Origin of the sequence: Agrobacterium sp. B1(2019), from assembly GCF_008274755.1 — a bacterium.
Classification (GTDB): Bacteria; Pseudomonadota; Alphaproteobacteria; order Rhizobiales; family Rhizobiaceae; genus Agrobacterium; species Agrobacterium salinitolerans.
In genome coordinates this window covers 173014-403699 of sequence record NZ_VTPB01000004.1, presented here as the reverse complement: position 1 = coordinate 403699, position 230686 = coordinate 173014, and the positions used below count along the sequence as shown (strand labels likewise).

The 230686-nt window shown below is 58.0% G+C and carries 217 protein-coding genes and 13 pseudogenes (1 of these 230 cut by a window edge); 116 read left to right on the top strand and 114 right to left on the bottom strand.

From position 1 onward, the window contains the following. Positions 1-12: 12 nt before the first annotated feature. Both AGR1_RS26045 and AGR1_RS26040 read right to left on the bottom strand, forming a co-directional pair. Positions 13-2322 (bottom strand): GAF domain-containing protein, encoded by a 2310-nt coding sequence (locus AGR1_RS26045; protein WP_149148860.1) that lies wholly within the window; start codon positions 2320-2322, stop codon positions 13-15. A gap of 26 nt (positions 2323-2348) precedes the next feature. Beyond that, complete coding sequence (locus AGR1_RS26040; RefSeq protein WP_149148859.1) at positions 2349-2774, bottom strand: response regulator; 426 nt, start codon at positions 2772-2774, stop codon at positions 2349-2351. Between the two features lie 127 nt (positions 2775-2901). Here AGR1_RS26040 and AGR1_RS26035 point away from each other — a divergent pair. Further along, positions 2902-4115 (top strand): IS3 family transposase gene (locus AGR1_RS26035; RefSeq protein WP_149148858.1). Its coding sequence is split into 2 segments (ribosomal slippage): positions 2902-3238 and positions 3238-4115, totalling 1215 coding nucleotides; the frame shifts between segments, so codons are not numbered across the junction. Here the strand turns inward: AGR1_RS26035 and AGR1_RS26030 are convergent. Further along, entirely contained in the window at positions 4107-5219 is a 1113-nt protein-coding gene (locus AGR1_RS26030; RefSeq protein ID WP_149148857.1) for a PAS domain-containing protein, read from the bottom strand. The two genes, AGR1_RS26035 and AGR1_RS26030, sit on opposite strands and share 9 nt — an antisense overlap. A gap of 1851 nt (positions 5220-7070) precedes the next feature. Continuing rightward, entirely contained in the window at positions 7071-7967 is an 897-nt protein-coding gene (locus tag AGR1_RS26025; RefSeq protein ID WP_149148856.1) for a LysR family transcriptional regulator, read from the bottom strand. Between the two features lie 119 nt (positions 7968-8086). Here AGR1_RS26025 and AGR1_RS26020 point away from each other — a divergent pair, with 119 nt between their 5' ends. After that, complete coding sequence (locus tag AGR1_RS26020) at positions 8087-9043, top strand: NmrA/HSCARG family protein (RefSeq protein ID WP_149148855.1); 957 nt, start codon at positions 8087-8089, stop codon at positions 9041-9043. 490 nt (positions 9044-9533) lie between these two features. On the opposite strand, the gene AGR1_RS26010 is transcribed toward AGR1_RS26020, so the two are convergent. From AGR1_RS26010 to AGR1_RS26000, 3 genes are read right to left on the bottom strand one after another with little or no spacing between them, the layout of a single operon-like run. Further along, entirely contained in the window at positions 9534-10178 is a 645-nt protein-coding gene (locus tag AGR1_RS26010) for a hypothetical protein (RefSeq protein WP_149148854.1), read from the bottom strand. 36 nt (positions 10179-10214) lie between these two features. Next, positions 10215-10637 carry a type II toxin-antitoxin system VapC family toxin gene (locus AGR1_RS26005; RefSeq protein ID WP_149148853.1) on the bottom strand — a complete coding sequence of 141 codons (423 nt, stop codon included), beginning with the start codon at positions 10635-10637 and terminating at the stop codon, positions 10215-10217. Then, positions 10634-10900 (bottom strand): type II toxin-antitoxin system Phd/YefM family antitoxin, encoded by a 267-nt coding sequence (locus AGR1_RS26000; RefSeq protein WP_149148852.1) that lies wholly within the window; start codon positions 10898-10900, stop codon positions 10634-10636. Before AGR1_RS26000 ends, AGR1_RS26005 begins: the two co-directional genes overlap by 4 nt. 97 nt (positions 10901-10997) lie before the next feature. On the opposite strand from AGR1_RS26000, the pseudogene AGR1_RS25995 reads away from it, so the two are divergent. Continuing rightward, positions 10998-11186: pseudogene (locus tag AGR1_RS25995) on the top strand (transposase zinc-binding domain-containing protein); the annotation flags it as partial. A 42-nt stretch (positions 11187-11228) separates the two neighbouring features. Here the strand turns inward: AGR1_RS25995 and AGR1_RS25990 are convergent. Further along, positions 11229-12374, bottom strand: coding sequence for a tyrosine-type recombinase/integrase (locus AGR1_RS25990; protein WP_149148851.1), 1146 nt, complete (start codon positions 12372-12374; stop codon positions 11229-11231). 188 nt (positions 12375-12562) lie between these two features. Between AGR1_RS25990 and AGR1_RS25985 the strand changes: the two genes are divergently transcribed. Further along, positions 12563-13702 (top strand): RHE_PE00001 family protein, encoded by a 1140-nt coding sequence (locus tag AGR1_RS25985; protein WP_149148850.1) that lies wholly within the window; start codon positions 12563-12565, stop codon positions 13700-13702. Positions 13703-13803: 101 nt separating this feature from the next. Here the strand turns inward: AGR1_RS25985 and AGR1_RS25980 are convergent, their stop codons facing one another. The 10 genes from AGR1_RS25980 to AGR1_RS25935 form a co-directional block, all read right to left on the bottom strand. Further along, positions 13804-15096: a restriction endonuclease gene (locus tag AGR1_RS25980; RefSeq protein WP_149148849.1), complete on the bottom strand. Its 1293-nt coding sequence runs from the start codon at positions 15094-15096 to the stop codon at positions 13804-13806. Positions 15097-15111: 15 nt separating this feature from the next. Beyond that, positions 15112-18168, bottom strand: a complete 3057-nt coding sequence (locus tag AGR1_RS25975) for an AAA family ATPase (protein ID WP_149148848.1) — start codon at positions 18166-18168, stop codon at positions 15112-15114. Further along, the gene (locus AGR1_RS25970) at positions 18165-18806 is read right to left on the bottom strand and encodes an ABC-three component system middle component 1 (protein ID WP_149148847.1); all 642 of its coding nucleotides are present in this window, start codon (positions 18804-18806) and stop codon (positions 18165-18167) included. The genes AGR1_RS25975 and AGR1_RS25970 overlap by 4 nt, the downstream gene beginning before the upstream one ends. Next, positions 18799-21222, bottom strand: coding sequence for an ABC-three component system protein (locus AGR1_RS25965; RefSeq protein ID WP_149148846.1), 2424 nt, complete (start codon positions 21220-21222; stop codon positions 18799-18801). Before AGR1_RS25965 ends, AGR1_RS25970 begins: the two co-directional genes overlap by 8 nt. 235 nt (positions 21223-21457) lie before the next feature. Beyond that, positions 21458-22618: a hypothetical protein gene (locus tag AGR1_RS25960; protein WP_149148845.1), complete on the bottom strand. Its 1161-nt coding sequence runs from the start codon at positions 22616-22618 to the stop codon at positions 21458-21460. 260 nt (positions 22619-22878) lie between these two features. Beyond that, positions 22879-23331 (bottom strand): very short patch repair endonuclease, encoded by a 453-nt coding sequence (locus AGR1_RS25955; RefSeq protein WP_149148844.1) that lies wholly within the window; start codon positions 23329-23331, stop codon positions 22879-22881. Beyond that, on the bottom strand, positions 23331-24998 hold the full coding sequence (locus AGR1_RS25950; RefSeq protein ID WP_149148843.1) for a DUF2357 domain-containing protein: 1668 nt from the start codon (positions 24996-24998) through the stop codon (positions 23331-23333). The genes AGR1_RS25955 and AGR1_RS25950 overlap by 1 nt, the downstream gene beginning before the upstream one ends. Positions 24999-25002: 4 nt before the next feature. After that, positions 25003-26700, bottom strand: a complete 1698-nt coding sequence (locus AGR1_RS25945) for a hypothetical protein (protein ID WP_149148842.1) — start codon at positions 26698-26700, stop codon at positions 25003-25005. Continuing rightward, a complete protein-coding gene (locus AGR1_RS25940) occupies positions 26669-28168 on the bottom strand; it encodes a DNA cytosine methyltransferase (protein WP_149148841.1) in 1500 nt (499 codons plus the stop codon). The genes AGR1_RS25945 and AGR1_RS25940 overlap by 32 nt, the downstream gene beginning before the upstream one ends. Next, positions 28165-28329, bottom strand: coding sequence for a ribbon-helix-helix protein, CopG family (locus tag AGR1_RS25935; protein ID WP_149148840.1), 165 nt, complete (start codon positions 28327-28329; stop codon positions 28165-28167). Before AGR1_RS25935 ends, AGR1_RS25940 begins: the two co-directional genes overlap by 4 nt. A 291-nt stretch (positions 28330-28620) precedes the next feature. On the opposite strand from AGR1_RS25935, the gene AGR1_RS25930 reads away from it, so the two are divergent. Next, a complete protein-coding gene (locus tag AGR1_RS25930; protein ID WP_149148839.1) occupies positions 28621-29139 on the top strand; it encodes a hypothetical protein in 519 nt (172 codons plus the stop codon). 339 nt (positions 29140-29478) lie between these two features. On the opposite strand, the gene AGR1_RS25925 is transcribed toward AGR1_RS25930, so the two are convergent. From AGR1_RS25925 to AGR1_RS25895, 7 genes are all read right to left on the bottom strand, one after another. Then, the gene (locus AGR1_RS25925) at positions 29479-30489 is read right to left on the bottom strand and encodes an SMEK domain-containing protein (protein ID WP_149148838.1); all 1011 of its coding nucleotides are present in this window, start codon (positions 30487-30489) and stop codon (positions 29479-29481) included. 58 nt (positions 30490-30547) lie between these two features. Then, positions 30548-31903 carry a phospholipase D family protein gene (locus AGR1_RS25920; RefSeq protein WP_210248758.1) on the bottom strand — a complete coding sequence of 452 codons (1356 nt, stop codon included), beginning with the start codon at positions 31901-31903 and terminating at the stop codon, positions 30548-30550. Positions 31904-32201: 298 nt separating this feature from the next. Continuing rightward, positions 32202-33578, bottom strand: a complete 1377-nt coding sequence (locus AGR1_RS25915) for a hypothetical protein (RefSeq protein ID WP_149148837.1) — start codon at positions 33576-33578, stop codon at positions 32202-32204. A gap of 20 nt (positions 33579-33598) precedes the next feature. Further along, entirely contained in the window at positions 33599-34612 is a 1014-nt protein-coding gene (locus AGR1_RS25910; protein WP_149148836.1) for a nucleotidyl transferase AbiEii/AbiGii toxin family protein, read from the bottom strand. After that, positions 34605-35198 carry a DUF6088 family protein gene (locus AGR1_RS25905; RefSeq protein WP_149148835.1) on the bottom strand — a complete coding sequence of 198 codons (594 nt, stop codon included), beginning with the start codon at positions 35196-35198 and terminating at the stop codon, positions 34605-34607. The genes AGR1_RS25910 and AGR1_RS25905 overlap by 8 nt, the downstream gene beginning before the upstream one ends. A gap of 561 nt (positions 35199-35759) precedes the next feature. After that, a complete protein-coding gene (locus AGR1_RS25900) occupies positions 35760-36683 on the bottom strand; it encodes an HNH endonuclease (RefSeq protein WP_149148834.1) in 924 nt (307 codons plus the stop codon). Continuing rightward, complete coding sequence (locus AGR1_RS25895) at positions 36680-39013, bottom strand: AAA family ATPase (protein WP_149148833.1); 2334 nt, start codon at positions 39011-39013, stop codon at positions 36680-36682. Before AGR1_RS25895 ends, AGR1_RS25900 begins: the two co-directional genes overlap by 4 nt. A gap of 120 nt (positions 39014-39133) precedes the next feature. On the opposite strand from AGR1_RS25895, the gene AGR1_RS25890 reads away from it, so the two are divergent. The 3 genes and pseudogenes from AGR1_RS25890 (at position 39134) to AGR1_RS25880 (ending at position 41924) form a co-directional block, all read left to right on the top strand. Continuing rightward, the gene (locus tag AGR1_RS25890; protein ID WP_149148832.1) at positions 39134-40579 is read left to right on the top strand and encodes a lipase family protein; all 1446 of its coding nucleotides are present in this window, start codon (positions 39134-39136) and stop codon (positions 40577-40579) included. 117 nt (positions 40580-40696) lie between these two features. After that, a pseudogene (locus AGR1_RS25885) lies at positions 40697-41476 on the top strand (3'-5' exonuclease); the annotation flags it as partial. Positions 41477-41501: 25 nt separating this feature from the next. Beyond that, a complete protein-coding gene (locus tag AGR1_RS25880; protein WP_149148830.1) occupies positions 41502-41924 on the top strand; it encodes a type II toxin-antitoxin system VapC family toxin in 423 nt (140 codons plus the stop codon). A 108-nt stretch (positions 41925-42032) separates the two neighbouring features. Here the strand turns inward: AGR1_RS25880 and AGR1_RS25875 are convergent, their stop codons facing one another. Continuing rightward, complete coding sequence (locus tag AGR1_RS25875) at positions 42033-43019, bottom strand: NAD(P)H-quinone oxidoreductase (RefSeq protein WP_149148829.1); 987 nt, start codon at positions 43017-43019, stop codon at positions 42033-42035. A gap of 11 nt (positions 43020-43030) precedes the next feature. Then, positions 43031-43567 carry a hypothetical protein gene (locus tag AGR1_RS25870; protein WP_149148828.1) on the bottom strand — a complete coding sequence of 179 codons (537 nt, stop codon included), beginning with the start codon at positions 43565-43567 and terminating at the stop codon, positions 43031-43033. 116 nt (positions 43568-43683) lie between these two features. Here AGR1_RS25870 and AGR1_RS25865 point away from each other — a divergent pair, with 116 nt between their 5' ends. Next, positions 43684-44634 (top strand): LysR family transcriptional regulator, encoded by a 951-nt coding sequence (locus AGR1_RS25865; RefSeq protein ID WP_149148827.1) that lies wholly within the window; start codon positions 43684-43686, stop codon positions 44632-44634. A gap of 126 nt (positions 44635-44760) precedes the next feature. Here AGR1_RS25865 and AGR1_RS25860 read toward each other — a convergent pair whose 3' ends face one another. The 3 genes from AGR1_RS25860 to AGR1_RS25850 all read right to left on the bottom strand — a co-directional run bounded on the left by AGR1_RS25860 (position 44761) and on the right by AGR1_RS25850 (position 47091). Then, positions 44761-45327, bottom strand: coding sequence for a TetR/AcrR family transcriptional regulator (locus AGR1_RS25860; protein WP_149148826.1), 567 nt, complete (start codon positions 45325-45327; stop codon positions 44761-44763). Between the two features lie 2 nt (positions 45328-45329). After that, a complete protein-coding gene (locus AGR1_RS25855) occupies positions 45330-45794 on the bottom strand; it encodes a DUF1348 family protein (protein WP_149148825.1) in 465 nt (154 codons plus the stop codon). Positions 45795-46254: 460 nt separating this feature from the next. Continuing rightward, complete coding sequence (locus tag AGR1_RS25850; RefSeq protein ID WP_149148824.1) at positions 46255-47091, bottom strand: alpha/beta hydrolase; 837 nt, start codon at positions 47089-47091, stop codon at positions 46255-46257. On the opposite strand from AGR1_RS25850, the gene AGR1_RS25845 reads away from it, so the two are divergent. Beyond that, positions 47090-48319 carry a GlxA family transcriptional regulator gene (locus tag AGR1_RS25845; RefSeq protein WP_246669748.1) on the top strand — a complete coding sequence of 410 codons (1230 nt, stop codon included), beginning with the start codon at positions 47090-47092 and terminating at the stop codon, positions 48317-48319. The genes AGR1_RS25850 and AGR1_RS25845 overlap by 2 nt on opposite strands. Positions 48320-48356: 37 nt before the next feature. Here AGR1_RS25845 and AGR1_RS25840 read toward each other — a convergent pair whose 3' ends face one another. Beyond that, on the bottom strand, positions 48357-49013 hold the full coding sequence (locus AGR1_RS25840; RefSeq protein WP_149148823.1) for a TetR/AcrR family transcriptional regulator: 657 nt from the start codon (positions 49011-49013) through the stop codon (positions 48357-48359). Positions 49014-49231: 218 nt separating this feature from the next. Here AGR1_RS25840 and AGR1_RS25835 point away from each other — a divergent pair, with 218 nt between their 5' ends. Both AGR1_RS25835 and AGR1_RS25830 read left to right on the top strand, forming a co-directional pair. Next, a complete protein-coding gene (locus AGR1_RS25835) occupies positions 49232-50125 on the top strand; it encodes an NAD(P)/FAD-dependent oxidoreductase (protein ID WP_187772299.1) in 894 nt (297 codons plus the stop codon). A gap of 21 nt (positions 50126-50146) precedes the next feature. Continuing rightward, complete coding sequence (locus AGR1_RS25830; RefSeq protein WP_149148821.1) at positions 50147-50620, top strand: isoprenylcysteine carboxylmethyltransferase family protein; 474 nt, start codon at positions 50147-50149, stop codon at positions 50618-50620. A 282-nt stretch (positions 50621-50902) separates the two neighbouring features. Here AGR1_RS25830 and AGR1_RS25825 read toward each other — a convergent pair whose 3' ends face one another. Continuing rightward, positions 50903-52936, bottom strand: coding sequence for a mechanosensitive ion channel family protein (locus tag AGR1_RS25825; protein ID WP_149148820.1), 2034 nt, complete (start codon positions 52934-52936; stop codon positions 50903-50905). 684 nt (positions 52937-53620) lie between these two features. Between AGR1_RS25825 and AGR1_RS25820 the strand changes: the two genes are divergently transcribed. The 11 genes from AGR1_RS25820 to AGR1_RS25770 all read left to right on the top strand — a co-directional run bounded on the left by AGR1_RS25820 (position 53621) and on the right by AGR1_RS25770 (position 63985). After that, a complete protein-coding gene (locus AGR1_RS25820; protein ID WP_149148819.1) occupies positions 53621-54160 on the top strand; it encodes an Rrf2 family transcriptional regulator in 540 nt (179 codons plus the stop codon). Positions 54161-54341: 181 nt separating this feature from the next. Continuing rightward, on the top strand, positions 54342-54992 hold the full coding sequence (locus AGR1_RS25815) for a response regulator transcription factor (protein WP_149148818.1): 651 nt from the start codon (positions 54342-54344) through the stop codon (positions 54990-54992). Between the two features lie 336 nt (positions 54993-55328). Continuing rightward, positions 55329-56117, top strand: a complete 789-nt coding sequence (locus tag AGR1_RS25810) for an alpha/beta hydrolase (protein WP_149148817.1) — start codon at positions 55329-55331, stop codon at positions 56115-56117. A gap of 55 nt (positions 56118-56172) precedes the next feature. After that, on the top strand, positions 56173-56931 hold the full coding sequence (locus AGR1_RS25805; protein ID WP_149148816.1) for an SDR family oxidoreductase: 759 nt from the start codon (positions 56173-56175) through the stop codon (positions 56929-56931). A 71-nt stretch (positions 56932-57002) separates the two neighbouring features. Next, positions 57003-57422: a cupin domain-containing protein gene (locus AGR1_RS25800; protein WP_149148815.1), complete on the top strand. Its 420-nt coding sequence runs from the start codon at positions 57003-57005 to the stop codon at positions 57420-57422. Positions 57423-57542: 120 nt separating this feature from the next. Beyond that, the gene (locus AGR1_RS25795; protein ID WP_003585290.1) at positions 57543-57974 is read left to right on the top strand and encodes a CBS domain-containing protein; all 432 of its coding nucleotides are present in this window, start codon (positions 57543-57545) and stop codon (positions 57972-57974) included. Positions 57975-57997: 23 nt separating this feature from the next. Continuing rightward, on the top strand, positions 57998-59482 hold the full coding sequence (locus AGR1_RS25790; protein ID WP_149148814.1) for a mechanosensitive ion channel family protein: 1485 nt from the start codon (positions 57998-58000) through the stop codon (positions 59480-59482). A 52-nt stretch (positions 59483-59534) separates the two neighbouring features. After that, positions 59535-60131, top strand: a complete 597-nt coding sequence (locus tag AGR1_RS25785) for a glutathione S-transferase (protein ID WP_246669747.1) — start codon at positions 59535-59537, stop codon at positions 60129-60131. Positions 60132-60409: 278 nt separating this feature from the next. Continuing rightward, on the top strand, positions 60410-62371 hold the full coding sequence (locus AGR1_RS25780; RefSeq protein WP_149148813.1) for a PAS domain-containing protein: 1962 nt from the start codon (positions 60410-60412) through the stop codon (positions 62369-62371). 28 nt (positions 62372-62399) lie between these two features. Then, positions 62400-62765, top strand: coding sequence for a response regulator (locus AGR1_RS25775; RefSeq protein WP_149148959.1), 366 nt, complete (start codon positions 62400-62402; stop codon positions 62763-62765). A gap of 254 nt (positions 62766-63019) precedes the next feature. Beyond that, positions 63020-63985 carry an MBL fold metallo-hydrolase gene (locus tag AGR1_RS25770; protein WP_149148812.1) on the top strand — a complete coding sequence of 322 codons (966 nt, stop codon included), beginning with the start codon at positions 63020-63022 and terminating at the stop codon, positions 63983-63985. A 211-nt stretch (positions 63986-64196) separates the two neighbouring features. Here AGR1_RS25770 and AGR1_RS25765 read toward each other — a convergent pair whose 3' ends face one another. Beyond that, on the bottom strand, positions 64197-65093 hold the full coding sequence (locus tag AGR1_RS25765; protein WP_149148811.1) for a LysR family transcriptional regulator: 897 nt from the start codon (positions 65091-65093) through the stop codon (positions 64197-64199). Positions 65094-65190: 97 nt separating this feature from the next. On the opposite strand from AGR1_RS25765, the gene AGR1_RS25760 reads away from it, so the two are divergent. Both AGR1_RS25760 and AGR1_RS25755 read left to right on the top strand, forming a co-directional pair. Next, positions 65191-65943 carry an SDR family oxidoreductase gene (locus tag AGR1_RS25760; RefSeq protein WP_149148810.1) on the top strand — a complete coding sequence of 251 codons (753 nt, stop codon included), beginning with the start codon at positions 65191-65193 and terminating at the stop codon, positions 65941-65943. A gap of 12 nt (positions 65944-65955) precedes the next feature. Continuing rightward, the gene (locus AGR1_RS25755) at positions 65956-66375 is read left to right on the top strand and encodes a hypothetical protein (RefSeq protein ID WP_149148809.1); all 420 of its coding nucleotides are present in this window, start codon (positions 65956-65958) and stop codon (positions 66373-66375) included. A 107-nt stretch (positions 66376-66482) separates the two neighbouring features. Here the strand turns inward: AGR1_RS25755 and AGR1_RS25750 are convergent, their stop codons facing one another. Together AGR1_RS25750 and AGR1_RS25745 are read right to left on the bottom strand one after the other, a co-directional pair. Further along, positions 66483-67415, bottom strand: coding sequence for a helix-turn-helix transcriptional regulator (locus AGR1_RS25750; protein ID WP_149148808.1), 933 nt, complete (start codon positions 67413-67415; stop codon positions 66483-66485). A gap of 264 nt (positions 67416-67679) precedes the next feature. Then, positions 67680-68516, bottom strand: coding sequence for an alpha/beta hydrolase (locus AGR1_RS25745; protein ID WP_149148958.1), 837 nt, complete (start codon positions 68514-68516; stop codon positions 67680-67682). A gap of 596 nt (positions 68517-69112) precedes the next feature. Here AGR1_RS25745 and AGR1_RS25740 point away from each other — a divergent pair. After that, on the top strand, positions 69113-69367 hold the full coding sequence (locus AGR1_RS25740) for a hypothetical protein (protein ID WP_060726010.1): 255 nt from the start codon (positions 69113-69115) through the stop codon (positions 69365-69367). Continuing rightward, entirely contained in the window at positions 69364-69783 is a 420-nt protein-coding gene (locus AGR1_RS25735; protein WP_149148807.1) for a type II toxin-antitoxin system VapC family toxin, read from the top strand. The genes AGR1_RS25740 and AGR1_RS25735 overlap by 4 nt, the downstream gene beginning before the upstream one ends. Positions 69784-69861: 78 nt before the next feature. On the opposite strand, the gene AGR1_RS30025 is transcribed toward AGR1_RS25735, so the two are convergent. The 3 genes and pseudogenes from AGR1_RS30025 to AGR1_RS25720 form a co-directional block, all read right to left on the bottom strand. After that, positions 69862-70245 (bottom strand): type II toxin-antitoxin system VapC family toxin, encoded by a 384-nt coding sequence (locus AGR1_RS30025; RefSeq protein WP_149148806.1) that lies wholly within the window; start codon positions 70243-70245, stop codon positions 69862-69864. After that, entirely contained in the window at positions 70242-70442 is a 201-nt protein-coding gene (locus tag AGR1_RS25725; RefSeq protein ID WP_006699143.1) for a type II toxin-antitoxin system VapB family antitoxin, read from the bottom strand. Before AGR1_RS25725 ends, AGR1_RS30025 begins: the two co-directional genes overlap by 4 nt. A 228-nt stretch (positions 70443-70670) precedes the next feature. Beyond that, positions 70671-71272, bottom strand: a pseudogene (locus tag AGR1_RS25720) (hypothetical protein); the annotation flags it as partial. 201 nt (positions 71273-71473) lie between these two features. On the opposite strand from AGR1_RS25720, the gene AGR1_RS25715 reads away from it, so the two are divergent. From AGR1_RS25715 to AGR1_RS25705, 3 genes and pseudogenes are all read left to right on the top strand, one after another. After that, a complete protein-coding gene (locus tag AGR1_RS25715) occupies positions 71474-72580 on the top strand; it encodes a Fic family protein (RefSeq protein ID WP_149148805.1) in 1107 nt (368 codons plus the stop codon). Positions 72581-72734: 154 nt separating this feature from the next. Next, positions 72735-73449: pseudogene (locus tag AGR1_RS25710) on the top strand (IS6 family transposase). A gap of 146 nt (positions 73450-73595) precedes the next feature. Next, complete coding sequence (locus AGR1_RS25705) at positions 73596-73790, top strand: hypothetical protein (protein ID WP_149148803.1); 195 nt, start codon at positions 73596-73598, stop codon at positions 73788-73790. On the opposite strand, the gene AGR1_RS25700 is transcribed toward AGR1_RS25705, so the two are convergent. The 10 genes from AGR1_RS25700 to AGR1_RS25655 all read right to left on the bottom strand — a co-directional run bounded on the left by AGR1_RS25700 (position 73787) and on the right by AGR1_RS25655 (position 83510). Next, entirely contained in the window at positions 73787-75124 is a 1338-nt protein-coding gene (locus AGR1_RS25700) for an MATE family efflux transporter (RefSeq protein ID WP_246669745.1), read from the bottom strand. The genes AGR1_RS25705 and AGR1_RS25700 overlap by 4 nt on opposite strands. Then, complete coding sequence (locus AGR1_RS25695; RefSeq protein ID WP_149148802.1) at positions 75125-75703, bottom strand: peroxidase-related enzyme; 579 nt, start codon at positions 75701-75703, stop codon at positions 75125-75127. 1 nt (position 75704) lies between these two features. Beyond that, on the bottom strand, positions 75705-76205 hold the full coding sequence (locus AGR1_RS25690; RefSeq protein ID WP_149148801.1) for a CMD domain protein: 501 nt from the start codon (positions 76203-76205) through the stop codon (positions 75705-75707). Positions 76206-76212: 7 nt separating this feature from the next. Next, the gene (locus tag AGR1_RS25685) at positions 76213-76806 is read right to left on the bottom strand and encodes a 2-hydroxychromene-2-carboxylate isomerase (protein ID WP_149148800.1); all 594 of its coding nucleotides are present in this window, start codon (positions 76804-76806) and stop codon (positions 76213-76215) included. An 11-nt stretch (positions 76807-76817) separates the two neighbouring features. Beyond that, the gene (locus tag AGR1_RS25680) at positions 76818-78284 is read right to left on the bottom strand and encodes an NAD(P)/FAD-dependent oxidoreductase (protein WP_149148799.1); all 1467 of its coding nucleotides are present in this window, start codon (positions 78282-78284) and stop codon (positions 76818-76820) included. A gap of 80 nt (positions 78285-78364) precedes the next feature. Then, entirely contained in the window at positions 78365-79435 is a 1071-nt protein-coding gene (locus AGR1_RS25675; RefSeq protein ID WP_149148798.1) for an ABC transporter ATP-binding protein, read from the bottom strand. 4 nt (positions 79436-79439) lie between these two features. Continuing rightward, positions 79440-80231: an ABC transporter permease gene (locus AGR1_RS25670; RefSeq protein WP_149148797.1), complete on the bottom strand. Its 792-nt coding sequence runs from the start codon at positions 80229-80231 to the stop codon at positions 79440-79442. 10 nt (positions 80232-80241) lie between these two features. Beyond that, on the bottom strand, positions 80242-81225 hold the full coding sequence (locus AGR1_RS25665; RefSeq protein ID WP_149148796.1) for an ABC transporter permease: 984 nt from the start codon (positions 81223-81225) through the stop codon (positions 80242-80244). Positions 81226-81308: 83 nt separating this feature from the next. Then, on the bottom strand, positions 81309-82409 hold the full coding sequence (locus AGR1_RS25660) for an extracellular solute-binding protein (RefSeq protein WP_080823760.1): 1101 nt from the start codon (positions 82407-82409) through the stop codon (positions 81309-81311). 96 nt (positions 82410-82505) lie between these two features. Beyond that, positions 82506-83510 (bottom strand): LysR family transcriptional regulator, encoded by a 1005-nt coding sequence (locus AGR1_RS25655; protein ID WP_149148795.1) that lies wholly within the window; start codon positions 83508-83510, stop codon positions 82506-82508. A gap of 399 nt (positions 83511-83909) precedes the next feature. Here AGR1_RS25655 and AGR1_RS25650 point away from each other — a divergent pair, with 399 nt between their 5' ends. Next, on the top strand, positions 83910-84989 hold the full coding sequence (locus AGR1_RS25650) for an NAD/NADP octopine/nopaline dehydrogenase family protein (RefSeq protein ID WP_149148794.1): 1080 nt from the start codon (positions 83910-83912) through the stop codon (positions 84987-84989). A 159-nt stretch (positions 84990-85148) separates the two neighbouring features. Here AGR1_RS25650 and AGR1_RS25645 read toward each other — a convergent pair. Next, positions 85149-85467 (bottom strand): annotated as a pseudogene (locus AGR1_RS25645) (hypothetical protein); the annotation flags it as partial. Between the two features lie 34 nt (positions 85468-85501). Then, entirely contained in the window at positions 85502-86143 is a 642-nt protein-coding gene (locus tag AGR1_RS25640; RefSeq protein ID WP_187772297.1) for a DUF1028 domain-containing protein, read from the bottom strand. Positions 86144-86274: 131 nt separating this feature from the next. On the opposite strand from AGR1_RS25640, the gene AGR1_RS25635 reads away from it, so the two are divergent. From AGR1_RS25635 to AGR1_RS25610, 6 genes are all read left to right on the top strand, one after another. Continuing rightward, entirely contained in the window at positions 86275-87843 is a 1569-nt protein-coding gene (locus tag AGR1_RS25635; protein ID WP_149148792.1) for an ABC transporter substrate-binding protein, read from the top strand. 121 nt (positions 87844-87964) lie between these two features. Then, positions 87965-88912, top strand: a complete 948-nt coding sequence (locus AGR1_RS25630; protein WP_149148791.1) for an ABC transporter permease — start codon at positions 87965-87967, stop codon at positions 88910-88912. After that, the gene (locus AGR1_RS25625; RefSeq protein ID WP_149148790.1) at positions 88909-90696 is read left to right on the top strand and encodes a dipeptide/oligopeptide/nickel ABC transporter permease/ATP-binding protein; all 1788 of its coding nucleotides are present in this window, start codon (positions 88909-88911) and stop codon (positions 90694-90696) included. Before AGR1_RS25630 ends, AGR1_RS25625 begins: the two co-directional genes overlap by 4 nt. Beyond that, positions 90693-91502 (top strand): ATP-binding cassette domain-containing protein, encoded by an 810-nt coding sequence (locus AGR1_RS25620; RefSeq protein ID WP_149148789.1) that lies wholly within the window; start codon positions 90693-90695, stop codon positions 91500-91502. The genes AGR1_RS25625 and AGR1_RS25620 overlap by 4 nt, the downstream gene beginning before the upstream one ends. Then, the gene (locus AGR1_RS25615; RefSeq protein WP_149148788.1) at positions 91499-92293 is read left to right on the top strand and encodes an FCD domain-containing protein; all 795 of its coding nucleotides are present in this window, start codon (positions 91499-91501) and stop codon (positions 92291-92293) included. Before AGR1_RS25620 ends, AGR1_RS25615 begins: the two co-directional genes overlap by 4 nt. Next, on the top strand, positions 92290-93339 hold the full coding sequence (locus AGR1_RS25610; RefSeq protein ID WP_149148787.1) for an osmoprotectant NAGGN system M42 family peptidase: 1050 nt from the start codon (positions 92290-92292) through the stop codon (positions 93337-93339). Before AGR1_RS25615 ends, AGR1_RS25610 begins: the two co-directional genes overlap by 4 nt. Positions 93340-93468: 129 nt before the next feature. Here the strand turns inward: AGR1_RS25610 and AGR1_RS25605 are convergent. From AGR1_RS25605 to dctP (AGR1_RS25585), 5 genes and pseudogenes are all read right to left on the bottom strand, one after another. Next, positions 93469-94219 (bottom strand): annotated as a pseudogene (locus tag AGR1_RS25605) (IS6 family transposase). A 15-nt stretch (positions 94220-94234) separates the two neighbouring features. Next, entirely contained in the window at positions 94235-94684 is a 450-nt protein-coding gene (locus AGR1_RS25600; protein ID WP_149148785.1) for a type II 3-dehydroquinate dehydratase, read from the bottom strand. Between the two features lie 11 nt (positions 94685-94695). Continuing rightward, a complete protein-coding gene (locus AGR1_RS25595) occupies positions 94696-95997 on the bottom strand; it encodes a TRAP transporter large permease (RefSeq protein WP_149148784.1) in 1302 nt (433 codons plus the stop codon). A gap of 14 nt (positions 95998-96011) precedes the next feature. Then, complete coding sequence (locus tag AGR1_RS25590; RefSeq protein WP_149148783.1) at positions 96012-96512, bottom strand: TRAP transporter small permease subunit; 501 nt, start codon at positions 96510-96512, stop codon at positions 96012-96014. 87 nt (positions 96513-96599) lie between these two features. Continuing rightward, positions 96600-97589, bottom strand: coding sequence for a TRAP transporter substrate-binding protein DctP (dctP, locus tag AGR1_RS25585; protein ID WP_149148782.1), 990 nt, complete (start codon positions 97587-97589; stop codon positions 96600-96602). A gap of 206 nt (positions 97590-97795) precedes the next feature. Between dctP (AGR1_RS25585) and AGR1_RS25580 the strand changes: the two genes are divergently transcribed. Beyond that, a complete protein-coding gene (locus tag AGR1_RS25580) occupies positions 97796-98470 on the top strand; it encodes a GntR family transcriptional regulator (RefSeq protein WP_149148781.1) in 675 nt (224 codons plus the stop codon). 19 nt (positions 98471-98489) lie between these two features. Here the strand turns inward: AGR1_RS25580 and dctP (AGR1_RS25575) are convergent, their stop codons facing one another. The 4 genes from dctP (AGR1_RS25575) to AGR1_RS25560 are packed head-to-tail and all read right to left on the bottom strand — an operon-like array spanning position 98490 to position 103169. Continuing rightward, positions 98490-99476, bottom strand: a complete 987-nt coding sequence (gene dctP / locus AGR1_RS25575; protein WP_210248757.1) for a TRAP transporter substrate-binding protein DctP — start codon at positions 99474-99476, stop codon at positions 98490-98492. A gap of 32 nt (positions 99477-99508) precedes the next feature. Next, positions 99509-100402, bottom strand: coding sequence for an SMP-30/gluconolactonase/LRE family protein (locus AGR1_RS25570; RefSeq protein WP_149148780.1), 894 nt, complete (start codon positions 100400-100402; stop codon positions 99509-99511). Next, positions 100399-102288, bottom strand: coding sequence for a sugar phosphate isomerase/epimerase and 4-hydroxyphenylpyruvate domain-containing protein (locus AGR1_RS25565; protein ID WP_149148779.1), 1890 nt, complete (start codon positions 102286-102288; stop codon positions 100399-100401). The genes AGR1_RS25570 and AGR1_RS25565 overlap by 4 nt, the downstream gene beginning before the upstream one ends. Beyond that, positions 102285-103169, bottom strand: a complete 885-nt coding sequence (locus AGR1_RS25560) for a shikimate dehydrogenase (RefSeq protein WP_149148778.1) — start codon at positions 103167-103169, stop codon at positions 102285-102287. The genes AGR1_RS25565 and AGR1_RS25560 overlap by 4 nt, the downstream gene beginning before the upstream one ends. A gap of 217 nt (positions 103170-103386) precedes the next feature. Here AGR1_RS25560 and AGR1_RS25555 point away from each other — a divergent pair, with 217 nt between their 5' ends. Beyond that, the gene (locus AGR1_RS25555) at positions 103387-104025 is read left to right on the top strand and encodes a TetR/AcrR family transcriptional regulator (RefSeq protein WP_149148777.1); all 639 of its coding nucleotides are present in this window, start codon (positions 103387-103389) and stop codon (positions 104023-104025) included. A 54-nt stretch (positions 104026-104079) separates the two neighbouring features. Here the strand turns inward: AGR1_RS25555 and dinB are convergent, their stop codons facing one another. The 3 genes from dinB to ligD form a co-directional block, all read right to left on the bottom strand. After that, positions 104080-105186: a DNA polymerase IV gene (dinB, locus tag AGR1_RS25550; RefSeq protein ID WP_187772296.1), complete on the bottom strand. Its 1107-nt coding sequence runs from the start codon at positions 105184-105186 to the stop codon at positions 104080-104082. A 118-nt stretch (positions 105187-105304) separates the two neighbouring features. After that, on the bottom strand, positions 105305-106078 hold the full coding sequence (locus AGR1_RS25545; protein ID WP_149148776.1) for an SOS response-associated peptidase: 774 nt from the start codon (positions 106076-106078) through the stop codon (positions 105305-105307). A 57-nt stretch (positions 106079-106135) separates the two neighbouring features. Beyond that, entirely contained in the window at positions 106136-107188 is a 1053-nt protein-coding gene (gene ligD, locus AGR1_RS25540; RefSeq protein WP_149148775.1) for a non-homologous end-joining DNA ligase, read from the bottom strand. A gap of 268 nt (positions 107189-107456) precedes the next feature. Here ligD and AGR1_RS25535 point away from each other — a divergent pair, with 268 nt between their 5' ends. Genes AGR1_RS25535 through AGR1_RS25525 form a run of 3 tightly spaced genes read left to right on the top strand, consistent with a single transcriptional unit; the run spans position 107457 to position 112907 of the window. After that, on the top strand, positions 107457-108221 hold the full coding sequence (locus tag AGR1_RS25535; RefSeq protein WP_149148774.1) for an ImuA family protein: 765 nt from the start codon (positions 107457-107459) through the stop codon (positions 108219-108221). Further along, positions 108142-109653, top strand: coding sequence for a DNA polymerase Y family protein (locus tag AGR1_RS25530; protein ID WP_187772295.1), 1512 nt, complete (start codon positions 108142-108144; stop codon positions 109651-109653). Before AGR1_RS25535 ends, AGR1_RS25530 begins: the two co-directional genes overlap by 80 nt. Next, complete coding sequence (locus tag AGR1_RS25525) at positions 109650-112907, top strand: error-prone DNA polymerase (protein ID WP_149148773.1); 3258 nt, start codon at positions 109650-109652, stop codon at positions 112905-112907. The genes AGR1_RS25530 and AGR1_RS25525 overlap by 4 nt, the downstream gene beginning before the upstream one ends. Positions 112908-112955: 48 nt before the next feature. Here the strand turns inward: AGR1_RS25525 and AGR1_RS25520 are convergent, their stop codons facing one another. Together AGR1_RS25520 and AGR1_RS30020 are read right to left on the bottom strand one after the other, a co-directional pair. Next, positions 112956-113282 (bottom strand): XRE family transcriptional regulator, encoded by a 327-nt coding sequence (locus AGR1_RS25520; RefSeq protein WP_136883698.1) that lies wholly within the window; start codon positions 113280-113282, stop codon positions 112956-112958. Further along, a complete protein-coding gene (locus AGR1_RS30020) occupies positions 113279-113854 on the bottom strand; it encodes a type II toxin-antitoxin system RelE/ParE family toxin (protein ID WP_246669743.1) in 576 nt (191 codons plus the stop codon). The genes AGR1_RS25520 and AGR1_RS30020 overlap by 4 nt, the downstream gene beginning before the upstream one ends. A gap of 324 nt (positions 113855-114178) precedes the next feature. Here AGR1_RS30020 and AGR1_RS29705 point away from each other — a divergent pair, with 324 nt between their 5' ends. The 5 genes from AGR1_RS29705 (at position 114179) to AGR1_RS25490 (ending at position 121895) form a co-directional block, all read left to right on the top strand. Further along, complete coding sequence (locus AGR1_RS29705; protein WP_045024681.1) at positions 114179-114355, top strand: hypothetical protein; 177 nt, start codon at positions 114179-114181, stop codon at positions 114353-114355. A 211-nt stretch (positions 114356-114566) separates the two neighbouring features. Next, on the top strand, positions 114567-115529 hold the full coding sequence (locus AGR1_RS25505) for a DUF3991 and toprim domain-containing protein (RefSeq protein ID WP_149148952.1): 963 nt from the start codon (positions 114567-114569) through the stop codon (positions 115527-115529). A 142-nt stretch (positions 115530-115671) separates the two neighbouring features. Then, the gene (locus AGR1_RS25500) at positions 115672-116280 is read left to right on the top strand and encodes a DUF1419 domain-containing protein (protein WP_149148772.1); all 609 of its coding nucleotides are present in this window, start codon (positions 115672-115674) and stop codon (positions 116278-116280) included. A 13-nt stretch (positions 116281-116293) separates the two neighbouring features. Continuing rightward, positions 116294-116695 (top strand): DUF3085 domain-containing protein, encoded by a 402-nt coding sequence (locus tag AGR1_RS25495; protein ID WP_149148771.1) that lies wholly within the window; start codon positions 116294-116296, stop codon positions 116693-116695. Between the two features lie 100 nt (positions 116696-116795). Next, positions 116796-121895, top strand: a complete 5100-nt coding sequence (locus AGR1_RS25490) for a DEAD/DEAH box helicase family protein (protein ID WP_149148770.1) — start codon at positions 116796-116798, stop codon at positions 121893-121895. 163 nt (positions 121896-122058) lie between these two features. On the opposite strand, the gene AGR1_RS25485 is transcribed toward AGR1_RS25490, so the two are convergent. Further along, entirely contained in the window at positions 122059-122319 is a 261-nt protein-coding gene (locus AGR1_RS25485; protein WP_149148769.1) for a hypothetical protein, read from the bottom strand. Positions 122320-123259: 940 nt separating this feature from the next. Between AGR1_RS25485 and AGR1_RS25475 the strand changes: the two genes are divergently transcribed. The 5 genes from AGR1_RS25475 (at position 123260) to AGR1_RS25455 (ending at position 127495) form a co-directional block, all read left to right on the top strand. Further along, positions 123260-125008: a ParB/RepB/Spo0J family partition protein gene (locus tag AGR1_RS25475; protein ID WP_149148767.1), complete on the top strand. Its 1749-nt coding sequence runs from the start codon at positions 123260-123262 to the stop codon at positions 125006-125008. A gap of 134 nt (positions 125009-125142) precedes the next feature. Next, a complete protein-coding gene (locus tag AGR1_RS25470) occupies positions 125143-125436 on the top strand; it encodes a hypothetical protein (protein ID WP_149148766.1) in 294 nt (97 codons plus the stop codon). 32 nt (positions 125437-125468) lie between these two features. After that, positions 125469-125816, top strand: a complete 348-nt coding sequence (locus AGR1_RS25465; protein ID WP_149148765.1) for a hypothetical protein — start codon at positions 125469-125471, stop codon at positions 125814-125816. A 1-nt stretch (position 125817) separates the two neighbouring features. Further along, entirely contained in the window at positions 125818-126402 is a 585-nt protein-coding gene (locus AGR1_RS25460) for a hypothetical protein (RefSeq protein ID WP_149148764.1), read from the top strand. 268 nt (positions 126403-126670) lie between these two features. Then, complete coding sequence (locus tag AGR1_RS25455) at positions 126671-127495, top strand: ArdC-like ssDNA-binding domain-containing protein (protein WP_246669742.1); 825 nt, start codon at positions 126671-126673, stop codon at positions 127493-127495. Here AGR1_RS25455 and AGR1_RS25450 read toward each other — a convergent pair. The 3 genes from AGR1_RS25450 to AGR1_RS25440 are packed head-to-tail and all read right to left on the bottom strand — an operon-like array spanning position 127381 to position 130555. Next, on the bottom strand, positions 127381-128376 hold the full coding sequence (locus AGR1_RS25450; protein ID WP_149147392.1) for a tyrosine-type recombinase/integrase: 996 nt from the start codon (positions 128374-128376) through the stop codon (positions 127381-127383). The genes AGR1_RS25455 and AGR1_RS25450 overlap by 115 nt on opposite strands. Next, on the bottom strand, positions 128373-129320 hold the full coding sequence (locus AGR1_RS25445) for a tyrosine-type recombinase/integrase (RefSeq protein ID WP_149147393.1): 948 nt from the start codon (positions 129318-129320) through the stop codon (positions 128373-128375). Before AGR1_RS25445 ends, AGR1_RS25450 begins: the two co-directional genes overlap by 4 nt. Further along, positions 129317-130555, bottom strand: a complete 1239-nt coding sequence (locus tag AGR1_RS25440) for a tyrosine-type recombinase/integrase (protein WP_187772191.1) — start codon at positions 130553-130555, stop codon at positions 129317-129319. Before AGR1_RS25440 ends, AGR1_RS25445 begins: the two co-directional genes overlap by 4 nt. Before the next feature lie 304 nt (positions 130556-130859). On the opposite strand from AGR1_RS25440, the gene AGR1_RS25435 reads away from it, so the two are divergent. From AGR1_RS25435 to AGR1_RS25430, 3 genes and pseudogenes are all read left to right on the top strand, one after another. Continuing rightward, on the top strand, positions 130860-131261 hold the full coding sequence (locus AGR1_RS25435) for a hypothetical protein (protein WP_149148763.1): 402 nt from the start codon (positions 130860-130862) through the stop codon (positions 131259-131261). 47 nt (positions 131262-131308) lie between these two features. Next, the gene (locus AGR1_RS29700) at positions 131309-131485 is read left to right on the top strand and encodes a hypothetical protein (protein ID WP_187772294.1); all 177 of its coding nucleotides are present in this window, start codon (positions 131309-131311) and stop codon (positions 131483-131485) included. A 252-nt stretch (positions 131486-131737) separates the two neighbouring features. Then, positions 131738-132037, top strand: a pseudogene (locus AGR1_RS25430) (zincin-like metallopeptidase domain-containing protein); the annotation flags it as partial. Between the two features lie 3 nt (positions 132038-132040). Here the strand turns inward: AGR1_RS25430 and AGR1_RS29695 are convergent. Next, positions 132041-132214, bottom strand: a complete 174-nt coding sequence (locus AGR1_RS29695) for a hypothetical protein (protein ID WP_187772293.1) — start codon at positions 132212-132214, stop codon at positions 132041-132043. 462 nt (positions 132215-132676) lie between these two features. Here AGR1_RS29695 and AGR1_RS25425 point away from each other — a divergent pair, with 462 nt between their 5' ends. Further along, a complete protein-coding gene (locus tag AGR1_RS25425; protein ID WP_018326263.1) occupies positions 132677-132985 on the top strand; it encodes a DUF736 domain-containing protein in 309 nt (102 codons plus the stop codon). A 365-nt stretch (positions 132986-133350) separates the two neighbouring features. Here AGR1_RS25425 and AGR1_RS25420 read toward each other — a convergent pair whose 3' ends face one another. From AGR1_RS25420 to AGR1_RS25400, 5 genes are all read right to left on the bottom strand, one after another. Beyond that, positions 133351-133629 (bottom strand): HU family DNA-binding protein, encoded by a 279-nt coding sequence (locus AGR1_RS25420; protein WP_149148762.1) that lies wholly within the window; start codon positions 133627-133629, stop codon positions 133351-133353. Positions 133630-133662: 33 nt separating this feature from the next. After that, positions 133663-133974, bottom strand: a complete 312-nt coding sequence (locus AGR1_RS25415) for a WGR domain-containing protein (protein ID WP_149148951.1) — start codon at positions 133972-133974, stop codon at positions 133663-133665. A gap of 402 nt (positions 133975-134376) precedes the next feature. Then, the gene (gene traG, locus AGR1_RS25410) at positions 134377-136296 is read right to left on the bottom strand and encodes a Ti-type conjugative transfer system protein TraG (RefSeq protein WP_149148761.1); all 1920 of its coding nucleotides are present in this window, start codon (positions 136294-136296) and stop codon (positions 134377-134379) included. Next, complete coding sequence (locus AGR1_RS25405) at positions 136293-136526, bottom strand: conjugal transfer protein TraD (protein ID WP_149148760.1); 234 nt, start codon at positions 136524-136526, stop codon at positions 136293-136295. The genes traG and AGR1_RS25405 overlap by 4 nt, the downstream gene beginning before the upstream one ends. Next, a complete protein-coding gene (locus AGR1_RS25400; RefSeq protein WP_149148759.1) occupies positions 136516-136803 on the bottom strand; it encodes a TraC family protein in 288 nt (95 codons plus the stop codon). The genes AGR1_RS25405 and AGR1_RS25400 overlap by 11 nt, the downstream gene beginning before the upstream one ends. Positions 136804-137027: 224 nt before the next feature. Between AGR1_RS25400 and traA the strand changes: the two genes are divergently transcribed. Then, a complete protein-coding gene (gene traA, locus AGR1_RS25395) occupies positions 137028-141662 on the top strand; it encodes a Ti-type conjugative transfer relaxase TraA (protein ID WP_149148758.1) in 4635 nt (1544 codons plus the stop codon). A gap of 184 nt (positions 141663-141846) precedes the next feature. Next, a complete protein-coding gene (locus AGR1_RS25390; protein ID WP_187772292.1) occupies positions 141847-142383 on the top strand; it encodes a NaeI family type II restriction endonuclease in 537 nt (178 codons plus the stop codon). 395 nt (positions 142384-142778) lie between these two features. Here the strand turns inward: AGR1_RS25390 and AGR1_RS25385 are convergent, their stop codons facing one another. The 10 genes from AGR1_RS25385 to AGR1_RS25340 all read right to left on the bottom strand — a co-directional run bounded on the left by AGR1_RS25385 (position 142779) and on the right by AGR1_RS25340 (position 152020). Continuing rightward, positions 142779-143483 carry an HAD-IB family phosphatase gene (locus tag AGR1_RS25385; protein ID WP_187772291.1) on the bottom strand — a complete coding sequence of 235 codons (705 nt, stop codon included), beginning with the start codon at positions 143481-143483 and terminating at the stop codon, positions 142779-142781. A gap of 272 nt (positions 143484-143755) precedes the next feature. Then, positions 143756-144802, bottom strand: a complete 1047-nt coding sequence (locus AGR1_RS25380) for an IS110 family transposase (RefSeq protein ID WP_149148755.1) — start codon at positions 144800-144802, stop codon at positions 143756-143758. A gap of 267 nt (positions 144803-145069) precedes the next feature. Then, entirely contained in the window at positions 145070-145729 is a 660-nt protein-coding gene (locus AGR1_RS25375) for an HAD family hydrolase (protein ID WP_210248756.1), read from the bottom strand. Between the two features lie 10 nt (positions 145730-145739). Then, the gene (locus AGR1_RS25370; RefSeq protein ID WP_046799292.1) at positions 145740-147335 is read right to left on the bottom strand and encodes an IS66 family transposase; all 1596 of its coding nucleotides are present in this window, start codon (positions 147333-147335) and stop codon (positions 145740-145742) included. Positions 147336-147404: 69 nt separating this feature from the next. After that, positions 147405-147758, bottom strand: a complete 354-nt coding sequence (tnpB, locus tag AGR1_RS25365; RefSeq protein WP_149148754.1) for an IS66 family insertion sequence element accessory protein TnpB — start codon at positions 147756-147758, stop codon at positions 147405-147407. Next, on the bottom strand, positions 147755-148144 hold the full coding sequence (locus AGR1_RS25360; RefSeq protein ID WP_046799294.1) for a transposase: 390 nt from the start codon (positions 148142-148144) through the stop codon (positions 147755-147757). Before AGR1_RS25360 ends, tnpB begins: the two co-directional genes overlap by 4 nt. A gap of 36 nt (positions 148145-148180) precedes the next feature. Next, positions 148181-148519: a DUF2218 domain-containing protein gene (locus AGR1_RS25355; protein WP_246669741.1), complete on the bottom strand. Its 339-nt coding sequence runs from the start codon at positions 148517-148519 to the stop codon at positions 148181-148183. A gap of 308 nt (positions 148520-148827) precedes the next feature. Continuing rightward, positions 148828-149769, bottom strand: coding sequence for a nucleotidyltransferase and HEPN domain-containing protein (locus AGR1_RS25350; protein WP_149148753.1), 942 nt, complete (start codon positions 149767-149769; stop codon positions 148828-148830). Between the two features lie 158 nt (positions 149770-149927). Beyond that, positions 149928-151169, bottom strand: coding sequence for an aminotransferase class I/II-fold pyridoxal phosphate-dependent enzyme (locus AGR1_RS25345; protein ID WP_149148752.1), 1242 nt, complete (start codon positions 151167-151169; stop codon positions 149928-149930). Between the two features lie 125 nt (positions 151170-151294). Next, the gene (locus AGR1_RS25340; RefSeq protein ID WP_149148751.1) at positions 151295-152020 is read right to left on the bottom strand and encodes a response regulator transcription factor; all 726 of its coding nucleotides are present in this window, start codon (positions 152018-152020) and stop codon (positions 151295-151297) included. Between the two features lie 319 nt (positions 152021-152339). Between AGR1_RS25340 and AGR1_RS25335 the strand changes: the two genes are divergently transcribed. Beyond that, positions 152340-152555, top strand: a complete 216-nt coding sequence (locus AGR1_RS25335) for a hypothetical protein (protein WP_149148750.1) — start codon at positions 152340-152342, stop codon at positions 152553-152555. A gap of 15 nt (positions 152556-152570) precedes the next feature. Here AGR1_RS25335 and AGR1_RS25330 read toward each other — a convergent pair whose 3' ends face one another. The 5 genes from AGR1_RS25330 to AGR1_RS25310 all read right to left on the bottom strand — a co-directional run bounded on the left by AGR1_RS25330 (position 152571) and on the right by AGR1_RS25310 (position 157917). Beyond that, the gene (locus tag AGR1_RS25330; RefSeq protein ID WP_149148749.1) at positions 152571-153248 is read right to left on the bottom strand and encodes a response regulator transcription factor; all 678 of its coding nucleotides are present in this window, start codon (positions 153246-153248) and stop codon (positions 152571-152573) included. Between the two features lie 39 nt (positions 153249-153287). Next, positions 153288-154067, bottom strand: a complete 780-nt coding sequence (locus AGR1_RS25325; RefSeq protein WP_149148748.1) for an SDR family oxidoreductase — start codon at positions 154065-154067, stop codon at positions 153288-153290. Further along, positions 154064-155779 (bottom strand): acetolactate synthase catalytic subunit, encoded by a 1716-nt coding sequence (locus AGR1_RS25320; RefSeq protein WP_149148747.1) that lies wholly within the window; start codon positions 155777-155779, stop codon positions 154064-154066. The genes AGR1_RS25325 and AGR1_RS25320 overlap by 4 nt, the downstream gene beginning before the upstream one ends. Further along, entirely contained in the window at positions 155779-157113 is a 1335-nt protein-coding gene (locus AGR1_RS25315; RefSeq protein WP_149148746.1) for an aspartate aminotransferase family protein, read from the bottom strand. The genes AGR1_RS25320 and AGR1_RS25315 overlap by 1 nt, the downstream gene beginning before the upstream one ends. A 117-nt stretch (positions 157114-157230) precedes the next feature. Continuing rightward, positions 157231-157917 (bottom strand): GntR family transcriptional regulator, encoded by a 687-nt coding sequence (locus AGR1_RS25310; RefSeq protein ID WP_149148745.1) that lies wholly within the window; start codon positions 157915-157917, stop codon positions 157231-157233. A 203-nt stretch (positions 157918-158120) separates the two neighbouring features. On the opposite strand from AGR1_RS25310, the gene AGR1_RS25305 reads away from it, so the two are divergent. The 4 genes from AGR1_RS25305 to AGR1_RS25290 all read left to right on the top strand — a co-directional run bounded on the left by AGR1_RS25305 (position 158121) and on the right by AGR1_RS25290 (position 162089). Then, positions 158121-159233 carry an ABC transporter ATP-binding protein gene (locus tag AGR1_RS25305; RefSeq protein WP_149148744.1) on the top strand — a complete coding sequence of 371 codons (1113 nt, stop codon included), beginning with the start codon at positions 158121-158123 and terminating at the stop codon, positions 159231-159233. Continuing rightward, entirely contained in the window at positions 159230-160132 is a 903-nt protein-coding gene (locus tag AGR1_RS25300) for an ABC transporter permease (RefSeq protein WP_149148743.1), read from the top strand. Before AGR1_RS25305 ends, AGR1_RS25300 begins: the two co-directional genes overlap by 4 nt. Next, positions 160122-160979 (top strand): ABC transporter permease, encoded by an 858-nt coding sequence (locus tag AGR1_RS25295; RefSeq protein WP_149148742.1) that lies wholly within the window; start codon positions 160122-160124, stop codon positions 160977-160979. Before AGR1_RS25300 ends, AGR1_RS25295 begins: the two co-directional genes overlap by 11 nt. Positions 160980-161057: 78 nt before the next feature. Then, entirely contained in the window at positions 161058-162089 is a 1032-nt protein-coding gene (locus AGR1_RS25290; RefSeq protein WP_246669757.1) for an ABC transporter substrate-binding protein, read from the top strand. Between the two features lie 318 nt (positions 162090-162407). On the opposite strand, the gene AGR1_RS25285 is transcribed toward AGR1_RS25290, so the two are convergent. Further along, positions 162408-163199, bottom strand: a complete 792-nt coding sequence (locus AGR1_RS25285; protein ID WP_149148740.1) for an IclR family transcriptional regulator — start codon at positions 163197-163199, stop codon at positions 162408-162410. 91 nt (positions 163200-163290) lie between these two features. Here AGR1_RS25285 and AGR1_RS25280 point away from each other — a divergent pair, with 91 nt between their 5' ends. From AGR1_RS25280 to attM, 3 genes are read left to right on the top strand one after another with little or no spacing between them, the layout of a single operon-like run. Then, complete coding sequence (locus AGR1_RS25280) at positions 163291-164745, top strand: NAD-dependent succinate-semialdehyde dehydrogenase (RefSeq protein ID WP_149148739.1); 1455 nt, start codon at positions 163291-163293, stop codon at positions 164743-164745. Between the two features lie 20 nt (positions 164746-164765). Beyond that, on the top strand, positions 164766-165926 hold the full coding sequence (locus tag AGR1_RS25275) for an iron-containing alcohol dehydrogenase (protein WP_149148738.1): 1161 nt from the start codon (positions 164766-164768) through the stop codon (positions 165924-165926). A gap of 45 nt (positions 165927-165971) precedes the next feature. Continuing rightward, positions 165972-166763, top strand: coding sequence for an N-acyl homoserine lactonase AttM (attM, locus tag AGR1_RS25270; RefSeq protein ID WP_003517310.1), 792 nt, complete (start codon positions 165972-165974; stop codon positions 166761-166763). 446 nt (positions 166764-167209) lie between these two features. Here attM and AGR1_RS29690 read toward each other — a convergent pair whose 3' ends face one another. The 9 genes and pseudogenes from AGR1_RS29690 to AGR1_RS25230 all read right to left on the bottom strand — a co-directional run bounded on the left by AGR1_RS29690 (position 167210) and on the right by AGR1_RS25230 (position 176650). Beyond that, on the bottom strand, positions 167210-167377 hold the full coding sequence (locus AGR1_RS29690) for a hypothetical protein (protein ID WP_187772290.1): 168 nt from the start codon (positions 167375-167377) through the stop codon (positions 167210-167212). Positions 167378-167491: 114 nt separating this feature from the next. Beyond that, complete coding sequence (locus AGR1_RS25265) at positions 167492-169102, bottom strand: ABC transporter ATP-binding protein (RefSeq protein ID WP_187772289.1); 1611 nt, start codon at positions 169100-169102, stop codon at positions 167492-167494. Between the two features lies 1 nt (position 169103). Beyond that, complete coding sequence (locus AGR1_RS25260) at positions 169104-170234, bottom strand: ABC transporter permease subunit (protein WP_149148737.1); 1131 nt, start codon at positions 170232-170234, stop codon at positions 169104-169106. After that, positions 170227-171150: an oligopeptide ABC transporter permease OppB gene (gene oppB, locus AGR1_RS25255; RefSeq protein WP_149148736.1), complete on the bottom strand. Its 924-nt coding sequence runs from the start codon at positions 171148-171150 to the stop codon at positions 170227-170229. The genes AGR1_RS25260 and oppB overlap by 8 nt, the downstream gene beginning before the upstream one ends. Before the next feature lie 54 nt (positions 171151-171204). Further along, on the bottom strand, positions 171205-172800 hold the full coding sequence (locus AGR1_RS25250) for a peptide ABC transporter substrate-binding protein (RefSeq protein WP_149148735.1): 1596 nt from the start codon (positions 172798-172800) through the stop codon (positions 171205-171207). 467 nt (positions 172801-173267) lie between these two features. Next, positions 173268-173394 (bottom strand): annotated as a pseudogene (locus tag AGR1_RS30015) (IS6 family transposase); the annotation flags it as partial. 123 nt (positions 173395-173517) lie between these two features. Continuing rightward, positions 173518-174735, bottom strand: a complete 1218-nt coding sequence (locus AGR1_RS25240) for an IS701 family transposase (RefSeq protein WP_149148734.1) — start codon at positions 174733-174735, stop codon at positions 173518-173520. Positions 174736-174830: 95 nt separating this feature from the next. Next, a pseudogene (locus tag AGR1_RS25235) lies at positions 174831-175388 on the bottom strand (IS6 family transposase); the annotation flags it as partial. A 71-nt stretch (positions 175389-175459) separates the two neighbouring features. Then, complete coding sequence (locus tag AGR1_RS25230; protein WP_149148733.1) at positions 175460-176650, bottom strand: TCR/Tet family MFS transporter; 1191 nt, start codon at positions 176648-176650, stop codon at positions 175460-175462. A 59-nt stretch (positions 176651-176709) separates the two neighbouring features. Here AGR1_RS25230 and AGR1_RS25225 point away from each other — a divergent pair, with 59 nt between their 5' ends. Further along, entirely contained in the window at positions 176710-177387 is a 678-nt protein-coding gene (locus AGR1_RS25225; RefSeq protein ID WP_149148732.1) for a TetR/AcrR family transcriptional regulator C-terminal domain-containing protein, read from the top strand. A 53-nt stretch (positions 177388-177440) separates the two neighbouring features. On the opposite strand, the gene AGR1_RS25220 is transcribed toward AGR1_RS25225, so the two are convergent. After that, positions 177441-177749 carry a hypothetical protein gene (locus tag AGR1_RS25220; protein ID WP_246669740.1) on the bottom strand — a complete coding sequence of 103 codons (309 nt, stop codon included), beginning with the start codon at positions 177747-177749 and terminating at the stop codon, positions 177441-177443. A 107-nt stretch (positions 177750-177856) separates the two neighbouring features. On the opposite strand from AGR1_RS25220, the gene AGR1_RS29685 reads away from it, so the two are divergent. Beyond that, complete coding sequence (locus AGR1_RS29685) at positions 177857-178057, top strand: hypothetical protein (protein ID WP_187772288.1); 201 nt, start codon at positions 177857-177859, stop codon at positions 178055-178057. A gap of 19 nt (positions 178058-178076) precedes the next feature. On the opposite strand, the gene groL is transcribed toward AGR1_RS29685, so the two are convergent. After that, entirely contained in the window at positions 178077-179705 is a 1629-nt protein-coding gene (groL, locus tag AGR1_RS25215) for a chaperonin GroEL (protein ID WP_149148731.1), read from the bottom strand. A gap of 52 nt (positions 179706-179757) precedes the next feature. Further along, complete coding sequence (gene groES / locus AGR1_RS25210; protein WP_149148730.1) at positions 179758-180072, bottom strand: co-chaperone GroES; 315 nt, start codon at positions 180070-180072, stop codon at positions 179758-179760. 277 nt (positions 180073-180349) lie between these two features. Between groES and AGR1_RS25205 the strand changes: the two genes are divergently transcribed. The 5 genes and pseudogenes from AGR1_RS25205 to AGR1_RS25185 all read left to right on the top strand — a co-directional run bounded on the left by AGR1_RS25205 (position 180350) and on the right by AGR1_RS25185 (position 182704). Next, positions 180350-180622: an usg protein gene (locus tag AGR1_RS25205; protein WP_149148729.1), complete on the top strand. Its 273-nt coding sequence runs from the start codon at positions 180350-180352 to the stop codon at positions 180620-180622. A gap of 93 nt (positions 180623-180715) precedes the next feature. After that, positions 180716-181006, top strand: a complete 291-nt coding sequence (locus AGR1_RS25200) for a hypothetical protein (RefSeq protein ID WP_149148728.1) — start codon at positions 180716-180718, stop codon at positions 181004-181006. Between the two features lie 166 nt (positions 181007-181172). Next, positions 181173-181646, top strand: a complete 474-nt coding sequence (locus AGR1_RS25195; RefSeq protein ID WP_149148727.1) for an Hsp20 family protein — start codon at positions 181173-181175, stop codon at positions 181644-181646. Between the two features lie 79 nt (positions 181647-181725). Further along, positions 181726-182025, top strand: a complete 300-nt coding sequence (locus tag AGR1_RS25190; RefSeq protein ID WP_149148726.1) for a DUF982 domain-containing protein — start codon at positions 181726-181728, stop codon at positions 182023-182025. Between the two features lie 92 nt (positions 182026-182117). Beyond that, a pseudogene (locus AGR1_RS25185) lies at positions 182118-182704 on the top strand (DDE-type integrase/transposase/recombinase). Between the two features lie 54 nt (positions 182705-182758). Here the strand turns inward: AGR1_RS25185 and AGR1_RS30010 are convergent. Beyond that, positions 182759-183052, bottom strand: a complete 294-nt coding sequence (locus tag AGR1_RS30010) for a Fic family protein (protein WP_246669739.1) — start codon at positions 183050-183052, stop codon at positions 182759-182761. A gap of 649 nt (positions 183053-183701) precedes the next feature. On the opposite strand from AGR1_RS30010, the pseudogene AGR1_RS30135 reads away from it, so the two are divergent. Next, positions 183702-183899, top strand: a pseudogene (locus tag AGR1_RS30135) (nucleotidyl transferase AbiEii/AbiGii toxin family protein); the annotation flags it as partial. Positions 183900-183951: 52 nt separating this feature from the next. Here AGR1_RS30135 and AGR1_RS25170 read toward each other — a convergent pair. Beyond that, entirely contained in the window at positions 183952-184926 is a 975-nt protein-coding gene (locus tag AGR1_RS25170; protein ID WP_187772287.1) for a LysR family transcriptional regulator, read from the bottom strand. 159 nt (positions 184927-185085) lie between these two features. On the opposite strand from AGR1_RS25170, the gene AGR1_RS25165 reads away from it, so the two are divergent. Beyond that, complete coding sequence (locus tag AGR1_RS25165) at positions 185086-185943, top strand: SDR family oxidoreductase (RefSeq protein WP_149148724.1); 858 nt, start codon at positions 185086-185088, stop codon at positions 185941-185943. A 103-nt stretch (positions 185944-186046) separates the two neighbouring features. After that, a complete protein-coding gene (locus tag AGR1_RS25160) occupies positions 186047-186418 on the top strand; it encodes a DUF1330 domain-containing protein (RefSeq protein WP_149148723.1) in 372 nt (123 codons plus the stop codon). 148 nt (positions 186419-186566) lie between these two features. Here the strand turns inward: AGR1_RS25160 and AGR1_RS25155 are convergent, their stop codons facing one another. Beyond that, positions 186567-186986 (bottom strand): Rrf2 family transcriptional regulator, encoded by a 420-nt coding sequence (locus AGR1_RS25155; RefSeq protein WP_149148722.1) that lies wholly within the window; start codon positions 186984-186986, stop codon positions 186567-186569. A 176-nt stretch (positions 186987-187162) separates the two neighbouring features. Here AGR1_RS25155 and AGR1_RS25150 point away from each other — a divergent pair, with 176 nt between their 5' ends. Further along, a complete protein-coding gene (locus AGR1_RS25150; protein WP_246669738.1) occupies positions 187163-188134 on the top strand; it encodes an alpha/beta hydrolase in 972 nt (323 codons plus the stop codon). A gap of 203 nt (positions 188135-188337) precedes the next feature. On the opposite strand, the pseudogene AGR1_RS30005 reads toward AGR1_RS25150, so the two are convergent. Continuing rightward, a pseudogene (locus tag AGR1_RS30005) lies at positions 188338-188612 on the bottom strand (DNA-binding protein); the annotation flags it as partial. 663 nt (positions 188613-189275) lie between these two features. Between AGR1_RS30005 and AGR1_RS25135 the strand changes: the two are divergent. The 7 genes from AGR1_RS25135 to AGR1_RS25105 all read left to right on the top strand — a co-directional run bounded on the left by AGR1_RS25135 (position 189276) and on the right by AGR1_RS25105 (position 195053). Further along, positions 189276-189887 carry a glutathione S-transferase gene (locus AGR1_RS25135; protein ID WP_149148720.1) on the top strand — a complete coding sequence of 204 codons (612 nt, stop codon included), beginning with the start codon at positions 189276-189278 and terminating at the stop codon, positions 189885-189887. A gap of 60 nt (positions 189888-189947) precedes the next feature. Then, positions 189948-192005 (top strand): pyridoxamine 5'-phosphate oxidase family protein, encoded by a 2058-nt coding sequence (locus tag AGR1_RS25130; RefSeq protein ID WP_149148719.1) that lies wholly within the window; start codon positions 189948-189950, stop codon positions 192003-192005. Between the two features lie 125 nt (positions 192006-192130). Then, a complete protein-coding gene (locus AGR1_RS25125) occupies positions 192131-192679 on the top strand; it encodes a peroxidase-related enzyme (protein ID WP_149148718.1) in 549 nt (182 codons plus the stop codon). A gap of 77 nt (positions 192680-192756) precedes the next feature. Beyond that, on the top strand, positions 192757-193221 hold the full coding sequence (locus AGR1_RS25120; protein WP_149148717.1) for a DUF1348 family protein: 465 nt from the start codon (positions 192757-192759) through the stop codon (positions 193219-193221). Positions 193222-193245: 24 nt separating this feature from the next. After that, positions 193246-193593 (top strand): hypothetical protein, encoded by a 348-nt coding sequence (locus tag AGR1_RS25115; protein ID WP_149148716.1) that lies wholly within the window; start codon positions 193246-193248, stop codon positions 193591-193593. Between the two features lie 33 nt (positions 193594-193626). After that, the gene (locus AGR1_RS25110; protein WP_149148715.1) at positions 193627-194517 is read left to right on the top strand and encodes a LysR family transcriptional regulator; all 891 of its coding nucleotides are present in this window, start codon (positions 193627-193629) and stop codon (positions 194515-194517) included. 335 nt (positions 194518-194852) lie between these two features. Further along, on the top strand, positions 194853-195053 hold the full coding sequence (locus AGR1_RS25105; RefSeq protein WP_149148714.1) for a hypothetical protein: 201 nt from the start codon (positions 194853-194855) through the stop codon (positions 195051-195053). Between the two features lie 297 nt (positions 195054-195350). Here AGR1_RS25105 and AGR1_RS25100 read toward each other — a convergent pair whose 3' ends face one another. Continuing rightward, complete coding sequence (locus tag AGR1_RS25100) at positions 195351-195713, bottom strand: transcriptional regulator (RefSeq protein WP_149148713.1); 363 nt, start codon at positions 195711-195713, stop codon at positions 195351-195353. A gap of 93 nt (positions 195714-195806) precedes the next feature. On the opposite strand from AGR1_RS25100, the gene AGR1_RS30000 reads away from it, so the two are divergent. The 14 genes and pseudogenes from AGR1_RS30000 to AGR1_RS25030 all read left to right on the top strand — a co-directional run bounded on the left by AGR1_RS30000 (position 195807) and on the right by AGR1_RS25030 (position 205794). After that, positions 195807-196346 (top strand): hypothetical protein, encoded by a 540-nt coding sequence (locus AGR1_RS30000; protein ID WP_149148712.1) that lies wholly within the window; start codon positions 195807-195809, stop codon positions 196344-196346. A 2-nt stretch (positions 196347-196348) separates the two neighbouring features. Next, positions 196349-196468, top strand: a pseudogene (locus AGR1_RS30190) (type IV secretion system protein VirB1); the annotation flags it as partial. A 230-nt stretch (positions 196469-196698) separates the two neighbouring features. Then, a complete protein-coding gene (locus AGR1_RS25085) occupies positions 196699-196998 on the top strand; it encodes a TrbC/VirB2 family protein (protein ID WP_149148711.1) in 300 nt (99 codons plus the stop codon). A 2-nt stretch (positions 196999-197000) separates the two neighbouring features. Beyond that, positions 197001-197342, top strand: coding sequence for a type IV secretion system protein VirB3 (locus AGR1_RS25080; protein ID WP_149148710.1), 342 nt, complete (start codon positions 197001-197003; stop codon positions 197340-197342). Then, entirely contained in the window at positions 197335-199716 is a 2382-nt protein-coding gene (locus AGR1_RS25075; protein ID WP_149148709.1) for a VirB4 family type IV secretion system protein, read from the top strand. The genes AGR1_RS25080 and AGR1_RS25075 overlap by 8 nt, the downstream gene beginning before the upstream one ends. After that, entirely contained in the window at positions 199716-200414 is a 699-nt protein-coding gene (gene virB5 / locus AGR1_RS25070; RefSeq protein WP_149148708.1) for a P-type DNA transfer protein VirB5, read from the top strand. Before AGR1_RS25075 ends, virB5 begins: the two co-directional genes overlap by 1 nt. Then, complete coding sequence (locus AGR1_RS25065; protein WP_149148707.1) at positions 200411-200644, top strand: EexN family lipoprotein; 234 nt, start codon at positions 200411-200413, stop codon at positions 200642-200644. Before virB5 ends, AGR1_RS25065 begins: the two co-directional genes overlap by 4 nt. Before the next feature lie 4 nt (positions 200645-200648). Continuing rightward, entirely contained in the window at positions 200649-201584 is a 936-nt protein-coding gene (locus AGR1_RS25060; RefSeq protein ID WP_149148706.1) for a type IV secretion system protein, read from the top strand. Positions 201585-201619: 35 nt separating this feature from the next. Continuing rightward, positions 201620-201886 (top strand): hypothetical protein, encoded by a 267-nt coding sequence (locus AGR1_RS25055; protein WP_149148705.1) that lies wholly within the window; start codon positions 201620-201622, stop codon positions 201884-201886. A gap of 3 nt (positions 201887-201889) precedes the next feature. Further along, the gene (locus tag AGR1_RS25050; protein ID WP_149148704.1) at positions 201890-202561 is read left to right on the top strand and encodes a virB8 family protein; all 672 of its coding nucleotides are present in this window, start codon (positions 201890-201892) and stop codon (positions 202559-202561) included. Beyond that, positions 202558-203412, top strand: coding sequence for a P-type conjugative transfer protein VirB9 (gene virB9 / locus AGR1_RS25045; protein WP_187772286.1), 855 nt, complete (start codon positions 202558-202560; stop codon positions 203410-203412). Before AGR1_RS25050 ends, virB9 begins: the two co-directional genes overlap by 4 nt. Before the next feature lie 14 nt (positions 203413-203426). Beyond that, positions 203427-204599, top strand: coding sequence for a type IV secretion system protein VirB10 (gene virB10 / locus AGR1_RS25040; protein WP_149148702.1), 1173 nt, complete (start codon positions 203427-203429; stop codon positions 204597-204599). 8 nt (positions 204600-204607) lie between these two features. After that, complete coding sequence (gene virB11 / locus AGR1_RS25035; protein ID WP_149148701.1) at positions 204608-205615, top strand: P-type DNA transfer ATPase VirB11; 1008 nt, start codon at positions 204608-204610, stop codon at positions 205613-205615. Continuing rightward, positions 205600-205794, top strand: a complete 195-nt coding sequence (locus tag AGR1_RS25030; protein ID WP_149148700.1) for a hypothetical protein — start codon at positions 205600-205602, stop codon at positions 205792-205794. Before virB11 ends, AGR1_RS25030 begins: the two co-directional genes overlap by 16 nt. Positions 205795-205855: 61 nt before the next feature. Here the strand turns inward: AGR1_RS25030 and AGR1_RS25025 are convergent, their stop codons facing one another. The 4 genes from AGR1_RS25025 to AGR1_RS25010 form a co-directional block, all read right to left on the bottom strand. After that, on the bottom strand, positions 205856-207436 hold the full coding sequence (locus AGR1_RS25025) for a gamma-glutamyltransferase (protein WP_149148699.1): 1581 nt from the start codon (positions 207434-207436) through the stop codon (positions 205856-205858). 62 nt (positions 207437-207498) lie between these two features. Further along, positions 207499-208521 (bottom strand): ABC transporter substrate-binding protein, encoded by a 1023-nt coding sequence (locus AGR1_RS25020; RefSeq protein WP_149148698.1) that lies wholly within the window; start codon positions 208519-208521, stop codon positions 207499-207501. Positions 208522-208550: 29 nt separating this feature from the next. Beyond that, the gene (locus AGR1_RS25015) at positions 208551-209324 is read right to left on the bottom strand and encodes an ABC transporter permease (RefSeq protein WP_149148697.1); all 774 of its coding nucleotides are present in this window, start codon (positions 209322-209324) and stop codon (positions 208551-208553) included. A 3-nt stretch (positions 209325-209327) separates the two neighbouring features. After that, entirely contained in the window at positions 209328-210167 is an 840-nt protein-coding gene (locus AGR1_RS25010) for an ABC transporter ATP-binding protein (protein WP_149148696.1), read from the bottom strand. Positions 210168-210400: 233 nt separating this feature from the next. Between AGR1_RS25010 and AGR1_RS25005 the strand changes: the two genes are divergently transcribed. Continuing rightward, complete coding sequence (locus AGR1_RS25005) at positions 210401-211105, top strand: GntR family transcriptional regulator (RefSeq protein ID WP_149148695.1); 705 nt, start codon at positions 210401-210403, stop codon at positions 211103-211105. A gap of 28 nt (positions 211106-211133) precedes the next feature. Here AGR1_RS25005 and AGR1_RS25000 read toward each other — a convergent pair whose 3' ends face one another. Next, on the bottom strand, positions 211134-211532 hold the full coding sequence (locus AGR1_RS25000; RefSeq protein WP_149148694.1) for a nuclear transport factor 2 family protein: 399 nt from the start codon (positions 211530-211532) through the stop codon (positions 211134-211136). Positions 211533-211612: 80 nt separating this feature from the next. Between AGR1_RS25000 and AGR1_RS24995 the strand changes: the two genes are divergently transcribed. From AGR1_RS24995 to AGR1_RS24985, 3 genes are all read left to right on the top strand, one after another. Continuing rightward, positions 211613-212869 carry an amidohydrolase family protein gene (locus AGR1_RS24995; protein WP_149148693.1) on the top strand — a complete coding sequence of 419 codons (1257 nt, stop codon included), beginning with the start codon at positions 211613-211615 and terminating at the stop codon, positions 212867-212869. Positions 212870-213112: 243 nt separating this feature from the next. Continuing rightward, a complete protein-coding gene (locus tag AGR1_RS24990; protein WP_149148692.1) occupies positions 213113-214486 on the top strand; it encodes an ISNCY family transposase in 1374 nt (457 codons plus the stop codon). Between the two features lie 257 nt (positions 214487-214743). Then, the gene (locus AGR1_RS24985; RefSeq protein ID WP_149148691.1) at positions 214744-215754 is read left to right on the top strand and encodes an IS30 family transposase; all 1011 of its coding nucleotides are present in this window, start codon (positions 214744-214746) and stop codon (positions 215752-215754) included. A gap of 180 nt (positions 215755-215934) precedes the next feature. Here AGR1_RS24985 and AGR1_RS24980 read toward each other — a convergent pair whose 3' ends face one another. Further along, positions 215935-216561 carry a LysE family translocator gene (locus AGR1_RS24980; RefSeq protein ID WP_149148690.1) on the bottom strand — a complete coding sequence of 209 codons (627 nt, stop codon included), beginning with the start codon at positions 216559-216561 and terminating at the stop codon, positions 215935-215937. Positions 216562-217041: 480 nt separating this feature from the next. After that, complete coding sequence (locus AGR1_RS24975; RefSeq protein WP_348640598.1) at positions 217042-217323, bottom strand: helix-turn-helix transcriptional regulator; 282 nt, start codon at positions 217321-217323, stop codon at positions 217042-217044. Positions 217324-217722: 399 nt separating this feature from the next. On the opposite strand from AGR1_RS24975, the gene AGR1_RS29680 reads away from it, so the two are divergent. The 14 genes from AGR1_RS29680 to tssF form a co-directional block, all read left to right on the top strand. After that, on the top strand, positions 217723-217860 hold the full coding sequence (locus tag AGR1_RS29680; protein WP_187772285.1) for a hypothetical protein: 138 nt from the start codon (positions 217723-217725) through the stop codon (positions 217858-217860). 316 nt (positions 217861-218176) lie between these two features. Next, on the top strand, positions 218177-218833 hold the full coding sequence (locus tag AGR1_RS24970) for an RNA polymerase sigma factor (RefSeq protein WP_187772284.1): 657 nt from the start codon (positions 218177-218179) through the stop codon (positions 218831-218833). Then, positions 218799-219452, top strand: coding sequence for an anti-sigma factor (locus tag AGR1_RS24965; protein WP_149148687.1), 654 nt, complete (start codon positions 218799-218801; stop codon positions 219450-219452). The genes AGR1_RS24970 and AGR1_RS24965 overlap by 35 nt, the downstream gene beginning before the upstream one ends. Next, a complete protein-coding gene (locus AGR1_RS24960; RefSeq protein ID WP_149148686.1) occupies positions 219449-220615 on the top strand; it encodes a S8 family serine peptidase in 1167 nt (388 codons plus the stop codon). The genes AGR1_RS24965 and AGR1_RS24960 overlap by 4 nt, the downstream gene beginning before the upstream one ends. Positions 220616-220775: 160 nt before the next feature. Further along, on the top strand, positions 220776-221786 hold the full coding sequence (locus AGR1_RS24955) for a peptidoglycan-binding domain-containing protein (protein ID WP_149148685.1): 1011 nt from the start codon (positions 220776-220778) through the stop codon (positions 221784-221786). 70 nt (positions 221787-221856) lie between these two features. After that, positions 221857-222729 carry a DUF3365 domain-containing protein gene (locus AGR1_RS24950; protein WP_149148684.1) on the top strand — a complete coding sequence of 291 codons (873 nt, stop codon included), beginning with the start codon at positions 221857-221859 and terminating at the stop codon, positions 222727-222729. Further along, positions 222722-224074, top strand: a complete 1353-nt coding sequence (locus AGR1_RS24945) for a serine/threonine-protein kinase (protein WP_149148683.1) — start codon at positions 222722-222724, stop codon at positions 224072-224074. The genes AGR1_RS24950 and AGR1_RS24945 overlap by 8 nt, the downstream gene beginning before the upstream one ends. 46 nt (positions 224075-224120) lie before the next feature. Then, entirely contained in the window at positions 224121-225152 is a 1032-nt protein-coding gene (gene tssA / locus AGR1_RS24940) for a type VI secretion system protein TssA (RefSeq protein WP_210248755.1), read from the top strand. 69 nt (positions 225153-225221) lie between these two features. Next, positions 225222-225740: a type VI secretion system contractile sheath small subunit gene (gene tssB, locus AGR1_RS24935; protein ID WP_149148682.1), complete on the top strand. Its 519-nt coding sequence runs from the start codon at positions 225222-225224 to the stop codon at positions 225738-225740. A gap of 21 nt (positions 225741-225761) precedes the next feature. Next, on the top strand, positions 225762-227249 hold the full coding sequence (gene tssC / locus AGR1_RS24930) for a type VI secretion system contractile sheath large subunit (protein ID WP_149148947.1): 1488 nt from the start codon (positions 225762-225764) through the stop codon (positions 227247-227249). Between the two features lie 50 nt (positions 227250-227299). Next, the gene (locus AGR1_RS24925; RefSeq protein ID WP_149148681.1) at positions 227300-227830 is read left to right on the top strand and encodes a type VI secretion system tube protein Hcp; all 531 of its coding nucleotides are present in this window, start codon (positions 227300-227302) and stop codon (positions 227828-227830) included. 75 nt (positions 227831-227905) lie between these two features. Further along, positions 227906-228721 carry a type VI secretion system accessory protein TagJ gene (locus AGR1_RS24920; RefSeq protein ID WP_149148680.1) on the top strand — a complete coding sequence of 272 codons (816 nt, stop codon included), beginning with the start codon at positions 227906-227908 and terminating at the stop codon, positions 228719-228721. Then, entirely contained in the window at positions 228714-229208 is a 495-nt protein-coding gene (gene tssE / locus AGR1_RS24915) for a type VI secretion system baseplate subunit TssE (RefSeq protein ID WP_149148679.1), read from the top strand. Before AGR1_RS24920 ends, tssE begins: the two co-directional genes overlap by 8 nt. 4 nt (positions 229209-229212) lie before the next feature. After that, positions 229213-230686, top strand: partial view of a type VI secretion system baseplate subunit TssF gene (tssF, locus tag AGR1_RS24910; protein WP_149148678.1) — the 5' portion only. 401 nt of this gene lie beyond the right edge of the window; the window shows 1474 of its 1875 coding nt (coding positions 1-1474); its start codon is at positions 229213-229215; its stop codon lies beyond the right edge, outside the window.

The following is a 230686-nucleotide window of genomic DNA, read 5'->3' as shown; positions in this document are numbered from 1 at the left end:
TTCGATGAGATGTTACTGCCCAAGCTGCGAGACTAGCGCATTCATGGTGACGCGCACTCCATCAGTGGCGTAATGGATTTCAACACCGCCATTTCCCATCAGGCCGAGGCGGATAAGCTTGGACCCAAACCCTTTTCCGGATGGAGGAGCTACCGCGGGACCGCCCTTTTCACTCCACTTGAGAATGAGTGTGCTTTCATCACCGACAAGTTTGATTTTCCAGGAAACATCGACGCGGCCTGCATCAGAGGACCACGCCCCGTATTTCAGCGCATTTGTGCCCAGTTCATGCATTAGGAGCGCAAGGCTTAAGGCCGTCTTGGGGCCAATTTCCAGATCCACCCCTGACAAATGGTAGCGATCAGGGAGGGATAGCTGGCGCAGCACGGGATCGATTACAGTTACCATGCGTGTAAAGGACAAATCCTGATTGAGCAGGACTTCATGTGCCTTGGAAAGGGCATGCAACCTGTTGGCAAAGGCTTCAACAGGCGCTCTGTCCGTAACCGGCCGAAGGGTCTGGGTGGCGATCGCCTGAACCATCGCTAGTGTGTTTTTGAGACGGTGGCTAATTTCGTGATTGAGAACCTGCTGTTCCTGCTCTGCGCGGATTCTGGCAATCGCCTCGCGTGTCCGGTCCGCAATCGTACGCACGAAGTCACGTTCTTCAGGCGAAAATTCATGCGGCTTGTCGTAATGTACAAACATGACGCCGACGAACGCGCCCCGCTCAAGAATCGGAACGTTGACCAGCACGGAAATACCCAGCGAGTTCAGAAGTCCCGCAGAATCCATGGTCCTCGGATCGGCAGCGACATCCGTTATGATGATCAACTCGCCGCGTTTCAGGTCCTCAATATATGATCCGTAGTCGCGAAAATGATGACGGCCAGCCACGGTGAACATCCCGGCCGCACACCAGTCAGGCAGCATCTCGACGATCTCGGCGATGGGATCAACGATACCGTAGCCCGCCCTCGTTGCTCCTTGCAGGTTGCGAGCCATGATTTCCGCTGCTGCGAAAGCGACATCGGCGACGGAGTCGAGTTCGCGGATTTTTTCTCCAAGTTCCAGAAAGGCGAGTTGCCTGTCTTCCGACAGTTTCTGTGCTGTTGCGTTTCTTGCAACCTTGATGAAGCCCGACAGATGGGAGGAGGAATGGTTAGGCAGTGGTCGTATCGTCCCGTCGAGAAAGATCCTCGTCCCATCAGCTGCAACGTGCCATCGACGAGCGGGCGCAACGCCGTCGCGAGCGGCTGTTTCAATCTCAAGTTGTGGTGCGTTTTCCGCCCGATCTTCCGCCGAAAATATCGCCTCAAATGGTTGGCCGAGCATCTGCGCTTCCGACCAGCCGAATGTTTCCTCGGCGCCGCCAAACCAACTGCTGATACGCTGGTTGTCATCAAGCGTCAGGATAATGTAATCCTTGGCGCCTTCGACAATCAGTCGTAACTTCGTTTCGCTGTTGCGCAATGCCTCGACCGCCTGCATGCGATCGGTGACATCCACGAAGATGATCACGAATGTGTCCTCTCCGGTTGCCTGCACGTACCCGTCAAACCAACGCTCCAGCGAGCGGACCTTGCGCGTAAAACGTTTGCTTTGTCTGGTCTTCATCGCTTCGGCGACATCAGAAACCCATTCCTCTTCGAAGTCGGGGAAGACATCGCGCATTGTTTGACCCGGAACATTGTCTCCAGGCAAGCCAAGCAGAAGACTCCATGCCGGATTGATCGTTTCAATCCGCCAATCGATAATCGACCCGTCCAGATCTCGGATCACAGAGCCGACAACGATGCCTTCCTCCAGTTGCTCAAAAAGCGCGCCCCAGCGACGCTCAGAGAGGAAGGTGGCAATCTGATTGGATGCGACCCGCCCGATCCGGCTAAGCAGTTCCAGTTCGCTTTCGGTCCAGCTTCGCGGCTCCCCGTCGATCGCTGCGAGCGCTCCTATTACCATGCCATCTGGCATCGTCACCGGGACGCCCATATAAGAAATCACGCTCAGGTCGATGATGGCCAGATTGTCTCTGACAAGGTGGTGAAGTGTTGCGTCCCCAATGATCAGGGGTATTTTGTCGCGAACCACGTGCTGGCAAAAAGAATGGGTGAGCGGCGTTTCTGCGGCTTCGGCCCATTTTTCCGGAAGCCCCAGATGAGCGATAAACACTTGCCGGTGCTCGTCGAGAATGGAAATAAGAGCCACGGGGCATTTCAGGCCAGCTTTGACAACCTCGATAATATCCTGGAATTCGGATTGGCCCTGAACATCAAGCAATCCAGAATTGCGAACGGCTTCAATGCGTTCAGATGATGAGTTCAAGGTCGACCCCTAATCACGGAGGTATCTCACGTCGACAATGCGGCGAGCAAATCGGGTGACAAAACCAGGCTTGGCGGCACGGTGACGGATCGGTGACCACCACTGACGATGGTTTCGATGAACTCAAGCGCGTTTTGCAGTCCGTTCATCGTGTATGGTTTTTCAATCGCCCCAAGCGCACCCGCAAAATCCGCCGGTATTCGCTTCAGGTTTCCGGAAACGAAAACATATGGAATTGAGCGGGACGCGAGATGTCGGCCGACGTCTATACCCGTGGGTCCGTCCAGCAACTGAATGTCCACAAAGGCAAACTGTGGCGATGCCTTTTCTATTAGCGAAAATGCATGCTTGCTGTCGGCTGCCACGCCCGCAATCTCGTGTCCCGCCTCCTCAACTTCACTCTCAAGCTCCATAGCCAGCAAAGCCTCGTCTTCGACAATCAAGATTTTCACAAAATTTCCTCTTAGTCTTTTATAGAAAGTGTTACCCGGACATCGGTCCGGCGATGAACTGCACCCCATTTCGACCGGACAGTCGGCATAAGCAGAAAGGCTCAAGCACAGGCTTGAGGACAGGCTTATGTCTAACGAGTATCGACATGTTGAATTGCTGACGGGTGATGTGCGCCGCAGGCGGTGGACAACCGAGCAAAAGCTGACGATCATTGAGCAGAGTTTCGAACCAGGCGAGACGGTATCGTCCACCGCTCGCCGCCATGGCGTCGCGCCCAATCTGCTTTACCGGTGGCGCAGGCTCTTGAGCGAGGGAGGTGCTGCAGCTGTGGATTCTGACGAGCCGGTGGTCGGCAATTCGGAAGTGAAGAAGCTGGAAGATCGCGTCCGCGAGCTGGAGCGCATGCTTGGCCGCAAGACGATGGAGGTCGAAATCCTCCGCGAAGCCCTTTCCAAAGCGGACTCAAAAAAACGGATATCGCGGCCGATCTTGTTGCCGAAGGACGGTTCGCGATGAAGGCCGTCGCAGATACGCTGGGCGTATCCCGTTCCAACCTCATCGAGCGTCTGAAAGGCAGATCGAAGCCGCGCGGCTCCTATCATAAGGCCGAGGATGCAGAGCTTTTACCCATCATCCGCAGACTGGTAGATCAAAGGCCAACCTATGGCTATCGGCGGATCGCCGCGCTCCTCAATCGCGAAAGGCGAGCCGCCGATAAGCCCGTCGTTAACGCCAAGCGGGTTCACCGCATCATGGGCAACCACGCCATGTTGCTGGAGAAGCATACGGCCGTTCGCAAGGGCCGCATCCATGACGGCAAGGTCATGGTCATGCGCTCCAATCTGCGCTGGTGCTCCGACGGTCTGGAGTTCACTTGCTGGAACGGCGAGGTGATCCGTCTCGCCTTCATCATCGACGCTTTCGACCGGGAGATCATCGCATGGACGGCGGTTGCCAATGCAGGCATTTCCGGCTCGGACGTGCGTGACATGATGCTGGAGGCGGTCGAGAAACGCTTCCATGCAACCCGAGCCCCGCACGCTATCGAGCATCTCTCCGACAATGGCTCTGCTTACACCGCGAGGGACACGAGGCTGTTTGCACAAGCACTCAATCTCACACCTTGCTTCACGCCGGTCGCCAGCCCTCAGTCGAACGGCATGTCGGAGGCATTCGTCAAAACCCTGAAACGGGATTACGTGCGCATATCACCTCTGCCGGACGCCGAAACAGCGCTCCGGCTCATCGACGGATGGATCGAGGATTATAATGAAATCCATCCCCATTCTGCCCTCAAGATGGCTTCCCCTCGGCAGTTCATCAGGGCTAAATCAACCTAGCCGACTTGTCCGGTCAAACGGGGTGCACTCCAGGCGATCATCGACGGTTCTTACGATCGTTGCACGCAGCTGCTTCAATGACGCTTCCAACATCTTCTTGCTGAAGGCGGCCTGTTCGCTATCTACCTCCACGGGCGCGACTGTGTCCACGACACGTACGAGGAAGTGGCCATTAAGCCGTTTCACCTCGAGATGTAAATCGCCGCCGCCTTCTCTCAGGCCCCGGCCGATGGCATCTCCAATGAGTTCGTTGATGATCAAGGCTAAAGGTGATGCCTTTGTGGCGGGAACCACAACCTCATGAAGGTCTGACGTGAGATTGATATCTTTCCTTTTGAGGGCGCCGACCTTGTCCAGCATCAAGGTATTGGCGAAATCCGCAACGTCGAAATGGCCCACATCCTCATCGTTCAAAAGCTTGCGCTGAACGGTGCTAAGTGCTTCAACACGGTTCAGTACGGACATCAATGTCCGCTCGACAACCTCGTTATCGGTCATTCGCGCCTGGAGCTTGACGATGGACGCGATCGTCAGAAGGTTGTTTTTCACGCGGTGATCGACTTCATGGACCAGCGCCGTTTTAGTGCGCAGAGCCTCGGTCAGATCGGCCGTTCTTAGCGCCACTTCCTCCTCGGCGATATGTCGGGCGCGGGCGAGCTCAGCCTCCTTGCTCTTGATATTGGTGAAGTCGAGTTGTGAGGCGAAAAAGTAGATCACGGTTCCGGAAGCGTTGCGCACGGGACTGACAAAAAGCGCGTTCCAAAACTTCGAGCCATCCTTTCTGTAATTCAGAATATCGATAGATACGTCTCTTTCCGATGCAACGGCGTCACGGAGTTTGCTGACTGCGGCCTGATCGGTCTCGGGGCCCTGAAGGAGACGGCAGTTCCGGCCAATCAATTCCTCAACGGCGTAGCCCGTGAGGGTGCAGAAGGCACTATTGCAGAAAATGATTGGATTGTCGGGCTGTCGAGGATCTGTAATCAGCATTGGCATGCGGGTAGCCTTGAATGCCGCCGCAAATGGATCTTCCGATGCATGTCCTGATACGAGACGCTCTCCGGCGTCTTTCGCGTCCTGCCGAGGGTGGGAATCGTCTTTCATTCAGCGTCCTGAAAATTGCACGCCCGTGAAATGTTTCATTTCGAATTTTGTTCCACTGTTTGCGGAAAATGGCGGGTGATGGCAGGGATGGAAAGCGACCTCTTCATGGCGGTCGTTATCAGCCGATGGGGATGTTGGTCAAACATGGCGATGCGCTTCTTGTTCGTAGCGGGAAATGACCACCCTCCCCTCCCCTGCATTGACATTCGCGCCTCGCGTCTCCCATCGGCCTCGTTAAGATTGGGCTGGTTGTCACGCTTCAGTGTGTAATGACGTTTGCATCTGTTCTGTTTCGTGCTTGGCCCGCTCAGTGCCCCAACGAATGCGCGGAATTCAGCTGGTTGCGACGACATTGTAATCACTTCATCAGCATTACCGAGGATATTTCGTCGGCGTTGTGCTACATGGCGCTCACTTGGTCGAGCCCTCCCCTTAACGGTCAGCAAACGGCTTTATGTTGAACAAGTCACCCAGACGCATTTGTTTCATGGATCACTCAAACGGGACACGTTTTCTGAAAACCTTGTCAGCTGACAAGGTTTTGTCGCTGGGACTCGTCGTCTTAACGCGCGGATCAATTTCCGCATGACCCTGCTGGCGCGGGGTGCCGGCACGGATTGGTGCCAATGGTTTGAAACCTTGTCAGCTGACAAGGTTTGCAAATGTAAATGTGGAGATCGAATGGGTCGCAGGGTAATGGGTATATTCAAGGTGTGAATGAAAGCCACTCTGGAGACAGGACTTCTCTTTAGAGGAACGAATCGGAGCGAGAGTTTCAATCCGCGACACCCCAAACAATGATTTGTGGGTTTGCGTGATGGAGCGACGGGTTTCACGAAACTATGCCAGGGAGTTGCAGCGAGCGGACAATCCGGCCTCAAATGTCTGGCCGCCCAGGAGTTTGGAATGTCGAACTCTGCCGGGGCGGCCGGGTAGGCCGATATAGTGGCGCCAATCAATCGTGTGTGCCAAGGGCTGGACTTCTAAGCGCTTGCGGTTGTCGCCCGCGCTGAAGAGAGGCGGAGGCGGCGGCATGGGGCTGCCAGCTTCTCACGTGGTCGATCTATTTCCCGAGGTTGCGTGCCATGACTATTTTTAATTTACCAAGCTTAACCGCCCAGAGTTTCCAGCTTTTGGATCGCAATAACCGTGCTTCAAAGCTGGAAGCTGTCCTTGTCGGCGCACAAACCCGTGTTGCCTCTACATAGGTCCATCGTGGCCTGGCGCGATGCCTCCCAGAGCCGTACCCTTGAAAATCCGGTCGCGGAAGGGAGCGTACGACCCGTTCATCTTGGGTCATTGTGGATCGAGTTTTCTATGAAGCCGTGCCTAGCTGTAGGGCCGAGAGTTTAAGACCCGTGACCCTCGCAACTGGGCTAGATTTAATTAAGTACAAGGGTGCCGGCGCACTGACGTCGCATCCCTGTTATGTCGTTTGGTGGAGGAAAAGTATTCTCACCCGGATAAATGACTTGCGGGTTGGTAAAGCTCGAGGCAACCGGAGCGCTCTTGTTCTGAAGCTCCAAGCGCCTTGTTTTCGTCAGGGACGGACGTGTCGTAGCAGACGCTTGCACATCGAGCTTTTGCAGCAAGGAGGCGAGAGCGTCATTCCCTTTCTGTGGAACAACGAATATGGGCACTCTGCGCAACCGGCGCGACGCTGTCTCGTCCGTGGCGTAATGGGCTATCGACTTGGCAAGTGCTTGGGCAGGTTCGGTCATGCCGTATAACCTGATTATGGGATGCTGGTTCCAGCGCAATTGGCACAGGGGTCCGGCCGGCCGCTCGTAAAAGGTCGCAGGGTGTTTGATGCTGTCGTAATCAGAAGACTCGTTCAAGGCATGCAATCGCCTAAGCAGCGTTTACGAGATCGTGGATCTGCTCGCGTATCCATTGCTGGCCCTGATGCCTGTGCGTCCGCTCATGCCATATGAGCTCTACCTGGAAGCGTTCCGAGAGCCACGGAACGTCTATCCATGCGACCTCAGCCAGCCGGTTCCGCATCAGGCGTCGCGGCACCAGGGCGACGAGCTCGCTGCTGGCTACGATGCTCGGAACAACGAGGAATGAGGCGGCAGACGCGACAACGGCGCGGGAGTGACCGAGGGCTTCCAGGGTGACGTCCACCGGCGAAGAAAATGCGCCGCCAGACGGCGAGACGATCACCTGCTCAAGCCGGGCGAACCCGGCTGCAGTCGCCCCCTCCGCGATCCGTGGGTGCCCGGGACGGCCGATCAGAATATAACTTTCCTCAAACAGGTGCCGGGTACGCAGGTGAGCCTGCCCGGCATCCGGTGTGGCGATGGCGAGATCGATATCACCATCCGCGAGTTGCTGCCCTAATCTCACCGGTGCAAGCCGATGCACCGCAAGCCGGATATTGGCAGCCCTTTCGCGCAGCGACACAATAAGAGGCGCCACCACCACAGCCTCGACGTAGTCGGTGCAGGCGATCGAGATGGTCAGCTCGGCTGTTACGGGGGAAAAGCTATCATGACCCTGGAGCGTGCCGCGGATTTGATCCAGCGAGGCGCGAAGCGGTCCGATCAGCTCGAGCGACTTGGCGGTCGGCACCATGCCGCGATGCGCCGGCACGAGCAGGGGATCCTTGAACAGGTCGCGAAGGCGGTTCAGTTGGGCGCTGAGCGCCGGCTGGCTCATATGCAGCCGGGCAGCGGCTCTGGTGACGTTTCTTTCAACCAGCAGAGCTTCGAGACTGACGAGGAGGTTGAGATCGATGCGCTTCATATCCATGTGCTGGATAGTAGCGCATAAATCAATCGATTTCACATATGGTCTATGGGTTGCGATTTAAATCTCCAGGGAGTGCCGTGCTGGGCTGCTCCAGGAAAGTGATGGAGATACACATGTCGATTGATCAAAAGCCTACCATTGTCGTTGCAGGCAGCCTGAGCAAGCAGGGCCGGAGCGTGACGGAATCGTTGTTGGGGAGTGGACGGTATCACGTTCGTGCCCTGACAAGTCGCACAGACTCGCCTGCGGCCCTCAAGCTGGCCGAGCAGGGCGCCGAGCTCTTCGCCGTGCCGCTTGCGATCAACCACAGGAGCGATTTCGTGAAAGCGTTTCGAGGAGCACAGGGTGCTTTCCTGATGACACCAGTCGTCGCCCCTCCAGCTACCTACGAGTTCGACATCGGCAGGGACCTGGCAGATGCCGCCGTGGAGGCAGGCATCGATCACATCGTCTTCAGCACGCTGGAAAACGTCGATGAGATCACCGGAGGTTCGAAGTTCGCGCCGCATTTCACGGACAAGGCGCGCGTCGAGGCTTACATCCGGGGCCTTCCTGTTCGCAGCTCATTCGTCGAGCTCGCGTTCTTCTACACCAACCTTCTCGAATATTATACGCCACGCATGGAGGGTGATACGCTCATCTTTCCAATCTATCTGCCCGAGCATTTTCGGGCACCCTTTGTCGATCCACTGACGGCGACAGGTCCTGCGGTTCTGGAAATCTTCGACCACCCCGAAACCTATGCCGGGCAAACGCTCCCGATCATCGGCGATACCCTCTCTCCGACCGAGATGATCGAGACGTTCATGCGGGTCACGGGCCGGAAGGCTGTGTATGCATCCGCTTACACCCCTTATGAACTGGTTCGTCATTTTCCGGAGTTCGGGGAAAATCCCGAACTCGTTCGAGAAAACATCGGCATGGCGGAATACGCGGTCGAATACGGATATTTCCGGAAAGACCGGGACCTTGAGTGGAGCAGGCGGATCAATCCCTCCAGTCTCACCTGGGAGCAGTTCCTGATCGAGACCGGTTGGAACGGCGAAAAAAGGGCGTTCGGCCTGAGCTAGTGGAACTTCGGCCGATCACCACCATCTCTTGCTCCCACGAGGCCCTTGTGGATTGCTACTGAAAAGATTTCGGTTTTAGATAGAGCTGAAGCTTAGGACAAGAAAATGGCTAAGGCGTACTGGGTCGCTACATATCGATCAGTTACCACTCCTGACGCCTTGGCCGCGTATGTCAAGCTAAGTGGCCCTGCGATCATGGCGGCCGGATATTGGCGCGCGGTTTGCTTGCACTTGTTTATGAAGAGGGGCTGCAACAGCGAGTGGTTCTGATCGAGTTTGACAGTGTGGGGCCCAAGCAGCACATGACAGTCCGGCTTACCAGAAGGCAATGGCTTTGCTATCTGGCGGCGTAGAGAGGATATGGCTTTTAGTTCCCGATTTCAATTGAAGCGCCAACCGAAAATTCTTGCACCGAAATCTCACATTACTGTTTCACGCTCCGGCAGAGTAGGGGATCTATTCCTATGTGCTGTCGATGAAATACCGGCGCTTACCAGTTGGGATCAGGCCACTCTGCATTTTCCCAGACGGCGAATTCCGCCGGAGAGATCAGGTTTTTATCGCCGTTCTTCGATCGCATAGGGTAGAAGCGGTCATACATCGGATCGAAACTCGAGAGAAGTTGCGCGAAGCCGGCCTTCCTTTGCGTTTTCGTCCATGAGCAAAAGAGACCTCCGCGACTATTCATCATATCGAAGACTTGAGGCTGAGCTGGGTCGAGGCGCTGCCAAAGATCGATGATATGCGCGGCCTGCGTTCCAAAATCCTCGCGTAGTCCATCCTCGATAACTGCCTCCAAGGCATAAGCGATCGCTTGCGTCTTGGCCGTATGATTGAGAAATGCGAGGGATTGCCTTAGTAGCCTCTGCTGTAGCATAAGAACGGGCCAAAGGATCCGGGCACCGTATCGAATGCCTACTTCCTCAAAGTGTTCTGGCGGCTGGATAACTTCGCGCTGTCGCTCATATGCTTTGCGCACATCATACGCCAACCCAAGAAATGAGCCTTCCTTATCTTTCACAATCGGCGAGCGCTCATTCACATCGTGGATGACTTCATGCAGCCAGATGAGGGACGTGTAGTCCCCGATCAACAGGATGCCCGCGTGGTTTTTGAGCAGGCCGTAGGAAAGCATCCGCGGTATCCTTTCTCTTATATCCAAAGAGCCCCGTCAGACTGCCCACGGGTCAACAATGTCGATTCCTAAGCCTTCAAAATCCTTAGTATTGCGTGTAGCTAGCGTCAAATCGTGAGCGACGGCCGTAGCGGCAATCAAACCGTCCATGGAGGCAAGCCCCCGACCATTTCGCTTGGCGAGCGCCATGAGGTCGCCCCAGGCAAAGGCGACAGGCCCGTCTACCGGAATAGTCCTGTGTTCGAAGCGCTGGGGCAGATCATACGTGAGCCATTCTTTCAGAGCATCGCGCTTTCTCCCACTATCCATCAGCGCGACGCCACGGCGAATTTCAGCGATCGATACGATGCTGATGAATGCGCGGTCCTCATCCAGCTCGTGGAGCCACTTTAGAACACGTTCATCGGGGCGCGGCTTTGTCACTTCCGACAGAACGTTCGTATCAAGCAGCAATCTCATAGCGACAAGTCACGCGGCTCATCGCGCTGTCTCCCGACATCCAGATCGGCACCACGCAGAGGCGATGACAATAGAAACTCGGCTAGCGATCCCCTACGTGCGGTTTTCCTCTGCCACTCTTCTGCAGAGACGACCACCACGCTAGGCTTCCCATTGCGGGTGATCGTCTGAGGTGCCAGTTGCGCGCGCTCCATGACTTCCGAAAGCTTTGCCTTTGCGCCAGCGACCGTCCAGTTCGTATCATCATGCGTTGATGCTTGCATAGCTTCACCTATAACTATATTGACTATATTGACTATAGTTCGTCAGGGGCTTTTCTGCAAGCGCCTGAACAGCAGGGGAGGGGCCCTTAAAGCCCTGATGCCTTGGTCAGATGCACGCGGAAGCGATCCCGGAGAAGACAACGCAGGCCATCTCAGCCGTGGCGAACTTCGTGTCATGGGAGCCATAGAGGCGTGCCGGACGCCACGGCTTGGCGGACACGTCGATGCCTGCGATGACTGTGGCGTAACCACTGTCTCCTACAATTCCTGCCGCAACCGCCATTGCATTTGTGGAGTTGTATTCCGTAATTGCAAGGAGAAAAATCAATTATGTCAGGAGGCGGGTTGCTCGACCGCTTCTCCGCGTAGCGCTGTTATAATAGCTCGAAGCCTGCTGCACCGATCGATGGCGCGACTGTTCCATTGCTTCGGGGAGGGGGATGCCGCGATTGGCAGCTTCCGTCAGATAGCCCGACCGTAGGCCATGCGCCGAATACTGCGCAGATTCCAACCCAGCCATTTTGGCTCGCTGCTTGAGAATGGCATTGATCGACTGCGGGTCGAGCGCCCGCTTCGAAACAGTATTCCACCTGCCAATCCCCCGAAACACGCTGCCCTTTTCAATAGCTGCGGCTGCTATCCAGGCATTGAGAGCCTCCACCGGCTGGCCCGTCAGGTAGACGATCTCATCTTGTTCGCCGTTGGTTGTTTTCGTCCGGCCGAGATGAATGGCGAGAGAGGGGAGGGGAGGGCCGTCTTCCATCTCGATCGGCTGCTCAATTGTCAGTTGCTCGACACGAAGGCCGGCAATCTCGCTGCGTCGACGGCCACCCGAGGCGAAGGCGACCATCAGTATCGCCCGATCGCGAATGTCGCGCAGGCGGTTATCCGCGCAAGTCGCCAGCAACTTTTGAAGGATATCACCTGTGACCGCCTTTGCGCTTTTACGACGGCGCGTCCGGGGAACGGCACGAACAGCCAACCGGATCGCCTGTTTGAGGGCAGGGGAGGCGAAGGCGCCATTAAGACCGCGCCATTTGGTGAGTGTCGACCAGCTGGCCAGGCGGCGGCGCACCGTATCGGGTGCATGCGGGCCGGTGGATTTCAGGAAACCCTGGCGGCGAAGGTTTTCGGCGACAACATCGGGCATGCCGTGATGAGGATCAGACGCACGCCTCTCCGGGTCCCACAGATGATGGGCGACGAATTTTAGCAGCAGCGCCTCGGGCGCCGGCCAGGGCAGGGACTGTCCGGTCGCCGCCAGGCCCCAGGCTTCAAGATAGGCGAGGTCGGAGGTCAGCGCTCTTAGCGTATTGTCGCCCATTCCCTGGTTGACGAGATGGCGCAGCGTTTCGACGTCCTTATCGGTCAACAGCTCAGCGAGCTCGTCGCGGCGCTCGAGCGGCAGGACGGCGGCGATGGTGTCGAGTTCTTCGGCGCGGCGCTCGACGGCGTCCAACGATTTCCTGGTCATGGGCGCTCCAAAAAACGGATTCATGCGGCCTCGATGACCGGTGTTGGCAGCGATTTTCAGTGATTTGCGCCGCGAAATCAACTACCATCGATAAGGGATACTTATCGATGGTTATAGAGCCAACCGACAATCATACCATGTGGCGAACCGCAATATTGATATAGAGTTCCTTTAAAAGATCGTTTACCATAATATCAATGGCTTACGATCTATCGAAAATCAGCATTTCAAACTTGGTTGCGCCCGCTTTTAACGCGGCGGTCGCCCTGACCCGTTTCGATGAGCGCATTGCCCGCTCGCCCGTCGGCGCTGGCTTTCTCGAGCGTCAAAATTTCGCCGACGCCTGCGCTTCGTTATGGATCGACGGCGAACTCGTTCATCTCGAAGACCTCGTCCTCCACGACGCCACCCGCGATATCCGCACCCCCACCCATGAACTGACAATCGCCCGCGATGTGCTGCGCACGCGTCGGCGGATCGCTGGCCAATCCCTGGATTGGGCGCTCTCTGCGGACGGTATCCGCTCGTTGCGGAAAACCTCGGAGATCGGGTCGGGCGGCGGGGACGTGGCGACGACGGCCGAAGTTATTTGGCTAGCGGCCGCGATCCACGCGGAAGGGGAGGGGGAGGAAGGTGACGGTGGCAAAGATCTTCCCGCCGTCGACTATGCTGCCATCGATGCGGTACTTGCCCGATCGGAGGCCGCGATCGAAAACGCAACGCGGCCTGGCCGCACTGATACCGGCGAACGAGACCCTCTCGTCTATGATCTTGATTGGGACGAAGACGCGCGGCTCGACGAATGGCGCGACGTGTTACGCCAGGCCGAAAAATTGCCGGCGGTGCTGCAGGCGATCGTTGCCCTCGATGCCTGGAATGAGCTGGCGGTGCTGCAGCACGCCCCGTGGCTTGGCCGGTTGCTGGCCGTGGCGATCCTGCGCCAGGCAGGTATCACGACAGGCGCGCATCTCGCTGCCATCAACCTCGGCCTGAAAACCATTCCTGTCGATCGGCGCCGGCATCGCGACCGGCAGACGCGGCTGCTCGCCATTGCCCACGGGTTTTTGGCGGCCGCCGAGATCGGCATGAAGGAGCATGACCGGTTGGCGTTGGCGCGCACGATGTTCGAGCGGAAACTCGAAGGGCGGCGGACGTCTTCAAAGCTGCCGGAACTGGTCGATCTGGTGATGGCGAGACCGCTCGTGTCAGCCGGCATGGTGGCAAAGACGCTCGACGTCACGCCGCAGGCGGCGCGGCGGATCGTTTTGGAGCTGGGCCTCAGAGAGATGACGGGGAGGGGGAGGTTTCGGGCGTGGGGAATTATCTGAGGACTCTGCACACGGCAATTTATGGCGCGGGACTTGGTTGAAGGGAGCAGCACTTCATTCAGTGATAAGCCGAAGATTGGAAGTCAGTCTTTGATATCGGTTCAAGATCTATCCTCGGCTCCAGGGCGCTCACGCCGGTTGCGCCGGCCTGGTGCCCTGGCTCTAACGACATGGGCAATTTTGCTGAGGAAGATGTCGAGGGCCCCGACTTCTGGCTGCACCTGATAGAGCGGACATCCTCCACCGTCGCCTATGTCGAAACCAATTCGGCACGGTTCGGTTGTACGCTCGAGGCGGTGATAAGCGCCATCACCGCTTTTGGGCGATTTCCCGCGTGTCCCGAATCTCGACCAATAGCTTTGAAACGGATCACAGTCCTCCCAGTACTTCAGGCTATCGTCTCGGGAGAATCGGCCACAGTCGCTGCTGCAGACGAGTTGCAAATCACTTCGCAGGCTGTCGAGGATTGGCATCACGAAAAATTCGACGCCCTCAATCGGCATGGGCTCGTCGTTATCGGTTCTTAGCGTGACCTTGAATATTTCTAGGATCAGGTCCGGATGAAAGTCGCGTACTGTGGCGAGCAGGAGATAAGCCAACGTTCTGACGACAGGACCCTGATCAACGCCGGTCTTCATGATCCGCGTATACAGATAAACTAGATTGAACATGCCGTACTGGAAGGTTTGTAACACCTCTTCGGGCTTGCAAGCGCCTGCCCAGGGTCGCTCGTCGATGCTCCCATGTGCAAATTCATTGGCGATCAGCGCGAATCGCTCCATCACCCCGAGGTCGAGATGGTCACGCTCGATCCAGACGCGCTTCAGCCGCTCGATTGAGCTATATTCAAGCAAGTTCCAAAAGCGATCACGGAGCGCGCGCACATATCCCGATGAACTTAAACCGCCCTCGAAAAGGCGTAGCACAGTGGCAGGTTGCTGGCTTAACATCCGTTCCAGCGAGGTTCGATCCCACAGTAATATTTGCGGACGTGGAAATCGTTCCTGCCACTTCTCTACCCAGTCTCGCGTCGGGTTAGTAAATGTCGTGTTGGTAGCGATGACGAGGCAATCGACATTACCGTCGCCGACGACATTGTTACACGCGACCTTTACAGCGTCGGCCTCAAGTGTCCCTGTGCGTCCTTTGCATTCGACCCACCACCGACGCGCGATCATCTGTCCATCAACGTCCGGTACGTAGAAGCGGGCCTCAAGGTCCCGACCTCCATCGGCAGCGCCAGAGCCAACACCGCCCAACCGCCACGCAATATCCCTCGCGCCCATCCCATCTATGAGCCAGAACAGACATTCTTCCAGCGCATAGCCTTTCAATTCATCAAAGGGAATTTGGCTCGGTAGGACCCAGCCCTTTTCGTCATCATCACTCGACAAGGGCTTTTCTCCAGGCTAGGCGACGGCCGAGACAAGCCCGGCGTCGCCTCGTGGCAACAACTCATGAACCTGAAAGGGAATTCCGGCGCTGCGGCATTTACGCGCTAGAAATTCGGCTTCCGAACTATCATGCGTCGAGAGGATCACCTGGTAGCCAAGCTCTCTTACCATTTGCCGCAACAGGTCCATGAAAGCACTCGCATGAATGATATCGTTGTGCTGGAGGGGATCGTCTAGCAGCAGGCCGCGCCAGCGAGACCATGAAAATGTCGTGCTGGCGGCAAGCAGCGCGCTAACGCTCAAAGCTGAGAGCTGGCCTTCGCTAAAGAAGTAATTTGGGTTTATTTCGAGCTGGCTCGTCGTCCCGTCCGTGTCCGTGTGGATGATGGCCGGGCGCAGTTCCGATCGAGTGGCGTGGTGCTCGGCGCGGTAGATGATCGACGAATCCGACCAAGTCATTAGCGTACGCGAGAAGCGCTGGATCGTGTCGTTGAGCGGCTTGAGGACGTCGTCTGCAAATTCTTCGGCTCGGCTCTGCATCTTGGCGCCGACGTCCTCCATCCGATCGCGCGCGCGTTGGGCAAGGTCCAATTGCACCTGTGCCTGCGATACATCGGCTTGCAGCCGCTCAGTCGCTTCGGCTTCCGTCGCCACTTGCTTCTCGTTAATCGTGGCTATAATTGCGCGCTCACGATCCTGCAGCCGCTGATCGTTTTGCCAGGTGCGAAGACCATTAATGAGGTCCGCATGTGCGCTCGCAATCGTTTCCGCCCGCGATTGCCGTTCCGTGATCTGAGACCGGAGTTGCGCCACGCGAGCCCTGTCGGGGTCGCCTGTCTGACCAAGCTGGGTCCAGCGGCGAACAAGCTCCCTGCGTGCCTCAGCCAGCTTATCCAATTCCGCATTGATCGTTGCCAAGGTCGCGTCTTCGCGACTGATCGCCGCCGCTACAGTGTCACGTGTAACACGCGCTTCATCCAGCAACTTCTTATCGCTCTGAAGCTGCTCACCGATCGCAAGAGCTTCGCTCTGCGCGCTTGCCTCCTCCTGCGCCAGAGAGACGAGCAGGCCGCCAGTTGTGGACCAGAGTTCCGGGTGTTGGGTCAGAAGCGAGCGCGCGGCTTCCAGTTCTGAGGAGGCATTCGCCAGCATGCGCTCCAGGCTGACGCGCTTAACGCGTTCGGCATCAATGGCAGCCTGCGCTTCAGCAAGGGCTGCATCGAGGGTCTCCTGAGACGGTCGCTCCGAAATTTGCTGGTCGACCGCATCGAGACTGGCGCGAAGCGCAGTCACGGCGCTGTCGTCATAATGCGTATCCGCGGCTCCTCCAGCTTCCACGAGCTGTTGTACCAAGCCTGCCTCACGACTGCGCTCAGCTGCAAGAGCGGTAACGATCTGTGCATGTTCCGCAAGCCCGCGGTCAACTGCGGCTAGCTGGCGGTTCAGTTCCTCCTGGTGCACCTTTCCCGCCGCCAGGGCATTGCCGAGCTCGGCCGCGGGCGCCGTGTCTTTTGCCGCATTCGCAACTGCTAACGCCTTTAGCTGCCCGACTTCGAAAGGCGTTGCGCAAACTGGGCAACTGATGTCGTCGTGCGATAATTGGTGGGCTATACGGGCAACTGCCTCTGCGAGCGTTTGAGCTCGCGCATCATGGTTCTCCAATTCTACGACTAGGCGAGCGATCTCGTCCGAAATGGAGATACGCTCCGCCGACAATTTCATCCGCCTGTCGCGCAAAGCAGGCTCGTCAAGCGTGTCTGCCATCGTTACCAGCCGCTGAATTTCAGTCCGCACGGTTCGCAGCGTTGCGGATAACAAGGCGCGCACTCTGGCCGATTCAAGCTGACCGGAGATCCTGTTCCTTTCTCCACGCAACGCGCTCGCGGCATCGATTTGGGTTTGACAGGTCGCCAAACGAGCTTCCGCTTGTTCGGTTTCTATCTTCGATGCATCACGTTGTCGCACGGCCTCCGCAAAGTCTGCGACACTCCGATTCAACTGATCCATCGCGTGTGATACGCGCGCAAGTGTTGCGGCCCGCGCCTGGATTTGGGCGGCGCGTTGTTCGCTACGGACAACCGCGCTCGCGGCGGCAGCCAGAGCTAACTCCGAACCCGTGTGTTGTTCGACAAGGATGATGCGTCGATCGGTGATTTCTTGTGCCAATCTCGATTTTTGTGTGGTCTGTTCACCGGCACCGAGATAATCAGCGCACAATCGTTCAAGCTCGGCGGCGCGACTTCTGGCCGCTTCGTTTGCCAATCTTCCATCTTCAAACAATGCCGCAAGTTGGTTCAGTGCGCTTTCTGGTTCGTCGCCGACATTGACTGGACGCCAGCGGGCGCTGGAAACAAGCGGGAGGAATTGCTGCGCAAGCCGCTCAACCGTTTCCAAAACCTGCTTGGGCGTAAAGGATCGTTCGGAGCTGGACAGCCGCGCGAGCCGGTCGCGTTCATCGAGCAGAGTTCGCCAGAGATCCAGCAATGCAGAAGCTGACTCGAGACTTTGGGCGCGCTCGCGAATGGCGCGGGTAAATGCTTGACGCGCACCGTGGCCGCTTACGCGCTCTCTTAATATATTAATCCGATCGACGCCCGCCGGCCCCTTTAGCGCCTCCCACTGGCTTTTCGGATCGCGCAAGGAAAAGCGTCGGGTCGAGGCCTGACCGAGAAAGTGCGTGATCGACAGGTAGCCGTGCAAGTTGCCGATCTCTGGCCAGTTTGGCCGCTTGAGGAGCATCTCGATCGAGCCTTCCGATGGCAAAAAGCCCGCACCGCGGTCAATAGGTGTACCTTCAGAGAAGGCGAGACTCACTCGGTGGCTGTTCTCAGGTGCACCGATACGGGTTAGAGGATCTCGACCTTTGCGTCTCGCGTCACTGGGAATATCTGAGAAACGGCCGACCTGGCTGGTTAGCGCCCATTCCACAGCGTCGAAGAAACTTGTCTTGCCTAAGCCATTGGCGCCGCTAATGAGTGTGACGCCAGGACCTTCGGGAAATTCAAAGGCATAACTCTCGCCGTAGACACGAAAATTCGAGAGTTCAACGCTCCGCAGGAAGATCTCACTCATGCATTCGCCTCCAGTTCGATCAGCGTCTCCACGAGCTCGTCAAAATCGAGGCTTTTGTCGTCGACTGCCTCTTCCCATCCATCCGGGAGCGCATAACTTGCGACCGCGTCCAGCAGCACTTGCTGCTGCGCTGTTGGCCAGGGTCGTGCAACGAACGTCCGGTTCAAGAACAGCTCGGCTTCAACCTCCGTGGGCGGCTGGTCGTAGAGCCAGATCAGCTTTCTGCATGTGCGATCGTCAGCTTCGATCTCCGCGGCCAGCTGTCGCCATTCCGGTTTGCTAAAAGCACCTTCCGGTCCGATTAGGAACATCTGGAGGTTAGGGGCTTCGGAAGCCAGCCAAGACCGGGCGATCATGGCTTGATTGCGATAGCGTCGAAGCTGCGGCTCGATGTTCGCCCGCAGCGCGGTTCCCGACAGTTCACCGATCAGCACCGGAATGTCATCAATCCGCGCGCCACATACCAACTTGGGCAGGTCGTTGTCATGCCGCGTGATCGACGTGCGGGATACGGCCTCGCTGAGAACCTCCGAATTGAAGCGGCTCCCGACCAACTCAACGGCAGCATCCGAGACCTGTCCCCCAATATGCTCAGCGGATCGTAGCAGGAGACTTGCGAATTTTGGAATTTCAGCCATGTGCTACTTCCTCAAGCCCAGCGCGTGCCGCTTCGGACCGCGACGTGAAAATAGATTGAAGATAGTCCCGGACACTTTCCTCGCCCGCCTCCAGAGCGGTTAGGAAGATCTCGTCCGCTCCAATCACCAAAGGCTCCTCCGCGAGTGCTGTTGTTCCGACCTTTGGCGGGTCGCCCGCCGTTCGGTCAAACCTACGTTCACCCTCGATGAGCTGAAACGCGTCCTTAAGCTGGGCAAGCAAGACGACACCTGTTGACCAGGTCTGGCGCATCACGCGAGAAGCGCCAAGATCACGGCCGCCGATCCACCCAACGCCGCACGCGTGTCCAGTGATTCCTTGCGCAGCCACATTCCCCGGCGGTCCCCCGGATGGTGCGAGAGCGTGCCCCGAGCACACCGCGAACGTCAGTCCAAACAACGCCGGCTTGGTGAGAAACGGCCGGAGGATCTTGGGTCCAACTCGTACGAGCAGCTCATCGCGAAGGTTGGCGTAGTCCTGTTCGGTTGCCAGCAGCAGCAGGAACCGCCGCCGCGTTGTCGCATCGGCGACAAGAGCGCCATGCCATATCTCCCACTGCGCCCAGAGCCGCGTCTTTAAGGTTGCGTCGATCGGCCAGCCCATCTCGACTGCCGCCGGGCCAAGTATGTCGTGGAGCGCTCCTCGCAACTGCCGAAGCATTTCGTCATCCAGTGCAGCATGTACCGTTTCGGCCAAGAGAAATGATGCAACCGATGCATGAGTGTCGAGCTGAGGCGGATCAGCCCAGTCGTGGACGACGCATGGCGCTGCGAGGTCGGGACCGGGCAGCTCCCGTGCCGCGCAAAGTTTGTTCATCGCCCCTCGCCAGCCATGGGCGTCTCGAGCATGGATAACGAAATTGGAGACATGGGCTCCGATCCGCGCAAGGGCTGCAACTAAAGGACCAGCATCCGCTGCCGAAAGTTCCGTATGCACCACCAGCGGCCGTCCGTTCACCCAATATCGTTCAGCCTCGCTCGGCGAAATTTCGCCTAGCCATTCGACAATGCCTGCATTTCCACGAAGTAAAAGATGGTTCGTGTCGCCAGCCACTGCTGGTGCTGCCGCCAGAGGAGGGGCCGGTGCCCCGGCTGCCGCTGCGGCGGCAGCCTCGAAACGTGCGCGCGCCGCCGGGGTTAATTGCGGCGACTCCGGCCGCGTCGCTGACACTCGCGTTCTGTTGGGAAAGTTAGAGAGAATTGCATCGAAGGGTGCGAGATTTGGTTGAGAATCCGGCCCTAACCGAAGAAACCGGCGATAGGGCGTGAACGGCGCCGAACCTTCCAGCGTGATCTCTCCACTAACGGGAACGGCGCCGGAAAAAGGAGTATCAGTGGTAATCTCAACAAGGTGACGACCGATCGAGTGATCGGCCTCGATCACGAGAAACACCGCAAGTCGGTTGTGGAGCGCGGTTGTGCGTCTGAGTAAATGTGCTTCATTGGTATGAAGCTGGATCCGCGCATGTGGACGCAAATTGTTGATGATTGTTTGCCATACCGCTTGTGGCACCAAGGGAAGGACGCGTTCGCGATAGAGATCAAGGAGATCGAGTTCGCCGCCGCCGACCGCCCATGCCTCCTGTTCGATCAGCTCTAACGCCACTCGCGCCGGTCCGAGATCGAGGCCAAGGATGAGCTCGCAGATGGCCCGATGTTCCATCGCATTGAATGCGGCCATAAGGAAATCAACCAATCCGCCGTCGCCATTGCCCGACACGAAAACGAGCGGGTCCTGTTGATCGGTCAGCAATGCAGCCGACATCTGCGATGGCAACCAATAGGAGGGTGTGTCCCCGTTAAGAAATGCTTCGAGTCCGAAGCCAATCGCCAGAATGACGATGTCATAGATCTTACCCAAGGCAGATGTGCCGGGCACGAAAACGCGCACTGTGCTTGTGGTGCTCGGACGCAAACCGGTGACGCCCAGGTCAGGCTGGAACGACAAAATAGACGAGCGGCGAGCCTCGTCGAATTGCGCTCGCAGGGCAGCGGCGACTTCTCCAGCGGAGCCAGCTGTCCAATTCATCAATGGCAGTCCTGCATCCGGATTGTCCGAGCCGGCGTTGGGCCAGTCATAAAAATGCGGGTGTAGGTAGCGGCTGCTGTGATGCTGCAGGTCCAGCACGTTTGAACGGCGTTCGAAAAGGTCGAGGGTCTTGAGGTTGGGGGCCGCCCGCGCGAGCGCAACCGCTGCAGTGATGCCAGCTGCGCCCCCACCCACGATAGCTACGCTGCCAGCGTCCTGAAGAAGGCCACGCGACAAGATCGCATCCACAAGGTTGAGGGCCCGAACCTGCTGGGCATAGACGGTAACCCGCCTTTCAAAGCTGCCAAGGACGAACACGCTATGCGTCCCGGGGATGAGCGCTTCCGCAATTATCTCGTCTGCTGTCATTGATGCCCGCGCCGTAATGGTGACGACCTACTTGAAGAGCTTATTGGCCCGCTTGGGTGACCAGACCCATCTCTCATGTGATCACAATCTCCCCCTGGTTGAAAAATGACTATAACGAGATATTGCGTAAGCGCGATCTTAATCTGTCACTGCTTGCCCGAGCTAATCCGCAGTTGTTACGAAATAAGATTGGAGTATGCCGTGTTCACAACACGAAGATTCGGTCCCTACCAATTTAACCAGATTCAACTAGATTTATATATTTCGGGAAATCGAGCCTTTTCAGAAACGAAATTATGTGTGGCTGGGCAATCAATGTGACCGACTGAGTTTCGTCAGTTTGTCTTTGTATAGCTTCGAGAACTCCAACCGCGGTGCTTCCCGCTATTGCTGGCTCTGAGCTCAAGCTAATTGTGATTTCCACGGCATCTTTAGGAATTTTCAGGGTTTGCTCAATGTAGTCTCTGCCCGGAAAACGTATAGAAGGCGCATAATAGTACGTTTGGCTTTTAATCTTCTGGTACGCGTGGTCGCTGAAGGTGATTTTTAAATAATTTCTATCTCCCTTACGGCCGTAGAACATGTCAACGTACCCTGCTAATAAGTCACGCGCGTGCCTAACATATTTCAAGCCGGAGCCTTGGCGAGCTTCCGTAGACAAGGGATCAAAAGCAGTGCCGTCGTCCGTATAGGTCAGCGTTGCATTTTCAAGTTCGACGAATGCTTTCGACGCATTTCCGTGATCGAATGCATTTACCGCAACTTCGACTAGGAGGCTTTGGAGAACGCGCCAAACGCGTTCCGTTGCGGGGGCAACTTTGCTTAGGCTGTCGATAACTTGCGATATGTCTTGGATCGGGTCGTACCCGAACAGGTCGACACGATAAGAGTTTTCAGCACGTTGTTCGAGTCTACTCAATCCGTCCGCCGAAAAGTAAGCGGGAAAAAATTTTCGAATAACGCTCGGATTTTCGTACAGGAGATCGCGTATCTCCTCCCAAGAATACACATGCACGGAAAATTTCCCTGAGCGACCGTGTCGCTTGGTGATCTCTCGGGCAACTTGCTGAGTTTCCGCGGTCCGCACCCCCGTCGTCGCAATGCCATACCGGTCTAAAGGCGGCGTAAATCTGAGCGCCTTCGTAACCTCGGTCTGGACAATCTTGGGCGTCAACAATTTTCCGGGATAGGCGGCCTTCCCTTTGCATTGGATACCGCACTGGAGACCCGCGCGATCCGTCCCATAAACATCTACGCCATGTTGGGGTTGACCTTGCCGACCATTTTTCTGGCCATCTTTGTCTCGCCATGTCGCCTTCCAAAGATGAAGGCAGAGATCTTCAAAGGTTTGCCAGTTTTCTGGTGGGGAAAGGGGATACAAATCTCGGATGATCATTCTGTTGCTGCTCTGTATAGGGGGGAGGCTGCTGTTATAAAATCGCACCTGCCTTCGCTTGTTGAGAATGTCTCACTAATCAGGATCACTCAATTCGTGGGCCGCTTCTTTTGCATGCCGGATAGCTTTCGACCGTTGCGATCAATCTCGGTGGCAATCTGCTGACTCAACGTTTCAGCGCGCTCAACGATCTATTTAGCTATTCCAGTTCAAGGGTCTGGGCAATTCAAGGGACTAGTTGGCTCGTAAGCTCGGATCCTCTATCTTGACATGATAGTGGCCTCCTCCTTCGTGGCGTCCCGAATAAACTCCTCGCAGCGAGTGACAACTTCGTCCAGCGGCCGTCGTTTCACGCCTTTCAGCGAGCATTCCCAGACAGTGAGAACTCTCCATCCAGCGTCTCTCAGGGCCTGATCCGTCCGCTCATCGCGTGCACGATTTGCAGAAATTTTCTCCGCCCAGAATTCCTGACGCGAGGCGGGCATCCTGAACAGATGACAGTCGTGGCCGTGCCAGAAGCATCCGTTAACCTGAATGACGGCTCTGTATTTTGGAAAAACGATATCCGGGCGGCCGGGGAGACTGGTCACATTCACTCTGAAGCGGTAGCCTCTTGCATGGAGCCTCCTGCGGAGCAGCAATTCAGGTTTTGTGTCCCGACCGCGGATGCGGCTCATGTTCAGACGGCGTTGTTCCTTCGTCAGAACATCCATTATGCAGGCTCCTCTGATGTAGCGTCGGCAATGATCAGTCGGAGAGCTGAGGTCAGATCTGACATAGCCATGCCTGGCTTCAAAGTCATTGCTCCGAAGCGGAAGCCGGCCCGATACTCCGGATGAAACAGCCGGCCGGGCATTGCCGTGGAGCGGTAAGTGCTTCCGACGGCCGGCATATCAGGCGTGAGCAGATAGGCAGCGCTGACGATTCCTTTAACGTCTCCAGCTTCGGCCTCCTGAACCAGCGCGTCGCGATAGGTGTGAATTGAGGTCAACGCATCATTCAGCCCGTCAGCGACCCTGTATTTGGCATCGAGAACGATCATCCTGCCCCGGCCGCCTTCAGCCGACGCGTTTCGAGCGGCAACGATGTCCGGCGTCATCGTCCGGCTGTAAGATCCGCGCCGATCCGGCTCAAGCCAGAATTCGCGGTATTGTTTCTGGAAGCAGAGCTGCCAGCTGTCGCCGACAGATACGGTGACCGCGCCGGCTGCAAGAGTCAGCCCTCCCGACGCATCGGTGATGAAGAGATCCTGAACTGCGACGCTCTCGTCTTCGAATTCCAGCGTCGCGGCCCGCACGAGCCGTAGAAAACACCAGAGTTCGTACAGCTCGAAGGTTCGCGCCAGCGGCAGGTTCAGGAAGTCGCCGAAGATTGCAGCGATACCGAGATTCATGTCCTGCCAGAGCCGATAAAAGCGGCGATAGGACGGGTCGTTCCGAAACAGAGCCGAAAGTGTCAGACGCGGAGGAGCGTCTCCCGCCTCAACGAATGGTGCAGACGTCCCGAGCTGGCTGAGCCGTCCTGCAAGACGCCTGCAGCGCCTAGCCCAGGCGCTCGCTTCCCTGCTGACCTCAATGTCACGATCGCGGCTACTTTTGTCCAGTTGGTCGGCCGCTACCGTCAGCCATGCCGTCCAGGCGCGAAGACAGGCTGCCATCTGCCGGTGTTCCGGAAGATCAAGAGAACTCTGCCTCTCGCGGATACGAATCTGAGCTGGAAGAAAACCTTTCAGCGCGGCCGGCAGGCGCGTCGTATTCGTCGTCTCTCTCAGAACCGGTCCCGATTGGAAGGATCGTAAGATTTCGGGGCCGGTTGCGCGCGTGGCTTGATAGTGCGCGACATTCCGATCCTGCGCCTTCAGAATCCGTCTCGGACTGCGCGCTATTGCAGCGACCACTATCTCAAGTTCCTCGATGCGCGAGCGAAGGAATTCCAGTCGTGCTATCGCCGGTGGGCGGGCGCCGTTTCCTCTTGCGATCCCTTTTCTGAAGCTGCTCAATGAAAAAAGGGCAAACGTATCGTCGAGGATTTCGCGAACCATCGCATCGAAATCGTCTCGAGTCAGTTTGCGCAGATCAGGATCTGTCGTGATCTCGAAGCGGCGAGGTGAGCGACCGGAAAGACGAAGCTCAGCTTCCACGAGCCCGGCCTGGAAACCGGGCGGCCATCGCCAGCGCGCGGAATCGTGCGCCGGAGCGCGCAAAGCCTCCAGTCTGACGTCGTCAATCAGGAGATCCGCTGTGTCTGCGTGCTCAGCTCCGGTGAGTTCGAAGAGGTAGGAGCCGGTTTCATGGATCGATCCACCCGGTATGACCTCTGGATCGGGCCACACGCGCCATTCAGCGCCCGTTTTCTCGTCTCTGATGAGCAGGGCTTCCATCTGGCTACCTGCCCGCCTGGAAGGCCCCGTACTCGTCCAGATCCGAAAGAAGCTTCGCAAGGAAGTTCTGAGAGCGCGGAAGGCCTGCAAGAGCTTTTGTGAGTCCCGCCAGCATCGGACGCTGGCGCTCTCCGCCGCGCAGCTTCACCAGAACCTTCTGAACCATCAGGTCGTCGATAACTGATTTCGGCGCCGGGTTCAGGTGCTTTTCCGCGAAGGCATGGTAGCGCACGACCTCCTCAGCAACACGGTAGCCGAATCCCAATCCGTGCGCTGCAAGGATTGTCCTCGTCTGACTAAGAACTTCCTCGCAGGCTGCTCGCGCATGGGTCAGGGTGGGTTCACGTTTCACAAGGCCATCAAAAAAGCCCGGGAGATCAACACTGGACATGTCGATTACGATAGCCCGGTCCAGTACCTTGTCGCTGACAGGATTGGTCGTCTCATCGACGTTGATTGTGCCGGCAATGTAGAGATTCGACGGGAGTTCAAGCGCGGCAGGAACCGGCGTGCCATTTGAGCCTTCCAGCGGCACGCCGCTGGAATGAAGGCGTATTTTCTCGCCACTTTCCACCGCAGAGAGGACGTCGGAAAGATAGTATTCAACTCGGGCTAGGTTCATTTCGTCAAGCACGACGAATACCGGGGAATCCCGATGCGCAGTCGCCAGCAGAACCGCCTCAAGGAACGGGGGGATCATATACCGGTTCGAAAGCACATCGTAATATCCGGTCAGCCCCGTCGGATCCGTCCACTCCGGCCTCACCGGGCATATGAACAGAAAAGGATCCCGGCTGTTCGTTCCAGATAGGCCGTGGACGGCATGGGCATATTGGATAGCCAGGCGGGTTTTCCCTGTGCCCGACAACCCGGACAGGATGACGAAATGCTTGGCGGACAGGAAATTCATGGCGCCGTGGAAGCGTGAGATTTCTCCATCGGGATAGTGGCCACCCGCCGCGGCGATTGCGTCTTCGATCTGCTTTAGAGACAGACTTGCCGGCATGCGCTGCATGTCGGCGCTGACGGCGTCCATGTCAGCCCACACGCGCAACTCGTGGATTTTCTCGCGTCCGATCAGGTTGCCCAGATAGCCGATCAGTTCGCGAGCCATCAGGCCCCTGCTGGCAGATGCTGCTGGCGGCCATATGGCAAAGACGATCCGATCAATTGCGACAGGCTTGCTGATCGTTGAGAGATCAGCTGGCATCGTATCCCAATACCCTTTATTGCGCAGATAAAGACGCCCATCGCTGGCAATGTAGCCTTTCACATTCTTGTTGTTGTCAGTGTAATCCAGAGTGTCAGGGGCCGCGGCAGCGACCGACTCTTCGTTTGCGGTGCTCTCCTCGACAGGCTCGTCCTCATCGGCAACGATTTTCTGCCCGGAGTTCCTTGGCTTCGAGCTGCCGGAGGCACGCATCTCTTCAAGCCGGGCTTCGAGCACCGGAAGATCGGACTTCACGAAGATCGTGAAATAGATCTCGTCTTCCGGAGGAAAGCGAAGCAGGCAATGGACTGCAATCTGGTCATATGCCGCGCTGTAGGATGCGAGATTGACGTTAAAGGCAAACAGCGCCCCGCCGACAATCTTGGCGCTGTTCGAAACACCGAAGGCGTCGGCGACGCGTGTGCCTTTTGTCATGCCCGGAAAGGCCTGAACTGCGTCCTTATACTGCTGCTGCCGCTCTCGGATATCCATCAAGGCTCTCTTTCTGGCTCGGACACAACGTCTCCATGATCCGCGCAGCAAGTGTTCTTGCCATCAGAGGAGGTACGGCATTTCCAATCTGCTTGAAGCTCGGGTTCATAGTACCGCTGAAGACAAAGCCGTCCGGGAACGACTGCAATCTGGCGGCTTCGCGTACCGAGATCGTACGTGCCTGTTCGCTGTCATAATGAATATGGCTGTAGCTGTCCTTGCCCAGATGAGCCATCAGGGTGCGGGCCGGCTGATCGCTCCACATCTTGCGCCACTTGTTCGGAAACTTTGACGCGTCGTAGGGTGGAACGATCGCGTCCCTCAGGCTGTCATATTCGGGCGAACCTTCGACGATATGCTTCCCGGCCTTCTTGAGATCAGCCAGTTTTTCGTTGAACATGTTCATCGCATGCTGCCAGGCCTGCGGATACTGGTCGCCTGGGTTAAGACGAGCAAACAGAGGGTAGTCTCTGGGCAGGTAGCGGATGACGTGGTCGCGCAACCCGTCTTGCGGCGCTTCAAAGCCTGGCCAAGACCTCATAAGTTTCGCGTATGCCGAAATTTTCTGTCGCCGGTCATATGGGATCGTCTCATCCATGCGTCGGGCGCCGCGCCGAAGTTCACCCGAGGCAAGTTTGCTGCGGGCATCAATACGGGGCAGATCTCCGATCGCCTGTTCCACAGTGACTGCTGGAGGGAGCGAGGGGACCGCGGAGGGGGGTTCCAGATAGTCATGCGCTGACGAAAGGTGGCCGTTAAGCACCTTGAGCGCAACTGCCCGGGATCCCTCATAGCCCGGAGGAAGGACCAGCCAGTTTGTCGGGTCAGGGAATAAAATCTTCTCCGAGACTTCGCGACGGTAGGCAATCAGGAACATACGTTCGCGCATCTGCGGCACGCCGTAGAACGCCGCATTCAGCAGTGTGTAGCCGCAGACGTAACCCTTATCTTCCAGAACCTCGCAAATCTCTTCAGCGATGTTCTGTCCGCCGTGATTCAGGACGTCCGGTACGTTTTCCACCACGACGGCCAGCGGCTTGAACGCGTCCACGTATCGCAGGTATTCCTGATAAAGACGGGCTCGCGGATCGTGACGAAAAGCCTGCGGGTGAGCATCGATCTCTCGAAGCTTCGGGCGGCCGACACGTGCGAATGCCTGACATGGAGGGCCGCCAACGAGAATGTCGAACGCATCCTGGACCGGTCCCAGCCCGAGCTCTGCAGCGAGGTCCTCAGGATGTGTATTGATGATGTCGCGCGCCTTGCTGTGCCGCGGGTCACCCCCGTGGAAATTCAGACCATGGGAACGCGCAGCGTCCGGGTCGAACTCAACGGCAGCACGAACTGAAAAGCCCATCGAGTGGAAGCCGAGTGAAAGGCCACCGCATCCGGCGAAGAGGTCCAGAAGTCGCGGCTTGCCACCGGCCTGTAGTCGGGCGATTTTCTGGCGAATCGTTTCCGCACTCATCTCACATCCTCTTTCGGTCTAGGAAGACGCAGCGGGAGGTTCGTCTCTTCACCGTGCTCCGCAAGAAACTGCATGACTGCCGCGCGGATAACCCACGCGGCGGAAACATCACTGGCATCTGCAAGCGACTGGATGCGGTTATGAACCGCTTCCGGAAGCATTACGGACGTTCTGACGGTTTTCTTATGAGCTGGAGCTTGCATGAATCATACCGGGTGCAGACATCGCCGAACCTATGCCAAAGTGGTGCATATTGCATCATGACGTCACTCAAATCCTGTGGACTGCTATTTTGAACTGGAACATATAGCGAACATCGATCAGCTCCGCAACGCCGATTCTTGGGCCGTCCCGAATATGTATTTGAAGAGCGGCAGAATCCGGGTTTCGCATCTTGAAAAAAGCCGTTGGCTTTGACCAGACTTTCGAGATGTAGACAGAGGAGGAATTTCATGAACGAAACCGTGCCGGTTCAAATGGGGGAGCTTTCTGATGAGCTGGCCTGCCTCAGTGATCTCGACCTGCTTCGTCTGCGCGCCCGCGTCGCGGCGGAGCTCAAGAAACGCGGTCTGGCCTTGAATGTCGGCCAGGTCGCGGAAAGCCTCGCGATCGCCACGTATAACGCTACGCCGGGCCGCCCTAACTTGCAGCCTGCCCCGACAGGCACGCAGAACGTTGATGCGCTATCCAGGCGCGGCGATCGCTATTCGATCAAAGGTGTGCTTGATTCCCGTAAAACCGGGACCGTTTATCCTGACCGGGAGGATCCGGACAAACAGCTGTTTGAGTACCTGATTGTCGTCCGCATTGACGCCGACTGGCAGTTGGTTGCGCTCTACGAATTCGACTGGAAGACGTTCTGTGAGGTCCGAAGCTGGGACAGACGGATGAATGCATGGTATGTCGGCCTTGCGGCAAAAACGCTTGCCCGCGCAACGCAGATCATGCCCCGCGGACCGACAGGTTCATAGAGCTGCGCTCTCTCGTGGATTATACAGAGGCCGCAGGACGATGGAAGGAGCTGAATGAACAATGGATACCGGTTATTGCGGGCGACCATAAGGTCCAACACCGCAGGCGGACCGATGCCTCCGGGCGCAGTCGATCTCTTTCTGCGGTAGCGTCGTGATGTAGTGCTCCGGCGGCTGTGCGTTTTCCGGCTGAACCGTGTCGAGAATTCCAGCTTTCGCGGACATATCAGTCGCTATACTGAAACCTCCGATGCTCTCTGGAACGCCTATCACCCGCATCTGCCGGCCGGGAAGTTTTCACTTTATAGCGATCATCCCGGAGGGGCTTCTGCAGGTCAACTAAAAATCGGAAAAATCTAAGGTCACCAGTGGCTTGCGTAAGTCGATGCCCTTCTCACGCGCGAAATCAACGAACACGCTACAAAATCCGTCATCTCCTGGGAGAAGGATGCGGTAGTAAGGTGGACGTCCATAGTCATCGGGCTCGTTCCAGTCGATCAGGCCTGCATCGACAAGCAAAGCCAGGTCGCCATCGAGATCGCCGCCCTGATATATGCGCCGTAGCTTGGGTTCGCTGATGCGGAAGACGTCGTGCGACATCCGGTCATCTCGGCGCTCAATCAGAAGCTTGAAGACCTCTCTGGTCAATCTTGGAAGTAACGAAAGACGCCGGCTCATCTCGGTAATGACGGCGAGCGCGACATCGTCGTCCAGAAATATATTCTCTGAATCGATATACGCGTTTATCCTGGCGGCATCGGTCAATTGCGGCTTAGGCAATGCTTCGACCAGCTTATCGATGCTCGTCGGGAAGACACCCTCATCATCTGGAATCTCTAGTTCGATACGAACGCGACGCGTTTCGCGAGAGACATAGTCGGCAAGATCCTTGAGCGTGTCGATCGGCATGGACATCAGCCTCGAGCAGACGTCGTCGAAATCCCAGATCATGTCCTCGGTGAAAGCGAAGCTCGCATAGGGTTCACCGGTAAGCGTATATGATCCCTGCTTCTCGCCGATAACCAGGATACGGATGTGAGGGTATTTTGCACGCTGGGCAGCGTCGATCTTTTCAAGTGTGTATTTGACCTTCTTCAGCGACTTGTCGCCGGTAATCTGAAACGCCCAGCCCTTTTTCAAATCCCCGAGGTCGAGGCCAGGATTGTTTGCAGTTTCCGAGTTGAGGTTTATCAGACCAAGATCAAGGACCCTGTTCAGGACCTCCTTCGCAAAATCCTCGATGTAGGTGTTCAGGTCAAAAAGGTGGAGGTTGGCGCGCTGCTTTGCCTGCGCCGCTATGCCCGTCAGGTCGTCGACGACCTGACCAATGAGATGACCTCTGGTGATCATTATTTGCTCCTGAAGTAAGCCGATATCGAAGAATGTGATGAACGAGCCTGGATACGGCTCAGCCGACGTGAACAGTCACGTTGTGGCCAAGCGAGCGCAGCGCCTTGCTGGTTCGACCGTTTCGCGGAGGATACATGTCCGGAAGTGCCCACCCGACGATCTCGCCGATTGTGCTGATCCCGATCAGTTCAATTTTGCGCTTCGGATCGTGCATCGCGTCCCAAAGGCGATGGGGGACCTGGGCCGGATTGCCGTCATGGAGCACGTATTGCAACGTCGCGAGAACCGAGGGACCGCCACGAGAGGGCGAGTTGTACACATACCGCGCTAAAGCCTCGATCTTTTGCGGGACCTTGTAGCTTTTCCCATCGGATAGTCCAACAAATCTGTTTGGTGCCCGGCGGGCATACTCCCTGGCAGCATGTATGCATGACAGGACTTGCACAAATTCGTCTTCAGTAAGCTTGGGCAGACGCGACTCCGAGAACGCTGCGCGCAGAAACGGCGCAGTTTCGTTCAGCATGGTCTGCTCAGACTGCGTGGACTTCAAAGTTCGCCACCAACTGATCGCTTCCTGTTCGGCGGCATCCGTGTCTTTCCGGTTTCGCGTAAAGTGGGTCTCATAGTCGGCGCGACCGCGGTCAAATGTTCGCTGGTAGTAATGCGCGTGAAGGAACTGGTCCGCGTGAGCGCCAAGCGGCGCCGACTTGTCGACCCATGAAGGTCGGTTCTTGTCGGTCGAAATCTTTGCGCCGATGTTTCGAATGATCTGCAAGGTGCTATGCCACTCGTCGAGGAAGGCTTGCCGACGCGTCTCGTGAGCGGACCGGGAGCTGATCTTTGCCAAGCCCTCCCAGAAGGGGACAAGCGTCGATTTCAGAAAAGTCTCGTCAGCTGTCCGGTTGCTCTGCTTGCGGCGCGTCAACTCGTTGTTTCGGGCAACCAGCAGCTTATAGAGTTCATCAGTCAGCGGCGCCGCGTGGCGGTCTATCTCCTCGAACATGGCCTCCAGCTGGAGATCATGTCCTCTCTCCGAAAGTTCATCATCCGAAATGAAGACACCTGCTTCCACATTGCCCCACCAAGCGGGCTGCGTCAGGTTTGCCGATCCGATATAGGCGCCAAATCCGCGCCACCAAATGACTTTTGGATGAAACGACCGTACCAGCTTGCAGACGTAGTTTCCGGACTTACGAGCCAGAAACGGGGTCAGCACCGGGATACTGACGGGAACATCTGCATCGAATCGCCCCCAGTACCGAAGTGGAATTTTGTTGTCCCAGCACCAGTTGAACAAAAGATCGTTTTCAGTCGCGTAGGCGACTGCTGCATCGACCCGCTCCGTACTCTCAAGAGCCTTCAGGAGAATGTTGCGTGGATAATTTCCGTTGATGCCATTCAGCAGAATTTCCAATGCTGACCCCTCCGCTCGCTCCATTGGTTGGCATCCTCTACACCACCAAGTGGAGATGCGGGATCAATTTCTTCGGTAAGTGGCCTTAGTCTCGCGCATTTGACCTTTGGGATCCGAGAGCGATGCGACCTTTTTACTGATGTCGCGGATATTGATGGCGAGGAGGGCTTCGAAACATCACCAGGGTCTCATATTTCATGCGATTAATTTTGAGGGCTGGTGGGTCGCTGGTTAATGAGCCTTTCAAGAGCCTGCGAGACTTAGGACAGCCACGATGTTTCACCGTCTGTTCCGGTGACTACTTGTCATCTACGACGGCGCGATCGAAGGTGAAACTCATGGTGTCAGTTATTTTGCCGAGGGTCCCGTCTTTGCGAAAGCGCCTGCCGGAGACAACGAACGTGACGTGGTTCTCACTAGAGTAGAGTGAAATCGACTCCGCTGAAATCCTTGTGAGCGTGCCGTGCTGGTGCGACGTGACGATGTCGCCAGGCCTGACGCCGAGAACGGCTTGCGCCAGCTGCGATCGCTCGGCCTCGATTTGCTGCTCCCAGCGCTCCAGATCCGTTTCAATATGGGCAAATGCTTCGCGGGCGGCCCGAAACGGGCGTTCGGATCCAAACCAGATCCGGTCCGCCATGGCCAAGGTCTCGTTTGGAACAGACCTGTCCAGGGCGTAAGCGGCGTTGGTGAGCATTTCGAAGATCCGCTCGGCCTCATCAAGTGCCTGCAAACGCGCGCGATAGGGTTTGACCTTTGCTTCGGAAATGCCCGGCGGCAGTACCTTCTCCACTTCGCCATCCAGGAAGTCGATCGGCATGACGTCACGCAACTTGACTCTGCTCGTCGAGTGTCGTTCCGGTGGGTCATCCTCGCGCCACGATCGCCGGTACCACTCTACCCAAGCAACATCTGGCGAAACGCATAGGTAGCTGTTCAAAATGAAATCTGACTCCGGCTGGTGTAGATGCGTGCTCGACCATGCATGGTCTGCGGCCGACAGCGGTTGGACCACATGGCTGAGATTCTGGTCCCGCGCGATCCGCGCAAGTGTCGCTATCCTGGCCTGGAGTTCTGCGGTCCACCTGACGAATACGATCGGACCTGCAGCCGAAAACGAATGTCGCTTGCCTTCTGTCTCGAAGGCCAGCAATTGCGGACGGGCAAGTGGCATCAATCGCTCGACGAGCTTTGCGATGCTTGTCCTGACCGACGTCCCCCATTTGACGTCGACCCGACCGCTCTCTGCCCATTTCTGTGCCTGCCCCTGGATCAAGAGCAGCACCTGGGCGGCGACATCCTGATCAAGGCTCGAGATATGCTTCAGGCGGGTGGTTTCGACCAGAGAGTCGACGCCACGTTTGCGAAGTTCCTCGAGTGCTGCATCGAGAAACTTCGATTGAAGTTCCGTGAAATGTCCCGCAATGCGCGCTTGTAGCGCACCTTTCCGTTTCGCTTCCAGCTCTTCCCGAAATGCTTTCAATGCCGGGCGTCGCGGCGTCTGGCCGGCTTCCACGCGCGCCCAATACCCACGGGGAGGCTTTGGAACCTGCAGTTTCTCGCAAAGCTTTCCGACTGCCACGTCTGAGATGCCGAGCTCCTTCGCAATCTCGCGAGCCGGGCGTTCCCATACCAAGGCGAAAAGCTCTTCTCTCGACAGTTCGCGCTTTGCCATCCGAGGCCCCCCAAACAGCGTCAGGCCGCAGCGTTTGCCTTGCCGCAAATGGCAGCACACCGTTCGAGCAATTCGTCGAACGTCTCGGCGTCATCGAGAAGGAGACCGTCGCCAACCATCCTGGAGTAGTCTTCCTTGAGGGCTGCCCGACCTTCGCCGACGGGCGTCAATACGAGATTGCCGCTGACGGCTGCCTCGTAGTCAATTGGCGATCGATCAGCGGCTTTCTCGGCGAAGAACATCGACTTGTGCTTTGCGACGGCGCTGGCTAGCTCGCGGTCGGCAATCGCGCTGTCCGACAGGCCAATGTCGTCAAGGCGCACGATGTCGTGCCAATGGCGCGAGAAGCGGTCGCCCCGCAACCGCTCCTGCAGGCAGAAGACATGGATCGCAGTTGCCTTTTCCGAGAAGGTTCGTTCGGCGTGCATCACCCTGGGGTTTGCCGTCAGAAAATCAACTCCATCGACGATGCCGGCGGCATCGCACGTGATGTCCCGGACGCTTGCCGGCTCACCCGTCGAGCGGGCTCCAAATTCCAGCATGACGCTTGGCGCGACATAGCCAGATCCCGCACCGATGGCCTGGTAGTCGATGTAGAGCCTGTCAGCCTCGATGCGGATCTTTGCTGGAAGTGACTGCTTCTCGAGTTGATCGGCAATGAGAGGTGCAACCGTCTCCGCTACCCAGGTCGGCAGTCGCCGGCGCACCTCGCTTGACCAGCGCTTTTCCTCGCTCCGGTTTTTCGGGAGTGCTTCTTCGTTTTCCCCGACAAGATCAGAGGCAAGCGCCCGGATGTCGTATGTAAAGTCGACGTCTTCGGAGAACCGTCGAATGGCGCCATAGGCCTTTGAGAGCGAAGTCCCGCCCTTGAAAACAAGGCTCTCGCCGAGCGACGAGACGTAGAGCGTTCGAAGCGCCCAGACGACCCAGACGTCCTTTTCGAGCAAATGGACCGGACGCTTCAGTCGATCTGACGCAATGGCAAGGACTTCCCGCCTGTCCTCGGCCGAGAGCTGGAGGAATTGATCAGCCATGCGCTACCTTTCCGACGCTTCGCGCGAGCCAGGTCGGAAACTGTGGTGCTGCAGCGACAAGCTCGTTGAACGCCTCGGGAGCCAGCTTCCGCCTGATGTTCAAGAGTGCCTCTTCCGCTCGCTCCGGCCCCAGCCAGGCGAGTGCGCGGACAGCTACGCCGGCCGGCCGGTTGGCCAGGGACAACTGCCAGCGAGGGACATGCTTGAGCTCAACCTTCAGGCTTCCGACATTCATGGTCCGGCTGCGCCCGGAGGTCAGGTAGATGGAGCGGACTGGAACTTGCGTGGTGAGTCCAAGCGCATTGGCTGCCGCCGCACCATTCGAAACAATTACCTCGCCACGTTGATGTGCGACTGCCTCGACCGCTTGCTCCACCGTCGGCGGCCTCGTCCCGAACCGGCTTTTGATGGCCTTCAGATAAACACCACGCCCAGCCCTGATTAGCTCCCCACGCTCATGCAGGCGCGACAAAGCCTGGTCTACTGCGGCCCGATTTCCGAGATGCAAAAGGCCTTTTGCGGACAGCGCTGTTCCCTCCGGCAAGTGCTCGGCGTAGCTGAGAATTTGAGAAGTCAGTCTTTGCATGGCGTATCTCCTGTCAGAAATATAGGCGGTTTTCTGACAGTTTACAACTCCGGTAGTCAGGGTGCTTCTTGCCATCCTCGACCGGCCCTGTTCAGATTTCGCGTGCGGCGGGCCATTTGAGAATGGCAAGTGCGGGAAATTGCGTCCATCCGATCGGGCATGAGTACATGCTGGGCCGATGCGCAGCAGAAAGATCACGCAACTGCGATAATACGCAAGCCGACACGCTCGCAATGTTCCAGATCGAAAGCCGCGTCCAGATGGCGATGCTGCCGCGCCTGAAGTTCGCATCTTTAACGATCTCTTCGTACCGGCGGCCATCTGGCCCTGACCAATCCGGCTTTGGTGCATCTGTACAAGAGGCGGCGAAAAGGCAAGGAGAAGGTCGAGTACCCGACCCAGAGCTTGGCGCTGTTCTTAGAAGCTATTCCTTGTAGGATGTGCAGGCCCGTTCCAGGCCTCATCCACGCGCCGCAGTTTTTCGATCCGGACCGGGGAGGCTATCGTCGATCTCGACTGCCCTTTGAACCTGAACGACACTGTGAAGCAATCAGCATAACTTCAAGCGATTTTTCGCATGAAGTCCTCGAGCCAGGCGCTGGCCATTGCTGAGTAGGGTGCCCGCGGTTCGGTCATTGCCTTCAGCTCATCCAGCATCCTTTCCCGCAAAAGGCGGAGGCGTCCGGGGACCTGTTCGATTCCAACCTTTTGCGCGGCGGGCAAAGCTTCGACCTTGTCCGCGATTTCTGTCACCTCGATCACAATGTCGGCGATAAATTCAAGTTGCCGGAGAACTCGTGTGCGTTCCTGCACAAGCCCAAGTCGGTTCAAGCCATAAATGTGGATTGATGCGTTACCGCGTGAGTCCTTGCCATCTCCGTCAAGCGAGTGGACGATTGCGGGGCCCACCGTCGCAACGTTGTATGCGAGGTATTGCTCCGGTCTATCTTTGCACGGATTGATCAGCAGCGCTGGCTCGCGCCCAAAATCGGTTTCCCCGTTGACGAGCCACGTCCCGGTCGAGGCGACGGGAAAGCTGTCCTTCTTCCCAGATTGGTCGGCTTCAAAATTGCGCGCGTCCTTGCCGAATTTCCAAAGCTCTTCGAGGCTTGTCGCTGTTCCGGGAAATTTCTGCTTCCGTTTGCGGTTGCAGTCAATGCAGCTCGGCAGGAGGTTCTCCCAATCCATGGCCACCCACCAGTAACCGGGGTGTTCCTTCATCTCGGCGACAGCACCCTTTGGCCGATAGTGCTCGACGTCGACCGGCGCGCTCGCTGAATAAAAGGTCTCGCAGTAAGCGCATTTTCCGTGGAAGAGTTTCTCCAGCGCCTGTTTGATTTCTTCCGACTTGTAGACCTTGAACTCGAATGTGCCTTTTTCCGGGTCCGGGTTGCTCCGATGCGCTTTGATCGCCTCGAGCTCCGTTTTGGCTTTTGTGGCCACCGAAGCCGGCAGTGTCACCTCCTTGCGCTCAACATACCTCATCCCGCAGCACCCCTCAGGATACGAAGGATCTCATTCTTCGACGACTGTCGCAGCGCACGCAGGCGGTCCTCGGATGCGCTGCGCCGCTCCTTGAGAAATTGTGCGACCGCCTCCTGAACGAGCCGGTGGGCTTCGGATAGTCCGACGGGCAAGGCATTGTCGATATCATCGTCGAAGGCTTCCAGCGTGCGCTTCTCCTCTTCGGACAGCTCGGCGCCCTGGCTGCGTTTCGCGAGTAGATCACTGATATTTGCGAACTTTCCTTCAATCTCCGGTGCGTCCGCTGAATAAAGCTGGAAAAAGTCGGATGTCAGGAGCTGCTCGACAGTCAGATGCGAGGTAGGCGGCAAGTTAACCAGGCGCTCGACGAAAACAGGCAGCCTGGTTTCCACTTTGGCATCGGCGTTGAGATCCCTGCCGACCCGCTGGAGAACGACAACATCCCGATCGCCCATTCCGCGCAAGCAGAGAGGATCATGCGTGGTGGCGATGAAGGTCACGTTGGGAAGCGCCTGCCGCAGACCGCGCATGATACCCATTTTCCAGCGGGGGTGGAGATGTGATTCGACCTCGTCGATGAGAACTACGGCACGGGCCTGGGCAAGAGTTTCAATGCCACCGCTCACCCGGCGATCCAGCAGGCCTTGAAAAATATCGCAGACTGTGGCGAGCACTGTTCTGAAGCCTGATGAGGCAACTTCGAGTGGCGTGAGACTGAACTGCGTGGTGCTACCCGGGATCGACGTGACGATGTAGCAGCGCTGCTCATCCTGATTTCTGCGGATGACCTCGAAATCACCCTCGATGCTCAGGACATGCCGCAACTGCCTCACAACCATGGCAAAGGTTGCCGCATCTAATCCAAGAAGCCATTTCTCGGGATTGGAAAGAATTCCATCCGACCGCATCAGATTCGTAATGTATTTGGCCGGGCTGTATTGCCGCTGTTTGCGCAGATATCGGCGATACGCCCCATAGGCGAATACAGGTGGCAGGAGCGATCGGTCTATTTTCGAGTTGATCTCAAAGCCCGTACGATCAACCGTCAGCACATGGTTGCTGCCGTCTTCAAACACGAGCTCAACCTTCGAGTGATCCGGCGCCACATGGTCCGGCGCTCCCATATAGTCGGGCTTGAGAATGTAATCGGAAGGTGCGAGGGCAAGCTCATCCCGAGCATCGTCTGTGGCGAGTGCAATGGCAATTGCCTCGAGGATCGAGCTCTTTCCGGCCGCGTTCTCACCGAGAATAAGAAGTGACGGTGCCACGCTGACAGCCTCGGGCCCTAACTGCGTTGCTGTTGGAATTTCAACGGTGAGGTTTTCGAGTGCCTTGAAATTAGTGAGCGAAACCCTTTGCAGACGAAGCTTTCCGGTTCTGGCAGTCGTACCTGCGAGCTCTGCATCAACGTCCAGCTCGCTGGCCTGGGATATTGCCTCCACTGCGGCACTCAGGCTTTGTCGAGCATCGGCTTGAGTTCGCAGCCGCCTGAGCGCGCGGTCGATGCGCGCCATAGAAAGTGCAGGTGTAGGACCTCCGCCATAACCGATTGTCAGACATATTTGCCGAGCGAGAAGGAACCACGTGCCGCCAAACTCCATGTCCGGAAACGCAACGATGCTCCGTAAAAGGTCAGGATCCCCACCGGCCAGATAATCGTCCAGGGTGGAGAGCAGGCTTTGGAACTTTGCTGCCCGTTGATTGACGCGTTCATCACGGTTGAGGGTGAAGTAGCTTATGGTCTCTTCCGCCGACTTGTTTTTTCCGAAGAGCATGCCGTTGGGCGACACGCGAAAATGCGAGGTGAAGTCCTTCTTTTCGCACGGATCAAGCAACAGTGGCTTCTCGGCCGGCGGATGGTTTGGCCAAAGTCCGGTAGCATCGTCGACGAACTGGTTGAGCTCGTCTGGCGTCGGAAGACGGCAGCGCCGTCCTATGACCGGGAAATAAGTAGAACCCTCCCTGTCCGGTGGCGCGCAGCTCGTGCAGATCGGATAGATGTTCTGCCATGCATCAACGAGCCAGGCGTAATAGAGGTGGCTATTCATGTCAGTCGGTGCGACTGGCGTTGCCTCCGACGCAGGCCTGAACCGATACGGTCGTGTGGAGGTCTCCGCCTCGCAAAATGCGCACTTGCCCCTGAACAGGCGATCTAATCCATTGCGAACGTTCTGCTCATCCAGGCCAAGAAAGCTGCGCGGAGCAAAGGATTGCGAAAGCTTCTCGCTGTCGAAATCGAAAAGTGCTTTCAGGCTCTCGCGATTGTTGCCGGCAATGGGACTGGTGAACACCGCAGGTGGCGGCACGGTCTGGCGATTGAAATATTGCACGAAGCCCCCCTCGCAATAATCCAGAATGCGATTGTATATTGATATCCCAATAGCGTTCAAGTTGAATTCAATTTCCTGACCATTCGATTACTTCACAACGGCGACTGAACGGGGGGATGCATGTTGGAAGCATTAGATTCAAATGAGGAAATAGCCACAGAGACTAAGAAACGAAAAAGCCGCGCCGCCGCTCGCCAGGCCGTGATACTCGTCCACGGCATGGGCGAGCAAATTCCGATGGATACGATAAAGGGGTTCGTCGATACCCTCTCGGCCAAACCGTCGGACACCCCAGGTCAAAGTAAGGCTGAGATCTGGAGTAAGCCCGATACGAGGACCGGTTCCCTGGAGCTCAGGCGTCTGACGACACGAAAATCAGAGAGTGGCGGGGCCTATCCGAACGGCGTGCGGAGCGACTTTTTCGAGCTCTACTGGGCAGATCTGACAGCCGGATCTACAACCAATCAACTGGTCGGCTGGGTACGTTATCTCTTGTTCAGGCCGTGGAGCCGCGTCCCTCCGCCGGTAAGATCGGCTTGGATATTGCTCTGGGCCCTTGCTCTTGTCGCTATTGCGATGCTGGCGATCGGCTTCGTGCCCAAGGATATGTGGTTGAGCCGGGCTCCGGCCTGGCTTCCGCAAGCGACAGCCGTTGCGATCGCAGGGATCATCGGCGCCGTAGCGCAGCAACTGGGCACGAAGACATTTGGACGCGTCGTCAAATACACGCGCGCAGACCCGGATAACATTGCTGCGAGGAAAGCGGTCCGTGAGCGGGGTCTGGCTCTCTTGCGAGCTATTCATCAGGCAGGTGAGTATGATCGGGTGGTGGTCGTCGGTCATAGCCTCGGCTCGATCCTTGCCTACGATCTCGTCAACTACTTCTGGGCCGAGCAGGCCGCCGCAAGGACCATCATCGAGGGCAGTGATGCGTTCAGCCGACTTTGTGCGCTGGAAAAGGCGGGCAGGGCGCTGCGTGAGAAGAATACCCCGGAGCAAAGAAAGGAATTCCGAAAAGCCCAGGCAGCCCTTCGGCGATCTCTCAAGATAGATAGCGACGATCCAAAATCGATATGGCTCATCAGCGATCTCGTCACTTTCGGCAGTCCGTTGACACATGCCGAATTCTTGCTTGCACGGAGCAAGGATGACCTTGAAGCGCGTCAGAAAGATCGAGAACTCGCAACATGCCCGCCGATTGGCGAAGTGCTGGATGAATGGCGGCTTGAGCATGCGCGAGCGGTTGGGTTGTTGGAGGAAGGACAGTCGTCATTGTCGGCTTTCCCGGATCGGCAGGTGAAGGACGGGTGGACGCTGCATCACGGAGCTGCGTTTGCCGTGGTCCGGTGGACGAATGTTCATGACCACGCGAAATCCATCTTCTGCGGCGATCTGATAAGCGGCCCTCTTTCCCCGGCCTTCGGACAAGGCATCGAGGACAGCGATCTGGCGAAGATCGACAAGCAATCTGCAACATTCACGCATACGAGGTATTGGAGCGCCGATCAGTCCAGGGAACGGCTGGGAACCTTCCGAAATGCCATCAATGTCCTTGATGAAGATTGACACCTGTCCAGTGGGTCAGCTTTGCTCATTTACGCAGATCCTGAATAGGCTATCCTCGTATCAGCCTTGCCAACATCTCCCTGTGCTTGGCCCCTGCATTGGCGCGACCGGGATACCATGACTTCGCAATTAGACTTCTTTTCAGCTCCTGACTTGCCGGTGAACACCAACGTCACCAAACTTCGAGCTATCTCGGAGAGAAGACAGAGGGGGGACGGTTCCGACCACGAGTCGATGGCCCGTGATCTTGAAGCGACCGGCAATTATCGCATATTGCGACGGCTTCCCCGTCGGCCGATCATCGAGCAGGCAAGGCCTGAATTCCTCCGGCGAGGGGTTATCCTCGATACCGAAACCACCGGCCTTGATCACCGCCGCGACGAAATCGTCGAAATCGGCGTTGTCGCCTTCACCTTCAACGATGCCGGTGAGATCGGCGACGTCACCGGCATATACGGCGGACTTCAACAGCCGACCGTTCCCATCCCGGCTGAAATCACCCGCTTGACCGGGATTACTGACGACATGGTCGTGGGACAGGTGATCGACGTCAGCTGCCTCCGGTCCCTCATCGAGCCGGCTGACCTCGTGGTTGCCCACAATGCGGGTTTCGACCGGCCCTTCTGCGAGGCCTTCTCGCCGATGTTTGCCCACAGGGCCTGGGCCTGCTCGGTCTCCGAGATCGACTGGGCCGGACGCGGCTTCGAAGGGAACAAGCTCGGTTACCTGATCGGGCAGTCGGGATATTTTCACGACGGACATCGAGCGGTCGATGATTGTTTTGCGCTTCTAGAAGTGCTCGGGCAGACGCGAGACGGTGTGAGCGTGGCGCCGTTTGCAGAGCTCCATGAAGCCAGCCACAGGTCACGGGTCCGCATCCATGCGGAGAACGCGCCATAGCAGCGCGCGAAGTTGATCTGACTTGAAATATTTGCTCGATACAAACGTTGTCTCCGAACTTCGAAAGGTGGGCGACGGTAAAGCCGATCCGAATGTAACGGCTTGGATAGGTGCGCGCGATGCCCGTGATTTGTGCATTTCTGCGATAACAATTTTAGAGCTTGAGCGCGGGATACTTAGCATTCAGCGCCGCGACCCTGCGCATGGCTCTCGTTTACGCGCATGGATGGATGGTCGGGTTCGCCCAGAGTTTGCTGAGCGCACCATCGTAGTCGATGATGCGGTTGCTACTCGTTGCGCCCATTTGCATATACCAGATCGCCGTAATGAAGCTGATGCAATCATTGCCGCCACGGCGCTTGTCCACGGGCTGGCGGTGGTGACGCGGAATATTCAGGATTTCCAGGGAACAGGGGTAGTCCTTGTGGACCCTTGGAGCGTCTGAGGCCAGGGCCGCAGCGGCCCGGATCGTCCCTGCGAGTTGGGCAGTAATTGACGTGTCGCCGGTTCATATCCCATCAAGGCGTATTTGTCGGATGCGCCGTGTGCTGCGTCATTCAGAAAAGTCTGTCAGAACGATCTTCCCAAATAACCCGCCCGCCTCCATTCGGCGATGGGCTTCCGATGCAGCCGCGAGCGGATATATCGCTCCAACGATCGGCTTAAGCACCTGTCCCGTGATCGGCAGAACCTGGTCCCTGAAGCGCCGGACCATTTCTCTCTTTTCCGACCTCGACCGTGACTTCATGACTGTTCCGATCAACCGTAGGTGGTTATGAAGCACCACGCCGAGCGGAATGATGGCGTTGTCATCGCGCCCTAGAAGACCGACCTGGATGAGCCGCCCGCCGGGAGCAAGGCTGCGAATGTTGCGGGCGAGGTAGGACCCGCCGACAAAGTCGATGATCAGATCGACCCCACGAGATGCTGTCGCATCAACAACTTCCGCCTCGAAATCCATCCGCTTGTAATCAAAAACAGCATCGGCTCCAAGTGACAGCACGTTGTCGATATTGATTTCCGAAGCGGTGGCCAGCACGGTTGCTCCTGCCGCTTTCGCAAGCTGGACGGCCGCCGATCCGATGCCGCCTGCAGCAGCATGAACGAGGACGGTCTCGCCTTTTGCTACGTTTCCGAGATGGGCAAGCGCCTCCCAGCCCGTGACGAAGCTTTCCATGACTGCGGCAGCCTCGATGAAGGACAAGCCCGTCGGAATGGCAACTGCCATTCCACTATCGAGGCGCGCGTACTGGGCATATGCGCCCCCACCAACAATGCCCATGACACGGTCTCCGACAGCAAAACCGCTAACGGTGTCTCCAATGGCCATGACTTCGCCAGCGACCTCAAGCCCGAGAATAGGGCTGTCCCCGTAGCTTTGCGAGCCATAGACGCCTTCGCGTTGAAGAAGGTCGGCGCGGTTGACACCCGCAGCCATGACCTTGATCAGAAGATCGTCTGGGCGCAATTCGGGCATGGGTGCATCGGAGAGGCGCAGAACATCCGCGCCTCCAAAGTCATCGAAGATGATCGCCTTCATTGGATATCTCCTTACTTGGAAAGGGCCCGGCGGGCGATGCTTGCAGCAAAAAGAGGTGTCTCACGACTGTTGTGGTCTCCGCCTGCGGCCTGACGGGCTGCTGCAGCATCTTCGAACTTGATGCTGTGCTCGCTGAGGAAAGCCATGAACACATCCGTCGGATGGGCGGTAACCTTGTTGGTATAGCGGGTCCTGCTATCGTCGATCTTCTCGGCAATCAGTTCCCAGACGACGTTGACGTGGGTCCGGCCATTGGCCGTGAACACATCGGAGATCGAGTTCATGCGGCAGTAGGCAGGCTCGGCGACCTCGGCCACATAATGCTGCACGACGAGGCCCGAGCCGATCTGCTCAACATTGATCGACATGCGACGACCGTCGTCGGTCCATGTGACGCCGGCTGCAATGTGGTCAGGCGGGCAGCAGCGCAGATATTCGGCTTCCGGCAGGGTGAACAGCCAGTCGGCAATGTCGATCTTTTCGAAGGGAACGTCTATCTCTGCGGAATAAGCGGACTGGGAGAGAATTGTGTCTAGGACCTTGACCATTGGGGTGTTCCTTCTGTTTGTTGGGCGACCGCCCGTTGACGAGAAGGAAAGTGCGCCGGATGCCCGCAGATGATAACGACCTGAATGGTCGAAACGGTTTTGCGCTGTAGGCAAAGATGAGGGACCCACGGTTCGCTGAACATCTCGCTGTTTACGTCGACGTTGTCCGCACTGGAAGCTTTTCCGCTGCCTCTCGGCGGAGGGCTGTCACGCCTTCGGCTGTCGTTCGACAGATCGATGCGCTCGAACAGGACCTGGGCGTGACTCTCCTTGTTCGCTCGACACGGGCGTTGTCATTGACGGACGCGGGCCGTCACCTGTTTGAACGCGCCCAGCGCCTGCTCGATGATCTGGCCGACACCCATTCCGAGGTTGCCGCCTTCGATAGTGCGGTCAGCGGCACGCTGCGGATCGCTTGTTTCCCGACTTTCGGAAAACGCTATGTTATTCCTGTTCTCGCATCGCTAGCCCATCAACACCCGGGCCTGCATGTCGAGCTGGATCTTACCGAGCGGCTGGCTGATCCCGTGGCCGAACGGCTCGACCTGGTGGTGAGGATGGGGGAGCTTGCGGACAGCTCCCTGATTGCCACGAAGCTTGCTCCGCTTGACCGCATCCTCGTTGCAAGCCGTGGCTATGTCGAACAGCATGGTGAGCCGGAAGACGAGAATGCGCTCCGCCATCATCGCCTTCTCGACAAGCTCCATGGCAATGATCTGCTCGGATGGTCTGATATTTTCGGAAGCCCCGCCGGCGAAGCCTGCAAACAGGTGGCTTTCCGATCCGATGATTTCGAAGCGTTAAACAGCGCTGCGATCTCTGGAATGGGAGTGGCCTTTTTGCCAAGCTGGGTTTCGGGACCCTCCACGCAGTCAGGTGATCTCATCCGGCTGAAGCTCCGCGGCGAGCGATGGAACGAGCGATCGTCAGGCATCTATCTCCTGCGTGCTCTCCAGGTGCCGTCCGCCAAGGTCAGGGCGTTTACGGAAGCACTCAAGGCCCATATTGGCGCACCGCCGCGGTGGGTTGATGTAGGAATAGCAACGGTCGACAAATCAAATGCTTAGGAAGTGAGTCCCGCGACCTGTCCAGTGACGGTTCGATTCTAATCAAGAGCACAAGCAGTGTAACCTATGCTGATGCCTAAAGTGGATAGGAAACGGTTGAGACCGTACGGTCTCGGTGGAAAACTGCTAGGGGCCAGCGGCTATTAATCGTCCATGAAGCTGTTCGATGGCACGTTGGAAGACTGCCGGATCGTCCAGCGCCCGGGAGAGAACGATAGCTCCCTGGATAGTGAGAACGGCGTCTTCCGAGAGGAGGCGCGCCTGCTCAGCGTCACGGCCTTGCCGGACGAGTGCTGCTTGCAGCGCATCTACCCAGCCAACGAAGTAACCCCGGATAGCCTGCGCGAAGAGGTCTCGGGTGTTGGAGATAGCCAAGGCGCCGACCAGACAAACGCGCCTGCCCGATCTGAAGTATTTCGCAGTTTCATCGAGCATTGCCGCGATCGCTGCATTGGCGTCGTCTCCGTCTCGCAGGGGAGAATAGACGGAATCTTCAAACCATTGCTCGATCTCGGCGAGCACAGCCCCGACCATCTCTTCCTTCCCATTCGGGAAGAAGTGGTACAGGCTACCCTTGCCCAGGCCGGTGGCCTTGCCGATCAAGGCAAGGCTCGCACCTTCGTATCCATGCTCGCGAAAAACTTCGGCCAGGGAGGCGATGGCGTCGGATCTTTCAGCGACCATGCGGGCCATGATCAGAGGCCCAGATCGCTGAGGCTGGGATGGTCGTCCGGACGACGACCGAGCGGCCAATGGAACAGGCGATCGCTTTCCGCAATCGGCATTTCGTTGATGCTTGCGTGGCGGTGAGCCATCAGTCCGTCCTCTGCGAATTCCCAGTTCTCGTTACCATAGGCACGGAACCACTGGCCACTGTCATCCCGATACTCGTAGGCATAACGCACAGCAATGCGGTTACCAGTGACAGCCCAGAGTTCCTTGATGAGGCGGTATTCGTGTTCCTTGTTCCACTTACGCTCCAGAAATGCCTGGGCTTCTTCGCGGTTGGTGGCGAATTCGACGCGGTTCCGCCAGCGGGTGTCCAGTGTGTAGGCCAAAGCAACCTTGGCGGCGTCGCGGCTGTTCCAGCCGTCTTCTGCCAAACGGACCTTTTCGATAGCAGTTTCGCGAGTGTATGGGGGGAGAGGGGGACGTGCCATGCGACGTTTCCTTTGTGTGTGTTGCTGTGTACTATTCGGTAAAGACTTTACTGATTGGTACAGTAAGCAGAGCGATTTTCGCTGTCAACAAGTTTCGAGTTGCGTCCGAACGAAAATTTGAGACGGGCTTTCCTGATCTGGAACAGCAGGACTGTGCGGGAAATGGAGAAAAAGACGGCTGCGCAGCTTCCAGGTTTCACCATTTGAAGGTGAGCTTTATTGGCCCCAATGTTGGGATACCGGCCCTCGTCTGCGAAACGTCAAAGCTCTCCTGGGCGTCTTGAGGCGACCGGCCATGGGAATGAGGTATTAGCGAAGCCTCGAGGATACGACGGCGAGCACCCGGCGGTCTGGCGCGATCTGCTGAGTGGCAGACGTCAAAGAGGGGCGCTTACGCCCCACTATTGCTTCGATCGGTCAGAGACGGCAGCGCCATGGATCAAACCGCGCCGGATCTGGATCAGCTCTTGACGAATGCCAGCAGATCCTCGTTGAGCACATCGGCATTAACGGTGAGCATGCCGTGAGAGAAGCCTGGATAGGTCTTGATCTGGCCGTTCTTCAGAAGCTTGATCGACTTCTTTGCGGCATCGGCAATCGGTACGATTTGGTCGTCTTCACCATGCAGGACGAGCGTCGGCACAGTGATCGCCTTCAGGTCTTCCGTCTGGTCGGTTTCAGAGAAGGCTTTGATGCCATCGTAATGGGCCTTGGCACTTCCGATCATGCCCTGGCGCCACCAATTCTGGATCACGCCTTCCTGCACCTTGGCGCCGTCACGGTTGAAGCCGTAGAACGGGCCAGCCGGAACGTCACGGAAGAACTGCGCACGGTTGGCGGCAAGCGCTGAACGGAAGCCGTCAAAAACCTCGATTGGCAGGCCTTCGGGGTTGGCGGCGGTCTTGACCATCAGCGGTGGCACGGCTGAGACGAGAACCGCCTTGGCGACGCGGCCGGCCTTCTGGCCATGTTTTGCGACATAGCGGGCAACCTCACCGCCGCCGGTGGAATGGCCGATATGAACGGCGTTCTTCAGATCCAGCGCTTCGACGACGGCGAATGCGTCAGCTGCGTAGTGGTCCATGTCGTGACCGTCGGCAACCTGGGCAGACCGGCCGTGGCCACGCCGGTCGTGAGCGACGACGCGGTAGCCCTTGGAGAGGAAGAACAGCATCTGCGCATCCCAGTCGTCCGACGACAGCGGCCAGCCGTGGTGGAAGACGATCGGCTGCGCGTCCTTCGGACCCCAGTCCTTGTAAAAGATCTCAGTGCCGTCCTTGGTTGTTACGAAGCCCATGTCGATATCTCCTTGTGATGAATTGTTTGTGGAAGAGTTGTGTGAGAAGGCGAGCGCCGGGATGCTCACGCTGGCAAGCGCGATGCTTCCGATGAGTACGCTCCGTCTCGACACGAAAAAACGATCTGAATCGGAAGCCATTGCATTTCTCCTGTCGCGCTGTGTTTGCGAATTCCGTATTCGACAAAGAGAACGTATCGCCATCTCTTATCAGAAACACGTGGCAGAAATGACTTTATCCGAGGCAAAAGTGGCAAAACGCGAAAAGGCTGATTTTATTGAGGTGGGGTTGCTGATCTACCCGGATTGCCAGTTGGCTGCCGTCTATGGATTGACCGATCTTTTTCGCGTCGCCAGCGACTGGTCGACGGATCTGCAAGTACCTACAAGCCTTCGCAACATCCGCGTCAGCTACTGGAAGATGGAGGAGGGTGATGTATCCTGCTCATGGGATTCACACCCCGGAACTCCGCATTTGCTGAGCTATGTTATCGCACCACCCAGCATCATCATGCCGGAGAAAATGCAGAGCATGAGCGCCGCCTCGCAATGGCTCGCTTCCCAGCATGCGCGCGGTGTCACCGTCTGCTCAATCTGTGCCGGAGCGTTTGTCCTTGCCGAGACCGGGCTCATCGACGGGCGGCGCGCCACAACCCACTGGGCTTTTGCCGAACGGCTTGCCGAGCAGTTTCCCAATATCGACGTTTCACCGGACAATATGATCATCGACGATGGTGACGTCATCACCGCCGGCGGTATTCTCGCTTGGGCGGATCTAGGTCTGCTCCTTGTCGAGAAGCTGCTCGGACAGGCCGTGATGCTCGAGACGGCACGCTTTCTCGTCGTCGATCCGCCGCGTCGCAGTCAGAGCCAGTACAAGGCTTTTCTTCCGCGCTTTGATCACGGCGACAAGGAGGTCTTGCAGATCCAGCACCAGTTTCATGCGACACCGGAACTGCAAAAGTCGATCGGCGAACTGGCAGATAGCGTCCGTCTTTCGGAACGGACCCTCCAGCGCCGCTTTCACCGCGCGACACGGCTGAAGCTGACCGAATATCTGCAAAATGTCCGTATCATGAAGGCGCGGCAGTTGTTGGAAACGACAAACGGTTCGGTCGAAAGCATCGCATATGCAGTCGGCTACACAGATCCGGCGGCATTTCGGAAGATATTCGGCAGATTGACGGGTGCCAAACCAAATGTCTATCGCGGCGACGCGCGACTTTGATCGTTTCGAAAATGTAGTGCCTTGTCCCGATCCGTTCTCAAACTGGCCGTCTACCTGCATGGTCGTTGTTACGGTGCGCGGCGACGAACATGGTGACGGCCGACCGGCAATAGGTTTCGATCTCGGTGTCGTCCTCTGCACTCGCCTCGTCAAAGCGTGCGATAATCAGGAGATCGGAGCCCTTGAAAAGTGCTGCAAACAAGCGGGCGGACCGGAGCGGATCGGGCACGGTCAGAAGTGCCTTTGCATGCAACTGGCGCAACAGGCCCTCGATTTGCGCAACGATATGGGCGGGGCCTGCTTCGTAATGGAGCTTGCTCAACGACTTCTGGTTTGAAGTGTCAGCCATGACCATGGCTTCGATGTTGCGGACCTCCGCGCGCAGAAGCGTGCGGAGCAGTGACGATCCCGCCGCCATTAGCTGATCTTCGGCCGAACCATTGATACCCTCAAAAAGCTTCTGAAGCACCAACTGCTGGCAGCGGGCCGCAAAGGCTGCGGCAAACAGCGCCTCCTTGCTCTCGAAGTGCTTGTAGATGCTGAGTTTGGATATCTTCGCGTGCTGGGCGACCTTATCCAATGTCGTCGCATGAAATCCCAGTTCCTCGAACAGTTCGCACGCGGCGTCGATGATCGTTTGACCGAGTGCTTCGTTTGCAGGCCGGCCGCGTCGGTTTCGGAGATTTTGACTCATGGCTATTGCGATCCTTGACAGTATCGTTATTTGAATTTACGATACCATTTAGTATCTTAAATATGCAAGTCGAATTCGGCTGATCGAACGAGGGTGTCACCATGCGACGACGAACACTGCTCAAGCTCGCCACAATTTCCGCCATTGGCGCCCCTCGTGCTGAGGCTACCGCAAGATCCAATCCAGCCCCTTCTATCCGCAACACGGAGTCCATCACAATGAACGACGTCATCATCATCGGCGGCAGCTTTGGCGGCCTCGCCGCCGCTCTCCAGCTTGGCCGTGCCCGCCGCAAAGTCATCGTTCTCGATACCGGCCTTCAGCGCAACCGCTTCGCTGGCCGCTCGCACGGTATGCTCGGCCACGATGACAAACCACCGTCCGCCATCCTGGCCGAGGCGCGGCAGCAACTCGCGCGCTACCCTGCTATCAGGATGGTCGATGCCCGCGCCGACAGCATCTCTGGCACCATCGACAATTTCTCCGTCCTCACCGGCGATGGTGAAACCCTGAGCGCGCGCCGCCTGATCCTGAGCTATGGCATTGTTGACCAAATGCCTGATGTTCCGGGTTTTGCCGAGAACTGGGGCACATCCGTCATCCCATGCCCCTATTGCGACGGCTTCGAAGTTGCTGACCAGCATTGGGGCCTCGTCTGGTCTGGCCCACAGTCGATAAATCAGGTCAGGCTGTTTCATGATTGGACCGACAGGTTGACTGTATTCGGCAATGGTCATGATATCACCCCCGACATACGGGCCGATCTGGAGCGCCGAAAGGTACCAGTCGTTGAGGGTCGGATCACCAAAATCGGACGTCACGGGAGCCATGGCGCCACTATTAAGCTCGACACCGTCCCTGATGTCGCGGTCGACATCCTGTTCGCGCATCCGCGCAACATGCCGTCCGCACGCCTGCATGAGGTACTGGGCCTTGCCACGGTCAACACGCCAACCGGCATCGCCCTCAAGACCGACGAGCGCCGCGAAACCAGCATGCCTGGCATCTACGCCGCCGGTGACCTTGCCAACCCCGGCATCCCCTCGGTTACCACGGCAATATGGCAAGGCGCGAGCGCGGGTATCTTCGCTCAGCAGTCGATGCTGGTTTGAGAGCACAGATTGGAGGTGAGCATGACCGTCGAACCGGACAGCGCGGGTGTGCGCTTCCCGCCACCTCTTGTCTATCTGGTAGCGCTGCTGGTGGGGTTGACAGCGGAGCGGTTCGTGACCCTCCGCTCTTTCGGCGTCGACTGGTGGTTGTTGATCGCAACGGGCGCGCCGCTGTTCATTGCCGGCACGACGATGATGCTTGCGGCGACGGGGCTGTTCCGGCGGCTGGGCACGAACGTTCGGCCGTCGCAACCGGCGACGAAAATCGCAACGACCGGTCCCTACCGGTGGACCCGCAATCCCATGTATCTCGGTATGGCCCTCATCTATGCCGGCCTTGCGATCGGCTTCGACGGGCCGATTGCCTTTGCCTTGCTCCCGTTGGTGCTGATCGCGATCCAGGCGCGAGTGATCGCCCGCGAGGAGCGCTATCTCGAAGCGAAATTCGGCGACGACTACCGCCGCTATAGGGCCAAGGTTCGCCGCTGGCTCTGACTATTTGGTCACCGCTTGCCGCCACGACCGTCGGACGTACAGCACGCCGATGTCTGCGTTCCAGAAGCGGTAACCAAGAGCGGACAGATCGCCACCGCCCCAAAGTGGTCATTCCATCGAGGTCATGCTGATGTATGCATTTGAGAAATAGGAGACGAAGGACTGATTTTAACAACAGCGTGGTCGGTTCGCTTCTGTTCAAGATTAAAAAAGGTAGAATTTCATGTTCTTGTCAGGATGGACGATGACAGCCAAGGTTCGCGATAAATAGAAAATAGGAGACTAAAGTTCTGCCGCACGTTCCCTTTCCCCTGCCTTCGTAAGCTCATGAGCTTGATAGGCCGCGGCCTGAACCTCTTGCGTTTTACTCGTGCCAACCTGGACCGTCGGTTGAGCGAATTCGATGCCGTTTTTCCGAAAGGCTTCGCGTAACATTGCATAGGCTGAGCGGCGGATAAAACTCTGATGGCTGGTCGGTCTGGTGATCATGGCGAAGCTGATGACGATCCCATAGGCGCCGAACTCCTCAACGCCTTTCATTTTCAGAGGTTCAATAAAAAGCGGCCCTAGCTCCGGATCGCCCAGCAGTTCCTGCCCGATCGACTTGCCAATCTTGCGTGCCTTCTCGATATCCGTATCGTAAGGCACCGTGACGACGAATTTCACTTTGGACCAGTCGCGGCTCATGTTTTCGACCGCGCCGAGTTCTCCGAAGGGAATTGTGAAAAGCGGCCCGCGATGGTGTCGTAACTTGACCGAGCGCAGGCTGAAGCCTTCGACGGTGCCTTTGTAGTTCTTCGCTTGGATATATTCGCCGACCCGGAACGCGTCATCGAACAGGTAGAAAATGCCACTGATGACGTCACGCACCAGCGTCTGAGAGCCAAATCCGATCGCTACACCGAATATTCCAGCACCGGCGATTAACGGCCCTATATCAACGCCGACTTGGCCTAGTATGACAAGACCCGTGGCGACTAAAAGAGTGACCGCGACCGCATTGCGCAAGATCGGAAGCAACGTATGGAGCCGAGTAGCCGGGGTTTCGTCGGTCGCCCCATTGGTTTCCCATTCTTCCACCGCACTCGAGATCGGGGGAGGAGAAACGTTGCGGTCGATCGCGGCTTTGGCAAGATGCCAGACCAGATCCGCTAAAAGCAGCACGACGATGATCTTGAAGAGCCCGTAAATCACGCCACTGACCCTTGGGTCATTGTGGCCGATCATTTGCCCGTCCATCTCCCAAACCGCTGCTATCCAGACCACGGCGAGGCCGATGATTGTCGCCCGGGCTCCGCGAACAAGAAGGACGTTTCGACTGTCCGAGGGGGCAATCAGAAAGTGCGTGGCAATGTACGCGCGCAAGGCGTGACCGATGGCGCGCAACGCGGGGGGAAGTGACACAATGTAGATGCCGGCCCAGAAAAGCGCCTTGAAATCTAGACACCAAAGCAACCAGACACCTGTAAGATGAAGGCAGAACATGGTCCTCACGGCCACGCTTCGGATAATCTTGTGCCAAACGAGTTCGATTGCCAGCATCAAGGTCATCAGCGAGGCCAGAAAGGCCATGGCTTTGAGGGCGTCTCCGTCCATCCTGAGGACCGTGCCTGCCTCCAGTGAGGAGATGGCAATCAGAATCCAAGCGACGATGATCTTTAGCCGCCTGTGGACTTCCGGATGGGCGGCGTGTCCGATACCTGCGGCGATAAAACGATAGGTGACGAATGCTGCTAGAAAGCAGGCAATGACCATCCGAACGAGCGGCGGCCATTCGAAAGCGAAAAAGAACGCCGCTGAAACGGTGAAGAGGACGGCCGTCGGCAAATAGTGTTGCGCGCCTCTTCCATGAGCCCACAATTTGCGGCGAACAAGCCATTCGGCGGCTATCGCCAACCCGACAAGCAGACAAAGGGCGATTGCCGCTGTCAAATGACCTTCGCCTGTGGCGTCCGTGTGTAGGCGAAGACGGGCCAGCCGAATTTCTGCAGGAATATGCGGGATCGATGAAAAGAGGTTTCGAAGTTGGTCGCGAGCCCGTGTTTCCCAGGCTGTTACCGCCCGGGCGATATCTCCGCTAGAGTTTTCGTCATATGGTGTGCTTGGGGTGGGTACCGTCGCTTCGGCATTTCGGTCCCCCTGGGCTACGACCCAGCGGCCAAGGCTTTGATCTTTGTCATACTGACGTAGATCACCGATCTCTAATGGGTGCGCCAACGTGCCTGAGGCCTCTTCCTGCCAAGTACCGAGCGAAGGTATCTGGGCAGAGACAGGTAGGGTGCTTAGGAGGATGACCAATGTCGAGAGCCACTTCACGGCACAACTCGCACATTCTCATTCACCGCCTGTATTGACTTAGCAGGCAGCGGCATGGTGCCAGGTGTCGTCGGCACGGTGAGAACGTTTGCAGGGCTTGCCGAACTTAGTCGGACCGAGCAGATCACAAAGAGTGTCGGCCCCGACCGTGACCGTCTGCGGAAGTCATATGGCCTGTCACGTCTTATAATCACCCGCGTTAGCGCGTGCCCACGTCGGGTAACAATGCTGATAGAGGTCATGGCTTCCGGCTCTTTTTGATCGTTGTCCACGATCACGGTGCCACATGCACCGCACCATTGCCCAGCCATACCGACAGCCCATACTTGCTGGTGGTGGAGAGGATGCGGATAACCTTTTGGCGCAGAACTGTAGTCGATCTGGTTAGCTCGGGCTATTTGCCCGCGTTGGCGTTATTGCCCTTCATCGGGCCAAGCAACTACGCGAAACCTATCCCTCTGTATGGTTACATCCCACCCTTTGCTTGATCGATTCCACCTGCGTGGTCTTTTAGTTTTCTGTTCGCTGCTGGCTGATTTGGTCCCGCTGAGCGCCAAGAGCAATCGGGGTTGATGGACGTCTTTGCCCTTCAGCGCTCGCTGGCTTTTGAACCTTGTCAACGTAACCCACCGATGTCGAAATTAAAGCTTGCCTAGATTAACGCGGACAAATATAGTCCGCGTTATGGCGCATATGACTGCAGGTGTGGAATACGGGTTGCATTGTCTCCTTTGGTTGGCGAGCTCGCCCGAGGCGCCGCTCAGCAGCCGCGACCTGGCAGAGTTTCAGGGAATTTCTCCGAGTTTTTTGGCGAAGGTATTTCCGAAGCTTGAAAAGGCTGGGATCGTATCCGCCTCCGAGGGTGTCAAAGGCGGGTACCTGCTCGCAAAGCAGCCTGGAGATATCACGTTACTTGCGGTCGTGGATGCGATCGAAGGCAGGAAGCCCCTGTTTGATTGCCAGGAGATTCGAGGGCGCTGCGCGGTTTATCGGGAGCGGCCGCCGTCATGGGCGACCAAAGGCGTGTGCGCTATCCACGCGGCGATGCTGCGGGCGGAAAAGGCAATGCGGGATTCGCTGGGCAGCCAGACGCTTGCCGATATCGCCGGCGAGTTCGGCCCAAAGGCCCCGCCAGAGTTTTCCGACGACGTCCGGAATTGGTTCGCCGACAGGACGAAGGGGCGCACCCGAAGTGGTCCAGTAGAGGATGGAGAGCTGCCCTGAGAAGCTGGATGAGCGGGCATGGGGGCGCTGACAATGCAACGTGCGGGGCTGAGACGCCGACGCACCTGCGAATGGGAGCATAGAATGATGCAGGATATTTTCGATGTGGCCTGCAACGACGTCTCTTGGACGCCATCGAGCGTCGTAGAGCCGACAAGCTACCGTGCTGGGAGTTGATCAGATGGATACGCAAGCTGTCGCAGCGGAAAGTCCGCTGGTTCTGGTCGTCGATGACGACGAAGATGTGCGCAATTCTCTACAGGAACTTATGGAGTCGGTCGGGCTCGATGTTGCCTGCTTTCCTTCCCCGCGCGAGCTGATGAGCGCCGGCCTTCCTGATCGGCCCGGCTGCCTGGTTCTGGACGTTCGCATGCCGGGTGCGAGCGGGCTTGACCTGCAGCATCAACTCTCGACGCGTGGGGTTACGAAGCCTATCGTGTTTCTCACTGGATATGGCGACATCCCGATGACCGTTCAGGCCATGAAGGCCGGAGCCGTCGATTTTCTGACGAAGCCCGTGCGGGACCAAACCCTTCTGGACGCCGTTATTGCCGGTATCCAGCGCGACGTGGAGCAAAGGGCGCAGGCGGAAAACATCCAGCAACATTCCACCCGGTTTGCAACCCTTACTCCGCGCGAACGCCAGGTCCTTGGCGAAGTGGCCCGTGGGCGGCTGAACAAGCAGATCGCGTTTGAGCTCGGGATTAGCGAAATTACCGTGAAGCTCCACCGTAGCAACGTGATGCGCAAGATGCGGACGATTTCGGTCGGCGAACTGATCCGTGCCTGGGACTCGCTGCCTTCCAGCTTGCGTGACAGACCGCAGGTCTGAACTTCGGACGCTCCCGCGGAGCACCTCACATTCCCGCTCATTTTTGCAAAGATATAGTCGCGGCGCACAGCGCCGGGATTGCTGTTCTTCCTCACTTTGCAGAGCACGCGAACTTCAAAGTTCACGCCAGGACCCCATACATCCATAACTGCGGTCTCACGTAACCAACTCGTAAAACCGATTTGCGAGGAGGCGAGTTCAGGCAGGACATCTAATCTCCCGATCTATCATACCTGTCCTCTTGGACTAGGTGCCTGATGCCTGTGTTCGATAGGCGGGCGCCCTGCCGTAGCGCATTCTCCTGACAGGTTGAAAGGCACAAACAGGAGACATCAGATGCGCGATATTCTCAAAATTCTGGCGCTTGCCGCCACGGTGGGGACGGCGCTAACCACATTCACGCAGGCTGCGGAAGGGCGAGCAAAGCCGACGATCGTTTTGGTGCACGGTGCCTTTGCCGAATCGTCGAGCTGGAACGGCGTGATCGGCGCGCTTTCCAAGGACGGCTATACTGCGATCGCCGCCGCCAACCCGCTTCGTAGTGTCGCCAGCGATGCTGCAGCTATCGCAAGCTTGCTCCGCTCGATCCCAGGGCCGGTCGTGCTGGTCGGTCATTCCTATGGTGGGCCCGTCATCACTGAAGCGGCTATCGGAAATTCGAATGTGAAGGCCTTGGTCTACGTCGCTGCTTTTGCTCCGGACACCGGCGAATCCAGCGCAAGCCTATCGGCAAAATTCCCCGGCAGCACCTTGGCTGATGCGTTGACCACCACTTCGCTGCCAGGTGGCGGCGGTCAAGACCTCTACATCCGGGCGGATCGGTTTCATGACCAGTTCGCTGCCGATGTGCCTGAAGATGAAGCGCATCTGATGGCTGTCACCCAACGTCCAATCGCACAGGCCGCATTGGCCGAACCATCAAAGGACGCGTCGTGGAAGACGCTTCCTTCTTACGCGATCTACGGTTCTGAGGACCGCAACATCCCGCCTGCAGTCATGGGCTTTATGGCAAAGCGCGCAGGAGCCTTGAAGACCGTTGTAATCAAGGGCGGATCGCATGCCCTGCCGGTTTCCCATCCAAAGGAAATTGCTTCGCTGATCGAAGAAGCAGCCGCCGCACATTAGTTCCGGGGCGCTATCCCCCCAACACGACACTAAACTTCAAACCAGGAGATTGAACATGAAAATCGTCGTCATCGGAGGCACAGGCCTCATTGGTTCAAAAACCGTTGATCGGCTTCGGAAGAAGGGGCATGAAGTACTCGCTGCGTCTCCGAACTCCGGCGTCAATACCGTCACCGGAGAAGGCCTTGCCGAAGCCTTGGCTGGTGCGCAGGTCGTGGTCGATCTGGCAAACTCGCCGTCCTTCGAAGAAAAAGTCGCCATGGATTTCTTCGAAGCGGCCGGCCGCAACCTCTTCGCAGCAGAGAGGGCCGCAGGCGTTCGCCATCATGTCGCCCTTTCGGTTGTCGGAACCGATCGTATGCAGGCAATGGGTTATTTCCGCGCCAAGCTGCGCCAGGAAGAGCACATCCAGCGTTCCGGCGTTCCCTATACGATCGTCCACGCCACGCAGTTTTTCGAGTTCGTTGGAGCCATCGCCCAGTCGGCGACCGAGGGGGCGACTGTTCGCGCGCCGACCGGCGCTTTCCAGCCAATTGCGGCAGACAACGTTGCCGATGCAATGGCGGATGCAGCTCTGGCCGAGCCGGTAGACGGCGTCATTGAAATCGCAGGTCCTGAGCGGGCGCCGATGAACGAGTTCATTGCGCGCTACCTCAAGGCGACCGACGACCCTCGTACCCTGGTGCCTGACCCGCACGCTCGGTATTTCGAGGTCGTGATCGATGGCCGGACACTGGTTCCCGATGATGGCGCTCGTCTTGGTGCGATCCGCTTTGACGACTGGCTGAAGTCCCCCGCCGCCCAGAACAAGTAATCGCTCGCGGACACTCTCAGTCTTGCCGGCCAGAGGGGTCGGCAGACCTCAGCTTAAGAAGGACACAGAAGATGATCAGGATGTTTCTTTTGGCTACGGCTCTCGTCGTGGCCACCGGTTCCAGCACTCCGGTGATGGCCCATGACGAAGCGGGCGATGAAAAGGTGACGGTGGTTTTTGATCAGCCACTGCCGAACGTACCCGGCAAAAGCATGAAGGGCGTTCTCGTCGAATACGCGCCAGGCGGAACTTCGCCGGCGCATACTCACCCGAACTCCGCATTCATCTATGCGACGGTACTGGAGGGCGCGATCACAAGCCAGGTCAATGACGGCCCTGTTACGATCTACCACGCCGGCGAGAACTTTTCCGAATTTCCCGGAGATCATCATGCCGTTAGCGAAAATGCGAGCAAGACGGACCCCGCTCGCCTGCTTGCCGTTTTCGTGGTCGATACAAATGAGACCAACCTGACGATCTACGAAAAATAGTCCGGGTCGGAGACTTGCGACGATCTCGGGATGGCACCGGTAAATGTCGCCATCCCGAGATCGAACAATGAAGACACTGACATACCCGACCGTGCCAGCGAGCGCCGTCAGGAGGGCGCCATGCGCATCGAAAAACTCTATCCCATGACATCGGCTCGCCTGATGGTGATCAATGTCGCCAGCACGCTGCAATCTGCTGCCCGGACGCTTTCCAATCCGGGGATCGGACTGGCCGTCGTCAGCGAAACAGGAGGCAAAGCTGCAGGCGTACTCAGCAAATCCGACCTCATTCGTCATTTGACGGATTTAGAGGAGAACGCCAGCATCGAGACGCTGATGACCCGTAACATGATTTTCTGTAGCCCGTCCGATGAGTTGCAGGTCGCCTGGCAGGTGATGGTTGAAAACCGTATCCAGAACATGCCGGTTCTCGGCGCAGACGCAAAACCAGTGGGTGTCCTTGATATTCGCGATGCCCTGAAAGTGCTCTTCGAACAAGAGCAGCTGCAGGAACATATGTTGGCAAACTATATCGCCGGCATCGGTTACTGATGGCCGATATTGGGACGATCGCCATGCTTCATGCATATCTGGTTGAAATCGCCGCTGCGCCGCTGGCGTGGCTGATCATCCTCGGCCTCACCGGAATGGCGGTGTGGAAAGCAATCGGCCCGGTGCGCTCCAATCTGCGGCTGGTAGTGCAGATCATCTTTTTCACCGCCATGACTTCTGTCCTCGTTCTCGCAGATATTCCGCTCGGTCAAGCGCAACGTTTGCGCATCGGCGACGAACGAACCATTTTCATTGTCTTCGCTCAGTTGCTGTGGTGGCTTCATCTGTCGTGGGCCGTCATTGGGTTTGTGCGGATCTATCTTGTTCTGGAAGGGCGGCCGCGCGAGGCGCGCTTGCTTCAGGATATCGTCGTCGGTGCGGTTTACGTATGTGCCACGCTCGCCGCACTGGCTTTCGTTTTTGACGCTCCAGTTGGAACGCTGATCGCGACCTCAGGCGTTATCGCGATCGCACTCGGTCTTGCCCTTCAGAACACGCTCGGCGACGTCTTTTCCGGTGTCGCTCTCAATCTCGGGCACACCTATGCGCTCGGCGACTGGATCCTGCTCGAGGACGGTACGGAAGGACGGGTCATTGCGAGCACCTGGCGCTCGACGCAGATATTGACGGGGGCCAACAACATTGTGGTTCTTCCAAACAGCGTTCTTGCGAAGCAGAAGCTGACCAATGTCAGCCAGCCTGACGAAACGCATCTGCTCAATATAACCGTGCGGGTGGTCCCGACGCACTCTCCTTCGATCATCGAAGAGGCGATGCTAACGGTTCTGGCGGGTTGCAATTCGATCATGCGTGAGCCACCGCCACTGGTTTCGCTAAACAGTTTGGACGCCACCGCGTTGGAAATCCACCTGTTTTTCCGGGTGAGCAACCCGATGTTGAGAATGAAAGCGCGAAACGAGGTGATCGACCGCTTTTATCGGCATTGCAGGTCCACGGGTCTGCAGCTCGCAATGTCGCCTTCAACCATTGCCTTCGGGAATCTGTCGGATGATACCGCCAGACAGCGTGACCTGACGCTGGAGGACATCATCGCGGAAAACCCACTCTTTTCTGGCTTAACGCGGCTCGAAAGAGAAAAGCTGGCGCAATCTGGCGTAGAGCGTCAATACCACATGGGGGATATCATAGCCCAGCAAGGGCAGGCGCTGCCATCGATGATGATTGTCCGCACCGGGGTGATATCGATCCAGCACGACCAGCGGGAAAAGCGGCGGCTTTCGTCGGGCGACTTTTTCGGGGCGACGGGTCTTCTTGCGGGAACGAAAGAAACCGACGGGCTGCAGGCGCTCACGCGCGTGACCGCTTACGAGATAGACCCGCAAAGTTTTGCGCATCTGATCGCCGATCGCCCGGCAATAGCTGAAGAGGTCGCGGCGATACTGTCGGCAAGTTCCGACGAGGTCGGCCAACTTCCGCCAGCCGCGATGAACCACGAGCGGCGTGCTTCCGCTCTCCTGAAGTCGATCCGGACGATTTTCAGCACCTGAGAAACGGCCACAGGCCGAAATAAACCGAGAACACCGAAGGAAGAACGAGACAATGGTCGTGAAACTCTTTTACGCGCCTGGCGCATGCAGCCTTGCGAGCCACATCTGCCTGATCGAGGGTAAAGTGCAATTCGAAGACGAACGCGTTGACCTGAAAACCAAGTTAACCGCGTCGGGTCGTGATTTTCGCGCGGTGAACGCCAAGGGATATGTGCCGGCGCTGATGCTTGACAGCGGGGAGGTCGTCACTGAGAACGTTGCCGTGCTATCCTATCTTGCCGGAGAAGTACCAGCCCTCGGCGTGAGTGGTGAGCTTGGCCGCATCCGACTTATCGAGGCTCTGGCGTATCTCTCGACGGAAGTCCACAAGCGCTTCGAATCCCTGTTCTCGGGTGCAGGTCCGAACGAACAATCCAAGGCCAGGGCCTCTATCACCTATCGGCTTGGGTATCTGGTGGACCAGATGGATGGCGAATACCTGTTCGGCGATCGACCGAGCGTAGCCGATTTCTATCTGTTCGTTATGATGCGATGGGCCAGCATGTTCGGCGTCGAAATTCCGACGCCTCTGCTGGCTCTCAATAAGCGCCTGCTGGCACGGCATTCGGTCCGGACGGCTTTAAAAAGCGAGGGGCTGGCAGCGTCCTGACAACCGTCAGCAATCCTTTCCGATAGGTTCCTCAGAACGGCAATATTGGGACATCATGTCCCGACCTTGCCGCACTTTTTTTCCTGCTGCTGCATTAGGTGTGGTCGAGGCCCCCCGACCACCGTCAGATTTGTATTGCCACGCCAACCTCGCCCTATCCTTCGGCACAGGTGTTTCTCCCAGACGCTTCGATATACCGTTCTCCCTAGATGGCTGTGGTGCTGTCCCGCTTTCAGGCGCACCATTGTGATCTCGAATGTGATGGGATCGGGTGAGGCATGTCGAAGTTTGCGGGAACGCTGGGATCAGATAGGGACGGTGGATCGCAAGACGCGCCCCGCACCGAAGCCGTAGAAGCTGCAAGGCTGGTGGAGCGGATCACCGGGAACGCCTGGGCGACCGATGCCATGGGCAATTTTATCTATATGACGCCGACGGTGCTTGCCTCCCTGGAAGCAAATCTGGAAAGTCTGGATTTATTGTCTAAAGACCATGCGTCCGACTGGAAGCGGATGGTCCACCCGGAAGACTACGATGCGGTCGCCATGGCATGGCGCCAATGCTTAAGGACAGGCGAGCATTACAGTGTCGAGCACCGGATGCCGCTTGCGACCGGAAGTTATGGACGCGTGCGCAGCAGCGCTCAGCCGATCCATGATAAGGAAGGCGCAATCACTGGCTGGTACGGCACATTCATAGACATCGACGCTCCGGCGCGTACTGCCGAGATTGAGGCGCGCGAGGGCGGACGGCAGTTAGGGCAACTGATCGACTCTGTACCGGCGCTGATCTGGAGCACGATGGCCGATGGAACGCCCACTTATGTCAACAAACACTTCACCGAGGTCACCGGGGCTGCGCTTAAGGACATTACCGCGCCGGATCAATCGGCATCGCTCGGCGTCGTTCACCCCGAAGACAGGACCGCCGCGCGAGAAGCGTTTCTCCGTGCCGTAGCCTCAGGCACGACTTATCTTCAGCGGTACCGCCAGCAGCGCGCCGACGGCAAGTATCATTGGACAGAGACGCGTGCCCAGCCGTTGCGAGATGAAAAAGGCCAGATCGTCCAATGGTATGGTGTGAGTTCAGACATCCATGACCTGATAGCCACGCAAGACGCGCTGCGGGAAAGCGAGCAACAGCTTCAGCAGCTTATCGAGACGCTGCCAGCTCTGATCTATTGCGCTTTGCCGGACGGTAAACCGATCTATCGTAGCCAGCGTCTCCGCGAGTATCTCGGTTTCAACCTCGAAGAAACGGATGGCCTCGGAAAAACCAGGCTGGAGGGCACCCTCGATGCGGTGATCCATCCCGATGACCTGGCTGGCGTCAAGGAACGCTACGCGCGTTCCTTAGCTACTGGGGAGCCATATCTACGACGACACAGGTTGCGACGCCATGACGGGGTTTACCGCTGGGTAGAGACCCGTGCTGCGGCCATGCGTAATGGTGACGGCGATATCGTTCAGTGGAACGGTATCTGCCTGGATATTGAGGATCAGGTGAATGCGCGCGAGGAGCTGAGCCGCGCCCAGGAAAATCTCGCGCGATCAAGCCAGGCTGCGAGCCTTGCGGAATTGTCGGCCTCGATCGCGCATGAGGTTAACCAGCCACTGTCGGCGGTTATGAACTATTCCAGCGCGTGCCAACGCTGGCTCACCGCCAGCCCGCCTAACATCGAACGCGCACTGAAGGCGCTCGATCGCCTGGTTCAAAGTGCCAACTCCGCGGCCGATGTCGTCAGCCGAATTCGGGCGCTCTTCAAGCAATCGACAGATAAACGCGACAGCGCTGAGCTCGGTACGGTCGTCAGGCAGGCACGTGACCTGCTTGCAGAGGAGGCGGGGAGGCGACGCATCACGATGAAAATCGAAGGCGAGAGCGGTCTTCGGGTGGTGCCGTTCGACCGAGTGCAAATACAGCAGGTATTGGTCAACCTGATGCGCAACGGCATGGATGCCATGGCTTCCATTTCGAACGAACGTGTTCTGGATATAAGGGCCTTCCGGGTGGAGGATATGGTGCGTATCGAGGTCAAGGACAGGGGGCGCGGCATCCAGTTCCCGGACAAGATCTTCGAACCGTTCTTCACCACAAAAGACGAAGGGATGGGAATGGGTCTCGCTATTTCCCGTTCGATCATCGAGTCACATGGCGGTCAGTTGTGGGCGGAAAAGAATGAACCGCACGGCGCGACCTTCGTTTTCACACTGCCGCTCGACATGCCGAAAAAGCCATGACCGGAAACTGGAACTTCGGGAGGACGGTATGAACAAACCTCTAGTGGCAATCGTCGACGACGATCCGAGGGTGCTGGCTTCGCTGGTCGAACTCCTGGAGTCAGCGGAATTTGAAACGCAAAGCTTCCGCTCGGGCGAAGCGTTGCTCGCTTGCGGCCTTAAGGGCGTCGATGTTCTGATCAGCGATATCGGAATGCCTGGCGCCGACGGTTTCGAACTCCGGGACCTCGTCAGACAGGCAAACCCGCAACTGCCCGTATTCCTGATTACGGGGCGCCATGAAATTGCAGACCAGGACCGCGCCCGGGGCATTGACGGGTTTCTGAGAAAGCCGTTCGATGGGCACAAATTGGTTTCAGCCATTCGCAAGGCGCTGAGCGACCGACAGACCTGATCTACCTCATCTCTTGGCAGCTCATCTCGGCTCGTCTCATCGGCGAAAGGTGTTGAGCCGCTTTCCGAGCCCCATCTGCCAGTGCGGTGGCTTTGACCTGATACTTGATCCCATAAACAAAAAACGAGGGGCCCCTATCCTCTGGGTTAGCCTCTCCTCTTCCTTGACCCAATCGACCGTCCAGAGGCTCCCCAATAGACTCCGCCGCATGGGTCGTGCCCCGCACGGTCCAGTCCCCAAAACAGGAGCGCATCATGACGCAGATTAATGCAAAGCCCGGTACGACGCGTGAGCAGACAGGCAAGAGCTTGGGTAGCACTCAACATGTCGGTAGACCGGCAACAGAAGAGTTGGTTCCCTCTCGCTACGCGGTGAAGGTCGGTGAAATTGAAGTGCTGGTGATCAGCGACGGCGTGCTACCCCTTCCGACGACGATGTTGGGACACAACGCCAACCCAACGGATCGCGCAGCGTGGCTGGACCACATGTTCCTGCCACAAGAAGCTTTCGACTGGGCGCTTAACGCGGTGGTGGTGCGCAGCGGCGCACAGGTCATACTTATCGATGCAGGTCTGGGTCTTGATCCTGAATTAAACCTGCCACGCGCCGGACAGTTGGTGAAGCGACTGGAGAGCGCCGGCATCGACCTCGGCTCTGTGACAGACGTCGTCCTGACCCACATGCATATGGATCATGTTGGCGGTTTGCTCGTCGATGGCGTGAAGGAAAAACTGCGCCCGGATCTGCGCATTCATGTCGCCGCCGCCGAGGTCAAGTTCTGGGAGGCACCTGATTTCACGCACGTCCAGATGCCGCCCGGCTTTCCGGATGCACTCCGCGCTGCCGCCAAAAAGTTCGCCGAGGAGTACCGCGACCAGCTGCGGCTGTTCGATGAGGAACACCAGGTGGCTCCAGGCGTCGTCGTCTCTCGAACGGGCGGCCATACCCCGGGCCACAGCGTGGTCCGCGTTGCATCCGGCAAAGACCGGCTTATGTTTGCCGGCGACGCCATATTCGCCGTTGGTTTCGAACATCCCGACTGGTTTAACGGCTTTGAGCACGATCCTGAGGAAGCTTCCCGTGTCCGTGTCAGACTTCTAAGAGAGTTGGCGGCAACAGGGGAGTTGCTGGTGGCCACTCACATGCCTTTCCCATCGGTCGGGCATGTTGCGGTCGACGGTGATGCCTTCCGTTGGGTACCTGTATTCTGGGATTACTAACCGCATAACGGCTCACATGCCGGTAAGGCAACCGCATGCGATCGTACATCCGAAAGATCGCATGCGGTGCGGCCAGCCAATCTGGGACAACCCTGCTTTCCGGGATATCGCCGAGCGGCGGTTTCTGGCCGGGTTCCCTTCCACATTGATCTTCCTGCCGTTGCGTCTTCGAAGAGTGATGCAGCGATATCCGTCGTCCCGGATGTCGATGCTAATGGTCGGCGAGAATCTTGGCTTCGCTGGCTATAAAGTCGCAGAATAGTCTCACGCGCATCGGGACTGTCCGACCGAAGGCATGCAAGGCGCTGAGCGGAAGATTTGGAAGCGCGATATCCGGAGCAAGGTCGACGAGCGTACCGCCTCGTAACTCGTCCGTCACGAGACAGCGCAGCAGATAGGCTGCCCCTAACCCGCCGCGTGCAGCGTGGATCATCGCAATACCCGTATCGCAATCGATCCGCCCCTTGGGGATGAAAGCGGTACCGTCGGCAAACCTGACAGGATTTACCGCGCCGCCCATCCTGTAACGGACAAAGGGCAAGGTGGCCAAGTCTTCCATGGATTTCGGATAGCCCCACCTTTCCAGGAAGGCGGGGGAGGAGACAATGACCATCCGCAGGTCAGCCAGTTGCCGCACCATGAGGTCTTCCTGCAAAGGCGTTCCGGCGCGTAGCGCTACGTCGTAGTCCTCGCGGATTAAATTGACGAAGCGATCGGTCAGCCCGATATCAAGCTGGAGGTCCGGATAATTCTTGGCAAAGGTGCCGAAGAGCTGCGGTAGCAATAGCGGAGCAAGTTCGTCCGGCATGCTGATGCGCAGCCTGCCGGATGGGGCTGCCTGGGGACGGATGGCATCGTCGCTGGCGTCGAGTTCGCGCAGAAGCGGTGACACGCGCTCGAAAAATAACTGCCCGTCCTGCGTTAGCGTGAGTGTTCGGGTGGAGCGAAGGAAGAGCCGCGTACCAATTCTTCTTTCCAGTCGCGCCACGCTTTTCGAGACCGCCGACGGCGTTGTGCTCAGGTGGCGTGCGGCTGCCGTGAACGAGCCAGCTTCTACGGTTCGCACAAAGGCCGCCATTCCCGACGTCTCATCCAATAGGTTTGGCATTGGCATCTCCAAGGCACAAATCATATGCCCGACCGTGATCTAACGGCGTCTGAAGCAAGAGTTTATCTCTGTCTCGATGGAAACAGGAGATATTAAAATGCAACAACTCAAGGATAAGGTTGCCGTCATCACCGGCGGCAACAGCGGCATCGGCAAAGCAGCTGCACTTCTCTTCGCACAAGAAGGAGCGCAAGTGATCATCACCGGCAGGCGCCAGGACGTTGTCGATGAGACAGTCGGCGAGATCGGCCACGACGCCATCGGGGTGGTGGGCGACGTCAGCGATCTGGAACATCACAAAAAGCTTGCCGAAATTGTGAAAACCCGCTTCGGCGGTCTGGATGTCTACATGGCCAATGCCGGCGTCATCAACCTCACCGCATCCGGCAAGGTCACGCCGGAGGATTACGACCGTCACTTTGCCACGAACACCCGTGGGGTATTCTTCGGCGTGCAGGCACTTGCCCCGTTGATCCGCGATGGAGGCAACATCATCGTCACGAGTTCGCTCGCGGCGACGAAGGTTCTGCCGGACCACACCGTTTATGCCGGCTCGAAGGCTGCCGTCGCCGCATTTGCAAAGAACTGGGCCATCGAGTTCAAGCCACGCAAGATCCGCGTGAACATTCTTAGCCCCGGACCAGTCGAAACCGAAATCCTTGGAAAGCTCGGGGTTTCGGAGGCAAATCGCCCGGCGTTCGAAGATTACATGGCATCCCTCATTCCAGCAGGCCGTATGGGACGGCCGGTGGAATTGGCCCGTGCCGCTTTGTTTCTTGCTTCCGACGTTGCAGGAAGCTTTGTCAACGGCATCGAACTCCATGTCGATGGCGGCATGACTCTGGCTTGAAGGAGTATGGATATGAAGGAACAGCACAATCCCGAAATCGTCGCGTTCATCGATCGCCTGGCGGAAACGGGCAGCAACTACCGCATGGAGGAGATGGAGAACCTCTATGCGGAGGATCTCGGCTTCCTTGTTTTGATGCAGGACGGCACAATTGCGCGGTTTTCCAAGGCGGAAATGTTCGCTGAATTCCGTGCGCGGCGCGACGCCGGTGAACGACCGCTTTCGACGGAAAAGCGGGTATTGCATATCGAGGAACAAGGCGATGAAGCGACAGCCATCCTTTATCGTCGGATGAGTGATCTCGCTTCGCCCGCGTTTTACGAGCTTCGGCTGCGCCGCGTGAACGGCGATTGGCGGGTTTCCGGCGAGACGGTGCTGCCGTGGCCCGAACTCGCAACCGTTACGGGGTTCCTTCCGCCGCGCGAGCATTAAAGGAAAGGGGCCCGTTGCGCCCACCCGTCGCACGAAAACATACAGCCGGCTGCCAAAGAGCCGGCTGTAGCTTTTTATCCCGGTAGCAATCCGATCTATATTTCGCGTCATAAGACGGCACGCCGCCATTCGCCGGGTGTCAGGCCTGTATGGCGTTTGAACGCCACGCCGAAGGCGGTGACCGTGGCATATCCCAGCGTTCCGGCTATTTCGGTGACCTGCAGGAACGGGTCGCGCAGCATCGCCATTGCCTGTTCCATTCTTCGCTGGCGCAGCCATTCGTGTGGCGTAAGCCCAGTGCTTCTTTTGAACGCGCGGCAGAAGTGGAAGCGCGAAAGATTAGCGGCATCGGCAAGCGCGCCCAGCGAAAAATCCTGGTCATTTTCCGATGAAAGTCGCTCCAGCGAGATACGCAGGACCCTCGGAGCAAGCCCCCCGAGAGCTTTATTGGCAGCTTGGACCAAGCCGCTATGGGTCTTCACCAGATGGATTGCGATCAAACTCGCCAGTTGCTGGCGATAAAGCGCTTCCAGGTGGACAGCATCGCCGGAGGACCTGAGCGTCAACTCAAGCAGTGTCGCCATGATATTGTCCGGCCGCGCCGTACTTTCGTTCAGCGGCCGTGCTGCGCCCGGGGATTCGCGTGCGACACGGTCCAGAAGTTCCGGGGACAGATAAAGCTGTACGATATCCATAGGACCGTGGATATCCCAGCGCGAACTGGAGCCGGCCGGGATGAACGTGACGCTACCACGCCGTCCCATGCCCGTCGAATACTCTCCTTCGGAGCGACGTTCCAGGCGCTGCATAGCCCCGAGATAGGTCATGATGACGTGGTCAGTCATGGGCTTTACGACTTCGTGGAATGGGGCGTGCTTCCAGCGGGCTAGCCGGGTGTCGAAGGGATCGTCGATACGGCAGGTTTCCACTGGCGCGGTGCGTAACACGCGCTGCATCTCCCGGTCCGGCGTCACGCTCGTTTCCGGGGGCTCGGCGCATGTCTCAGCAGGGTGCTGCTCATTGATACTAAAGAGAGCCATGCGTGTTTCCTTCCAGCGGGCTCGGTGACGAGTGCGAGGAAGGAGCATAAAATCCTGCCGGGATCAGCGATATCGCCTGCTTGGTTATCCCAACCCGTTCCAGGGATTGAGAGATAGGTACCAAGCTCAAAAAACACCCTTGCCGATCGCGGGGGGTAGCCTGTGCAAAGGGATAGTATACCCGACTTGGGCTGTCAGGACAGATCGTCCGCACCGTCAATAGGGAAGCGGCGCCGGCGGCGGATGGCGCCGCTTCCCAGCCGACTAGCTCTTGATGAAGCCGAGCAGGTCGGCGTTGACGATCTCGGCATGCGTCGTGCACATCCCGTGCGGCAGGCCGGGATAGATTTTGAGTATCGGGTTCTTCAGGAGTTTTGCCGACAGTGGCGCGGCGTCGGCGACCGGTACGATCTGGTCGTCGTCACCATGCATTACGAAAGTAGGTACAGTGATAGCCTTCAGGTCATCAGTAAAATCGGTTTCCGAAAACGCCTTGATACCCAGATAGTGTGCGTTTGCGCCGCCCATCATCGACTGACGCCACCAGTTCTGGACGATGGTTTCAACTCTCTTGGCGCCTTCGCGATTAAAGCCGTAAAAGGGGCCACTTGCGAGGTCGTAGTAGAATTGACTGCGGTTTGCAGCAAGCTGCGCGCGCAGGCCGTCGAAGACTTCGATCGGCAGGCCGCCGGGGTTGGCCGTCGTCTTGACCATGATCGGCGGCACGGCGCCGATCAGCACCAGCTTTGCCACGCGCCCGTTGGGCTGACCGTGTCTGGCAACATAGTGAGCAGCCTCGCCGCCGCCGGTGGAGTGTCCGATATGAATGGCGTTGCGAAGATCGAGTTCTTTGGCAACCACTTCGAAATCGGCAGCATAGTGATCCATGTCATGGCCATCGCTAACCTGGCTCGAACGTCCGTGGCCACGCCGGTCATGCGCAATCACGCGATACCCTTTACCGAGAAAGAAGAGCATCTGGGCATCCCAGTCGTCAGCAGAAAGCGGCCAACCGTGGTGGAAGACGAGTGGCTGGGCGTCTTTGGGACCCCAGTCCTTGTAAAAGATCTCAACGCCGTCGGGGGTGGTTACATAGTTCATATCGCGGCCTTCCTTGGTGGTGTTACTGACCTTGGTAGAGGTGGGTTTGGTTGTTGCAGCGGCGGGCATTGCTGCCAGAAACGGCGCCGAAAGACCGGCGACTAGAAAGCTGCGGCGGAGCGCCTGAGGCGCTGCAAAAAGATGTTCTTCAGCGTTTGGTTGGTCTGGGAGTGAATTTCCAATCATGACTATCTCCGTGCTTGAGGTTTTCCGCGGAGACATCCCTAATCGAGAGGGAAAATCGATGACCTTACAGCCTTGCTGAGCTTATCGCGGGATTGCTGCTCGTTTATCGGCGTGGATCTGAAAGGCGTCGGGGCATCACTGGATGATTTCCGAAGCTCCAGGCAAAAGGTCCTTGTCAGGCCTGCTCGGACGCGTAGCAATTGTTTACCACTGCGTGCACTGTTGTGGTCTGATGGTAAAGGCTAATTCGTAGCCTTGCCTAACCTTAAAATTGAGGGGTCGAGAGTTCAGATCGTATCAAGGCGGTATGTATGATCAGGACGTTCAGCATCGGTGGCGAACGTCTTGAAGTTTTCTGTCATTTTTTATATATTGCTGTCAAAGCAATCATTAGGATAAAGGTGATATCAATGCCGGCAGTCACCATTCGTAATCTTTCGGACGAAACGCATCGTGCTCTGCGGGTGCGAGCGGCTCATCATGGTCGGAGTACCGAGGCCGAAATCCGTGACATTATTGAAGCCGCTGTCCGTCCTCCTGAACGTATCAAGCTCGGAACTTTGCTGACGGGCATTGGTCGCGACGCCGAACTTTCCGAAAGCGACGTTGAAGCCCTGCAGAAAAGTCGCGACAAGACAACTGCTGAACCGATGACGTTCGAATGATCTTGTTGGATACCAACGTTATATCTGAGCCGTGGAAACCGGTTCCTGATAAGGCAGTAATTGCGTGGTTGGACGCGCAAGTTCTCGAAACGCTTTTCATATCCTCAGTAACGATTGCTGAACTTCGTTTTGGTATCGCTGCCATGCCTTTTGGGAAACGGCAAACTACCCTCCGCGATCGCCTTGAGGGTGAAGTTTTACCCCACTTTTCCCAGCGCATCCTTTCCTTTGATCTGGATACTTCTCAGTTTTACTCAGAACTCATGGCACGCGCTCGATTATCTGGGAAAGCGATTAGCACAGCTGATGGCTACATTGCAGCCACAGCGGCAGCAAACGGCCTCACGATCGCAACGCGCGACACGAGCCCGTTCGAGGCAGCTGGGTTGAAGGTGATCAATCCCTGGTCCAAATGACGAAAGTGTGCGCGTAGGTGTCGTAAGTCCGTTTCTCATCAAGAGCGGCATTGCACTCAAGGGTTTGTAACTTCGTTTCTAATGAGGAGTATGCGGTGAGGGATAAAGCGCCGCCCCAACCTTCCGAGCGGCGGCCGCTAGGCGCTTATCCCTCGTCCACAAGCTGGATCGACGGTCCAGGAGAGTTGAAGTCAACAAATGTGCATCAGTATAGCCGATCCCCATGCTGAATATCGAATGGCGATCAATGACTGTCATCACCTCTGCATGGGTTGCAACTACTGCTTCACGCTGAGCTGTGAGAAACGCTAACACCGCATCCCGTTCTCGCAGACTACCCAAGGCCAGTTCACCTACAACGAAAGGGTGGCAAAGCAGCTGATCATCTTCGATGATTTTGACGAGCTCCGGGTCTACGTGTCGGAAATGATCAATCCAGATTGAACTGTCGACAAGGATCACTTCCCGACTTCGCTCCGGCGGCGAGGCGCTGCCTCAGCCTCAGGCATAGTGCCTCCAAGAGCGATTAGCCGCTTGCCAGACTCGACTCGCACCAAAGTCTCCAGTGCTTGACGCACAAGAGCCGCCGTTTCCTTCGTGCCCGTAAGGGACTTCGCTCTTTCCATAAGGCTGTCATCGAGATTGATGGTTGATCGCATAACTAGCTCCAAAACGTTGATATGCATGTAGCACCAATTGGTGCGGAAATCTACGCCCTTCAAGTCCGCATTTTTTTGCCTATTGCAGTCGCGGTTCGAATCTCCTTAAGAGCGAGACGACGACAGAGCGCCCGACGGACGCGGACATTTTGCGCGAACGAACCTCTCCACGCTCAGCATAAAAATTACAGCAGCTTAGTGTATCGGAGCGGTGGATATTGGTTCGATCTTGTTGTCAAAGGTCTCATTCAGATGAACAACGGCGCGATAGAGCTGCCAGTAGGTGTCGCCGAACCGCCGCATATGATAGATCAATGCGTCCTGAAAGCTCACCGGATCTTCAGTCGCTTCAAATAATGCGTCTGGGAACGGGCTGATCGGCTTTGGCGCAGGGCCGCGCTGTGTCGACGCGGAACGGGCAAAGGTGTCGTCGGTCGCCGCGCGTTGCGGCTTTCCGGTCGAGGATGCGGAAGCCGCTTTCTTGGCGGGAACGATTTTGGTCGGGCGAGCCTTTGACTTTGGTGGCCGTCGCTCTTCGGCTGCTGGTGGTGCGCCGAGCCATCGGATGATGGCATCCAGAGCAGGCCGGAGCTGCTTTTTCAGTCCTACCGTCAACTCGGCTTCGATCCCACACGCCTGACCGATAGTCGTCCAGTCGATACGGCCGTTCAGAAGCGGTGGCGATTTTCGGTAGACAATCAAACTGGCCAGATAGGGCCGTATATTTTCCAACACGGGCCTGGATGCGACCGGAACGATACGAAGCTCGCAGAATTCGAAATTTTTCGCTGAAAATGACGTGATGAAAGGTCGTGTTTGGTCATGCTCATTCCGTTTCTCTCGGCACCAATGCCGAGGGCGAGCGGAAATAGGGGGCGCCGGTTAACAAAATATGTTTAGGGTAAGAGGTTATCTGTCGATCGCTGCGTCTTAAATGGAGAGCCGCAGCTTGTGGTGCTGAGCGATAGACGGACTTGCAATAGCTCATATATGGCAATAAATATGAGCTATAGAGAGGGATTCTATAACTCATGAAATGGAACTGGCAAAACACGGATTGGCCAAATTTCAGGTACGACACCGCAAGCCTGGTACCGTTGGAGCAGAGATTCTTGCAGTCCGCCGGCGAGGTTATCGGTGCCGTCCGGCATTTCAACGAGGACGACAGCAACCAACTTCGTATTGAGTTGCTGAGCGACGAAGCGGTCAAGACCTCGGAGATTGAGGGAGAATATCTGGACCGCGTGAGTGTCCAGTCGTCACTCCGTCGACAGTTCGGGCTAAACACTGATGACAGACAGATCCGCCCCCAGGAGCGGGGGATCGCCGAGATGATGGCGGATGTCTATCGAAGCTGGCATACGCCGCTGCGTCATGAAGGACTGTTCCATTGGCACTCAATGCTGATGGCCGGAAACCGATACATTGAGACGGTTGGTGCTTACCGGACGCATGAAGACGCCATGCAGATCGTGTCAGGTCGATTGGACAAGCCCATCATCCACTTCGAGGCTCCCCCGTCTCGCCAAGTTATCGGAGAGATGGAGACTTTCATCGCCTGGTTCAATCAATCCGGGCCAGATGGGCAAACTTCGCTTCAAGCTTTGACACGTGCAGCAGTAGGCCATCTGTACTTTGAAAGCATACATCCATTTGAGGATGGGAACGGCCGAATTGGGCGCGCGCTCGCTGAGAAATCCCTGGCGCAAAACATAGGGCAGCCAAGCCTCATTTCACTCGCCTTCACAATCGAGAAGAGTCGGAAGGCCTACTATTCCGAGCTTGAGCGGCACCAGCGCACGCTTGATATCACAGACTGGATCATTTTCTTTTCAGAAACTATCCTGGATGCTCAACGGGCGACGCTTGAGCGCATAGATTTCTTCATTCAGAAAGCAAAGTTCTATGATCGTTTTCGGGGCCAGCTCAACGAGCGGCAGGAAAAGGTAGTCGCGCGCATCTTCAAGGAAGGCACGGCAGGCTTCAAGGGGGGGCTAAGTGCCGAAAACTACATTTCGATCACAGATACATCCCGCGCTACAGCAACACGCGACCTTCAGCAGCTTGTGGAGATCGGTGCACTGACGCGTACGGGTGAACGTCGGCATACCCGGTACTCGCTGTCACTGCAGAAATAAATTTCTGCAAGGCAAATGAACTAGTGGTTTCCGCCTAACATAAGAGTCCGTACGGGATTCCCTTTGGCGAGTGCGTATGCGAGTGTGGCGCATGCGCACAGGAATAGCCTTCACGGAACTGTCACGTTGTCCGTGGCTTAACGCTTGACCAGTAATTGGACCAGATGAGCACGCCGACCATCAGCTACGAGAACCACCGTTTCCCACCGCAGATCATCGCCCATGCGGTCTGGCTGTATTTCCGGTTTCCGTTAAGCCTGCGCCTGGTGGAAGAAATGCTGCTGGAGCGCGGCAATGTCGTGTCCTACGAAACGATCCGGCGCTGGGACCGCAAATTCGGTGCGGCCTACGTAAAGCGACTGCGCAGAAAGACGCCGTCGAGAAAGGATATCTGGCATCTGGACGAGGTGGTCGTGTCGATCGGCGGTCGAAAGCATTGGCTTTGGCGAGCCGTCGATCAGGACGGATATGTTCTCGACGAGATCGTGCAGGCCCGTCGCGACACCAAGGCTGCCAAGCGATTGTTGACCAGACTGCTGAAGAAGCAAGGCCTCTCGCCAAAGAGGATTATCACCGATAAACTGCGCTCATACGGGGCAGCAAAGCGAGATGTGATGCCGGCTATTGAACATAGATCACACAAGGGTCTCAACAACCGTACGGAAAATTCTCATCTGCCGCTGCGAAAACGAAAGCGAGTGATGCAGGGCTTCCGATCTGTGGGCGGCTTGCAGCGGTTTATTTCGGTGTTTTCAGCAATCCGAAATCATTTCGTCCCCTCGCACCAGAAGCACTCAGCCCTTGCCACCCACATTCATCGGATCCGCGCTATGGCGCAGTGGAAGGCCGTGACCGGCGCAGCAGCCTGAATCTCATCCGAAAGCGCTTCGTGCGGCCTCAGTGAAAAAACGTGACAACGCCATCGTTTCATATCCGTCGACAATGAAGGTGGTTCCCCGCGGGGAACTTTTGGCGTCATTGTGCGAAAGCAACCCTTGTTCCCCGCGGGGAACAGATGATCGACAAGGACAGGCCGCAGTCAAAGCAGCTGATCGAAGGCTTTCGCGACAAACGGTTGAAAACTGAATTCGGTGATCAGATGGCCGCTTGCAACGACCAATCTTGCGCATCTCCTGCCCTACTGGCCATTCTTCGCGTGAGAGACGTCCGGGGCGGGCAGAGACGGCACAAAACACGCGGCGCTTATTAAAGGGCGAATGTTCTATCAGCCAGTTTGGGGAGCATGAGGCGGAATGCAACGCTGCGCGCGCTCTGGAACAGGACCATTGAAATCCAAAGGCCGTCATTGCCAAAAAGCGGCTGTAAAATGGCCCAGGCAGCGAAATAGAATAGCAGCGATCCCACCATGAGATTGCGCATCTGTTTTGACCAGGTCGCGCCGATGTAAACGCCATCCATCTGATAGGCGATGATCCCGAAGACGGGCAGGGCAACCACCCAGGGCAAGTATCTGTCGGCGAGAACAGAGACGGCTTGTGTCGGCGAGGTGATATCGATGACCCAGTGACCAGCCAGATAAAATGTGAGCGACACCAGCACTGCAAAGACAAAACCCCACAGCGTCGTCAGCCGCACGGTTTGATCGAAAGCCGGGCGATATCGGGCACCGACTGCACGTCCCGACAGCTGTTCGGCGGCCGTTGCCACACCGTCGAGGAACGCTACGCCAAAGAAATAAAACCGCAGCAGAATGGTGTTGGCCGCAAGGATCTCGATGCCCAGCATTCCGCTTTGGCGCGTAAAGAATGACAGGCCGATCAGCAATGCGAATGAGCGGATCATCATATCGCCATTGACCGAAAAGGCACGGCGGAAGGCCGCGAGATCGGGCAGGGTCCAGGCGGCAGCATCGGTTTTCCTGACGATGAGATAAAACCCGACCAGCGCTGTAATGGCCTCGGCAACCAGCGATGCAACGGCAACGCCTTCCAGCCCCCATCCCGCCACCATCACCCAATAAAAGGCGAGCGCTGCATTCAGACCATTGAGCAATGTCTGCAGAACCATGCCCCACAATGCTTCGCCACGTCCGATAATCCAGCCGAACACCACAAAATTGAACAGGACGAAAGGCGCAGACCAGATGCGCCAGTAAAAATAGGTCGAGGCCGCGCTGGCGATGGGGCCATCGGCCCTCATCGCTGCCAGCCCAAGTTCGCCAATCGGCTTTTGCAGCACAAGAAGAAGAAAGCCGCCAGCCAGTGCAATGGCCAGGCCACTCGCCAGCATACGCTGTTCTTCGCGCGGATCGGCCGCACCAATGGCCTGCGCCGTGAAACCGGCGGTCGCGGCGCGCAGAAAATTGAATGACACAAAGACGACGTCAAATATCACCGCAGCCAATGCCACGCCGCCAATCAATGTTTCATCGCCCAATTGTCCGATCACGCCCGTCGCCACGAGGCTGACAAGCGGGGTCGAGAGATAGGCGATCATCATCGGAATGGCGATCCTCAGGACATCGCGATGGCTGATGTCGAAAGGCCGGACCGTGGCGTTGGCATGCGGGGAGGGCTTTGTCACTTAACCCTTCCGATGCGGCTCACCGAGCGTATGCATCAGACGGTTCGCCCATCCGAAGATCGCGACGGAATGAATGAGGTCGAGGATTTCGAGATCATCAAGGCCGTGCTCGCGCAGATGATAAAACTGGTAGACACCGACATTGTCGGGATGCGCAGTCATATCAACGCCGAAATTGAACAGCGCCTGTTCAAACTCTGGCAAATCCGCATCGAGCCCCTTTTCGTAGATTTCGCCAACGACTTCAGGGCGCTTTTCAAGCTGGATGTAGCGATTGGCGTGGACGGCGGCGCAGTAGATGCACTTGTTCACGAAGGAGGCTGCAAGAGCGCCAATCTCGCGCCCGCCGCGCGACAGACCACCTTCGCTGTACATGATGTCGTTGAACAGCGGTGTACGCTCATTGAGGATTTCCGCGTCGTTTGCCAAAACCAGCACATAGGCTGAAACCTTGGTGTTCGACGGCGTCACATTGAGCGCGTCAAGCTGTGCCGGCGTTGCCTCGGCAAGATCGATGGGTTTGACGTAAGGGTGCCAGTCGAGGGCATCGAGGGTGAATTCATGGACGGGTTGCGACATTTCAGTTATCCCTCAGCATCTTGAGACCGGCCACGACCAGCACCTGATAATTGACGAAGGCGATGATGCCCGCCAGCGTGACGATATCGGCATCATCAAGCCCCGCAACTTGCAGCTTTTCGATATTGGCGCGGGTCGCTTCCTTGGGCGACAATGTCACCAGATCCACATGGGTGAGAATGGTGGCAAGGCGTGTGTCGCCGCCGTCCGGCGTGAAGGCCGGATCGGCAATGGACTGAAGCTCCGGCGTTTCCTGTTTCAAGAGATCGAAATAGTGGGCGTGCAGCTCAGCCGATTTCCACAGACCAGCGATGCGGGCGGCCAAGGCGGCCCGCAAACCATAGGCGAAATTCCGCGGCTCGGTGGGGTAAATTGCGGCGATATAGCTCGTCTGGGTCAGATGTTTCATCTTCGCGCGCTGCTCGCGCAATTTCAGGACATGGGGAAATTTCTCCAGTCCCAGAACGGTATCGATCACATCGACTGTCGGTTGAATGGTCATGGTGTTGTCAGCTTTCCGAAAGTGCTTCATCAAGGAAGTTCAAGCGATCCTGTCCCCAATAAAGAACGTCGTTATAGATCCAGGTGGGCGTACCGAAGACACCGCGTCGTCTCGCTTCGTCGCTGCTGTCATGCCAGGCCTGAATGACTTCGGGCGCCTCTTCCATGGCCTGAAGCGCCTTTCCATCGAAGCCGAGCGCATCGGCAACCGCAATGCGCACTTCGGGCTGGGTCACGTCCTGTTCCTCGCTCCAGAGCGCGCGCAAAAGACCATGGCTCAGCTCCAGTGCAGGCAGGCCGAGTGTCGTGGCGGCAATGACCATGCGAGCAGAGAATTCGTTGTTGGTGGGGTAATATTTCGGCTTCAGCACCAATGGCATATTCAGCCGCTTGCGCCAGCGGTCAAGTTCGAAAGCGTGGTAATCCTGGCGCGGCTGCGGGCGGGTGCGCAACGGCACGCCGCCATTTTCGGGCACGATCCGTGTAGGGCGCACAACGACGTCAAGGTCATGCTTTTCAATCAACGCCTTGAATTCCGGCCAGCCAAGATAGGCCCATGGCGAACTGAGCGCGTGGTAATAATAGACGGTCTTCTGACCCATCGTTTCCCTCCTCAGGCAGTTTTTTGCGCGGTGACCGGCGCGTCGGCATCGGTCCATTCAGAGCCGTCCAGCTCCGGTTTTTCATAGGCCTGGAGTGCTTCCCAGTGGTGGTCGATGTCGCGGATGAACAGCGATGCCGCGATACCGCGCGCCAGCCACAAGGCGCCTTCGCTGATGGCTGGAATGTCTCCGCTTACCTTGCCGAGGCTGATGGCCGAGCTGTAGTTGAAAGAGTGAATATCCTTGAGCCACGGGGCCGTACCCGGCTGTTTCTCGGTGAAGGAGAAATCCTCCTCAAGCCAGGGGAAACGGCCAAGACCGGGGTTTTCCTCCGCCTTAGGCGGCGTGTAACGATCATCCCAGCAGGCAATCTTGTCCTGATACGGGGAAAGTTCTGGCCTGCTGACCGGATCGATCGAAAAACCCGTGCCGAGAATGACAAAATCCGTGCGGAAAACACGGCCATTCAGGGTGGTGATAACCACCTCACCAGCCTCCTCCTTCATCTCGCCGATACCGCAGTCGAAGTGGAAGAAGGCATTGGCATGACGGCTGACGCGCAACGTGGAGCCATGCGGCGCGGGGGTCTGTTGCCGGGTGGAATAGTCCATCAATCGCCAGCGCCATTGCGGATCAATCTTTGCAAAACCGGCGGTCACGCCATAGGAGCCGATGCCCATCAACTTGTTGATGGTGGGCATCGTCTTGCGGCGCGCCAAAAGACGCACCTCCCGCGCACCGGCTTCAAGGGCTTCGGCGGCGTTGTCCATCGCCGAGGCACCAACGCCAATAACCACGACACGCTTGCCTTTCAGCGTCGTGAAGTCCACGGCGTCCGCAGAGTGGGCCCAGCTTTTGTGGCGTTGCAGGCCTTTGATGAAATCGGGAATGGTCGGTTCGCCCAGCCCATCGCGGCCTGTGGCAAGCACCAGCTTGCGGGTTATGATCGATGGCCTTGTGCCACCGGCAATTTCTAGTTCCAGCAGACCATCCTCACGCGGAATGACACGCGTCACATGCGTATCGTTTTCAACGGGAACATTGAGAACCTCACGATACCATTTGAGATAGTCCATCCACATCGGGCGCGGAATGCGATAAAGCGCCTCCCACGCTTCCTCGCCGTGAATCGCGGTATACCAGGCGCGAAAGGTCAGTGAAGCCATGCCAAGTGCAGGGCCAAGCAGGTTTTTGGGCGAGCGCAGGGTTTCCATGCGGGCATAGGTGACCCATGGCCCTTCCTGACCCTGCGGTGCGCGATCGACAATGCGCAGGTTGGCGAGACCGGCGCGGGTCAGCGCAAGCCATGCAACGAGGCCGCACATGCCGCCACCGATGATGACGACATCGCTGACATCGCCGCCGTCCTGCGTTTCAACAGGCTTCGACCAGTTGGCGGCCGGGTAGTTGAGAAAAGCCAGATCTTGCCTTACTCGCGTGTTCAAGGCCGCAAGCGATCCCTGCTGTTTGTTGGTCATGACCGTTGTCTCCTGCAAATATCTTGCCCGACCGCCGCAACGCGGCCCCCCGGACTTACGAGCGCCCTGCCGCGCGAACCTCAATCGGCCAACAACACCGCATCCTGCTGGCGCCAGCCCACCCAAACATCATCCGTATGGATATGTGAGAGCGCGACCGGATCGAGTTGCATGACGAGATCGGCGCCATTGTCGATGGTGACGGTGAGCGACGTATGCGCGCCCTTGAAGATGCGTGCCCCGATCCGGCCCTTGAGCGCGAAACGGTCCTGCGGCTGTTCGCCTGTGCAGTAGAGCGCTTCGGGCCGCAAGGCGACGGTCACCTGACTGCCCGCCTTGTGGGTTGTGCCGTTGACATCGGCCTGGATGGGTTTGCCCTGCCAGTCGAGCGTGGCAACCGTTCCGTCGATGGACAGAACCTTGCCTTCGAGGAAATTGCTCTTGCCGATGAAGTCTGCAACAAAGCGGCTGCGGGGACGTGAATAAAGCTCGTCCGGCCCGCCTCTCTGTTCCACCCGCCCCTTGTTCATCACCACGATGACGTCGGACATGGTCAGCGCTTCTTCCTGATCATGCGTCACGAAAATGAAGGTCTTGCCGGTGGTTTTCTGGATCGACTTCAGTTCCACCTGCATCTGCTGGCGCAATTTTGCATCCAGCGCAGACAGCGGCTCGTCCAGAAGCAGCACATCAGGATTTGGTGCAAGCGCGCGCATCAACGCCACGCGCTGGCGCTGTCCGCCGGAAAGCTGGTCAGGCATGCGGTCGGCAAAATCCTGAAGTTCCACGAGCGCCAGCAGCTCCATGACCCGTTTGTGGATGGACGCAGAATCCTTGCCTTGCAATTCCAGCCCGAAGGCGATGTTTTTGCCCACCGTCAGATGCGGAAACAACGCATAATCCTGGAAAACGATGTTCACGTTGCGCTTGTTGGGCGGCAGATGAGAAATCGGCTTGCCATCCAGATAGATCTCGCCCGACGACAGCTCCTCGAACCCGCCCAGCATACGCAATGTCGTGGATTTTCCGCAGCCCGAAGGGCCAAGAAGCGTGACGAACTGACCCGGCTCGATGGCCAGATCGAGATTTTCCACGGCCAATGATGGTCCGTAATATTTGTTGACGTCTTTGAAATGAACGACCGGCTGCATGGCATCAGTTCCTTGAACGGCGTGTGAAGTGCTCGGCGTAAAGGCCGACGATGGCGGTGACGGTCAGAATGACCGTGGCAATGGCATTGATCTCTGGCGACATTCCGCCCTGGACCCTGGCAAAAATCAGCATTGGAAGTGTGGGCTGATAGCCACCCAGGAAGAAGGTGCGAACGAAATCGTCCATACTGGTCAGCACACAGAAGATCATGCCGCCGACAAGTGCCGGCATCAGATAGGGGATCGTGACCCGCAGAAAGGCGATGAACGGATCGGCACCGAGATCACGTGCCGCATCAACCAGATTGGCGGGCATGGAGCGCAAACGCGTCAGTACCATGATGACCACGAAGGGCACGGCATGAACCGTATGCGCCAGTATGATCGCAAAGGTGCCGGTGGGAATATCGACCGCGCGGATGAAGATGCGCATCGAAATGGCATTGATCAGACCTGGCACCACGGCCGGAAGACAGGCCAGCGCAAAGATCAGGGCCTTGCCCCATATGCCTTCGTTCGACACCAGAAGGGCTATCCACACCCCGATGATCGTCGCCGAAACAGTGGTGGCAAGGGCAATACCGATGGAATAGATCGACGCCTCGATGAACTGCCTGTCCTGAAAGACCTTTGCATACCAGTCCAGCGTCCAGTTGGTGATCGGAAAGGCGATGAAATTCGCATCCTTGAAGCTCATGGCCATCATCAGCACCAACGGCAACATGAGATAGATGACAAACAGCCAGTAGGAGGCGCCAAGTGCCGTCTTGGGAAGATCGTTGAGATAGGGGCGCATCGGTTTCTCCTTACATCAGCCGGACGGACCGCCCGCCGACGACACGCATGAACAGGCCGACGGTGGTCAGCGAGACAGCGAGCATCAGCATGGCGAAGGCCGCACCTTCGGGCCATTTGTCGTTCGAAGAGTGGAAAAGGGTGGCAATGACTTCAGGGAAAATGACCGTATTGGGTCCGCCCAGCAAAAGCGGGGCGGCGAAAACGCCGACCGAGGTCAGATAAACAAGGCTGCACCCTGAAACGATACCGTCCTTCGACAGGGGCAGAATGACCCGGCGGAAGCGCTGGAACGGTCCGGCGCCGAGATCGGCGGCCGCATGCACAAGCTGTGTCGGGATTTTTTCGATCGCCGAATAGAGCGGCAGCAACATATAGAGCGACAGAAGATAGACGACACCGAAGCTGAGCGAAAATGAGGTGTAGAGCATGGGAATGGGGCGGTCGATCAGGCCCAGTTCCCGCAAAAGCACATTCACCGCACCACGATTGGCCAGCAGCATGATGACCGAAAATGTACGGATCAGCTCCCCTGCCCAGAACGGAATCAGCAGCAGCAACAGTGCCCGCATGCGGTTTTTCGGCTTCACGACTTTCGCGACGTAATAGGCGACGGGATAGACGATGAGAAGCGTCACGGCCGTCACAACCGCTGCAAAAACGAGACTGCGGATAAAGGGTATGAAATAGAGCGGTTCGGCAAAAAACAGCTGGTAATTGGCAAGCGTATAGTTGCCTTCGGCGGTCGCTGGTGGTGGGTAATCAGCCATGAAGCTGATATTGGCCATCTGGGCGATCGGCCCGATATGAAGGGCGATAATCCACACCAGCGGCACACCGGCAAGCACCGCCAGCCGCACGGCACGACTATTGGCAAGCAGCCCTATCGTGTTGCTGTAGAGGCCCGAACCGGTCACTTTCCCGATCCATCCGGCGTAAGAAGGGGCCGCCAATGACTTTCCGGATGCTGATCGCGTCATCGTTGTATCAACCATTATCTGTCGTTCCCGGCTCTGGATAAGCTCTTTCTAGGACGGACCGGCCCTTGCGGGCCGATCCAAGGGGCAAGTTTCGGTGATCAGGCCGCCTTGATTTCGGCTGTGGCCTTGTCGATCATCTCGTTCTTCATGGCGCGGTTGACGGACGAGAAGAACTTGATGCGCTCCATCTGCTCCTGTGGCAGTGTCATGGCAGCCCGCTCCTTGTCGTTCAGCACCTTGTCGACACCATCGAATGCCGAGGAGAAGCCCGACTGACGGCTCATGGATGCGCCGATTTCCGGAGAGGACAGGATCGCATCCAGGAAGGTATAGGCCGCATCGGCGTTCGGGCTGTTCTTGACGACGTTGAACGAGTAGAGGAAACCGTAGGTGCCTTCCTTCGGCACGGACAGCGCAATTGGATGACCATCCATGATCAATTTTGCTGTCGGGCCGGACCAGGCCTGTGCGACATAGATGTCCTCGTTGACGAACATCTGCTGCACTTCGGAACCGGCGTCGTAATATTTACGAACCTTGTCCTTGTTCTTGATCAGGAAATCGCGCGCCTGGTTGGTGGCGGCGGTGGCGATATCAGCCTTGCCTTCATAGGTGACGTAGTCGCCATCATTGCCCTGATAGAGCATGGTGATGGAGAGGAAGTCGGTGACAATATAGGATGTCAGGCTCTTGTACTGGTCATCAAACATGATGTCCCAGCTATCGGTTTCCTTGGTGTAGTCCGTGTTGCGCGCCAGACCTTCAAAGCCCGCGAGCAACGGCAGGCCATAAACCGAACCGTCGACTGTCAACTGCGGCGCGCCCTTGTAGGCGGAGGCGAGATTGCCCCAGTTCTTGAGACGGGCCGTGTCCAGCGGCGACAGCAGGTCCGACTTGATGAACTGCGACAGGCGGTGGCCTGTAACGGTGACGATATCGGTCGAGGGCGTGGCACCTTCAGCGGAAAGCAGATTGTACTGCTTGCCCTGGTCGTCGGTCAGGCGAACGCGCACCTCGATGCCCGTATCCTTCTGGAACTGGTCGATGAAGCTCTGCGGCACGAACTTGTCATAGGTCGTGATGTTGACGACCTTGCTCTGGGCATTGGCAGAGCGGATGATGCCAGGTGCCGCGAGAACGCCCGCACCTGCTGCCATGAGCTTCAATGTGGAGCGGCGGGTTGTTGTGACTTTTTGCATGGTAAACTCCCTTTGTGACTGGTGGTGACTGCTTTTCAGATGGAACGTCCAGGCATTCGGCTTCCATTTGCGGAGACCGTATTTCGGTATGAAAGTCTAACTTCCACGGAATGGGGTGGTTCGTGAGAGCTCGCTGTCGAAGCCTCCGCCATAGGTCATGTCGGCCACACGACTGAGTTGGCGCGGGTCATGCGCGATGAAATGGGGCATGCGGGCAGATGCGATGCGGATGATCAGCTGGATCAGTTCCCGCGATGTTTCCGAGAGCGGGCGTGCCGACGCGGAAAAAATTCCCCACAAAAACGGAATATCGACATCGAGCGGGCGCACCTCGACATGAGCCATTTGCAAGCCATAGGCGGTGGCCGGTTCGATGATTGCCACGCCGATGCCTGTCGAGGCCATCTGGACCGCATTCATGGCGGCACTGGTGGCAATGATGCGTCCGGCACGCACATTGGCCTGTTCTAGCGCCTGATCCACACGCCTACGAAGACGGAAGGGGTTGGCCATGGTCACCAGTGTGCGAGCTGCCAGATCGGAGATGGCAATGACCTCCTGTTTTGCCAGCGGATCATCCGGTGCCACCGCAGCCACGCAGCGCCCCTGGAAAAAGCCGTGAACGTCAAGCCCCGGCTGATCGGCGGGCAGGGAGGTGACGCAGAAGTCTGCGGTACGCGCCAGAACCGATTGCACGGCGGCTTCCGCCGGCATGCTGCGCAGGAAGGTGGTGTGCGGCAGCAGTCTTTCGGGAAGCTCTGCCAGCGCAAGAGGAACGATGCCGGCGGCGAATGCGGACGTCGCGGCAATTTCTATGGGTTCCGGCTCTTTGAGTGCGATGGTTTTTGCCCGCTCGCGCAAGTGGCCGATACCACTGAGAAAGCGCTCCGCTTCCGCATGAAAGGCAATGCCCTTGTCCGATGGGGTGATCCGGGGACCATTGCGATCAAACAATGCGAAACCCAGGGACGTTTCGAGATCCTGGATGAGCCTGGTGACCTGGGATTGCGAACGATCAAGAAGCCGCGCAGCACCTGTAATGCTGCCCGCTGACATCACCGCTAAAAACACTTCGAGTTCGCGTATTTCCATAGCTATCATGCATCCTGTGCATTGTGACAAATGCATAGTGCATAAAGCGCATCTTATCCGCTAGTGACAAAGATCAATTTTTTATTTGCGTCCGATTTTTTAGAAAAAATGTGCTTCCTGGTCGTTCGCTACCAGAAACCTTAATCTGCCATTTGTTTTGGCAACTGCCTGCGGGTAGTGGAGGGCATTGCTCCTTTTTGTCACTGCCACCGGCAAACTGGCGATTGTCATGCGCAAGAATGCACCAGACAGTGCGCGAGATATGCAGGCAATGACCGTTTCAATGGCTGTTGCAAAAATGTTGCATCCCTGATCTTTTCTTGCCGCGGTCTGCGATCCATGCTTGTGAACAGCGGGTCGAAGTGCCGCACCGGCCCCGTTTGACCACGAAAAGGAGACGAAAACTCAATGCGAATTGGTATTCTTGGCGCAGGCTCGATTGCCTATGGTATGGCCGCTTTCCTCGCAAAGGCCGGTCATGAGCCGGTTCTGTGGTCCCCGTCCGGCGCCCATGGTGGCCCACTTGCCAGTGGCACACCGCTGACGGCCTCGCGGGCTATAGAATTTTCCGGCAAGGTTGCCGTCGCCACGGATTGCAGTGCGGCCGTCGCCGATGCGGATGCCGTCATTCTTGCCCTGCCTGCAAACGGCCACCGTATGGCCTTTGATGCAGCTGCACCGCATTTGAAATCCGGCCAGCCGGTGATCATCAGTTCGCACAGCTCTTTCGGAGCACTGTATCTGTCGCGGCTGCTTGCAGAACGTGACGTTTCATTGCCCATCATCGTCTGGGGCACCACGCTGCTGACCGCGCGCCAGCAGAGCGATGGCGCAAGCGTTCACGTCAATACCGTTCGCCAAAAGGTGGATTTCGCCACCGTGCCAAAATCGGCGGCCAAAGAAGGCAAGGCCTTCTGTACAGAGCTGTTCGGGGACCGCTTTGTCGAGCGCGACGGACTTCTGGCAATCTCGCTTTCCAATCTAAACCCACAAAATCACCTTGGCATCGCGCTGCTCAACCTGACGCGCATGGAAAAAGGCGAGAACTGGGGGCAGGGCGAACATGTCACGCCGGCGGTCGGTCAGTTGATCGAGGCATTGGATGGCGAGCGGCTGAAGATTGCCGAAAGTTTTGGCCTGTCCGTCAAAACCGTGCGTGAACATTTCTCGCTGTCTTTTCACGTTCCGCTCGGCTCCGTTTCAGAGATGAACCAGCAGATGCATCTTGAAGGACGCGGGGGTCAGGGCCCCGCATCGGCTGAAAGTCGTTATATTTATGAGGACGTGCCGTTCGGTCTGGTGCCGACCAGCCTGCTGGGTCGCATCTCCGGTCATCCAGCGCTGCTTCATGACGCCGGAACCAGCCTGTTTTCCGCCGCCATGAATCACGACCTTGCCTCAGAGAATGATCTGCTGCCGGAACTGGGACTGGAAAACATGTCGCCAGACGAAATCAGGGCGATTTGCGACACCGGCTTTACCGGTTGATCTGTTTCGCCCAAGCCGCTGTCCCGCCTTTGATCAGGGACAGCGGCCAGCCATATGCGCCATGGAGCCAGTGATCGGCTACCGCACCACCCTGCGTGATGCCCTCTCCCGCCCGGTCACACCGCACGAACAATCTGTTTTCCTAAAACGCTGGTGGCATCAGAGAATTCTCGCTGCGCGACCGCTGCGTCTGCTGGCATTGTTGTCATAGCTCGAGGCCTGTTGCAGCGATTTATGCTTGGACTGTTCCATGACTTGGGGCAGGGGAGGGGCGTCTGGCACCGCGATCGGCGCTTCGGCGGAAAGTTGCTCCAGACGCAGCCCGACCGTTTCACTGCGCCGCCAACCGCCAGAGGCAAAAGCGACCATCAAGAAAACGATCGTTGTCGCAGGTTGCCAGAAGATGTGAGAGCACATCCGCTGCCACCGCCCTGGCACTTTTGCGCTTGCGTCTGTGCGGTGTTGCGCGGACGGACAGCATGCTGAAAGGTTTGCGAAACGCCCGTCACTCGTCAGCGCCGAGGGACAGTCTGGAAAAACGCGTGGTAGGGACCAGCCTTCGCGATGCCCAGGAGGCTCCCAAGGTCGGTTAGCGGGGTTTCAGACAAATCGATACGGATATCGACCTCGGCATAGGCCTGCTCTCCCTGGATCCTGAGTGCAGCAGAACCGATTCCGCGCTTGTCGCCACCTGCAACTGCGCCAGCATTTAGCCCGGCAAACAGGGCATCGGCAAAACTCAGCTCTGCGAGCGATGCTTGAAAGTCGGCCATCATCGCTGTGAGAACCGCACCACCCGTCAGCATGTTGCCAGCAACGGCTACGCCCCTCTCAACCAGGTGACCCGCATGGCCAATGCATCGTGGACCGGTCCATCCTGCTGTCAGACCATCGTGATCGACGATGATAGCCTGACGCAAATCCGCATCCTCATCCTTCGCCAGCGCCATCTCAAGCGCGTCTGCTGCATTGTGGCTGTCAGCGACGCACAATGCATCGACAGCAAGATATGGGTTGGTCATGGCCTGTGTGGCGACAGCGCCAATCATGGGCCGAACATGCGGCACGAGAGCTCCGACCATCGGTCCAGCCGTCGCGGTGGCAACGCCGAAAGCGCCAGTTCGAGGGTCACGGGCGACGATCGAGAAGGTCATGCAGGAAAATCCCTTGGATAAATTTATCATCATAAATTGACATCGTGCGAATTTATAATGATAAATTAAACATGCTCTCGAGGGAAGCGCAACCGCGCAGCAGGAGCGAAGGGAAAGCAAGGAGAGGTTTTATGATCCGCAATTGGAAAGGCATCGCGTTCTGCTTCTTGGTCGTCACTGCGTTCGCTGTGCTTTCACCGGCACGAGCCCAGACCCCACCCAATGTTCTTATCGTTGGCCAGATCGCCGAGCCGGCCTCGCTTGATCCGCACGTGTCGACCGCGACAAACGACTTCCGCATTGCGGTCAACATCTATGATGGTCTTGTTCGCAACAAGCCTGGCACACTCGAGATCGAGCCGGCACTCGCAACGGACTGGACCATTTCCGAAGACGGCCTGACCTATACCTTCAACCTGCGCAAAGGCGTGACCTTCCACGATGGCGCGCCGTTCAATGCCGAGGCGGTGAAGTTCAATTTCGATCGGATGCTCAAGGAAGATCATCCCTTCCACTCAACCGGCCCGTTTCCGCTCGCCTTCTTCTTCTCCTCGGTCACGGACGTGGACGTGGTGGATGATCTCACGGTCAAATTCACCCTCAAGGAGCCTTTTGCCCCGTTCATGAGCAATCTGGCAGCGCCGACTGGCCTTATCGTCTCGCCAGCGGCTGTTGAGAAATACGTCGCCGACTATGGTCGCCATCCTGTCGGCACCGGACCCTTCAAGTTTGAGGAATGGCAGTCCAATACCCGTGTCGTCGTCTCGCGCAACGATCAGTACTGGGACGGCGCGCCATCGCTTGAAGCGGTGATCTTCCGCCCCATCACCGACGCAAATACCCGCGTTGCCGAAATGCTCTCCGGCGGCATCGACGTGCTGCTCGAGACCCCGCCAGACAACGTTGCCCAGTTCCGAACCGACGCCAATTATCAGGTCGCAGAAGCCGTTGGGCCCCACGTCTGGTATGTGATGCTCAACGCCAAGGATGGCCCTTTTGCAGACAAGCGCGTCCGTCAGGCGGTCAATTACGCGGTCAACAAGGAAAGTCTCGTCAAAGACGTGCTCCAGGGTACCGCAGACGTCTCCGCTGGCCCCATTCCACCCGCCTTTAACTGGGCCCATAACAAAGACGTCGCGCCCTATCCGTATGACCCTGCCAAGGCCAAGAAACTCCTCGCCGAAGCAGGCGCAGAGGGCGCGAAATTGACCTTCCTCGTCACAGAGGGTGGCTCGGGCATGCTCGATCCAGTTCCCATGGGCACTGCAATCCAGGCAGATCTCGCCGCCGTGGGGCTCAATGTCGAAATCAAGACGTACGAGTGGAACACCTTCCTTTCGCAAGTCAATCCAGGCCTTGAGGGCAAGGGCGACATGGCTGAAATGGCATGGATGACCGCCGACCCGGATACCCTGCCATTCCTGACCCTGCGCAGTGCAGCATTTCCTGCCGAAGGCGGATTCAATTCGTCCTATTATTCCAATCCGGAAGTCGACAAGCTTCTCGACAGGGCGCGCGTGTCGACCGATCCGGCGGAACGTGGTGAACTGTACAAGCAGGTCCAAGCGATCACTCACGACGATGCGCCCTGGCTTTTTGTCGCGAACTGGAAGCAGAACGCCGTCGTCACCCGCGCCGTGGGCAACTTCGAACTGCAGCCTGACTTTTCTCTGATCCTGCGCGACGTAACAAAGCAGTAAACCTGCGCCGGATGGGTGGTACGTCCACCCGGCATACGCTCTTTGCATCATCTTGCAGAGAAACCCGGTCTCAGAGAATGCGAGATGACCGAGAGGAATAAAGTTAGCAGGAGGAACGCCTATGCCCGCCTATATCGCCAAGCGCCTTATCGCCGCGATTCCAGTGATCCTCGGGCTCTCCATCATCGTCTTTCTGGTGATGAAGCTCATACCAGGCGATCCGGCGCAGGCGATCCTCGGCTCATATGCGACCCCCGACAATGTTGAGCGCATCAATCGCGCCTTGGGGCTCGATCGCTCCTGGCCCGAGCAATATGCCATCTGGATCGGCAATCTCTTGCAGGGCGACTTTGGCCGTTCCTACACACTCAATCGACCCGTGTTCGATGAAGTGATCGAGCGCTTCTGTGCCACGCTCATCTTGGCCGGTGCATCTCTCGTCATCTGCTCGGTCCTCGGCATTCTCGCCGGCATTGTCTCGGCGGTGCGTCAATTCGGCTGGGCCGACCGCATCATCACCTTCTTTGTCCTCATCGGCATTTCCATGCCAGCCTTTTTCCTCGGCCTCATATTCATTCTGCTGTTCGCGGTTCAGTGGAAGCTGCTCCCCGCGTCGGGCATGTTTGCAGTTTATGGCGGCGGTGATCTGCCTGATCTTCTGCGCCATCTGATCCTGCCTGCTTCAACGCTTGCCATCGTCGCAACCGGCGTCGTCGCTCGCCTTACGCGCGCTGCAATGCTCGAAGTGCTGCGCCAGGATTTCATCCGCACCGCCCGCGCCAAGGGCCTTAGGGAAAACAAGGTCATCTATCGTCACGCCTTTCGCGCCGCGCTCGTTTCCATCATTCCCGTGCTTGGCATACAGGCCGGGTTCGTACTCGGCGGCGCCGTTTATATCGAAACCGTGTTTCAGTGGCCGGGCCTGGGGCAGATGCTCGTCAAGGCGGTCTCCACCCGCGACCTGCTTCTCGTGCAGGGCGGTGTTCTCGTCGCCGCGACAGTATACGTTCTCGTCAACCTTCTGGCCGACGTCGCTCAGGCCCTCGTCGATCCGAGGCTCAAGGCATGACCGATCTTAGCATCACCGCTCCCGTCACCGTTCGCAAGCGCCGTAGCAATTTTCAATTGCTGATGGCCAACCGCCTTGCTGCGGCAGGTCTCTTCATTTTCGGCTTTATCGTGATTCTGGCGCTGCTCGCGCCCATCCTGCCCGTCCCCAATCCGGATATAACCGATCAGCCCAACCGCCTGCTGCCGCCCTTGAGTGGAGGTCATCTTCTCGGTACCGATCACCTCGGGCGCGATATCCTTTCCCGTCTTCTCTGGGGCACCCAGGTTTCTCTTTTGGTGGGCATCAGCGCCACGGCCTTGGCAGCGTTGTTCGGCTCCCTCATCGGTCTTGTCGCCGGCTATGCCCGCGGTGCCACCGACAGCCTGCTCATGCGCTTTGTCGATATGCTGATGGCTTTCCCCTACATTCTCCTTGCCATTGCCATCGTCGCCGCACTCGGCCCCGGCCTGCTCAACGCACTCTACGCCATCGCAATCGCCAATATTCCCTTCTTTGCCCGCAATATCCGCGGCGTCACCGCCTCGATCCGTAATCGCGAATTCGTCGATGCGGCCCGGCTTTCGGGCAAGAGCCAGGCTGCCGTGCTCTTCACCGAAGTCTTGCCCAATGTTCTGCCGGTCATCGTCATCACCATGTCGACCACTGTCGGCTGGATGATCCTTGAAACTGCGGGCCTTTCGTTCCTCGGCCTCGGCGCCCAACCGCCGTCATCGGACCTCGGCTCAATGCTGGGTCAGGCCCGCGCTCAACTCTTCACCGCACCCCATGCGTCGATCATTCCAGGCGTGATGATCTTTCTCCTCGTCATGAGCATCAACCTCCTGGGCGATGGTATTCGCGACATGCTCGATCCGCGACTTCGCTCTGGCACGCTTGGTCGCCCGATGCCCGCCACCAAGATCGACCGCCAAGCCAGACCCGCAGAGACCATGCCGGATGCGCCTGCACTCGTCGTCCAGAACCTCTCTACCGGCTTCGATACCGGCGACAGTCTGATCCCCGCCGTGCGTGACATCAGCTTCCGCCTCGACAAAGGCGAATGTCTCGGCCTGATCGGAGAAAGCGGTTCGGGCAAGTCCGTAACCGCGCTCTCCCTGATGGGCCTCGTCGCTTCGCCGCCCGGCGTCATTACGCATGGTAGCGTCTACATTGACGGACGGGATGTGCTGTCGTTGCGCGAACATAAGTTGATTGCGCTGCGCGGCGCACGCGTTGCCTATGTATTCCAGGATCCACTCACGACGCTCCACCCGCTTTTTACGGTGGGCGACCAGATTGCCGAGGCCGTCCTGGCGCATAACCCAATTGGCAAGCAGCAAGCCGCCAAGCGCGCCATCGACCTGATGGAAACTGTCGGTATCCGCGATGCAGCCAATCGCGCCAGCGCCTATCCGCACGAACTCTCGGGCGGCCAGCGCCAGCGCATCGGCATTGCCATGGCACTTGCCAATGATCCCGACATCATCATCGCCGATGAGCCAACGACCGCGCTCGATGTCACCGTACAGGCCCGTATACTCGAACTCCTACAAGACCTCCGGCGCGAACGCGGCCTTGCCCTTCTCCTCATCACTCACGATTTCGGCGTCATTGCCGAAGTCTGCGATCGAGTGGCGGTGATGAAGAATGGTGAAATTGTCGAAGAAGGCGAGACAGGAGCGGTCCTGCGGAATCCGCAACATGATTACACCAAACGCCTCATCGCCTGTGTGCCAGAAGTTGGGGAAAGCCACACGTTCCTTGACCGGGTCCGGCCGCTTTTCGAAGGGGAAAAAGCATGAGCCAGAACGCTATCCAGATCCGGAACCTCGTCAAGACTTTTGGTGGTGGCCGCAGCCTCTTCGGCCGCAAGGCCAACGAGGTCCAGGCCGTGAAGGGCATCTCGCTTGAACTCCAGCGCGGAGAAACGCTCGGCATTGTCGGGGAGAGCGGTTCGGGCAAATCAACCCTCGCCCGCATGCTGGTTGGCCTCGAACATCCGACCTCCGGCACGATGCTGATCGACAACAAGCCTTGGGATGAACTCGCATCGTCAGGGTCCCGCGCCTTTGGCCGCACCATTCAATATGTCTTTCAGGACCCGGTCGCCTCGCTCAACCCCCGCAAGACAATAGGCGATATTCTCGATGTTCCGTTGCGCCTTCTCTGTGCCTACGACGCTCAAAGGCGCTCCATTCGCAAACGTGAACTGATCGACGCGGTACAGATGCCGTTCGACACCCTCGAACGCTATCCGCACGAATTTTCCGGCGGTCAGGCCCAGCGTATTGCCATTGCCCGCGCCCTAGCCGCCGAAGCGAGCATCCTCGTTCTCGACGAACCGGTCAGTGCGCTCGACGTCTCGGTTCAAGCTCAGGTCCTCCTGCTCCTCCAGCGCTTGCGTGATGAACTCGGTCTGTCCTATCTCTTCATCAGCCATGACTTGGCTGTTGTCGAAGCCATTTCCGATCGGGTCGCTGTCATGTATCTCGGAGAGGTGGTAGAGGTTGGGCCCGCAAGCCAACTCTTCGCCGAACCGCAGCACGACTACACGCGGTCGCTGATCGCCAGCGTGCCGCGCCTTTCCGCATCGGACACCGCCGCATGAACGAAACCACGCCACTTGACCCGCCACGCCGCAAGCGCACCGATGAGATCGTCAACGCCATCAAGCGCATGATCGTTCAGCATGGCCTTGGGCCTGGCGATCGACTGCCGCAGGAACGCGATCTCATTGCCCAGTTTTCGGCAAGCAAGGGCACGGTCCGCGAGGCTCTCAAGGCCCTCGAAGTACAGGGACTGATCTCGGTACGCACCGGGCCGGGTGGCGGTGCCTTCATAGAGCGCATGTCCGAAGGCCGGGCGATGAGCCTTTTGTCCAACTTCCTTTTCGCCAAGAACCTTTCGATTGCCAATATTTACGAGATGCGAAAGGTGCTAGAGCCACAATTGGCGGCGAGCGCCACACCCAATATCGATGAGGCCGGCCTCAAACGCCTCGAAGAAATTATTCTGATTTACGATCATGAACCGGCCGATCAGGCCGAACGCTGGAACCAGCGCATGGCTGAACTCGATTTCCACGGCGTCGTGGCCGAATATTGCGATAATCCGATCCTCGCATTCACCTGTCGCTTCCTCCAGCGCCTCCTCAAGGATCTGACGGTCGCGCGCGATATCTATGTGCAGCCGGAGCCGGTCTCACGCGCCAGTGGCATTCAGCATCAGCGCGATCTTATCGATGCAATGCGCCGCCGGGATGCCGCAGCCGCTGCGGCGATACTCAAGGACCACATGGATGGAGCCGAACAACATATGCTGGCTCTCGAAGCAAAACTGGACGACCGCTTCCTTGAGGAGGTCTCACCGGTCCGGACAAGAAAGCGTCGCACCGCATGATCGATAAAGATTACCTCCTCGACCTCCTGCTGCATCTCGTCAAAACCCCAAGCCCCGTCGGCATGACAGAGCGTGCGGTCGCGCTTGTCGACATGTGGCTGCGCGACCTCGGCTACACGCCCAAATATACGCGCCGCGGTATCCTATATGTCGAAGTCGGTGACGGCCCACCCCGCCGCGCGCTTGCGGCTCATCTCGACACGCTCGGCGCCATGGTCACCGAACTCAAACCAAACGGCCGGCTTGCCCTGCGCAATACCGGCACCTGGGCCGCCCGTTTCGCCGAGGGCGCCCGCGTCACCATCTTCTCCGATAATGCCTCGCATCGCGGAACCATCCTGCCGCTCAAGGCCTCTGGTCACCGTTTCAATACCGAAGTCGATAGCCAGCCCGCCGACTGGGACAATCTGGAAGTCCGTGTCGATGCTCCCCTGCCTGACCGCGACGCGCTCGTCGCCGCCGGCTTCAATGTCGGAGACATGATTGCTGTAGACGCTCAGCCCGAAGTTGTCGGCGATTTCATCGTCTCCCGCCATCTCGATGACAAGGCCGGTTGCGCCAGCCTCCTGACGGTCCTCAAGGCCATTGCCGAGGGTGAGGTGCAGGTGGCGGTGCCGTTCCAGGCCATGTTCACCATTGCCGAAGAGATCGGCATCGGTGGCACCCACGGCTTCGGCCCCGAAGTCGAGGAGCTTCTTGCCATCGACAATGCCGTCACCGCGCCCAATCAGGCCTCATTGGACGATGCCGTGACCATTGCCATGCGAGATCGTCAAGGCCCCTTTGATGCGAAAATGACGCGCCAAATGATAACGATCTGCCAAGACAAACACATTCCTTTTATCCGCGATACATTCCGGCATTACCGCTCCGACAGCGCCGCCGCTGTTGAGGCTGGGTGGGACATGCGCGTTGGCCTCATCTGCTTTTCGCTTGATAGCTCCCACGGCTGGGAACGCACCCACATGACATCGCTTATCAGCCTCTGCCAATTAATTGCGGGTTACCTTGAGACCCCGCTTGTGACAAATACATCCACTGACTGAGCGATCTCGAGACAACTCGTGCAAATGAAAAACCCGACAGAAGGACGGTTTCATCCTTTGCCGTCTTACGCCAGGGCGGCGTTGTCACGTTTTTTCACTGAGGCCGCACGAAGCGCTTTCGGATGAGATTCAGGCTGCTGCGCCGGTCACGGCCTTCCACTGCGCCATAGCGCGGATCCGATGAATGTGGGTGGCAAGGGCTGAGTGCTTCTGGTGCGACGGGACGAAATGATTTCTGACTGCTGAAAACACCGAGATAAATCGTTGCAGGCCGCCCACAGTTCGGAAGCCCTCGATCACTCGTTCTCGTTTTCTCAGCGGTAGATGGGAATTTTCCGCACGGTTGTTGAGGCCCTTGTGTGATCTATGCTCGATGGCCGGCATCACATCTCGCTTTGCTGCCCCGTATGAACGCAGTTTATCGGTTACAATTCTCTTTGGCGCGAGGCCTTGCTTCTTCAGCAGTCTGATCAACAATCGCTTGGCAGCCTTGGTGTCGCGACGCACCTGCACGATCTCGTCGAGAACATATCCGTCCTGGTCGACAGCTCGCCAAAGCCAGTGCTTTCGACCGCCGATCGTCACGACCACCTCGTCCAGATGCCAGATATCCATTCGCGACGGCGTCATTTTACGCAGTTGCTTTGCGTAGGCCGAGCCGAATTTGCGGCCCCAGCGCCGGATCGTTTCGCAGGACACAGCAATGCCGCGCTCCAGCAGCATTTCTTCCACCAGCCGTAAACTTAATGGAAACCGGAAATACAGCCAGACTGCATGGGCGATGATCTGCGGTGGGAAATGGTGGTTCTTGTAGCTGATGGTCGGTGCGCTCATCACGTCCGATTATCCAGCAACAGTTAAGCCACGGACAACGTGACAGCTCCGCGGAGTGCCGTCAGCACTTTTGCGCGGCGATGAGGTTCTCGATGGCGCGCACAGCGACGGGATAGCCGGTCGCGCCGAGGCCCGCCATCACAGTCGTCGCCGTCATCGAGACAAAGGACCGATGATAGATCGACTCCCGACGATGGACGTTGGAGATGTGGAACTCGATGATCGGCCCCTTGAACATCTTCAGTGCGTCGAGCAGGGCGAGCGAGGTGAAGGTGAAGGCGGCCGGGTTTATAATGATTCCCGCGCCCTCGTCGATCGCCTCATGCACGAGATCGATCAGCTTTTCCTCGCTATTGGTCTGGGCGAAGATCAGCGGCCGGTCGCCGGCGGCCTCGCGGCACATGGCCTCGACCTCCGCCAGGGTCGTCGTGCCGTAGATTTCGGGCTCGCGCTTGCCAAGACGGTTGAGGTTGGGTCCGTTCAGGACATAGAGGGGCTTCTTGTTGGTCATGATATGTGATCCTAGCCTTGATATCCGAACAGGCGCGGCAGCCACAGCACCAGGTCGGGAACGAATGTGATGATGACGAGCGACACCACCATCCAAAGGATGAATGGCGTGGCATCACGCACAATTGCTCGCATCGGCGCGCCGGAGATCTTCGCGACGATGAACAGAAGCAGCCCGTAGGGTGGCGTGACCAGCCCAAGCATGATGTTGACGACGACGACTACGCCGAAATGGACAAGGTCGATACCAAGTGTCTGGGCCGTCGGAATGAAGACCGGCACAATGATCAACAGGATGGCCGTGCCTTCGAGAACGCAACCAAACAGCAACAACACGACGTTGACGAAGATCAGAAAACCGACCGGTCCCAGATCCCAACCCATCATCACCAGCCGCAGCTTGTCGGGAATATTCTCGAGCGTCACGACATAGTTGAAGACGAGCGAGCCGGCGATCAGCATGCCGATGGTGGTTGTCGTTTTGGCGCTTTTCGAAAGCGCTTCGTAAAAGCGCGCGGGAGAAATGCTGCGGTAGATGACCGTCGACACCAGCAAAGCGTAGCCGGCAGCGATCGCGGCTGCCTCGGTCGGCGTGGTGATCCCGCTATAGATGCAACCGAGCAGGATCACCGGCATCATCAGCGCCGGCAGCGCCCGCCAGGTGATCTTCGGCACCTCGCGCAGTGCTACCGCCTCTTCCACCGGAAAATTGCGTCGGCGCGCGGTAATGAAGATTTGCAGCGCCTGCAACGACGCCATCAACAAGCCAGGCAGCATGCCCGCGAGGAAGAGATAGCCGATCGAGGCATCCGAGACCAGTGCATAAACCACCATCGGGATCGATGGCGGAATGATTGGCCCGATGACTGAGGTAACGGCGGTCAGCGCGGCGGCAAAGCTCGAAGGATAGCGACCGTTCTTCGTCATCATCGCATGCATCAGTCCGCCAGTGCCGGCGGCATCGGCGATTGCCGATCCGGACATGCCGGCGAAGATGATACTCTGCACCACGTTGACGAGCGCCAGACCGCCCCGAAATCGACCTACAATCAGGTTGCAAAAGCTCAGCAGCCGCTCGGTCATCGACCCGATATTCATGAATTCCGCAGCCAGAACAAACAGCGGCACGGCAAGAATGACATAGTTCGAATACATGCCGTTGAGAAATTGCTCGGCGACCGTGCCAAGATCGAGGCCTGCCATCCAGAGATAGAGGATCGAGCCGACCATCATTGACAGGCCGATGGGCATGCCGACAAGGGCCAGGACGGTGATGAGGACGAGCGAGGCGGAAAAGGGGCTTATGGAGCTCACGAAACCGTTCCTGTTCAGTGGTTGTCGTCATCATCGACTGACGCGGACCGAAGGGCCTGCACGCCGAGCCAGACGTAACGGATGATCATCGCCACGGCGAAAACCACGTAGATCGAATAGAGGTAGTCGAAACGGATCTTCATGTAGGCGGTACTCTCGACCTTCATGAAGCTAACGTAGTCGATGACGCCGGGCAGCGAGATTCCGAACAAGGTGACAAGCGCCAGCGACGACATGATCTGCATGGCCCGGCGCATCCGGCCCGTCGCGCTCGCCCACAGCAAGTCGAAGCGGATTTCATCGATCTCGCGGATGACGAAGGCCGAACCGAACAACACGAGCCACATCCACAGGACCACGCTCAGTTCGTTGGTCCAGCCAACGGAAAGATTGAGGGCATAGCGGAAAAGGATCTGCAGCAGGAAGGCTACGAACATCGCCAGCAACATCAGCGCCAGCAGGTTTTCAGCGCGGCGTCTGAGCCACGCGCCGATGGGTCGCAATTTATCCGTCACGATTTCCTCCCGATAAGAAGTCCGGCGCGCGGGGCGCCGGACACACCGCATCTCCTGTGCGGATAGCTGGATCAGCACCAGGCCCGATCAGATCGCGGCAACCTTTTCCAGGACGCCAGCTGGCCAGGATTTTGCGAGATCGGAACTCAGATACTTGTCCTGAGCAAACTTTCGGAACGCGTCAATGTCCGGCGTGTAGATCTCGAGCCCGGCGTCCTTGAACTCCTTGACCAGCGACTGCTCCTGGGCGAGGTGCTGCTCCTGGCTCCACGCCATGGCCTTGTTGGCCGCCTCCTGGAACGTCTTCCGCGTGTCGGCGTCCATCGCCTTCCAGACCTCCGAGGAAACCGTGAGCAGGTCATAGCCAACAAGATGGGACGTCATGACGATCTGCGACATGACCTCGTAGAACTTCATGTTCTTGACGTTCGGAAGCGGATTGTCTTGCCCGTCGATCGCGCCGGTCTGAAGCCCGGTATAGACTTCCGCGTAGGCCAGCGGCACCGGATTGGCGCCGAGCGCTTCGCCAAGGAACTGCCAGGCGTCACCGCCGGGCATGCGCAGCTTGATGCCCGCCATGTCGGCCGGCGTATTGATTTTCTTGTTCGGCTTCAGTCCAACCTGGCGCGCGCCGAAATAGGTGGGGCCAAGAATATGAATGCCGAGCTTGTCCTCGGCCATCTGCTTGAACTCTGCCCCAATATCACTGGCGAAAAACGCCGTCACATGCGCGGCGTCGCGGAACAGATAGGCCGAGGTCAAGACCGACCATTCTGGAATCTGCTTGGAAATGTCCTGCGGCGCGATGTTGCCCATCTGCAGGTTGCCGCGTTGAAGCGCGACAAGTTCCGTCCCCTGCTTGAACAGCGTGCCGCCATAGTAGGGCTGGACATTGAAGGAACCGCTTACGGCTTCCGCGAAGATCTTGATCATGTTCGCGCGGATGTCCTGTTCCGAGAATACCGCCGAGAACTTCAGTTCGGCCTTGTCCTGAGCCAGGGCCGGCAGGGCGAACGCGCCGCCGGCCAGCGCCGCGCTGGCGCCAAGGAAATGGCGCCGGGTCAGTTCAAATGTCATGGATTTATCCTCCTCTGCGGTCGTTATCGCACCTTGCGGGTCGACCTTCCCTCTTTCCCTCGGCCATCCTCCAGATTTGCCGATACGAAAATTGTACTAAATGGTTCATTCAAGTCAATTGGCAGCAGCCGAATCGACATATATTTTTCATTTCATCTGGTATTTTGCCTTTCATCCGATATCCTGCGAAAAAATGGGAATACAGCATGACAGGCTCCGTCACTCCGCCCACCGAAACCACGGGCGAGAACGCTCACAGGCGCATTCGCGCCGACATAATCTCCGGCACGCTTCCCCCGGGATCGCGGCTGAAGATCGAGCAGGTGCGCGAGCGATACTCCGTGAGCGCCTCGACCTTGCGCGAGATCCTCAATCACCTCGCGGCCGAAACGCTGGTGGTCGCCGAGGGTCAGCGCGGCTTCATCGTCAGGCCCGCCACCCGCGCCGAACTTCTCGAGCTTGCCGATCTGCGCGTCCTGCTCGAAGGCCACGCCTTACAAACCTCCCTCGCCGAGGGCGACCTCGACTGGGAGGCCCGTCTCGTCGCCGCCCATCACAGGCTCGCCGTCATCGAGCGCGGACTGCTGCAGGGCGAAAACGTGCGCACAGTTGACTGGGTCCGCTACGACTGGGAATTCCACCTGGCGCTTGTCTCGGCCTGCCGGTCCTCCAGTCTGATGGCGATGCTCTCCACCGTCTTCGACCGCTTCCTGCGTTACCATTTGCTGGCGGAAAGCTTTCGTGGACAGGCCGTCGCCGACGACCACCGCAAGCTCTTCGAACTCGCACTCAGACGCGACACCGCGGGAGCCCTGGCGATCCTCGCGGAACATGTCCACAACGGAACCAGCCATGTGCTGAGAAGCGGCCGTTTCGGCTGATTCGGCCGCCCCTCGGCGCTCAGAGCGCGTTGATCCGCTCCAGCATACCCGCTGGCCACGAACTGGACAGCGATGACGCCAGATATTCCTTCTGCGCGTGGGCGCGGAAGGCGTCGACATCCGGCTCGTAGACGTCGAGCCCCTCTTGCTTGAAGAACTCGACCAGCTCGGCTTCCTGCTTTTCGTATTCCGCCGTACTCCAGGCAAAGGCCTTCTTCGCCAATTCTCGCATGCGCGACTGCTCGTCCGCCGGCAGGCCGTCAAAGACCTTTGCACTGATCAGCAGCAGACCGAAGCCGACATTGTGGCCGGTCAGAATGATCTGGTTTGTCACTTCGTAGAATTTCATGAGCTTGTCGTTGGGCAAGGGATTGTCCTGCCCATCTATCGCGCCGGTCTGCAGGCCGGTATAGACCTCGGCATAGTCCATCGCTACCGGGTTGGCCCCGAGCGACTGGCCGAGGAACTGCCAGCTCTCGCCGCCGGGCATGCGCAGCTTGACGCCTGCCAGGTCCTCTGGCTTCATCACCTTGTTCTTACCGCGCAGATTGAGCTGACGGCGCCCGTAATAGGCGGGAGCAAGGATCTCGACATTGAGTTTCTCGCGCGCGACCTTGCGGAATTCCGCGCCGATCTCGCTATCGAAGATGCGCGACAGATGCGCGGAATCCCGCACCACATAGGCCGCGCCAAGAATGTCGAATTCGGGTGCCTGCTTGGCGAAATCGGACGGCGGCAGCAGCGCCATGTCGAGATTTCCACGCTGGACGGCAACGAGTTCCGTTCCCTGGCGGAACAGTGTGGAGTTGAAGAAGGGCGTGAATTCGTAGTCGGCGCCGAGTTCCTTAGCGAAGATGTTGAGCAGCGCCTGCGAACGCGGCGCATCATCAGTCGTCACATCGGCGAACCGCAGCTTGGTCGCCGCCAGCGCCACTCGCGGCAGGCCGATCATGGCCGCCGTCATCGCCGAGCCCGCAAGCAACTGACGTCTTGTGATGTCTCTCATGGATTTTTCCTCCTCAAATCCTGTTTTCTTGATCAAATATCGAACCGGTTTTCCGGAATTCCCTGAGCCACTCCCTCAATGGCGAACAAAGCGCCCGCCAGCGGCTCCTTCTCCCGCTGCACGTCCGACAGGAACTTCGCGGCTGTCGTGACATAGAGCGTCCTGTAGTCGGACCCGCCGAAGCAGACGCAGGTCGGGTTCGTGGTCGGCAGGTGCACAACGGTGTCGATGCGTCCGTCCGGTGCATAGCGCACGACGCGGCCACCGGCGAAGAACGCCGTCCACAACCCGCCATCGGCGTCGAAACACGCCCCGTCCGGCCGTTCGCCCGTCGTTGAATAGTCCGCGAACACACGGCGCCCACTAATCTCGCCGTCCTCGGGATCCATGTCGAAGACATAGCTGGTGTAGCGGCGCGTATCGGTGAAATGGAAGCGACGGCCGTCCGGCGAAAACGCGATGCCGTTGCTGACGATCACGTCGCCGAACAGCTTCTCCACTGCACCCGCCGCGTCGATCCGGTAAAGCCCGCCATTCGCTCGGTGCAGTTCGTTGTCCATGGTGCCGATCCACAAACGTCCCCAGCGATCGACCCGCCCGTCGTTGAGGCGGTTGTCGATATCCCGCTCGACCGTGACGAAGGGCGACAGCGTGCCGTCCTCCGTGCGCAGCAGCAGATCGAGATCGCGGGCGAGAAGATGCCCTCCCGATTCCGTCAACGCCTGACTACCGAGATGGGTCGCCTCGGGAAAGACCTGGACATGATGGCGCCCCGTAACCGTGTCGAGACACTGCAGTTTCGGTTTTTCAATGTCGAGCCACCACAGTTTGTTGCTGCGTTCGCACCATAGCGGCGTTTCCCCAAGCTGGTCGTTCGTCTGCACCACACATTCAACGCGGCGGGAATCGATGGTATTGATGGTCATTGCTGGGGCATGCCTTCCGGTCTGATCAATTTCTTTAGCGCGGCGATGCGGAAGATTGCGTTCGGAGCCCCGTAGCCTCGATATTCCCGGCGCTGGACGATCTCGAAGAAGAAGCCCTCGCCATAGGTCTCGCTGTAGAGCTGAAAATACTCGCCGTGCTCGTCACGGTCGTAGAGGATGTTCTCGTGCCGCAGCCGGTCGGTAAGTTCAGGGTCCAGTCCGTACCGAGCCTCCACGTCGCCGTAGTAATTCGGTGAGATCTGCAACCGCCGGAAGCCGTTTTCCTGGAGCGCGGCGGCCGTCGCGAAGATATCGGCGGTTTCGAAAGCGATGTGCTGGATGGCCGAACCGAACTTCTCCGCGATGAAATGGCCGGCCAACGTGCGCCTGTTCTCCGCACCGTTCATGGTCAGGCGGAAACTGCCGCTGTCATTCTCGATCACTTGACTGCGCACCACACCGGCCGGATCGATGATGTCCACCATCGGCGACTTATGGGTAGCGAAGATCGAGGTGTAGAACAGGATCCAGGTGAGCATCTCGTCATAGCCCACAGTCTGCGCGAGGTGGTCGATCCGTCTGAGGCCGACATCGCGCACGCCGTCCTCCTCTCCCGCCGGAAGAAAGTCGATCTCGGCGAAACGGCCGAGATCGCTTTTCCCGTCGAGCAGATAGATTAGCCCGCCGCCGACGCCGCGGATGGCCGGGATGTCGAGTTCGCCCCCCGCCACCGCCTGGCTAAAGGGTTCCGCATTAAGTGCCACAGCGCGCGACAGCGCGGCCTGGGCGTCGTCAACAGCCAACGCCACCGCATAGGCCGACGTTCCGTGAATCGCCTGGGTCGTGCTGGCGAAGCCAGCGTCCTCGGTATTGACCAGCAGCCGAATCGCTCCCTGCTGATAGACGGATACCTTTTTGCTGCGATGAACGGCGGTCTTCCGGAAGCCCATCGTCTTTAGCAGGCTCACCAGGCCTGCGGCATCATCTTCGTCGGTGACGAATTCGATGAACCCCACCTCTCTGATCGCCGCCCGGTCGGGCATGGCGGGCACGGTCAGCCCTGTCGTCTTTTGGCGACGCGCCACCTGGTCGCCCAAATAGATCAGCGAACGATGGCCGTCCGCGGCGATCTCACGCGTCGAGCCACCCCGGAACTGGTCGTTGAAAATCTCGAGCGAGAGATAGCCGTCATAGCCCGTGTCGGCGACAGCGGCTGTGAATTCCGCGACCGGAAGGTCGCCCTCGCCGGGCATATTGCGGAAATGGCGGCTCCAGTAGAGCAGGTCCATGTCGATCAACGGCGCATCCGCCAGCTGAACGATGAAGATCTTGTCCTTCGGGATCGAGCGGATCGAATTCGTGTCAATCTTGCGTGACAGCGTGTGGAAGCTGTCGAGGATCAGGCCAATCGAGGGATGGTCGGCGCGCCGCACGATCTCCCAAGCGTCGCGATGATCACTGATATGCCGCCCCCAGGCAAGCGCCTCGTACCCAACCCGCAAGCCACGTGTCGCCGCCCGCTCGCCCAGTTCGCGAAAATCGGCCGCCGCCCGGTCTATGCCGCCGAGCGACACGCCGGAAACGTTGGAGCAGACGAGCAGAAGGTCCGCGCCCAGTTCTTGCATCACATCGAACTTGCGTTCCGCGCGATCGAAGGTACGGGCTCGGAATTCTTCCGGCATGCCTTCGAAATCGCGAAACGGCTGGAACAGCGTGATCTCCATCCCGAGATCGCGCACCATCCGCCCGACATCACGCGGGCTGCCGTCGAAGGCCAGGAAGTCGTTCTCGAAAATCTCGACACCGTCGAAACCGGCCTTGGCGATCGCCTCCAGCTTGTCCGGAAGCTCGCCGCTGATGGATACCGTTGCAATCGAGGTTTTCATTCTGCGGCCCTCACTACTCCTTGGCTCGCTGTCAGCGAACGAAAATGCGCGAGCATGCGATCGGCGTCGGGCGCGAGACCGGTGAAGAGCCGGAACGCACCAACAGCCTGGAACACGGCCATGCCGCCGCCATTGAGCACCTTGCAGCCCTTTTTGCGCGCCGTCGCCAGAAGCTCCGTCTCCAGCGGGAAATAGACGATTTCCGACACCCAGAGGTCCGGCCGCAGCAGGTTTTCGGACAAAGGCAGACCCGGATGCTTGGCCATGCCGGTCGGTGTCGCATGGATAAGGCCGCTCGCGCCAGGCATGACATCGGCCGCCTCCAGACCAACGTCGACCACGGCCTCGGGAAAGAGATCCCGCATAACACCGGCCAGCTGCCGCGCACGCCCCGCATCGCGGTCAACGATCGACAGACGGGCGGCGCCGAGCATCAGGATCGCGAAGGCGGTCGCGGCTCCCGCGCCGCCGGCGCCAAGCTGCACGACCTTCGAAAGATCTGCGCCCGGCAGGCCACGACGGAAGCCCTCCGCGAAACCCCACCAGTCGGTGTTGTGGCCATGGCGCTTGCCATCCTTCAACACGACGGTGTTGACCGCGCCGAGCTTCATGGCCTCTGGCGACAGTGTATCGAGCAGTGGAATGACCTCCTGCTTGCAGGGATGGGTGATATTGAGCCCGCAAAAACCTTGCGCCTCGGACCGCGCGAGCGTGTCGGCCAGCCTGTCGGCGCCACCCTCGATCTCAGTGAGGTCGATTATCGCATAGTCATAGCCAACGCCAAGGTTGCGGCCTTCGGTCATGTGCATGGCCGGCGTAAGCGACTGCTGAATACCTGAGCCGATCAGACCGGCTTTAAAACTGGATGGTGTGGACTGCATCTCGCAACGACACGGTATCGGCTGGGGCAAGCTCCTCACCCTCAGGACACCCGGTCTCCTCCCTGGTGCGCTTCGATACGTTTTCAATAATGTACTAACTAGTTCGTGTCAACATTGTCGCCGAGGCTCGGTTGAAACGGGGAGGCGTTGTGCTTTATGAAGCGATAGGGGAAGCATCGGCGCTACAACGACCGCGCGACAGGAGAACATGTCTACCATGGCCAACGAGCCACGCCTTTCACGCAAGAACGATCCGGAGAAGACGCGGCAGGACATTCTGAGTGTTGCGACCGAGGAATTCACGACGCATGGCCTCGCGGGCGGCCGCGTCGACGCGATCGCTGCGAGGACGCGCACTTCCAAGCGTATGATCTACTATTATTTCGGCTCCAAGGAGGCGCTCTACCTCGCGGTGCTCGAGCGCGCCTATCGCAAGATCCGCTCGCTCGAGGCCGATCTCGAACTGTCGAACATGCGCCCGGAACTGGCCCTGCGCACGCTGATCGGTACCACCTTCGACCATGACGAGGCCAATCCAGACTTCGTCCGGCTCGTCAGCATCGAGAACATTCACCAGGCCGCCCACATGCAGCGATCGAGCGAGATCCGCGAGCTCAACATCTCGATCATCAATACGCTGGCCGACATCCTCGAGCGCGGACGCGCCGATGGCAGTTTCCGCCGCGATGTCGACCCCATTGACCTACATATGCTGATCAGCGCCTTCTGCTTCTTCCGCGTATCCAATCGCTACACCTTCGGCACGATCTTCCGCCGCGACCTCTCTGCACCAGAGCTTTACAACCGCCACAAGACCATGGTCGCGGACGCGGTGCTGGATTACCTAAAAGCATAAGCAATCTCAACGAAGCGATGCACATCCTCCCGCAGCAGGCTTTCTCGCTTCTGTCTACATCCCGAAATCCAGTTGCGACTGATCCTGATCGTTATCTCTTTGACGATCATGGGTGAGCGACGATAGCGTTACGCCCAAAAGGCGCACCGGCCGCTTGAATGGATAAACCGTCGCCAGCAGCCCGGTTGCTGCCTCGAAAATCTCGTTACAGTTGACAAAGGGCAGGGCGGTGGTCCTGCTGCGCGTCGCCTGAGTAAAGTCCGAGTATTTGATTTTCACGGTGACTGTCTTGCCGCTAAATGCTCTGGCTTCGCAATAACTCCAGACCTTGTCCGCCAGAGGCCTCAGCTCGCTCGTCGCAAGATCAAGATCGTTGATATCCTCGCTGAACGTATCCTCGGCGCCAACCGATTTTCGGACGCGGTCCGGGCGAACCTGGCTGTTATCGACACCGCGAGCAATGCCATAAAAGTAGGGCCCAGACTTTCCGAAATGCTGCGCCAGGAAGGCTAGCGACTGCGCTTTCAGATCCGCCCCGGTCTCGATCCCGAGCCGGTGCATCTTCTCGGCAGTCGCTGGGCCGACGCCGTGGAATTTTTTGACCGCAAGTTGCTCCACAAAGGCCGGACCGTTCTTCGGCGTGATCACGGCCTGACCGTTGGGCTTGTTAAGGTCGGACGCCATCTTTGCCAAAAACTTGTTGTAGGAAATCCCGGCCGATGCGTTGAGACCAGTCACCGCCTTAATCTTCGCGCGAATTTCCAGCGCGATCTCCGTGGCGACAGGCATGCCCTTCAGGTTTTCCGTCACGTCGAGATAAGCTTCGTCCAGCGACAGCGGCTCGATCAATGGCGTGTATTCGGCAAAGATCTCCCGGATCTGCTGCGAGACCGCCCGGTAGACTTCGAAGCGCGGCTTTACGAAAATCAGATCCGGGCATTTGCGCGCCGCCGTGACCGACGGCATGGCGGAATGAACACCGAACTTACGGGCCTCATAGCTGGCGGCCGCCACCACACCTCGGGCGGCAGCACCGCCGACGGCCAGCGGTTTACCGCGCAGCTCCGGATTATCCCGCTGCTCAACCGAGGCATAGAAGGCATCCATGTCCACATGGATGATTTTGCGGATGGTCTCTGTTGCGGGAAAAGTATTTGTCATGGTTCTTCCGGCAGCCATACGTCAGGTAGGTTATCAGAACAGACAGTGAACATATCACTGTCCTTACCGATCGCAAACCCTTCCTTTAGGGGCCAAAACTCGCCGACGCCTGGTCCGCCTATAGAAGGGTAGGCTGTTCAACGAGCTCGCCAGACTTTAATACGATCGATGACCCATAGGGTTCACGCGATAAAATGATCAGCGCATCGTTCGGGCGTGGACGGGCGAGGTGCCTTGCCTCTTCCCATGGCGCCTGCATCCAGGCGTCGGTTTCCTCCTTCGTCTGCAGCAGGACGGGCATGGCCTTCTCATGGATCGGCTTGACGAGATCATTCGGATCCGTGGTCAGGAAGCCATAGAGATCGTCAGTGGTCATCCCGTCCCGGACTTTTCGGACGCTCTTCCACTGCGGCACATGGATGCCGGCGAAGAACATCAGCGATTTTGCCTCGTCGCGGGCAAACCAGGCATTCGGCACTTTGCCGCCGGGTTCCTGACTTGCCGGATCGGGTTCGGCAAAGCTGGTGACCGGCACGAGGCATCGATGTTCGATGCCGAACCAGCGCGTCCAGTGCGGCAGGTTGAGCTTGCGGACATTGGTCACGCCCCGATCCGGTTCCATGCGGATAAGCTCATCCATGTTAACGGCCTGACCTTTGGCTCTCAGTTTCTCTGCCCGAGCTTCGGCAGCCTTCTTTTGCACGAAAATCGGCGATGGCAGGCCCCAGCGTGCATGGACGAGCTGCTTTTTTCCGTCAGCCGTGTTTCTGACGATCGGCCCCATCTGGTCGGGGTTCATTTGGTAGGCCGGCATCAGGTTGATAAAACTTTCGGCGTCCTGGGCCCATTTCGAGACCCAGTCCCTGTCCTCCATCCGGTAAAGATTGCACATGGCAGCACTTCCTCCGTTGCGACCGAATGCAGTTTGTCCGGTGAGTTCCGCCTGCGTCTAGTCGAGTTTGTAAACGTCGGCATTGTCCTGCCGTTCCCGCAGGCCCTTGTAGGAAGCATGCCGCAACTTACCGTCGCCCGTCCATGTCCTAAACTCGATCTCGGCGATCAGGGTCGGCTCGACCCAGACGATATCTGATTTTTCAGCAAAGGCGACAGGTGGCTGCTTTCGCTTCCAGCGGAGTTTGTCGAGTATCTTGCGTAGCCTGATCATCTCGGCGTCCTTGAAGCCCGTGCCGACGTTTCCGACATGGACGAGCTCATCACTGCGATAGGCGGCAAGCGCCAGCGATGCGAAGCCCGTTGGCGATGCTGCCGATTGCTCGTAGCCGACAACCATGAAGGCTTCGCTCTTAACGCACTTGATCTTGACCCAGTCGCCAGTCCGGCCGGAGCGATAGGGCTGATCGAGACGCTTGCCGACGATCCCCTCGAGGCCAAGGCTGCGGACATGCTCCAACAGGACGTCCGGTTGTGCGTCGAGTGTTTCCGATAGACGGACGGCGCCGTCATTCGCCTTTATCGTATCCTCGAGAAGATGCCGGCGTGATCGGTATTCGATCTCCCGCAGATCGTGGCCGTCGAGATAGAGGAGATCGAAAGCATAGAGAATGGCGTCCGAGGCTCGATTTCCGGCCGTCTTGCCGGAAGCGCCAAGCGATTGCTGCAGCAGCCCGAAATCCGGCCGCCCTTCGTCGTCAAGCACCACCGCTTCGCCATCGATGATCATCGTCGCCGGTCCGAGAGCCCGGGCTGCCTGTTCTATCGCCGGAAACCGGTGCGTCCAGTCATGGCCACCGCGGGTGAGGATGCGGATCCCTGTGGCCTCGATATGAACAGCCAAGCGATAGCCGTCCCATTTCAGCTCCCAGCCCCATTGGTCGCCTTGTGGCGGATGCGCCTTCAGCTGTGCAAGCGCCGGCTCGACGCGCTCGGGCATCGGGTCGAACAGAAGCTGTGGCTGTGCGGGATTGCGCTTCCGACGCGGCTTTGAGCGGATCGGGGCTTCGGTATCACGAAGGAGCGGCTTTGATCTCGGTGGCTTCGTCATTGGGAGAGTTCAGCACGAAAATCTTAAGAACATTGTGACGCTTTGCTTCCATCCCCGCTATCCACCGAGCGCGCGCCACCATTCGAGAGGCCCGCAAAATTTCTTTTTGCCGTACGCGCTTGATTCCGCTTCGAATCTTTAAAATTGCTAATGCTGGGATAATATTCCTCGCTTGACTCTTGTGCGCCATAAGAACAAACAATGAACAAATAGCCCGTACGACATGATGTCGATCCTTTGAACACGACCTTGAAGGGAGCCGTGAACGATGACCGCTGCCCGCCCCAAGGTGGTGTCCGATGTGATCTGTGACTTGCGTGACCGCATCGCTTCGATGGAGGGCGGATTCGCGAAACGGGCCGGAACGCTCCCTTTCGGTGTGCCCGAGATCGATGCGGCCTTGCCTGGCGGGGGGCTTGCCTATGGAGCGCTGCATGAGTTTGCGGGCGGAGGATCCGGTACAGTCGATGGTGCAGCCGCCGCGCTTTTTGTTGCCGGCATTGCCGCCCGGACCAAAGGCCCCGTCATCTGGTGTCTGACGAGGCCGGATCTGTTCTTTCCGGCGCTTGCCCAGGTCGGCCTCCATCCCGACCGCGTCATCTTCGTCGAGTCCGACAAGGAAGAGGATGTTCTGGCCAACATGGAGGAAGGCCTATCCTTCGGCGGTCTCGGCGCCGTCGTCGGCGAGGTTGTCCGTCTACCGATGGTCAGTTCCCGGCGTCTCCAACTGGCGGCCGAGCGAACGGGGACCATGGCGCTCGTGGTCAGACGATGGCGACGACAAACCGAAGCGAATGATTTTGGTCAGCCGACGGCATCGACGACCAGATGGCGAGTGAGTGTGATGCCGTCAGAGGAGTTGCCGGTACCGGGGGTGGGCAGACCTCAATGGTTTCTGGAATTGATGCGCGTGAAAGCGGGTGAGTGTGCTGAGTTTCTCGTGAGGGCGTGCGATGACAAGGGTCGTCTCGATCTATCTTCCGGATCTGCCGACGGATCGCATTCGTCGGGCCGATCCGTCTATTCCGCCTGAACAGCCAATCGCCGTGATTGCAAGAAGCGGTCCGAAGCGGTGGGTTTCGGCTGCCGACCCGGCCGCCAGAGCGGCAGGCGTACATGTCGGCATGCCGGCGGCGAAGGCGCAGTCGCTGTTTCGCGGCCTGATGATGGTCGATGCAGATCCCGGAGCCGATCGCGTTGCACTCGAACGCATCACGCTCTGGGCGCTGACGATCTATTCGCCAATCGTTGCCGTCGACGGGATCGATGGCATTGTCATGGATACCGAAGGTGCCGACCACCTGCAGGGCGGCGAGCTGTCAATGGTGACAAAGATCGCCAACCAGTTTCTGGGAGGCAAGCTGACTGCCCGTGTAGCGGTCGCCGACAGCTGGGGTGCAGCCCACGCCTGCGCCCGCGCCATCAACCGCGAAACGATCGTGGTTAAGCCGGGTGAGACAGTGCGCGCCGTCGAAAAACTGCCGGCCTCGCTCCTGCGTCTGCCGGCAAAGATCATCGGCGATCTGCGCGTCCTCGGCTTCCAGACCATTGGCGAGCTTGCCAACACGCCACGTGCGCCACTGACTTTGCGCTTTGGTCCGGAGATCGGCCGCCGTCTCGACCAGATGCTGTGCCGTATCGCCGAGCCTATCGAGCCGATCCGAATGCCTGAGCTGATCGAAGTCTCGAAAGCCTTCTCTGAACCGATTGGGGCTGCCGAAACGATCAACAAATATGTCGGCCGCCTCGTCGTCCAACTGGTCGATGAGCTTCAGAAGCGCGGTCTTGGGGTGCGCCGTGCCGATCTGATCGTCGAGAAGGTTGACGGTACCAGGCAGGCCATTCGCGCAGGCACCGCCAAGCCTGCCCGCGATATCGCCTGGCTGACGAAACTGTTTCGGGACCGGACCGAAAAGATCGAGCCAGGTTTCGGGATCGAGAAGCTCATCCTTGTTGCCGTTCTGGCCGAGCCATTGGAAGAGGCGCAGAAAGTCTCTGCTTTGGTCGAGGATGACATCACCGATGTGACGCCGCTCATCGATATCTATGGAAATCGGGGCCAGCGGGTGTATCGCGTCGCACCGGTCGCCTCCGATGTGCCGGAACGCTCCGTGAAGCGGATCAGTCCCGTTGCTGAACCGATCGCTATTGCCTGGGTCAGCCATTGGCGCCGGCCGGTTCGGCTGTTGCCACGGCCCGAACTGATCGAGGCAATCGCGCTGATGCCGGACCGCCCTCCGGTCTCCATCGTCTGGCGCGGCAAGCGCCGTAAGGTCAAGCGCGCCGATGGCCCGGAACGCATTTTTGGAGAGTGGTGGCAGCGCGATGCCGAGATGGACGCCGTGCGCGACTACTTCGTCATCGAGGACGAATCCGGTGAACGCCTGTGGGTGTTCCGCTCGGGCGATGGGGTTGATCCTGAGACCGGGTCCCATCGCTGGTTTTGCCATGGGATCTTCGCATGAGCTATGCCGAGCTGCAGGTCACGACGCACTTCTCCTTTCTGCGTGGCGCATCTTCAGCGCAGGAGCTGTTCGAGACCGCCAAGATCCTGGGGATCGAGGCGCTCGGCGTCGTCGATCGCAATTCGCTGGCAGGCATCGTCCGTGCGCTGGAAGCATCCCGCGCCACCGGTCTGCGCCTGGTCGTCGGCTGTCGTCTCGATCTCGCCGACGGCATGTCGGTGCTGGTCTATCCGATGGACCGCGTTGCCTATTCGCGCCTCACGCGGCTGATCACGCTGGGCAAATCGCGTGGCGGCAAGAACAACTGCCTCCTGCATTGGGGCGATATCGTCGCTTACTCCGAGGGCATGATCGGCATTCTGGTGCCTGATCTGCCGGATGCCACCTGTGCCGCGCAGCTTCGAAAAATGGCTGAGCTATTTGGTGATCGCGCTTACGTGTCTCTCTGCCTGCGCCGGCGCCCCAACGACCAGCTGCGTCTGCATGAGATTTCCAACATGGCGGCGCGGTTCAAGGTCAGAACCGTCGTCACCAATGACGTGCTGTTTCATGAGCCGGGCCGTCGGCAATTGCAGGACATCGTCACCTGTATCAGGCACAACACCACGATCGACGATGTCGGTTCCGAGCGCGAGCGCCATGCGGATCGCTATCTGAAACCACCGGAAGAAATGGAGCGTCTGTTTCCGCGATATCCCGAGGCCTTGGCGCGAACTAGGGAGATCGTCAGACGCTGCAAGTTCAGCCTCGAAGAGCTTACCTACCAATACCCGGAGGAAGCCATCGTGCCGGGCAAGGATGCTCAAGGATCGCTCGAGCATTATGTCTGGGAATGTGCGCCCGATCGCTATCCGGAAGGCCTGCCACCGGATGTCCTCAAAACCGTGCGGCACGAACTCGATCTCATCCGCACCATGAAATATGCGCCTTACTTTCTGACGGTGTTTTCGATCGTGCGCTTTGCCAGAAGTCAGGGCATTCTCTGTCAGGGCCGGGGATCGGCGGCTAACAGCGCCGTCTGCTATATTCTCGGCATCACATCGATCGACCCTTCCACCAATGATCTCCTCTTCGAGCGTTTCGTCAGCCAGGAACGCGACGAGCCGCCGGATATCGATGTCGACTTCGAGCACGAACGGCGCGAGGAGGTCATCCAGTGGATCTACAAGACCTACACCAAGGATAAGGCGGCACTCTGCGCCACCGTCACCCGATACCGGGCCAAGGGCGCAATCCGCGATGTCGGCAAGGCGCTCGGACTGCCGGAGGACGTCATCAAGGCGCTATCGTCAGGCATGTGGTCGTGGTCGGAAGAAGTACCCGAAAGAAACATCCGTGAGCTCAATCTCAACCCCGACGACCGGCGCTTAGCGCTCACCCTGAAACTCGCGCAGCAGCTGATGGGCGCCCCGCGCCATCTTGGTCAGCACCCCGGCGGTTTTGTCCTGACCCACGACCGGCTCGACGATCTCGTGCCGATCGAGCCAGCGACAATGAAAGACCGGCAGATCATCGAATGGGACAAGGACGACGTCGAGGCACTGAAATTCATGAAGGTGGACGTCTTGGCGCTCGGGATGCTCACCTGCATGGCCAAGGCCTTCGATCTCATCCGCGAACACAAGGGCCAGCACCTTGATCTCTCGAAGATCGAGCAGGAGGATGCGGCGACCTACGCGATGATCCGCAAGGCTGACACGCTCGGCACCTTCCAGATTGAAAGCCGTGCGCAGATGGCGATGCTACCGCGCCTGAAGCCCCGCACCTTCTACGATCTGGTCGTGCAGGTGGCGATCGTCCGGCCCGGTCCCATCCAAGGCGACATGGTGCATCCCTATCTTCGTCGGCGTGAAGGCAAGGAGCCGGTCGAGTATCCCACCCCTGAGCTGGAGGCCGTGCTTGGAAAAACGCTCGGCGTGCCGCTGTTTCAGGAAAGCGCCATGCGGGTAGCGATGGTCTGCGCCGGTTTCTCCGGTGGTGAGGCAGACCAGCTGCGCAAATCCATGGCTACCTTCAAGTTTACCGGCGGCGTCTCGCGGTTCAAGGACAAGCTGGTTTCGGGGATGGTGAAGAATGGTTATTCGCCAGAGTTTGCCGAAAAGACCTTTTCGCAGCTCGAAGGTTTTGGCTCCTACGGCTTTCCTGAGAGCCACGCAGCGTCGTTTGCGCTGATTGCCTATGCTTCGAACTATATCAAATGCCACTATCCAGATATCTTTTGCGCAGCCCTTCTCAACAGCCAGCCAATGGGCTTTTATGCTCCGGCCCAGATCGTCGGGGACGCAATCAAGCATGGCGTCGAGGTGAGGCCGGTTTGCGTCAACCGCTCGCGCTGGGACTGCACGCTGGAAAGGGTTGGAGGCAGCGATCGTCATGCTGTGCGCCTCGGGTTTCGCCAGGTGAAAGGGCTGGCTGTCGCGGACGCCGCACGGATCGTTGCAGCGCGCATGAACAACCCGTTCGCCTCAGTCGATGACATGTGGCGCCGGTCCAGCGTGCCGACCGAAGCGCTTGTTCAACTGGCAGAGGCCGACGCCTTTCTGCCATCGTTGAAACTCGAACGACGCGATGCGCTTTGGGCGATCAAGGCGCTGCGCGACGAGCCCTTACCGTTGTTTGCAGCCGCAGCCGAACGCGAGGCGACAGCGATTGCCGAGCAGCAGGAGCCAGAGGTGGCACTTCGGCAAATGACGGACGGCCATAACGTCATCGAGGACTACAGCCACATCGGGCTGACTTTGCGCCAGCATCCTGTCGCCTTTCTGCGCAAGGACCTGTCGGCACGCAATATCATCACCTGTGCCGAGGCGATGAATGCCCGGGATGGCCGATGGGTTTACACCGCTGGCCTCGTGCTGGTGCGGCAGAAGCCGGGATCGGCCAAGGGTGTGATGTTCATTACCATCGAGGACGAGACGGGTCCTGCCAATATCGTCGTCTGGCCCACCCTGTTCGAGAAGCGCAGGCGCATTGTGCTGGGATCGTCGATGATGGCGATCAACGGGCGGATCCAGCGGGAAGGGGAGGTCGTCCATCTCGTCGCCCAGCAACTGTTCGATCTCTCAGGCGACCTGGTTGGTCTCGCTGATCGAGATACGGAGTTCAGGCTGCCGGCTGGTCGCGGCGATGAGTTTGCCCACGGGGGCGGCGGGCCGGATTCACGCGATCGGCCAAAGCCGGTCGTTCCGCGGGACATGTTCACACCGGACCTTCACATCGATACGCTGAAGGTTAAGAGCCGGAATTTTCATTAAGCGATTTAGGTAATGTATAGTCGGAGGCCCTATTGCTTCCAAGCGTTGTTACTTCTCAGCGGCCAACTCGCTGAAATTCTTGATGTTGACCGAGGCGTCGGGAAACTTCGCGGTAATCTCCAACGTGCCACCTAATGCTTCGATATAGCGTCGCAGATTGCTGACATAAATATCGGCGCGCTGCTCCAGCTTTGCGACAGCCGGCTGCTTCACATGGAGTGCGCGTGCCACATCCTGCTGAGTTTTTTCACGGGCCACGCGCAACTCGTGTAACGCCATGTCTTCGAGAATTGCCTTGGTCGCTTCATCGTTGCGGGCACGGCGTTCGGGCGACATTCTGTTGCGCAAGTCGTTAAAGGGGCGATGTCCAGTCATATCAAACCTTCCTTCCCGATCTCGATCAGGTAATTGTCATATAGTCGATCAGCGACCGGAACCATGATTTCATAAAAGCGGTCGTCGCCGGTTTTATTTCCACCGACGAGCAAAATAGCAGTGCGACGCGGATCGAAAGCGTAGAATACCCGGTAGGGTTCGCCGCCGCTCTGAATCCGCAGTTCCCGCATATGTTCGTGCTTTGAACCTTCGATGCCGGATGAGTAAGGGAAGGGAAGTTGCGGTCCTTTGGCTTCTAAAATTCCGACTACCCTTACAATATCGTCTTGAACGGCCTCGATCAGCGTCGTGTACCACTCACCAAACTCATCGGTATATTCAACGCTCCAACTCATCGGTGCTCCAAATGTATTCCATTTGTGGAATATTTCAAGAGATATTCCGCAGACGGAATAACGCGACCCCTCAAAGTTGACAAGAGGACGGCGCTGATCCGTTGGCGCGCACGACGATCGTTCCAGCGAACTTGTGATCTGGAGCCTGCGTGAGAACGACGTCAGACCTCGATGCGGCTTCCGCAACCGTCCGGAACACTCAGCTTCGGGCTGCATGCGGGCCGTCTCCAGCAGTTATACCCGTCGACACCGACCCCGACGTCGGAGCGAGAAAACAACCGGAAAGGCGATCAGGGAAGGCGAGGATCCGCATCAGCACGATTATTGTGGATCCAAGGCAAGGCGTATGGGGCATCCCAATCCCGCTCTTGATGGATGGCTACCTGGTCCGGCCCCGGATCTCCGTCGATCAACCCGCTCACGGGGTCCGCTAGCAAGCTGCGGCCGCTTCGGCTTTGCCTTCGCGGTGATCGCGACCGGTTCCGGACACTGACGGGAGCCATCGAGCGGGAATGGCCCGCTCCAAAGATGGAGCCTCAGATGAACACCGATCTTTCGCTTGCGCAGAACCACGCCTTCCAGCTTTCCCGCACCCTCATGGTTCCGGTCACACTGTTCAGGTCCGGCAACGAGTTCGGCGTTCTGCCGAGCGACGAACTCGACGATGAAGACGATCTGGAGATCGTGCATGAATACGTTCCGGGTGGGTCTCATTGAGACCCTTCACCTCCTGGGTGTCGCTTGCGAGCGGCAGGCGGCAAGGGAAGCTGCGCCGCTGCTGACAGGTCATCCGGAGCGGAATGCAAATCTGCAGATTGCCAGCCGCGCCCTTGCCCCCTTTGCTCTTCGCGGCCGCCGGAAACGGTCCCGCAAATTGCGGGAGGAACGAATCTGGAGAGAAGGCGGCGCCAAAAGCGCCGGGAAAATAATGGAGAAAGAAAAACTGGAAGAACTTCGGGACCGTGTCCCGTGCGCAGCCGTGTTGGAACAGGCTGGGTTCGCCATCGACGTCAAGGAAAGCACTCGCAAGGCAGTGAAATACCGGCGCGGTGCGGAAATCGTCATCGTCATCCATGGGGGGCGAGGATGGTTCGATCCACTGTCCGACGCAAAAGGCGATGTCTTCAGTCTCGCGGAGCATCTGGACGGCGTGACCTTCGTCCAGGCGCTCGACCGGGTGGCCGCTCTTGTCGGCATCGTCGCCAGGGATCCTGCCTGGTCTCGACCGGCCGGAAAGCCCGCTCACAGCAGTTCCGTCTCTGAACGCTGGGCAACACGACGTCGGCCGTGGCAGGGATCAATGACCTGGCGCTATCTGCGCAGCGAGCGCTGCCTACCGGGAACGATCATCCGGAAGGCCATCCAAAGTGATGTCCTCCGAGAGGGCCCATACGGCAGCATGTGGGCCGCACATGTCAATGACGATGGTACTGTCACCGGCTGGGAGGAGCGCGGTCCCGATTGGCGCGGCTTTTCGACAGGCGGTTCTAAAATGCTGTTTCGCCTTGGCTCTCCTGACGCCATGCGTCTTTGCGTCACCGAAGCGGTGATAGACGCCATGAGCCTGGCGGCATTCGAGGGGCTGCGTGAGAGCAGCCTCTATCTCAGCACCGGCGGTGGTTGGTCGCCGGCGACAGAAGCGGCAGTCCGCCAGTTGGCCGCGCGTCCCAGCGCTGTTCTGGTCGCGGCCACCGACGCCAATAGCCAGGGCGAAATCTTTGCCGGCCGCCTCCGTGACATCGCAGATGAGGTGGGCTGTGACTGGTTGCGCCTGAAGCCGCCGGCCGAGGACTGGAATGACGCGCTGAAGGCGCGGGAGAAAGAAAGAAGGGAGAGAAGAATGGAAACAAGCCGAGGCCTGCCGCATGCCCGCCGGCCGCGTCAAGGGTGAAGCTTCGCCCGCTTAAGAGCGGCCCTTGACCCGCCCGGACGGAGAGGCGGCTTGAGGGGAGAGGTCATGAGGGACTGAAGAGGATGGTGAGCCGGCAGGGCAGCACCGCACTTCGGTCCGGACAGGGCCAGAGGAGCCGCCAATGAGCAACCCTTCCGCAATCCGCAAAGTCTACCAGGGCATCGCTGAGCGCCATCAGATGTTCCGAATGTTCGATCGGCATGCTAAGCGTCCTCACCGTTTCGACGGTGACGCGAGCGCGCTCTATGCAGGCGAGTGGTTCGAAATCGCCGAGCGCGAGCATGATTACATGTTCGAGATCCTGCCGCCGCTGTGGATCCGGGGTTCGATGTTCGCGATGCGAGAATTTCTGACCGAATCCGTCACATCGGTGTTCCTCGCGCTGCGGATCGACGGAGTCATTCGTTTCTTCCACGCCTATTGCGATCTCTCCGACGGCGGGTCGGTGGAGGACATGCGCCTGGCGATCATCGAGAGGGAAACGCGCCCTGTTCGATCGATGACGCGGGACGAACGCCTCGAGCACATCTGGAGCGACACGGCGGACGCATATCGCGGCTACGCCGATGAAACCACCCCGCAGTATCTGCCGTGTCAGCGTGTCATCACTCTCTTCAGCAATGCCGGATCTGCCAGGCTGAAGCTGCTTGATGACCTGACCGACGACGAGATCGCAGCCAAACTGCCCGTTCAACTGCGCCATCTGCCCGATACGGCAGTCGCAGCGTGAGGAGGCGCTTTCTATGCTTTTGTTTCCGATTGAATCCGTGCGGGCGGTGATCGCCCGCGGTCGCGCCGACGCAGAAGCCAATGGCGGCTTTCGCAATCCCCACTATGGCCTTCATCCCGGGGGCGGCGAGCAGCCGGGTGTCTGGCTCGTGGGTGATCACGGTGTCTACTTGTGCTCGAACGGCAAACTGCCGGACGGCGAAAAGCCGTTCGTCGCCTATGCGCTCGAATGCGATCCCCGCACGAACGACGACTGGTTCGAAGTCAAGCGCAGAACCTTCGGAGGAGACGACGGTGTCGAATTCATCGATGCCGACCAGCTGGAGGCGATGATCGCCGCTACTCCGAATGCCAGGCATCTCGGCATCACCTTCGATGAGGACTCGATGGAACTCTTCATCATCGAGTGGCCGTAGCGTCTTCGCCGCAGCGGATCCCCAACGTCAATCAGCATCTCTTCGTCAGCGCGTCCCGGTCGCTGGACGACGACGCGCGCCCTCACAAGGAGAATTTATCATGAGCAACGACCCCTTCACGTTCGACATGTTTGGCAATACCGCACTATCGTCCGGCTTGGGCCTTGGCGTGACCGCCTTCGGCGCCTTTTCGCCTGCGGCCGCAAATGACGACGATCCCGATCCCACGCCGCCGGCGTCAGGGCCGGCATCCGTACCTCCCGGGGAGGCGGCAGTGCCCTCCCGCCCCACGAGGCTCCGCGCAAACTTCTATTTCGAGAGTGACCGCGGCTTACCTTCGTCCTGGAAGGAGCGCGCCCGTCTGAACGTCGCCGCCATCCTGACGGCGCGAGAGATCGAGCGCAATGGTGTGCCCGTCACACGCGAACACCAGAAGCGCCTGATCCGCTTCACCGGCTTTGGCGCCGGCGAACTCGCCAACGGGATGTTCCGCCGACCGGGGGAGGTCGATTTCCGGCAGGGCTGGGATGATCTCGGCTCCTCGCTCCAAACAGCCGTCTCCGAAGCCGACTATGCGTCTTTGGCCCGCTGCACCCAATATGCTCATTTCACGCCGGAGTTCATCATCCGGGCGATCTGGGCCGGCATCCAGAGGCTCGGCTGGCGTGGCGGCCGCGTCCTTGAACCGGGGATCGGCACGGGACTATTTCCAGCGCTGATGCCAGAAGCGTATCGAAACAGCAGCTACGTCACCGGCGTCGAGCTCGATCCCGTCACCGCGCGGATCGTCAAGCTGCTGCAGCCGAAGGCCCGGATCATCAATGGTGACTTTGCCCGCACCAATCTGACGCCGATCTACGATCTCGCGATCGGCAATCCCCCATTCTCGGATCGTATTGTCCGCTCTGATCGCGCCTATAGTTCGCTCGGCCTTCGTCTGCACGACTATTTCATCGCCCGGTCGATCGACCTCTTGAAGCCGGGTGCGCTCGCGGCCTTCGTCACATCGCACGGCATGATGGACAAGGCCGATACGACGGGGCGCGAGCATATCACGAAGTCCGCCGACCTCATTGCCGCGATCCGCCTGCCCGAAGGCAGCTTCCGCCGTGATGCCGGCACGGATGTCGTCGTCGACATCCTGTTCTTCCGCAAGCGCAAGCCGGGTGAGCCGGAGGGGGATCAGACCTGGCTCGACGTGGACGAGGTTCGCCCCGCAACTGATGACGAAGGCGCCATCCGCGTCAACAGGTGGTTTGCCCGCCATTCCGACTTCGTGCTCGGCACACACACGTTGACCTCCGGACCGTTCGGCGAGACCTATACCTGCTTGCCGCGCGCTGGAGAGGATCTGGAAGCCGCACTCGCCGCTGCGATCAATGTCCTGCCGGCCGATCTCTACGACGGCGAGCCAACGCCCATCGATATCGATCTGGAGGACGAGCTCGGCGACATCGTCGATCTGAAGCCGAGGGACAGTGTTATCCGCGAAGGCAGTTTCTTCCTCGACCGGTCGAAGGGCCTGATGCAGATGCTGGATGGCGCGGCCGTGCCTGTGACGGTGCGAAAGGGTCGTACAGGGGATGGGATCTCGGAAAAGCAAGTCCGGATCGTCTCAAAACTGATCCCGATCCGTGACGCGGTGCGCGAGGTACTGAAAGCTCAGGAAACCGACCGCCCATGGCGCGATCTCCAGGTCCTCCTGCGGATTGCCTGGTCCAGTTTCGTCCGCGACTTCGGGCCGATCAACCACACGACCGTCTCGATCCAGGAGGATGCCGAGACCGGCGAAGTCAAGGAGACCCATCGCCAGCCGAACCTCGCGCCTTTCCGAGACGATCCCGATTGCTGGCTGGTCGCCTCGATCGAGGACTATGATCTGGAGACCGACACGGCGAAGCCAGGCCCGATATTCGCAACCCGCGTGATCGCTCCGCCGATGTCGCCTGTCATCACCAATGCGGCTGATGCGCTGGCCGTCGTACTCAACGAGCGCGGCCATGTCGACCTCGATCATATCGCGGAGCTGCTCCATAGCGACGTGTCCACCGTCATCGCCGATCTGGGCGACGAAGTGTTCCGCGATCCTGCCGACGGATCCTGGCAGACGGCAGATGCCTATCTCTCCGGCACGGTGCGCACCAAGCTCGCCGCAGCACAAGCTGCGGCAGACCTTGATCCCGTCTATGAGCACAATGTTCGCGCCTTGGTTGATGTTCAGCCGGCCGATCTGCGACCATCGGACATCACCGCCCGTCTCGGCGCCCCTTGGATCCCGGCCGCCGATGTCGTGGCCTTCGTCAAGGAGACGATGGAAGCAGATATCCGCATCCACCATATGCCGGAGCTCGGGTCCTGGACGGTCGAAGCGCGCCAGCTCGGTTACAGCGCCGCCGGTACGTCCGAATGGGGAACCAGCCGCCGCCATGCCGGGGAATTGCTCGCAGATGCCCTGAACAGCCGTGTTCCGCAGATCTTCGACACCTTCAAGGATGTCGATGGCGAGCGAAGGGTGCTCAATATCGTCGATACCGAGGCAGCTCGCGACAAGCTGCAGAAGATCAAGCAGGCCTTTCAGGACTGGATCTGGACGGATCCCGATCGCACCGACCGGCTGGCCCGCGACTACAATGATCGTTTCAATAATATCGCGCCGCGCAAATTCGACGGCTCCCATCTCAAACTTCCCGGCGCCTCAGGCGCCTTTACTTTATATGGGCATCAAAAACGCGGCATCTGGCGGATCATTGCCGACGGCTCGACCTACCTTGCTCATGCCGTCGGGGCCGGCAAGACGATGACAATGGCCGCGGCCATCATGGAGCAGCGCCGTCTCGGCCTGATCGCCAAGGCGATGCTGGTCGTACCCGGCCATTGCCTGGCGCAGGCCGCACGAGAATTCCTCGCGCTCTACCCGAACGCGCGGATCCTCGTCGCTGACGAGACCAACTTCACCAAGGACAAACGGGCCCGCTTCCTGTCGCGAGCGGCGACCGCGACCTGGGATTCGATCATCATCACCCATTCGGCGTTTCGGTTCATTGCCGTGCCCTCGGCGTTCGAGCAACAGATGATCCAGGATGAACTGGAACTCTACGAGGATCTGCTGACCAAGGTCGACAGCGAAGACCGCGTCTCGCGCAAGCGCCTCGAGCGGTTGAAGGAGGGTTTGCAGGAGCGGCTCGAAGCTCTCGCCACCCGCAAGGACGATCTCCTGACCATCTCCGAAATCGGCGTCGACCAGATCGTCGTCGATGAGGCGCAGGAATTTCGAAAGCTTTCCTTTGCCACCAATATGTCGACGTTAAAGGGCATCGATCCGAACGGCTCGCAGCGGGCCTGGGATCTCTATGTAAAGTCTCGCTACATCGAGACGAAGAAGCCTGGCCGGTCGCTGGTGCTGGCCTCGGGCACGCCGATTACCAATACGCTCGGCGAGATGTTCTCGATCCAGCGACTGCTCGGCCACGAAGCGCTTGCCGAACGCGGGCTGCACGAGTTCGATGCCTGGGCCTCCTGCTTCGGCGACACGACGACAGAACTCGAAATCCAGCCCTCCGGAAAATACAAGCCTGTGTCTCGGTTCGCTTCCTTCGTCAATGTTCCGGAACTGATCGCCATGTTCCGCTCGTTTGCCGATGTGGTCATGCCGGAGGATCTTCGTCAGTATGTGAAGGTGCCTGACATCTCGACCGGGCGCCGTCAGATCCTGACGGCCAAGCCGACGGCTTTGTTCAAGACCTACCAGCAGATGCTCGATGGTCGGATCAAGGCGATCGAACAGAGGGAGGGACCGGCCAAGCCGGGCGACGACATCCTGCTCTCGGTCATCACCGATGGGCGCCATGCGGCCATCGATCTTCGTTTCGTCATGCCGGGTGCCGAGAATGAGCAGGGCAATAAGCTCAATCTGCTCATCCGCAACGCCTACAGGATCTGGCAGGAGACGGGTGAAGCAAACTATCGCCGCCCCAATGGCACAGACTTCGATCTGCCGGGTGCGGCGCAGATGATCTTCTCCGATCTCGGCACGATCAATGTCGAGAAATCCCGCGGCTTCTCTGCCTATCGCTTCATTCGTGACGAGCTGGTCCGGCTCGGCGTGCCGGCATCGCAGATCGCCTTCATGCAGGATTACAAGAAGACAGAGGCCAAGCAGCGGCTGTTCGGTGATGTCCGTGCCGGCAGGGTGCGTTTCCTGATCGGTTCCTCGGAAACCATGGGCACGGGCGTTAACGCCCAGCTTCGGCTCAAGGCGCTGCACCATCTCGACGTCCCGTGGCTGCCGTCGCAGATAGAGCAGCGTGAGGGTCGCATCGTCCGCCAGGGCAATCAGCATGACGAAGTCGATATCTTCGCCTATGCCACCGAAGGCTCGCTCGACGCCTCCATGTGGCAGAACAATGAGCGCAAGGCGCGATTCATCGCCGCCGCCCTCTCCGGCGACACGTCGATCCGCCGGTTAGAGGATTTCGGTGAAGGTGCCGCCAATCAGTTCGCTATGGCAAAGGCCATTGCATCAGGCGACGAGCGGCTGATGCAGAAGGCCGGACTGGAAGCTGACATCGCGCGGCTCGAGCGGCTGCGCGCTGCCCATGAGGACGACCAATATGCCGTCCGCCGGCAGATGCGTGATGCCGAGCGTGAGATCGAGATATCGACCCGGCGGATCGCCGAGATTGGGGAGGACATCGCGCGGCGACAGTCGACCTCCGGCGATGCCTTTACGATGATGGTGCTTGGACAAGAATATACCGAGCGCAAGGAAGCGGGCCGCGTGCTGATGAAAGAGATCTTCACGCTCCTGCAGTTGCAGCAGGAAGGCGAGGTGCATCTGGCGACGATCGGGGGCTTCGATCTCGTCTATTTCGGAGAGAAGTTCGGCCGTGGCGACAATTACCACTACCAAACGCTGCTCCAGCGCACGGGCGCTGACTACGAGATCGATCTGCCGATCACGGTCACACCGCTCGGCGCCATATCGCGCCTCGAACACGCTCTCATCGGCTTCGACGAGGAACAGCGCCAGTATCGCCGGCGTCTGGAAGAGGCCGAGCGGCGATTGGCTTCCTACCGCTCCCGCAACGGAGGCGCTTTCGCGTTCGCAGACGACCTCAAGGAAAAGCGCCTGAAGCTGCGAACAATCGAGGCTCAACTGGCGGAAGATCTGGACAGCGAGACCATCGCAGCAGCTGCATAGCTGCGTTGCACAATAAATGTTTTCCAGTTGGTCAAAATTCGGGCATAACGCCTTTAGCTGATGCACATGACGGTCACCTCCCAGTTCCGTCGCAGCAGCTGTTCCCCTCTGGAGGTTTTAGGTCTCCACACTTCATGGGCCGCGGTTCCGCAGGCCCATTTTTTTATTCTTCGTTCGCCTCGTTTGACGACTCCGATGGGTTTATGCCGAGGCGGTTTTTCAGCGGGCCGCGCCGTTCAGCAGCTCGAAGGGCGATTATATCAAGGTACCGTTCGCGCATAGCCTTTAAGTCGATATCTCCCCGAATCCATTCCTCCACTACGGCGAGGAAGGCGGGATCAGTGTCGATCGGCGCACCGCGCGTTGTCGCCCGATCGATCACACGCTGTGCGATGGTTCTCCTCGTCTCGATATCTCTGCTCATGATATTTCGCCTGGCATTCCTGGTGGGCGAGAAGATCTAACAGTTGATGTTCCAGATCGCGACTTGAATTTGCCTTTCGTCAACAATATCTGAACATCACTTCCCGATGAGACGATGTCCTGCTCGCTGCAATCGCCGCGGCGTTTGACGTTGTCCCGGGATACAGAAGAAGGCGCTCTCCTCACGGGTCGAGCGCCTTTTTTGTGTCCAATGCGACCGCAAATGCGGTGCTGCACCTTGACCACGCCACTTCTGCGAATGAGATCTGCACTAAAACACATAGTGGGAACACATGCCATTTTTCCTGGTAACGCAGACATCGCTGGTCGAAGCTCAAGATGAGCAGGAGGCCGCTCAAACAGGCGTCGACCGCTTCCGCTCCGGAGGACAGGTCATCGTGTCGGTCAGATCGGATGAGACAACAATAACCCATGTCACTGTCGCTCCAGTGACAGAGGAGTCACTCTCCCTGGCGGAAATTGGCAATCCGTCGCCTCCTACAATCCCTCTCCCCGAAATTGCCACTGCCACACCGGAGAGCAGGAAGCTGATCTTGAAGCGCATGCTCGCCGATGGTCTGGCCCTTCTTGGGCGCCGAACCTAGCCCATTCTCGAAGCATGGCGGCCGCCCGCATTCTCCGGTCGTCGACCGGTTGGGCCAAACTGAACAATGAGGATTTGAGAAAAGAGGAAAGCAGGAAGCAAGAACCGGTCGCAGATCGGTCCTCCTGTCGACGCTAGCGCTCAACCGCCGCCTGCGCCATCCCGGCTGCTTGTCCTTCGCAGGGCTGTCAGCCCCGCTCGTCCTGCGCAGCAGGGATGCTCGGCCGCAGTTGCGGCAGTCCGGCCGCTCCGCGGTCCGGGAGGTGTCTTCCAGAAAAGATGAAGACAGGAAGGGCTGGCAAGGCGCCGGTCCGGAAGCTCCCGAAAGGAACATCCCATGCAGATCATCAAGGTTGACCCGCGCGCGCTGAAGGAAAACCCTGACCGGATGCGCCAAACGAAGTCTTCGCCACAGGCGGATGCACTGATGCTGGCGACGATCAAGGCCGTCGGCATCGTGCAGCCGCCGGTGGTTGCCCCCGAGACCGATGGCGGAAACGGCTATATCATCGATGCAGGTCATCGTCGTGTCCGGCTCGCCATCGCCGCCGGACTGGAAGAAATCGAAATCCTCGTCGTCGATGCTGCCAACGACAACGGCGCCATGCGCTCGATGGTCGAAAACAGCGTCCGCGAGGCGCTAAACCCCGTGGATCAATGGCGGGGCATCGAACGGCTCGTTGCTCTCGGCTGGACCGAGGAAGCCATTGCTGTCGCCCTCGCGCTACCTGTTCGCCAGATCCGCAAGCTGCGCCTGCTCGCCAACGTCCTGCCGGCAATGCTTGAACAGATGGCGCTGGGCGACATGCCGTCTGAGCAGCAGCTGCGGATCATCGCCGCCGCCGGCCAAGTCGACCAGAAGGAAGTCTGGAAGGCGCATAAGCCGAAGAAAGGCGATACCGCTCCGTGGTGGCAGATCGCCAATGCGCTCACCAAGAAGCGCATGTATGCCCGCGATGCGAGCTTCGGTGACGATCTGGCCCAGGCCTATGGGATCGAATGGGTCGAGGACCTCTTCGCACCCGCCGACCAGGACGGTCGCTACACGACGAATGTCGAGGGCTTCCTCGGCGCCCAACACGAATGGATGACCAGCAACCTGCCGAAGCGCGGCGCCATCATCGAGGTCAACAGTTGGGGTCAGCCGGAGCTGCCAAAAAAGGCGGCGCAAGTCTACGGCAAGCCGTCCAAGTCTGATCATACCGCGCTTTACCTTGACCGCGATGGCAAGGTGCAGACGGTGCATTACCGCATGCCTGAAACGGCCAAGCCGAAGGGAAGCAGTCCTGAGGGAACTGCGGAAGGCAGCGATGATTCCGGTGCATCCACGACGCAGAAGGCTCGGCCTGACGTGACCCAGAAGGGTCATGACATGATCGGCGATTTCCGTACCAATGCCCTGCACGAGGCTTTCGGCCGCGCGCCGATCGAAGACGACATGCTGATGGTGCTGGCCTTCGCCGGCCAGAACGTTCGTGTCGACTCCGGTGCAGATGGGACGTTCTACGGCGGCAAGCGCTTCTCTCGCCATGCCGTCACCCTGTTCGACGAGCATGGCAAGCTCGCCTTCGATCAGGACGCGCTCCGGATCGCCGTCCGCTCGGTGCTGATCGATGTTCTGTCGTGCCGCCGCGGCGTTTCGAACAGCGGCATGGTCTCCCGTATCGCCGGCGAGGCGATCGGCGCCGACCAGTACCTGCCAAACATGGGCTCTGAGGAGTTCCTCCTGTGCCTTTCTCGCCAGGCGTTGGAGGCGGGTTGCACTGAAGCGTCTGTCCAGCCGCGTCAGAAGGTTCGCGAGACCCGCGCAGCGCTCGTCGAGCATTTCGCAAACGAGCGCTTCGTCCATGCATCGGCCCGCTTCACCCCACCTGCCGACGAGTTGCTCGACTGGATCCGCGGAAGCTCTCCCACCGATACTATCGGCACGGCCCAGCATGATGACGATGGCGGCCAAGCCGACGAGCCCGCTGAGGACCGGGAAGGGCACATTGATGAGGACGCAGATCAGGACGAGCTGCCGTATACCGATCTATCCGACGACGAAGAGCTTGCCCAAGACGTCCCTCAGAAAGCTGCAGCATGACCGCCGTCCCTCAGTCAAACATGGCACGACCCACCCCTGATTTTTCGGGGGTGGAGTTTGCCGCCGATGTGGACGGCTTATCCGCCGACAGGCCGTCCTCCTCCAAAGGCTGGCGAAGCCCCGGGGGACGAGCCATGATCGACGCCCATGCTTCGAAAACGCTGGCGCAAGCAATCGACGCCGGGCGACAAACCCAACGGCATCTGGAATGTCTAACCCGGCAGATTATGGCCCGCGCGGGGAGACAGGCGATGACGGCGAAGGCCGGAGCCGGCCCTCGTAAATATCATCATGAGCTCGTCCACCGCCTTACCTTCGAGCGGTGGGTCGAGCTCGACGTCATTGCCTGCAGTCTGGCGGTGCAAGAGCAGGCCATCGGGGAACTGCGGCATCGCGACGAATTCCCTACGCATCATCCGGCGGCATAAGCGGACCCGAAACGAGCCCGCCGGTGCTTGACTTGCCCGTCCTCGATGTCGTCGGCATGGGGCTCGGCCATATCAGTTCCTTCCCGCTGGAGACAGATATCGGGCCCGTGTCGGACTGCCCTTCTTGTTGCTGCGGTCTGAACCGGCGGCCGGGCGTTTCAAGGCCGCTGTCGCGCCGCGGAGCGGCCGATCCAGCCTCACTTCGCGAGGGCAAGCTCGCGGTCTGCTCAGGTCAGAACCTGCTGGCCCGCAAACCTGCCCTGCTTGCTCAGCCGCATCGGACCTCTGAAGCCGCCCGCCCTTTGCCGGTTCTGGTCGTCCGCATCGAAGGCCAGACCGGCACGGGCCGGAACCGCTTCGGCAGCCAAGGAAGGAACTGATATGGCCAAGCCCGCAACTCCCAACCGCAACACACGGCTTTCGCAATCTCGCCGCGGCGCAACCCTCGAAATGGTCCGCCTCTCGTGCCCCGACGCCTCCCAGGCGCTCAAGATCGCCGAAAGCTTCGGCACCGCGGTCGTCGACAGCGATGGCATCCGCAACCTGCATGAGCGGCTGATCATCGAGACCGCCGACAGCCTGTCCGAAGGGCTCGGCGAGAAGGCGATGCAGATCCACCTGCAGCGCATTGTCGGAGCCTTCGTCGGCTCGGCCCACGGCGCCGGTCAGTTCTACTCCCGGGCGGTTACCGAAGCGCGCGACGCAACTGCCAAGGCATCGAACGATGCCCGCGATGAAGATCTTGACGGCCCGGTCGGCTACGACAGCGCCGCCCAGCGCAAGCGGGAATTTGCGGCCGACATGGGCGTCCAGTCCCACGCACTCCGGATGGCAGCAGAGGGCGCGGTGACCGCCTACGAACAGATCGTCGGCGAGACCTGGAAACCATTCGACCGGCCGGTCGAAAACCCGGGCGCATCGCTCGACCGCAAGGCGGCCGAGGCTCAGATGGCCGCTCTTGGATGACACACTTGGCGGGGTCGCACCCGCCATTTCCCTTTTCAGGCTGGCGCCCACGGGCGCCGGCTTTTTTCATGTTCAGGATGGAGCTCGGGACACGCCTATCGCGGCCCGTCCCGCTCGGCGGTCCTGCAGGAGCCGGGCGCCCGTGCAACGGCTTTGCCGTCCTCCACGCTGTTGCGGCCTTCGGTGCACGGCCACACCAGCGGCCCCTGACTTCGGACCTCCGTGACGGGTCGCGATAGGCGCGGTTCCTAAAAAGGAGAGAAGAGCCATGATAAAGAAATCAGGATCGGACCGTGCGGATATCTACACGCGGATCACCGATCGGATCGTCGAGGATCTGGAAAAGGGCGTCCGCCCCTGGATGAAACCGTGGAGCGCCACCAACACCGCTGCCCGTATTAGCCGGCCCGTGCGCCACAATGGCCTTCCCTATTCAGGCATGAACGTGCTCCTCCTATGGTCCGAGCAGATATCGCATGGCTTTACCTCCTCAATGTGGATGACGTTCAAGCAGGCGCTTGAATTGGGAGGAGCTGTGCGCAAGGGCGAAACCGGCTCGACCGTTGTCTTCGCCAGCCGTTTCACCAGGTCCGAAGCGGACGGAAACGGTAACGAGGTCGACCGGGAAATCCCGTTCCTGAAAGCCTATTCGGTGTTCAATGTGGAGCAAATCGACGGTTTGCCCGACAGCTATTATGCGCCGCTAGCCAAGGTCGTTGATCCGATCGAGCGGATCGAGAGCGCCGATCGCTTCTTTCGAAATACCGGCGCGGTCATCCGGCACGGCGGCACTCAGGCCTACTATTCTCCGATCATGGATTATATCCAGATGCCGCCCTTCGAGGCGTTTCGCGATGCTGCCGGATACGCGGCCGTCCTCAGCCATGAGGCAACCCATAATGCCGACATCCAGATTATGCCGCCAACTGTCCGGATGAGCCGGAAGCCTTGGCCTCCAGCTCAAAGTTTGCGGCATAATCAAAGGGATTCGAGGAAGGCGAGCAACTTGTCGTCCGGCCGATATCTTCCTGGATTATCGGCGGCAGCCGTTAATCGGGCCAGGGCCTTTTCCTTGAGCCGCAGATCCGCATGAACGTAGACCTGCGTGGTCTCGACATTCTCATGCCCAAGCCAGAGCGCGATAACGGTCTGGTCGATCCCGTGGTGTAAAAGCTCCATCGCGGTGCTGTGACGCAGGACGTGGGGACTGACCCGTTTACCAACGAGCGACGGGCACGATTTCGATGCGGTGAGCACGTGCCGATGGACGATGTCTTCCAGCGCGTCCCGACTGAGCCGTGTCCCACGATTGCTTGGGAAGAGCGGATCATCTTGACCGCCCCTACGCTCCTTCAGCCAGGATTCCAAAACCTTGACGGTTTCCCGCCGGAGCGGTGTTGTCCGTTGCTTGCGACCTTTGCCCTCGCACCGAATGTGAGCCCCTGTGCCGACCACGACATCGCAGCACCGGAGGCCGGTGATCTCCGAGGCTCGCAAGCCTCCCTGCAACGCGACCAGCAGGATCGCGTGGTCACGGCGACCAATCCCGGTCGACCGATCGGGGGCTGCCAACAGAGCATCCATTTCTTCACGATCGAGGAATTCGACAGTTCGCCGGACATGACGTTTGCTCGGCATGGCCAGTATTTTCTGGCATTGCAGCATGTACTGCGGTTCGCTCATCGCCACGAAGCGGAAGAATGAGCGGATGCCGGCAAGTCTGGTATTTCGGCTGCGAGCGCTATTGCGGCGCCCGGTCTCAATGTCGCAAAGGAAGTCGGCAACCAGTTCGACGCCGAGATCGTCTATCGACAGCTTTGTTGGTGGTTTGCCGATCTTCTCGCTCGCATAGCGCAGCAATAAGCGGAAGGTGTCGCGATAGCCGGCGATCGTGTTCGGGCTGGCGTTCATCTGGGTGCACAGCCGGTCGGTAAAGAACTGCTGTACGAGCGAGGGAAGCAATGATCTGCTCATAAGCTTCCCTCCAGCGCCAGAGCGCGCTCAGCGCGGGCGGAGGCGAGGGCCAAAAGTTCCGGCACAGCCTCGATATACCAGTAGGTATGCTCGGGGCTGACATGCCCGAGATATGTAGTCAGCTTGATCATCTCGCGAGTGACGTCCATGCCGGATCGATACCAGTTCAGCATGGTGCGGACGGCAAAGGTGTGGCGCAGATCATGGATTCGTGGGCCACGGCCATGCTTATGGAATCTCTGCCTCTCCCGCAGACCAAGAGTTTGGCAGACGGTGGCGAAGTTGTATCTGACACCGCAGTCGCCGACCCGTTCACCGTGGTCCGCGACGAAGAATGGCTGGGAGCGACGTTCAAGCAGCCGATCCCGCTCCTTCGCGTAAGCCGCAAGCTGAAGCGCGGTACACCTCGACACCGGGATGAGCCTTGCCTTGCCGAGCTTACCCTTCCGCAGCGTGAGAACGCCATTCTCAAGATCGACATCGCCGCTGTCGAGCGAGATCGCTTCGCTGATCCTGAGCCCGGTGACCGCGATCAGGCCGAACAAGACCGCATATGTCAGCGGCCGGATTCCGTTGGTCGATGGCAATGCTGCTGCCGCTTCCACGATGGCGCGGATTTCTTCCGGCTTGTAGATGTAGGGCCTGCTTCGCCGATGACGGCTAGGGATGAGGTCACTTGAAGGGACCTTGTGCTGAGGATCGATGCCGTGGAGCCACTGCGCAAATATTCGGACGATACCGAGCCGTCGTGACCACGTCTGCTGGCTGGCAACACCGAAAGACTCACGCCATCCGATAAAGACCCCGGCGCTCACATATTCGGTGCCCATCTTCTCAGCATGTTCGATGAAGCGCCTCAGTATCCGCTCATCCGTGCGAAGCTCGAACCCGAGGCCACGGCGGACGGCTAGATAGCGATCCAGCTCTTGAGACAGCTTGCTCATGCTGCACCTCCTGTGGTCGGCCACGGCTGAGCAATGGTGCGCAGACCCTCGACATCAAGCCTTGCGTAAATCATCGTGGTCGCACGGGAGCGATGGCGCAGCGTGTCGCTGATTTCCTCCAGAGAAGCGCCATTCTGAACCAGATTGGTCGCCAGACTGTGGCGCAGGATCTGGGACCCGACATAGGGTGCTGGTGGCTTTAACCCCGTGTGTTCGTACGCCTTGCGCAGGATCTGATTTAGAACCTGCGCATCTTTGAACGGGCGGTGCGGCGCTCGGTCGATGACAAACAGAGATCGAGACGTCGCCACGCGCTCGAGCTTGATGTAGTCCGCAAGCGCCTTTCCGACTTCGGGCAATAGCGGCAACCTGTCGTGTCTGTCGCCCTTTCCACGAATGAGGATTTCACCTGAGCGCCAGTCGATGTCATCGATCTGTATGGCGACGACCTCTTGAGGACGCAGAGCGAGGCGCGCCATCAACAGAACCATTGCGTAGTTGCGTAAGGTGGATGGTGCCGTGTCGCGCACCGCAGCCAGGATCATCTCAACCTGTTCCAGCGAGAGATGACGTGGAAGCCGAGTTCCGAACCGCTGCGCCACACGCGGCACGGCGTTCGCGAGGTTTGCAGACGTCTTCCCAGCCTTGAACAAATAGCGGAAGAAGTTTCGCAGGTGTGACGGCACGGTTTTGTCTCGCGGTGCCCTTTGGACGACGCGCATATGCAGGAACCGGGCGATGTCGGAGGCGGATATACTCCCAAGATCATCGGTCTCTTCAGGGAAGCGGAAGTCAAGGAACTGCCCCGCAAACCGCCAGCTATCGGTGATTGTCCGCTCGCTCAATCCCCGCTGGCGGCGCAAATAGTCTTCATAGGCTGTCCGTAGTTCCAGCCGCGCCGCTTCTCTGGGCGAGAGCGCCGGACGCTCTCTCGTCACGCCACGCTCCGCAAGAAAGCGCCCAAATCGCTTCATCATGAACTTCGCGTAGGACGCTCGGGATTCTATCCACCCCATGGCTGCGATGAGTTCGGTGGCTCGCCTTTGATCGAGGTCAGACGCGGCAATCCCGGCCCCGTGCATTGCTTTTGCAACATCGTTGATGCAGCTCAGGTACAGGGTGATCGTGCTTTCTGCATGATCGAGCTCGACCATCTCATCGACAAAGGCGACGAGATGGTCCTCGAACAGCGAGAAGGCACAGGCGTAGAAGTAGCGATAGCGACTGATCGTCATGGTATTCTCCTTGTTTCAAACAAGGAAAGACGGCGGCCAATTCGAATGCCGTGCAAGATGCGTCAGTCGCCGGTGGATGTGATCGTAGTCATTCGCTCCACTGCCGAGCGTTGCTCTTTGGCGGGGCGTCCAGTCCTCTAAGCCAACAAAACACACATGTTTGTTCGGACGCTCAACAAGTCTCGGTCGTTCCTGTCTTCGACGAAAGCTCTGTTCGTCAGAATGTTAAAATCCGCTGGGAAAAAATTACCAGGAAGAAAGATGTGCAATCTTAAATTGTCGGCATCAAAGGAGTGCACATCCCATGGATTTCATCTCAAAGCTGCGATTTCTAGTAGTCGTAACTGTCTTCGTGTTTTTAAACGTTCAGCCGTCTGGGGCGGAGCAGCTCGATCTCTACGAGGGAACCTGGAAACAGGTGAAGTCAAATGCCGGCGAATGTTCACAATGCACGATCACGATTAAACGTAATGGAAAGACACTACAGGTCGTGGCAAACAACGGCTGGTCTGCCGTAGTCAGGTCTGCTCCCAAGCGGTTAGATGCAGAATTGACTTCTATCCAAGGGGATGGTGTCTGGCAGAACTCCGGCAAGGCCCGACCGCTAAAGATCGCATTGGTTCATGATGAGGGCGAGCTGCAGGTTTTGCTTCTCATCGCGGAGCAGAGCCGCCCCCGCACTATTGCTGCGACATTCCGCAAGTGATCGAAGCTAAGAGTATATCCCGCTGAAGCGCGACAAGGGCATGAGCTATGACGAGCATCGTGAGGGTTGTCGATTTCGTGACTGATGTTCTTGGCACAGCGATGGGCAACCGCCCTGAACCAGGATTCTGGAGAAACGTAGAACGTATTCTGATTGTCCTCTTGGTTTTGGGCTTGCTTACCACGCTTTGCGTCTGGCTCGCCCAAGCGAAAACGCTTGCTTGAAACCTATGCGAGCTCAAGCATAACTGTGAGGCATTGCGGCAAGCGGCTGTTTTGAAACACCCACGAGGTTCATAGCGGCCGAGTTTCTGATGAGCACCGACGACGGGGTGGACAATCGCCGACAGCTTTCCCTTTTGCTTCGTATTATGCCGGGACCAGTGAGCCTGAGGCCAAGGCTTTTGGCTCAACCGGAGAATTGTCGGCATAATCTGGATGTCGGCATTATGGGTGTTATGCCGATATCGGCATAAAACCCACTGGACGGCGGCGGAGCATCGCGTGGGACGTGACCTGTCGCGCTATGCGAAGGACCGGACCGAGCGGGCACGGGAGGAACTCATCGCCGAGCTAGGCAGTTGCTTCCTCTGCGCCGATCTTGGCATCGCACCGGAGCTCAAGCCGCGCCCGGATCATGCTTCTTACCTGCAGTCGTGGTTGTCCGTTTTGGCCAACGACAAGCGGGCGATTTTTCAGGCGGCGGCCCATGCGCAACGCGCTGTCAGCTTCCTGCATTCGCTGCAGCCGGAAGCAGACGTGAAGGCTGCGGCCTGAGCTTCAAGCGCGGTCGCCACCATCGGTGGCGGCCGCGTGATCCGCATCATGTTGGTTCTTGAGACCTTGTGCAATGTCAGCATCCAGCCTTCCCCAGATCGACGGTTGTGCAGTGTCGGGCTTGGGTTTGCGGGACGGTTTGCGCTCGATGATGAACGGCTTGGTCTGCTGACGCATTGATCCTCCAGGCAGCGATTCGACAGCGCACGATATCGCACCGGGCGCAGTCAGCAAGCGCGCCAATGTTAGCTGAAACGATTTTCCCCTGATGAAGCAGACGATGAGAGCGGCGGTCCCGGCGTGCGTGGCGCGGGATGCCATTCGCACCCAGGGTGAACGCGGCGGAACGCCATCGCCATATCCCTTCCCGCCAGAGTTTCCGGCAACCCATCTGCGGGCTCGATGAGGCATGTCTGACCGGAGACCGGCTGCGCCTCGATCGTCTTACCGCAACGGCCACGACCACTTTTCTTACCCCTGCCGGCTGCGCCGCCATTCCTCTCCCACTAACAAAAGTGGCAGTTGCCGCCCTCCACTGCGTTGCGGCCTAATCAGGTGCGGCCCGATCGTCACCGGTCTTTGCGACAGCCATCGAGGCCGCGATGGGCGCGGCCCGAACACCAGAAAAGGAATACGACAATGGCAACCATCGGCACCTTCACCTCCACCGAAAACGGCTTCACCGGCTCCATCCGCACTCTCGCCCTCAACGTCAAAGCCCGCATCGCCCGGGTCGAGAACCCCTCCGACAAGGGTCCACAGTTCCGCGTCTACGCCGGTAGCGTCGAGCTGGGCGCCGCCTGGCAGAAGACCTCTGAACAAGGCCGCGATTACCTCTCGGTCAAGCTCGACGATCCGAGCTTCCCGGCTCCGATCTACGCAACGCTCGCCGAGGTCGAAGGCGAAGATGGCCTCCAGCTCATCTGGTCCCGCCCGAACCGGGATTGATCGCCCTCACGAGGCTCCGCCACCGGCGGAGCCTTTTCCCATATCGGCATGAAGCAGCTTTGGAAGCCGTCATGCACTTGACTGTCGGGTTAACGCGCCGAGATTATTGGCACCTTGACGAGCGGCGCAAGATTGCCGCGTAGCTGGTGCTGGCCGAATTGGGCGTCATCATGGCCGAGCAGGACTGTTCCGTTGACGCCGTGCCGCTCTTCTGAGGGCGTCGTACAGCCACAGTGTAGCCGCCACTGCCCGATTGCCATCCAGATCACGATCAGCTTTCAGCGTGAAGGCAGGCAGTGCTGACGGCACTGCCCCGGGAGCAGCTTTGGCGGCTCTCCTTTTGGATACGCTTGCCGCAGCGCGGCCTACTTGTTCAGCACATCTTTCAATGCTTTGGCGGGCTGGAATGTGAGCTTCTTCGCAGCGGCGACCTTAATGGTGGCGCCGGTCGCCGGATTGCGAGCCTCACGCTCCGGGGTATCCTTGATCTTGAACTTGCCAAACCCAGGGATGGATGTTTCGGCTCCCGACGTGGCGGCCGTCGTGATCGAAGCGAAGACGGTTTCGACGATCGCTTTCGCCTGGGCTTTGGTCAGGTTCTGTTCGGATGCGATCTTGTCAGCTATTTCATTGGTTGTGGTCATGACGGTTTCCTCGTTAAAGACCGAGAAACCCTTTCAGGCGATCGTTATGTTGTCATGCGGCGATGTCATCAGAGTGGCGCTCGTGCCGGACTTTCCACAACATCTTGCCAGTTGATAGCCCCTTTTCCGCTTCTTAAGCAACAATTCGAGAAAGCGCGATATCGCGTCCTTCTCGTTGCCGAACACCTCGGTCATCTCCCCGCCCGCCTTGCCGATCCGTCCCCAGCTTCGCACCACGGCTATTTCTCCAAAAAGGGTTGGCCGGATCGCAAGCGCGTAGTATCGGGCCATGTTCCTGTTGGCATCGATCCTCTGGCAATAAAGCTGATAGTGATGTGTACCCATGCCCGCATGATCGGCGATGCTCACGATCTGGTCCAACGAGAGTTATGAATCGAAAGGTCCCCTTCGATTCATTTCTGTGATGGATGCAGGTTGCCGCGCGGAGGTGCTCGATCATCCTGACGGGATCAAGCTAGCCTCTATATAAACATAAGCCCGCGCGCGACCGTCGAGGGGAACACGGCGGATAAAGATGGCAGGCGTTTCCCGCTTCCTTTGGTCAGTCGATCCACCAGGGCGCGTTTACCGGCAACATCGTCAATATCTCGGTTCATGCCGAACCTTCAACGAGAGTAAACGACCTGATTGAGGTACGACATGCTGTCGGCGCGTCACTGGTGCTGATGAAGGAAACAAAATGGCCAACAGGAGCCGAATGCGTCCGGCAAAAAAACGCCTGAGCCGTCAAGGTCCCTGCTTGGCAAACCGGTTGGGCCTGGCCTGCATATCCATGTCCTTCCGCCTGAAATAGATCGCCCGCCCGCAGCGGAGCGGACTGTGGCCCTGGACGATAATGATCTGCTCGTCCTTGCGCATCGATTGTGTGATTTCGTGTGGCATGATCAGCGGACGGCGCTGGAAATTGATGCTTTCGGATTTGCGCGATGCGCTGTTCTTCGTACCCCAGCCGAGATTGCGAGAACTGCCTTTGACTTCGACAGTCATCTCTCCGCATTGGGCTGAGACGTTGCGGGCTGTATCCAGCGCCTTGATCGCTGCGTAGCTTACGAAAGCGCAACCGTCGATCCACGACACCGCACCGTCTTTTCCGAAGTGCCGTTCCAACTGTCCGACGGACTGGTACATCAGCATCATGCTGACGCCATACTTGCGACCGCGGTCGCGCGCCTCTTCAAGCACGCGCATGTAACCAAGCAGGTCGACCTCGTCCAATGCGAACAGCGCCCGTCTCGTGAACGCGCCATCCGCCTCGATCATCGCATTGATGAGCGAGCCGATGATCACCCGTCCAATACCGGGATAGGACCGCAGGATAGACGCCGGGATGTTTATAAAGACGTCTTTCTTTCCACCGGCGATCTCGCTCGATTTGAACGTGTTGCCACAAACGAGTGCCGCGTAATTGTCGAGCGACAGCCATTGCGTATCTTTCGATGCCGTCGAATAGACGCCTGAAAATGTCTGCTCGGTCATGTTAACGAAGACGCCGAGCGTTTCGCGAATGAAGGCAGACCTGGAGTGTTCCTGTACATCTCGCAACATGGCAAGCACCGATGTCTCAGGTTCGGAGACGATCTGGCGAAGGCTCCGCAAGTTTCGCCGGCCAGCGAACTCCGGCGACAGCATGACATGCGCCAACAGCCCGGTCAGGAGGTTGTGCGCCTGGTTTTGGAAAAATGATCCGGTCGAGCTCTCAAAGCGCACGCTCTCCGAGAGCAACATGTGCGCGATGCCGACGATATCCTCTTCCTTTTTCAGCGAATGCTCGATGCCGTCCAGCACGTTAAATCCCATGACCGGATTTGCCGGATCGAGCACAACGACCTCTCGGTCGAGTTTATCTCTGCGGTGGTCAACGACCATCGGGGCCACCTCGGTGGACGGATCCAGGCAAATGAGCGGGCCCCTATATCGGAGCGCTGTCGGCACGACATTGCTGGTGGTCTTAAAGCCCCCAGAGCCCGCGAAGAAAAGCATGTGGGTCGAATCGAAATCCTGGGCGTAGGTGAGCAGAGGTGCTCTACCGCCACGTCCCCAGGTGGCTGGATCGTTCGTATCGAACGGCAGCTCATGGACGAGCTCCTTGTCGACCCTGTAGCGCTCACCTATGACAATCTCGCCGTCATCGGGAAACAGCCTTGCCGCCGCCGACATCGGTAGCCAGTCGGCATCTCCGAACGTTCCGCGCCTGGCGCGCGGCACCCGTTCGGGCACGATGCTTGAGATACGGGCCGCGACCGCGACCACCATGAACCCCATCGCTGTGCCGACGACCGCAATCATGTCCACGAATGACAGTGCCCGATCCCAGGTCAAGACGCCGCTTTCTACGGACGGCAGAAGCCGCCCGAACTCGCGTAGCCCGTAAAAGCCTGCCATCAGGAGAAAGCAGAGAAAACTCGCCAATGCCACGGGCCTTCGCCGATGGAGGGGCAGCACCCAGACCGCCAGCAATCCAGCCAGCGGCCCCAACAACAGGACCGGCAACGGTGACGCGCGCAGAAACCAGTATTGCGTCTTGCCGGTGATGCCGTTCGCCAATTCAGGCCAACGCCAGTGGGAGACATAAAAGGAAAAGCCGGTGACGACGATGGGAACGATGATAAGCAACAGGCTCGGATGCAGTCTGGCCTTCCCCTTCATTCCGGCGCCTTTGCAAAGCGTTCCAAACCGCCGTTTGATGCTGCAGCTCTGAAGGCGAGCTCCCCGATATCGCACAGACGCCGATGTTCAGGTGTCCCCGGCGCGACCCGCGTCATTTCGAGAAGCCCGCCTAGAAGGAAAGCCCGATCGGCGTTCGACAGGCCCGCACGCACAACAATGCCACCAAGCAAGAACTTTTCTCTCGCCTCCCTCTTTCGATCAGCTGTCATGAGGAACCGCCGTTTCCGCTCCAGTCCCGCCACTTGCCTGTCCACGCGGCGAAGCCGGTGCGCCAGCAGATTGCGTCTTTGCGCCGTTGCGAAATCGCGACGCCATCTCCTCGACGATGCGATCGACCTCCTCGTCAGCGATCTCCATCTCTGCCAATCCCGATTTCGTCGCCGCACGCGCAAAACGATCGGCCGATTTAGCTATTAATGTTTTTCTTCTTTCCCGGAGCCTCTCGATTTGAGCATCAATATCCGTCAATGCCGTTTTTGTAGCCATAAAGACGTCCCTCTCAACCTATTGGGAAATTTCTATTTCGTCATTTAACTGACTAGAAAAAGATAGTAAAAAGCGCTATCGAACACAAGTCCCCAAAAGTCGATGTTGGGAATTCCAGCTGGGCCGTCTTCCGGACAAGCGGCATCGGTCTTGTCAGGCCGATTGATCTGAGGGCGCAATATACGTCGCTGGCGCGACGTGCCTGAAAGGGTCTGGAGACGTCATTGGCAATTATGTTCGTCAGAGCGCAGGTAATCAGCAGGGGAGGTGGACGCAGCATCGTCTCGGCCGCCGCCTATCGTCATCGGGCGCGGATGGTAGACGAACAGGCTGGAGCTTCCTTCAGTTACCGTGGCGGCGCGGCCGAACTCAAGCATGAGGAACTCGCATTGCCGGACCAGATACCGGCCTGGCTGCGCAGGGCTATCGATGGGAAGAGCGTTGCTGCGGCCAGCGAGGCTCTTTGGAACGCAGTTGACGCTTTCGAGACGCGCGCGGACGCGCAGCTTGCCCGCGAATTGATCGTTGCGCTTCCGGAAGAGCTGACCCGGTCAGAGAACATTGCCCTGGTTCGCGAGTTCGTCCGGGACAATCTGACGTCCAGGGGCATGATCGCCGACTGGGTTTATCACGATAAGGATGGCAACCCGCACATCCACCTGATGACCGCACTCCGACCTCTGGCGGACGATGGCTTCGGGCCGAAGAAAGTGCCGGTTATTGGCACCAACGGCGAGCCAATGCGGGTCGTCACGCCGGACCGACCGAAGGGCAAGATCGTCTACAAGCTCTGGGCCGGAGACAAGGAAACGATGAAGAACTGGAAGATTGCCTGGGCGGAAACGACCAATCGGCATCTGGCGCTTGCCGGCCATGATATCCGTCTCGACGGGCGCTCCTACGCCGAACAGGGGCTCGACGGCATTGCCCAGAAACATCTTGGGCCGGAGAAGGCAGCGCTCGCCCGCAAGGGGATCGAGATGTATTTCGCACCGGCCGATCTCGCGCGCCGTCATGAAATGGCGGACCGGCTGCTGGCCGAACCAGCGCTTCTGCTGAAGCAACTTGCCAACGAGCGGTCTACCTTCGATGAGCGGGATATCGCCAGGGTACTGCACCGCTATGTCGACGATCCCACCGATTTCGCCAACATACGTGCCAAGCTTATGGCCTCCAATGATCTCGTGCTGTTGAAGCCGCAACAGGCCGACCTTCAGACCGGCGAGATGGCGGAAGCTGCGGTCTTCACCACACGCGATATCCTGCGCGCCGAATACGACATGGCGCAGTCGGCCGAAGCCCTGGCCCTGCGCAAGGGCTTCGGCGTCGCCGCAGCGAAAATTGCCGCGGCCGTCAGAACCATAGAAACCGGCGATGCGGAAAATCGCTTCAGGCTCGATCGCGAGCAGGTGGAGGCGGTCCATCATATCGCCGGCGACAATGGCATTGCGGCTGTGGTCGGGCTTGCCGGTGCCGGCAAATCGACGCTGCTTGCCGCGGCGCGCGTCGCCTGGGAGAGCGACGATCACCGCATCTTCGGGGCGGCGCTTGCCGGCAAGGCTGCCGAGGGGCTGGAGGACAGTTCAGGCATCAAATCGCGCACGCTCGCCTCGTGGGAAATGGCTTGGGAGAACGGACGCGATCTGCTGCACCGGCAAGATATCTTTGTCATCGATGAAGCCGGCATGGTCTCGTCGCACCAGATGGCGCGTGTGCTCAGGCGTGTCGAGGAGGCCGGAGCCAAGGTGGTTCTCGTTGGTGACGCGATGCAGCTTCAAGCGATCCAGGCCGGTGCCGCCTTCCGGGCTATTTCCGAGCGGATTGGTTCTGCCGAACTTGCCGGTGTGCGGCGCCAGCGTGAAGACTGGGCGCGACAGGCCTCCCGTCTTTTCGCCCGCGGTCAGGTCGAGAATGGGCTGGACGCTTATGCGCAGCGGGGCCATATCGTCGAGACCGGAAGCCGGGATGAAGCTGTGGAGCGCATCGTTACCGACTGGACGAGCGCTCGCCGCGACCTCATCCAGCAAAATGCCGATAAAGAACAGCCGGCCCGCTTGCGTGGTGGCGAACTGCTTGTTCTCGCCCATACAAATGACGACGTGAGGCGGCTCAACGAAGCGCTGCGCAATGTCATGAAAGATGAGGCCGCGCTGACCGCCTCTCGTGAATTCCAGACGGCACGAGGCGTACGGGAGTTCGCCGGTGGCGACCGGATCATCTTCCTTGAAAACGCCCGCTTTCTTGAGCCGGGTGCGCGAAAGCTTGGACCCCAATATGTCAAGAACGGTATGCTCGGCACGGTCGTCTCTACCGGCGGCCTGCACAGTGGCCCGCTTTTATCGGTCCGTCTCGATAATGGCCGGGATGTGGTCATCAGCGAAAACAGCTATCGCAATGTCGATCACGGTTATGCCGCGACCATTCACAAGTCTCAAGGCGCGAGCGTGGACAGGACATTCGTGCTCGCGACCGGCATGATGGATCAGCATCTGGCCTATGTATCGATGACCCGCCATCGCGACCGGGCCGATCTTTATGCTGCTCGCGAGGACTTTAAGCCAAAGTGGGAATGGGGGATGAGGTCCCCGATCGATCACGCCGCCGGCGTGACGGGCGAGCTGGTCGGAACCGGCAATGCGATGTTCCGGCCGCAGGATGAGGGTGCCGATAAAAGTCCCTATGCTGATGTGAAGACCGACGACGGGACCGTGCATCGGCTTTGGGGCGTGAGCCTGCCGAAGGCCCTGGACGAGGCCGGCGTGTCGGAAGGGGACACGGTGACGTTGCGAAAGGACGGCGTCGAACGGGTGACGGTGACGGTGCCCGTCAGCGGCGAGAAATCCGGAAAGAAGAGGTTGGAGCAACGGACGGTCGATCGAAATGTCTGGACTGCCAAACAGATCGAAACGGCGGAGGTCCGCCAGCAGCGCATCGAGCAGGAGAGCCATCGGCCGGAGCTGTTCAAGCAGTTGGTGGAACGTCTTGGGCGCTCCGGCGCCAAGACGACGACGCTTGATTTCGAGAGCGAGGCTGGCTACCAGGCACACGCTCGGGATTTTGCCCACCGTCGCGGTATCGATACGCTTTCCGGGGCCGCTGCCTGGATGGAGGCCGGGGCAGGGCGGCCGCTGGCGTGGCTGGCGCAGAAGCGCGAGCAGGTGGCGAAGCTTTGGGAGCGGGCGAGCGTGGCGCTCGGTTTTGCGATCGAACGTGAGAGGCGTTTTTCCTATAATGAAGAATGTACCGAAAACCTTGCGACCCAAGTTCCGGCTGATCGACGATATCTTATTGCGCCGACAACATTGTTTTCCCGTGGTGTCGACGAAGATGCCCGTCGCGCGCAGCTTCGCTCAGACCGCTGGAGGGAACGCGACGCGATTCTTCAGCCGGTCTTGCAAAAGATTTATCGCGATCCCGAAAGCGCGCTTGCCAGATTGAACGCGCTTGCGTCCGACGCGCGGATTGCGCCCCGCGAGCTTGCCGAGGATCTTGAGGCCTCGCCACAGCGTCTCGGCCGTCTGCGTGGATCGGATATTTTGGTCGATGGCCGTTCGGCTCGCTCCGAGCGCGATACGGCGGTGTTGGCCCTGTCCGAATTGCTGCCGCTGGCACGTGCCCATGCCACAGAGTTCCGCCGCCAGGCCGAACGTTTCGGCCTGCGCGAGGAGCAACGCCGCGCCCATATGTCGTTGTCGATCCCGGCGCTTTCAAACCAGGCCATGGGGCGCCTTGGCGAAATCGAAGCCGTACGCGAGCGCGGTGGCACGGATGCCTACAAGACCGCCGTCACCTACGCGGCGCAGGATCGTCTTCTGGTGAAGGAGGTGAGGGCGGTCAACGACGCTCTCACCGCTCGCTTCGGATGGTCCGCCTTCACCGATAAGCCAGACGCTGTTGCCGAGCGAAACATGATCGAGCGCATGCCGGAAGACCTTCACCCGGATCGGCGAGAAAAGCTCGCGCGCTTGTTTGCCGTCGTGCGCCGCTTTGCAGAAGAACAGCATCTTGCCGAAACGAAAGATCGCTCCAGGATCGTTGCAGGTGCCAGCGTCGAGCCAGGAAAAGAGACGGTAGGGGTGTTGCCAATGCTTGCAGCTGTAACGGAGTTTGAAACCGCGATCGACCAGGAAGCGCGGAAGAGGGCGCGCGCTGTTTCTCACTACGGTCAAAATCGCACCGCCCTTTTTGGCGCAGCAGAGCGCATCTGGCGCGATCCGGCAGGTGCCGTCGGGAAGATCGAGGAACTGATCCTGAAGGGCTTTGCAGGCGAACGGATCGCCGCGGCCGTCGCCAACGATCCCGCAGCCTATGGCGCGTTGCGAGGTTCCGGCCGTATCATGGACAAATTGCTCGCTGTCGGCCGGGAGCGGAAGGAAGCCTTGCAAGCCATTTCGGAGGCGGCAAGCCGCATTCGATCACTCGGCGTGTCGTGGGCCAGTGCCTTTGATGCGGAGACCCGCGCGGTCTCCGAAGAGCGCCGGTGTATGTCGGTCGCCATTCCCGGGCTGTCGCAGGCGGCCGAGGATGCGCTGTCCACGTTGGTGGCCGATATAAACAGGAGCACGGGTAGGCAAAAGAAGGCCGGACAGGATGCCGTCGTGCGCTTGCTAGATCCGCACATCGCCCGGGAGTTTGCAGAAGTCAGCCGGGCCCTCGACGAGCGTTTTGGCAGGAACGCGATTTTGCGAGGAGAGAGGGATGTTATCAATCGCGTATCGCCTGCTCAGCGTCGTGCGTTCGAGGCAATCAAGGAGCGCCTCCTGGTCCTGCAACGGGCGGTACGGGAAGAGAGCAGCCAGAAGATTATTGCTGAACGTCAGCGTCGCTCGATCGAGCGAGGGCGGATTTTTACTCGATAGGAGCCGGCATGGCGGGACGGACCCGTTTAAGGAAAATATGAAACGTCGGTTGACGGCATGAGGCTTGTGCCGGCCCGCAGAAACGCACGACGAGGTGTGGTCCAGTGCATTATTGCGAGGTGCTGGCCAATTTGATTTCGATGTCACCATCCTGTGAATCTCCTCTCGTGATCCGGCGAAGCCGGTGGTCTTCATAGGAGGGCCTGCGCTCCTAGTTAGGTCTTCGGAGAAAACGGCGCTTTGCGACGTGGGTGTGGTAGTCTGTCGACCCGAATACCTTCGCCTTAGCACGAACCAGGACGGCAAGGGCCAGCTCCTGGCAGCCCAGCACGTAAACATATGGTGGATACTGCGCCAGCATCCGTATCTACCAAATTTCTGGGAGGTCCTGTCGGTGTTGGATCGCATGGAGATCATGTCGGCCCGAGGCGGCACCAGTCATATTGCAGCGCTGTTCGAGAAAGTGCAAGGTCGGCCGATATCGCGGCAGCAGGTAAGCGCACTGGCCCAACAACATGACTACATGAAGCTTATCCCCCGAAATGGAGGCGCGAGAGACATCCTTGCGCCAAAAGTAATTGCCCTATTGTGGGGCCAGCGTGACCGAAGCTTGATTGAGCAGTTGGGCCTCGGCCCAGTCACCGCAGACGAATTCATTTCGTTTCGGCCCTTAAAGGCCGATGACGTGAGGCTTTTTCGGAACGCCTGTCACATCGACTGATAGATACTCGAGCGATCCGTTAATCTGATCGCTGGTTGACGCTTGCCAAATATAGACTGACCAGGAAAACATAAGCGCCAAGGAGACCAATCTGGCGCGGCTGAAGCTGAGTAGGGTATTTCGGGCATAGGAGTCCTCTACTACGCGCCCGGCGAGGCCTACCAGTTCGACTGGCGCCATGAGATCGTTCTGATCAACGGTGTGACGACCACGGTGAAAGTTGCTCTCTGCCACAGCCGTATAGTGTTTGCACAGGCAGAGAACCTATACACCTGTTCGCCGACCTCGGTGCTTCTCTAATCGGCGGTGTGAGGTCAAGCTGTTTCGAACCTATCGTAGGCCCATCCCGGGCAGATTTTCGTCCGGGGTTGGCCCGTAGCAATCATCGAAGCCTCTCAGGCGAGAATGCTTGAGACGACCCGGTCAATATTTGCATCGGGCCAATGCTCAGCGTGGCTTAGCCCTGGCGGCAGATCATATCCTACGAAGTAGCTTTTGGACGCCAGGTTGAGCATTGGGATATCACCCCAAGAATCACCTGTGGCTGCGAGAGCCTTAGGGCCAAGGTTCAGTTCAGATAGAAGAGCTTCGAGATAGCTTGCCTTGTCCTCAGGCCAAAAATGCCGGATCGTGTCGTCGGTCTGCCATCCCGTACCGACAGCGTAGTCCGCGTCCAATTCGGCAGCGAGCCAATCGACGGCGAATGCCCAAGTTATCGAAACGAGAGCCGTTTTGATCCCGGCTTTCTTCAGACGGGCAAACCCCTCTTTCACGCCAGGCGCGAGCCGAAGCTCGATCAGATGCTTGGTCAAATTCGCCTGACCGAAAGGCAGATACCATTCGAGCATAGTATCGCGACCAGCGATGATCTCCTCACGAGATCGTAGGAGTTCGAAGGCGTCCATCTCGTTTGAGCGACCAATATTTCGAGCGATACATCCGCAGATGTTTTCGCCGCGTAGTAGGGTGCCATCGACATCAAAGGCGGCTAATCTGATCCCGGTAATTGTGGGTCTCCTTTCGATGCTCGAACCACTGGGTATGGTAAGCAGAGACAAGGTTTCACGCAACGGCCGCTTCTGGCGCGTCTTGGGCCCCAAGGTTCCTCCATCAAGGCAGCAGCCCTGTCTGCACATAACTCGTGTAGCGTCCAACATCGTTTCGCGGCCCGCGCTTCTCTCCGGGATCGGCATTCGGCCCTCCCATGATGGGGTCCAGTAGATAATGCGGTCCAATCTATGCTGCATCCTGATGACGGATCATCGGTATAAGCGCCGGCACGAACTCACGTCACCATCGTCCGCGAAGGACGTCTCCCGCTACAACGCGGAACCTTGAACTCGAATTTTTCGCTCGTCTTCGTGCCTGACTGTCATGCAACGGCAGTTGATACTGATTCCTCCCTTGTCCAGCGAAACTCTGAACCATCTGCCCACATCCGATGCATGACGACCGCAAGACGACGTGCCAAGGTGACCTTAGCTTTCTTGCTGCCGTGCCGCTTGGCGATGTTCATGGCCCACGCCTTCAGCCAGCACCATTTGACCACGCGCGTCATCATCGACTGGGCGGCCTCAAAGAGCAGCCGCCGCATCATGGCGTCTCCGCGCAGAGAGACGTGGCTGGCCCGGCTCATTTCGCCGGACTGTTTCAGCACGGGCGTAAGACCCAATATTGCTCCGACCGATCGAGAATGACGGAACCTGCTGGGAATATCGATTGTTGAGACATAGGCGAGCGAGACGATTGGCCCAACGCCGGGGACCGTCATCAATCGCTTGCAGACCTCGTCCTGATGCGCCTCGGCTAAAACCTTCTTTTCAATTTTGGCAAGACCTTCGCGCAGCTTGCGCCGTCCTGCGAGCAATGGCTCCATGATTTCCCTAAGCTCGGCGTCGTGTTCGACGAGTTCAAGTATTCTTCCCTCGAACGCACCGCCCGAGGCCCGCCCAACTTTCAGTCCGAAGTTGCGCAGGAGTCCACGCATCTCGTTCTCCAAATCGATCGCCTTAGCTTGCAGTAGCGATCGGGCCGTTAGCAATGCGCGGCGCTTCTGGCTGGTGAGGGTCTTCACATGCACGTCCTTGAATAGCCCGACTCGCATCATATGGGCGATCCCGCGAGCATCGTTCCGGTCGCTTTTGTTCTGTTGGAGGGCATCCAAGAACGCTTTCGTGTGGCGCGTCTCAATGCAGAACACCGGGAGGCCAGCTTTTGCGAGTCCGTCGAAAAGCCACTGCGACAACGGACCTGCCTCAATGCCAACCCTGTCCATGCTGAACGCCGGATCACTCAGGATCGCAATAAGGTCTTCTGGATGAGAGACCACCTTCCGCTCACGGCATATTTTCCCACTTTCATCGACGATGCAAATGCTCGTTTCTTTGACCGAGACATCGAGGCCGGCATAGTATTTCATGGCTGCGCTCCTCTGCGTGATGGTTGTGCCTGCTTTCCGACAGGTTACCTGTATCATCGGCAGTGCGATGCAGCTCCTTCTTCCGAACGGATGAGATGGGGCACGGAGCCGATTAGCCCATCTATGCTCTTGCTCGCTTGTCTTTCCCGGAAAGCTGAGAGTCTACCTGATCCGTTGCGGGCGCTCCCTCTCTGGGGGCCGATTACTCTGGTGGTTCGCCACGACAAGATGTAAGCGGTGTCTCACTGGCACGTCGCCTGACAAACGCTATCCCTCGAAGCTGGAAATGATGGTCGTTAGTTCCTTCATGTCGGCGAAGGTGACGTCGGCTCCATATGGATGATTGGGTGGCGATGGGCTGTACAGCAGCGCTACCATTCCTGCAGCCTTTGCCGCTTGGATGCCCACGAGGCTGTCCTCGACCACCACGCATTGGTGGGGTTCAAATCCCATCTTGCGCGCGGCATGTAGAAACAGGCCGGGATCGGGCTTAAAGCTTCCGACGTCATACGAACTGTAGAAATCGGTGCCAAAGTATGGGGCTAGCCCGCTCAATTCCAATGTCTGGATGATTTTGTCCGGCGGCCCGCCCGAGGCAATACACCGTGGGTGTTTCAAATGTTCCAGCATCGGCAAAACCCCGGGAATGGGTTGCAGACCTTGGGCAAAGCGTTTCGACAAGGTGGCGCGATAAATCGCCTCGAAGTTCAATGGCAGCGTTCTGGATAACCGGTCCTCGATGTCCTGAAAGATCGAAGATAGTTTCTCCCCTCGGTAACGCTGCAGCAGATGTTCAACAGGATCATAACAGTCTGGCAGCAGATCGGCCAGCACTTGAATACAAATGACCTCGCTATCGACAAGCGTCCCATCCAGATCGAATATGACGCATATGTCCCGCATGCCTTGGCCTCTCTGGCGGTTCAAGCACGAACGCCTAGACGCCTTTGATAACGTCGCCTCGCGGATAATTCCACGGTAGCAACTCACCAATCTGGCTTTGCTTGTGGCCGTTGATGATGGAGGTGAGCGCCTTTGTCAGGTAGGCCTGCGGATCAACGCCATTCAACTTACACGTCTCGATCAACGAGGCGATGGTCGCCCAGTTCTCTGCTCCAGCGTCGTGCCCTGCGAAGAGTGCGTTCTTCCGGTTCAGCGCAATCGGCCGGATAGTCCGCTCGACACTGTTGTTGTCGATCTCAATGCGCCCGTCGGTCAGGAAGAGCTTCAGGCCGTCCCAATATTTGGCGATGTAGGCCAAAGCCTCGCCGAGTGGGGACTTCGTGGAGACACGGGCGCGGTGATGGACAAGCCAGCCATGCAGGTCTGCGACGAGTGGCGCTGATCGTTCCTGCCGAGCTGCAAGGCGAGCTTCAGGATCAAGGCCGCGCAGGTCGGCTTCGATGCGATACAGTTCTCCAATCCGTTTGACGCCGTCTTCAGCAATGGGCGCTGAGCCGTTGCGGGTGATCTCCACCAGCTTCCGCCGGGTATGCGCCCAACAATAAGCGAGCTGAATGTCTGGACCAACACGCTCGGGGGCGATCAGCCTGTTGTATCCAGCATAGCCATCGACCTGCAGGATGCCGGAGAAGCCCTGCAATATCCGTTCGGCATGAATGCCACCGCGACCGGGCGCATAGGTGAAGGCGACACCTGGCGGAGCACCGCCGCCCCATGGGCGATCATCCCGCGCCAGCGCCCAGAAGTATCCGGTCTTGGTTTTGCGGGAACCGGGATCGAGAACCGGAGCACGGGTCTCATCCATGAACAGCTTGGTCGAGCGCTTCAAGTCGGCGATCAGTGCATCGAAGACGGGCCGCAGTTCATAGGCTGCCCGACCGACCCAATCGGCAAGTGTTGATCGGTCGAGATCGATGCCCTGGCGGCTCATGATCTGCGCCTGCCGATAGAGCGGAAGGTGATCGGCGTACTTGGACACTAGAACATGGGCGACGGTGGCTTCCGTCGGCAGCCCAGCCTGGATCAGCCGTGCTGGTGCCGGAGCCTGAACGACCCCGTCGGTGCAGGCACGGCAGGCATACTTAGGGCGGCGGGTGACGATCACGCGGAACTGTGCTGGGATCACGTCCAACCGCTCGGCGACATCTTCGCCAATGCAATGCAGGCAACCACCGCAGGCGCAGATCAGGCTTTCTGGCTCGATCACCTCCTCGATACGCGGAAGATGCTTTGGAAGGGAGCCGCGATTGATCGCACGTGGCTTGGCGATCCTGTTTCCTGCAGGAACGTCCGCCTCATCCTCGGCATGGATGACAGCCATGGCCGTCTCCAGGTCTTCCAGCGCCAGGTCGAATTGGTCAGGATCGGTCTTCTCGGATTTGCGTCCGAAGGCTGCCTGCTTGAACGCTGCGACCAGCTTCTCAAGCCGCTCGATCCGCTCATCCTTGCGGGCGATATGCTCGTCCTTGCTGGCTATCGCGACGTCCTTGGCTGCCTCGCGTGCCTGCGCCGCAATCAGCAACGCCTTTAGGGTGGCAACATCATCGGGAAGGTCGGCGGCATCAAGCATGGCCGGAAACTACCAAATCCCGAACCGATTTGCCCTCGGAATCTGCCTCGCTGAGTCATCGTGCCGCAGCTATTCGATGGCCTCCGGCGTCCTCGTCTGGACGGCATGAACCCGCCGCCAATCAAGGCCTGCGAACAGGCCTTCGAACTGGGCGTGGGTCAATGTCATCAAGCCATCCTTGATGCCCGGCCAAGTGAATGTGTGCTCTTCAAGCCGTTTGTAGGCCATGACGATTCCGGAGCCATCCCAGTAGATCAGCTTCAACCGGTCCGCCTTGCGCGACCGGACGACCAAGAACGTACCAGTGAACGGGTCTTTGTGTAGCTCGTTCTTCACCAGCGCCGCCAGGCCGTCATGACCCTTGCGGAAGTCGACGGGTTTGGTCGCCACCATGATCCGTACGCGGTTCGACGGAAAGATCATGTCGCTGCCGCCAAGGCGCGGGCGATAGCCGCGATCCGGGATGCAGACGCGCCTTCCTCAAGACGGATCGTGACAGGGCCTACGACAATCTCGGCGCGGGAAGCAACCTTGACGGCCTGTGGCTCCGACGCTGGAGTATCGACAACGATGGCCGCAAACTCGACTGCATCGTCCGGCTCTGGCAACACCAGCTTGCCTTGTCGCGCCAACGTCCGCCACGATGACAGGTGGTTGGCCTTCAGCCCGTAGCGTTCAGCCACCTCATTCACCGTCACGCCTGGTCTCAGGCTCTCCGAAACGATCCGTGCCTTGACCTCGTCAGGCCAATGGCGGTGAGGCTCACGCCTGTTTCGCCGCGTTGTGAGAACCTCCAATGTAGATTCCATGGAGAAATTCCTTGTCTCTCATCCATGGAACGTCGATCACAGATCAGTGCGCGGCAGACAATGTGGGGGCGGAACACCGCTTACGACAAGATTCCACTCGAGCTTCAAGATTTGATGTGCAGGAACCAGTGAGAAAGCTGCCTGCAGCACGGACTGCATCCCGAGGCGTGTTAACGGATCCTTGGCCTCCACATGAAGGTGAAGGCCACCGACTGCACGGGTGATGACGGCGCGTCCGGAGTCAAAGGCAAGAAGTCGTTCGGAATGATTGTTGGTGATTGAAAAAGACCAGCCGCGCAGGGTAACGCACAGCAAATCGAGCGTCCGATCCGGTTCCGGCATCGACACGAACGTTTCGGAAATGTGTTTGGCCATAGGAAATCCTCGGCGACCGGTCAGACAAATAGAAGGCCGGAGCAGTTGCAGCGCGTGACGGGAACACCGGTCGGCGATAATGTGGCTCATACACCTGAAGTTTTCCTCGGATGACAGGGCGGATGCTACATAAAATCTCAGACGCGACGCACAAGACGGTCAAGGGCCCGCAAACAACGGTTTCACCCTCATCATTCCTTTCCGGTATTCTTCATTGGAACTCCACCAAGGCGCGGTTAGTGAACGGCAGTGCTGCTAGCCGTCACGGCACACCATATAAAGGCAATTAGGGAAAGCGCCGAAGCGCTCTATTCTTCAGCCACGTCTTGCTCGCGAATCTCACGACCGGCATCTGCCTCAAGCGCCGATATATGGTCGCGGCATACCTCGTCCACCAGACCAAGCAGTATCGTTACTCGCTCGCCAATCCAGTCAAGTGCTTCCCGACTTATTTCGTATTGGCTGGAGTAGCGTGCCTTCACGTAGGCTTCGTTGATTGTATTGAACCACGCTCTCTCCCGATGGTGCTCGCGAGGGAAGGCCTCGATCAGTCGTTGATCCCGTTCTTCTGCGAAGGATCGCAGAACTTTGAGATTGTGAGACGCCGGCGTGTAGTTCGTCAGCGTTAGGAGAACGCTGGCATATGCCTGCTCGATCGTCTGATGTAGCAGGAATGCTGCCTCTTTGGTATCTCCCTCCCGATTGTAGAAGTCAAAGCCCTTTTTGTATTTCGAAGCCGCGATAAACCTATGGTCAAAATGCTCTTTTGCGACTCGCAAGTGCGCTTCCGGCGTCAGCGTCTTAGGCTCTGCGAGAGGCTTGTCGTCCAGCTCGTAAAGAGCGATGCCTTCCTTACGGATGTCGGAAAAGAAATGCTGGCTCTCCTGCAAGGAGGTGTTCACCTCTCGCAGCGAATGGACGATGATCTGCACGGGTCTTTTTATCGTCTTGTCACGGATCAACCTGTCGGCAGCCTTGTACCAATATTCCGCAAAATCCGTCAGCTTGCGGTTGTTGACGATCACAAGAAGATCGAAATCAGATCGATACCCCTTGGAAGTGAACGGTTCGTCCACCTGCGTACCCCTGGCATAGGATCCGAAGAGGATGATCTTCAGGATCCGTCCACGCTTTTTGAATTTCGCCGTGCCTCCCTCCAGGGCATCCTCGAATTCTTCGTGAATAATCTCCAGCGCGCGCTGGAGTTCCTGTTGTATTTGCGGGGGAATATGGTCGAGCGATGTCTTCATGTTCGGCAAATGTCTTCTCTTTTCCGCAACAGGCTGGATTCGTCCGTCTCAATCTGTAGTTTACATCACACTTTGCTGGCAACAAATGTTGCTGTCCGAAAACCCGCCTAATCCCTTCGCAAGTCCGGCTTTCTGAGCGACTGCAGCCCGATGCTGACTTACGATACTGTCTGGTCGTCCATGATCTCTGACAGGGCTGTGCAAAGTGCTCTGATTTCCTCACATGTATGGTCCGAGGTGACACAAACGCGAATGCCGGCCTTCCCCTTCGCAACTGTCGGGAAGAAGATCGCCGAGCCGTAAATTCCTCGATCGAGGAGCGCCCGGGTCCCGTTGACGGCGCGCTCTTCGGTGCCAAGGTTCAACGTCCGAATTGGCAAGGGTGCACCTCTTTGCTCTGTCACCAGCATCGAGTCCAGAAGTTCGATATTGGAACTGAGGGCGAGCTGTCTTCGCAAAAGCTCGTCGCTGCGGTGTACTGTCAACGAACCTGAAACTGCACCGATTGCCGCAACATTCAATGACGCAGAAAAAGCGTGCGCGACGGCAAAACGCCGGAATAGTTCTTCCTGACGCGCCGTACCAAGCATCAACATTCCGCCCGAGGCGCCAAAACCCTTTCCGAGCGACGCGGCTATGATTGTTCGCTCGCCGAGTTCGTTTCCGTATTGTGACCTCGCAAATCCTTCGCCGTTCTTCCCGCAGATTGATACGCCGTGGGCGTCATCGATGTAGAGAAACAGGCCGTATCTATCCTGCAAGTAGCGCAGGTCCCGAATGGGCGCATGTCCACCCATCGAGTAGACGCCGTCGCAAACATAAGCCACGGCCCTGTTGGCCCGGCACAACTCCTCCAATGCGTCGAGATCATTATGGGCCACCGTACGAACCTGCGTTTCCAGAGCTATTGTGCCCTTGTGAAAGGCGAGTGTTGCGTGCGCGTGGCGGTCAAATGCCATCATCGGCCTGATGCCGCCAGTGAGGTGTCCGGAGGCGACGATAGGCAATGCTCCCATGTTCGCCGCCAGCACGGTTGTGTAGGTAATGACCCGCGCCTTGAAGTGATCTGAAAGAGAATTTTCCAGGTCGCGGAGGATTGCAAAGTTCAGTCGGGTCCTTGCACATGACCAGTGCAGTGTCCGGTATTCCTCAATCGCCTTGACCGCGCCGTCTATGACGAGTGGATGATTGTCGAGGCCCAGATATGAACAACGCACGAAATCCGTGATGCGCTGTGATGGAAAGCCGTCAAAAACGACCTCCACCTGCCGCGCAGCCCTTGGCCGCGCATATAGGGCCATCAAGCCCTGCTGGTGAGCCGCGTTGAAGTAGTCTTGGGCATGATCTATCAATCCCCCGGTGTTTCGGCTTGCGTGTTGCAGCGTTTTGTCGGTCGACATTTCTCAGGTCCCCTAACCAAAAAGATGAATGCAGGATCGGCAAATTATCGCAACGATCAACAAACGCTCTCGGAAGATTTTGAGAAATCTCTGTAAACCTTTGGCGTCATAAACCAGAACGGCACTTATGTCGGCTGCGAGGCTACATCGATGGCGTAGCCGCTTGATCTTGCAGTTCTGATGATTTCTAAGCCCGCCGCTTTCTTCAGATGTCGCCTAATACGGCCAATGTGAACGTCAACCGTCCTCGGTTGCACGTAGACCTCATTCGGCCACGCCGCCGCTATCAACTCGCCCCGACTGAACACTCTGCCGGGAGCGGTAAGAAGGTGTTCGAGCAATTTGAATTCGATCGGCCCCAAGGTGAGCTCAATGCCGCTAACTGTAACGCGTTTGCGTTCCGGCCAAAGTTCGATTTCTCCCAGTTGAAGGGGTACGTTTGGTGATGTTGTCGCGACCGGTTGTTGCCGGAAAGGGTTTATGCCTTCAAGAAAACCCAGCAGATGTGGCGGCCAGAATGGGCGGATCAGGCACTGATCCGCGCCTGCCCGCATGAGTTCCATATAGGCTTCCGTGTCACCGTTGGGAATGATGGCAAGTACTGGCAGTTCTTCCGTCTTGTCGCACGATCTGATGCGCTGGCAGATGATGGCTGCCCCGTTGTGATCGCGATCCACGTCGAGGATCAGTCCCACGATGTCCGGCTGGGCTACTTTGTCGCCGATTTCGTTTCTATCGCAGAGAACCGCCCGTGTACCCTCCGTGGAGAGAATATGCTTGAGCATCGCAAAATAGTCCGCGTTCTCGGTAAGAATTGCGACCGCGGCTTTTGTTTCTATCTCATGCTGCATCTCAGACCCTCAAATATACAACGACTGTTCGCAGCCGTCATATGATGTCACAAAAAATAATGCAATCACGGGTAGTCATCCATGCAAAATAGAATAAATAGGGAAATATCACCGAATCTCCGCCATTTCGCTTGAAATTGCATCTTATTATGTGACATCATAAAGATGCTTTCCAAGGGCCCGGTGTTTCATGGGCGGGGAAGCCGTAACCTGATCGAGTAGCCATGGGCGAACATGCAGGCGTTGAGCTCTGCATCTCTGAAACGAGCCTGAACGCCCGGCATATTCGTTGTTCTGCGCCGGGTGGCTCGGAGGTTACATGCATAGTTTGAAAAGTGCAGGCGTTGCCGGTAGCGCCGGCGATGACATTCTCACGTTTTGCGATGAAGCCGACGCTACGGCGGTTGCCAGAATGATTTTTGGTACGGATGCCGCGCTCGCCGTCGCCTTCAGTGCTATTGATGCACGTCTCGACGGGAGGGATGGCGATTTTCTTTTTTGGGCCAGAGTTTTCCGGTCGCTTACTGACGTATGAATTGTGAGCGTCGGATTAGAATTTTGTGGCCGAATATCCTGCGGTGCGAACGGTTCTAATGACGTCGCGACCGTGTCGGTTCAAAGACCGTCTTATTTTGCCGATATGAATGTCCACCGTACGCGGTTCGACATCGGCATCCTCGGGCCAGCAATTCCGGATGAGTTCGTCACGGCTGACGACCCTGTCTGTGTTCCTTGCAAGATACAACAGGATCCGGAAATGCAGTGGCGAAAGACTGATGTGCGTCTCGCCCCGCCGGACCCGGACGGATGCAACATTGATTTCCACGTCATCGAGAAAAACGCTGAGATCAGTTGATGCGGTTGTGTTACACCGCAAGCAATACTTGAGAAACTCAAGCAGGTTGCCCGGGTCAAAAGGGCGCCTCACCAGATAGTCAAATACCGACGATTGAACGCCGTCTATCATTTTATTGTCAAGCGGGAAGCCGACAAGTCGAATATCGGGCTGTTCTTTCTTTATGAGAACCGCTGAGCGGAGCAGATCGCCCGTTGCAAGGCAGATCAGTACCGTGCGACGCTGTGGCTGAACCTTGCTATTATCCGGTAATAACATGTCGAGACTCGGCAGCAGGTCGACGTCGTGACCGGCCTGCTCGAGAATGTAACGCAAAATAAGGTAGAGCTCCGGGTCAGTCGTGTGGATGATGATCGAGTGAGGCAAGAGCATCTCCCTTCCCTTTGTTTTCTGCGTCTCACAATTCTTGACTCAAGCGGGCGTGTACTCGCCACCGTTGATGTCTATGATCGCTCCATTGATGAAAGCGGCTTCATCGGAGACTAAAAAGCCGACCAGCCGTGCCACTTCTTCGGCCTCTCCTAGTCGCCCGGTGGGTATTCGTTTTGCTGCGTCGAGATTGACCGGGGTCTCCGCGGTTCCCGTCATTGGGCTCAAGATGCGACCCGGAGCGGCGACATTGATTGTGATCCCGTCGGCTGAAAATTCGCTGACGAGCGCACGGGCCATGCCAGCGAGCCCGGCTTTTGATGCTGCATATGCGGCACCGGCGATCATCGGCCGTGTTCGACCTGCAAGCGAGCCGATCAGGACAATCCGGCCAAATCCCTTATCGACCATACCTGGTAATGCCGCCTGGCAGCAGAGCATGGCGCCGGTCAAATTCACGTCAAGCACATCATTCCACTCGCAAAGGTCAACGGAGGTAAATCGCTTGGCCACACCGTCCGGTGCTTTCGGCGAAATGCCGGCGGAATAAACCAGTAGCGCAGCGGAGGACCACAAGGTTTCGACATCGCGAAAGAAATCGGCAACCTCGCCTGGATTTCTGACGTCGCAACAACCGACTAATAGCTGGTTAGATGCTATCTCAGCATCGAAGAAAGAGCGCGCGGCGTTCGCCGCGCTTTCTGTCTGCCCAAAAACCGCGACCTTGTGGCCAATATTGAGTAAATGTCGTGCAACCGACAGTCCAATACCGGACGTGCCTCCGGCGACCACTGCGACTCGGCTCTGGCAATCTCTCGTCATGCCGCACTGTCCATCTGAGCAAAGAGAGAAAGTGCAGGGTGAGCTTCGGGATCGGTCATAACCTCAATGAGCAACGGCAACTTTCTTTTCTTCACCTTTTGCATGTGGGCCTTGAGGTCCTGCGGTTGCATGACCCGGACGGCATCGCATCCGCACGCTTGTGCAATCTTGACGTGATCGACCTCTGCAAAATGGCAGGCGGTTGTGTACTTTCCGAATTTTACAGTTTCGGCGTCACGCTGGAAGCCAAGAATTCCGTTGTTCAGTACGATGATCGTAATCGGAATTTGCATGCGGACCAGTGTTTCAAGCTCGGCCCAACTGTGCGCAAATCCCCCATCTCCCACCAGTGTTACAACATCGCTCTGAGGTGCCGCGACCTTGGCGCCGATTGCAAGGGGAACTCCCCACCCAAGTCCTGCAAGACCCCGCGGGGTGAGCACACGCGTCCTTTCGGAAGAAATTCTGAGTTGGCCGAGGACCCACATCGATGAATAACTAGCATCCGCCACCACAGTGGTGTTCTCATCGATTACCCCTTGAAGCTCGGCCATAATCCGTTCGGGACGAAGCGGTGAAGCCTCAGAGCTGTAATAGACCCGGCGATCGTCATTGAATTTCCTCCAGCTTTCCCGAAGACGGTCGCAGACAGCCTCGCGGGCAACGGTTCTGAGGTGCAAGTCACAAAACCTGATCCTTTCACGTAGGCCGGCCAAGGTCTCCCGCGCGTCACCAACAAGACGAATTGCCTCAAAATTCCGCCCGACCTCCTGTGGATCGGCATCTATATGGATAATCTGGGCATCGGGACTGTACTGCCGCCAGTTGTCTGTACCATTCTGGTTCGTCCTCGTTCCGATCAAGACGACAAGGTCCGCTTCACGAACGATCTCGACCGTGTGTCGGCCCAGCGACTTCGGGCCGACAAGAGATGCCAGTACACCTCCTGAAAGTGGGTGCCACTCATCAACTGAGCCCTTACCCATATTCGTTGTGAAGACAGGTATCGAGCACTCGTCCTGCAGCAGTCGCAACTGCTGGGCAGCCCCGGAGGCGTGGATGCCGCCGCCTGCTATCACGACGGGTGCGCGGGCGTTTGCTATCGCTTTCACAGCGATATCGAGATCTTTGTCGGCGGGACGTGATCTGTCGAGCGGCCAATGGCCGAGATTGTTCGCTCTTCTCTTTGTTGAGGCAGTAGACGCGGATCGCAAAAGATCCGCAGGAAGGAGCAGTACTGCGGGACCCGCTCTGCCAGACGAGGCGGCGGTGAACGCGGCATCGATGTAATCGTCTACCCGCTCTTCCACGGAAACACGACGAACCCATTTTGTGCATGACTGAAACAGGCTGATGTGATCGAGGTCCTGAAACGCGTTTCGATCAGTCTGATCACGCTCCACGTCCTGGACAAGTGCAACGACCGGGACGCTCGCCTTGAGTGCTTCAGCCAGCGGAGCAACAAGCAGCGCCGCCGCGGGCCCGTTCTGGGCTGCCACGACGCCGACTTTGCCAGAACGCCTAGCGTAGCCATCGGCCATGGCGCCCCCCATGTTTTCCTGGCGATACGCAATCTGCGTTATACCGATCTTTTCGGCCGCCAAAATGACGGCCGACGGAAGGCTTTGTCCAAAGATCACCTCCACATCATGGCGCCTCAACGCGTTGGCAATACGCTCAGCGACGGTTATTTCATGAACTGCAGTATCCATTATGCGGCCTCCCAGGCATGGCGATCAAGATTCACGAGGAAATCGTCAAAGACGGAAACAATGTCACCCATGTCACTGTCCGTCATGGGCGTTGATAGCGACGCAGCGGCGCCGTAGGGCATCAAAATCCCATTGTTTGCAAAGTGCCTGCGCAGCAGTTTCAGGACGGTTTCTTCCGAAGCTGTCGGAATGCTGTCCTGGTAAGAAACCGGCGCCACCTTCTTGGCGTGTATTCGAAAAAGCGAAGCCGCTCCCGTCACGCTCAGATTTGCGTCGTGACGTTCGATGCGTGATCTCAAACCGTCGCGAACCAGGTCACCCAGATGTTCGAGACGTTGGAAAGCATCCTCCGTTAGGGCTTCCATCGCAAGACGGCCAGCGACCATCGACACGGGATTTGCAGAAAAGGTTCCACCTTGCGTAACTGGTGCCTTACTTCCTTGCTTGCCAAAGGCCGACATGATCTCCCGACGTCCACCGACTGCCCCTACCGGAAAGCCACCGCCGATGATCTTCCCCATTGTGACGAGGTCAGGCTCCAGACCGTAGCGCGCTGAGGCTCCAGTGAAGCCCTGGCGGAGGTTCAGTACTTCATCCGCGATAATGACGATCCCATGTTGCTTCGCCACCTTGTTGATTGTTGCGATGAACTCCTGTGTCGGCTCTATGAGACCCGCCCGGCTGGGCATCGGATCGATAAGAATAGCCGCAAGGCGCCCGGCATTCATCGTGATCTGCTGCTCCACCTGCGTGGGGCAGTTAAATTGGAGGAGCACGACGTCATCTATGACGTTTGCGGGCATGCCTGGGTAGGCGGGGCAGGGCGTGTTCGACAAGGCGTGCTGCCCCACCTCCGCCCAGTCATATGCGCCGTGGTACGCACCTTCCACCCGAGCGATTGCGACCCGGCCGGTCGTTGCTCTAGCGGCCTTGATGGCAAACATGACGGCTTCCGTTCCACTCGCGACGAAGCGGACCTGCTCAACAGCCGGAATCCTGCCTATTAGCAATTCCGCAAGATCAATCTCATGGTTCATCGGATTAGCAAAGCAACTGCCTGCTCTTAGTAGCCCGGCAATCGCCTCAGTTATGGGGGGATAGGCATGTCCGTGGATCAAGGTTGTGAAGTTATTGTTTAGATCCAGCATGCGGTGCCCGTCGACGTCGGTCACAAACGAGCCTTCCCCATAGGCAACAAAGACCGGGTAGGGATCCAGTTCAATAGTCGCGCGTGTGACGCCGCCTGGAAAAACGGAGGAGGCGCGTTCAAAGAACGCGATGGACGTTTGCCGCTCAGTGGGGCCTGTCGGCGAGGTATTCGACGATAACAGCATTAAATCATAAAACCCTTGTCCTGGAGGAAGACAGGCACACTGTGCCGGTCACTTGCAATTTTGTTGCAACAAAAATTCTATGAGTCAATATGTGACGTCAATTTAAAGTTCGGGTTATTATTCGTCCGTAGTTGATGCGGCGTTGCGCAGTTTGCGGTAGCCCTCCCTGATGTCGTTCTCTATTGCCGCCCGCACGCCGGTCGGGTCTTTGTCAATGAGAGCCTCAATTGCGACCATGTGATTGTGGACGCCCTGGCGATTTTGCGCGTACTCGGGGTATAGGTTGAGAAGCGTAGGACCAATCCGCGCCCAAAGGGTTTCAATCATGCTGAGCAGGCCGGTCATTCCGGATAGATTGTAGATGGCAAAGTGGAATTCCTTGTTGTGCCAAAGAGCATCGTGATACCTGCCTTCTTCTAGGCTTGTGTTTATAACATTTTGTATATCAATGAGTTTTTTTATTGACGCTTCGTCGGGATTCCTTGCTCCGTATTCTGCGGCAGTTCCTTCTAGGGCGATCCTCGTAACGGTGATATCGCGCAATTCCGCCCTTGTGAGCGTCGGAACGACGAGCGTTTTTGGGCCGGAAAAAACAAGTACCGATTCCGTCGTCAGGCGGTTCAATGCGTCGCGCGCAGGCGTCGTGCTTACGTTGAGTTCACTGGCTATCCCCCGGACGGTAAACTTGTGTCCGGGAGGGTAGCTGCCGCGGATCATTCTCTCCCGTAGCACATCATAGACCATGCTTCCCATTCGCTGGCCTTGAACGCCGGCATCGCTCTCTTCACGTAAAATGTCGATCATTTTCCCCTCTTGTTCCGTTGACTCACCGCATTTTTGATGTCACAAAAATGGAATATAAAGTTTTTGCGAACGATATGTGACAACATAAACGCTATTAGCATCTAATCTGTTACGCGTCGCTGGCTTGGCAAGATAATCTTGAAAGCTGCTCCGAGCACCCGTTTTCACGTTCGTCGCAGCATTAAAAAAGGAGGGGTAAGGTATTGATAGGTGAGACTCTAAATCTTGACGGGCTCGCGAAGAGCTATGGCAACGTCGTTGCGGTCGCTGGTGTTGACGTCTGCGTGCAGCCAGGTGAGTTCGTGTCAGTGCTGGGCCCATCTGGGTCAGGCAAGACCAGCGTTCTGACGATGATTGCCGGTTTTGAGCGTCCCACGGCAGGCAGGATCGTGATCGGCGACCGTGACGTGACCGACGTTGCTCCGAATAAGCGAAATATCGGGATGGTCTTTCAGAAATACGCACTTTTCCCCCATCTCACTGTCCGTCAGAACATAGCTTTCCCGCTAAAGCTCAGATCGCGCTGGCGCTCCGGATGGAAGCAGCGGGCGGACGACATGCTTGACCTCGTTCACCTGGCCGGTTTTGCTGACAGGTTTCCTTCCGAACTGTCGGGCGGCCAGCAGCAGCGTGTGGCGGTCGCGCGAGCGCTTGCGTTTGAGCCACCCGTTATGCTGATGGACGAGCCCCTCGGCGCGCTAGACAAGAAGTTGCGCGAAGCCATGCAGTTCGAAATCAAGCGCATCCAGAGGCAGGTGGGAGCAACCGTCCTTTATGTGACGCATGATCAGGAAGAAGCGCTGACGATGTCCGATCGCGTTGCGATAATGCAGGGCGGAAATATCGTCCAGATAGGAGCTCCCTCCAGTCTTTACCACGCGCCCGCCACCCGTTTTGTTGCTGATTTTGTCGGAAAAATGAGCTTCGTCGAAGGAGAGGTTTTTTCTTTTGAAGACGACGGGATGCTCGTGCGATTAGCCGACGACGTCTTTGTCCGGACCGCTTCTGTCGATGCGGCACGGGGGACGCTCCGGCTTGGTGACGAGATAATTCTTGCCATGCGTCCCGAGAGGATCGTATTGAAAAAACGAGGTCCTCAAAGGCTCGGGGCAATTCCAGCTCAGATCGAGAGTCTGGCATTCGTTGGATCATTCCATGCGTTTATCGTCCGTCTGGACCTGCCTGGATCACCGCTGGTGGAGGTTCAGGTCGTGACCGGAAGTGAGGTAGATTTCCGCACCGGTGATACGGTCGATCTCGTACCCGACCCGCATGCTGTCAGCTTTTTTTCAAAAGAGGAGAGGTCTGTGGCATGAGCGCTTCCTCACCCGCTTCCGGGGCACTCGCCAATCTACACAGTCTGATGTTTGCTTCGCCCTCTGCAAAAACATATTCCCATGCAGGTGCGTTGCTTTTGCTTCTGCCAGCTGCAGTCATGCTTTTGACGGGGTTCATTTATCCTCTGGCAAAACTCGTCGCGCTCAGTATGCCGGACATGAGCCTCGAGCTGTACATTCGCATCTTTCGCGAACCGCTTTATCTAAACGTCCTGTTCTCCACGACGGTCGTGGCACTTGCGGTTATGTGCTGCTGCCTCTTCCTGGGCTTTCCTGTAGCTTACGCGATGGTCCGGCTCAAACACCCTTGGGCCCTCATATTGACGGGATGCGTGCTCATTCCGCTCTGGACATCGGTCCTGGTCCGATCATATGCTTGGATTGTGCTGCTTCAGAGAACCGGCATCATCAACCAGGCACTTCTCTCGAGCAAGCTCATCGACGAGCCCCTGCGCATGATCTACACACAGGGGGCGGTCATCGTCGCGATGACTCATGTCCTTCTTCCCTTCATGATCATGCCCATCTTTGCGTCACTGCGGGCTATTCCTCCGGAGTACGTTCAAGCGGCAATGAATCTTGGATCAACCCGATTGCACGCCTTTCGCGCAATCATTGTTCCTCTGAGCCTTCCTGGGATATTTGCGGGATGCGTTATCAGTTTCGTTCTTGCACTCGGTTTCTATGTCACCCCGGCGTTGGTAGGGGGAGCCGGATCGCTCATGATGGCAACGCTCATCGGTCAACAAACGACTGTCCTGCTCGATTGGCCTTTTGCAGCTGCGCTTTCAACCTCACTGTTGGTCGTCACGGTTGCCGTCATAATCATATTTCGAAGAACACTTTCGCTAAGCAAGGGGCTGAACAGTGGCATCTGATAGTTCAACATTTCCGGTCTGGTCTACTGTGGTGCGGCCACTGCGCAATACCGTCGGCCGGTATCGCAATATCCTTCGCATCTATACCGTAGGCCTCTTTGTCTTGCTGATAACGGTATTCTTGGTCTTGCCGACATTTCTCGTCATCCCCATGAGCCTGAATGACGGCAGCTATCTTGCGTTTCCACCACAAGGCCTAACATTAAAATGGTACAGGGCGTATTTTTCGGATCCTGATTGGATGGCCGCGACATTGTTCAGCCTGCAGGTCGCATTCGCGACAGCTGTTGTGGCAACAACCATCGGCACGACAGCAGCGCTTGCGCTCGCAAAGAGCAGATTGCCTCTTAAGGAGCTTCTGCAAAGCCTCGCGCTTGGGCCTATGATCGTCCCGCACGTGGTTCTGGGTGTATCGCTTTACCTCGTGTTTTCACCGTGGAGAATAACGGGGACGTTTGCAGGCTTTGTTCTCGCGCACACAGTCTTAGCCATCCCGTATGTCATGATCGTGGTGGGTGCTGCGGTGCAGAAGTTTGATCCCTCGCTTGAACTCGCGGCCCTCAACTGCGGCGCAAATCGAATCCAGAGCTTTTTCCTCGTGATGCTGCCCAATATAGGCCCCAGCGTGGCCGCGGCTTCGGTCTTTGCATTTCTTGCGTCGTTCGATGACGCGACGGTTTCGTTCTTTATCTCTGACATTGGCGGGAAGTCGATTGGACGCAAGATGTTCGAAGATATCGATTTCAACCTCACACCAGTGATCGCCGCCGCGTCAACCGTGCTCGTCGCGATCTCGCTCGTGCTCATGACGGCGGCGCAACTTCTGACGACTCGAAGCAGACACTAACTCCACATTAACTGAAGAGGATTTGAAATGATCAGATCGGATCAGACGCCGAAGGCTTGCCTGAGGTCCGCGTTTTACATGTTCGTCGCCTTTGCTCTCATATTCGCTCTTGGGTTTCAAAAGGCGAGCGCCGAGCAACGTTTGGTCATTGCCACCACGGGAGGTACCTATGAAAAGGCACTGCGTGATGCGTGGTTCGAACCCTTCACGAAAGCGACAGGCATAAAGGTCGTCACTGTTTCTGGAACGGATGCGGAGAAGCGGGCAAAGGTCACGGCTATGGTTCAAACAGGTAACGTCACCTGGGACCTCTATCTGGATGGTGAAATCCAAGCTGGCTCCGACGCACACTTTGCCATAACGGAAGACCTGTCCGACTTTTGCAAACAGTTCATTAACAGCGCGGACCTCCGGGCGGACTCGTGCACGCGCGGCGGGGCGAAATTGCAGTCAACCTCCACGTTATTGGCTTACAAATTGAATGAGAACGGAAGCAACCCTCAAACCTGGGCTGACATGTGGGATTTGGTGAAGTTCCCGGGTGCACGCAGTTTTCCTAGCTTTGACGATCCATGGCGAGTGTTGGCCGCCGCATTGCTGGCGGACGGAGTGCCGAGGGACAAGCTTTTCCCACTTGATGTTGATCGAGCATTTCGCAAGCTCGACGAAGTAAGGGATAGTGTACAGGTTTGGTGGAGGACAGGAGATCAAAGTGTTCAGGCGTTTCGCAATGACGAGTATCGCGTTGGACAGATCTGGTTGACGCGGGCGAAGGCCTTGAGGGCAGAGGGTTACAAGATTGGCTGGAGTTATGATGGCGCATTTCTTGTGGGCGATCGCATAGCGCTCGTGCGTGGCGCGCCAAATCGGGAAAATGCGCTGAAGCTCATTGATTTCTGGCTGAGGAATCCTGCGGTGCAGGCCAAAGCCTGCGAAACGCTTTCATGCACTCCTCCAAGTCAGAAAGCGATTTCTCAGATGTCATCGGAGGCTCGCGCCACCCTGCCATCCGCAGCAGATGTTGAGAACCGGATCATCGTCCCTGATGCACAATGGATCAACGCGAACATGGGTATGTTGGTGCAGCGCTGGAACTCATGGATACGCTGAAAAAACCCAAGGCGCCAAGGCACTTTGACGCGCGCGTGGCATCGTACGGTACCGAAGGGCCATGACCTTTGATGGCAACCGATTGTTCGGCTTCGTCTCGGGCGGGAAAACAGGCAACGCGGTGGATCGTGCATCTCCGATCACAGGTCGTTTCCCTTGGTGCTAAACATTTCCATGATGTCTTTTGTATGCGCGATCAAAAGAGCGCAAAATGAACGCTCGGCGCAGTCTCTGTAAGGGGCTGTCCGAGGCATTAATGGATTGGCCCCTACAGCAAGCTGCGCTCTTCGGCATTGACTGTACCGCTACAGGTTGTGGCTAGTCTTTCTGCGATCGGTACCCAAGCCTTTCAGAAAGCGCATTGGCGGTGGTGCGAAGCTCCTCCCCAAGGCAAGCGATTTTTTCGTCGCTGGCTTCGCTGCGGATCAGGCTGATGGCGATACCAGCTGATGCCGCTCCCGAGTAATCGCGTATCGCCGCACCAATGCAAAGCATACCCTCGCGTATCTCACCATCGTCGATCGAGTAGCCGCGAGTGCGCGTCAAAGCAAGTTCCTCTTCAAGCTGCGAAAGGGTAGCAACGCTCCTTGATGTCAGAGGCAGTGGAAACTGAGAGAACAACATCCCCAATTCTTCGGGCCCGAGATCGGACAGGAGGATTTTGCCTGTGGCGGTAAACGGCGCAGGCAGACGCATGCCGATCCGAAATGTGTGTCCAAGCGGCCGGGCCGAGTTGCGGCAGCCGATATAAACGACTTCGCCACCCTCGCGGACGGTCAGGGTCACGGTGTATGGATCAAGGTCGTGCCGCTGGGCGAGATGGTCGTTGAAAGCTGATACGATATCGAGCTGCGACAAAAAGCCGTTCGCCCATCTGAGCGAGTGGGCTCCAACACGCAGGGTTCCATCGGCGGATCGCGCGAGAAGATCAAGCTCAGTCATAACCGCCAACAACCCATGCGCGGTGCTTTTGGGCAAGTCCAAAACGCGTGTCAGCTCGGCTGCTGAAAGGTTGCGGGGGGAACCCGAGACCAGATCCAAAATACGCACCGCGCGTCTGAGTGCCGGTACAGTGTCTGAAATTTGCGACGATTGTTGATCTTCTGCCATGCACCTTCCTTGACATCAGTGGCCGCATCGGCCCATAGTTCACTATATTGAGTCTAGTTCAATTAGTTGAACTTTAATGCGGGAGGGTTCGATGATCAAGCTGAAAAATGCGGCGCTATTGCGTGATGCATGCCTGGTGAATGGCCGATGGCTGAAAGCCGCAGATGGCAAGACGATTGCGGTGGAAAATCCAGCCAACTCGATGATCATCGGCCACGTTCCTTCATTATCTGCAGATGAGGTGGAAGCCGCGGTGGAGTCATCAGGCTGGGCACTTTCTGATTGGAGCCGCCGTCCTGCAAAGGACCGCGCTGCCATACTGCGTCGCTGGTTTGATCTCATGGTGGCGAACGCTGACGATCTTGGCGCGTTGATGACTGCCGAGCAGGGAAAGCCGCTTGCGGAAGCAAAGGGCGAGGCCCTTTATGCGGCATCTTTCGTGGAATGGTTCGCCGAGGAAGCCAAACGTGTTTATGGCGATACCATTCCGTCGCCGACCACGGACAAGCGCATTACCATCCTGAAGCAGCCGATCGGCGTCTGCGCCGCGATCACACCATGGAACTTCCCGGCCGCGATGATAACCCGCAAGGCGGCCCCGGCACTTGCTGCAGGCTGTACGATGATCGTCAAACCAGCTGAACAGACCCCTCTCACCGCACTTGCTCTGGGTGTTCTCGCCGAAGAAGCGGGCGTTCCTGCCGGTGTCTTCCAGGTGGTGACGGGCGCCGCACGCGATATCGGCAAGGTGTTTACCGAAAGCGACACGGTGCGAAAGATCTCCTTTACCGGATCGACCGAAGTCGGTCGTTTGCTGATGGCGCAATCGGCCCCGACGATCAAGAAACTGTCGCTGGAACTTGGTGGCAATGCGCCTTTCATCGTCTTTGATGATGCCGATCTGGATGCGGCCGTTGAGGGGGCGATCGTGTCGAAATACCGCAATGCCGGACAGACCTGCGTTTGCTCCAACCGGATCTATGTACAGGACAGTGTTTACGACGCATTCGCGGAAAAGCTGGTCAAAAGAGTCGAAAGCCTGTCCGTCGGCAAAGGCACCGAACCGGGCGTTCTGATTGGACCCCTGATTGACCAGAATGCCGTGGCAAAGGTCGAGGATCACATTGCTGACGCCCTTGGCAAGGGGGCAAAGATCGTGACCGGTGGTAAACGCCATACTCTTGGAGGCACGTTTTACGAACCAACGGTTCTGACGGGTGCAACCCAGGCTATGAAGGTTGCCCGTGAGGAGACCTTTGGTCCGGTCGCCCCACTCTTTCGGTTCGCGACAGAAGACGAAGCGGTCGCCATGGCGAACGATACCGAATTTGGTCTGGCGGCCTATTTCTACACCGAGAATGTCCGCCGGACATGGCGTGTCGCAGAAGCGCTCGAATACGGCATGGTGGGCCACAATACAGGCCTTATCTCCAACGAAGTCGCACCATTCGGTGGCGTGAAGCAGTCCGGCCTGGGCCGCGAAGGCTCTCACTACGGCATCGATGAATATCTTGAAATCAAATACCTGTGCTCGGCCATCGGCTAAGATCACGCTGGGAGGATCAGATGACCATCAACCCTTTTGAATTCCGCACCGTTCCCTCCATGCAGGTTGCCTGGAGTGGCGCCCAGCGTCTCGGAGAGATTCTTTCCGGCAGGTTTCAGGCGCGCAAGGCGCTGCTGATTACCGATGTGGGTCTCATCAAGGTCGGCCTTATCAAGCCGATCGCTGACGCCCTTGCGGCCAGTGGCTTTAACGTCACGATTTTCGACAAGGTCGTCGCTGATCCGCCAGAGCACATTGTTGCCGACTGCGTTGAATCCGCAAGTCGGAGTGGCGTCGATATCGTTGTTGGTCTTGGCGGCGGTTCATCGCTCGACATCGCCAAGCTCGTGGCTGTCCTTCTGGTTTCCGATCAGACGCTTGCCGACATGTACGGGATCGGCAACGTGAAGGGAACACGCCTTCCGCTAGTGCTCGTGCCGACCACGGCCGGCACCGGATCGGAAGTCACAAACATCTCGATCATCACCACGGGCGAAACCACCAAGATGGGGGTCGTTTCTCCGCAGCTTTACGCTGATTTCGTTCTTCTGGATGCTGAACTGACGGTGGGACTACCGCAGGTCCATACGGCAGCCACCGGTATCGATGCTATGGTGCATGCAATCGAGGCTTATACCAGCAAACACAAGAAGAACCCGCTATCAGATGCTCTGGCGCGCGAGGCACTGCGTCTGCTCGGTGCAAACCTGATCGCCGCCTGCAGGAACGGCGCCGACCGGAAAGCCCGCGAAGGCATGCTGTTGGGTGCGACATTGGCAGGTCAGGCTTTCGCCAACTCACCGGTGGCCGCCGTCCACGCGCTCGCTTATCCGCTGGGCGGCCATTATCACGTGCCGCACGGGCTTTCCAACGCCCTGATGCTGGGGCCGGTTTTACGCTTTAACGCGAAGGCTGCAGCGCCGCTTTATGCGGAGCTTGCCGACGTGCTGGGTGTTCCGGGTGAAGGTGATGCCGCAACCCGTTCGGATGCGTTCGTTCAGCATATGGAAACGCTGATGGACGAGAGTGGCGCGCCGCGGCGTCTGCGCGATGTCGGGGTGACGGATAACACGCTGGCCATGCTTGCGTCGGACGCAATGAAGCAGAGCCGCCTCCTGGTCAATAATCCGGTAGAAGTCCGCGAAGAGGATGCGCTTGCGCTCTACCGCGAGGCATTCTGATCAATTTCTTACATCAATATCTTCAGTCCCAAGGGAGGAAAACGAGTGACCGATATCAGACTTTACATGCTTCAGTCGGGTACGCTGAAATGCAAGGTACACAACATCAAGATGAACCAGGGAAATGGTGCGGACTATGAGATACCCGTTCCATTTTTCCTGATTACCCATCCCGCCGGGCACACCGTCATCGACGGTGGCAACGCGATCGAAGTTGCGACGGATCCGCGGGGCCATTGGGGCGGCATCTGTGATGTCTATTGGCCAGTGCTGGACAAGGATCAGGGCTGCGTTGACCAGATCAAGGCGCTTGGTTTCGATCCGGCCGATGTCAAATATGTTGTGCAGTCGCACCTGCATCTCGATCACACCGGCGCCATTGGTCGCTTCCCCAACGCAACCCACATCGTGCAGCGGTCTGAATATGAGTACGCCTTCACGCCGGACTGGTTTGCTGGTGGTGGCTATATCCGCAAGGACTTCGACAAGCCGGGCCTGAAGTGGCAATTCCTCAACGGTACGCAGGACGACTATTACGACGTTTACGGTGACGGCACGCTCACCACGATCTTCACGCCCGGTCATGCGCCCGGCCACCAGTCCTTCCTGGTGCGATTGCCAAACAGCAAACCGCTTCTCCTCACGATCGATGCTGCCTACACCCTCGACCACTGGGAAGAGAAGGCTTTGCCTGGTTTTCTTGCCTCGACCGTTGACACCGTCCGCTCGGTTCAGAAGCTCCGCACCTATGCCGAAAAGCATGATGCGACGGTCGTTACCGGACATGACCCTGACGCCTGGGCGAACTTCAAGAAGGCTCCCGAATTTTACGCGTAAATAAAACGAGCAAGCCAACACCCAGATACGGCGAGGTTGCATGCAGCTTCGCCGATTTTTATGATATGAGCCAAGGGCCCTCAGCCGAGCAGGACCGTGTATTTCTACGCACAGGCCTTTCGGGATATCCGCCTCCGTTCAGGTCGATCGCGTTGTCCCCTCAAGTGCCTGAATCCTGTCCTGATATGAGGTTTATCACACCGGCAACCCTGCCAGTTTCGTCAATGATGCAAACACTTGTTTCCTTGATCGAGACGTCCAATCCGGCAAAATATACCATGTAGCGCTTCTCCAACTGATGTTTTGAGCTACGTCACGTAGCGCGACGCGCTCAGTCCGCTTCATTTGCGAGGCGACTCCTGCGATACTCAAAGCGGTCTTGTAGCAGACCAGCTGTGACACAATCGGTGCCAGATGCCGAAGGGCATTTATAGCTGTTACATAATTTACTTCATGCCCCAAGCACGCGGTAAATGGCGGGAATGACCAGGATAGTCAGCAGGGTCGACGATGCGGATTTTGTCTTCCGCAGAATGATGCTTGCGCGTCGCGCGGCGGATGTCCTTGATCGTCTTCTCAACCGCCGATGTCTGCGGCCCGGTTTTCTGTCTCATCGCTTCCTTCGATAGTGCTACGATGAGCCGAGAATCCTCTCTTCTCAATTAAACCAATTCTGTCTCAAGGGCGCTGATCCGGGACAGGTTCGACTGCATGCACGGAGCTCTGAGTCATCGCGCCGCCGCGGCAGTATAAGCGGATTCGATGAGTATTTTAGTGTACTCAGCCGACGGCTTGCTGAATATTGTGTCTGTCGCTCCCTCCTCCACGATCTTTCCATTTCTCATGACGATGACGTAATCCGAAATGGCCTTGATGACGGACAGGTCGTGGCTGATGAAGATGTAGGAAAGGCCGTGGGCTTTCTGAAGATCACGTAGCAGATCAATGACCTGGCCCTGAACGGACCGGTCCAGCGCTGACGTGGGTTCGTCAAGAATGATGACCTCGGGTTTAAGAATGATGGCGCGGGCGATGGCGATGCGTTGGCGTTGTCCCCCGGAAAATTCGTGGGGGTATCGGTTGCGGGCGGCGGGATCAAGGCCCACTTCCTTCAGAGCCTCGATTGCGCGTCTGTCCCGTTCCGCACGGTTGAGGTCATGGTCGTGGACGAAGAGCCCCTCGGTGATGATCTCGCCTACCGTCTGTCGCGGCGAAAGCGAACCATAAGGATCCTGGAACACCAACTGGAGATGTCGCCGTAGCGGCCGCATCGCCTTTCGATCCAGCCCGGTGATTTCCTGTTTTCCGAAGAAGATCCGGCCATCGGCCTGGATCAGGCGCAGGAGCGCCCGACCGAGCGTGGACTTTCCTGACCCGGATTCCCCAACAATGCCGATTGTCTGCCCCTGGTGGAGGTTGACGTTCACGTCGTCCACTGCCCGGAACTTGCTCGATTTCGACAGGAAGCCGCCCGGAATCGTGTAGTCGATCGTCACGTTCTGACCGGAAAGCACGATCGGAGCCTCTTGACTGACTGCGGACTTATTCCCACGGGGTTCGGCATCGAGAAGCATCCGGGTGTAATCGGCCTTAGGGCGCTCGAAGATGTCCTCCGTTGACCCGGCTTCCACGATTTCCCCCCGACGCATGACCGACACGCGATCGGCAAAGTGGCGGACGACGCCGAGATCATGCGTAATCAAGACGATTGCCATCCCGAAACGCTGCTGCAGCGATTTCAAAAGATCCAGGATCTGGGCCTGGATCGTGACGTCAAGCGCTGTGGTCGGCTCATCTGCAATCAGGATGTCCGGCTCGTTCGCGAGCGCCATGGCGATCATGACGCGCTGGCGCTGACCACCGGAAAGTTCGTGCGGATAGCTGTCTATCCGCCGCTCGGGTTCTGGAATTCCCACCAGCTTCAGCAGTTCGAGAACGCGCGCCCGCGCCTCTTTTTTACTGCCGCCCCTGTGGTGAATAATCGGCTCGGCAATCTGTGCTCCGATCCGGTAGAGAGGATCGAGCGAGGTCATCGGCTCCTGAAAGATCATGGTGATTTTCGCGCCGCGGATTTTGTTCAGCTCGCCGACAGGCAGTCCAAGCAGTTCCCTCCCGCGATATTTCGCCGAGCCGGTGATCGCGCCATTGGAGGCAAGCAATCCCATGATGCCCATCATGGTCTGGCTTTTGCCCGAACCGGACTCGCCGACGACAGCAAGCGTTTCGCCCTGTTTGACGTCAAGATCGATGCCCTTGACGGCATGGACGGTTCCATCCGGTGTGGTGAAATCGACCTTCAGGTCACGAACGGTGAGGATGGTTTCAGTTGTCGTATTCATGTCAACGATCCTTGGGATCGAGTGCGTCACGCAACCCATCGCCAACAAAATTCAGCGAAAACAGGGTCAGCACGAAGAAGATCGCCGGGAATATCAGAAGCCAGGGGGCTGACTGGATATTGTTGGCCCCTTCGGAAATCAGCGCGCCCCAGCTTGTCAGCGGCGCCTGAACGCCGAGACCGAGGAAGGACAGGAAGCTTTCCAGAAGAATGACTTTGGGCACGACGACCGTTACGAACACGACCACCGGTCCGATCGTATTGGGGATGATATGACGGCGGATGATTTGCCAGTCGCTTAGTCCCAGAGCCTGCGCCGCACTGACAAATTCCCGCCGTTTCAGGGCAAGTGTCTGACCACGCACGATACGTGCCATATCCAGCCACTCCACCGCGCCGATGACAAGGAAGATCAGGATGAAGCTTCGGCCGAAAAAGACGACCAGAACCACCACCAGAAAAACGAAGGGCAGGGAATAGAGAATTTCGACGAAGCGCATCATCACATTGTCGACGCGCCCGCCGATATAGCCTGCTGTCGCACCGTAGACGACGCCGATCCCCAGCGAAACCAGACTGGCCAGCACTCCAACCGCGATCGAAATCTGTCCGCCCAGCATGACGCGTGCGAGCATGTCACGACCGTTCGAATCTGTGCCGAAGAAGAAGTATTCGCGGTTGACGCCCCCTTCGAGCTTCAGCGTGCGGCCGTCATCTTCGGTTGCAACCACCTTCGTATTTTCGAATTCGTTGGCGCGGTCGAAATAGCGTGTTGCGCGCGGATCGATTGCGCTGCTCGAGGTGATCGTCGCCGTGAAAGACTGGCCTTCAACGGCAAATTCCTTCAGCTCGACGCGGGCTCGGCTAGCGACACCTTCCATCACTCCCTGAAGGTTATTCACATCGGGACGTGGCTCGAGGCTGGGTGCCACCGAAACATAGGAGGAAAAGACCTGATCATACGTATGTGTCAGGAAATGAGGCCCGACAAACGAGAACAGAGCGATCAGGAGCAGCATGACGGAGCCCGCCATGGCAGCCTTGTTGCGTCTGAACCGCAGGGCAGCCAGCTGGAACAGGCTGCGGCTTTTGACCTGTTGCATATGGGCATTCGTGCCGGGGATATCAGTCATGTCTGACCCTCGGATCAAGCAGGCCGTAGAGGATATCGACCACGAGATTGAACAGGATGACGAAGATGGCAACGAGAACGACGGTTCCCATCACCAGCGTATAGTCACGGTTGATGGCGCCGAGAACGAAGTAGCGGCCGACGCCGGGAATGGTGAAGATGGTTTCGATAACCGCCGAACCCGTTAGCAGGGCGGCGGCACAGGGGGCGAGATAGGAAACAACCGGCAGCATCGCGGCGCGCATGGCGTGAAAAACAACCACGCTGCGTGCAGGAAGGCCATACGCTTTTGCCGTGCGGATATGGTCCATACGTAGCGCCTCGATCATCGCGCCGCGCGTCAGCCGTGCAATGACAGCAAGCTGCGGCAAGGCAAGCGCGATCATCGGAAGAATGAGGTAGCGTAGCGATCCGTCGCCCCAGCTGCCGGCCGGGAGAAGCCCGAGCAGCACGGCAAAGACGAGCGTGAGAACCGGAGCAACGACAAAATTCGGTACAGTCACGCCGACCGTCGAGATGGACATGATCGAGAAGTCGAAGGCGCTGTTTTGCCTGAGCGCCGCGAAGGTGCCGGCAAGCACACCGCCGACCAGCGCCAGCAACAGGGCGTAAGAACCCAGTTCGAGCGAATAGGGCAGCCCCTTGCCGATCAATTGCGCGACTGTGTTGTCCTTATAGATGTAGCTCGGGCCAAAATCGCCGGTGACGGCATTGCCGAGATAGATGAGATACTGGCGCCAGAGTGGCTCATCCAGATGGTAGGTTCTCATCAGGTTTTCCATGGTCTGCGGCGGCAGGGGTCTTTCAAGATTGAACGGACCGCCGGGCGCAAAACGCATCAGGAAAAAGGAAATCGTGACGACGATGAACAACGTCGGCACGGCGCTCGCCAAACGGCGCAGAATGAACGATATCATGTTTTTTCGGGCTCCGGCATGGCACGGTGGTGTCTGCCACCGTGCCAGTGCTGCTTATTCGGAAACGCTCAGGAAGCGGCTGAGGTGTTCGTTTGCAGCATTGTCCACCCAGCCCTTGACGCGGTTGGAAACCAGCCAGAGATCGGCCTGCGTCAGCAGCGGTGCCACCGGCTGTTCCTTCATGAGGATTGTTTCTGCCTCATGCAGCAGCTTGGAGCGCGCCGCCGGATCTTTTTCCTCATAGGACTTCTTCATCAACGCGTCATATTCGGCGTTGTTGAACTTCGAGTAGTTGAAGGTCTTGTTGGACGAGATGGAGAGCGCGAGAAAGTTTTCCGCATCCGCATAGTCGGCGACCCAGCCGGCACGTGCCACGTTGAACTTGCCGCCTTCCTGGAGGTACCCATAATGCGAGGCGACGTCGAGGTTCACGAGGGAAACCTTGGCGCCGAAGGTATTCTTCCACATATCGGCGATGGCGGTCGCAACGCGCTCGTGGTTCGGGTTGGTATTGTAACGGATTTCGATGGATAGGGGCTTGCCGCCTTCACCGTAACCGGCTTCCTTCATGAGGTTAAGGGCCTCGTCCTCGCGGTCGAGCTGCGACAGTGTCGCGAAGTCGGCCTTGGCGGGCTCTCCGTAGGAATCCATCCCCGGAGGAACCATCGAATACGCTGGCACCTGCGAGCCGCTGTAGATTTCCTTGGCGAGGAAGTCGCGATCGACAGCCATGGATAGCGCCCGGCGCACGCGGACGTCGTCATACGGTGCTTCGCGCGTATCGAAGGTGTAATAGTAGGTCGCAAGCGTCGGTGAAACGTGCACCTGATCGCCATAGGATTTCCGCAGACGGTCGATCTGGTCAGCGGAGAAATTGTAAGCGAGGTCCATTTCCTTCGCCTCGAAACGGCGAACGGAGGCTGCCTGGTCATCGACGGGGTAGAAGATCACCTTGTCGATCTTGGTATTGGCTGCATCCCAGAAGTTGGTGTTCTTCACCACCGTCAGGCTGTCGTTCGGCACATGGGCCTCAAGCTTGTAGGCCCCGTTTGACACCATCACGCCCGGCTTCACGAAATTCGTGCCGTTCTTTTCAAAGCTCGCCTTGGAAATGGGCAGAGCCGTTTGATGGGCGAGCAATTCAAGGAAGAACGGCGTCGGCCGCTCAAGCGTGATCTCCAGGGTTTTGTCATCCACCGCCTTCACGCCGAGCTGGTCAACGGGCGTTTCGCCCTGGTTGATTTTTTCGGCGTTCTTGATCGGGTAGAGAATATTGGCGTATTTCGCTGCGGTCTTCGGGTCTTCGACGCGCCTATAAGAAAAGACAAAATCTTCCGCCGTCACGGGCGTGCCATCCGACCACTTCGCATCGGCGCGCAGTTTGAACGTGTAAACGGTACCATCGTCAGACAGCGTCCAGCTTTCGGCCGTGCCCGGAACGATCTTGCCGGTCGCGTCATAGATGGTCAGACCTTCATAGAGATCCTTGACAATAAAGGCCTCGATGTTGATGGACGTCTGTGCCTGATCGAGCGTCTGTGGTTCGCCGGCATTGCCGCGGTGTAGCACCGTTTCGGCGAACGCAGAGCTTGTGCCAAGAAGAAGCGTTCCCACCAGAAGTGCGGTCCGAGTCTTGGTTGTTATCGACATTCTTTCTTTCCCCGTGACTATTGAGCCGACAAATATGGCCAAATCGCCAGGAAGCGCAACCGAGACGAAATCATCAGGTAAAATTGCCATTCCAGAGCCAGGGGTTGCGAGAACCGGATGCAGCAGTTGTTCGCCCAATGACTGAAAAACGGTAGAGGTCATGCGGAATTCCGCAACATATTTTGCAAATGTGCGGAATTCCGCTCGCGCGCGGATCTGCTAACTTGCAAGTCCTGGTATCTCACCCGACATAATTTACTGGCCGCTCGAAGCTATGCTCCAACTGACCTGATGTGATGGACGGCCTCCGCTCCGGCATCGCATTGCGGACAAGATGTGGAGTGTCGAACTCACGTCAGGAGATACATCCATCGAGAAGGCTAGGATAATTGGCTTGGACATCGCCTAACGGTAGCGTAAACTCAACGGTCGCGAAGCCAAACCATGGCGCGGGCAGAGTTCATCGGTCATGCTCGGGCAATTTTAGCCCACAGGCTTATCGCCTGCGAACGCAATTCGCGATGATGGCTGGAGTGGATGTCGTGATGGGGGATGTGGAAAATGGTTGGCAATCTGTTCGTGGATGGAGACAAACACTACTTTGGCAGAATGCATTTTGGCGGTCTGAAGCGGATTCTGCAGTGCGGACATCGTTCTGGGGCTGACGCTGCCAGGAGGGTGTTTATGACCGCGCGTCGGATGGCTGGCAGTGTCGGTTTAGGCGGGCCGTGCCTCTTGGTTTTTTTCCCGCTTGGCCTGGTGTAGGCGCTGATGTTGCAGGAAGGCATAGGCGATCATTGTCATCAGCGCGTGTCGATGCAGACCTTGCCATGATCGGCCTTCGAAGTGATCGAGGCCGAGTTCTTCTTTCATTTGTTGATGCGCCTGCTCGCAGACCCATCGGGCTTTGATGGCAGCTGCCAGCTGCTTTAACGTTGCTTCGGCCGGCAGATTGGAGAGATAGTATTTGCGCTCGCCGTTCGAGCGCCATTCGCCCACCAGCCACGCCTCTTCGCCCGGCATATGCTGCTGTCCCTTGTCGAGGATACGTTGCGGACTACCATCAGCGATCCGAATGCGGAGCGCAGCAAAGCGCGCTGTCAGGCGACCTTTCGTGCCGCGACGCCAACTGACCTTCTTCCAGGAGGATGCTTCCAGGATCGTTTCGGCTGCCATCGACAGGGTGTCGGGGATCGAATTCTTGCGCGGTCTGCCATGACCGGAAACCGGAAAAATCAGGGCGACATCATGGGTGTAGACCTTTTGATGTTTGGGAATACCGACAGCCCATGTGAGGCCGCGTGCACTGAGCCCCTGGCGAAACGCGGCCGATAAACCATAGCCGGCATCGGCGAGCACGGTGCCAAACCGCACCCCCGCCGCGATCAGCCTGTCGATCTCGTCGAGCGAGATCGTCGGCTTGGTGCGGGATATACGCATCTCCTCGGGGACGCCAGCCTTCACCATCCGATCCTGGTTACTGGTCCAGCTTTCCGGCAAGAACAGTCGCAAACCAACCGGAACGGGAACCTCATCGCGTGCCAGCGTCAGCGATACCAACGTCTGGCAATTGGCGCGTTTGCCCAGCATCGAAGCATATTGCGGAGCGACCCCGACCGAATGATCACCCTTCTTCGGCAGACCCGTATCGTCGACCACCAGAAAGGCGTCTGAAGCTCCGACTATTCTGTCCGCCTGCACAGCCAGTTCAGTCTCAAGCGGACTGGCGTCCCAAATCCCATCCGAGATGAAATGATGCAGACGGTCGTAATGATCGGGCGCAAGGCGTTCCGCCATCGGTTCGATACTCTTGCGATCACCCGGTCCGATCAGGCCTGAAACATATACCGGGCACATCTGCCGCCGCTTCTTGTGACCAAGCTTCTCAACGAACGGCTTCAGCCAATCCGCCAGTGCAATATTCTGCTCCACCATCCACCGCACCCCTTTTTGAGGGGCCAAAGATGGCCGATTATCGTTAACCGTCAGTTAATCTGCCAAAGTAGTGCAAAGCGTTGTAAATGTCGCGGTGACTTGTAGCGCTTCATGATCCGCTCTCGCCCCCGGACTGGTTGGTGAGAATTCTCCGCCCGGTTGTTCAACCCTTTATTGGAGCGATGCTCAACGCCGGGCATGATCTGGTGCTTTGCGGCGTCTTAAGATCGAAGCTTATCGGTGATCATCACCCGAGGCGCTCGGCCCTGGCCCTTCAAAAGCTTGCGCATCAGGCGCTTGGCTGCCTCGGCATTTCGGCGGCTTTGCACAAGAACCTCCAGGGCGAACCCGTCTTGATCCACAGCGCGCCACAGCCAACGCTTCTCTCCTTCGATCGTAATCACGGCTTCATCGAGGTGCCATTTATCGCCGAGCCGACCGGAGGAGCGGCCGCAGATCTCATTGACGAAAGTTCGCCCAAATTTCTCCGCCCACAGCCGAACCGTCTGATGAGAGATAATGATCCCTCTAGCCGCCAGCAAGTCCTCGACTATCCGCAGGCTGAGAGGAAACCGGAAATACAGCCAAACGGCGTGAGCAATGATTTTAGCGGGAAAGCGATGGCGGCGACAGAGGGGATCACGGGATGTCATAGGCCGTCATCGCACATCGAGTTCCAGCTCTTAGTTAAATGACAATGCCCATCGGATGGATGTTTTAGGCGTCACGTGGTTGTAGTGGTTTTCACGGCCAGGGCACGGTTCAGAATTGGGATGCATGCAAGATATACCGCCGCGCCAATAAGCCATACGGCACCCGTATGAAGATCGCGCAGAAGCATATAGACGGTTCCAAAAACCGGTGGCCCCACTATGGCCGCCAACGCCATGGCACTGGAGAGTACGCCTTGTAGAAGGCCCTGTTGCTCTTCTGCGACTTGCCGGGACATCATAGACAGCAGCGCTGGTTCTCCAACGCCGCCCAGACAGAATAGCGGTATCAGGAGTACCGCTATCCAGCTCTCAAATGCGAGTGCCAGAAGAGCGCATGCGCTGGCATCACAGAGAACAGCAAAGAGTACCGTGCGAAACTCGCCTATGCGAACGCCGATCGGTCCCGTCGCAAAAGCTTGCACTGCTGCGTGGAACAGGCCTAAGCCTGCGAGCGAGAGACCGATTTGAGCAGAATGCCAGCCGTATCGATCCTGGCCATGCAAAACCCAGACAGTGGCGCCAATTTCTCCGACAAGCGCCACGATCAAATAGACCGCCAAAAATGGAACCATGGATCGCTGCCTCAATGCCCAGCTGAAGGCAGCAAAAGGTCCGGGCAAGCTATCCGAATTCCCAACGGATGCTTCTGCGCGGCGGCTTTCGGGTAACCAGCCTACGACGAGAATAAAGTTAAGCGCGTTAAGTATCGCGGCGAAAATGAAAGGGCTTTGCAGGGAATGTTCGCCGATCATGCCGCCCGCAGCAGGGCCCATTACAAACCCCAACCCAAATGCAGACGCTAGGTAACCGAAACGTCGTGTGCGCTGGGCAGTTGCCGTGACGTCGGCGATATAAGCGTTCGCAACCGCCATCACAGCCGATGTCATGCCGGAAATTGCTCTGGCGAGGAACAGGACTGGCAGCGTTGGTGCAAACGCCATCAAAAGGTAGTCCAGTGTCCCTCCTGCCAAAGATATGAGTAGGACGCGGCGCCGGCCATACCGGTCACTTAGTGTACCTAACACAGGGGCGCAGACGACCTGCATGAAAGCGAAAACAGCGAGGAAAAGCCCATGCAGAATAGGCGCGTTCTGATGACCAAGTCGCTCAAATAGAAGTGGTACCACTGGCAGCGCCAGTCCTATCCCGGTTCCGCTCAAGGCGACGGTAAACCACAATATCGCTATTGACTTCGAACGCATTACCACGTCCCCTATCGGTGATAGATAAATTTATCTATCACCGATAGGGAGGGCTCGCAATGGAGAGGACGCTGGAGAAGGCGACGATAATACGTGCCGCTTTCGAGCTGTTGTCGGATCAGGGCCTAGATTCATTCTCAACCAGGAAGGTCGCGGCAAAGCTGGGCGTGCAGCAACCCTCGCTTTACTGGCATTTCCGAAACAAGAGCTCACTGTTGTCAGCCATGGTTGAGGATATGCTGGACCGAGGAGGAGCGCATTCTACGCCCCGACCCGATGAGCCTTGGCCCGATTTCATGTTGCGCTCGGCGCATGCTTTCCGAAATGCACTCTTGCAATGTCGAGATGGCGCGCGCCTTTTCGCCGGGACGAAAATTATTCCCGGTCGGCTCGACGCTTTCGAGAACCAACTACAGTATCTGATTACCGGTGGCCTCAATGTGAAGGCTGCAACTCAGCTTACCATCTCAGTCGGTCATTTCGTCGTAGGCTGTGTCATGGCGCAACAGGCCAGCGAGTCCACTCATTCAAAGGAGTCTGGATACGCTCCCGATTTGGGAGAACACGACCTTCTCAAGAATGCACTCGAAAACCACGCCGGTGCTGACGAGGTCTTTGAATTCGGTATTTCGGCGCTGATCGCTGGTTGCGGGAGTTCCAACGTCAATAGAAAACCGGTTGAGGGCCGCAGCACCTCCAACTTCGCCGATCAGCAAACTTCGATAGTAGAGCGTTGATAATAAATGGGTTTCTGGTAACTGTGACTCTCGGGATGATGGTCGAGTGCGCTTCAAGCTACTGCTTTTGAGCGACGTGAAATTGACGTCTTCGGCAAGATCAGAGCGCGGCGCCTTCTCGCTTCTTCATGCATGTTGACGGGCGTGGCTGCGAGAACGCGTGTAACCAAAGACGTGAGAAAACGTGCCGGCGACAGATCATCTGGTGTCCGCTCTTCCAGGATCGATACCTTCGGCAGGGCCTTGACGATTGCCTCGACAGTGCTGGCCGGAAGATGCGTGATTTCGCCCTCGGCGGGATCTTCGATTGGCTGAGGTCCGGGTCCCAATATACGTTCGGTCGGTTCTTGCTTGTCGGCCACCGGTAGTGCCGAATTCCGACGTGAATAGATGGCGATGTTGCCGCTCGACCCACCCGGCACGTTCGGAGCATGGTCGGGTTAATTCCAACGGGTGCAAGGATGGCAGCATGGCATTTCAATACGATGATTGGGATCAATCTGGCGAAGAACGCTTTTCAGGTTCATGGACCTTTTCTTTCCGGAGAGGTCAAGTTCCGGCGGAAGCTATCCCGGCAGCATTTTCGCAGATTTATGGCGGACAAGGCGCTTCGATAGTCGTTGTCCCGGCACTCTCTTATCCTCCAGAATTGCCCGCCCCAATCGGATAGGGCGGGCTAGGATGATCGCTCAGAAGTCCATTCCGGCGCCGGCCGGCAGTGCCGGAGCGGCTTCCTTCTTGGGCTTCTCTGCAATCATTGCTTCGGTCGTGACCAGCAGACCTGCTACAGAGGCTGCATCCTGCAGGGCAGTGCGAACCACCTTTGCCGGATCGATGACCCCTTGGGCGTAAAGATCACCATATTCGCCCGTTTGGGCGTTCCAACCAAACGAAAGATCAGTCTTTTCCCGGAGTTTGCCGACGACAATCGAACCTTCGGCGCCGGCATTTTCAGCAATCTGTCGCACAGGCGCCTCGATTGCCCGGCGAACGATCTCAATACCTACGCGCTGATCGTCATTGGCAGTCGGCAGACCATCCAACGCTTTGACTGCACGGAGCAAGGCTACGCCACCACCGGGCAGGATACCCTCTTCGACGGCTGCGCGGGTTGCATGAAGGGCGTCATCGACGCGATCCTTCTTCTCTTTCACCTCGACTTCGGTCGAGCCGCCGACGCGAATGACGGCAACACCGCCTGCGAGCTTGGCAAGACGCTCCTGCAGCTTTTCGCGGTCGTAGTCGGATGTCGTCTCCTCGATCTGAGCACGGATCTGAGCCACGCGGCCGTCAATCTCGGCCTTGGAGCCGACGCCATCGATGATGGTCGTGTTTTCCTTCTCGATCGCGACCTTCTTGGCGCGGCCGAGCATGTTCAACGTGACGTTCTCAAGCTTGATGCCGACGTCTTCGGAGATGACGGTGCCCCCCGTCAGGATAGCGATGTCTTCCAGCATCGCCTTGCGGCGATCACCGAAGCCAGGTGCTTTCACTGCGGCGATCTTCAGGCCGCCACGCAGCTTGTTGACGACGAGCGTTGCGAGTGCTTCACCCTCGACGTCCTCGGCGATGATGAGGAGCGGCTTGCCAGACTTCACGACGGCTTCCAACACCGGTAGCAAAGACTGGAGATTGGAGAGCTTCTTCTCATGGATCAGGATATAAGGGTCTTCGAGCTCTACCCGCATCTTGTCCTGGTTGGTCACGAAGTAGGGCGAGAGATAACCGCGGTCGAACTGCATGCCCTCGACGACTTCTAGCTCTGTCTCGGCAGTTTTTGCTTCCTCGACGGTGATAACACCTTCATTGCCGACCTTTTCCATCGCTTCAGCGAGGTACTTGCCAATTTCTTCGTCGCCATTGGCCGAGATCGTTCCAACCTGTGCGATTTCCGAATTGCTGGTAATTTTGCGGGCGTTCGCTTGCAGCTCTTTAACGACTGCCTCTACGGCAATATCGATGCCGCGCTTCAGGTCCATCGGGTTCATGCCCGACGCAACCGCCTTGGCACCTTCCTTGACAATCGCCTGGGCAAGAACAGTGGCGGTTGTTGTGCCGTCGCCGGCGAGATCATTGGTTTTCGATGCCACTTCGCGCAGCATCTGCGCGCCCATGTTCTCGAACTTGTCTTCCAGTTCGATTTCCTTGGCGACCGAAACGCCGTCCTTTGTGATACGCGGCGCGCCGAACGACTTGTCGATGACGACGTTGCGGCCCTTCGGGCCGAGCGTTACTTTGACGGCGTTGGCAAGAACATCGACCCCACGCAGCATGCGTTCACGGGCATCGGTGTTGAATTTGACTTCTTTTGCAGCCATTTGTTCACTCCTTCAATAGGCAGCTTTTTTGACTGGTGGCGGCGGTGCGTGACTAGGCAGCCTGCCTCTGCTCGGCCTGGGCTTCGATAATGCCCAGAACGTCGCTTTCCTTCATGATCAACAGATCCTCGCCGTTGATCTTGATTTCGGTGCCTGACCATTTGCCGAACAGGATGCGGTCGCCAGCCTTGACGTCCAGCGCCTGGATCTGGCCCGCCTCGTTGCGTGCACCAGGACCGACGGCAACAACTTCGCCTTCCTGCGGCTTTTCCTTGGCAGTGTCAGGGATGATGATACCGCCTTTGGTCTTTTCTTCGGATTCGACCCGGCGGACGAGAATGCGATCATGAAGCGGTCGGAACGACATGTTTCCCTCCGTTGAGCAAAAATAATGACGTTGAAGACCCAGGCCGGACCGGATGACCAGTCCGGGCGGGTGCGAACCTCACTTGAGCGTCCGCGGGCAAAATCTATTTTCGAGATTTTTCGATTTCAAGAGGGCGCATGCAAAAAATTAGCACTCGGGTACGGTTGATGCTAACATGCTGTAAAGGAACAGAAAATTGATATCTTGCGTTTGAAAACATGTTGATGGCGGCAAAGTTTTGCATCACCATCATCGCGTCACGAAACGGAGATGAAGCATGCAATTCTCATCGGATCTGGAACGGCAATTGAGCGGCTACGGCTTGACCACCGCGCATATCCTTTATCGCATCCCGGACTTTGAATCCGTTCTCCAGACCTACGTCTGGCAGGACTACGATCTGGCTCCCGATTTTCCCGAGATGCACAGGTTCCTTGACTTCTGGAAGTCGACCCTCGATGGCCCTCTGCACTCTGTCCGCTACAGCCATCAGCGCCTGATCGGGCCCAACGAATGGCGGCGTGTCGATGGTGAGTTCAAGCTGCACTAGGCTTGAATCAGACATGTCCACTTCCTAGCTCGTCCGGCGATCGGGGCTTGATGAGCCCGGTCGCTTTCCCACGTCTGTATGGAGTGAGACCAAATGGAAGAAAACATTAAAATCATCAGGGACGCTAGCATCACCGAGAGGGAAGAGATCATCGTTGATTTTGCGCGGTGGCTTGAGACCGCCTCGCAGGAGGCCCTTGTCTACGGTGAGGGTCGTTTTGCATTGATGTCTGCGAATATGGCGGAAGCCATCCGCATAAATGCCGATGAACTGGCACGCGACACTCCCGAAACCACCGAGCGGGTATTGCAACAAGCTTGCGAGATGATCTCGCAGTTCAAGGCGGCTTATCCGCATCGTGTTCTCAGCCGATCGGTACATTGAAAGCCGGACGGTGCGAATTCGGTAAATTTTTTCCGCAGTAGATCTTGAATCGGAAAATCGCCAAAACCAAATCGGTTGCCGCCAGCCGCTTAAGACAGGGTTGGCATTGCCGGGAGCGTCGCTTTTGGCACTCCCGTACCCATGTTGCTTCAAGGAGGATATGGCTATGGCAACATCTTACGACTACGCACCACTCTACCGCTCGAGCGTTGGTTTCGACCGGATCTTCAATCTTCTGGAGAACGCCCAGCGCACCCGGTCGTCCAACGACTGGCCGCCCTATGACATCGTCAAGACAGGGGACGACTCATATCGGATCTCGATTGCGGTGGCGGGTTTTGGCCAGGACGATCTCGACATCAGTTTCCAATCCAACCTGCTGACGGTCGCCGGCAAGAAGCAGGAGGCACCCTCGGATGGCTACCTGCATCGCGGCATCGCTGGTCGCCCGTTCGAACACCGTTTCGAACTCGCCGACCATGTCCGTGTGAACGGAGCGGGTTTGAATAACGGTCTCCTGTCGATCGAGCTTGTCCGCGAGATTCCCGAGGCGTTGAAGCCGCGGAAGATTTCGATTGAGAGTACGCCCGCGCTGACGTCGGCGGCTCCGGCGCAGATCGAAGCACAGAAGGCAGCTTGATCTCTAAGTTTGTCCACTAAGTCCAAGGGCGCCATTGCGATGGCGCCCGTCAACATTCGGGGTTGGGAAGGAGAGAGATATGAAACCCGATATGTTCAGAAAACCTGTCACCATTCTTGTCGGCTTGGGCTTGCCTGCGGAAATCCGCTCCGTAATGGATGCCTATCGACACCTGGTCGAGTGGCCGGTTTCACTCAGAGACACCGCGCATTCGGTTGCTGTTAAAGCCTGTCAGGCGGCACTTCGCGGCGAGATTGAAGCAGAAACGGCGCGTGGAATGTTCACAGCATTTGCAGAAAAACATGAGCTTCTTGCCCCTGAAACATCTGCGGTTGTGGCTTATCGGCTGTGTCGCGATAGGGATCCACACGTGGGGTGATGCAGCTCAAGAGGTTGACTGGTTGGCGCGACGCCTCACGGGGGCGTCGTCAACTTAGCAGAATGTGGACGTTGATGTGCGAACGACGGTTCATGACAGACCGTGACCCACTCTACCGCCGCCATCGCTTTTCCGCTGAGATCATCGCCCATGCGGTTTGGCTCTATTTCCGTTTTCCTCTCACCCTGCAAATGGTTGAGGACTTGCTGGCTGCCCGTGGGATCACTGTCTCGTACCAAACAGTCAGGCTGTGGGCGGAGAAATTCGGTCGCGCCTTCGCCAACAAGATCCGACGCTGGTTCTCGTTCAAAGCCGCCAAAAGCGAAACGCCTGATGCGCAAGCTGTTGACAGGACAAGGTCGCTCACCGCGTGTGATGATCACTGACAAGCTGGTATCCTACGACGCAGCAAAGCGAGAGATCATGCCGGTGTGGAGCACCTTTCGCATAAAGGCTTGAATAATCGGGCAGAGAATTCTCGCCAACCTGTCCGGCGGCGAGAGCGGATCATGAAGCGCTTCAAGTCACAGCGACATCTACAACACTTCGTCTCTATCCATGATCCAATTGCCAACCTATTCCACATTTCCGCCATTACATCTCCTCCGCCCATCATCGCCAATTGCCTTCGCAGGCGATGGACCTGTGGGCGCAAATCGCTCGGGTACAAGCGGTATAAAGCGGCCGGCGTCATCCTGCTGCTTCTGGGCCGATTAACTTTACGATGCCGTTTTTAGGGTGGCTTACTCATCGACCACGAGGTGCGCTCCGCGATGAATTCCGCGAACGGTTTGACGTTCATGTGGACGCTCGCCTGTTCAAGGCCGCCCAAATAAGTTGACCGATCCTCAACCCTGACCACTGTCCATGGAAAACCACCCGAGGCGAACATCGCGTTCATCAGGAAGCGCGCCATCCGTCCGTTAACGTCAGGATAGGGATGAACATAGCCTATCAACCAGTGGTCAAGGACTGCCCTAACCGCTGGTTCGCCTTCCTTCTCCAGTAGATCGAACAGGGTCTCCATTCCATGGGAACCGCTTCGGAACGCGGTGGTACATGCCATGATCCGCAAAGATATACAGGGTGGTTTCGATAGCCCACGATTGCGCTGGGTTTCAGGATACCTGCGGCGACCGAGGGACCGAGCAGTTCGCGGTACCAATCCCTATGTTGCTTGCGGATAACGGCTCCTGCCGGTGCACCGCGGAGAATCTCATCGTTTTCAAGATATCGTCGGCGAACTCGCCTTTTCCTGTGCGCCGGAAATGCCCCGGCCAGACGGCCTGCCACGACCGAATGCCATCCGTCGAGTAATCGACCGAGGACACCCGACACATCGCGCATGGATTTCCGAACGATCTGAGCTTCGATAGGTGATCTTTGGAAAAGCGAACTCACAATGCCGCGTCTCGTAAGGCAATGCCTGCGTCATTTCGCGTTTTTGGTGCCGCGATTCATCGCGGCATTCATGTTGACCTAAGCAGCCTGCATCAAGGTGCGAAAGTGAGATGGTGGTGATTGGATTCTTACGACGATGGATCGAACATCGGCGAGCTATCCGCCGCCGTTCGCTGGCCGATGCCAGGCGGCTTGCCGCAACGGATCCGGTTGGTGCCTATTACCTGTGTTTCGGCATGGAATATTGACCCCTCTGGCGGGGTATCGGCGTCCAATTGGCCGCCGATACGGGGTTCGGAGACGCTATGACCGATGCGACGCAGCGCCCCGACTATCCAGCCCTGCTAGATTTTCCCGTTGCGCAGGTGAGTTCCAATCCGCCCGCAACGGTGATCGCCGAGAAGTTCCAGGCGATGGTGGCCCTTGGTGTTCTCAACGGGCGCATGAAAGACTATTACGACCTGTGGGCGATACCGCGCGCCGTCGGAGCCACCAGGATATCAGTCAGAACCGCCATTTCCACCCTCATCTATGCGCCGACCTACTACCGTCGACACCCAATTTTGAGAACGCTTCGTGCGAGGCTCTCGTCAGCTCGACGAGGAAATCCTGCACGATATGTACACGTGAGGGCGTGTGACGTTTGTCGATCCGCACGGCGTAGAGCGGGACTTCACCGCTACGCCAATCGCGTAAAACCTCGGTCACGACACGTTGCTTCCAGTCGTCTATGCCGACCCACGCTGGTGCATAGCCTACCCCAACTCCAGACCGGATCATGTCCCAAGCCGCTTCTGGATCATCGAAAACATGTCGCGCCTTAGGCTGGTGACGAATCGTTTTTCCGTCCAGCGGGCTACGGAAACGCCAGCTTTCGACCTGCCCATTTGCCCGATTACGCAAACCAATAAGATCGTGGCTGGAGAGATCGGAGGGAGTGACCGGCCGTCCATGAGCGCTGATGTAGTCGGGCGTCGCACACACGATCCACGGAAACGTACAGAGTTGGCGAACGAAGTGACCGGGCAGCCCTGACACGTCTCCGCCTCCGATAGCGATGTCGATCCCGCGCACTGCCATATTGAGGAAATCGGCGCTGAATTCGATCTCTACCGAAATGCTTGGGTTCGCACGGAGAAAATCCGGCAGGCGGGGCAGAATGCATCTCTTGGCAAATGAAGGCGGTGCGCTGATACGGACACGCCCCGCAGCTCCTTGATGGCCAACTTCACCGATGGCGTCGCGGGCTTCTTCCAGATCGCTCAGGAGCTTGATGCCGATAGCCAGTAGACGGTCCCCTTCGGGCGTCGTCGACAGAGAGTGCGTCGTCCTGTTGAGAAGTCTTACCCCGTGCGCCTGTTCCAGCCGACTGACCGCTTTGGACATCGCGGAGGTAGAGCTGTTCGCCCGCCTTGCTGCTTCCGAAAACGACCCGGCTTCGACGATGCGGGTAAACCAGAGGAGCTGGAGTAGATCGGACGACAAGGGCGGTATTGACATGCAGTCAACACTACCATGGCGGCATTCCGGGTTCAACCCGATCCCGATCGCGGCGATAAGTGGCCATCGAAGGCAATCGGACGGCATCGATGTACACCGATCATCCTTCGCCCCTGCGTCAGCTGAGAGCTGCCAGGCCACCTTACCGGAGAAATCGAAATGGCTAAGACATGGTTTATCACTGGCACCTCTTCCGGCTTCGGCCGCGCTCTGGTTGAGCAGCTCCTCGCCCGGGGCGACCGGGTCGTCGGTACTGTACGCAAGATCGCAGCGATGGATGACCTCAAGGCGCGCTACGGTGACCAGCTTTCGGTGGCAAGTCTGGACGTCACCGATATCAATGGGATCCGCAACGTTGTTCGTTCCGCATTCGAGGAGGTCGGACACATCGACGTGGTCGTAAACAATGCGGGATACGGCTTGTCGGGCGCTGCGGAGGAATTGACGGACGACCAGATTCGCCTCCAGATCGACACCAACCTGATCGGTTCCATCCAGGTCATTCGTGCTGTCATCCCTCATCTGCGTCAGCAGGGTGGCGGTCGCATTCTCCAGCTCGCATCCATGGGTGGCCAAATCGCCATACCCAACCTCAGCGTCTACCATGCGACAAAGTGGGCGGTCGAAGGCTTCATGGAATCCGTTGCGCAGGAAGTCGCCCCGTTCGGCATCGAAGTCACGATCGTCGAGCCGGGTCTGGCACGGACGAACTTCATGGGGGGCAGCATGGTGTCTGGACAGCCGATGGAAATTTACGACAGGACCCCGGTCGGAGACTTCCGCCGCGCCGTCGAGCAAGGTCTGGTCCCGAACAATGGCGATCCGGTCAAGATGGCGAACGCCATGATTGACTCCGTCTACGCGAACCCCGCCCCCCTCCGTCTGGCTCTGGGAAGCGATGCTTTCTCCGCCATTCGCGGTGTACTTGTCAGCCGCCTCGCCGCGCTCGACGCTCAAAAGGCGATAGCCCTCTCAACCGACGTTGAAGAGGTGGGGTTGTTGCAGAACGTCGCCTGAGCAACGAGCACCGACGATATCTTATTCATCCCACGGCGCTGGTTTGGCACCGTGCGCCACGATGTCTCTAATGATTTAACAGACATGGAAAAAGAGGAAGACAATGGTTGCGTTTTCACCCACTGCGTTCGCCGAGTTCTTGGCCGCCAAAGATGACAGGGAAGTCATCATGTTGAACCTTCTGAGATTCGATCCCGATGGTGGCCGGGAGAGGCATCTTGAATATCTGAAAATGGCTGAACCGATCCTGGCTCGCTTTGGAGCGAAGATTTTGTTTCGTGGTAACGGTCTGCCCGTCCTCACGGAGGGCGAAACGCGTATGTGGGATTCGGTATTGCTCGTGCAGTATCCGGGGAGAGCTGCGTTTAAAGCGATGGTTGACGATGCAGAGTATCAGCGCGCGTTCCAGGTCGGTATCTCGGCACTCGCAGATATTGTCCTGCAGCCGCTGACCAGGGCTGACGATCTGATCTGATCTTGTCGCAACGCCTTTACGGCGATCTTCGGGCGGCGGGAAGGTCTACTCCTGTCGCCCGTAGTAACATCGGCAATATGCGACGACCGATCTGAACCGATGGCCCCCATTTCGCTGAAGCGCCAATTGCGGTCATGACTGGCGCCGCTTACTTCGTTGCGAGTGCCGTTTCAGCGATTTGCGCCAGCGTCGTTGCCGCGTAAGCTTTTTCCAATTCAGCTTCCGCGACCCTATGAGCATGTTCGAGAACGGCATTCGAAGCGCGTTCGACTGGACAATTGGGATGGTCCCGGGATAGGGGGGCAGGTAGCATTTGCCCTTCGATCAAAGCGCGCTGCACATCCAGGACCGTGATCCGATCGAGCGGGCGGGTTAGCGTCCATCCGCCCCCACGTCCACCTTCCGACTCGACGATTCCGTGGTTGCGCAGGCTTCCAAGAGTGCGGCGCACGACAACCGGATTTGTGTTTAGCATTTGCGCAATCCGCTCAGACGTTTCTCGGCCTCCGAGCAGCCCCATGTGAACGAGCACGTGCAGCATCCTCGCGAGACGACCATCACTTTTCATTGGCAATCTTTCTGCAACATATTTTGTTACGGTATCTTGACCTCGCTCACTTATGTGTAACATATGCGGTTACGATAAAGGATGCAAATCGTATGCTTCGCCGAACCGTTATGGCCGCGGCAGCGCAATTCGTTGTCCACGGTTCCGCCAGACAGGCGTTTAGTCAGGAGGCTCCTATGAAAGACACTGTCATTTCCACAGCCACAATCCGCATGAGCATCATCGAGGCTGGGCAAGGTCCGCTCATCTTGCTCTGCCACGGCTTTCCCGAAACCAAATATGCCTGGCGTCACCAGATCGAGGCCCTCGCGCGCGTCGGCTACCGCGCCGTTGCGCCCGACATGAGAGGATATGGAAAGACGGAATCTCCGGAACGCCCGGACCAGTACACCGCTTTCCACGCGGTAGGCGACCTCGTCGCGCTACTGGATGCTCTCGGCGAACGGCAGGCGGTCGTGGTGGGCCATGACTGGGGTGCGACAATCGCGTGGCAGGCCGCGCTGATGCGGCCCGACAGGTTCCGTGCCGTTGTCGCTTTGAGCGTGCCGATGATGGGCCAGCCACCTGTACCTCCTTCACAAATTTTCCCTCAGGATGAAAGGAGCCTATTCTATACCCTCTACTTTCAAGACCCGAATGACGCCGAGGCCGAGTTTGGACGGGATGTCGCACTGACGCTGCGCAAGCTGATCTTCGCGGCCAGCGGCGAAGCCGGGCCCCGTTTGCCCGGTGACAGCACCCCCAATCCGTTTGGCATGGTCTCCCGATCCACGGGTCTGTTGAAGAGCCTTCCGGAACCCCCTGCGCTGCCGGACTGGTTGCCCGCCCTCGACTTCGACCGCTTGGTCAAGGACTTCGAGGCATCAGGCTTCCGAGGTGGCTTGAACTACTACCGTAACCTCGATCGAAACTGGGAATTGCAGCATCTAGCCGCTGGCCTGCCGATCACAATTCCAGCGCTGTTCATGATTGGCGAAAGGGACACGGGTCTCAACATTCCGGGAATGGATCAGATCATCGCGGCAATGCCGACGCTTGTTCCCGATCTGCGAGGATCACACGTCATCCCAGACGCCGGCCACTGGCTTCAGCAAGAACGGCCAACCGAGGTCTCGGGGTTGATCCTGAGGTTTTTGGAAAGCGTCTAGGCGGCTTGGTTGCTGCTTTGCAATGGTGCCATTAGGTCCACCTAGGCCGATGGCCGTCATGGAGCAAAAGCGCCGGTATCCACTCATTCTGTATATCGTCGGTCCAGCGAGCCTCGACGAGACCGTCGAAAGCGCACTGAACCAGAATGTTGCGGAGGTGGAAGGGGTAGTGGACGCAGGCATCGTAGACCGCGACGGGCGGATTAGAGGCCATAGGTCTCGATCAGGTCCTCTGTGTCCTCGGCAAGTGCTTCCATTGCCGTCTGTCGAGCTTCGACTTCAACGCGAGCACATCCTTAAGAAGGGCGCGGCGGTGTTTGCCGACATAGCGGAATGGCAGATCGCCCCGGTCCATACGTAAGGCGACGAGCGGGCTGGAGATGCCGAGAATGGCTGAAACTTGGCTCGGGCTCGGTTCCTGGTCCTCGGCCAGCACTGCAACGCGCTCTCCGCGCAGCATGGGCGCCGGAAGGGCTTCAAAAGCCGCGGCGGCGTGTCCGTCATCGAATGATTTGAAACTTTTTGGGCTTTGGAAGAATGGAGTTTCCGGCTCGGTTTGCGTTCTGATTTAAGCCGCTTTGGCCTGGTGGTTCAAGCGGCGCTGTCTGATTTTGTCTTCCGCAGAATGGCGCTTGCGCGTCGCGCGGCGGATGTCCTTGGCGGTGTTCTCCATCGCCGATGTCTGCGGCCCGGTTTTCTGTCTCAAGGGCGCTGATCCGGTACAGGAGTCCACAATCGTTCCAGACTTGGCGAAGACATTGGTCGCCAGAAAAGGCGCAACGGAGATGGCTGCAAGGGCCACGTAAGAAGGGAGCGGCGGCTGACATAGGGTGTGTGGCGGTGTTCATGTCGAAGTTCCTTGTTGCCTGAGACGATGGCCAGACAGTGCCTGCCGCCGCATTCGATAATCGGCATAGCGCGCAACGGATTATTTCGCTTGGCGTAAGAGTTCCGCCAACTCCCCGTCATGCCGAAGCGCCTTCATCTGTGAATTCCGGAAGCATGATGCCTGTACGCCGCACACTGTTGCATCTGGCGTAATGGTCCAGTGCCAAACATGAGTATTCAGCCGCCCGATCGCTCAATGCATCCTGTGTCTACGGATCGGGAACGAACCCGGCCTTCAATCAGGAGCGAACACATGAAACTCTATCACCATCCGCTGTCAGGTCACGCGCACCGCGCCCGACTCTTCCTTTCGCTGATCGGGATGCCCCACGAGCTAGTCGAGGTCGATCTGAAAGCTGGCGCCCACAAACAACCCGACTTCCTTAAAATGAACCCTTTCGGGCAGATCCCGGTTCTGGCGGATGGCGAGGTCTTCATCTCCGATTCCAACGCGATCCTGGTCTACCTCGCCAAGAAGGCGGATGCGACTGAATGGCTTCCTGAAGATGCAAAAGGAGCGGCAGACATCCAGCGCTGGCTCTCGGTTGCAGCCGGCGAGGTTGCTTATGGACCGGCAGCTGCGCGTCTGGTGACAGTGTTCGGCGCCAAATTCAATCCGGAAGAGGTCATTGGCCGTGCACACACCATCCTTGGCCGAATCGAGAGTCATCTGCAGGGACGTGAATGGCTGGTGGCAAATCGCCCGACGATCGCCGACGTTGCGATCTACAGTTATATCGCGCGCGCCCCGGAGGGCAATGTCGACCTGGGCGCCTATCCCTCCGTCAACGCTTTGCTGGCTCGCGTCGAAGCCCTCCCGGGATTTGTGGATTTTGTCAAAACGCCGGCTGGCCTTGCCGCCTGAGCCTCTACAGGGGCGTGCGACACCTTGCACGCTCGTCGCCTCTATTCCTGGAGAAAGCAGATGTCCTTGAAGCTTGCGAAGTTGCCAACATGGCATGAAGGCGAGACCTTTATTCAGGAAAAGCTTGGCGTAAAGGAACGCATGGCCTCCGTCGGCAAGCGTGTCGTTCGCGATTTCATGCCGGACCAGCACCGGGACTTCTACGCCCAACTCCCCTTCATCGTTCTTGGAAGCGTCGATCAGGCCGGAGACGCCTGGGCGACATTCGTCGACGGTGAGCCGGGGTTCATGTCGTCGCCTTCACCCGTCGTGCTGGACATTGCTGCGCACCGCGATCCGAGCGACCCGGCCAGTGAAGGACTGGCGGACGGCTTGCCGATCGGTCTCCTCGGCATTGAAATGCACACCCGTCGCCGCAACCGAATGAATGGTTTTGTCTCGACAATCGAAGGTGGTTTTCGCATCGATGTCGACCAGAGTTTTGGAAATTGCCCGCGCTATATTCAACTGCGCGACTTTAGGTTCGAACGCCAACCGGGAACACTGTTCCAGGGCGAGGTAGAGGAACTGCCTACGCTTGACGACACGGCACGCGCTGTCATTCGGCAAGCCGACGCTTTCTTCGTAGCGTCCTATGTGGATCGCGAGGACCGGCGTCAGGTGGATGTTTCCCACCGCGGCGGCAATGCCGGATTCGTTCGCATCGGCGACGATGGCGTTCTGACGATCCCGGATTTCGACGGCAATCTCTTCTTCGCAACCCTCGGCAACATCCTGCTGAACGGAAAGGCAGGACTTCTGTTCGTGGATTTCACCACCGGCGACATGCTGCAGATGACGGGGAAAGCCGAAATCATTTTCGATTCGCCCGAGATCGCCGCTTTCCAGGGGGCAGAGCGGTTCTGGACATTCAAGCCGACGCGCATTGTTCGGCGCCGTAATGCGCTGGCTCTGAGGTGGGCTTTTCAGAAGGACGGCTGGTCCCCGAGCTCGTTGATGACGGGCAGCTGGAGCGAAGCCGCCGACCGTCTCCGCGCCGCAGAGTTTGCTGAAAGCTGGCGGCCAATGACCGTCACCGCGATCGTCGATGAAAGCGCGACGATCAAGTCTTTCCACTTCCAGCCCGGCGATGGCGCAGGGCTGCTCCCTCACAACGCCGGTCAACATCTCCCTATCCGCATAAAGCTACCCGGTGTGGAAAAGGCGGTTATTCGCACCTATACCCTTTCGGTCGCGCCGTCCGACGGTCTCTACCGCATCAGCGTCAAGCGAGACGGTCAGGTATCACAGTTCCTGCATGATACCATTGCCGTCGGCGACGTCATCGAGGCGCGCGCGCCGGCCGGCGACTTCAGCATCGACGCCCGCTCGACACGCCCGGCGGTGCTTCTTGCGGGGGGTGTCGGCATTACGCCGATGCTCGCGATGCTCCGTCATGTCGTCTATGAAGGGCTCCGCAAGCAGCGCGTCCGCCCGGTGACGCTATTCCATGCGTCCCGCTCCAAGGCCGATAGGCCGTTCGATCAGGAGATCTGGGATCTGGTCGGTGCAGCCAAGAGCGCTGTGCGGTTGGTCAGGGTCCTCAGTGACACCACGAATGCCGAAGAGGGCAGGGATTTCGATGCCGCAGGGCGGATCGATATGGCGATGCTGACGCGGTTCCTTCCCTTCAACGACTATGATTTCTATCTCTGCGGGCCTCCCCAGTTCACACAAGGCCTCTATGACGGGTTGAGGGCTCTCAATATTGCTGACGATCGCATTCAGGCTGAAGCCTTCGGTCCGTCGTCGCTGGTCCGCACGCGGCACGCCACACCAGCCCCGATGTCTCCCGCCACGCAGCCGTCCGAAAAACCTGTGCCCGTCATATTCACGAACTCCCTGAAAGAAGCTCGGTGGAAGCCTGGTTCCGGCACTCTCCTGGAACTTGCCGAAGCGCGTGGTCTCGACCCCGAATTCAGCTGCCGGGAAGGAAACTGCGGCACGTGCCGGACGAAGCTCGTCAAGGGCGCCGTTGCATACGTGAAGCAGCCCACAGCGAAGATCAACGCCGATGAAGTGCTCCTGTGCTGCGCTGTTCCTGCTGAGCAGGAAGGCAGCCTGCAGCTCGCTGTCTGAGAGCTCGATTGCTGCGCCCGGCGTAACAGTCCTTTGTTCCCTTTCGATGTTCAGCAATCTCCCCCACCAGTTCATATTCAATCTCAAGAGAGCGACGTCCCTCTCAAACGAAAAAGGAGAATACAATGTCACGCATTCCTACCCCCGCCACGATCGCCGACGCTCCGGAAGCCTCTCGTCCGATCCTCGAAACCATCCAGAAGCAGATCGGATCCGTCCCGAACATCTTCCGGCTGGTTTCCAACAGCCCCGCCGCATTGACAGGCTTGACGTCGCTCCAGGGCGCACTCGGCAAAGGCAAGCTGCCGCCGGCTACTCGCGAACGCATCGCACTCGCCATGGCTGAAGCCAACGGCTGTGACTACTGCCTCTCGGCCCACACCTTCACCGGCACGAAATTCGCCAAGCTCGATGAGAGCGAGATCGCTGCCAACCGGAGCGGCACTTCGAACGACCCCAAGGCGGCGGCGGCTGTCGAATTCACCCGCGCACTAACATTGGTCCGCGGTTCCGTCGCACCAGCCGAAATCACCAAGGTTCGTGACGCCGGCTACGGCGATGCCGAGATCGTCGAGATCATCGCCCATGTGGCCCTCAACACCTTCACGAACTACGTGAACGAGGCTCTCGATACCGAGATCGACTTCCCCCGGATTGATCGCGCGGCTGCGTGACCGAAGCCCTCAGGAGGCGGCGCAAGATGCACCGTTTCTCGCCAATATAGACAAACGTCATCTGAGGAACTTTAAACATGTCCCGTCCCCCGCTTCCCCCATTCACCAGAGAGAGTGCCATCGAGAAGGTCCGTCTTGCAGAGGATGGCTGGAATAGCCGCGATCCTGCCAAGGTCGCGCTCGCCTATACGCTCGATACGCGCTGGCGTAACCGGGTAGAGTTCGCGAAGAACCGCGCCGAGGCCGAAGCGTTTCTAACGCGCAAGTGGAACAAGGAGCTCGAGTATCGGCTGATCAAGGAACTCTGGGCTTTCACCGGCAACCGCATTGCCGTCCGATATGCCTACGAATATCGCGACGACAGCGGCCAGTGGTTCCGCGCCTATGGCAACGAGAACTGGGAATTTGCCGAAGATGGCCTGATGCGGGAACGTCATGCAAGCATCAACGAGCACCCGATCGCCGAAGCGGATCGCAAGTTTCGTTGGCCGCCTGGCCGCCGGCCGGACGACCATCCTGGTCTCAGTGATTTCGGCTTTTAGACGTCTAATCAAGGAGATGGGAAAATGGCCAGCTCGTCAATTGATCCGCAGGTTAGGCTTTCAATAGAACTGGCTCTGACGGGAACAAATGCGAGCAAATCGTGGCTTGCGAAACAAGAAGAAGCCGGTCGTGCCCTTGGCATGACCGGCGCTGAGATGGACATCGCAAGGCGGGGGAAAAGCTTCGACTTCAATACGTCGGTCGCTCTATCGCTTGCGTTGAACCCCTCCCGCGAAACGCACCAACGCGCACTGCGCGCCGGACTGTCGGAAGAAGCCTGTGCGGAGATAGGACGCATCTCCAGGCTTGCCGTTCGCCAATCGCATGATCCTCTGCTAGAGGCTCTTGAGGCTTGGGTTGCAAGCCCTTAGGGTCTTGGAAATGCGAGTGCTTTGGGGGAGTGGATGGATCGCTGGCAAGCAATGAAGATCTTTGTAAAAGTCGCCGAAACGGAAAGTTTCGCAGACACTGCGCGCCAGATGTTCATGAGCGCTCCGGCTGTCACACGTGCCGTCGCCTCACTCGAAGACCTCATTGGAGCGCGCCTCCTTGTGCGAACAACCCGCTCGGTAAAAATGACCGAAGCGGGCGTTCGCTATTTTGAGGATTGCCGTCGGATTCTTGCCGATATCGCTGAAGCAGAGGCGGCTGCCGGCGGTTCCTACACGACGCCGACGGGAACGCTATCCATCACTGCGTCCGCGCTGTTCGGACAGATGTACGTGCTTCCGATCGTAACCGACTACCTCGACACCTATTCCACCATGAAAGCCAAGACGCTGTTCATCGATCGACCGGTCAACATCGTGGAGGAAGGTATCGACGTGGCAGTGCGTATTGGCCATCTCCCCGACTCTAATCTCTCTGCCGTGAAGGTTGGTACGGTCCGTCGCGTCATGTGTGGTTCTCCGAAGTATTTTGAGCGCTTTGGTGTTCCGAAAACGCCGGCCGATCTCAAAGACCACCGTATCGCGGCTTCCACTGCAGCCTGGGCTTCACCTGAGTGGAAGTTTGGCAACGATCTGCGAGTATCCGTGGATGCGGCTTTACAATGCAACACCAACGAAGCGGCGATCCAGTCGGCACGCCAGGGATGGGGCCTGACCAGGGTTCTCAACTACCAGATTGGCCCAGCTCTCGTCACTGGCGAGCTCCAAATCATCCTCAGTGAATTCGAAGAACCACCTTTACCCATACATATCCTTCATCCGGAGGGTCGGCACGCTCCAGCAAAAGTGCGCGCCTTCGTCGATATGGCTGCAGCAAGGCTGCGCGAGAACCGCCTTCTCAATTAGCCCGTCAATATCACCGAGCCAGGCCTAAGCTCGTGGAGCGGAACTGCGTCCGCCCGCCGTCTCTTTGCGCGGGATTGCCGTTTGACCAGACAACATCCGCGGCCAAGAGGCGCAATAGTCGTACCGTAAGTCGATCCCTGGTTGCGATCCGTCGGTGGCCTTAACCAATGCCGATACTACCGTAGCGGTTCATCCAAATGGCCGACCGCCCATCCACACTCATACCGCCAGATGTAATATCCCTTTTCGAATACAAACATTCTCCTTCCAGGCCGAAAGAGCGATGTTGGCTGCAGGCAGCGAGCCGCCCACAATCCTCCCTGAGGAGAACTACAATGTCTCGCACTCTTGCCGCCGTGCTTTTCGCATCCGCCAGCATCTTTGTTGCAACCCCCGCAAAGCACCAGGTTCGCACGCTATCGAGCGATGCTGGCCGAATTTCTCGCAGGGGTCTCAATACCTGGCTCAACCATCCTCCGCCGGACGATTTTTTGATCGTTGATCTCGATATGGAAGCAGGCGCGTTCTCCTTGTGAGTGATGCCGCATTGGTATCATTCGTAAGTCCTGGTTCAAAATTGAAACCACATGGCCCGGTTTCAGATGAACTGGAAGTCATTCCCGGGCGGCCTTGCTGGTTCCGGCACGTGCGCCAACGACATCTCAAGTTGGATTGTGACATGGTCAAAGCTGGCCTCCTGCCTGCGATCCCGGTGCAGGAGGGAAAACCGATCCGTTCCAGCCAGTGGCGGCCATGTGCAAGCGGCATGGCATGGACATACCGGCCGCGAGAGGGCTTTCAGATTAGATCTGTGAAAAACCTGTTTGGTAAAATCAGAAATTTCCGATCGTAACGTCACCACCAAGCGCGGCAAAAACCTGCTGCGAAAACTCAAACTGTCGAGCTGTCCCTCGTCCCATTGAGTTTCTGCCCAGCGTTTCCTTAAGGATGCCGCGTCGAACCAGGAGATCGATGGTCTCCACCACTCCACCGCGCGTCATTCCGGTAATTTCTATTACTTTTGAGAGTGTTAACTTCTGATGCGCCTGATGCATGAGATAGAGAATATTCATCATGCCGATCTGTTTGATGCGCGACTGTGCCGATTCACCTTCGATCGGCTTCTCCAGGATTTCACGCACCGTAAATACGGACAAGGCTTGGGCCTGCCATCTCTCACTTAAATTGCTTGCCATCGATTTAACTATCCATTATTTGATTAGTTAAAGAATTGAAACGAGTCGCCGTTCAGTTGGGGCGGACGTCGAGGAAACCGGAGGGTAGTGGGCATGAAGAGCCTTTTCTTTCGATCGATCATGACAGCGGTGGGGTTCGCTTCACTATATACCATGTCGGAGCAAAGTGCTCATGCCGACGAGTGGGGGTGTCAGGTTATCCTGTGCTTATCCAACCCGGGCGGCCCAACTCAATATGGCGAATGCAGGCCGCCTGTCGAAAAGCTTTGGAGGTGGTTGGCAAAAGGGCGTTCGTTTCCGAATTGCTCGGGCGCAGGTTTTCAAACCTCTCGCCCATTTTACGAACCATACCATTGCAGCGCCGGTTACCGATTATCCGCTGGCTACGGTCCCAAAGGACGTGACGCGACGTGTATTTCGACGTCGCTGCAGGCCGTGAATCACAGCTTTTGCCGATCGGATCGGGATGGTGGCGATGCAAACAACAGACTTGTCGCATCGCCGCGGTGGCAAAGGGTAGACGGGCGATACCAGTGCCTGGCCAATACCCTAAAGAGACCGCTGGTCCGCGAGAAGCCTCGATATGTCGATGTGACGATAGATGGCGTCGGCAAGCAAAGAGTGTGGTTCTGAACATGCCCGCTGCCTTCCCAGATCTTGCGCAAGCCTGCGCGCCCTTCGTTGCAACGGAGGCTCCCGCAGGTGTGGTCAGCCTGCAAAGCCGGTTCGCTCCGTTCAACATCCGGATCAACAGCGATGCACGGCTTCGGTTCGATCAACAATCGGCGGCACGGGGGAGGGGGCGCGGACAAACGCTGCGGTGAACTCGTCCCAGGCATACGTCGTAGCCGAGGTGGCGGCGGAAAACAGCTTCGGGGGAAGCATCCGCGATCTCAGCGGCGTCCCCGTGGGACGTCTTCAAGACCCGGCGCCGGTCATCCGTCCTGGTGTTTCAGGACAATCAATTGGAATTGGAGCAGAGTGAATGATCATCAGTTCCCGTATCAGGCCCGTCGCCACTTCGTGCGTCATCGCTGCCGCCATTGTGGTGACGATGGTTGAGCCCGCCTTCGCGCAAGCCGCCGGTATCGAAACCGTCCTGCAGAACATCGTCGACTTGTTGACGGGAAACATTGCCAAGCTTCTGGCTGTGATTGCGGTCATCGTCATCTGCATCGCCTGGATGTTTGGCTACATGGACTTAAGGCGAGCGGGCTTCTGGATCATCGGCATTGGCGGTATCTTTGGTGCCACCGAACTCGTCAACACCATCGTCGGCGGCTGAAGATGGCAGACGGACGAACGGTTATCGAAGAAGACACACTCTTCATCGCGTGCACACGGCCCGCGATGATCGCCGGTGTCACGATCGAGGCTATGGGCTTCAACATCATGCTCACGACGATCCTCTATATCGTCGCCGGATCGATTTCCTACGCGTTCGTCGGCATCGTTTTTCATCTCATCTTCCGAGCGCTGGTCAAGCACGATCACAACATGTTCCGCATCCTGCTTGCCTGGATCGAGACACGCGGCCGGTCACGCAACAGCGCCTATTGGGGCGGGGCAACACTTTCGCCTCTGAGACTGGCACGCCGCTTCGACAAAAGGGATATTGGAATTGCCTGACATCGCAAAACTCAGATCACGCGAACTCATGCCAGAGGCTTTTATCCCTTACGTGCGGCACGTAGACGAAACGACAATTGCGCTCGAGTCCCGCACACTCATGGTCATGGTCGCGCTCGCAGGCGTGTCCTTCGAAACCGCTGATCTGCTTGACCTCAACGCGCTCCATCGCGACCTCAACACACTTTATCGAAATATAGCCGATGAGCGGCTCGCGATCTGGACCCATCTCATTCGGCGCAGGGACAGCGATTATCCGGGTGGAACGTTTGCAACACCATTTGCTGCCTCGCTCAACGAGAAATACCGGGAACGCATGGCGGGAGAACATCTGTTTCGCAATGATCTCTATCTGACCATCCTTTGGTCGCCAGTACGTGACCCTGCGGACAAGGCGGGAAAACTGCTCTCGCACCTTCGGCGGTCAAAACGTCTCGATATGGAGCTGGATGAAGAGGCTCTGAAACAACTTCAGGACAAGGTTGTCAACGTAATGGCGGGCTTGAGGCGTTTCGAGCCACGTGTCCTTTCCCTATACGAACAGGAAGGCATGCTCTTCTCTGAACCGAGCGAGGTACTGCACCAGATCGTCGGTGGGCGGCGTGAGCGTGTGCCACTGACCGAAGGCCGCGTCGCCTCGGCAATTTACTCTGATCGCGTGATCATAGGTCGAGAAACGATCGAGATCCGGCATGAGGCAGAAAGCCGCTTTGCCGGCATGCTGAGCTTCAAGGAATATCCGGCCCGCACCAGGACAGGCATGCTGGACGGAGTTCTGGACAGTCCGTTCGAGCTCATTCTCTCACAGTCGTTCTGCTTTGTGTCGAAGGCGGACGCACGCGTCATCATGGGGCGCAAGCAAAACCAGTTGGTAAGCAGTGGCGACAAGGCAGCTTCGCAGATCGATGAACTTGACGATGCGATGGACGACCTGGAGTCCAACCGCTTCGTGATGGGCGAGCATCACCTGACGCTCTGCGTCTTTGCGCCCGCGTTGAAGGAGTTAACAGACAATCTGGCAAAAGTCCGCGCCAGCCTGACCAGTGGCGGGGCAGTCGTTGCGCGTGAGGATCTCGGCCTGGAAGCGGCATGGTGGGCGCAGCTTCCAGGCAATTTTCGCTACCGCGCGCGCTCGGGTGCGATCAGCTCGAAGAATTTCGCAGCACTGTCACCGTTCCATTCCTATCCCATCGGACAGAAGGACGGCAATGAGTGGGGACCTGCCGTCGCCCTGCTCAAGACCGCCTCGGGCTCGCCCTACTACTTCAGTTTCCATCATGGCGATCTCGGCAACACCTTCATGTGCGGTCCGTCCGGAGCGGGCAAAACCGTGATTGTCAATTTTATGCTGTCACAACTGGAAAAGCACGATCCACACGTGGTGTTCTTCGACAAGGATCGCGGTGCGGAGCTTTATGTTCGCGCTGCCGGCGGCACCTACCTGCCGCTGAAGAACGGGGTCGAGACCGGCTGCGCTCCCCTGAAAGCACTCGACCTGACGCCGGAAAACAAGGTGTTTCTGGCGCGGTGGGTCGGCAGGCTTGTGGGATCAGCGAAGCGGGAACTGACTGTCACCGAACTTCGCGACATTTCGGGGGCAATTGACGGCCTTGCCGACCTGCCCGCCGATCAACGGACGATAGGGGCTCTGCGAACTTTCCTCAACAATACGGATCCGGAAGGGATCGCGGCCAGGCTGCGCCGATGGGAGAGGGGAGGGCCGCTTGGCTGGGTCTTCGACAATGCCATCGAGGATATCGGCTTTGGCGATTTGCGCGGATCAGGCAAGTTCATAGGCTACGACATGACCGACTTCCTCGACAACGAGGAAATCCGCACGCCACTGATGGCCTATTTCTTTCATCGCGTCGAGCAACTGATTGACGGCCGACGGATCATCATCGTCATCGACGAATTCTGGAAGGCGCTACGCGACGAGGGGTTCCGCGATCTCGCGCAAAACAAGCTGAAGACCATTCGCAAACAAAATGGATTGATGCTTTTTGCCACGCAAAGTCCGCGCGACGCACTGAACTCGCCCATCGCACACACGATCATCGAGCAATGCGCGACACAGATATTCCTGCCCAACCCGCGCGGTAATCATGCCGATTATGTCGAAGGGTTCAAACTCACGGAGCGCGAATACGAGCTCATCGCTCGCGAGCTTTCGGTCGAGAGCCGGCGGTTCGTGCTGAAGCAGGGACACAACAGTGTCGTTGCCGAGCTCGATCTAAACGGTTTCGATGACGAGCTCGCCATCCTCTCGGGCCGGACCGCCAATGTCGAACTTCTCGACGCTATCCGCGCGGAGGTTGGAGATGACGTTGAGACCTGGCTACCCGTTTTCCAACAGCAAAGGAGTGCAAGCTGATGACTTCCTATCGACTTCGTGGCGTACTACTCGGCGCGGTGCTCATGCTTGCCGCTGAAGGCGCGGCAGGTCAGGGGATTCCTGTCAACGATCAGGCTGCGATTGCCAAGCAGATCGAGAGCATCGCACAGCTCAAGTCGCAACTCGACGCGCTCAATGCGCAGCTCGAGCAGGCTCGAGAGCTTTATGGCTCGTTCAACAAACTGACCGATATGGCGGATGTCGCCAACATTCTCAACGATCCGGCAATCCGCAAGGCGCTTCCCTCCGACTTCTCTGCCATTGAGGGATTGCTCAAAGGCAACGGCACCGGCGCGTTTGGCGATTCCGCCTCAAAGTTTCTGGAAGGTAACGCGACCTACCGCACTGACGCCGATGATTTCTACGCGCAGGAATTGTCCCGGATCCAGAACAGGAATGCCGGACAGATGAGCCTTGGTGAGCAGATCTACAATGCGGCGACCAGGCGCATCGACGGGATTGATCAGCTACGGGTAAAGATTTCGACGGCTGGCGACGCCAAGGAGATTGCCGACCTGCAGGCTCGGCTGCAGGCCGAACAGGCGTTCCTGCAGACCGACGTCCTGCGGATGGAGGGGCTGAGGATGGTGCAGCAGGCGCACAACCAGGTCGACGAACAGCGCAAGGCGGAGGATTGGCGCCAACGGATGGACGCTATGAAGGCGGCGCTGCAGTGAGGCACCCTCTCATCGTCTTTTCCCTGTTGCTCTTGGCGGCTTGCTCGCAAGAGGCGGAGCGAACTCACACGGTTGACGAGTTCGTCGCCGACACCGGATTGCTGTCCCGCACGATCTCCGAGTGCCGCAACAACCCGGGTGAATTGCGCCAGACGCCCAATTGCCTGAACGCGGAAGCGGCCGACGTTAAGCTCCGGCTCCAGAACATGCGCAAGGCATTGGGAGGCTGACCAAATGTACCAGGTGTTCGACTTTATCGACGGTCAGTTCAAGCGGCCGTTGGAGACTTTCGTCTCCGATGGAACGTCGAACATAGCCGAATGGGTCGCTGGTCCGTTGACGGTGGCCGTGACACTTTATGTTGTCCTCTACGGCTATCTCATCCTTCGGGGCTCGGTCCAGGAACCCATCCTTGACTTTACCTTCCGCGCGATGAAGCTCGCGATCATAGTCATGTTGGTGAAAAACGCCGGCGACTATCAGACCTATGTCACAAACATCTTCTTCGATGTTTTGCCACGCGAGATCGCTCAGGCGCTGAATGCAGGTACGGCGCTAAGTGCCAGCACCTTTGACAACCTGCTGGACAAGGGTCAGGCCTCTGCGGCCGATATCTGGACAAGGGCGTCCTGGCCGATTGACATCGTCACGGGTGTGGGCGGCATAATGGTGATCGGCGTCAGCTTTCTGGTGGCGGGGATCGGTTATGTTGTTTCCCTTTATGCACGGTTGGCACTGGCGATCGTCCTGGCGATCGGGCCGATTTTCATCGCGCTTGCCATGTTTCAATCGACGCGCCGTTTTACGGAAGCCTGGATCGGGCAGCTCGCAAACTTCGTGATCCTGCAGGTGCTCGTCGTTGCCGTCGGTTCGCTTTTGATCTCCTGCATCGACTCGGCCTTCACCGCAATCGACAGCTACAGCGACGTCCTTATGCGCCCTATTGCTCTTTGCGCCATCGGGATAGCCGCACTTTATGTATTCTACCAGCTACCCGGCATTGCATCGTCGCTGGCGTCTGGTGGCGCCTCGCTGGTCTATGGTTATACGACCGCCCGCGATGCCCATGAAGGCATGCTGGCCCGAGGAGCCTCTTACACGGGCCGGATGATTGGTCGCGGTGCCCGGTTTGCCCGCCGCGCCTTCGGATCAAGAAATGCCGGCGTATGACACCCAATTTGGAACAATAAATAAAGGCCTGTTGAATGATTAAGCCTGCCCTGTTGCTCGTCTTTTCAGCCGCACTTGTCGGCTGCGTTTCAATCACCCACCCCTTGCCAAAATGCGACGGCTATTCGCGCCGTCCAATGAACCGCTCGATGTGGGACCGGGACGGCGACAGCAAGCTGAACCAGCAGCAATCCAATTCGAGTTCGTCCACGTCCGTCACACCCTTCGCCGAAGAGGCCAACCAGACCGCAGCTTTTGCTTATCTGGACACCGACGGTTCCTATCGCCGCTGTGAGGGATGAGACATGGTGACGGCAGATAATCTCAAGAGCTACTTCGACAAAGCACGCCGTTTCGACCAGGACCGGATGATCCAAGTCGAGCGATCGAACAGGATTGCCTGGTCGATCGCCATAGTGTCAGGCATCGTTGCCGGTATAGCCGTCTTCGCCGTCGCGGGTCTTACACCCCTCAAGACGGTTGAACCCTTTGTGGTGCGCGTCGACAATTCCACCGGCATCGTCGATGTCGTGTCGGCGCTGACATCGACGGCAGGCACCTACGATGAGGCGGTGACGAAATATTTCGCTGCAAAATATGTAAGGGCCCGCGAGGGTTACGTCTGGAGCGAAGCACAGGAGAATTTCCGCACCGTCGCCCTGTTGTCGACGCAGGCGGAGCAGACGCGTTTTTCGGCCCTCTACCGTGGCACCAACCCGCAATCGCCTCAGAATATTTACGGTCGCGGAGCCACAGCAAGGATCGATATCGCCTCAATCTCCCTCATCAATGAGAATGTTGTCTCCGTGCGCTACATGCGAACCATCAGGCGCGGCGAGGAAGTCAGAACGACCCATTGGGTTGCGTCACTGACCTACTCCTACGCCAACGCTCCGATGTTGTCGACGGACCGTCTCGTAAACCCGCTCGGCTTTGTCGTCAGCGAATATCGTGCAGATCCGGAGGAGGTAAGATGATGCGCACCCCATCAATCCTTGCGTTAATCCTTCATCTTTCGGCGTCGCCAGCACTTGCGCTTGACGTTCCACGAGGTGCATCGCAAGACAGCCGTGTCCGGTTTGTGAACTACCAACCCTACAATATCACGAGGGTCGTGGGCTCCTTGCGGTCATCCGTACAGGTTGAGTTCGCGGCGGATGAAGAAATCGCCCATGTCGCCCTCGGTAACAGCGTTGCCTGGGAAGTTGCGCCTGCTGGGAACACCCTTTTCCTGAAACCGCGCGAGAACCAGCCGGTGACGAATATATCCGTGGTGACGACGCGCAGGAATGGCTCGACCCGTAGCTACCAGATGGAACTGACGGTGCGCGACGGCTCGGTGGAGGCTGGTCAAAACACCTACTTCTACGTCAAGTACAGATATCCGGACGACGAAGCCGAGCTTCGCCGCCGCGAGGCAGCGTCGAGGGCGCTTGCGGCCCAGGCGAAGGATGCCGACAATGTGCTTTCGCTTCACGAAGCATATGGCCCTCGAAACTGGCGCTATTCGGCTCAGGGCTCGCAGGCGCTAGAGCCGCAAAGCGTCTATGACAACGGCAAGATCACGACCTTCGCCTTTGTGGGTAATCAGGAAATGCCCGCGATCTATATGGAGAACCCCGATGGATCCGAAAGCCTTGTTCCGAAGTCGGTCGATCGAGATCTGGTGATGGTGCATGCGATCAGCCGCAAGTTCATCCTGCGTCGGGGCAAGGATGTGCTCTGCATCTTCAACGAAGCCTACGACCGCGTTGGTATCAATCCTGACACCAACACAACGTCTCCTTCGGTGGAGCGCGTCGCAAAGAGCGACATTTCCGGGCAATAATGAAGGGAATAGTCATGGATCAGGATGACGAGGATCGTATCCTCGGAGAGCGTGCCGAAATCGTGACCAGTCGCGGGGGCGACAACAACCCTGTTTTGAAACGCGGCGCTGTTGCAGTTGCGATCATCGCATTCGTTGGCTTCGCGTTTTGGTCAACGACGGGAAAGGAGGGAAGAGATGACAATGTTCAGCCTGAACGGATCGTTATTCGTCAGACGACCCCCTTCGAGGCTGCAAAAGAGAAAGTTGAACCGGAACAGACGCTGCCTGAAGTAAAACTGCCAACGCCGCTCGCCCAACCGGTCACTGAAGAGCAGGACAAACTGCTCGATTCCGCTCGCCGTGCACCCGTCATGGCCTTCAGTGGTGGCAACAAGAACCGGAAAGAACGAAGCGAAAGCGATAGCTATTATCCTTCCGACAACGGAAATTTCGTGCCCCTCGAAAACAATGTGACCGTCCAGAACCTGCAGAACAATGAGCAGGATCGTTTCGATGGCCTGCTGCGGCCAACGCGACTTGAAGGCTCAAGGGCCGGTACACTTGGAAACCGCGATTTCATAGTTGCTATGGGAACGTCTATTCCCTGCATTCTTGAAACCGCGTTAGCGTCCGACCAGCCGGGCTTTACCACTTGTGTGATCAACCGAGATGTCCTCTCTGACAATGGCAGGGTCGTGTTGATGGAAAAGGGCACGCAGGTTGTTGGCGAATATCGCGGCGGTCTTCAACGCGGACAAAAGCGCCTGTTCATTCTCTGGAATCGCGCAAAAACGCCGAAGGGCGTTATTGTCACTCTCGCATCACCAGCAACTGATGCGCTTGGTCGTGCGGGTGTCGGTGGCCATGTCGACACCCATTGGTGGGAGCGGTTCGGAAGCGCTCTTCTGCTTTCCATTGTCGGTGACGCAACGAGCTACTCAAGCCGTCGGCTTCAAGACAGCGGTGTCGACGCGCAAAAAACCATGGGTGCCAGTCAACAGGCGGCCGCCATCGCGGTCGAACAGTCCATTAATATCCCGCCGACACTAAATAAGCACCAGGGTAAGCCGGTTTCGATCTTTGTGGCTCGCGATCTCGACTTTTCCGGCATCTACAGTCTTCGGGTCACCGAACCCAGAAACCGCGTTTTCGATCGTGCAGTCCAGGGGGATTTCACGCCTCGATCGACGCTCTCAACGAAATAGGGCGCGAAATGTCACAGAGGCAGGATTCGGCTGTGGTCAGCGAGCTGTTGAAGCCGCTTTCGACATTCCTTCAGGACGTGTCCCTCTTCGAAGTCATTGTTAATCAACCCGGGCAGGTGTTGACGGAAGGTCCCGGTGGTTGGCGGACCCATGAAATGCCGGAACTTACCTTCGAAAAACTCATGCGTCTTGCCCGGGCCGTAGCGAGTTTCTCCCATCAGTCAATCGATGAGACGCGTCCGATATTGTCGGCGACACTACCAGGGGGAGAGCGGATCCAGATCGTCATTCCCCCGGCGACGATCAAAGACGCTGTCAGCATGACAATCCGCAAGCCTTCCTCGATCGACTTCAGCCTTGATGATCTGGAGGAAAAGGGATTTTTCCAGACAGCATGCGCGGCGAACAGTATCTCCTCCGCGCAGGATAAGGAGCTGGGCGAAACCTATCGCGCAGGCCGTTTCAAGGATTTCTTGCGACAGGCCGTCATCGCTCGAAAAAACATCATCATTTCTGGCGCCACGGGTTCGGCAAAAACGACACTTTCCAAAGCGCTGATCAAGCATATTCCTGAAAGCGAGCGGGTCATTTCAATCGAGGACACTCCGGAACTCGTGATCTCACAACCCAACCACGTGCGCTTGTTTTACTCGAAAGGAGGGCAGGGGCTTTCGCGTGCCGGACCGAAAGAGCTTCTCGAATCCTGCCTTCGTATGCGGCCGGATCGGATTCTGCTTCAGGAGCTTCGCGACGGGACGGCCTTTTATTATATCCGAAACGTGAATTCGGGCCACCCTGGCTCAATAACCACCGTTCATGCTAACTCGGCAGAAATGGCTTTTGAGCAGCTGGTTCTGCTCGTTAAGGAGTCAGAGGGCGGCGCGGGCCTTGATCGGGCCGACATAGTGGCTTTTTTGAAGGCCAGTATCGATATCGTTGCTCAGTGCAGGCGAAACAAAGGGAATTTTCGGCTATCTGAGGTGTATTTCAGGAGTGAGCGTTGGCTCAAGGAATAGAAAACCGAGCCGTTCACACGAGTTTCCAGGTCGCACTGGCCTGGCGTGTCGGGCACTATTGCTTCATATCCGAGACCTTGAACGGCGTTGCCATCGTGGTGCCTGAACAGTGGCAAGATCAGGACTTGCTGTCCGCGAAACGGGCGCCGATGGCCGGAGAACAGTTTGATATTCTTTGAGGGGTGGGAGGACCCCATGTTGCGAACTGTTGCTCCATCATTGAAACCGCGTTGCCGATTTTCAATTTGTGGAAACACAAATAGCGACGCCTTCCCCACGCGGATCGTGGGATCCAATAATCCTCCCTTCATCTTGGATGCAGATGACACCGGCCTGGCCGAAAATCGGCGAAAGTGCCGGCAGCGACAAGACGTCATGCCCGAGCGCGGCGAGTTCCTGAATGATGTTTCCGCCAAGCGACTGCTCGACCTTCAGGCTGCTGTGGACGTCGGAAAAGGTGCGCCCAAGCAGAAAACGAGGCTGGGCCAGAGCCTGTGTGGGCGTCATGCCGTAGTCGAGCAGGCCGGTGAGCAACAGCGACAATGTCTGTGGCTGGCCATCAGCCCCTTGCGTTCCGTAAAGCATAAAGGGCGTTCCATCCTTGAATGCGATGCCGGGGTTCAGGGTGTAGAACGGGCGCTTTCCTGGCCGGATGGCGTTCGGATGGCCGGACGCAACTGAAAACGCCGCACCACGGTTCTGCCAGATGATGCCGCTATCGCCGACGACCACGCCGCTGCCCCAGTCGAAATAGGTACTCTGGAGCACGCTTGCACAGCGTCCTTGCTCGTCGGTTGCCGCAAAGAAGACCGTGTCGCCATGCTGGTAAGGATGCGGCCACTCGATGGCCCGCTGGCGGTCGATGGCCCGGGCTTTCGTCTCAAGTCGCATCGGGTCAAGAAGCCCGGGGGTATTGTCGTCAACGAAATCCGGGTCGGCGATATGTTCGCGATCGAGAAACGCCTGTTTCACGGCTTCAACCAAAAGATGGTATCGCGCTGCGCTTGACGGCGGCAGTGCCGCCGGATCCAGCCGGGACAGAATGCCAAGGATTGCGAGAGTGGAAACCCCCTGCGTCGGGGGTGGCGGCGCGAGCAGTGTTACGCCGCGATAGTCCTGCGACACGGGTTCGGCATCGCGGGTGCGGGTAAGCTGCAAATCGGCGGCGGTGAGCGGCGACCCTAGCGATGCCATCGCCTCTCCGAGGCGTGCCGCCAACTCTCCCTCATAGAAGGAACGGTGGCCATGCTCGGCGATATGGCGAAGCGTCCGAGCGAGTGAACTTTGCGTGAAGATACCCCTGCTTCCGGGATGATCAAAAGCGGCCGCGAAACCCGGCCAGCCGGCTATCTCGGCGCGTCTGAATTCGAGCCAGAAATCTTGCGAGTGACTCGGCCGATAGCCGTTTTCCGCAAAAGCGATAGCCGGCGTCAGGAGATCTGAAAGCTGTTCGTGCCCTTGCCAATGCTGCTGCCCAAATGTCAGGGCATGCCCCCAGCTATCCACCGCGCAGGCGGTTGTGATCATGGAGGCGGAGCCACGCAACGGGATCGGTGTATGATAATCAGGAAGGACCGCCGCGGCCTGACCTATCCCGAGAAACGACCGGCGGAGGCCTTGTCTGTCTGCAACCAGCCAGACAGCATCGCCGCCCAGACCGCAAAAATGCGGCATCACCACCGCAAGTGCCGCGGCAATCGCAACGGCAGCCTCGATAGCATTGCCGCCACGTCTCAGCACCGCAGCGCCGGCTTCGCTTGCCAGGGGATGGGGACTGGTGACCATTCCCGGCCGGGCTGCTAGCGGCACATTTGACGACATGAAGTTTCCTCTCTTCATAGCCTGGCCGGACATTTCCGGCCAGGGAGGCGCGTTACCGTCAATCAGTCCACCTTGTAGACGAGCTTGCGCTCGGCCAATGACGGCAAGAACTGACGCGAAAAGACATTCTCCGGCTTCGGCTTCGACGGTAGCTGATAGCCTTCGGCAACGATATCGATGGAGCGGGCCAGTCGGGCGTCATCGACATCGCCGAGACCGAGCCTGTCGACTTCAGGCGAGATGATCAGGTTCTCGTAGGAGAATTTCATGCGCGCCAATTCGAGCTCTTCCTTGGCGAGATTGTCATAGGCCATGATGGCCTCGATGCCTGCCTTGGAATTACCGGCGATTTCCCTGGTGGCCTTGTTGACCGCGCGCACCAGACCTTCCACGGCCTTCGGGTTTTCCTTGACGAGTTTCTGCGACACCATCATGCCGTTAGCATAGAGATCAAGGCCATAATCGCCGAAGGATAGCCAGTTATAGTTCTTTGCCGGGTCCTGGCGGTTGTTGATGAGGTTGAACCAACTGGTGATATTGAAGACAAGCGCGCCATCGATATCGCCCTTGATCAGCATCGGCTCCTGCAGGTTAGGGCCCATGTTTTCGATTGCCACCTTGGTCATGTCGACCTTGTTGATCGAACCGAGCACGTTGACGAGGCGAGTGGTGGGCGTGCCCTGCGCGCCGCCGAGCTTCTTGCCTTCCAGATCGGCCGGCTTGGTGATGTTGGTTTCTTTCTTGCTGACGATTGCGAAGGGCGGCTTGCTCCAGAGCTGGTAGACCATGACCGGCACTTCGTTTGGCCGGGTGGCAGCATTCTGGATGATGGCATTGATATCGCCGAAACCGGCATCGTAGACGCCCGACATGATGCGGGTGACCGTGGCGGCCGAACCCTCGCCCTGGTCGATCGTGACATTGAGGCCTTCTTCCTTGAAGTAACCCTTCTGCATGGCGAGCAGGAAGGGGGCGTCCGAGCCTTGCGTCTTCCAGCCGAGAGTGAACTTGATATCCGTGTCAGCCCGGGCGACACCGCCGAGCAAAAGGCCAAGCGCAAGAGTCGTGATCAGTTTCTTCAGCATGTCTGGCTCCATTTGTTTTGAGTAGATGTTCAGGCAGCAGTGAAATCCTGGCCGCGGACGGCCCAGCCTGTGACGCGTACCTCGATGAGCGAGAAGGCGACGTAGAGAAGCACACCCAGAAGGGCGAGGATGAAAAGGCCGGCAAAGACCAGCGGCACATCGAAATTGGACGAGGCCGACATCATGACATTGCCAATGCCGCGGTTCGAGGCGACGGTTTCCGACAAGACGGAACCGACGAAAGCGAAGGTGACGGCAATCTTCAGCGAGGCGAAAAAGAAGGGCATGGTGCGTGGCAGGCCGACATTCCACAGGATGTCGAGCTTGCTGGCACCCAGCGATTTCAGGACATCCTCCAGTTCCGGCTCGGTTGTCGCAAGGCCGGTGGCGATGTTGACGACGATCGGGAAGAAGCACATGGCGAGCGCGGTCAGGATTGCAGGCACCGACCCGGAGCCGAACCACAGAACGAAGATCGGCACGACCGCGACCTTGGGGATCGACGAGAAACCGATCAGCAGCGGATAGGCCGTATCATAGGCCGTGCGCGACACGCCGACCGCAGCACCGATGACGACGCCGACGACTACGCCGAGGACAAAGCCGACCATCGTCGTCCAGAGCGTCTGGATGATATGCGGCATGAGGATGGGCAAGCGGTCGATGAGCGTATCAAAGACCTGACTCGGACGAGGCAGGACGAGATCGGACACCTGCAGTACGAGGCATAGGATTTCCCACAGGCCAAAGAAGGCGACGATGAGGGCGGCTGCCCAGAAGCGGCGGCGCAATGCATAGCTCACGGATCAGGCTCCCTGGATTGCGGTGTCGGAGCGGGCATTGATGATGAGTTCACGCAGGCGCTGGTTGAGCGCCACGAAATCGTGCTCGAACGTCATCTCAATGGTGCGGGGGCGGTGGAAATCGACCGTGCTGTCATCAATAATGCGACCGGGCCTTGCGCTCATGACGCAGATACGTGAAGCGAGGAAGCCCGCTTCCTTCAGGTCATGAGTGATGAGCAGGACGGTCGGCTTGCGCTTCATCCAGAGCGACTGCATCGTGCCCCATAGTTCTTCGCGGGTAAATTGATCGAGCGCGCCAAAAGGTTCGTCGAGCAGGAGCAGGTTCGGCTCGTGGACGAGCGCGCGGCAGAGATTTGCGCGCTGGAGCATGCCGCCGGAAAGCTGCCACGGGTAGTGGTTGGCAAATTTGTCGAGCCCGACATCGGCAAGCAGCGCACGCACCCGATCGCGGTATTCACCGTTCTTCTTTGCCCGGTATTCGGAACGGAACGGCTTTACGATCTTGAGCGGCAACATGACATTGCGCTCGATCGTCAGCCAGGGGAGCATGGTAGGGTTCTGGAAGGCCATGCCGATGCGCAGCGCCTTGGCGTCGACTTCGCGGCCGCCGACGATGACCGCGCCCCTGGTCGGCTGCAGCAGGCCGGCGGCGAGCCGCATGATCGTCGACTTGCCACAGCCGGACGGGCCGACGAGTGCCACGAATTCCCCATCGGCAATGCGCAGACTGGTCTCCTGCAGCGCAACGACGGCTTTTTCCTGCCGGCCGAAGGAGACGGCTGCCTGAGAGAGCTCCACGGCAGGAGGGGCGTATGTTGTCGGTTGAGGAACAGTCAGCATCAGATCACCATTGAAAGCGTTTCGGAAAAGTGCATGCAATGAGTGTGCCAGTTTCTGTAAGTGCGGAATTTTGGCGTTCCTGGATGGATTCATTATCTGTCAAAGTGAATACAATAACTGTATGCATTTGTTTTGTGCATTTTCGATTTCATTTGCATTTAAATGCGGCAGTGCGCCGAGTTGATCTTTGCCGTCGTCTCGCTTATCGATTGACCAGACGAAGAGGGTTGGTGATGGCGGGCAGCAAGGGTTCGGCAAGAAGTGAAGGGGATCGCGTCGCGGCGATCTGTACGGGCTTGCGCCGTGCCATCATCGAGCGGGCGCTGCACCCGGGTGACCGGCTGCCGGAGGATTCGCTCGGTGAGCGATTCGGTGTCAGTCGCACTATTGCCCGCCATGCGCTCGGCCAGCTTGCGGCGGAAGGTCTTGTCGATCTTCGGCGCAACCGTATCGCTGTGGTCGCCACGCCATCCTTCGAGGATGCGCGGGATATTTTCGACATCCGTCTTGATCTGGAAAAGCAGGTGGTAAGGCGTCTCGCGGGCAAGCTGACGGATGTGCAGGCCAAGCAGTTGAAAGCAATCGTCGAGGCCGAGCACGGCGCGCGGCACGGGCCCGAAGGTGCTTCGATCCGGCTCGCCACTGAGTTTCATGTGCTTCTGGCGCAGATGACCGGCAAGCCGATCCTGATCCGCTATGTCACGGAAATCTGCTATCGCGCAGGCCTGTCGCTTGCCGTCTTCGGACGACCACATTCCTCCGACTGCGCAGTCAGCGAACATCTCGAATTAATCGAGGCGATCCGCACCGGCCCGGCGGAAAAGGCGGAGGCGATGATGGCCGAACATCTGGAGGCGGTCGCCTCGCGGGCGTTGCTGCAAAGCTCGGGCGCCAAGCCACGCGACTTGATGGATATCCTGGCGCCCTATGCAGACTGAAAGGGTCTGATGCCCCTTTAGCGGTCAGTCAGCGCGCGATGGACGGGTCGAGTATCCATTCGGCGCTGTCATTCCAGACGTCGGTGTCGATAATCAGGCCGTCGCGTACCGTGAACCGGTCGATATAGCGGTTGTTGTCGAAAGGGGTTCCGTCCGGCCATTCGCCGTGGAGATAGCCCAGGCTGTAGATGATGGTTTCTGTTTCGCCCGGAACGACGTCATAGCGCTCTATACGTTTTTTTACCCATTTGTAGCGGGCGGCATTGAAGCTGGTTGGGCCGCTCGGCGTGTCAAAAAGCCGGTTGCCGGTGAAGCGGCAGGTGAAGCCGGGAGCGACATAGGTCGCGGCGCGAACCGGATCGGGCGCCATGGAGGCAGCGAGATAGTCCTTCACTGCCTGCAGGTCGCGTTCTGTTGTCTCGTGCATCGATATCTCCAGGGTGTTGCGAATTATATACTAAAAGTGCATACAGAAGGTGTTATAAAAATTTCTCCTCGGGTCGCAATATGTCATTTCAAGAATCCTTCGATCTCGTGCTACGTGACGTGCGCCTGAGGGGGCGAGGCCTGCTGCAGGATATAGGCATCATCGACGGCCGCATCGCCGCCATCGGCCGGATCGCCGCCGGGGCGGGCCGCGAGGATGAGCCGATTGGCGGGCGGCTGGTGCTGCCGGGCTTCGTTGACACTCATGTGCATCTCGACAAGTCCTGTCTGCTCTGCCGTTGCGGCAATGCCGGAGGTGGGCTGAAGGGGGCAATTGCCGCTGTTGCCCGTCTGAAGCGGGACTATACGGTCGAGGACGTCTATGCCCGCGGGGCGCGGACCATAGAGATGGCGATTGCCAAAGGTACGATGCATATGCGCACCCATGTGGAGGTCGATCCGCGGGCGGGTCTGCGCAGCTTTGAGGCGATGAAGCGGTTGAGACAGGATTATGCCTTCGCACTCGATCTTTCCATTTGCGTCTTCCCGCAGGAAGGGCTGACCAACGATCCTGGCACGGAGGGCTTGCTGGAGCAGGCGCTTGGGGAGGGCGCGGACCTTCTCGGTGGCTGCCCCTATACCGACAGTGATCCGTCTGGCCAAATGGAACGGCTTTTCGCCATGGCCAAGCGGCATGACGTGGATCTGGATTTTCATCTGGATTTCGACCTCGATCCGAGCTGGGGACATCTGGAGGAGATTTGCGAGCGGACGGAAGGGGCCGATTGGCGAGGCAGGGTGACTGTCGGTCACGCCACCAAGCTTGCGGCGATGGACGAGGCGGCATTCGAACGTCGGGTTGCGCGGTTGCGCCAGGCGGGGGTCGGGGTGACGGCGCTGCCGTCAACCGATCTATATCTGAACGGCCGGGAAGCCGGCTTTCGCGCTGTTCGAGGTATCGCACCCGTGCATATACTGAGGGATCGGGGCATCACCGTATCTATCGCCAGCAACAATATTCTCAATCCGTTCACGCCCTTCGGTGACTGTTCGCTGCTGCGCATGGCCAATCTCTACGCCAATGTCATGCATCTCGGGCCGGAGGATTTTGCAGCCTGTCTGGATCTTGTCTCGGAGGATGCAGCTCGGTTGATGCGGATTGAAGGTTACGGGTTCGCTGTCGGAGCGATGGCCGATATCGTCGTCATGGAAGGTGAGGATGAGACCGAGGTCTTCGGCGGGCTGCGCGAACCGGTTATGGGTTTCAAGCGTGGACGTAAGAGTTTTACAAGGCCGGCCGCGACCTTGCTCTGGCCTCGACAGAACCATAGTCGGTAACATTTGAAGATAGAGGAGTCGCGGGTACCTGTGCAGGGGCTCTCTTAGATAGGGAAATTTACGCGGGAAGCGGCTTGATCATGCTGGTTTCGTATTTACACCTCGCATACCGACCGATAGCAGACCTAAAGTTCCATAATACAGATTATGCCGCAATCGCCTGTAGCCGCAAAGTTAGAATGTCCTAATTTAGCAAAGTTAGAGTGTCACACTCCCCGCGTTTGATAACGCGGAGACGAGCAGATGGGATTGATAGCGATGAGCGAGCGGGATCTGCAGCGGATCGAGGTTTTGTCGAAGGTGGCGGCTGGCCGTATGACGATGGTGACGGCGGCGCATGTGCTTGACGTGAGCACGCGCCAGGTGCGCCGATTGTTGACCCGGATGAGCATCGGTGGAGCCGCATCGATCCGCCACAAGGCGATCGGACGTCCATCAAACAACCGGATCAGCGACGGCGTTCAGGATTACGCGGTGACGCTGGTCCGGGAAAGTTATGCAGACTTTGGCCCGACCCTCGCGTCAGAGATGTTGGCCGAGCGGGATGGATTGTGTGTGTCGCGCGAGACGTTGCGTCATTGGATGATCGATGCCGGCATCTGGTTGTCGCGCAAGCAGCGCCGGACCTTCCATCAGCCAAGATTGCGCCGCGAGGCTTATGGCGAACTGGTGCAGATTGATGGCTCCGACCATCGCTGGTTCGAAGATCGTGGCGATTCGTGTACGTTATTGGTGTTCATCGACGATGCGACCGGCAAGTTGATGCAATTGCGGTTTGTGCGATCGGAAAGTGCGTTTTCCTACTTTGAAGCGCTAGGGCTTTATTTGCGTGAGCACGGTGCCCCAATCGCGTTTTATTCAGACAAGCATTCGGTGTTCCGAGTGGCAAGGAAGGATGCCAAGGGCGGCCAGGCCATGACGCAGTTCGGGCGTGCGCTTTGCGAGCTAAACATCGAGATTCTCTGCGCAAATTCCAGCCAAGCCAAGGGTCGTGTCGAACGGATGAACCGGACATTGCAGGATCGCCTAGTCAAGGCGCTGCGACTGGCCAGGATCGATAACATGGAGACTGGCAACGCGTTTCTGGCGAGTTTCATGAGCCGGTATAATGCGCGATTTTCCATCGTCCCTGCCCGTTGCGATGATTTGCACCGGCCGCTGAATCTGGCGCCGGATCGATTGACCGAGATCCTATGTAAACGCGAGCAGCGTTACGTCGGAACACAGCTGACGTTTTCGTTTGAACGCAAGCGGATCATGTTGGCGGAGACCGACGTGACGCGTGGTCTGGTTGGCCATTATGTCGAGACCTATGCCTATGCGGATGGTCGCCTCGATGTACGCTGGAAAGGATATTCCCTACCCTATACGGTGTTCGACAAGGACCAGCGGGTAACGCATGCGGCAATTACCGAGAACAAGCGGCTCGGTGATATTCTGGCTTACGTCAAGGAGCGTCAGGACCAGCATGTGCCACCGGTCGTCAAGACCAACAGCGAGAAGATCGGTTACCAGCCACGGGGTCGAAAGCCGGGACGGAGCACGGATTTCATGAATGATCCCGCGGTGATTGCGCAGCGCAAAAAGGCGCTGTTGAAGCAGACAGCTGCGGAGTGAGCTGAAGGTCGAATAGCCTCAAAGCTAAAGGCGAAGAGGTGTGTTTGCCACCCGCCCCGATCTGATCTTGCAAGCGGGATTAGCCGCTCAGATCGGGGCTGGTCGGTGTGCCGTGTAGCGACCAGTCGGACATTTCTACTTTGCAAACCGGCGGACATTTCAACATCGCTGCCACATTCCTCTTTGAATGGTGGGTTCAAGGATGAAGTGCGACTTGCGAATGATACCAATAGGTTGTCGCTCGCAAGGAACCTGCAATGAAACGCACCTACTCCCATATCGACATGGATGAAAGACGCAAGATCGCCCGCTGGCGTACGGCTGGCCTGACTGTTGACATCATCGCCGAGAAGCTTGGACGCCATCGCTCGACAATTTTTCGCGAGATCCGGCGCAATATGTTCATCGATGACGCGATCTCCAATCTGAACGGCTATTATTGTGTCACGGCGCATGACATGGCTTGCGAACGGCGGGCCAAACTGCGCAAGCTGATGCGCTTCTCGCATGTCCGGCAATCTGTCATCGACCGGATCATGCACGGCTGGTCGCCACAGCAGATCGCTGGCCGGATGCGCCTTGAGCGGCATCCAGTATTGGTTAGCCACGAAACCATCTACAAGTTTGCATACTCATCTGACGGCCAAGCGATCAAGCTGTGGCGGCACCTGCCGGAGCATCGAGCTCGGCGGCGACCGCGACATGCCAGACGCAAGCATGGCCAACGGTTTAGTCCGGAACTCAACATCCTGCGCCGCCCGGATGTGGTCGCCGATCGCAAGCAGTTCGGGCATTGGGAGTGTGACCTGATCCAGTTCCGAAAGAAGTTTGGAAAGGCCAACGTCACATCACTCGTTGAACGGGTCAGCCGCTTTGCAATCTTTCTGCGCAACAATGATCGGCAGTCTCGACCGGTCATGAACGGCCTTGTGCAAGCACTTCAGACCCTGCCCCACCTCGCCCGTCGTTCCATCACGTTCGACCGTGGCACGGAGTTCACCGACTGGCCTTACCTACAGGCGAGCATTGGCACCCAGACCTGGTTCTGCGACCCTCAATCGCCGTGGCAAAAAGGGACCGTCGAAAATACCAACAGGCGGGTACGGAAATGGCTTTCGAGAGAGGTCGATCCCTTATCGGTGACCGACGCCGACCTCATTGAGATCTGTAACCAGCTCAATGCCACGCCGCGCAAATGCCTCGGCTATCGAACGCCGGCGGAAGTCTTCCGAAAGAAACTGCTCGCCCAAATGCGGCATGCCGGCTAGCTTGAAACGCCCCGCAAGTCGCGCTTCAGCATGAACTCACACGCGCAGATTCCATTTTCAAATGTAACGAAGACAATAATGGTCATGATTTCAGGAGGATGGAATGGTCCGCTCTTTTATGCAGCTGTCATTCGCAGTTGCAAAAATTGGCCGCCGAACTCAGGTTTTTTTGGAAACAGTTCAGGTTCGGCTTGTAAGCAACTTGATGCCTGCGAAGGTGAAGAACATCCCTAATCCCGCGTCGATCCACCTGCGAGCGCAATCATAAGCCGTAACGATGCGCTTGGTAGAGAAGGCGACGGCATAGGCAATATGACCGACAACCGAGAGGATTGTGGTTCCGACTACGATGACGAGCACGGTTGAGGCTGGCGCGGAATGCGCGAGACCGAGCGACATGATTGCGATCCACGTCAACGCCGCCTTCGGGTTGGTCATCTGGACTGTCAGGCCACGCAGAAAGTATGTGCGCAGGCTGCCTGCCGCCAATCCGGCAGGGTCCATAATCGGTTTTGTCGAAGCAGCCGAGCGAAAGGATTTGAAGGCCAGCCAGAGCAGATAGAGACCGCCGACGATCTTGATGACCGTCAGCACTGAAGCATAGGCTGCAATCAATGCCGTCAGCCCGATCGCGGTCATAGAGGCCCATAGGAACGATCCTGCCGAAATACCGAGTGCCAGCGCAATGCCCGCTTTGCGGCTTACAGCCATAGATGTGCCGACGACAGAGAGAATATTCGGACCGGGGCTGAACATTCCAAGCGCGAAGGCACCGAACGCGAACCCTATCTCTGGTAAATGTTCCATATAACTTACCTCCGGTAGCTCGCGAAAACTCCAACTAAAGCGACACTTGTTTTCTGACTTTTGCGACGTCGCAGAATAGGGAGTTTTGCAGCAACCGCAATGTCTCCTTTTGGCGCAGAGCAGTCGTGAGGACTGAGGAAGCTAAAGCCGAAGGGGGTGGTCCCTCCCCCTCCCCCTCCCTGACCTTGCATCCCGGCCCAGCCGGCCCGGTCGGGGGCTGATCATCGGTGCCAGCGTCGCGTTTCTAACCGGCTGACGAACCCGCAGAAGACATTTTAACTTCGCGCAATGCGCGACATTTCAACCTTCCGTCACATACCATATAAGATTGCGCAATCGATCAACTCACCCTTAATGGTTGAGCCCTAAACCGTATCACCTCGCCGATTATGCAAGAGATTCACCAACCTTCTTCCAGACCAGTATGGTTCAGTTCCCGAGTTACTTTCCATCCAATTTCTGGAACGAGCCGTTCTTAATCTAATCTGAGCGATTAGAATCCTTTGGTATAAAGCCAAGTGAGAACCCGAAGAGCTTACCTATCTTGTCCAAAGTCTCAATTGTCGGGTTTGCTTTTCCCGTTTCTATTTCAGCCACCTGTCGCTTGGTAATTCCTGTAATGTCAGCGAATTTTCCCTGGGTAAGTCCAAGTGACTTCCGCATGTCAAGGACAGCGTCCGGCAATCGAAGGTCAGCAGCGAGGGCACGTGCGCTTAATTGTTTGCGAAGGTTGCGGATTTCGTCTCGGCTGAGCTTTCTCATTCTGGGCATAGATTATCCTTTGTCCTTGCGGTTGCGGGCTTCAAGAACGCAGATGCAGACACTGTGCAAACTGGCTGTGGCACGCTGTGATACCGCAAGCGGAATACCAAACTGTTCGAGATCGCTCAGGCGAAGGATAGTGTCTGCGAATTCAGCGATCGCTTCCAACAACCTTTCAGAGCATGAGTAGGGTAGGTCGGACTCTCGCGCATCGAGACTGATCTTCAAATGTCAGCCGCATAATATGGACCCCTTTAGGGGTTTTATATGGCAAAATTTCGCTTAAAACAACCCTTATAGGGAACTGGAAACAAGCATCCAGATATATCAATCGTCCCGCAATACGTCAGATGTTCTCTTGAAATGAATAGGCGTCTTGTTCCTTGCAAGGAACGCACGATGAGAAGCACCTGCCGCCATATCGATCTGGATGAACGACAAACCATTGCTGGCTGGCGGACTGCCGGGCCTGATGTTGGTGCCAATGCCGAAAAACTCGATCGGCATATCGCCACAGGTTCATTCGCACCGGCCTGATCCTGTCGTTTTGCATCCGCCGAAAGCAGATTTGCACGCATCGACAAATCCACGACCAATACGCCCCAGGTCGTTCTGCTATTCTCCAGTCAGTTCATCGAAACGACTGGCCCACTGCTGGATGCAGTGAGCAATCATTCTGGTCAGGCTGTAGGGGGCGCTGCAATGACAACGTGCGATCAAGGCGAGCGAGCACAATTCGCGCCGCATGCACTCCCGCAGAATTGCAACGTCATGGAGCCGAAGCGGCTCGACCTGGTGGAAAGCGCTCCCTTCACCGCGAGACGCAAAAATGGCCTCCCGATTGACTGGGACAATGAACCTTTCGACGATCACGGGAAACGTACCACTGCTAACAGCAAAGCGAATTGTCAGGATGCGAATTTTTGAAACATTGAAAAGCTCTTTCAGCGGGCTTAAGCCGCAAGCGGATGGCGATCTTTTGGTTGCCATTGCCGGAGGTGACATGGTTGCTTTCGAACATCTGCATCAACGCTACTTTCCAAAACTGATGCACTTTGCGAAGCGCATCACGGGAAGTACCGAAGCCGCTGAGGAGGTCGCCAATGACGCCCTCATGGTCGTGTGGAGAACGGCAGACCGTTTCGAAGGTCGGTCCAAACCCTCGTCCTGGATCTTCGGTATCGCTTACCGCATGTCGCTCAAGCAGCGACAGTCTTTGGGCCGGCACAATGATAATGTTCAGCTGGACGAAGACATGATTGACGACGCCGATACGGCGGCCAAGATCATGCAGCAGCAAGACATGGTTGCCGCGCTGCAAAAGCTTACGCCGGAACTGCGCGCCGTTGTTGAATTAACCTATTACAACGGATATCTGTACACTGAGATAGCCGAGATTCTTGGATGTCCGGTGGGAACCGTCAAGACGCGCATGATGACAGCCCGTCGCCGCCTTCGCACGATGCTGTCGGACGATGCGGTCATATTTTCGGAGAACGCAGTTGCTTGACAGTCGCAGTTCATGGTCGGCAAGCAATCATGACGATATTTGGGAGCTCATACCATGGTATGTGAACGGCTCCATGACGCCCGAGGACATGGCGCTCGTCAAGCGGCATATCGACGGTTGCGCGGAATGTACGGTCGAACTCTCCCGACAGCGCACGGTTGCCGCCCGGATGTCCACCGACGAGACTTATGCGCATAACACCGAGCGCAGCTGGAAGAAGCTCAGTGCGCAGATCAGGTCCGAGCGCAACGACGGCACAACGAGGCTCGCTCCACGGCGCCGGTTTGGCGTTCACCGCAAGCATTTCCTTCTGGCGGGCGCCTGTGCGGCAGCCTGTCTCGTGGCAATCGTCAACCTCACTTCGATTGGTGATGGTTTCCACACCCTGAGCAGCAGCACGTCCGACAACAGCATGCTGATAAAATTCCAGACCGCGTCTGTCCTTGCGCCAGGGCAGCTCGAAGCGATCTTGGCCGAACATGCCCTTGAGTTACTGGATGGCCCCTCGCAGGCAGGCGTCTATACAGCCGCCGCAACCCGTAATGGAACCGACCCGCATGCTTCCGCCAAGGCGTTGATGACGGCTCCGCAAATCCTGTTCGCAGCGCCAGTCGATTGAAGACGTTGCTGCATAAGGCTGCCCTGGTCGTCGCCTTCATCCTTGCCGTCGCGCAGTGCCATCCCAGTTGGGGACAGAGCCCGCGTCTCGCGCCGGCCAATTCGATGAATTCCGCCACATATCTGATCCTGACTGTCCCGATTGCCGAGCCGGATGTGCTGACAGCCACAGCAGACCGGTTGGTGTCACGTTTCGGCGTCAGGCTTGCCGCCGAATGGCCGCTTGAAGCGATCGCCGTCCACTGCTTCGTAATCGATGCGAGCGATGTTGCCGAGATCGAAGACCTGGTCGCCCGTATAAGCAGCGACAAGGACATACGCACCGTCCAGGCCATGCAGGACTTCACCACGCTCGAAAAAAGCGACGGCGATCCGCTCCTTCCTGCACAGACGGCGCTGCAGCAGATGAAACTGCCCGCAATCAGGCGGTTGTCGAAAGGCACTGGCATCACGGTCGCCGTCATCGACACCGCGATTGATGTCGCCCATCCCGATCTTGCCTCACGGGTGATCAAACAGATGGACTTCGTCGGCCTGCATCCCTTGGAAACGGCCGAAGCGCATGGCACGGCGGTTGCCGGGATCATCGCGGCGGATGCCACGAACGGGATCGGCATAGCAGGCGTGGCACCCGAAGCCGCCATTCTTGGTCTGAGAGCCTGTTGGCAAGAAGGCAGGTCGGGCCATTGCAACAGCTTTTCTCTTGCACGTGCTCTCAATGTCGCCGTGCGCGATGGCGTCGATATCATCAACATGAGCCTCGGCGGCCCACCCGACGCGCTGCTCGGCGAACTGGTGCAGGCGGCACTCAGCAAAGGGATCGTGGTCGTCGCCGCCACGGGCGAGAGCAGCACCTTGGCATTTCCCGCCTCGGCTCCCGGCGTGGTCGCTGCCGGCCCTGTGCACAAGGCGATCTCCGCACCGTCCATAGATGTGCTCAGCACCGCACCTGACAGTGGGTATCGATATGTTTCCGGCTCCTCGGTCGCGGCCGCGCATGTTACCGGCGTCGCCGCCCTGATGCGCGCGGCACGGCCCGGCCTTGGACAGGACGTGATCGCCCATGCCCTGCGTGATGCCGTGACAAAGCGTGGCGAGACCAGGACACTCGACGCGTGCCGCGCCCTGATGGCGGTGATTGACGCGACGGTAGACTGCAACTGATCGCGCCTGCCCGTCGACCAGCCGAGATCTGCGGGCAAATATTTTCCCTTGGCGATGAACCTGATCGAGCTTTGCCGGTACCTACAGCTTGAACCAGCTGTGCATTCCCTTGCCATGCACGCGGAATGCGCAACTGGAACAATTTGAGAAGGGACGACAAATGGGAATGCGCATTGTCTTCGTGACCTTGGCACTTGTTCTGGGCAGCCTGCCCGCGAAGGCTCAATCCGACCGCGTTGTTGCCCTGGTCGTGTCCGTGGGTGACGGTGGGGGGCGTGCTGACGCCATTCAGACCCAGCTGCAGCTGATGGGCGCCGAAACACTGCGCGCAGACGGCCCGAACAATGCGCAATTGCGCTCAATCGTGACGCGATTTGCCCGTGAGGCCGCGGATTCTCGCGCCACCTTCGTTTATCTCGACGCCCCCGCAGTCAATTTCGAAGGTCGCACTTTCGTCCTGCCCAAGGGGGCGACCCTCAACAACCCGACCGATATCTTCACCCAGGCAATACCGATCCAGGCCTTTGCCCGCTCCTCGGCACAGGCGGAACAGGGAGGCGCGGTGGCCATGACGGTCTCCGACCAGTCGCTTGAACTGCCGGATACCCTCACCTTCACCGACCGTGCACCGGAATCCGTGCCGGGTTCGGCGGCCGTTCTGGTTGCAACAGTGGAGGCATTTGACCCTCTGCTCGCAATCGTCGAGGCCACCGCAGCCCAAAACGAGATCGAGCTCGGCGCCATGTTGAAGCAAATGTCCAGCCAGGCTGGCGTTACGGTATCAGACATTCCGTCCATTCCAATCCTGCTCCGGATCGATACCGCGCCGCCCGTTCCCGATCAGGTCGATACGGCGGCAGCGACGACGACCGCATCGGCGACCTCGCAGCTCGAAACACCTGCCACGCCGCCCGCAACGGAAACATCCAACACGGGACAGGTCGAACCGCAGAAAACCCTGGAAGAGCTGACGCTGCTCGAGCAATCGATTTCCAGAGCCGCCAAACGGTCGATCCAGAGAAAGCTGCGCGACCTTGGCCATTACAAGGGATTGGTAGATGGCATTTTTGGCCCGCAAACCCGCGACGCCATCAAGGCCTTCCAGACAAGCCGCTCGGCACAACCGACCGGCTTCCTCAATCGCCAGCAACAGATCGACCTGAACACTTGACACTTGCTGCGGGCCCGCACTCGCACCCTGCTCCACTGCGCCCATAGCGCACAATCAAGGACCAAGACCCATGGGCCTGCGCCTGAAATACAATATCGTGCTGTTCCTCGCGTGTTTCGTGGGCATCGTCGCAGCGGCCATAGGCTCCTTTTTCTTCGTACAGAAATCGGCGACGGAAGAGATCATGCAGTCGATCAGCCTTGTGCGCTCCAACGCCATCGCAGTCCGCTCCTACACGCTCAACAGCATCGACCCGCTGCTATCAGACAACAACGACATCCTATTCCTGCCCGAAACGGTGACGTCCTATGCCGCCCGGACGGTCTTTGCCACCTTCCAGAAACAGTTTCCCGAATTCAGCTACAAAGAGGCCGCCCTCAATCCGACCAACCCGGCGGACCTGCCGACCGAACTTGAAGCGAAGCTGATCGAGCTCTTGAGAGAGGACAAATCGCTCGACAAGATCAGTACGGTTGTGGAGAACGATTCCGGCCGTTTCTTTACCGTCGCTTTCCCCCTGACCATCACCCAGGAAGGCTGCCTGACCTGCCATTCCACCCCGGACGCCGCGCCGCCTGCCATGGTGGATCTCTATGGACCGCATAACGGCTTTGGCTGGAAGATGGGCGAAACGGTCGGCGCGCAGATCATTTCCGCACCGATGTCGATTGTCGAAAAGCGCGCACAGGAAACCGGACTGATCCTGATCGGCGGTATCACCCTGGTTTTCCTCCTTGTTTTCGTGCTCACGAACCTGATGCTCGGACGTATCGTGGTCCGTCCGGTGCGACGCATGTCCGAACTCGCGGAAAAGGTCAGCATGGGCGATTTTTCGCAGCCCGAATACCGCAAGCCCGGCAAGGATGAGATCAGCTCGCTGTCGCTTTCCTTCAATCGCATGCGGCGCAGCCTCGAACGGGCGATGAGCATGATCGATGTCTGACGAAACGGTCATCATTCCCGGCAAAGGGCAGCAATATATCGGAAAGTACCGGATCGACGGCACTCTCGGCGAAGGTGCCATGGGCGTCGTCTATGCCGGACAAGACCCGGATATCGACCGTCCTGTCGCCATCAAGACGATCCATCGACACCTGATCAAGGCCGCTGGCAGCGAGGAATGGTTACAGCGCTTCGCGCGTGAGGCACGCGCGGCCGGACGTGTGCTGCATCCCAACCTGGTCACGATCTTTGAATATTTGCAGCTTGACGGCATTCCCTACCTCGTCATGGAACGCGTTCGCTCGATCACGCTCGAAGACCGCTGCAACGCCGCCGAGCACCTGCCTCTGGAAGAGGTACATGCGATCATGGCGCAGATCCTGGCCGGCTTGGCCTGCATTCATGCAGCCGGCATCGTGCATCGTGACCTGAAGCCCGCCAACGTGATGTTGACGGAAGACGGCACCGTCAAGCTGACGGATTTTGGCATCGCTCGCCTGACCGCGATGGATGCGACCGGCGCCGGCATGGTCGGCACGCCATCCTACATGGCGCCAGAACAGCTGATGGGTTCCGAGGTCGATGCACGCGCGGACATCTATGCCGGCGGCGTCCTCCTCTACGAATTGCTGACCGGCCGCAAGCCTTACAAGGGTGGCGGCATCGAAGCACTGTTCGAAGCCGTGCGCAACGGCCGCTTCACACCGCCGAGCGAGCTCGTTGCGTCCATCCCCGCAGCACTGGACGACATCGTCTTCAAGGCGATGAGCGTGGAGCCGAACAAGCGTTTCGCGGATGCCGCAGAGATGCGCAAGGCTCTGGAAGCGGCGCTGCCGACCGCCGACCGCACCGGCCTGATCGAGGTCACGGCCTTGCCTCAGCCCGCCATCCGTCGCGAAGGCTCCTTATCGGGCACGATGATGGAGAGGATAAATGCGCAGACGCTCGGAAAGGTCGAGCAATTCCTGACCCGGAGCATCGGCCCGATGGGAAAGGTGATCGCTCGCCGCGCCGCCGGCAAGTCAACCAGCATCGAGCAGATGATCGAAACCGTGCTACAGGAATTTCCTGACGAAGCCGAACAGCAGGACATGCGGATCGCAATGCAGCATGCTCTTGCCGAGACGCCGGCTTCTACCGACGCCACGGCCGGCTTTGCCGAGGAAACCCTCGCGCGTGTGACCGATATCATGCGGCACCATGTCGGGCCGATGGCCAGCATCCTCGTCAGGCGCACGGCGCGCGGGGCGACAACACAGGAAGACCTCATCCGCCAGATGGCCGAACATATCAGCGATGCGCGCGAGCGTGACCAATTCCTGACCGCTGCGAAGAAGACCCTGTAGCCACCATCAGGACCGCCCCACCCCAAACATCCCGAAAGGAAAAGCCATGCTGGACCTGGATAATCTGTTACGCAGCCGCAGCGACGATGCGCCGAGCGGCCCCGACCTTGAATATGATCCCGACTTCACCGCGCTGGTTCTTGCAAGCCAGGTCGGCGAAGAAAGGGTCGTTGGCACCTCCGTCATCCCGGCCGAGGAGCCGGACTATGGCATGGTCAGCCGCGATGCTGTCGATCTGCTTGGACGCACCAGAGATATCCGCGTTGCCGTCATCCTCGCGAACGCGATGCTGAAAACACAGGGATTGCCGGGCTTTGAGGACGCTCTCAATTACATTCGCCGCTCGCTGGAAGACTATTGGGACAGCATTCATCCGATGCTGGACGAGGATGACGACGATGATCCGACCATGCGCATCAACGCCGTACTTGCGCTGATCGACCGTTCGACCGTACTTGCCGCTTTGCGTTCCGCGCCGCTGGCCGACAGCCGGGCCTTCGGACGTTTCTCGCTGCGAGACCTGCAGCTGGCGGATGGCGAGATATCGCCAAGCTCCGATGCCGAAACTGTCCCCACCCACCAGACCATCTCCGCAGCATTCCAGGATAGCGATCCGGTGCGGCTGGCGGCGATTGCAGCCGCCGTCGACAACTGCCGTGACCACGTCAGGGCAATCGAGACTCTGCTTGACGATAGGGTGGGCGGGCTCGCGCCGGATCTCGATCCGCTGCACAGAATGCTTCACGACATCCGCAGCCGGCTGATCGCCCATGTCGTCCCGCAGGCGGGCGAGCCCTCCACCGAGCCAAGGGAGAGCGATGAAGGCCGCCCGGCTGCAGCAGCCACGGAACGGGTCATGCCTTCGGGCGCGATCGCCTCTCCTGACGATGTGAAAAATGCGATCGACCGCATACTCGACTATTACGCCCGCCATGAGCCTTCCAGCCCGATTCCGCTGCTGCTCCACCGGGCGCGGCGGCTCGTCTCGGCCGATTTCGTCACCATCCTCAAGGATATTGCCCCCCAGGGCATGGAGAATGCGGCCCTGATCGGCGGTTTTTCAAACTACGACGACTGAAACGAAGTTCGAATGAACCTTTGGGTTCCCTGACGGCACTCACGGGCAGAGGAACACGGGAACCCAGAAATGGCTAAAAGCAGTCAGAAGTTTATTGCGCGCAATCGCGCGCCGCGCGTGCAGATCGAATATGACGTGGAAGTGTACGGTGCAGAAAAGTCCGTACAACTGCCATTTGTCATGGGCGTGATGGCAGATCTGTCCGGCAAATCGCAAGAGCCGCTACCGGCGGTCGCGGATCGGAAATTCCTGGAAATCGACGTTGATAATTTCGACGAGCGCATGAAGTCGATGCGGCCGCGCACCGCGTTTACGGTGTCCAACACGCTGACTGGCGAAGGCAATCTCGCCATCGACATCACCTTCGAAAGCCTCGAAGACTTCTCGCCCGCCGCAATCGCCCGCAAGGTCGAGCCGTTGCGCAAGCTCCTGGAAGCGCGCACGCAGCTCGCCAACCTTACCACCTACATGGATGGCAAGACCGGCGCCGAGAACCTGGTGGCTCAGATCATCCAGGATCCGACCCTGCTGAAGGCCCTGACGTCGGGTCCGGCCATGCAGTCCAAGACAGTTGAAACCGAGGAGTAAGCCGTGAACGATACGACGCATCTGGCCGCCGGGTCTGCACCGGCAACCGAAACCATTTTCGCCTCGGGCGAATTTGCATCCCTGCTCCAGAAGGAGTTTCGCCCGAAGTCGGACCAGGCGCGCTCTGCCGTCGAGGAAGCGGTGCGGACGCTGGCCGAACAGGTTCTTCTCAACGAGACGCTCGTGTCAAGCGACGCGCTGCGCTCTATCGAGAGCATCATCGCCGAAATCGACCGGAAGTTGACCGAGCAGGTCAACCTGATCCTCCATCATGCCGATCTGCAGACGCTGGAAAGCGCGTGGCGCGGCCTGCATTTCCTCGTCAACAATACCGAAACCGACGAGATGCTGAAAATTCGGGTGTTCAACGTTTCGAAAAAGGATCTTTCCAAGACGTTGCGCAAGTTCAAGGGCACGGCCTGGGACCAGTCGCCAATCTTCAAGAAGCTTTATGAGGAAGAATACGGTCAGTTCGGCGGCGAGCCCTATGGCTGCCTCGTCGGCGACTATTATTTCGACCACAGCCCCCAGGATGTCGAACTGCTCGGCGAAATGTCAAAGGTGGCAGCGGCGGCCCATGCACCGTTCCTCACGGCAGCGGCTCCGTCACTGTTCCAGATGGACAGCTGGTCTGAACTTGCCAACCCGCGCGACCTGACCAAGATTTTCCAGACGCCGGAATACGCCGCCTGGCGATCGCTCCGCGAAAGTGAGGACAGCCGCTATATCGGCCTCGCCATGCCACGTTTCCTCGGTCGCCAACCCTACGGCGACAAGACCGATCCAGTCGACGCGTTCGCCTTTCAGGAAGATACCGAGGGCGCTTCGTCCGACAAATATTGCTGGGTCAACGCCGCTTACGGCATGGCACGGAACGTCACCCGGTCGTTCAAGCAATATGGCTGGTGCACCCGCATCCGCGGCGTTGAGTCCGGTGGCACCCTGGACGACCTGCCGACCCACACCTTCCCGACCGACGACGGCGGCGTGGACATGAAGTGCCCGACCGAGATCGCGATCTCCGACCGACGCGAAGCCGAGTTGGCACGCAATGGCATGATGCCGCTGATCCATCGCAAGAATACCGACATGGCAACCTTCATCGGTGCCCAGTCGTTGCAGAAACCGGCGGAATACGACGATCCGGATGCAACGGCGAACGCAAATCTCGCGGCACGCCTGCCCTACATGTTCGCCACCTGCCGCTTTGCCCACTACCTGAAGTGCATTGTCCGCGACAAGATCGGCTCGTTCCGTGAACGCAATGACATGCAGACCTGGCTGCAGGACTGGATCAACAACTATGTCGACTTCAACGCGGAAACCTCTCCCGAAGAAGTCAAGGCCAGACAGCCGCTGGCCGCCGCGGAAGTGCAAATTGAGAAGGTGGAAGGCAATCCCGGCTACTACACCTCCAAGTTCTTCCTTCGTCCACATTATCAGCTTGAAGGGCTCACCGTGTCGCTGCGCCTGGTGTCCAAGCTGCCCTCGCAGAGAGGCGGGAACTGATCGCCCTCATCTCCCACTCCCATCATATCCATCCCTAAAAGGAACATTCCATGTCCATTGATGCCTTCCTCTATTTCCCAGGCCAGTCGGATGTCGTCGGCGAAACACTTGATAGTGATATGGCCGAAAAGCGCGCCTTTGAGCTGAAGAACTTCGATTTCACCATCAAGAACAAGATCAGCATCGGCTCCTATACGGGCGGCGGCGGCGCCGGCAAGGCTGACTTTGACCCCGTTACGGTTGAAAAACGCACCGACACCGGATCATGCGGCCTGTTTTCCGCACTCTGCTCCGGCAAGCATTTCGATGAGGCCATCCTCGAATTGCGTCGTTCCGGTGGCAGCAACAGCAGTTCCGGCACCACCTTCATGAAGGTCCATTTCAAGATGGTGATGATCGCCGACATGAACTGGACTGCCGGTGAGGATTCCGCCGACGAAAAGATCCAGTTCGAATATGGCGCGATCAAGATCGAGTATTTCAGGCAGGCCAAGGACGGTCGCATGACCAAGGCGTCGGGCGGTCAGGGCGAGACCAAGTGGAGCCGCGTCATGAACCGGGCAATCTACGAGGTCAAGTAAGGTTCCTTATCCATTCGCCGGACCATTCAGGCCTGGTTCGGCGAACCTTTATCCATCGCGACAAGACCGGACACCATGACAGCCGAACAACTTCTCAAGCTGGGCGATCTCGAAGGCGCTCTTGCCGCATTGCAGGACAATATCCGCAAGGCGCCGCAAGACAGTCGCCTGCGCGTCTTCCTGTTCCAGTTGCTGTGCGTGCAGGGTCGATGGGAGCGGGCGATTGCCCAGCTCAAGACCTGCGCCACGCTCGATCCGCAGGCCGGAAACATGGCGCAGATGTACCGCACGGCAATCATCTGCGAGATCACCCGGGAAAAGGTGTTTCGCGGTGAAAAACAGCCGCTGGTCTTCGGCGAACCACAAGAATGGGTCGCATGGATGGTGGAGGCGTTGCGCGTGGAAGCCGAGGGCAATCACCGTGCCTGCGAACACCTCCGACTGCGTGCTTTCGACACGGCCAACGCCGTGCCCGGCCAGCTCAACGGCACCGCATTCTCCTGGATCGCCGATGCCGATCCACGGCTCGGTCCGCTTCTCGAAGTGATTGTCAATGGCCGCTATTTCTGGGCGCCATTTACCGCGATTTCACGGATCGTCATGAAACCGCCGGTCGATCTCAGGGACCGGGTCTGGATGCCGGCCGACGTCACCTGGTCGAACGGCGGCAACGCGGTGGTGCTGATCCCCACGCGTTATGCCGGAACCTCAAAGGCCGCCGGCGACCGTCACCGTCTGGCACTCGCCACCGACTGGCTTGGTGGCGAAGCGGGCACGACAGCCGGCATCGGCCAACGACTGCTGGCCACGGATACCGGGGAGTGTGCGCTCATGGATCTTCGCACGCTGACGATTGGACAGGCACAGGAGGCAGTTGCCGACAATGGCTGATCGATTGCTCGCCGAACGACTGCAGCCCTCGCTGCTCGACCGCTTGACTGACGACGCTCCCCGCAGCCTGGCGGAAACGGATTCCGGGCGGATGATCGACATTGCGCGGCTTCGCCAGATCATCCAGCGCGATCTCGCCTGGCTGCTCAATACGTCCAACATGGAGGCCGAGCATGACTTGGCGCTCTTTCCCCATGTCGCAGCCTCGGTGTTGAACTACGGCATTCCCACATTGTCCGGCTCATCCAGCACTCGGATCCGGGTCGACGACATCAGACTTGCACTGCGCAAGGCGATCGAGACCTACGAGCCGCGTATTTTGCCGCAGACGCTCGAAATCGAGATGCGACAGGACAGCGGCAGCAGTGCGGTGATCTCCTTCGACATTCGCGGCGAACTCTGGGCCGAACCTGTGCCGGTCGATCTCTACCTGCGCACGGCGCTGAACGTGACCAATGGCGAAATCACATTGACGCGGCAGGGGTGACGGCATGGATACGCGGCTTCTCAAACATTACGAAAACGAACTCGGCTACATCAGGGACATGGGCGCGGAATTCGCCGAAGCCTATCCCAAAATTGCTGCCCGGCTGGGTATGAAGCAGATCGAGGTGCTGGATCCCTATGTCGAGCGCCTGCTGGAGGGGTTTGCCTTTTTGTCCGCCCGTGTGCAGCTCGAACTCGAACTGCAATACCCGGTCTTCACGCAGAACCTGCTGGAAATCGTCTATCCGCATTTCCTGGCGCCAACCCCTTCCATGACCATCGTCCGAATGGTGCCGGATGCGGCCCAGGGCGGCATCAATGACGGCTTCACCCTGCCGCGCGGCACGCCTCTTCGCGGCCGACTGACGGATGGCGCACAAACCGCCTGCCAGTTCCGGACATCACAGGACGTGACCCTGTGGCCGATCGAGCTTGCCGAAGCGGAATATGTCGATGGCCGCAGCGAACTGGTGGCGGCGGGACTGGCGAAAGACAATGCCGCCAAGGCGGCGCTGCGCCTTCGCATCCGGCGCACTGGCGGCGGACCGCTTTGCGACCTGCCGCTCGATCGCCTGACGCTTCATCTCTCGGGCGCAGGCGCCGAGGGATGGCGGCTGTATGAGGCAATCCTGGCCCAGGGTCTCGGTTTGGCTGGACGCTCGACAGACCGGCGGCAGGACTGGTCGCTCTCGCTTGGAAAGACCATCCACCCGCGCGGCTTCGAACCCGAGGAAGCCCTCCTTCCTGTTCCCGGCCAGTCTTTCGAGGGCTACCGGCTGCTGCAGGAATATTTCGCAATGCCGCAACGGTTCTTCTTCATCGATCTCGGCGGGTTGCAGCCTGCGGTTCAAAGGGCAGAAGGCGACGATCTCGATATCTACATCCTGCTGGCCGAGGGCAATCCGGCGCTCAAATCGATCACTGCCCGCAGCTTCGACCTGTTCGCGGTTCCGGCGATCAACCTCTTTTCCAAACGTTGCGACCGGGTGGCGGTGGCTGGCACCGAGATCGACCATCTCGTGACCGTCGATCGCACGGCACCGCTTGACTATGAGATCTATCAGCTCGAAGAGGTCACAGGGATTGCGGGAGACGGGGCCGAGGACATCGCTTTCCGGCCCTTCTACAGCGCCCAGGATTTTACCCCTTTTGCGGACACCCACAACGCCTATTACAATGTCCGCCGCCGATTGCGCCAGCGATCTGAAAAGCAGCGTCTGAAGGGGACGCGAACCTCCTATCTCGGCGCTGAGCTTTATCTTACGCTCAGCGACCGCAAGCAGGCGCCCTATCCCAGTCATGTCAAGCAGTTGGCCGTCAGGGCGCTCTGCACCAATCGCGACCTGCCGATGCTGACGGCGATCGGTGGAGCGGAGACCGATTTCTCCCTTCCCGATGGCGGTCCGGTGTCAGAGGTCCGCGCGATCGTGCCGCCCACGCGGCCGCGCCAGAGCCTGGCCGAAGGTGCCCGCGCCTGGC

Coding starts and splice junctions, on each gene's coding strand:
- AGR1_RS25350 (WP_149148753.1), bottom strand. CDS start 149,769: ATGAAGACATCGCTCGACCATATTCCCCCGCAAATACAACAGGAACTC.
- AGR1_RS25695 (WP_149148802.1), bottom strand. CDS start 75,703: ATGTCGCAACCCGTCCATGAATTCACCCTCGATGCCCTCGACTGGCAC.
- AGR1_RS25340 (WP_149148751.1), bottom strand. CDS start 152,020: ATGCAGCATGAGATAGAAACAAAAGCCGCGGTCGCAATTCTTACCGAG.
- AGR1_RS25820 (WP_149148819.1), top strand. CDS start 53,621: ATGGCGCATATGACTGCAGGTGTGGAATACGGGTTGCATTGTCTCCTT.
- AGR1_RS25705 (WP_149148803.1), top strand. CDS start 73,596: ATGATCGACAAGGACAGGCCGCAGTCAAAGCAGCTGATCGAAGGCTTT.
- AGR1_RS24950 (WP_149148684.1), top strand. CDS start 221,857: ATGGGCCTGCGCCTGAAATACAATATCGTGCTGTTCCTCGCGTGTTTC.
- AGR1_RS25055 (WP_149148705.1), top strand. CDS start 201,620: ATGATTAAGCCTGCCCTGTTGCTCGTCTTTTCAGCCGCACTTGTCGGC.
- AGR1_RS25260 (WP_149148737.1), bottom strand. CDS start 170,234: ATGACTGATATCCCCGGCACGAATGCCCATATGCAACAGGTCAAAAGC.
- AGR1_RS30000 (WP_149148712.1), top strand. CDS start 195,807: ATGAAGAGCCTTTTCTTTCGATCGATCATGACAGCGGTGGGGTTCGCT.
- virB10 (WP_149148702.1), top strand. CDS start 203,427: ATGGATCAGGATGACGAGGATCGTATCCTCGGAGAGCGTGCCGAAATC.
- AGR1_RS25325 (WP_149148748.1), bottom strand. CDS start 154,067: ATGACGAGAGATTGCCAGAGCCGAGTCGCAGTGGTCGCCGGAGGCACG.
- AGR1_RS25935 (WP_149148840.1), bottom strand. CDS start 28,329: ATGCTTCCGGAAGCGGTTCATAACCGCATCCAGTCGCTTGCAGATGCC.
- AGR1_RS25250 (WP_149148735.1), bottom strand. CDS start 172,800: ATGTCGATAACAACCAAGACTCGGACCGCACTTCTGGTGGGAACGCTT.
- AGR1_RS25770 (WP_149148812.1), top strand. CDS start 63,020: ATGACGCAGATTAATGCAAAGCCCGGTACGACGCGTGAGCAGACAGGC.
- AGR1_RS25445 (WP_149147393.1), bottom strand. CDS start 129,320: ATGAGCAAGCTGTCTCAAGAGCTGGATCGCTATCTAGCCGTCCGCCGT.
- AGR1_RS25525 (WP_149148773.1), top strand. CDS start 109,650: ATGAGCTATGCCGAGCTGCAGGTCACGACGCACTTCTCCTTTCTGCGT.
- AGR1_RS29700 (WP_187772294.1), top strand. CDS start 131,309: ATGACGAGCATCGTGAGGGTTGTCGATTTCGTGACTGATGTTCTTGGC.
- AGR1_RS25225 (WP_149148732.1), top strand. CDS start 176,710: ATGGAGAGGACGCTGGAGAAGGCGACGATAATACGTGCCGCTTTCGAG.
- AGR1_RS29695 (WP_187772293.1), bottom strand. CDS start 132,214: ATGCGTCAGCAGACCAAGCCGTTCATCATCGAGCGCAAACCGTCCCGC.
- AGR1_RS25160 (WP_149148723.1), top strand. CDS start 186,047: ATGGTTGCGTTTTCACCCACTGCGTTCGCCGAGTTCTTGGCCGCCAAA.
- ligD (WP_149148775.1), bottom strand. CDS start 107,188: ATGACGAAGCCACCGAGATCAAAGCCGCTCCTTCGTGATACCGAAGCC.
- AGR1_RS25345 (WP_149148752.1), bottom strand. CDS start 151,169: ATGTCGACCGACAAAACGCTGCAACACGCAAGCCGAAACACCGGGGGA.
- AGR1_RS25135 (WP_149148720.1), top strand. CDS start 189,276: ATGAAACTCTATCACCATCCGCTGTCAGGTCACGCGCACCGCGCCCGA.
- dinB (WP_187772296.1), bottom strand. CDS start 105,186: ATGACAAATACTTTTCCCGCAACAGAGACCATCCGCAAAATCATCCAT.
- AGR1_RS25130 (WP_149148719.1), top strand. CDS start 189,948: ATGTCCTTGAAGCTTGCGAAGTTGCCAACATGGCATGAAGGCGAGACC.
- AGR1_RS25285 (WP_149148740.1), bottom strand. CDS start 163,199: ATGGCAGAAGATCAACAATCGTCGCAAATTTCAGACACTGTACCGGCA.
- AGR1_RS25490 (WP_149148770.1), top strand. CDS start 116,796: ATGAGCAACGACCCCTTCACGTTCGACATGTTTGGCAATACCGCACTA.
- tnpB (WP_149148754.1), bottom strand. CDS start 147,758: ATGATCTTTCCGTCGAACCGCGTACGGATCATGGTGGCGACCAAACCC.
- AGR1_RS25155 (WP_149148722.1), bottom strand. CDS start 186,986: ATGAAAAGTGATGGTCGTCTCGCGAGGATGCTGCACGTGCTCGTTCAC.
- AGR1_RS25520 (WP_136883698.1), bottom strand. CDS start 113,282: ATGACTGGACATCGCCCCTTTAACGACTTGCGCAACAGAATGTCGCCC.
- AGR1_RS25165 (WP_149148724.1), top strand. CDS start 185,086: ATGGCTAAGACATGGTTTATCACTGGCACCTCTTCCGGCTTCGGCCGC.
- AGR1_RS25280 (WP_149148739.1), top strand. CDS start 163,291: ATGATCAAGCTGAAAAATGCGGCGCTATTGCGTGATGCATGCCTGGTG.
- AGR1_RS25915 (WP_149148837.1), bottom strand. CDS start 33,578: ATGGCAAAGCGCGAACTGTCGAGAGAAGAGCTTTTCGCCTTGGTATGG.
- AGR1_RS25555 (WP_149148777.1), top strand. CDS start 103,387: ATGGCCAACGAGCCACGCCTTTCACGCAAGAACGATCCGGAGAAGACG.
- AGR1_RS25970 (WP_149148847.1), bottom strand. CDS start 18,806: ATGGCTGAAATTCCAAAATTCGCAAGTCTCCTGCTACGATCCGCTGAG.
- AGR1_RS25415 (WP_149148951.1), bottom strand. CDS start 133,974: ATGGGTACACATCACTATCAGCTTTATTGCCAGAGGATCGATGCCAAC.
- AGR1_RS25425 (WP_018326263.1), top strand. CDS start 132,677: ATGGCAACCATCGGCACCTTCACCTCCACCGAAAACGGCTTCACCGGC.
- AGR1_RS25440 (WP_187772191.1), bottom strand. CDS start 130,555: ATGACGATCAGTCGCTATCGCTACTTCTACGCCTGTGCCTTCTCGCTG.
- AGR1_RS25125 (WP_149148718.1), top strand. CDS start 192,131: ATGTCACGCATTCCTACCCCCGCCACGATCGCCGACGCTCCGGAAGCC.
- AGR1_RS25745 (WP_149148958.1), bottom strand. CDS start 68,516: ATGAACTATGTAACCACCCCCGACGGCGTTGAGATCTTTTACAAGGAC.
- AGR1_RS25910 (WP_149148836.1), bottom strand. CDS start 34,612: ATGGCTGATCAATTCCTCCAGCTCTCGGCCGAGGACAGGCGGGAAGTC.
- AGR1_RS25830 (WP_149148821.1), top strand. CDS start 50,147: ATGACCGTCGAACCGGACAGCGCGGGTGTGCGCTTCCCGCCACCTCTT.
- AGR1_RS25545 (WP_149148776.1), bottom strand. CDS start 106,078: ATGTGCAATCTTTACCGGATGGAGGACAGGGACTGGGTCTCGAAATGG.
- AGR1_RS25380 (WP_149148755.1), bottom strand. CDS start 144,802: ATGAAATACTATGCCGGCCTCGATGTCTCGGTCAAAGAAACGAGCATT.
- AGR1_RS25740 (WP_060726010.1), top strand. CDS start 69,113: ATGCCGGCAGTCACCATTCGTAATCTTTCGGACGAAACGCATCGTGCT.
- dctP (WP_210248757.1), bottom strand. CDS start 99,476: ATGAGAGACATCACAAGACGTCAGTTGCTTGCGGGCTCGGCGATGACG.
- AGR1_RS24970 (WP_187772284.1), top strand. CDS start 218,177: ATGAACCTTTCGACGATCACGGGAAACGTACCACTGCTAACAGCAAAG.
- AGR1_RS25290 (WP_246669757.1), top strand. CDS start 161,058: ATGTTCGTCGCCTTTGCTCTCATATTCGCTCTTGGGTTTCAAAAGGCG.
- AGR1_RS25955 (WP_149148844.1), bottom strand. CDS start 23,331: ATGGATGTTCTGACGAAGGAACAACGCCGTCTGAACATGAGCCGCATC.
- tssA (WP_210248755.1), top strand. CDS start 224,121: ATGCTGGACCTGGATAATCTGTTACGCAGCCGCAGCGACGATGCGCCG.
- AGR1_RS25715 (WP_149148805.1), top strand. CDS start 71,474: ATGAAATGGAACTGGCAAAACACGGATTGGCCAAATTTCAGGTACGAC.
- AGR1_RS25620 (WP_149148789.1), top strand. CDS start 90,693: ATGAGCCAGAACGCTATCCAGATCCGGAACCTCGTCAAGACTTTTGGT.
- AGR1_RS25855 (WP_149148825.1), bottom strand. CDS start 45,794: ATGGCACGTCCCCCTCTCCCCCCATACACTCGCGAAACTGCTATCGAA.
- AGR1_RS25850 (WP_149148824.1), bottom strand. CDS start 47,091: ATGGGCTTCGTAACAACCAAGGACGGCACTGAGATCTTTTACAAGGAC.
- AGR1_RS25760 (WP_149148810.1), top strand. CDS start 65,191: ATGCAACAACTCAAGGATAAGGTTGCCGTCATCACCGGCGGCAACAGC.
- AGR1_RS25565 (WP_149148779.1), bottom strand. CDS start 102,288: ATGAAAACCTCGATTGCAACGGTATCCATCAGCGGCGAGCTTCCGGAC.
- AGR1_RS25505 (WP_149148952.1), top strand. CDS start 114,567: ATGGAGAAAGAAAAACTGGAAGAACTTCGGGACCGTGTCCCGTGCGCA.
- AGR1_RS25560 (WP_149148778.1), bottom strand. CDS start 103,169: ATGCAGTCCACACCATCCAGTTTTAAAGCCGGTCTGATCGGCTCAGGT.
- AGR1_RS25795 (WP_003585290.1), top strand. CDS start 57,543: ATGCGCATCGAAAAACTCTATCCCATGACATCGGCTCGCCTGATGGTG.
- AGR1_RS25890 (WP_149148832.1), top strand. CDS start 39,134: ATGTTGGAAGCATTAGATTCAAATGAGGAAATAGCCACAGAGACTAAG.
- AGR1_RS25310 (WP_149148745.1), bottom strand. CDS start 157,917: ATGATCGACATTTTACGTGAAGAGAGCGATGCCGGCGTTCAAGGCCAG.
- AGR1_RS25020 (WP_149148698.1), bottom strand. CDS start 208,521: ATGCTGAAGAAACTGATCACGACTCTTGCGCTTGGCCTTTTGCTCGGC.
- AGR1_RS24985 (WP_149148691.1), top strand. CDS start 214,744: ATGAAACGCACCTACTCCCATATCGACATGGATGAAAGACGCAAGATC.
- AGR1_RS24965 (WP_149148687.1), top strand. CDS start 218,799: ATGCGGTCATATTTTCGGAGAACGCAGTTGCTTGACAGTCGCAGTTCA.
- traG (WP_149148761.1), bottom strand. CDS start 136,296: ATGAAGGGGAAGGCCAGACTGCATCCGAGCCTGTTGCTTATCATCGTT.
- AGR1_RS26005 (WP_149148853.1), bottom strand. CDS start 10,637: ATGAGATTGCTGCTTGATACGAACGTTCTGTCGGAAGTGACAAAGCCG.
- AGR1_RS25580 (WP_149148781.1), top strand. CDS start 97,796: ATGACAGGCTCCGTCACTCCGCCCACCGAAACCACGGGCGAGAACGCT.
- AGR1_RS25265 (WP_187772289.1), bottom strand. CDS start 169,102: ATGAATACGACAACTGAAACCATCCTCACCGTTCGTGACCTGAAGGTC.
- AGR1_RS25450 (WP_149147392.1), bottom strand. CDS start 128,376: ATGAGCAGATCATTGCTTCCCTCGCTCGTACAGCAGTTCTTTACCGAC.
- AGR1_RS26020 (WP_149148855.1), top strand. CDS start 8,087: ATGTCGATTGATCAAAAGCCTACCATTGTCGTTGCAGGCAGCCTGAGC.
- AGR1_RS25790 (WP_149148814.1), top strand. CDS start 57,998: ATGCTTCATGCATATCTGGTTGAAATCGCCGCTGCGCCGCTGGCGTGG.
- AGR1_RS29680 (WP_187772285.1), top strand. CDS start 217,723: ATGAGAAGCACCTGCCGCCATATCGATCTGGATGAACGACAAACCATT.
- AGR1_RS25105 (WP_149148714.1), top strand. CDS start 194,853: ATGTCTCGCACTCTTGCCGCCGTGCTTTTCGCATCCGCCAGCATCTTT.
- AGR1_RS25400 (WP_149148759.1), bottom strand. CDS start 136,803: ATGGCTACAAAAACGGCATTGACGGATATTGATGCTCAAATCGAGAGG.
- AGR1_RS25405 (WP_149148760.1), bottom strand. CDS start 136,526: ATGACAGCTGATCGAAAGAGGGAGGCGAGAGAAAAGTTCTTGCTTGGT.
- AGR1_RS25150 (WP_246669738.1), top strand. CDS start 187,163: ATGAAAGACACTGTCATTTCCACAGCCACAATCCGCATGAGCATCATC.
- AGR1_RS24955 (WP_149148685.1), top strand. CDS start 220,776: ATGGGAATGCGCATTGTCTTCGTGACCTTGGCACTTGTTCTGGGCAGC.
- AGR1_RS25615 (WP_149148788.1), top strand. CDS start 91,499: ATGAACGAAACCACGCCACTTGACCCGCCACGCCGCAAGCGCACCGAT.
- AGR1_RS25570 (WP_149148780.1), bottom strand. CDS start 100,402: ATGACCATCAATACCATCGATTCCCGCCGCGTTGAATGTGTGGTGCAG.
- AGR1_RS25950 (WP_149148843.1), bottom strand. CDS start 24,998: ATGGAAGCCCTGCTCATCAGAGACGAGAAAACGGGCGCTGAATGGCGC.
- AGR1_RS25060 (WP_149148706.1), top strand. CDS start 200,649: ATGTACCAGGTGTTCGACTTTATCGACGGTCAGTTCAAGCGGCCGTTG.
- AGR1_RS25735 (WP_149148807.1), top strand. CDS start 69,364: ATGATCTTGTTGGATACCAACGTTATATCTGAGCCGTGGAAACCGGTT.
- AGR1_RS25640 (WP_187772297.1), bottom strand. CDS start 86,143: ATGACCTTCTCGATCGTCGCCCGTGACCCTCGAACTGGCGCTTTCGGC.
- AGR1_RS25800 (WP_149148815.1), top strand. CDS start 57,003: ATGATCAGGATGTTTCTTTTGGCTACGGCTCTCGTCGTGGCCACCGGT.
- AGR1_RS24990 (WP_149148692.1), top strand. CDS start 213,113: ATGGGATTGATAGCGATGAGCGAGCGGGATCTGCAGCGGATCGAGGTT.
- AGR1_RS25010 (WP_149148696.1), bottom strand. CDS start 210,167: ATGCTGACTGTTCCTCAACCGACAACATACGCCCCTCCTGCCGTGGAG.
- AGR1_RS24920 (WP_149148680.1), top strand. CDS start 227,906: ATGACAGCCGAACAACTTCTCAAGCTGGGCGATCTCGAAGGCGCTCTT.
- AGR1_RS25755 (WP_149148809.1), top strand. CDS start 65,956: ATGAAGGAACAGCACAATCCCGAAATCGTCGCGTTCATCGATCGCCTG.
- AGR1_RS25110 (WP_149148715.1), top strand. CDS start 193,627: ATGGATCGCTGGCAAGCAATGAAGATCTTTGTAAAAGTCGCCGAAACG.
- AGR1_RS25115 (WP_149148716.1), top strand. CDS start 193,246: ATGGCCAGCTCGTCAATTGATCCGCAGGTTAGGCTTTCAATAGAACTG.
- AGR1_RS25860 (WP_149148826.1), bottom strand. CDS start 45,327: ATGGCCCGCATGGTCGCTGAAAGATCCGACGCCATCGCCTCCCTGGCC.
- AGR1_RS25190 (WP_149148726.1), top strand. CDS start 181,726: ATGAAACCCGATATGTTCAGAAAACCTGTCACCATTCTTGTCGGCTTG.
- AGR1_RS25455 (WP_246669742.1), top strand. CDS start 126,671: ATGATAAAGAAATCAGGATCGGACCGTGCGGATATCTACACGCGGATC.
- AGR1_RS25025 (WP_149148699.1), bottom strand. CDS start 207,436: ATGTCGTCAAATGTGCCGCTAGCAGCCCGGCCGGGAATGGTCACCAGT.
- AGR1_RS24925 (WP_149148681.1), top strand. CDS start 227,300: ATGTCCATTGATGCCTTCCTCTATTTCCCAGGCCAGTCGGATGTCGTC.
- AGR1_RS25870 (WP_149148828.1), bottom strand. CDS start 43,567: ATGGTCAAGGTCCTAGACACAATTCTCTCCCAGTCCGCTTATTCCGCA.
- AGR1_RS25335 (WP_149148750.1), top strand. CDS start 152,340: ATGCATAGTTTGAAAAGTGCAGGCGTTGCCGGTAGCGCCGGCGATGAC.
- AGR1_RS25965 (WP_149148846.1), bottom strand. CDS start 21,222: ATGACAGCAGACGAGATAATTGCGGAAGCGCTCATCCCCGGGACGCAT.
- AGR1_RS25205 (WP_149148729.1), top strand. CDS start 180,350: ATGCAATTCTCATCGGATCTGGAACGGCAATTGAGCGGCTACGGCTTG.
- AGR1_RS30010 (WP_246669739.1), bottom strand. CDS start 183,052: ATGGAGACCCTGTTCGATCTACTGGAGAAGGAAGGCGAACCAGCGGTT.
- virB11 (WP_149148701.1), top strand. CDS start 204,608: ATGTCACAGAGGCAGGATTCGGCTGTGGTCAGCGAGCTGTTGAAGCCG.
- AGR1_RS25370 (WP_046799292.1), bottom strand. CDS start 147,335: ATGCTTGATGCCGCCGACCTTCCCGATGATGTTGCCACCCTAAAGGCG.
- AGR1_RS25195 (WP_149148727.1), top strand. CDS start 181,173: ATGGCAACATCTTACGACTACGCACCACTCTACCGCTCGAGCGTTGGT.
- AGR1_RS25470 (WP_149148766.1), top strand. CDS start 125,143: ATGATCGACGCCCATGCTTCGAAAACGCTGGCGCAAGCAATCGACGCC.
- AGR1_RS29690 (WP_187772290.1), bottom strand. CDS start 167,377: ATGAGACAGAAAACCGGGCCGCAGACATCGGCGGTTGAGAAGACGATC.
- AGR1_RS25785 (WP_246669747.1), top strand. CDS start 59,535: ATGGTCGTGAAACTCTTTTACGCGCCTGGCGCATGCAGCCTTGCGAGC.
- AGR1_RS25725 (WP_006699143.1), bottom strand. CDS start 70,442: ATGCGATCAACCATCAATCTCGATGACAGCCTTATGGAAAGAGCGAAG.
- AGR1_RS25495 (WP_149148771.1), top strand. CDS start 116,294: ATGCTTTTGTTTCCGATTGAATCCGTGCGGGCGGTGATCGCCCGCGGT.
- AGR1_RS25670 (WP_149148797.1), bottom strand. CDS start 80,231: ATGCGCCCCTATCTCAACGATCTTCCCAAGACGGCACTTGGCGCCTCC.
- AGR1_RS25665 (WP_149148796.1), bottom strand. CDS start 81,225: ATGGTTGATACAACGATGACGCGATCAGCATCCGGAAAGTCATTGGCG.
- AGR1_RS25485 (WP_149148769.1), bottom strand. CDS start 122,319: ATGAGCAGAGATATCGAGACGAGGAGAACCATCGCACAGCGTGTGATC.
- AGR1_RS25120 (WP_149148717.1), top strand. CDS start 192,757: ATGTCCCGTCCCCCGCTTCCCCCATTCACCAGAGAGAGTGCCATCGAG.
- AGR1_RS25680 (WP_149148799.1), bottom strand. CDS start 78,284: ATGACCAACAAACAGCAGGGATCGCTTGCGGCCTTGAACACGCGAGTA.
- AGR1_RS25810 (WP_149148817.1), top strand. CDS start 55,329: ATGCGCGATATTCTCAAAATTCTGGCGCTTGCCGCCACGGTGGGGACG.
- AGR1_RS25905 (WP_149148835.1), bottom strand. CDS start 35,198: ATGCAAAGACTGACTTCTCAAATTCTCAGCTACGCCGAGCACTTGCCG.
- AGR1_RS25435 (WP_149148763.1), top strand. CDS start 130,860: ATGGATTTCATCTCAAAGCTGCGATTTCTAGTAGTCGTAACTGTCTTC.
- AGR1_RS25940 (WP_149148841.1), bottom strand. CDS start 28,168: ATGAGTGCGGAAACGATTCGCCAGAAAATCGCCCGACTACAGGCCGGT.
- virB5 (WP_149148708.1), top strand. CDS start 199,716: ATGACTTCCTATCGACTTCGTGGCGTACTACTCGGCGCGGTGCTCATG.
- AGR1_RS26010 (WP_149148854.1), bottom strand. CDS start 10,178: ATGCTTTCCTACGGCCTGCTCAAAAACCACGCGGGCATCCTGTTGATC.
- AGR1_RS25300 (WP_149148743.1), top strand. CDS start 159,230: ATGAGCGCTTCCTCACCCGCTTCCGGGGCACTCGCCAATCTACACAGT.
- AGR1_RS25875 (WP_149148829.1), bottom strand. CDS start 43,019: ATGAAGGCGATCATCTTCGATGACTTTGGAGGCGCGGATGTTCTGCGC.
- dctP (WP_149148782.1), bottom strand. CDS start 97,589: ATGACATTTGAACTGACCCGGCGCCATTTCCTTGGCGCCAGCGCGGCG.
- tssB (WP_149148682.1), top strand. CDS start 225,222: ATGGCTAAAAGCAGTCAGAAGTTTATTGCGCGCAATCGCGCGCCGCGC.
- AGR1_RS25835 (WP_187772299.1), top strand. CDS start 49,232: ATGAACGACGTCATCATCATCGGCGGCAGCTTTGGCGGCCTCGCCGCC.
- AGR1_RS25925 (WP_149148838.1), bottom strand. CDS start 30,489: ATGATCACCAGAGGTCATCTCATTGGTCAGGTCGTCGACGACCTGACG.
- AGR1_RS29685 (WP_187772288.1), top strand. CDS start 177,857: ATGGCATTTCAATACGATGATTGGGATCAATCTGGCGAAGAACGCTTT.
- AGR1_RS25170 (WP_187772287.1), bottom strand. CDS start 184,926: ATGTCAATACCGCCCTTGTCGTCCGATCTACTCCAGCTCCTCTGGTTT.
- AGR1_RS25535 (WP_149148774.1), top strand. CDS start 107,457: ATGACCGCTGCCCGCCCCAAGGTGGTGTCCGATGTGATCTGTGACTTG.
- AGR1_RS25775 (WP_149148959.1), top strand. CDS start 62,400: ATGAACAAACCTCTAGTGGCAATCGTCGACGACGATCCGAGGGTGCTG.
- AGR1_RS25660 (WP_080823760.1), bottom strand. CDS start 82,409: ATGCAAAAAGTCACAACAACCCGCCGCTCCACATTGAAGCTCATGGCA.
- AGR1_RS25625 (WP_149148790.1), top strand. CDS start 88,909: ATGACCGATCTTAGCATCACCGCTCCCGTCACCGTTCGCAAGCGCCGT.
- tssE (WP_149148679.1), top strand. CDS start 228,714: ATGGCTGATCGATTGCTCGCCGAACGACTGCAGCCCTCGCTGCTCGAC.
- AGR1_RS25815 (WP_149148818.1), top strand. CDS start 54,342: ATGGATACGCAAGCTGTCGCAGCGGAAAGTCCGCTGGTTCTGGTCGTC.
- AGR1_RS25240 (WP_149148734.1), bottom strand. CDS start 174,735: ATGGTGGAGCAGAATATTGCACTGGCGGATTGGCTGAAGCCGTTCGTT.
- AGR1_RS30020 (WP_246669743.1), bottom strand. CDS start 113,854: ATGCAGCCCGAAGCTGAGTGTTCCGGACGGTTGCGGAAGCCGCATCGA.
- AGR1_RS24945 (WP_149148683.1), top strand. CDS start 222,722: ATGTCTGACGAAACGGTCATCATTCCCGGCAAAGGGCAGCAATATATC.
- groL (WP_149148731.1), bottom strand. CDS start 179,705: ATGGCTGCAAAAGAAGTCAAATTCAACACCGATGCCCGTGAACGCATG.
- oppB (WP_149148736.1), bottom strand. CDS start 171,150: ATGATATCGTTCATTCTGCGCCGTTTGGCGAGCGCCGTGCCGACGTTG.
- AGR1_RS24980 (WP_149148690.1), bottom strand. CDS start 216,561: ATGGAACATTTACCAGAGATAGGGTTCGCGTTCGGTGCCTTCGCGCTT.
- AGR1_RS25275 (WP_149148738.1), top strand. CDS start 164,766: ATGACCATCAACCCTTTTGAATTCCGCACCGTTCCCTCCATGCAGGTT.
- AGR1_RS25780 (WP_149148813.1), top strand. CDS start 60,410: ATGTCGAAGTTTGCGGGAACGCTGGGATCAGATAGGGACGGTGGATCG.
- groES (WP_149148730.1), bottom strand. CDS start 180,072: ATGTCGTTCCGACCGCTTCATGATCGCATTCTCGTCCGCCGGGTCGAA.
- AGR1_RS25360 (WP_046799294.1), bottom strand. CDS start 148,144: ATGGAATCTACATTGGAGGTTCTCACAACGCGGCGAAACAGGCGTGAG.
- AGR1_RS25500 (WP_149148772.1), top strand. CDS start 115,672: ATGAGCAACCCTTCCGCAATCCGCAAAGTCTACCAGGGCATCGCTGAG.
- AGR1_RS25685 (WP_149148800.1), bottom strand. CDS start 76,806: ATGGGTCAGAAGACCGTCTATTATTACCACGCGCTCAGTTCGCCATGG.
- AGR1_RS25845 (WP_246669748.1), top strand. CDS start 47,090: ATGTCGATATCTCCTTGTGATGAATTGTTTGTGGAAGAGTTGTGTGAG.
- AGR1_RS25975 (WP_149148848.1), bottom strand. CDS start 18,168: ATGAGTGAGATCTTCCTGCGGAGCGTTGAACTCTCGAATTTTCGTGTC.
- AGR1_RS25865 (WP_149148827.1), top strand. CDS start 43,684: ATGAGGGACCCACGGTTCGCTGAACATCTCGCTGTTTACGTCGACGTT.
- AGR1_RS25330 (WP_149148749.1), bottom strand. CDS start 153,248: ATGCTCTTGCCTCACTCGATCATCATCCACACGACTGACCCGGAGCTC.
- AGR1_RS26000 (WP_149148852.1), bottom strand. CDS start 10,900: ATGCAAGCATCAACGCATGATGATACGAACTGGACGGTCGCTGGCGCA.
- virB9 (WP_187772286.1), top strand. CDS start 202,558: ATGATGCGCACCCCATCAATCCTTGCGTTAATCCTTCATCTTTCGGCG.
- AGR1_RS25900 (WP_149148834.1), bottom strand. CDS start 36,683: ATGAGGTATGTTGAGCGCAAGGAGGTGACACTGCCGGCTTCGGTGGCC.
- AGR1_RS25355 (WP_246669741.1), bottom strand. CDS start 148,519: ATGGCCAAACACATTTCCGAAACGTTCGTGTCGATGCCGGAACCGGAT.
- AGR1_RS25945 (WP_149148842.1), bottom strand. CDS start 26,700: ATGGATATCCGAGAGCGGCAGCAGCAGTATAAGGACGCAGTTCAGGCC.
- AGR1_RS25750 (WP_149148808.1), bottom strand. CDS start 67,415: ATGGCTCTCTTTAGTATCAATGAGCAGCACCCTGCTGAGACATGCGCC.
- AGR1_RS25765 (WP_149148811.1), bottom strand. CDS start 65,093: ATGCCAAACCTATTGGATGAGACGTCGGGAATGGCGGCCTTTGTGCGA.
- AGR1_RS25200 (WP_149148728.1), top strand. CDS start 180,716: ATGGAAGAAAACATTAAAATCATCAGGGACGCTAGCATCACCGAGAGG.
- AGR1_RS25635 (WP_149148792.1), top strand. CDS start 86,275: ATGATCCGCAATTGGAAAGGCATCGCGTTCTGCTTCTTGGTCGTCACT.
- AGR1_RS26030 (WP_149148857.1), bottom strand. CDS start 5,219: ATGAAAGACGATTCCCACCCTCGGCAGGACGCGAAAGACGCCGGAGAG.
- AGR1_RS25100 (WP_149148713.1), bottom strand. CDS start 195,713: ATGGCAAGCAATTTAAGTGAGAGATGGCAGGCCCAAGCCTTGTCCGTA.
- AGR1_RS25650 (WP_149148794.1), top strand. CDS start 83,910: ATGCGAATTGGTATTCTTGGCGCAGGCTCGATTGCCTATGGTATGGCC.
- AGR1_RS25050 (WP_149148704.1), top strand. CDS start 201,890: ATGGTGACGGCAGATAATCTCAAGAGCTACTTCGACAAAGCACGCCGT.
- AGR1_RS25320 (WP_149148747.1), bottom strand. CDS start 155,779: ATGGATACTGCAGTTCATGAAATAACCGTCGCTGAGCGTATTGCCAAC.
- AGR1_RS24975 (WP_348640598.1), bottom strand. CDS start 217,323: ATGAGAAAGCTCAGCCGAGACGAAATCCGCAACCTTCGCAAACAATTA.
- AGR1_RS25805 (WP_149148816.1), top strand. CDS start 56,173: ATGAAAATCGTCGTCATCGGAGGCACAGGCCTCATTGGTTCAAAAACC.
- AGR1_RS25460 (WP_149148764.1), top strand. CDS start 125,818: ATGGCCAAGCCCGCAACTCCCAACCGCAACACACGGCTTTCGCAATCT.
- AGR1_RS24995 (WP_149148693.1), top strand. CDS start 211,613: ATGTCATTTCAAGAATCCTTCGATCTCGTGCTACGTGACGTGCGCCTG.
- AGR1_RS26025 (WP_149148856.1), bottom strand. CDS start 7,967: ATGAAGCGCATCGATCTCAACCTCCTCGTCAGTCTCGAAGCTCTGCTG.
- AGR1_RS25315 (WP_149148746.1), bottom strand. CDS start 157,113: ATGCTGTTATCGTCGAATACCTCGCCGACAGGCCCCACTGAGCGGCAA.
- AGR1_RS25930 (WP_149148839.1), top strand. CDS start 28,621: ATGAACGAAACCGTGCCGGTTCAAATGGGGGAGCTTTCTGATGAGCTG.
- AGR1_RS25000 (WP_149148694.1), bottom strand. CDS start 211,532: ATGCACGAGACAACAGAACGCGACCTGCAGGCAGTGAAGGACTATCTC.
- AGR1_RS25475 (WP_149148767.1), top strand. CDS start 123,260: ATGCAGATCATCAAGGTTGACCCGCGCGCGCTGAAGGAAAACCCTGAC.
- AGR1_RS29705 (WP_045024681.1), top strand. CDS start 114,179: ATGAACACCGATCTTTCGCTTGCGCAGAACCACGCCTTCCAGCTTTCC.
- AGR1_RS25690 (WP_149148801.1), bottom strand. CDS start 76,205: ATGACCATTCAACCGACAGTCGATGTGATCGATACCGTTCTGGGACTG.
- AGR1_RS25960 (WP_149148845.1), bottom strand. CDS start 22,618: ATGATCATCCGAGATTTGTATCCCCTTTCCCCACCAGAAAACTGGCAA.
- AGR1_RS25080 (WP_149148710.1), top strand. CDS start 197,001: ATGGCAGACGGACGAACGGTTATCGAAGAAGACACACTCTTCATCGCG.
- AGR1_RS25630 (WP_149148791.1), top strand. CDS start 87,965: ATGCCCGCCTATATCGCCAAGCGCCTTATCGCCGCGATTCCAGTGATC.
- AGR1_RS25005 (WP_149148695.1), top strand. CDS start 210,401: ATGGCGGGCAGCAAGGGTTCGGCAAGAAGTGAAGGGGATCGCGTCGCG.
- AGR1_RS25675 (WP_149148798.1), bottom strand. CDS start 79,435: ATGCAGCCGGTCGTTCATTTCAAAGACGTCAACAAATATTACGGACCA.
- AGR1_RS25085 (WP_149148711.1), top strand. CDS start 196,699: ATGATCATCAGTTCCCGTATCAGGCCCGTCGCCACTTCGTGCGTCATC.
- AGR1_RS25990 (WP_149148851.1), bottom strand. CDS start 12,374: ATGACCAGGAAATCGTTGGACGCCGTCGAGCGCCGCGCCGAAGAACTC.
- AGR1_RS25655 (WP_149148795.1), bottom strand. CDS start 83,510: ATGATAGCTATGGAAATACGCGAACTCGAAGTGTTTTTAGCGGTGATG.
- AGR1_RS25420 (WP_149148762.1), bottom strand. CDS start 133,629: ATGACCACAACCAATGAAATAGCTGACAAGATCGCATCCGAACAGAAC.
- AGR1_RS25230 (WP_149148733.1), bottom strand. CDS start 176,650: ATGCGTTCGAAGTCAATAGCGATATTGTGGTTTACCGTCGCCTTGAGC.
- AGR1_RS25610 (WP_149148787.1), top strand. CDS start 92,290: ATGATCGATAAAGATTACCTCCTCGACCTCCTGCTGCATCTCGTCAAA.
- AGR1_RS25840 (WP_149148823.1), bottom strand. CDS start 49,013: ATGAGTCAAAATCTCCGAAACCGACGCGGCCGGCCTGCAAACGAAGCA.
- AGR1_RS25530 (WP_187772295.1), top strand. CDS start 108,142: ATGACAAGGGTCGTCTCGATCTATCTTCCGGATCTGCCGACGGATCGC.
- AGR1_RS25600 (WP_149148785.1), bottom strand. CDS start 94,684: ATGACCAACAAGAAGCCCCTCTATGTCCTGAACGGACCCAACCTCAAC.